Origin of the sequence: Gillisella vitis, from assembly GCF_001541345.2 — a bacterium.
Taxonomy (GTDB): Bacteria; Pseudomonadota; Alphaproteobacteria; order Rhizobiales; family Rhizobiaceae; genus Allorhizobium; species Allorhizobium vitis.
The window spans coordinates 226,621-453,597 of record NZ_LMVL02000002.1; the positions used below are offsets into that span (position 1 = coordinate 226,621).

The window sequence follows — 226,977 nt, forward strand, 5'->3', positions numbered from 1 at the left end:
GCGGTATTCGCACTCTCCTCGCCGAGCGCGCTGCCCGCCGCGACTTCTTTCGCCTTCTGGGTCAGATTCAACGCCGCCACGGCATGCTGGCGGACAGCCTCCTGGTCCTCCGCGTCGAGCTGCGGGAACTTGTCCTTGATGATCTTGCCCATACGCACCTGGGTCAGTTCCTCGGGGACGAGTTCCTCGTCGAAAAGGCCGCGCTCGATCGTGGTCTTATCCTGCACGAAGGCGGCGATCACCTCGTTCAGATCCTCTTGGCAAATCCGCGTCGCTTCCTCGCTCTTGGGCGTCGCCAGGCCTTTGATCTCGATCTGGAACTTGCCGGACTCCTCGTTGAAGCCGACGTTACACTTGTTCGGATCGAAGCCGCCCTCGCCATAGTCGAAGCCCGGCGTCGGCTCATTTTGGGGATTCTTTGGCTTGAACTCGAAGCGGGGCGCAAGCACCTGTTCCATCAGCAAGCTGGCGGCGATGGCCTTCAGAGTGTCGTTGACAGCCTCGGTCACGATGTCATCTGCGGCGGCAGGCTCGGCGATTAGGTTCGAGAAGCGCGCGCGGGTCTTGCCCGGCGCGTCACGGGTGGCGCGGCCGATGATCTGCACAATCTCGGTCAGACTGGAGCGATAACCGACGGTCAGCGCGTGCTCGCACCAGATCCAGTCGAAGCCTTCCTTCGCCATACCGAGCGCTATGATGATGTCGACATGATCGCGGTTATTCTTCTGCGAGGGGTCTTTCAGCGCGGCGGACACGCGGTCGCGCTTGGTGGGATCGTCATCGACCAGATCGGCGATGCGCAGAATCCTGCCTTCCGCCGTCTTCACCAACTGAAAGCCAGTGGCGGGATCGGTTCCCTGCCAGGCACCCAGCTCCTCGATGATGTGCTCGACTTCCTTGATCTTGTCCTTCGTACTTTCGCGCGAATTGACGTTCGGGATGTGGATGATCGTCTTTTCGGCTGGGTTCAGCACTTTTAGAATGTCATCGGCATAGGAGTCCGAATAGAAAAAATAGCCGATGTCGAGCTGCTTCAGGTACTGGTAGCCATTGAGCTGCTCATAATAGGTGTAGGTGACGCTCTCGAACTTGCCTTCGTCCTGCGGCGCCAGCACAGCCTCGGCATCCCCACGGAAATAGGAGCCCGTCATGGCGACGACATGAACGTGGTCGCGCGCGATGAACTCGCCTAAATGCAGGCCGAGCTTGTTGTCGGGATTGGCCGAGACATGGTGGAATTCGTCCACTGCGATCAGCCGGTCGTCGAAGGCCTCGATCCCGAACTTGTCGACAGCGAAACGGAAGGTCGCGTGGGTGCAGACCAGCACCTTGTCATCGCTTTCGAGGAAGGTGCCGAGGGCGTTGACCTTGCCACCATTGTCGTTGCCCGGCGCATCGCAAAGGTTCCACTTCGGCTCGACATGCCAGTCGGACCAGAAGCCATGCTTGCTCAGCGGCTCGTCATGAAAGCTGGAGCCGATGGATTTTTCCGGCACGACGATGATAGCCTGCTTAACGCCCTGATTGGTGAGTTTGTCGAGCGCGATGAACATCAACGCACGGCTTTTGCCCGAGGCTGGCGGTGACTTGATCAGCAGATATTGCTCGCCGCGTTTGTCGAATGCACGTTCCTGCATCTGCCGCATGCCGAACTCGTTGGCCTTGGTCGAGCTGCCGTTGGTGGCGTAGCGAACCGAGACAGAGGGGACTTGTTTTTCGCCTGTCATAAGTCAAGTCCCTCATTCTTGCCGCTAATCTGACGATGCTTTTGAAATTCAGCTAGTTTGTCTTGGAAGAATTTTTCCATATCCCAACCCCAGTCCCAGAACTTCTTGGGGGTATCGGGCAACCTAAATTCGTGCCTCAGATCTTTGACCAAATTCACTGATTCTAAGCCAAGGTGCGCGTAGCCCTCCTGTCGCGCAGAAAACAATTCGTCGTAGTCAGGCGGAAATGAATTTTCTGCAGAGGCAGCAATATATCGATCCGTTTCGCGAGCATCGTTTGGCAAGGACAAGATGCGGTACGTGAGTTTGAAGCTGACGCTTCGCCAATCTATGTCATCTGGAAAGCTCGGTGGCTCCGGTTTGGTGGACTGTGGGACGTAATATTCTTCGCCTTGTTCGGTCCTTCCGGCTGGGCGACCCTCGCATGTTCCATCGTGGGAGACGACAGAAACGCAGCTCTGCGCATATTCATCAAGAACAGCGATGAGCCGAACAGCCGCATATCGGCCATTGCCCTTGCGTTTAAAGTGGTGCGTCAGCCAATCTTTGAAACCGGTGAGTAAGCTGCCGAGGATAACGCCCATAAGTCCGATGATTGCCGCGCTCATGCCGCACCGGCCTTTCGCTTCTTACCGTTCGCGGCTCCAGCGCTCATCTTGGTGTAAAGCTCGAACAGCTTTTCCAAGCGTTCGGTGTCGTTTTTGAACCGGCGGCCTATATAGATACGTTCCAGTACCTCGTCGTTGCGGTCATGTGCCGCGCGCAGGTCGGCGGGCATAGCATCGGGATCGTAGAGGTCGGCGATCGTCGCAGGAAAATGCGCCTCGCGCGCCAGCAGGATGTCCTCGGCGCAGCGGGTCAGGTCGGCCTTGTTCTTCTCGGTAAGCATGGGAACGGGGAAGGTGTTCCAAGCAAGCGTGTTTGTGTATGAGTAACGCCGCTCCAGTCGGCCGCAAACAGTTCCAACCCAAACTATATGTAGCTTTGATGCAAGAATTGCGAATTGAAAGAAATCTCCGTCGTATATTCCATAGGCGCGGTTTGTTATTGTAAAACGATCATCAAGTAAATCGACGGGAAGATAATCTCTCTTCTCGGACGACACTGCGGGCATTGCAATAAGATGATGGCGAGGGGCATTGTTTTCGCGGAAACGATGAGCCGTTGCCGCCATCGCCTTAACAGTCTCGTCTGAGTTTTGGGACCTGAGTGTCCTTACTGCCTCGACTCTCGCGGCGATTTCTGGAATAGCCATTGCGTCCGACAATTGGCCGTCTTCGATCCAAAGGCAGTATTTTGGCTTTCCATCTATGATTTCGCTTGATCCGCTAGCCCTGCGAATGAAGGTCTCACACTCTGGGCTACGCCGAAGGATTGCGTCTCTTTCGGACATGCTCAGGAGCAATTTCCCTCCTTCGTAGGGCATGTTGCCTCTCGGCATTACGTCGACAACGGAAAGGGGGTCATTGCGCTTATCAATAAGTACATCGATGTTCGGCACGAGGTACGGCCCAATGACTGAACAGTCGATAGCGCGTACGCGGCTCCCTTCTTCGTAAAAAAGGCGTGCTCCGCCACTGCTTTTCCGACTTAGACCGACAATTACGACAGTGACGCCTGCATTATTCTGGGCAAGATTTTGCCACTTGAAGTCCGTGTGAGCGAAATGAATGCGGCACTCGTTCTTCAGAATAATCGGCCATAAAAAAATTGCATGCTGGCCTTGACACACTGTGTTAATTGAAACGAACGCCCCATCGCAAGGGCAATACTTGCTATAATCACAAAGCTTCAGAAACCACCCTGAAACGTAATTTAGTGACTTCCAAGATCGTGTAAGAGCAGAAAAAAGCTCTTTTATATCGGCTTTTTGCTCGCTGGTTTGATCATTCGTCCAAACATACGGTGGATTGCCACAAATATACGTCTCTCCGCCGTCGTTCTCGAAGTCGATCTGTGCCTGATTGAGCGGCGTGTGGAACAGATCGTCGGCGTGGTACTTCACGCCGGTTCCCGTGGGCGGGCAAATGCTGAGCCAATCGAGCCGCAGCGCATTGCCACACGTTATCCAATTCTGAGCATCGAGCGGGAGGAAATCGCGTAGTGCCTCCTTCTGGCCTCGATAAAGCACGTCGCACTGATACTCGGCGATGATAAGCGCCAGTCGCGCGATCTCGGCCGGAAAGTCACGCAGTTCGATACCGCGAAAATTCGTCAGTGGAATTTCCGTGCGCCGGTCGGCCTCGTCTCGGCGCTTGTTGACCTCCGCCTCGATGGCCCGCATTTCCTTGTAGGCAATGACAAGGAAATTGCCCGAGCCGCAAGCCGGATCGAACACGCGGATCTTCGACATGCGCTTGCGCAGGTTGAGCAACATGCGCCCGTTGTCGCCAGCCTCTTCCAGCTTCTCGCGCAGATCATCGAGGAAAAGCGGGTTCAGCACTTTCAGGATGTTGGGCACGCTGGTGTAATGCATGCCAAGCGCACCGCGCTCATCGTCGTCCGCCACGGCCTGGATCATCGACCCGAAAATGTCCGGGTTGATCTTCTTCCAGTCGAGGCTTCCGATATGTAGTAGGTAGGACCTCGCGATGCGGCTGAAGCGAGGCACATCCGTGGTTCCGGAAAACAGACCGCCATTCACATAAGGAAAGCGGCTGGCCCAGCGCGGGACCCCGGCGGCGGCATGCGCTTCCGCCTTGGTGTTCATGGCGCGGAACAGTTCGCTGATTACCTCATGGGTGTTCGACGAATCCTTGGCGCTCATTGTTTCGATTGCCGAGGTGAACGCGGCACCGCTATCGAAAATCTCGGTGTCCTCTGCAAAGAAGCAGAAGATCAGCCGCGCCATGAAATGGTTCATGTCATGCCGACGCTGCGCGGTGCCCCATTCGGGGTTGTCCTTCAGCAGCTCGACATAGAGCCGGTTCAGGCGACTGGTCGCGCGGATGTCAAACGAACTTTCGCGGACCTGCTTGACTGTCGTGATGCCCGCCAACGGCAGGAAAAAGCCGAAGTGGTTAGGGAAATCGGCATAAGTGCAGGAGATCGGAGCGTCGTCGGTCGTGAGGTCTTCGGCTTCGAACAGCTCGCCGTCGGTCGCCAGTACGAAGCGCGCCTTCGCCCGCGCCGTCGCCGAGCTTGCCTTCAACGCTTGCAGCGTGTGCGTGACCTCACCTGGCTTGCAGGTAGCGATGTGAATGTTGTTGGTCTGAAGCACGCCGCCTAGATCGGATTTGTTGGAGTCGCCCTTGCGTAGGCGCTTGAGGGTGGTCTCCTTGTTCCCAAACGCCTCGAGGAACGCGTAGGGAAATTCTTCGGCGTCGAACGGCAGCTCCGCGAGCACCGAGATGGCTTCTTCGATTTCAACCGCGTTCATGAGCGCCCTGTTTGTCGTCGGGGGTACCAGCAAACGATTGGACGTCGATGCCGTCGGCCTTGTGCATCGCCTCGGCCAGCTCGTGATCGAGTTGACGGATCAACCACTCGCGGGCCGGCAACCCGAAAGCCTTCTCCAATCGGATTGCCATTTCAGGGGAGACGCCTGATCGCCCGTTCAGCAGGTTGCTGAGGGTCTGCCGATCCACGCCGAGAACGCGCGCTGCGTCGGTCACGCTCAGCCCGTGCTTTTCGAGGCATTCCTGCCGAACTACTAATCCTGGATGCATCGCCCAACCGATTCGCTCGAACCCTACCACGGAACCCTATAGTGATAATCGACACTCGACAATTGCCCACGCAGGATCTGGATCATCTTGTCCACGTAGTATTCGAGGTGACCAAGGCGCTCAGAGAAGTGACCGCATCCACCTTAGGGCCGCGCCTAACGACATCTCGGCAGATCACCCAGGCAGCGTTGGCAATCGCGACGCCGCGTTTGCGCTATCACATGGACGCCATGACAAATGCTGTCATGGTTCGCCGACGCCGATCCCTATGGCCCACCACAAAAAATCGTGCACCCGAGACTTCGATGCCCGCGACCTGGACATCAATCCTAGCAAGGTGAAAACGCCTGTTTTCCGTTGACGTGCCGGTCTAGTGTCGCAGAAAACGCCTGCGCCTCTTGCCAGAAGGGCATGGGAGCGGGTTTGATACCAAGAATTGCTGCCGATCTGCGGGCCATAGCTTATCCGGTCGAAAGTAAATATCTCCAATCTGGGGCTGGAGGGGGCTCATGGCAGGCGAAGAACACGTTTCCGTTGCAGTAAGAGACGACTTTCTGGCACGGCAAACCAAGGCGAAGCCAATACCAGCTCTAGCGGAGCTCTTGTGGAACAGCCTCGATGGCGATGCCACCGATGTCTCAGTGGAATTCGTATACGAAGACTTGGCTGGCGGGATGTCCAAGATCGTCGTCTATGACAATGGCGACGGGTTCTCACGAAACGACGCGCGGGCTCTTTTCGGCAATCTCGGTGGCTCGTGGAAACGCCATATCCGCCAGACGAAGCGCAATCATCGTATGATTCATGGGCAAGAAGGACGCGGCCGCTACAAGGCATTTGCTCTCGGCCAGTCCGCCACTTGGAAGGTGTGTTACGACGAACCGTCCGGCCGTAAGGCATTTGAGGTCAAGCTGCTCGAAGCTGATCTCACGGACGTCACCATCACCGAGGAAGCGCCAGCGCCAAGCCGCTCGACAGGGGTCATCGTAGAGATCAATGATCTCCGGCGCGATTTCAGAACCTTCGAGAGCGACGAAGGCGTTCAGGACATGAACGAGATTTTCGCGCTCTATCTCATGAATTATCGGGGTGTATCCATCTCGATTGCCGACCAGAGACTCGATCCCGCAAAGGCGATCGCCAGCCACCATAAGGTTTCGCTGCCGCCGATCGAAACCGCGGAAGGTGCCCGGCACAGCGTTGAGCTGGAAGTTATTGAATGGCGAACCGATGCACGCCGCGTACTATATCTCTGCTCCGCAAGCGGATTTCCGTTCGATCAGGTCGAGACCCGGTTTCACGTGCCCGGCTTCTCTTTCTCCGCCTACTTGAAATCCACCTACGTCGAGGAGCTTCACAACGAGGAGCGGGTTGCCCTCTCGGAAATGGATCCTCTGCTCACCGCGGCAGTCGAAAACGCACGATCAGCGATTAAAGATTATTTCCGAGAAAAGGCCGCAGAAAAGGCTCGGTCGCTCGTCGACGAATGGATCGCCGAGGATGTCTACCCATACCGAGGCGAGCCGCAAAACGCCGTCGAAAAAGTTGAGCGTCAAGTCTTTGATATCGTCGCAGTTCAGGTTCAGGAGCTGGCGCCGGACCTCGCGATCAGCTCTGCAAAGACCAAAGCTCTGCACCTTCGTATGCTTCGGAGCGCAATCGAGCGCGGACCCGAAGAGCTGCAACTGATCTTGAAGGAAGTGCTAGATCTACCTGCGCGCAAACAGAAAGAACTCGCCACACTCCTGCAAGAGACGACACTTTCAGCAATCATCACCGCCGCGAAAACAGTTGCCGATCGGCTCAAGTTCATATCTGCCCTAGAGTCGATTGTATTTGATCCTGAAACCAAAGGTCGACTGAAAGAACGAACCCAACTTCACAAGATACTTGCCGAGAATACGTGGATTTTCGGAGAAGAGTATAATTTGTGGGTGAGCGACAAGGACCTCCGTCGCGTCCTTGAAAAGCATCGCGATTATCTCGATCCGGACATCTCGATCGACGAGCCAGTCAAGGTGATCGGCAAGGCGCGTGGGATCATCGATCTGATGTTCTCTCGCTCCACCCGGCGGCATCGTGCCAACGACATCGAACACATGATCGTCGAGCTCAAAGCTCCTAGGGTGAAGATCGGGGCCAAGGAAATCACGCAGGCAAAACAATATGCAATCGCCGTCACGTCGGATGAGCGGTTCTCGACCGTCGATGGGGTCCGCTGGCATTTCTGGCTCGTTTCGAACGCCTACGACGATTTCGCCAAGCACGAAATTGAAAGCGGACCCGATCGCGAAAGGCGTCTGATCGCGAAAGGGCCAAGACATATTGTGGGAATCAAGACGTGGGGTGAATTGATCGAGGACAATCGCGCTCGACTGCAGTTCTTCCAGGAGCATTTGCAACATTCCGCCGATGAAGGCACCGCGATCAAGTATCTGCAGGAAAAGCACAGCCAATACCTGGAGGGTGTCATTGTGGAGGAACCCGATGAGAGCAATGGGGATGAGCCCGCGACTTGTGCCTCGGAGAATCCAGAGCAGCCTGCCCACCCATCTGCTCCGCCTGCAGCCCCCAGCGGCGAGCGTCCGCACTGACAGTGACGACGCGAGATTGATTGAAGGCAGTCGCGTGCCCGCTGAAAGGGCAAGACAGGAGACAGGGCATGCTCACGCTTGAAATCTTCGATGACGGCGGTGTTTTCCGTCATGGCGATGGTTATGAACAGATCGTCGAGGAACTGGATGACGCGCTTGATCAGCGCGACGGCGGGACGCTCGCGCCTGCAAAGTACCTCAAGACGCTGAAGGCGCTGGTCGATCGTCACCCCCACTTCATCGATGGCTATGCCCACTTGGGCAATGCACTCATGGAAGAAGGCAAGCCCAAGCTCGCACTGCAAGCCTGCCTTCATGGTCTGGACGTCGGTGAGCGCGCGATCCCCGCCAGCTACGCGGGTTCGATCGAATGGGGCTTGCTGGAAAATCGCCCCTTTCTGCGCGCGGCGCATGGCGTTGTCCTTTCGCAGCTCCGGCTTGGCCAACGCAAGGATGCTCTACGGCTGATGGAGAGGATGCTTGCCTGGAACCCGAACGACAATCAGGGCATCCGCTACCTGATTGGTCCGGAATATCTACGCGCCGGTGAAACGGCAAAGGCCGAGCGCTTTTTCACGGATGAAGCCCCACACTACCCGCCTTATCACTATGAGCATGCCCTGCTGCACCTGAAGGCCGGTGACCCCATCTCTGCCGCGACTAGGCTACGCCATGGTTTTGTCGCGAACGGCTATATCGCCGAGATGTTGTCCGGGACCCCCGAGCCGGCGGCGCTTGCGATCTGGCACGGCTCGAACCTTGCCGAACCGGAGACCGCTCGCGACTATCTGAACCAGTGCGGCGACCTATGGCAGCGAACACCGGATGCTGTCGCCTTTGTACGCTGGCTGCACACGCATCCCAAAGTTCTCGCCGAAAGAGCCGCGGTCCTCGAATGCCAGGAGGCGCTGTTGTGGGAGCACGACTTTGAAAAACGGCAGGCGTTGGGCTTGAAAGAGGAGGCAGCACGCGCGCGGATCGACGATGTCCTTTCGGCGGAGATCGTTCGGAAGAAGGCCGACCGCCATGGGCGACCGATAGAACCATGGCGATATCAACGCACGCGTTTTTGAAGCCTTGATTACGGTGCCCCGATTCATGGTTCTCGGGTTCGTCCCCGTAACCATCTAAGCGGCGCGACGTTTTTTATGAGGCGGATCGGTGATCGGAAAAAATCATATCTGATCGATAATGTTCAATAGTTGGCCAAATATGACTTAAAGACTGCGCGCCATTTGCATCTCATCACCGACGAAAGCAGCCTCATAGTCCCGCGCCGGCGCGCCAGAGACGCCAACCTGTCTGAAGGCCTCCCGCCATCCGTCCGAAACGCGCTGCGCCATTGTCCGGATCATCTCCTGTGCCTCGGCGTCGGGGATCTCGAAAAACGCGCAGGCTTCCAGTGCGAGGTTGATAGACCGATCATGGGCTCCGCCCTCTAGGATCGCGGTCTCGAGATGCGGGTTGCGATCCGGCGCCGGATTGACGTCGAACACCGGCGATAACCGCCACCGACCCGCCCCGACATAGAGGAAGCCATGGTTCTTCAGGTGATCGTCCTTGTTTGACACGAGGATCGTAAAAATCAGACGCCTGTAAAGCTCGCGGAAATCGTCAGAGGGATCGGGTGAACAAGACCGCATGAAATCGACGATCTCTGTATAGGAACCCAGTTCTGCGCCCGTCTTGCCGAGCGCGGTACGCGCGGAGATGTAGGGAATCCGTGCGGACCCGCGCCGGTCGAACCGTTTGATCAGCGCCACCGGAAACGGCGTGTCGGCCAACTCCAACCGTGTCTCGGGCGTGCGGATACCGCAGGCGGCCGCCAAGCGCAGCGTCGCGACCTCGACGCGCTCGATCGGCTGCTGATCGTGGACCGAGGTGAACTTCGCCAGCCATAGTGTATCGCCGTCTCTGACATTGGCTTTGGGGCGCGCGCCGCCGGAGCCGCCGGCACCAGCCAGGGCCTGCAACTCTTCGGGCGTGATTTCCTTGCCTTGCTCATAGGCTCGCGCGATCGCCGTGATGGTTTCGAGATCGACCACACGCGGAACGGCGTCGGCCGCCTTTCCGCGAATAACTTCCCCCTTGTCATCCAGAAAGCGCAACGCGCCTTGCCGGCAGGTATCGTCGGAAAGCGTCAGATACTCGAATTCGTTGAGACCATTGCCATAGGCGCGTTCGAGCAGCCTGCGCCCCCAACTGTCCGGCGCCGCATCGGCGAAAACGCCCGCCAACGCGTCGCGCATGTTGCCGAGCTGTCCTGACGTATGGAATGGGCCAGCCTCAAGAGGGAAATCAGGCTGTATGGCGAAGGAGCGCGGGTTTTCGATCCATTCTGGACCATAGGCGAAAGTAGAGAACTGCCGCGGCCCGGCATGGGTAAATCGCAATTGGCCCACCGATGTCCGGCCTTCGCCAAGCGCGACATGGGCGACGAAATCGGCCATCAGAAGGAAGCCCCGTCAGGGTCCACAACGTCCTGCCGATCCTGCGTCTCCTCCGTCTGAGCTTTCTGCTTTTTCAGCCTTGCCGCGAAGGAGCGGCCCCTGCGCGGTCCGTGCTCCGCTGCCAGCGCCAGCCCCAGATCGTCCTTGCGGATATCGACCAGGTCAGCGAGCCGCTCCAGAAGGCCTAGCACAACGAGAACGTCGGCAAGCGTTCCGATGGCAACGCCCGGATCACCCCGTTCAAGTCGGGCGATGGAACTTGGCGAGGTACCCGCACGCACGGCGAGATCCGCCACGGCAATACCACGCCGCAGCCGCGCGTGGCGGATATCCTGGCCCAGCCGTTCCAGTGCTGGCTTCGCCTTAGGAGAGCCCATCTCAATCATCCATATATGATGTAAAACGCTGATAAACCGATCATATATGACCAATTAGTTCCAAGGTCAAGAATTTCAGTTGGTGCCTCCAAGAACACCATCGCCTCGTTTTGCAGATCTGCGACAGGCGGGGCGCGAACTGATGCGCCGATATTCTCGATTTCCTTAGCCATTGGCGGTCAGCGCCTCGAGATAGGGCCGAATGACCGTGGCGACCGTTCCTCGTTCAGCTTGGCTGGCAATCTCGCTTGGCGTCGTCTTGCGCTGACGCAGCGCTTCCTGCAGGCCTTCGATCGCCACGGACAGGCCGATCTTGTTCCGATATCGGAAGCAATCGGCAATCGTCTTTGCGACACAGAAAACCTTCACGGGCACCCTCTCGACAGGGTGGGTCTCAACCCCCTCCGTCAGGAGACGATCTGTGAAACGCACCAGCCGAATGGGCGTGCCTTCGGGTCTCGGGGTCCAGTCCTTCTGCCCCACGGCGAGCCAAACCTGCCTCGGCAGTTGATCGGTCAGCCCGTGGAACGCCAGGGCCGAAACGAGGCAAACCACGCCCTTGGGGGCCCGCTTGGCGACCTCTGCAAGACTGTGGTGGATGTCGAGGGGCGCGTCGGAAAGCTGATAGAGCCCGCGCGCGAGTCGAAGCACCTCGCCGTCACGTTCCATGCGGCTCATGGTGGCGGCTGTTACGCCCGCCTCGCGCAGCTCTGCCAGGCGCGACATTCCGCGCGCGGTCAGCACGGTATAAGCAATCTGGCGTTGGGACATGGATGACGGCACGATACGGAAACCCGGAACATAGGACTTACTGTCCGAGGATTTGTATCATTTTCGCATGGTGAAGAAAGGTGCGAGGTAAGAGGCTGCCGTTTTACGAAACGCGTTCGCCTCAAACGGACTTGAGCAAACAGCGACGATTGATCTTCGGATCGCCTTCTGCATCCACACCGGGAGGGGAAGGCCTTCCCCTGCGTCCGAGCCTTGGTCTCGACGGACCCCTTCTGCGGGGCGGCTGCCCCGCAACGCCCCGCTGAGAGTGAGAGAGCGGACTTGTTTCCGGTGACGGGTTGAAGGTCGGAGAAGAGGTCTCTGACGCCCGTCGTGGAGATTGGTCCCATGAATATGCAGGTCCTCAATGCGCGCCGTGACACCAGCGGCGGTTACAAGGTCGATGTCGGCCGGGGCGAGCGGGTCGGCCGCGTCTCGTCCGAATGGTTCTCGCGCCCGGCCGACGAGCGCTACCTTTCCTTGTCCGAGTTGGCCCACACGGTCCGCGACCGCACCGAACGCAGCCGGACGCGGGTGGTGGAGAGCGCGCTTATACACGTCGAGGCGAACCGCAACGACCCGGAGCGGTTGGCCCTGATCCTGCCGGGCACGGATGCGCCAATCGCGCCGACGCACTGGTCCTTCGGACAACTCGCCAGCCTGGTCGGAGCGCCCGCCGCCTATTTGCGGCAGCTCCCGGCCGCACTTGCCGGCATCAACCTGCAATACGGCCTGGCCTCCAATCGGGCCGAACAGATCAAGACGCTCGAAACCGATACTGGCCGTGTCGAGCTGCGCGCCGTCACTGGCCCGGACTATGGCCGCATCTACGATCACGAACTGGTAGAGGCGGTGCAGCGCATCGCCGGCAACGGCACAGGCGACACACGCTGGAAGGTCCCGGGCGTGCTCGACTGGTCGACCGGGATCTACAATCCGCGCGTCGACATCACCAAGGATACGACCACGCTCTACGCCTCTGATCGCGACGTCTTCCTGTTCCTGGTCGACGACCTGAATCCGATCGAGGCCGGCCGACTGCCGGACGGCGCGCCCGATCTCTATTTCCGGGGCTTCTATTGCTGGAATTCCGAGGTCGGCGCCAAGACGCTCGGCATGGCGAGCTTCTATCTGCGCGCGGTCTGCCAGAATCGCAATTTGTGGGGCGTGGAGGATTTCGAGGAAATCACCATCCGCCACTCCAAATATGCCGCCAATCGCTTCGCGCACGAGGCAGCCCCGGCGCTGCTGAACTTCGCGAACTCCTCGCCCCTGCCGTTCGTCAACGGCATCAGGGCGGCCCGCGAGCGGATCGTCGCCAGGACGGACGAAGACCGCACTGACTTCCTGCGTCGTCGCGGCTTCTCCAAGGCCGAAACCGGCAAGATCATCGACAGGGTTCTGGCCGAGGAAGGCCGCCCGCCGGAGTCCATCTTCGACTTCGTGCAGGGCATCACTGCCGTCGCACGCGACAAGCCGCATCAGGACGCCCGCCTCGACATGGAGGGCAAGGCCAAGAAGCTGCTCGATCGAGCTGCCTGAAAATCGTGAAGCCGGAGATATGGATGTCCGTATTTCCGGCTTTGCGCGTTCGTGCCTTCCCGTTTGTCCGGTTCCGTGGCGCTGCCCTCATAGAGTGAGAGGGCGGCGCTTCGCTTCGTGACGGGTTGGAGGTCGAGAGAGAGGCTCCCGACCGCCCGTCGCGGAGATTATCCCGATGGCTACTGCCACTCAAAAAATCACCCTGTCGTGCTCGCGCGACATCCCCTTCAACAAGCTCGTTTTGAGCCAGGCGAACGTGCGCCGCATAAAGGCCGGCGTTTCGATTGAAGACCTTGCGGTCTCGATCGCGCGTCGCGGCCTGATCCAGAGCCTTCACGTCCGGCCAGTCCTCGACGCTGACGGACAGGAAACCGGCATGTTCGAGGTTCCTGCCGGTGGCCGCCGCTATCAGGCCCTCGCGATTCTGGTGAAGCAAAAGCGCCTCGCCAAGACCGCGCCGGTTCCCTGCGTTGTCGGCGACGCTGCCAGCGGCATCCTCATGGAGGAAATCTCGTTCGCTGAGAATGACGAACGCGTTCCGCCACATCCTCTCGATCAGTATCGCGCTTTCCAGACCATGCGCGACAAGGGAATGACCGAGGAAGATATCGCCGCCGCCTTTCTCATTGACGTGAATGTCGTCAAGCAGCGTCTGCGCCTGGCCTCCATCTCGCCAGTGCTGCTCGATATCTATGCCGAAGACGGTATCGAGCTGAAGCAGCTTATGGCCTTCACCGTCTCGCAGGATCATGCGCGCCAGGAGCAGGTCTGGGCAGCGATTAAGGACGGCTGGCAGAAGGAGCCATGGCAAATCCGCCGCATGCTCACCGAGACTGCGGTACGCGCATCCGACAAGCGCGCCGCGTTCGTCGGCATCGACGCCTACGAGGCGGCGGGCGGCTACGTCCTGCGCGATCTGTTTGAGGACGACAATGGCGGCTGGCTGCAAGACCCGGTACTGCTCGATCGACTGGTCGGCGAAAAGCTGAAGACCATTGCCGAGGAAATTGCCGGCGAAGGCTGGAAATGGGTCGAGATCGCCGTCAACTTCCCCTATGGCCATGACGATGGCCTGCGCGGGCTTGTCGGGACGACCGTCGACCTGACGGAGGAAGAGCGTGCTACCCGCGAGGCGCTTCGTGGCGAACATGATCGTCTGGAGGCCGAATACGCTGAGACCGACGATGTGCCCGATGAGATCGATCAGCGCCTTGGCGAGATCGAGCAGGCGCTCGACACCTTCGAGCAGCACCCGGTGATCTACGATCCGGCTGAGATCGCCCGCGCCGGCGTTTTCGTCAGCATCGATCGTGATGGTGATCTGGTCGTCGATCGCGGCTTTGTCCGCCCCGAGGATGAAGCTCCGGTCGCTATCGATGGCCAAGCGAGCATATGTGGACACCCCCTCGGTCAAGCCTTTCTTCTGATCTTTTTGAACCCGGCTGGCTGCTCGCATATGTCCGGCCTCTCTGATGATCGGCCGAACGGCCGCGGGCCTTGATGAAATCCGCGGATCATGGTCCCAATCAAAAAAGCGCATTCTGCAGATGCAGTCTCGCGAACGGGTTGTCCTGATCCCCGGCGGAACCGGTATTCATCACGATCGTCTGGCAGGCCCTCCGAACTCGGTGACGCTGGTGCGTCGGTTTCTATGCGATGGCGTTTGTGTATACCGTCTGCCGAGTCATCACGGCCCATGCGATCCGCGCCATCTTGTTCGCCAGCGCCACGGTCGTCAGGCGCGGGGGCTTCGTTAACAACAATTTCCTGACCCACTCGATGAGCGGCCCGTGCATCTTATGCCTGACATGCCTGAGGACGGCTGTCGCGCCGACGATCAGCAGCGTTCGCAGATATCGGTTCCCGGCCTTCGTGATCCTGCCGAGGCGCTCTTTTCCTCCAGACGAATTCGATCGTGGCGTCAGCCCGAGCCATGCGGCAAATTCTCGCCCCGACCTGAAGACTGACGCATCAGGCACCGTCGCCGCCAGTGCTGTGGCAGTGATGACGCCGACGCCCGGGATCGTCGCAAGCCTGCGGCCTGCTTCGCTCGTTCGTTGCCATTCGCGTATCTTGGCTTCAAGTGTCCTGACCTCGGCGGTCAGGGAGTCGATTTGCCTGGCCAAGGATACGACAATGTCAGTCACGAGCGGCGGAACGTCCAGCTCTGTCGGCTCGTGTGCGAGCACCCGCTCGACGAGCTCTGCCGTTCTTTCGATCCCGACCGGCGCCACGATGCCGATCTCGGTGAGATGGCCTCGTAAGGCGTTCACCAGCATGGTCCTCTGCCGGATGAGGAGAGCACGCGACTTGTGCACCATCAGGATCGACTGCTGCGACGCGGTTTTGATTGGAACGAACCGCATGGTCGGCCGGGTCACAGCCTCGCAGATCGCCTCGGCATCCACCATGTCGTTCTTCCCCCGCTTCACGTACGGCTTCACATAAGCCGGCGCCATCAGCTTGACCTCATGGCCCATGCCTGTCAGTTCGCGAGCCCAGTGATGCGCGGAGCCGCACGCCTCCATGCCGATCAGACTCGGCTCCAGCTTGGCAAAGAATGCAAGAAGGTGTGTGCGCCGGAGTTTCTGAGCGATCACGACACGACTGCTGTCATCAATGCCGTGAACCTGGAAGACATTCTTTGCAAGGTCGATTCCGATTGTCAGCCTGGACATCCCGTTTCCTTTCCAACGTTTGATTGGTCCCTGCCGATATTCTCGGCGGTAGTGGTGGGGGTGTCCACATCATCAATAATGATGCCGATGACATAGCTTCAGAAGTCGGTGCCCGCGCCAGCATCCAACGGGCCGTCATCACCATCGGCGGCCAACCGGCCGAGCCGGAGGATGATGACGAAGAAGACGTCATCAAGCCGCTGCCGGAACGGCTCGTGATCGAGCTGACCGCACATCGCTCGCTGGCACTTCGCGATGCGGTCGGCGCCAATCCTCATGTGGCGCTCACGGCCCTTTTGCATAAGCTGGTTCGCGACACCTTCCAGCGCACCGGTACGTCGGGTGCAAGCCTGCAAGCTTCGGTCAATCACGTCTTCTTCCGTGAGCAGGGCAGGGATCTTGCTGAGGCATCCTATACGAAATCCGTCACGCAACGGCATGAAGACTGGAAGACGGATATTCCGGCCGACGATGACGCGCTCTGGGATTGGCTTGCCGCGCTCGACGACACCAGCCGCCTGGCGCTGCTCGCCCATTGCGTCGCTTTCGGGGTCAATGCTCTCTACGAGCGCCCGAATCCCCACAGCGCTACCGGCATTTCGCAGGCAGGTCTGGACCGCCGCATGGCTGAGGCGGATCGGCTGGCGCGTTCCACCGGGCTGGACATGGTGGACGCAGGCTTCCGACCGACGGTCGAGAACTATCTCGGCCGCGTGACCAAGCCCCGTATCCTCGCCGCCGTCCGAGAAGGTGCTGGCGAGCGTGCGGCCCAGCTCATCGTCCATCTGAAAAAAGGCGACATGGCGGTGGAGGCCGAGCGCCTTCTGGCGGATAGCGGCTGGCTGCCTGAACCGCTGCGCCTTGCCGATCTCGATGGCGAGGCTGCCGCAGAGGTCACGGCGGCCGAAGCGGATGGCGCGGGGGAGGCGCTGCCCGATTTTCTCGCCGGTGACGACGAGGACGATATGGACGATGCCGACAACGACGACGATCATGGTGCGACGATCGCGGCCGCATAGACGCGACGCAGGGCCGATGTGGTCGGCCCCGCATTTCTGGTCCCCTTCAGACAAGGCGTTCCGCTGTCCGGCGGAGCGCCTTTTCTCATGCCAAGCTCGGTCATCCCTTCCTGCTTGTCCAGGGATGGAGCTGTATCAGTGGTGAGCAGCACTTCTTGAATTTCTTGCCGCTCCGGCAAAAGCATCGATCATTCGGTCCGGTATGGCGACCGAGGTCGACGAAGACGGCACCAAGCCTTTGCTGGACGTCTCGTCCGAGTGCTGCGAGATGGTTACGGTCCATCGTGAACTGGTTTCCCACGGAATGCCGCTCGATCGTTCGCTGTAATGTGTCGGCAGCCCGTATCCAGTCCGAAACGCTCGCAAACCGACCGAGGCTCTTCTTGATATTGATCAGCCGCTTTTGTCCCACGAAATCGTATGTGCGGACAGGGTCCGAGAGAAACAGGATTCTCGTCTCACCGTTTATCGGCGGGGTGATATCGATCAATACCCCGTCCTTCTCCCACACTGCATGATGTTCCGCCTCGATGAACACGCGCGGCCATTCCCAGATCAGCCAGCCATAGACGAACGATCCGCCGTCACGGTCCACCTTGGCCGAGACATTGTTGAAGCATTCTGATGGTTGCGCATCGCCATCGGGCTGGACTGCAACATAGGACGGCCTGGCGTCGGCATTAATGCCGGCGCAGAACTCCACCACGGCGGGGCTGATCTCATTCGGCGACGTCGTATAGCTCTTCTTGAACAGGTCGGTGCTGATTGCGGGCACGCCGATCCTCCGGGTTCGGTGTTACGGCTATCAGTCGCGTTGCACGACGACGACCTGCGACAGGCCCCGGTCGATGGCCTGTTCCTTCGCCCGCTCTATCACCTCGTTCAGAAGGATGTCGAAGGGGCCGGAGCCTCTCCGGTCCTCTTTGTCGCTGATGTGGAAATAACCTTTTTCACTGGTGCCGGGAACGCCGTCCCTGTGAACGCGCACAACGATGTGGCGTTCGTCCGGCATTTCGGGCGGCGCCCAGATAACTGTTACCATTTTTCGGCCTCCATAACCCATGCACGTGCCGTCACCATAGCGTCATCGACAAGACGGGCCATGTCCGCACCAGGAATCATCCTGTGTAGGGAGAATATCTCAACTCATGGTGGACGGTTCCGATTTATGATCTTCTCCTGCTTATTTCCTTCTGGACAATAGTTTGAATATCCGACGAAACAATATCGCCGCTACATTGGGGGATCGCATGGAAGTCGAAGGACAAACGATCCAGGCGATATGGGATGCGTTGCAAAGACCGGAGCCGTCCGATCGCCCTGTCCCGGTTTCGTTGGCCACAAGGATCGCGGAAACCGGATGGGCATCGACGGCTGATATCGAAGATTTGCTGCTGATGCTCGACCGCAGATCGGACCCGCCTGCGGTCATCGATATCGAAAAGTTCACCGCCGCGCTCAACCTGCCGTTTCGCGCTGTGTTCTCGCGCCCGAAACATCGGCTCGATGACGGTTTCGGTCATTCCATGCTTTCCGCGATCGATGCCGCCGCCTTTTGCATCTTCATCGAACGGCTGGGCTTCCGGATCGATCTGACGACCTTGTGCGCTCGGCTCAAGGGGGCAATTCCGCCGGTTTCCCATCTGAGCGAGGACGAGATCTCGGTTCTCTTCTATGATCAGAACCGTCATCGCATGCCGCCTGTGACCCTCTCGGCGCCTCATCGGCCATGGCGGGGAATGCGCACGATGCGACACAAGACGGGATCGGGCTACCGACTGGAATATGTGATTGATGACAATGGCGAGCCCTTGTGGCTGAAGATCGTCGCTCCGAAATATCGCAAGCGCCCAGAGACGCAATCCGTGACCTGCCCCGATTGCGGAATGCTCTACGTCAAGGGCCTGCGGACCGACGAACAGGTGCACCGGTCGTTCCACCGCAAGCGTTTTGCCATCATCGACCCGAAGCCGAACTGGCAATTCGCAGATGCATTGTCCCGCGATCTCGACGCTCCCTGGGTGGATGCGTCGTCACCGAAATGGAAACGCAAGGCGGTTTATGATCGAGCGCTCGAGTTCAAGCGCGAGCTGAGCTACGATTTCGTGCAATGGCAGACCGACCCCGATCACGACAGTGAAGCGGTCGGGTTTCTGTTTTCCGATGACGAGGACCGGATCGTCGGTGCCTGTGCGTTTCGCCCCCAGCCGGCTGGACGCGGTGACAACCCTTGGCGGCTCGACTGGATATGGATGTGCCCCGATGCGCGGCGCCGGGGTCTGTTGGGGCGCCAGTGGGATCGCTTTCGTCAGCGGTTCGGTGTCTTCGACATCGAGCCGCCGATCTCGGAAGCGATGCAGGCGTTTTTACGCAAGCGAGGATGCGCCGGCCTGATCAGGTGATCGTTTTAGGAATTCGGCCAGCAGCCTGTTAAACGCCTGCGCCTCCTCGCGATGGACGGCATGACCTGTCCCGGCGAGCCGGATCGGCTTGCCCGTCCAGACGTTCCGGTAAGAGAGGCTGTCGACATAGTCCAGATTGACGACGGGATCGTCAGCGCCGTTGATGATCAGCAGGGGGATCGCCGTCGTTTCGGCCACCTTGCGCTGGTCGCTGGTTTTGCCGGCCTGTGCGTCTTCCATCATATATTGCCGCGCCCGGCCGTCGGTGCGCCGGATCGCGGCGAGGAACGTTTCATTGCCTTCGTCCTTTTCCCCGAGCGCCATCCTGGCGATCATCCCAACCTGTTCTTCGGTAATGACGAGGCTGCCGGTATAGCCCATGTCCGGGCTGGGCACGAAACCGGCGATCAGTCCCTCGATGCTGTTTTCGATCGGCGGCGTGCCGAAAATGGCGGCGCCGGCAATCGACGCTTCGTGGCGCGCGAGCAGTTCCAGCGCGACATGACCGCCGAGTGAATGGCCGAGCACCGCGTATCGTGTCATGCCGATCCCGGTCAGCAATTCGGAAACGGCATTCGCATAGCCGCTCATGCTGTAGCTTCGACGTGGGTCTGTCGCGTCGGAGGAGCCTCCGTGACCGGGCAGGTCGATGGCAATGGTTCGGTATGTGTTCCCGAATGCCGCAATCTGGGGCGCAAAGCTCTCCTTGCAAATAGAGTTGGCGTGCAACATTACAATCGCAAGGCCATCGGCGCGATTATCGTAAAAAGCTATTCTGCCGTGTGATGTGTCGAAAAACTGTTCTTCCATATGTTCTCTCATGTCGCTTGTCGTTCATGTCGCCGTCCCCGATTTGATGGGACGGTTGCCACGCATGTTCATGACGCGGAGGGAAGCCGCAATATGCAAATCTGCATGTAACGGCGGTTGTCGGAAAGGAAGAGGACCGTGGGACGGGTTTGAGCCCGGGCGGTCGAGAGAGAGCGCTGCGCGGGCTTCCCGTTCCCGCTCTCCTGAGGCTTCCTCTCATGAACATCGCCTTGCCCGTGGCCGCTCCGGTCGCCCCTGTTGCCCATGCGCCCGCCATTCTCGCGGCCGCTAATCATCTTCTCGACTATCTCGAACGCGGTGAGCGCGTCGACACGACTGTCCTGCGCTCGGCCATGGAAACCGCCTTCGGTGTGTCCGATTCCAGCGGAGTCTGGAATTGGAAAGCGGCCTACGACGCTTGCGAAGTCGCCACGGTCCTGTTTCTGCGCAAATACGGACGTGCGCTTTTCCGTAAAGCCGTCTCTCCGGTTTCGCGGCTTTCCGCCCTGTCGAAAATCGCCGGCCTCCTACCGACCCAAACCCGCCGCTCGGAAGAGAGCCAGGCATTCCAGCAGTTCTCGACGCCGGTTCCGTTGGCCTTGGCGGCGGTGACGGCGGCGGCCGTCACCGCGAACGACATCGTGCTCGAACCTTCCGCGGGGACCGGGCTTCTCGCCATCCTGGCCGAGATCAGCGGCGGCACGCTCGTCCTGAACGAGTTGGCTGAGGTCCGCGCCGATCTGCTCGCCTCTCTCTTTCCGGCCATCGCCGTCACCCGCGTCGACGCCGCGCAAATCGACGATCATCTTGCACCAGGCGCGGTGCCATCCGTCGTACTGATGAACCCACCGTTCTCCGCCCTGGCGAATGTCTCCGGCCGCGTGGCCGATGCCGGCTTCCGCCATATCGCCTCGGCGTTGAACCGCCTCGCGCCCGGCGGACGGCTGGTGGCGATCACCGGCGCCAATGTTGGCCCGGATATTCCCGACTGGCGCGACGCCTTCGTCCGCTTGCAGGACCGGAGCACGATCGTCTTTTCCGCCGGTATCGCCGGCTCGGTCTATGCCAAGCACGGCACGACCTTCCCGACAAGGCTCACGGTCATCGACAAGGTGCCTGCCGAGGATCCCGCCATCGTCCCGGCCTCGCCGGGCGTGGCGCCGGACGTCACCACGCTGCTCGGCTGGATCGAGGCTCAGGTTCCGCCACGTCGGCCTGTCGCGTTGCCGGAAATCCCGGCGCAGCGCCCGGCCACGGTGCCCCGCAGCGAGCGCGGCTATCTCACCCGCTCGGCCGTTTCGCGTCCGGCTGCGGCCGTCGCCGATCCCGAAGGCGTGGAACTGGCTTATGAGAGGGTGGATTGGACGCCGCCTGAGGGCGCGCATCTAACCGACGCCATCTATGAAGAATACGGATTGCAGTCGATCCGCATTCCCGGCTCTCAGGCCCACCCGACCAAGCTGGTCCTGTCCGCCGCGATGGCGAGCGTCGCGCCGCCGAAGCCGAGCTATCGGCCGATGCTGCCAGCCAACATCCTCGGCCTCCTGTCCGACGCCCAGTTGGAAACCGTGGTCTATGCCGGTGAGGCCCACTCCGACTATCTCGCCGGATCGTGGACGGTCGATGACACCTTCGACGTCATTCAGGCCGCACCGGCCGACGCCGCGAAGGCGGTGCGTTTTCGCCGCGGCTTCATGCTCGGCGATGGGACCGGCGCGGGCAAGGGACGCCAGTCGGCCGGCATTATTCTGGACAATTGGTTGCGCGGTCGCCGCAAGGCCGTCTGGGTCTCGAAATCCGACAAGCTGATCGAGGACGCGCAACGTGACTGGTCGGCGCTCGGCATGGAGCGCCTTTTGGTTACGCCGCTCTCGCGCTTTCCTCAAGGCGCAAGGATCACCCTGTCGGAAGGCATCCTATTTACAACCTATGCTACGCTACGCTCCGACGACCGTGGAGAGAGGGTTTCCAGGGTCAGGCAGATCGTCGAATGGTTGGGCTCCGACTTCGATGGAGTGATCATTTTCGACGAGAGCCACGCAATGCAGAACGCCGGCGGAGGCAATGGAGAACGCGGCGATGTCGCCGCCTCACAGCAAGGACGCGCAGGGCTGCGGCTGCAGCACGCGCTTCCCGACGCGCGTGTCGTCTATGTCTCCGCCACCGGCGCCACCACCGTCCACAATCTCGCCTATGCGCAACGGCTTGGCCTCTGGGGGGCTGAGGATTTCCCCTTCGCCACGCGCGCCGAGTTCGTGGAAGCGATCGAGGACGGCGGTGTCGCGGCCATGGAGGTTCTGGCCCGCGACCTCCGCTCGCTCGGCCTCTATACCGCGCGCGCGCTGTCCTATGACGGTGTGGAATACGAGCTGGTCGAACATCGGCTCACGGAAGAGCAGCGTCGTATCTATGACGACTATGCCGGGGCATTCTCGATCATCCACCGCAATCTCGACGCGGCGATGGAGGCGGCCAACATCACCGGCAGCGACGGCACGCTGAACAGGCAGGCCAAGTCAGCCGCCCGCAGCGCCTTCGAATCGGCCAAGCAGCGGTTCTTCGGGCACCTCCTGACCAGCATGAAAACCCCAACGTTGCTCCGCTCGATCGAACGCGATCTCGAGGCGGGGCACGCCGCCGTTATCCAGATCGTGTCGACTGGCGAAGCGCTGATGGAACGCCGGCTGGCCGAGATCCCGACCGAGGAATGGAACGACGTCCGCGTTGACATCACGCCGCGCGAGTACGTTCTCGATTACCTTGCCCATTCCTTTCCGGTCCAGCTCTATGAGCCGTTCATGGACTCGGATGGCAACCTGTCGTCGCGTCCCGTCTATCGCGACGGTCAGCCCGTCGAGAGCCGCGAAGCCGTTGCTCGCCGTGACGAGCTGATCGAGCGGCTTGCTTCGCTCCCGCCCGTTCCCGGTGCGCTCGACCAGATCGTCCAGCGCTTCGGCACGGACATGGTGGCGGAGGTGACGGGCCGCTCCCGCCGCATTGTCCGCAAAGCGGGTGCCGCCTCCATGTCGGGCGCCGAGCCCATGGGGGATCGCCTTGTCGTCGAGAACCGCGCGCCATCGGCCAATCTGGCGGAGACGGCCGCCTTCATGGACGATCTGAAGCGCGTGCTGATCTTCTCGGACGCGGGTGGGACCGGGCGCAGCTACCATGCCGAGCTGTCGGCGCGGAACCGCCGCCTGCGCGTCCATTATTTGCTGGAGCCCGGCTGGAAAGCCGACGCGGCCATTCAGGGGCTCGGGCGCACCAACCGGACGAACCAGGCGCAGCCGCCCTTGTTCCGTCCGATCGCGACCGACGTGAAGGCGGAAAAGCGCTTTCTCAGCACCATCGCACGGCGTCTCGACACGCTCGGCGCGATCACGCGCGGCCAGCGCCAGACCGGCGGGCAGGGCTTGTTCAGGGCCGAAGACAATCTGGAGTCGCCCTACGCACGCGACGCGCTGCGCCAACTCTACCTGCTGCTCGTGCGGGGCAAGATCGAGGGATGCTCGCTCGACCGCTTCGAGGCAGCCACCGGCCTGAAGCTGATGGACAGCAATGGCATCAAGGATGAATTGCCGCCCATCACGACCTTCCTGAACCGGCTTCTGGCGCTCACCATTGAGCTTCAGGCCATCCTCTTCACCGCCTTCGAGCAATTGCTCGACGCCAAGGTTCAGGGAGCCATCGCCAGCGGCGTGTACGATGTCGGGCTGGAGACGCTGACGGCCGAGAGCTTCGTCGTCACAGACCGCAAGACGATCTACACCCACCCGGCGACGGGCGCCGAAACACGGCTGCTCGCCATCACCGAACGGCGGCGCAACCGGCCGATGACGCTGGACGATGCCTTCGGCTGGATCGCCGACGGCAACGGCAAGCTGCTGGTCAATGCCAAGTCAGGTCGTGCCGCCGTGCAGGTTCCGGCGCCTTCGCTGATGCTGGACGATGGCGAGATCGAACGGCGCGTGCGGCTGATCCGGCCGATGGAGCATCACCACGCTTCGCTGAAAATGATGGCCGAAAGCCATTGGGAGAGAACCGACCGCAAAACCTTCGCCGCCGTCTGGAACCGGGAGGTCTCGGAAGTTCCGGCTTTCTCCGACAGCGCCATTCATGTGGTCGCCGGACTTCTACTGCCGGTGTGGAAACGCCTTCCGAATGAATCGACGCGCGTCTATCGGCTCCAGACCGATGACGGCGAGCGCATCATCGGTCGCCGCGTCTCTCCGGCCTGGGCCGCCAATGCGACCGCGGCCGGCAGGACCGCGCTTGCGGCGGACGACGCCTTCGCCGCGCTGATGGACGGCCGCACGATCCTGGATCTCGCCGAGGGCCTGCAGCTTCGCCGCGTCCGCGTCATGGGGGCGAACCGCATCGAGCTTTCCCGCTTCAGCGAAGCCATGCGCGAGAGGCTGCGCGCCTATGGTCTCTTCACGGAGATCATCTCGTGGAAGCTCCGCTTCTTCGTGCCCGTCGATGCCACAGGTGTCACGGTGCTCGGCAAGCTGCTCGAAACCTATCCGGTCGAGCGCATCGTTGAACGGGAGGCAGCTTGATGTCCCGTCACGATGCCTCGGATCTGGCAATCCGTCTCGGCCGCAACGCCGAGGCGGTCTGCCGCCACTATCTCTCGTCCGGCCATCGTGCCGGACGATACTGGCTCGTCGGCGATCCGCAGAACAATCCCGGCCGGTCGATGTTCGTGCGCCTGACCGGGCCGGAAACCGGCAAGGGAGCCGCAGGGAAATGGACGGACGGCGCAACACGCGAACATGGCGATCTTCTCGACGTCATCCGCGAGGCGCTTGGCCTGGTCGACTTCAGGGACGTGGCCGAGGAAGCACGCCGTTTTCTCTCGCTCCCGCATCCCGAACCGGAAAGGACGAGGACGCCGACCGGCAGGACATCGAGCGTGGCGGTCGGCTCGCCCGAAGCGTCACGGCGGTTGTTCGCCATGTCGCAGCCGATCGGCGGCACGCTTGCGGAAATCTACCTCGACGGGCGAGCGATCAGGTCGCTCGAAGGCACCACCGCGCTGCGCTACCATCCGCGCTGCTACTACAGGCCCGACGAGCATTCGCCCACCGAGATCTGGCCGGCGATCATCGCTTCCGTCACCGACCTCGCCGGACGGCAGACCGGCGCGCACCGCACCTGGCTCGCCCCGGACGGTTCGGGCAAGGCTCTTGTCGAAACACCGAGGCGGGCGATGGGCGACCTTCTCGGGTACGGCGTCCGCTTCGGGATTGCCGGTGAGGTGCTGGCGGCTGGCGAAGGGATCGAGACCGTACTGTCACCCCGCCAGGTCCTGCCCCACATGCCGATGCTGGCGGCGCTCTCGGCCGCGCACCTCGCTGCCATCCTGTTCCCGGCAACGCTGCGCCGGCTCTATGTCCTTCGCGATCGCGATCCGGCAGGCGACGGTGCAAGGGACAGCCTGATTGCCAGAGCAGAGAGCGTCGGGATCGAGGCGATTGCGCTGTCGCCGGTCGGCGAGGACTTCAACGACGATCTGCGCTGGCGCGGTGTCTACGCCCTGCGGGCGACCTTGATGGATCAGCTTCGTCCCGAAGACGTCAGCCGGTTCATGGAGGGGTGAGAAGATTGGTGGGGAACGAGGCGCGGCCCCAGGCACCTCCGCCTGCCGCCTCCGCCCATCCCCGGAAACATCCTCCCTGTCGGAGAGAGGCGCCCACGGCCTTCTGAGAGGGCGATCGGCCCACAAACGGCACGGCCGGGCAATGGCGGCGCTCCGGCTATTTTCCGCCGGCGGGGACGAGCCCCGCCTTTGCAGCGCGAAACAAAATAGCCGGGCTTGGCCATCAAGGCCCTCGCGGGAGCGCGAGTGCTGCCAGGCCGTGCCGCCCGTGGGCTTTCGACGCCTGCGAAGGCCGCGATGGGCGCGGTCTCCAGACAAAGGACGCTCCCGATGATGAACGAAGACGAGGATGCAGGCTTCGAGCCGGTCCACACCTCATCCCCCACCGATCACCTCCTCACCGAACTCCAGCTCTATGGCTGGCGCCCGTTTCAGGACGAACCCGATCTGAGGCCGCTTCCGGAGGGCAATGCCGTCGCCGCCGCGGTCGCAGACATCTTCGACGCCCTCGTCTCGACGCTCGGGGAAACCCGCCTCGAACCCGACCTCGACGACCTGCTCTGGGGGACCGTCAACCTCTTCCACCGAGCCAGCGGCCGGGTGGAACGCGAACTCGACGACAACGAGCAGGCGCAGCGCCGCCTTCAGAGGGAACAGGACGGCAGCGAGGTGAAGTCGGTCGAGCTGGAGCGCCTGACGGCAGAGGGGCAGACCCTGATCGAGCGGCGCAACAGCATGGAACTCTTCCGCGATCTCTCGGCGGAAGCCTTCGAGCACCACACCGGCGCGCCCTGGCGGCCGCGCACCGGCTCGATCGTCAACCATCGCCATCTGACCTCGGCGATGATCGACAGCCGCGACTTCCTTGCAGCGAAGCGCCGGGCCGAGACCGAGGTGATGGTGCCTGCTGGACCCAAGGTTGCCGTGACCGGCGGCGCTGACTTCAACGACCATCGCCTGATCTGGGCGAAACTCGATCAGGTCCATGCAAAGCACCCCGACATGGTGCTGCTGCATGGCGGCACGCCGAAGGGCGCCGAATTGATCGCTTCCCGCTGGGCCGATCACCGTAAGGTCCAGCAGGTCAGCTTCAAGCCAGACTGGACGAAACACGGCAAGGCCGCGCCCTTCAAGCGAAACGATGCCATGCTCAATGTCCTGCCGGTCGGCGTCCTCGTTTTCCCCGGCACCGGTATTCAGGAGAACCTCGCGGACAAGGCCCGCAAGCTCGGCATTCCCGTCATAAAGTTCGACGGTGGCGCGTAAAGCGCCGCCGCCCGGCGGCTGTTTCAGCCGCCTTTACTTGACGGAAGTCCCGATTCTGGGTCAAATAAAGCATCCTTGCAGCAACGGTGAAACAGCATAGTCGCAGGTGGAACGTATCAGCCGGCAGCCTGTCGTGATCCTCAACCGTTCATCTGGAGGTTTCCGTGACGCTGATTCTGTTAGCCATTTCCTTGACGATCACGCTTTGCGTCATCGCCTATAACTTCGCGATCTATGCCTAGCCCTTCATGGCCGGGCTGACCGCCTTCCAATATGTCCACGGCCTGGAGGCAGGTTTCCTCATGTCAGGCCTTGCCGCCGTCGTTGCGGCTCTGCTTTCGGTGGCACTGGTAATCGCCGTTATCGGCTTTGCCAAAAATCCGGGTTTGCACCTGATAGCGCTCGCCGTCTTCGCTGTACCTGCCATGATCGCCGGCTATGCGCTCGTTCATGGCGTGACGAAGAATTTCGTCGACTCCACGATCGCGTTGAACCTGCTCGGCGGTGTTGGCGGCCTGTTCATCGGCATCTCTGCGATGCTCAATCTCAACGCGCTCGGTACCTCCGTCGTCTCGCGTTGATACGGCCGTCGCGATCTGCCGCTTCCTGAGAAAATCCCGGCGGCTTGCGGCTCGGTGCCTCCGGCTCCCCGATCAAAACGGGCCGTTGTGTCAGCGTCGTGTCCGCCACGATTTTCTATTTTGCCTCGCTCGGTTCGGAAAGCGGATCATCGAATCCCAACACCGCGGGCGCATGCAGTCGGCGCCCTGCCGGTCGGCCTGCTTGGCGCAGTGGGCAACCGCGAGCACCTTCATTTCCCCATGTCCCCCAATGTTCCTGGATCGAGCTTTCTGCCATTGGGACGCGGAGCGATGCCATCTGCCTGAAGCTCGGTAGCCGTTATTGTCCCAGCCCGCCGGTCCGGCTGGAGACAAGGTTGCCGGTAAAGGGGGGGCTTGCTGCTGCCCCGATAATGGGATTGCAGCGGCATCCTGTCAGAACGGTGCTGCCGGCGGGGACGAAGATCCTGCTGTGCGGCCCCGTTTGGGCTCTCAAAGAGACCATCCCTCCGACTGACTGATCCCCTAAGTCCGTTCAGTTTCCGACCGCAACCCCCGCGGTTTCGGACCGAGTTGGCGCAAAGCGCCTGCCCACACCACTCCGACCTTGGGGGTCAAGCTGCCGCCGAGGCGTCAGTGCAGGCGTCTCCTGACGGCCTTGGCCGGGTCTCATCGAAGGGATGGTCCCTCCGAGGAGCAACGGAGACTCACAATGCAGAACATCGTCATTCTCGCCGGCAACATCGGCCAGGATCCCGAAACCCGCAATACCCAGAGCGGCACTAGCATCACCCACTTTACCCTGGCGACCTCGCGCCCACGCTACTCGGAAGGCAAGGTGGTCCGGGACAATAACGGCTACCGGGTCCAGGACACCGAATGGCACCGCATCACCGCCTTCAACGGCCTCGGCAAGACGATCCAGGAACATTGCGAGAAAGGCATGAAGGTTCTGGTTCGCGGCCGTATCCACTACACCAAGTGGACCGACCAGCAAGGAAACGACCGCTACGGCTGCGAGATCATCGCCGAGACGGTCGATTTCCTGAACCGGGCGAAGCAGACCGATAACGAAGATGGTCAGTTCACTGACGACAGCGACATCCCGTTCTGAGCGGGATGCCAGGAGCCCGGCGGCGCAAGCCGCCGGGATTTTCGTGTTCGCGTTGATCACGACCATCGGGTTCAGGCCAATCTCGTCCGGCGACGACTGAAGCCCTGTCCGGCTCAGGCGAACAAATCTCGCCCAGTCCCATCCGGTCATATCTGGAGGCGGGCATCACGTTCCATCTCTGGGGCACGCCAAGGATCGAGACCAACAGGGTGGCGCATCGAACAGTTGCAACGATGGGTGCTGCAAGGTTTTCCGGTTCTTGCCTACGCTCACCATTCCCCGCTCTTTGAGACGCAACCTTGATTTCAATCCCGGCCTTTCAGGGTCAACCCTTGCAGGGTCCGCTACGCGAGCGTGCGGTCGCGTCGGCCTTGCCTCCGCGATGACCCCGGTCGGGACCAAAACACTTCGGGCGCCTGTCGAGCGGGGGATGGTCCCCGCCTCCAAACAGGAGCCGGAAAATGTCCCTTGCAGACGCTCATGCCTACGCCCTCAGCCTCGCCGCCACCCTGATGGTCTCGATCGTCATCTTCCGTGCCGGCGACGGAACCGTCAGCGTGATGCCCGCCACCGAGTATGACGGTGATGACGAGACCGTCATCAGGGAGATCGATCCATTCGCCTGACGGTAGAGCTTCGGCTCCGCCGTCGGGCCTCGGCGTTGCAGCCGCCGGGCTGCAACCGAATCAGATGAGGGCGAATGCCATGGTTCACGTCTTTTCAGCACGTTCCCGCTGGCATTCGCAGCCAAGAACGACTAAAATAGCCGTAGTTTTGGAATGCGCGCAGGTCTATGTGGGAGGTGATCATGCATGATCACCGCCCGACAATTTCGGGCCGCGCGTGCGTTACTGGCTTGGACACAGGAGACGCTCGCTGACAAGGCCCGGGTATCACTGACCGCGCTCAAGCGCCTCGAATCCGAAAGCGGTCTCGAGGTGTATGAGAGCACGCGCGATCAGGTCCGACGGGCTTTTGAAGACAACGGGATCGTCTTCCTTAACTCCGGCCCTGATGTGGGAGTGATGCTTGTCAGCGAAAAGCGCTAATTCAGAACCGATCATTGGAAGTGCGCATATTCCCGAGCCCAAATTTTACTATACCATTAAAATTCCGCTATCGATCGCCAGCAATTTGGGCAAAAGCGGAAGGGGAGGACTGCATGACCAAGGTTAAACTCGCGGACTGTCCGCCGACCAACGCCGAACTCACGGCCTACGACCGCGAACACCTCAAACTTTACCTGCGTCTTCTCGATGCGGAGGCGGAAGGCGCCGATTGGAGGGAGGTTGCCGAAGTCGTGCTTCGCCTCGATCCCAAGCGCGACGCCGAGCGCGCTCACCGGATCTATGCAGCTCACCTTGCGCGAGCGAAATGGATGGCCGAACACGGCTTTGCCGACCTTATGCGCTCAAGTCTTCATTGATCACTGTCGCGCATGATGCAAAACCTGCATCACGTTACGCGACCTTCGTTGTTCCCAAAAGCCGACCGAGTTGAGATTGTTCCCCCTCCGTAACCCACAGTCGTAACGTGCGTGGAGGTTTGGAGGAATGCCGCAAGACCAAGACTGGCGATCGAATGCCAATTATGACTTTGTTGATCAATTGACGACGTCCGAACTTGCCTGGGAATTCCTTCGCCGGAACCAGGATTACCGCCAAGCCTACCGCGATCTTTCCGCTCGTGGACAGCTTCATAGCGACCAGGCGCGCGAGGTCGCTGAAAAATGGGGATTGTGTTTTTGTTGCAGATCCTCAGCGCACAGCACTCGACCAGCCCGTCTTCTGGACCCCGATTGCCGACCCCGGAGCCATTCTGCTCCACAGGGTCTTATTCGCTTCAAGCGATACTGGGACTGCTGAAGAATTCATCCGAGCACACGCGATCGACAGCTCTGGCGACGGGTGCCTGCGGCTCAGCGTCAATGAAGAACATCTCGAGGTCACCCGGATCGATTCCGATTCCGGCGGCATTCTGGTCGCCATCATCATCCTCGACGATGACACACCGGATCGGCTTCACGCGCTAATCCGCTTTTCGGCCATGCTGACCGGCCAGCGCGTCCCGACCGATAATCGCCTGACGCCGCAGCGTCGGCAGCGCACTCGCCAGATGCTGCGCGTCTTCGATGCCCGCTTGGCCGGCGCGACCTACCGTGACATCGCCATCGCGATCTACGGGCGCTCGCGCGTCGCCTCCGAGCCCTGGAAAACATCCTCCTTGCGAGACGCGGTCATTGGCCTCGTCGAGGGCGGCTTTACGATGGTCGATGGCGGCTATCTCCAGTTGCTACGTCGCCGCCGCCGATCCTAGCAGTTTCCGTTCCAGCCATGGGGTGGGGATTTTAGCCCCTTTAAATTCCCCATCCCCCCTGACGACTCTTCTCCGCCACCGTGGTCGTCATCCACCGCTGAACCGCAGCGGCCACCAGCAACCCCACGGAGGCCCGATCCATGCGACCCGATCTTGCCGTTTTGCCGCCGCGCTACCTGCGCACCAAGGAAGCCGCGGAATTCCTGAGCCTCTCCGCCCGAACCCTTGAGAAGCACCGGACCTATGGGACCGGCCCGTCCTATCGCAAGCTCGGCGGCCGCGTCGTCTATGCCGTCGATGACCTCGAAGCCTGGGCCGAACGCGGCGCCGTCACTTCCACCTCCGATCCGCGTGGCCAGGTGCTGCCGGCGAAGCGCCAGACGCTCCCCGCCGTGCCGCAGCCCGGCCGCTACGCACGCTGATCGCGGCCTGTTTCCCGAATGGCGGCGCGGCATCGGTCCTCCTCGGAGCGTGGGCAGCTCGATCTGTTCCGGGCGCTTCCAGGCGACTTCGCGCCAAGAGACGCGCAGGATCTCATGGCTTTCCCATTTTTCTCCCTCTCGAAAACCCATCGTGTCACGCCGATCGACTTCATCGCCGGCAATGTGACGATCCGGGTCGAAGCCGTTCCCGATCACGGCATGGCCACGATCTGGGACGCCGACATCCTGATCTGGGCGGCAAGCCAGATCGTCGAGGCGCGCGACGCGGGGCTGCGCACCTCGCGTCTCATGGCCGCCACCCCCTACGAAATCCTGAAGTTCGTCGGTCGCGGCACCTCGCTTCGGGATTATCAGCGCCTGAAGGCGGCACTCGACCGGCTCCAGTCCACCACCGTCGCCACCACCATCCGCCAGCCCGCCGAGGGGCGCCGTCATCGCTTCTCGTGGATCAATGAGTGGAAGGAACGGACGGACCGGCACGGCAGGCCGGACGGCATCGAGATGATCCTTCCAGACTGGTTCTACCAGGCCGTCCTCGATGACGCGCTCGTGCTCACCATCGATCGCGCCTATTTCGATCTGACGGGCGGGCTTGATCGCTGGCTTTACCGGATCGTCCGCAAGCACGGTGGCCGCCAACGCGATGGGTGGCGCTTTGACTTCCGGCACCTTCATCAGAAATCCGGCAGCCTGTCTCCCTTCCGGCGCTTTGTCTTCGAAATGCGCGACATCATCCGCCGCCAGCCGTTGCCCGGCTACACGCTGTTCATGGAAGTGGGGGTCGGTGGCCGGATGCTGCTTGCCTTCGCGCCCTGTGGACAACCTGTGGACGGCCTCGTGCTATCGGGAACGCCCAATATCGTGCCATCAGGAACGCCGGTATCGTGCTATCGGGAACGCAAACAGGGCTTAACCCACGGCAATAAAACCGGAAATCGCGCTCTTAACTTAGAATCTAACCCAGAATCTAACTTTGAAGAGCGCGCGCGCGATGTGCAAAAGCTCATCCGGGAGACCGCAAGCGGCCTTAGCGTAACCGCAAAAAAGAGCGGCTGCGGATTGGTTTCCCGTAAAGACGAAACGACGCAAGCCACGGCAGAGACGCCGGAACTTCCTCTCGACGACCGTTCGGGAGGCACGCGATGATCGTGGCCTTCCTCAATCAGAAGGGCGGTGCCGGCAAGACGACGCTGGCGCTCAATCTCGCCGGTGAATGGGCACGGCGGGGGCTCCGAGTCACCCTGGTCGATGCCGACCCGCAGGGCTCGGCGCTCGACTGGTCGCAGCAGCGCGAGCATGAAGGGCTTCCGCGCCTGTTCGGCGTCGTCGGCCTGGCGCGCGACACGCTCCATCGCGAGGCGCCTGAGCTCGCACGGAACGGCGATCATGTCGTCATCGACGGCCCGCCTCGGGTCGCCGGGTTGATGCGCTCGGCGCTGCTCGCCGCCGATCTCGTGCTGATCCCGGTGCAGCCTTCGCCGCTCGACGGCTGGGCGTCGGCCGAGATGCTCGCGCTTCTGCGCGAAGCGCGCGTCTATCGACCGGATCTCGCCGCGCGCTTCGTCCTGAACCGCTGCGGCGCGCGCACCGTACTGGCGCGTGAGACAGCCGAGACCCTGGCCGATCACGATCCGCCAGCGCTTTCCAGCACGATCGGCCAGCGCATCGCCTTCGCCGCGGCTGCGCAGTCTGGCCGCCTTGTCTGCGAACTTGATGATGACATGCCGGCTGCACGCGAGATCGCGGCGCTGGCCGTCGAGATCGATCGTCTCGGAATCGGTAGGGGGGCATCGTGACCGAGCGTCCGTCCCGCAAAGGTTTCGCCGCTCGGCCTGCCGACCCGGATCACTGGATCAAGGCCGCCGAGGCGCCGCCACGCAATGCTGACGCCGGCGGGTTCACCGCACGGCTCACCATCGACGTAACACCCGAGCTGCGCGGACGGATCAAGATCGCCGCCTTCCGGCGCAGCGTCACCGTCGCCGACATGCTGCGCGAGATGCTCGCGCGCGAATTCCCCCCGACCGAAGGAGATCCCTCATGACCGGCAACGCGGCTCCCCGCTTGCGCGGCGGCCTGTTGCCGTCCGCACGCTCCACCGACGACATGACCCATGTCGAGCTGACATGGATCGAGAATAAGGTCGAATACTGGATCAGGTTCGGCGAGCAAGCGCACGAGCTGATCCTCGATCGCCGCCGGCGCGTCGTGTCGTTCCGGCCGAACAGCATCTTCGCGTTCGTCCGGTGGGCAGCCAACGATTTCGGCACGATCATATCGCGCATCGATATCGTGCGCGCCATCGAACCGGGCGAAGCTTATCAGACGCTGCCCTTCGTGCGCCCCGGCGGCGAAATCCTCCTGAAGATCGAGGGCTGGCCCAAGGTCGAGGACGTGCTGCGCCACATCGACGCCGTGGAGCGCGCCGGCATCGACGCCTGCGACGTCGCGCCCGATCACTGGCGCCATGTCGCCCACCGGATGCAGGCCGGTCACCTGCCGCGTCCCTACACTGTCGAACGCCATCAGGCATGGCTCAAGCGGCAGGGGATCGGACGGTGACCCGCCTCGGCTATGTCATGGTGACGTATTTCGCGGCAATGGGCGCTGCCGTTGCTGCGTTCATTCCGACGCCGACCAGGCTCGTCTGGAACGCCACCGCCAGCGCGCCGCTCGGGCTCTACACCATCGCGCCGGCCGACCGGCTGGAGGTGCCCGAACTGGTCGCCATCATGCCGCCCGAGCCGCTCGCCAACTTCATGGTCGGGCGTGGCTATGTCGGTCACGGTGTGCCGCTCCTGAAGCGTGTGCTCGGCCTGCCGGGACAGCAGGTTTGCCGGATCAGGCGCGACATCATGATCGATGGCATTGCCATCGGTTCCGCCCTCAGCCGAGACAAGATGGGCCGCGACCTGCTGGTCTGGCAGGGCTGCCGCACTGTCGCCGACGACGAGCTTTTCCTGATGAACTGGGAAGTCGCGGATAGTCTCGACGGCCGCTACTTCGGGCCGCTTCCAGCTTCCGCCGTGATTGGCCGGGCAATCCCCCTCTACACCGATGAAGACGGCCACGGCCACTTCGTTTGGCGCGCGCCGACGCGGTGACGGCGTGCCCATGCCCATTCCCACCGCAGATCCAAGGAGGCAAGCATGACCCAGATTGGTCAATTCACCCGGACGGAAACTGGCTTTGAAGGAGAGTTCAGAGCACTCGGCATCAAGGAAGACATCACACTTGTTCCCGCCGAGCACTCGGGCTCCGAGAACGCTCCGGACTATCGCGTCCTGCTCGCAGGTGACGAGGGTTCCGATATCGGCGCGGGCTGGAAGCATGTCGGTGAACGCGCCGGCGAATATGTCTCCATCGAGATCGACAGCCCTCTCTTTGCCAAACCGCTACGCGCCAACCTGTTCCAGTCCGGCGGCGACAGCACGGTCTGGGGGCTGCACATGAACCGGCCCGCCAAATCACGCAAGGAGGATTGAGCGGTGCCGGCTCCTTGCAGTAGCTCCTATGCCGGTCGGTCAGCCGTCCGGCATAGGGCTGTCCTTTTTCTCCTTTCCGGCCTGGCCTTCGCCGCGCCTGCCACGGTCTCGGTATGCGCGCAAACGCTGCCAGCGACACGCACGGCGACTGCCGATCCTTATGCTGCGCACATCGCCGAGGCATCGCAGCGCTTCGGCATCCCGCAGACATGGATCGTCGCGGTGAAGCGTGCCGAAAGCCATGACGACGTGCGCGCCGTGTCGCCTGCCGGTGCGCTCGGCCTCATGCAGATCATGCCCGGCACATGGGCCGAACTGCGCACCCGTTACCGGCTTGGGCACGATCCTTTCGATCCGCGCGACAACATCATCGCCGGCACGGCCTATCTGCGCGAGATGCTCGATCGCTACCGCACGGTTCCGGCCATGCTCGCGGCTTACAATGCGGGACCGGCGCTCTACGACGAATACCTCGCAACCGGCCGTTCCCTGCCGGCCGAAACGCGTGCCTATGTCGCCTTGCTTGCACCCGCTCTGGGCAGCGCAGCCCCCTCGGACAGGCCGCGAACCGCGCTCCAGCCACCGGCCGATTGGCGAGAGGCGCCGCTCTTCGTGGCGCGCGACGACAACCGCCGGCCTGCCGATGATCGAGCCGCCGGTCATCCGTCGAGCGGCCAGCAACCTTCCGTTCCGGCGCAGGACGATCGCGCCGCCCGATCACAGCCAGACACCATTTTCCTCACCCGGCGCGAGGGGGACGGTCCGCAATGACCCTCAACCGGCTCTTTCGCATCCTGTCGGGCTCTGGCGCATCATGGAGGGTGCCGGGGGTGGAGGCAGGAGAAGCAACCGGAGGATGGCAGGATAAAAGGACGCACATTGCGTGGCGGTCGAGTGGTTGTTTTTGCTGGGGTTTCTGCCCCGTTGCGCACATTTCCCGGCTCTGCCGCAATGTTCGCCAACGACCCAACACCCTGTCTCTACGAGATTTTCTGAACATTGCGGGGCTACGCCATGGCCGATGAGCGCGAGTTCCGCGTCCGTCCGGGGCGCATCCGGTCCAGCCGGGGGCAATCGGCGCGGCCCTTTATCGCGCAGGCGCTCGCCGCGGCGAAGAGGGCCGGCGGCGGCGTATCGCGCTCCGGCCGCGTTGTTCCCGGTAATCGCTCACGTTTCGGACATGGTCAGCGCGCCAGCATCCAGGCCAATCGCCTGATCTCGTCGCGCTCGCGCGGCGCTGTCGTCAAGGCGCGCGTCGTGCGGCATTCGGGACGGACAGCGCCACTCGGCACCCACCTCAACTATCTGCGCCGCGAGGGCGTGACCCGTGACGGGGAAAAGGCCCGCCTGTTCGGGCCGGACACCGAGAATGCTGACGCCCGCGCCTTCGCCGAGCGGAGCCAGGATGACCGGCATCATTTCCGGTTCATCGTCTCCCCAGACGACGCGCTGGAAATGTCCGATCTCAAGTCCTTCACCCGTGATCTCGTCGGACAGATGGAGAAGGACCTCGGCACCCGGCTCGACTGGGTGGCCGTCGATCACTGGAACACCGAGCATCCCCATGTCCATCTGATCGTGCGCGGCGTCCGTGACGACGGCCAGGATCTCGTCATCTCGCGCGACTACATCAAGGAGGGGATGCGTGACCGGGCGCGCGATCTCATCACCCAGGAGCTGGGGCCGCGCACCGACCTCGACATCCGCCGCACGCTGGAGCGCCAGATTGAATCGGAACGATGGACCCAGCTCGACCGTCAGCTTGTCCGGGATGGTAAGGAAACCGGTATCATCGATCTTGCGCCGCAATCGGATCGCCAGCCAGACGAGTTTCATGCCCTGAAGGTCGGACGCCTGCGCAAGCTGGAAGTCCTTGGCCTGGCCGGACAGGTCGGCCACTCGCAATGGTTCGTCAAGCCGGAAGCCGAGGCGGTACTGCGCGAACTCGGCGAGCGTGGCGACATCATCAAACGCATGCACAAGGCGCTGACGGACCGCGGTATCGAACGCGGCTCGGCCAACTACGTGCTGGCCGGTGAGAGCCTCGATGAGCCGATCATCGGCCGCCTGGTCGATCGCGGTCTCGACGACGAGCTGAAAGGCACGGCCTACGCCGTGGTCGACGGCGTCGATGGCCGCACCCATCATATCAAGCTGCCCGATCTCGATGCGGCCGGTGACAGCGCTCCCGGCTCGATTGTCGAGCTGCGCAAGTTTGATGACGCGCGCGGTGAGCGCCGTGTTGCGCTCGCCGTTCGCTCCGATCTCGACATCGAGCGACAGGTCACGGCATCGGGCGCGACCTGGCTCGACCGGCAGGCGGTGGCAAGAGAGCCGATGTCACTGTCCGATGGCGGCTTCGGCACCGAGGTGCAGCAGGCCATGGACCGGCGTGCTGACCATCTTGTCGAGCAGGGTCTGGCCGAGTGTCAGGGACGTAGCGTGGTGTTCGCCCGCAGACTGGTCGACACCTTGCGCCGCCGCGAACTCGATGCGCTTGGTGAGAAACTCGCTACCGAGACCGGTCAGCCATTCAACGTGGCCGCAGGCGGCGAATATGTCGCCGGCACCTATCGCCAACGCTTCGCGCTCGCCTCCGGCCGCTACGCGATGATCGACGACGGACTTGGCTTCCGGCTCGTACCGTGGTCGCCATCCCTGGAAAAACAGCTCGGCCGCCACGTCTCCGGCGTCGCCCGCAACGACGGCGGCATCGACTGGAGTTTTGGCCGCAAGCGGGGGCTCGGCCTTTAAACCTCAATACATGAAAGGACCAACGCCATGTCCGCGACGAAAATTCTCTGGGGCCAGATCCTCACCGTCTTCCTGATCGTGCTGATGACGACCTGGGGCGCGACACAGTGGACGGCGTGGCGCCTCGGCTTCCAGCCTCAGCTCGGCCAGCCCTGGTTCGAGCTGGCCGGCTGGCCGATCTATTATCCTCCGGCCTTCTTCTGGTGGTGGTATTTCTACGATGCCTATGCGCCACCGATCTTCGTCGAAGGCGGTATGATCGCGGCGTCTGGCGGCTTCATCGCCATCGCGGTTGCGATCGGCATGTCGGTCTGGCGGGCACGCGAGGCAAAGAATGTTGCGACCTACGGATCGGCGCGCTGGGCCGAGCCGGAAGAAGTGAAGGCCGCCGGTCTGCTCGACCAGGACGGTGTTGTTCTCGGCAGGCTTGATCGGGCCTATCTGCGGCATGATGGCCCGGAGCACGTCTTATGTTTTGCGCCCACGAGATCGGGCAAGGGCGTCGGCCTGGTCGTGCCCTCGCTGCTCACCTGGCCAGGTTCGGCCATCGTCCACGACATCAAGGGGGAGAACTGGACACTTACCGCCGGCTTCCGATCCCGGCACGGCCGAGTGCTGCTGTTTGACCCGACCGATGCACGATCGGCAGCCTACAATCCGCTACTCGAGGTGCGGCGGGGTGAATGGGAAGTCCGCGACGTCCAGAACATAGCCGACATCCTGGTCGATCCGGAAGGGTCGCTGGACAAAAGGAACCATTGGGAGAAGACCAGCCACGCGCTGCTGGTCGGAGCGATCCTGCACGTCCTTTATGCCGAGAAGGACAAAACGCTGGCCGGCGTCGCGGCATTTCTGTCCGATCCGAAGCGGCCGATTGAATCGACGCTCGCCGCCATGATGAAGACCGCGCATCTCGGTGACGCAGGTCCGCACCCGGTTATCGCGTCGGCCGCGCGTGAGCTGCTGAACAAATCCGACAACGAGCGATCAGGCGTACTTTCGACGGCCATGTCGTTTCTGGGCCTGTACCGCGATCCTGTCGTTGCCGAAGTGACGCGGCGCTGCGACTGGCGCATTACCGACATCGTCGGCAGCAAGCGCCTGACGACGCTTTACCTCGTCGTTCCGCCGTCCGACATCAACCGCACCAAGCCGCTGATCCGCCTCATCCTCAACCAGATTGGCCGCCGTTTGACCGAGGATTTGCAGGCGAGGGGCGGGCGTCACCGGCTACTGCTGATGCTGGACGAGTTTCCGGCATTGGGCAGGCTGGATTTTTTCGAGAGCGCCTTGGCCTTCATGGCGGGCTACGGCCTCAAATCATTCCTGATCGCCCAATCGCTGAACCAGATCGAGAAAGCCTATGGGCCGAACAATTCGATCCTCGACAACTGCCATGTGAGGGTGTCGTTCGCCACGAATGACGAGAGGACCGCGAAGAGGGTGAGCGACGCGCTCGGCACCGCCACCGAGATGAAGGCGATGAAAAACTATGCCGGGCATCGGCTGTCGCCCTGGCTCGGGCATTTGATGGTCTCGCGCTCGGAAACCGCGCGGCCGCTGCTCACCCCTGGCGAGATCATGCAGCTTCCGCCGGCCGACGAAATCGTCATGGTCGCAGGAACGCCGCCGATCCGGGCGAAGAAGGCGCGATACTTCGACGATGCAAGGTTTCAGGAGCGGATACTGCCGCCGCCGAAGCTGGTCCGTACCGGCGAACCGCATCCGGACGACTGGAGCCGCCTGCCGATCCCAGCTCGTCTCCCGTTCAACGAAGCTGCGGCGGGCGCCGCCGAGGAGGATGAGGATCCGACCGAATCCGAGCGCCGGCGTCAACCCGAACTGAGCCGCGTGAAACCTGTCGAGAAGAAGGAGCCCATCGAAAACGAATTCGAGATCGATCTTCCCGATGAGATGGAGGAGGAAGCCACCCGGAACCGCCGAATGGCCCGCCTCATGCAAGGTGTGGCGCGACAGGTCTCGCTTGATCCGAATGACGGGATGGAGCTGTGACCCCAATGACTGGCAGAAAAAAGAAAGCGCAGATCTCCGTCTATCTCGAACCTGACGTCATGACGATGCTCTCGGATTATGCAGCGCGCCGGGAGCAGCCGATGTCTTTGATTGCGGAGGCGGCCGTCGCTTCCTTCCTGTCGCCGGACGACGCCGAACGGCGGGAGGCATTGATCGCCAAGCGCCTCGATCAGATCGACCGCCGCATGACGCGGCTGGAGCGCGATGTCGGTATCTCGGTCGAAACGCTAGCCGTCTTCGTCCGCTTCTGGCTCGCCACCACGCCAGCCTTGCCTGAACCGGCCGCACAGGCGGCGCGGGCCAAGGCCGGCGAACGATACGAGGCGTTCGTCACGGCACTCGGCCGACGTCTGGCACAGGGGCCGAAACTCAGGCAGGAAATCTCCGAGGACATCACCGACTCATCCGAGGGATAGGTCTCTCCACACGCGGGTACGTACCGCGAATAGTCGTCGCCTCGGTTGGTTCAAGAAGACAGCTCCATCGCCGTTTTCCTGTATTTGCACGCTATACTACTACGACGCCATTTCCTTGTTGAATCGCATGAACTTCCGGCTCTTTTAATAATCCCCGTCCGGGGACAGTCTGATTTCCCCGGCGAGAAACGGGGATCGGATGGCAGTCTCGCATCGAAATTCGGAGGGCTTTGCGCGTGGCGCTCGGATGTTGCGCACCGCGCTGGGTGCTGCCATCGCCCGCTTTCTGGAAGATCCCGGCGTTGTCGAAGTGATGCTCAATCCCGATGGGCGCTTGTGGATCGACCGGCTCTCTGAGGGCATGTCCGACACCGGCGAGCGCATCTTGCCCCCGGATGGCGAACGCATCATCCGACTGGTTGCTCACCATGTCGGCGCGGAGGTTCATGCCGGCGCTCCGCGTGTTTCGGCCGAATTGCCCGACAGCGGCGAACGCTTCGAAGGTCTCCTGCCTCCGATCGTCACAGGTCCGGCCTTCGCCATCCGCAAGCCGGCGATCTCGGTGTTCACCCTCGACGACTATGTTTCGGCAGGAACGATGACCGCCGATCAGGCGGCGTTGCTGCGCGAGGCCGTCGCCTCGCACGCCAACGTGCTGGTCGCAGGCGGCACCGGCACCGGCAAGACGACGCTTACCAATGCACTGCTGGCCGAAGTCGCGAAGGCGCAGGACCGGCTTCTCATCATCGAGGACACGCGCGAGCTTCAAAGCCAGTCCGAGAACAAGGTGCCGATGCGCACCAAGGATTTCATCGCCAGTCTGACCGATCTGGCGCGCTCGGCCATGCGCTTCCGGCCCGATCGCATCATCGTCGGCGAGGTGCGAGGCCCTGAAGCACTTGATCTCCTGAAACTTTGGGGAACGGGGCATCCCGGCGGCATCGGCACCATCCACGCCGGCACCAGCATCGGCGCGCTTCGCCGGCTCGAACAGCTCATTCAGGAAGCCGTCGTGACTGTCCCCAAGGCACTGATCGCCGAGACCATCGACATCGTGGCGGTGCTTTCCGGCCGCGGCTCCGCGCGCCGCCTCTCTGAACTTGCCCGTGTCGAAGGACTCGGCCCGGACGGCGACTACCGCGTCGCCCCCGCACGCTTTTCCCCCGACCGCCAACCGCTCCCGAAAGGAGAATAGTCATGCCCCTCCGGTTCCCGCCTGTTCTGCCGAAGCTCTTCAGCCCGCGCATCACCCTGTCCATGGTGCCGGTTCAGGCGAGTTCGCGCACGCCGTCTCTGCGCGGCTTGCGTCGCCACCTCATGAGCCCGACGACCGTCGCCACGATCATGGTAATGGCGGCTGCGCCGGCTCATGCTTCCGGGTCTTCCATGCCGTGGGAGGCGCCGCTTCAGTCGATCCTCGAATCCATCGAGGGGCCAGTCGCAAAGATCGTCGCCGTCATCATCATCATTGCAACCGGCCTGGCACTGGCTTTCGGCGATACGAGCGGCGGCTTCAGGAGGCTGATCCAGATCGTCTTCGGCCTGTCGATCGCCTTCGCGGCCAGTTCCTTCTTCCTCAGCTTCTTCAGCTTCGGCGGCGGGGCGCTCGTCTGATGGCGGGTGTTCTGGAACACACCAACGACCTGCCGGGCTTCACCGTCACCGTACATCGGGCGCTGACCGAGCACATCCTGCTCGGCGGCGCTCCGAGAAGCATCGCCATAATGAACGGGACGCTCGCCGGAGCCGTCGGCCTCGGCCTCCGTCTCTGGCTGGTCGGCCTCGCCATATGGGCGGTCGGGCATTTCGCGGCGGTCTGGGCGGCGAAACGCGATCCGCTTTTCGTGGAAGTTGGCCGTCGTCACCTTCGTATCCCCGGACATCTGTCGGTGTGAGGGCGCGGCCATGATGAACCTTGCCGAATACCGCCGCACCGCCAGCCGCCTCGCGGATTTCCTGCCCTGGGCCGCGCTTGTCGGCGAAGGTGTCGTTCTGAACAAGGACGGATCGCTGCAAAGGACCGCGCAATTTCGCGGTCCGGATCTGGAATCTTCTGTTGCTGCCGAACTGGTCGCCGTCGCCGCCCGGCTGAACAATGCCTTCAGGCGTCTCGGTTCCGGCTGGGCAATTTTCGTGGAGGCGCAGCGCCAGGGAGCCGCGACCTATCCCGACGATCGCTTTCCCGATCCGGCCTCGGCCCTGCTTGACGCCGAGCGCAAGGCCGATTTCGAGGAGCAGGGGAGCCATTATATTTCCGGCTACTTCCTCACCTTCACCTATCTCTCGCCTGCCGAAGATGCGGCGCGCGCGGAGACGTGGCTCTATGAGGGGCGCGAACGATCCGGTGTCGATCCGAACGAGATCCTGCGCGGCTTCGTCGATCGTACCGATCGTGTGCTGGCGTTGCTCGACGGCTTTATGCCCGAATGCCACTGGCTCGATGACACCGAGACGCTGACCTACCTGCACTCGACCGTCTCGACCAAACCGCACCGTGTCCGCGTTCCCGAAACGCCAATGTACCTGGACGCGCTGCTGGCCGATCAATCTCTGACCGGCGGGCTGGAGCCGCGCCTTGGCGACGCTCATCTGCGCATCCTCACCATCGTCGGTTTCCCGACCGCGACCACGCCCGGAATTCTCGACGAACTGAACAGGCTCGCCTTTCCCTATCGCTGGTCGACACGCGCGATCCTGCTGGACAAGACAGACGCCATCAGGCTGCTCACCCGAATCCGCCGCCAGTGGTTTGCGAAACGCAAGTCGATCGCCGCCATTTTGAAAGAAGTGATGACCAACGAGGCTTCGGTCCTGGTCGATACCGATGCCGCGAACAAAGCGACCGATGCGGACATCGCGCTTCAGGAACTCGGCGCCGACTATGCCGGCACGGCCTATGTCACGGCGACCATCGCCGTATGGGACGCCGATCCCCGCCTTGCCGACGAAAAGCTCCGGCTTGTCGAAAAGGTTGTCCAGGGCCGCGACTTCACGGCGATGCCGGAATCCATCAATGCCGTCGATGCCTGGCTCGGCTCGCTGCCGGGGCATGCTTACGCCAACGTGCGCCAGCCTCCGGTCTCGACGCTCAATCTCGCCCACATGATTCCCCTCAGCGCCGTGTGGGCGGGGCCGGAACGGGATGACCACCTGGGTAGCGCCCCCTTGCTGTTCGGCAAGACCGAGGGAAGCACCCCGTTCCGGCTATCCATTCACGTCGGCGATGTCGGGCATACGCTCGTCGTCGGGCCGACCGGCTCGGGCAAGAGCGTGTTGCTCGCCTGTATGGCGCTCCAGTTCCGCCGCTACGCCCAAGCTCAGGTCTTCGCCTTCGATTTCGGGGGCTCGATCCGGGCCGCAGCCCTCGCCATGGGTGGCGACTGGCATGATCTGGGCGGTGATCTGACCGAAGGGGATGCGTTTTCCGTCTCACTCCAGCCACTTGCGCGCATCCATGATGTGCCCGAACGCGCCTGGGCGGCCGACTGGATCGTTGCCATCCTGACGCGCGAGAGCATCGCGATCACGCCTGATGTCAAGGAGCATATCTGGACGGCGCTGACCTCTCTCGCTTCGGCGCCGGTCGAGGAACGCACCATCACCGGCCTGACGGTGCTGCTGCAATCGAACGACCTGAAGCAGGCGCTCAGGCCGTATTGCGTCGGCGGTCCTTATGGCCGGCTGCTCGATGCCGAAACCGAGCACCTCGGCAGCGCGTCGGTGCAGGCCTTCGAGATCGAGGGGCTGGTCGGCACCGGCGCCGCTCCGGCCGTCCTGTCCTATCTATTCCACCGCATCGGTGACCGGCTAGATGGCTCGCCCACCTTGCTCATCATCGATGAGGGCTGGCTGGCGCTCGATGATGAAGCCTTTTCCGGGCAGTTGCGGGAATGGTTGAAAACCCTGCGCAAGAAGAACGCCAGCGTGATCTTCGCCACGCAGTCGCTGTCCGACATCGACAATTCAGCGATCGCCCCCGCGATCATCGAAAGTTGCCCGACGCGCCTGCTTCTTCCGAATGAGCGCGCCGTCGAACCGCAGATCACCGCGATCTATCAGCGATTTGGGTTGAACGCGCGCCAGATCGAGATCCTCGCGCGGGCTACGCCGAAAAAGGACTACTACTGCCAAAGCCGCAGGGGGAACCGCCTGTTCGATCTGGGCCTGTCCGAAGTGGGACTGGCGCTGACGGCCGCCTCCTCGAAATCCGACCAGTCCGCCATCGCCCGCGTCTTCGCCGAGCACGGCCGGGACGGCTTCCTTGCCGCCTGGCTGCGCCTGCGCGGCGTCGATTGGGCTGCGGACTTCATTCCCGACCTCGCCAATCTCATCCCCCAGCCCGACAAGGAGGCTCAATCATGAAGACCTACCGTTTCCGCGCGGCACTGCTTGCCGCATCCATTCTTACCGTTTCAGGCCCGGCATCGATCGTTCTGGCGCCGCCGGCGTCCGCCGCCTGGATCGTCTACGACCCGACGAATTATTCCCAGAATCTTCTGTCCGCCGCACGCGCGCTGGAGCAGATCAACAACCAGATCACCAGCCTGCAAAACGAAGCGCAGATGCTGATCAACCAGGCACGTAATCTCGCCAGCCTGCCGTACTCGTCGCTTCAGCAGATTCAGCAATCGGTGAGCCGCACGCAGCAGCTTCTGTCCCAGGCGCAGAACATCGCGTTCGACGTCGGCCAGATCGACCAGGCGTTTCAGTCGAAATACGCCAATGTCTCGCTTTCGGCCACCGATGCGCAGCTCGTTGCCGATGCAAAGGAGCGTTGGAAGAACAGCGTCGGCGGCCTTCAGGACGCCATGCGCGTGCAGGCCACCGTCGTCGGCAATATCGACACCAACCGCACCGAGATGTCGCAACTGGTCGGTCAGAGCCAGAGCGCGACCGGCGCGCTTCAGGCCGCGCAGGCGGGCAACCAGCTCCTCGCCCTTCAGTCTCAGCAGCTTTCCGACCTCACAGCACTGCTTGCCGCCAATGGCCGATCTACTGCACTCACCGAGGCCGAACGCGCGGCTGCGGCTGAACAGGGACGCGTGCAGCGCCAGCGCTTCCTGACGCCAGGCTCCGACTATCAGGCCGGCAGCGCCAAGATGTTCAACTGAGGGCGCTGGCCATGGACGGCAGGATGCTGGCCCGTCTGGGCGCCGTCGTCTTTGTCGCGGTCGCGATCACCGCGACGGCGACCGAGATGATCAGAAAGAGAGAGGCCCCCGCGCCATGGACACGATCCACAGCCGACGCCGATCCGCCGGCAGATCCCCTCCGGCTCGGCCAGCGCCGGTGCCAGCAGCTTGGGCAAGCTGCCACGAGCGATCCCGAATGCCTGCGCGTCTGGTCGGAAACGCGAGACCGCTTCCTCGGCAGAACATCTGGGCCGGCCGCCCCACAGACCATCGAAGGACAGTGATTCATGGGCGGCAGCGGCGTCATCGACAATTTCCTTGGGGTCTTCACCTCCTATATCGACAGCGGGTTCGGTCTTCTCGGCGGCGAGGTCGCCTTCATCGCCACCACCTTGATCGTCATCGACGTGACGCTCGCTGCCCTGTTCTGGAGCTGGGGCGCCGACGATGACATCATCGCCCGCCTGGTGAAGAAGACCCTGTTCGTGGGCGTCTTCGCCTACCTGATCTCGAACTGGAACAATCTCGCCCGCATCATCTTCGAGAGCTTTGCCGGCCTCGGTCTCAAAGGGTCGGGCACCGGCTTTTCGACGGCGGACCTCCTTCGCCCCGGACGGGTGGCGCAAGTCGGTCTCGATGCGGCCCGCCCGCTGCTGGAATCCATTTCCGACCTCATGGGCTGGGTCGCATTCTTCGAGAATTTCATTCAGATCGCGTGCCTGCTGTTTGCCTGGGCACTCGTCCTGCTGGCGTTCTTCATTCTGGCCATCCAGCTGTTCGTCACGCTGATCGAATTCAAGCTGACGACCTTGGCGGGGTTCGTCCTCATCCCGTTCGGACTGTTCGGAAAGACGGCCTTCATGGCCGAAAGGGTTCTTGGCAATGTCGTCTCTTCCGGCATCAAGGTCCTGGTGCTCGCCGTCATCATCGGCATCGGCTCCACCCTGTTCAGCCAGTTCACTGCCGGTTTCGGCGGCGCCACACCGACGATCGACGATGCCATGGCCGTTGTGCTGGCCGCGCTTTCATTGCTGGGCCTCGGGATATTCGGTCCCGGCATCGCCAACGGTCTCGTTTCCGGCGGCCCGCAGCTCGGCGCGGGTGCTGCCGTCGGCACCGGCCTTGCTGTAGGTGGTGCAGCGCTTGCCGCAGGCGGCGCTGCCGGCCTGGCCTTGCGGGGTGGCGCCGCGGCAGTGTCTGGTGGCGCGGCGGCTGTTCGGGGTGGAGCGGCGGCGGCGGGTGCCGCATCGACCGGGTATAATCTTGGATCGATGGGGCAGACTGGCGCCGGAGGCGTTGCGTCCGGTCTCGGCGGTGTCGCCCGCGGCGCAAGCTCCGCCGCCCTCTCGCCGCTCAAGCGCGCAGCCGGACGAGCGGCCGAAAGCGTCAAATCGAATTTCTCCGAAGGTGTGAAGGGCGGCTTCAGCGCGACCGGCGGCTCTTCCACGCTCGGCACCGTTGGCGGTGCCGATGCCGCCAATGATGATTCCTTTGCCGCCAACCCGGCGGCCCCGCGCGACGGTGCCCCCCCTTGGGCCAGGCGCATGAAGCGCAGCCAGCACTTCAGCCACGGCGTTTCCGCCGCCGCCCATGCAGTTCGATCCGGCGACAGCCATGGCAGCGGCTCTTCCGTCAATCTCTCCGAAAGTGACCGCTCATGAGCTTGTTCAAACGACCGGCAGCCCATTACGGCAAGACGCCGCAACCCGAAACACCCTATCAGAAGGCCGCACAGGTTTGGGACGAGCGTATTGGCTCGGCCCGCGTGCAGGCGAAAAACTGGAGGTTCATGGCGTTCGGAAGCCTGATCCTGTCAGCAGGCTTTGCCACAGCACTCGTCTGGCAGTCCACGCGTGGCACCGTCGTGCCGTGGGTCGTACAGGTCGACAAGCTCGGCCAGGCGCAGACCGTCGCCGCCGCCACGGCCGACTATCGTCCCACCGATCCGCAGGTGGCATGGCATCTGGCGCGATTCATCGAGCAGGTCAGGAGCATTCCCGCCGATCCCATCATCGTCAGACAGAACTGGCTCCGCGCCTATGACTGGACGACGGATCGCGGCGCGACAGCGCTGAACGACTATGCGCGCAGCAACGACCCATTCACCAAGGTCGGCAAGCAGCAGGTTGCCGTCGAGGTGTCGAGCGTTATTCGTGCGTCTCCCGACAGCTTCCGTGTCGCCTGGATCGAGCGACGCTACGAGAACGGCCAGCTTTCCACTACCGAACGATGGACCGCGATCCTGACCATCGTGATCCAGCCGCCCCGCGATGCCGAACGGCTCAAGTCCAATCCCCTCGGCATCTACGTCAACGCGATTTCATGGTCGAGGGAGATGGGCGAATGAATAAGCCGCCAATCCGCAAAGCCGGAAATCCGTCTTTCCGTAAACCCGCATTCGCTGCCGTGCTTTTGTCCGCCGCCTCCCTTGCAGGCTGCGCCACGCCGCAGAAGCCGCCACAGATCCGCTATGACGCCGATGTACCGGCACTGCCGGCCGTTCCTGCCGCGCTGACCGATGATCGTCCGAAGCCGCTGCATATTCCGCCTGGCTGGACGCCGGCGCGCGGAGGAGCCACGGCAACCACCCCGACCGGGCGAATTCAGAATGCCAATGACGCGGCCCGTGTCGAGCCGCGCCGGGAAGGCTACTACAACGCCATCCAGATCTATCCCTGGAGCGAAGGTGCCCTCTATCAGATCTATGCCGCACCCGGCCAGATCACAGACATCGCGCTCGAACCCGGCGAAAGCCTGACCGGAGCCGGGCCGATCGCCGCGGGCGACACCACGCGCTGGATTATCGGCGATACCGAGAGCGGCAGCGGCACGACCCGGCGCGTGCATGTGCTGGTGAAACCCTCACGTCCCGACATCACCACCAATCTGGTGATTTCCACCGATCGCCGCACCTACCTGATCGAAGTACGCTCCGGTGAGAAACCCTATATGCCATCGGTTTCATGGTCTTACCCGCAGGTGCCGGGCTCGCGGCAGTCCATTCCTGACACGCCGGCTATTCCGGCCATAGCGGCGCGAAACTACCGCTACGGCCTCACCGGCGATACGCCACCCTGGCGGCCAGTCTCCGTCTATGACGATGGTCGCAAGGTCTATGTCGAATTTCCGCGCGGCATCGTACAGGGGGAATTTCCGCCGCTCTTCGTCATCGGGCCGGAAGGCGAGGCGCAGATCGCCAATACCCGTATCTATCGAAACATCCTGATCGTGGATCGCCTCTTCGGTGCGGCGGAATTGCGCCTAGGCAGCGGCAAGCATCAGCAGACTGTGAGGATCGTCCGAACAAGCGGAGTCGTGCAGGCGCCGACAGTCCAAACCAGGGAAGGAGGGCGGTCGTCATGAGCGAGGCCAACAACCGCGAAGATGCAACCCACGCCCGCGGTCTTGTTCCACCGATGCGCTTGCGCGCAGAACCGCCGCGCGTCACCCGGCTATCGCGCAAGGTGCTCGCCGGCCTTGGCCTGGTCGCGTCGCTCGGTATCGGCGGCGCATTGATCTATGCGCTTCAGACTCGAGATCGCGGCAATGGTGGGGAAGAGCTCTACTCGACCGAGAACCGGACCACTGCCGACGGCCTGGCAGGTTTGCCGCGAGACTATACCGGTCCCATCCTGGGGCCGGCTTTGCCGGGTGATCTCGGCCGTCCAATCCTCAGTGCACGGGATCGTGGTCAGCCTGTCGTCGTGCCGACGATGGCGACTCCGAATGTCGATCCGGCCGAGCAACGACGCCTCGCCGAAGCGGAAGCTGCCCGAACCAGCCGCGTGTTCTTCCAGACAGAAACACGGACGACGGCAAACGCGATAACGCCCAACGCGAATACGACGCCGAATCTTGCCGGTCTCGATCAGGCCGGCGCTCCCACGGCACAGGACCGGCAGGCCGCCTTCCTCAACGCTGCCGTCGACCGCCGCACCGTTGCAGCCGATCGCGTGATGCCGCCGGCGTCGCCCTATGTGCTGCAGGCCGGTTCGGTGATATCCGGAGCACTTATCACCGGCATTCGCTCCGATCTCCCCGGCCAGATTACCGCCCAGGTCACCGAGAACATGTACGACAGCCCGACCGGCCGCATTCTGCTTGTGCCGCAGGGCACCCGCATTATTGGCCAATATGACAACAATGTCGGCTTCGGCCAGAGGCGTGTCCTCCTGGTCTGGAACCGGCTGATATTCCCGAATGGACGATCCATCGTTCTTGAACGACAGCTTGGCGCCGATACGCAGGGCTACGCCGGTCTCGAGGATGGGGTCGACTACCACTGGTGGGATCTGGCGAAGGCAGCCGGTCTCTCGACGCTGCTCTCGGTTGGTGCAGAACTCGCCATGGACGACGAGGACCGGCTGATCCAGGCCATCCGCAACGGTGGCCAGGATACGATCAATGATGCCGGACAACAGATCATCCGCCGCCAGCTCAATGTCGCGCCGACGCTGACCATCCGGCCGGGTTTCCCGGTCAGGATCGTTGTCACGCGCGACCTTGTGATGGAGCCCTACAGAGGTTGACCCAATGGCCAAATTAAAGCTCGGACCGCTTATCGAAGACAAGGCCGTCAAGATCAGCATTGAACATCCCGGACCACTGTATCGAGATACTACTGCGTACGCCGATTATCTGAACAGTCGACATGTCTTTGTCTCACTTACAGGAGATGATACATGCCGCAATTAAGACTTGGGCCTCTGCCAAAGGTCGGTGTTTTTCGGCTGGAGATCACGTTGCCGGAATCCCTCAAGGAAGAGCTCGACCTATATTCGGCCGAGCATGGTCGCCTCTACGAGCCGATAGAAACGGCTGCGTTGATCCCGCATATGCTGGAAGCGTTCATCCGCTCCGATCGCGGCTGGCGCAGCCGCAGGGCCAAGGCCGGCGGCGCGCGGCAGCGCGGTTTGTCTCCGCCGGCGAGCAGTACGACCCGTGGCGACGAGACATTGCCCTAGATTCACGGCAACCCCGCCGCAGGGTGCGACTGACCCGATCTTAGCGGTTCGCGACGTATCGCAGATGGTTTGCGTGAATTACAGCGCGATGTGCGTCGGCCCATTCTGCCGTTTGTCGCACCTGCTCTGCAACCGAGTAGCCAAGTTTCGACAATGCATGGTCCACTCGTGGTGGCGTGGTCGCCCGAACGGTCTATTCGACCATGCCGTCCTGCTTGAGCATTTTGAGAGTTTGGGTGAGCATCTGCTGTGAGATGCCGCTATAGCCAACCTGCCGCTTGATATCGTTGAACCGCCGGGGACGATCATGCAGCGCGACCACCACCTCCATCGTCCACTTGTCTGTGGATACAGGTCTCGGCACCCGTTATCGGCCGGGACCAGCCGATCATTGTCTTCTCGCATGGTCATGGTTCCTCCATAGACAGCTACGCCCCCTTAACCGATTTTTGGGCAGCGCAAGGATCCCTCGTGATCCAGCCGACCCACTGGATTCGAAGCGGCTTGGCCTTTGCACCGACGACCCTCGGCGCCCCTTGATCTGGCGACTTCGCCCGAAGGACATGAAGCGTATTCTCGACAATCTCGATCTGGTGTTGGGAGTCCGTCCCGTCTTGCCGGTCAGCTTGACCGCGGCCGGATAGCGGCTGCCGGGCATTCCTTCGGAGCTCTCACGACCACTCCGCTGTTCGGCGCAAGAATGGTCAGCCCGGACGGTGATGCGAGGGAGGATATGTTCGACCCGGCCGGCGTGCTACTCGCCGACGTCGGCCGGGGCGGGGATGACGTGAGTGCATTCGCCGCCGAGCATTTGCCTTTACTGAATTCACGCTTTGACGAGAGAGTCTGGGAATGCCGAGCTGCTAAACCGTCAACAGGCTCAATCGTCGGCAGATCCCGCCAAGCTGATTGTACCGATGCTCGAGCGGTTCATCGCGACAGATCGCGGCTTTGTAAAAAAAAGCCTACTACGCAAGGCGTTACCAACCTACAACCTCGAATGCCCAAGGTCGACGAATAGCATGTAGGTTTGCTGCAGATAATCCCAGCAACGGTCTCCGCTACATGCAGCAAGCTTTACAATGACGCAAAAATATTTCTGTATCGGATGTAGTCTGGTTTCGATTGCCAGCGAGGGCGCGAACCAGGAACAACTACCGGCACCAGTAGGTCTAATTGACGTCCATATTTCGGTGTGATTTTTCGGTCGCCAATTCGAGAAATTGCTTTAGGGCCGGGTTCTGGTTTCGTAGCGACCAAACAGCACTGAAATAGATGATCTTCGGACCATCAGAGATAGGCACGAACACTACTTCTCTGTGTGCGCTGCCGGACGTTGATGATAAGGCCAGCGAGACACCGAATCCTTTGCCCACCATGTTCAACAGGTTATCTCGGCCAACGCCTTGTAGAGACATTCTCGGCTGAAAATTGGAATCGGAAAGTTGTCTTAGCAGATGATGATCGAGTTCCGCGCCAGCGATACCCGCCGGGATTAGAAATGTCTCATTGCGTACATTTTCCCAAACGACGCTATCAGCCGATGCAAGAAAATGTCGTCTTGGCAATGCAAGGAAAAGTTGTTCGTTCCAGAGTTGAACTGACTGGCATCTCGGCAGTTGCGGCTTTCCTGGCAGAAAGGCAACATCTATGCGGCCGCTAAGAACGCCAGCCGTGGCTTCTTCGAAGGTCGCTTCCGCTATCTTCACATCGACTTTGCGAAAGCGAGAATGATATTCCCCTACAAGATTGGGGAGGAATCCACTTGCCAAGGATGTCATCAAACCTATCCGTATCTTACCGGAGCCTTCACGATGGGTTGCCTTCATGTCCTTTACAGCTTCATGGATGTAAGACGCACCCAAGGCGGCTTCTTCCAGGAATCTAGCCCCTGCTTCGGTCAACTTCGCTCCGCTAAGGCTGCGAACAAAAAGAGGCCCTCCGAGTCGCCGCTCAAGCAGTTGAATCCGGCGGCTGACAGTAGATTGGGACATGTCAATGGCCTCCGCAGCACGACGAAAACTGCCGTGTTCGGCGACGAGCAACGCATACCGTAAGTATCGCAGGTCAAGCGCAAGATCCGGCACGAAACATCCTTTTAACTGAAAGAGTGAGCCTAACTATTCTGACCGGCAGGGCCTCGGATTATTTAAGTCGGATCCGCTAAAAATCCGACGGCCAAGTGATGGTAGCGAATGGCGGTCAGATCGCTCTAGTACCCCCATCAGCAAGCAATGGGATTGCTAAAAAATTAAGGAAATCAATTGAGTGACGTATCTAAGCGCCGAAACGTGCTGCGATGGAACACCAGGGGTTCGACATGCGGATTGATGCTGAAGAGGTGTAGGCGTAGAAGTATGATCTGATGATCACCGGCTTCAATCGTTTCGTGGATCGAGCATTCTATGACCATTGCTGCGTCGGAAACGAAAATTGCGCCCGCACGACTTGTTTCCCAGCTTATGTCCCGGAACCGATCAATTCCTTTGGCGGCGAGGCTGCTGCAAATGCCATGCTGTTCTGAGCCGAGTACGCTCAATCCGAGCCGTTCAGCGGTTTTCAGCACTGGCCAGGTTGAAGAGTTGTTCTGGATGCAGACCGAAACCAGGGGCGGGTCGAGAGAAACGGTGGTGAAGGATGCTACGGCCATGCCGGCCGGTTTGCCCTCTATTAATGCACATAACGCGGTTACGCCGCTCGGGAAGTACCCAAAGGCATTGCGCAAAGTGAGGGGGTCAAGTTGAGTCTGCTCTTGGTCTTTCATGATGATTTCTTTCATTTTCTTGCTGGTCGAACCCCTATCTCGGGTTTTTATTGGACGCTGGGAAGAAACGTCGCGGCTACCATCGGCATGCAGGCGACCGGGGAAAGGCAGACCGGAATGTCAACGGCGGCTGCAACCGCTCGCTGATGGCGGAACAAGCTGCCACCTGTTCCGCCAATCGCGCGGACACCGCAAGCGAAAAGCTCTCGCGCCAACCCGATGACCAGATCCTCCTCCGCTACATCCCCTGGATGCAGCGACCGGTAAAGGACCGGATAGGAATAGCTCGAAGGATTGCCGACGTCGCCAGGCTCGCCGCCATCAATGGCGAGAATTCCGATCGCGTAACCGTAGGATTCTGCGGCTGGTCGCGTAACGTATTTCGGCATTGAATTCGAAACCTCCGTCCCTTCTCGTTCAGCCTTTTCGCCGCCTGGATGTCCCCGCTTCCGGCGGTCCTGTCTTGATGGCGGCCGCATAGGCATCGAGGACTTGTTCCAGGGTGGCATCCTTCCGGCCGACGAAAGCTTCGCGCAGCCCGAGTCTTGCCGAGGCCCAGAGCCTGCGGCCTGCGGCCTCAGTCATGATAGGATCGAGCTCCATGGCGCGGATGTCTGTGGCGATCTCATCCATCTCAACGGCACGGCGTTCCGAATGAAGGACGTCGGTCAGGATGCACATGCCGACGAAATCGCTGAACTTGGTCTTGTCCATCGAGCCGAAGAGCCCGGTCATCACCTCGCCGCGCACGCCCTGCAGCGTCGCGATGGTGAATGCCTCAACCACCAGCGCCTCTATTCCCTTGGTCACCACGCTGCGCAGCATCTTGACCATGGCGGCGTCGCCGGCTCGGTCATTCGCCACATCTATCGTCATCCCGCGCGGTATGAACAGCTCGGCAAAGCGGCTAACCCCGGAACCGGAGCAGTAGAGTGTCACCGGCGCGCCGTAGATCGCCACGGATCCCATTAGGTTGGCGTCGACATAGAGGCCGCCCCCAGCCTCGATTGCTGCTGCGATCTGCCTCTTCTTCGACGGTGTCGAGGCGGAGATGTCCACATAGAGAGTGCCGGGCTTCAGAAAGGAGGTGGCCTCGCGCGCGACCTCAAGCGCATTGGCGACCAGGACGGCGGAAAAGATCACGTCACTTGCGCCGCAAAGCTCCGCCAGCGTATCCATGGTCGTCGCACCAGCCTCTCCGGCGAAGCGAAGAAATGCATCCGAATAGGGCGGTCGGTTGGTGCGGCCGTTGCAGAATACCAGCAGCCGCATTGAGGGCTGCTCCTTCAGATGCTTTGAGAAGCAGGAGGCCGCCTCGCCGAAGCCGATGAATCCGACAGTAAGATCCGACATGATGCTATCACCTCAAGTTCTGACGTAGCGTGGGGCCCTCGTAGGAAGTCCGCATCAGCCCGCGTTTTTGCAGGATTGGCACCACCGAGCGAGCGAACTGCTCCCAAGTCCCGGGAGACACTGTGGGCGTCAGGATGAAACCGTCGCAGCCGCCAGCGGTGAACATCATCTCCAACTGATCGGCCACCTGCTCGGGCGTACCAACGACCTGAGGAGCAAGCTCGCTGGTCGCGAAGCGCTTGGCCGCTTCCCCGATAGTAAGGCCCTCGGCCTTGGTGCCCTGGAGGATAACGTCGAGCGAGCCGCGTGAACCTTCCTCCAGTTGCAAGTCCAGAAGAGACTGGTCGGGCGTGTATTTCGAAAGATCGCTGCCAACATGCGAGGACATCAACGACATGCCGAGTTCCGGATCGACTAGGCTGTTGACATAGGCCTGCTTCTCCCGCGCAATCGATTCCGTCTCGCCGATGATCGGGTCGACGGACGGCAAGACGGCGCAATCGTCCGGATTGCGCCCGGCAGCGGCAAGGGCTTCACGCATCTCGGCGCGGAAGGCGACCATTTCGCGGGTGCTATGCTGCAGCGTGAAGATCATTTCAGCCCAGCGGGCGGCAAAAGCGCGGCCAGGTCCGGAAGAGCCAGCCTGCATGATAACAGGATGCCCTTGCGGCGAGCGTGGAACGGTGAGCGGTCCGCGTGTTTTCACCCACTTGCCTTTGTAGTCGACGTAGCGGACCTTGGAAGGATCGGCGAAGACACCGTTTTCCTTGTCCATCACCAACGCGCCGTCTTGCCAGCTGTCCCAGAGATGCATGCATGCATCCACCACCTCGTGGGCTTTTTCGTATCGCTCACTGCGGCCGGGCATCGCCTCAAGCCCGAAATTGCGCGCTTCGGTGCTGCTGGCGGAAGTCACGACATTCCATGCCATACGGCCGCCACTCAATACGTCGAGCGTGCCGAGGACGCGGGCGATCTGGTAGGGATTGACAAACGTCGTCGAAAGCGTCGCGCCGAGACCGATATGCTTTGTGACCCGCGACATCATCGCCAGGATGGGAATGGGATCGAGCAGACTGAGCGCCCCACCCTTGGACACGAAAGTGTTGAAGTTGCCGTTATAATAGTCGTACAGGCCCATCACGTCGGCGAAGAACAGGCAATCGAAGAAGCCCCTTTCGAGCGTTTGGGCAAGTTGCTCATACCAAGCCGGGTCGAGAAAGCCGTTGTCGGTTTCTGGATGGCGCCACATGCCGTGATGATGACTGGTAGGCCCTGCCTTCAGAAATGCCACGAGGCGCATCTTTCGTTTATCTGCCATGCTGTTCCCTTTTTGTCACTGCGAAACCGGCATCTGTTCGACTCTTAACACCGATCCAGAATCACTTCAATGAACCGGTTCATCAATCGGTCATTTTTTTAGTTCGTTCGTCGTGAGTATACGCTCCATGCGCATAACGAGCCCAAAAGAGAGCCAGCACAGAAGAATGCTGATAAGGGCGAGAACCGGCATGCCCGTCACTTGCCCGTCGAGGCGCTCACGCAGCAAGGCGGCCGAACTCGCTGCGCCCGCAGCCGAAGCGATGCTCGTTATTGCCGATACGAGGCACTGATACGCGATCCGGTCTTCCGGTTCCGCGATGCGGCTTGCTGTTGTCTGGGCCACCGTGCTGCGGGCAAGCTGGGCCGCCAGCAGCATTCCAAGCACAAAAGCCATGGCCGGCATCGGTTGATGCAGAAAGAAGGCATAAGAAAGCAATGCAGTGAGAACGAGGCCCGCCGCCAATGAGGCCGCCACCGTGCCGATCCGGTCGATGACCCAACCGGTACCGCCGGTGGCAACAAAGGAAAGCACACCTCCTACAAGATAGATGTAACCCAGTTCCGCTGTCGAGAAGCTGAGGTTCGTGAGAGCATAGGCGCTGATATGCGGCGAAATCAGGAAAGTCGCGTAAGAAGCGCCGGCCGTCAGCATGAGGCCAGTTTTTCCGCCGGGCTTGGCGACAGCATTGAAGACATTGTCGACGGTCAGACGAACACCGGCCAACCCAGCCTGCGTCGACCCGAACACGCCGAACAAGACAGGCAGAGACAACACGACATAAAGGCACGCGAGTAAGCCAAATGCAGATTGCCAGGAACCCGAAAGAGTCTGAACGGTCAACGAGATCGGCGCACCGAGCAGGAGCGCGAAGCCGTAAGCTCCGATGATCGCGCTCACGGCCCGACCTCGGGCCGCGTCGCTCGTCAGGTCAGACGCTGTGGCGATTACCAAGGCAAGCAAGGGACCGGAACAAAAGCCTGCCGCTACCCGGGCCGTCAACACCGTGGTAAAGCTCGCATGCGGAAACACGCCGATTACGCCGGTGGCCACAGCTATGGCCAGAAGCGCAAGCATAAGGGATCGGCGTCGATCGACTGTACCCAGGAAGAAGGCGCCCACTATGCCGCCGAGCCCTGCCGCGCCGTTGAAACAGACGCTGGTTAGCGCCACGCGGTGAACAGGAATTCCGAGATCGGCAGCCATGAAAGGGCCGAGCGGAAACACGATGACCGATCCGAGCGCATTTGTGAATGCGATCAGTCCAAGCAGTGCTACGAGAATAATATTGTGCTTTTTTCGCCTTGATCTAGTCATCGCAATCTTCGATGCTATTGTAAAATTTCTTCAATTTGCATGTGAACCGGTTCATCATATGGGCTGTCCAGGGGGGATTATGCGCAAGAACGAGAAGCGGCAGACCGTGCGACTGCGGGATGTTGCGCAAACTGCCGGTGTATCGGTTGGCACCGTGTCGCGGGTCCTGAACAATAATCCGACAGTTTCGGAAGAGGTTCGCCGGAAAGTCGAAGCGGTTATGAAGGCGCTCGGATACGAGGCGAATATCGTCGCTCAGAGCCTGCGCGGCAGCACCACAAAACTGATCGCTTGCGCCATTCGGGATTTCGACATTCCCCAGTTCGCCCAGTACATTAAGGAAGCGGAGCAGGTCTTCCGCGAGCGCGGCTATACATTCATCCTCTCGGCCACCACCAACAAGCCGGAAGTAGAGGTGTCGCTTCTGAAAGCCTTCGAGCGACGAAAAGTGGATGGTATCATGATGACCGTCAGCGATGAGGCAAATGCCAGCGTCAATGAGGCGTTGATGCGCGCGCCATGTCCGGTTCTGCTCATCGATCGCGACCATATCAAGACCCTGGACCGGGTCACTGTGGATCACCTCAATGGTACCCGCACAGCGATATCGCATTTGATCGAGCGCGGGCACCGGCACATCGCACTGCTGGTTGGGGATACCCGCGCCTTTCCCTCTTACAGCCGTGTCGCCGGCTTCCGGGAGGCATACCAGATCCACGGCGTCGATCCGGCAATGGGAACCATCCGCGACCGAGTTATCGAACAGGAGGACGCGTTCCGCGAAACCATGGCGCTGTTTAGCTCGTCGGTGCCGCCAACCGCCATCGTCGCCGCATCGATGGGAGCCCTGCCTGGTTGCCTGAAGGCGCTCAGGGCGCTGCGGCGCGAGGTCGGCAAAGAGGTATCGGTCGTGGCAGGCAACGATTCGGACCTTGCGGAACTCTATACGCCTCCGATCACCGCCCTGAAGTCCGATCTCGCGGAACTCGCCCGGCATGCTTCCGCCATGCTGCTTGACCGAATTGAAGGCAAAGCGTCGGGTATCGGCCGAGTGGTGACGCTTCCGACGACTCTCGTGATACGGCAATCCTGCTGGCCCGTGCAGGACGCTGAAGACTGAAGGCTCCTTCAAAACCGATGCTCCTCGGACATGCGTATCGCTGCCATCGCTAGTGATGCGGCGAAAGACGATCCCGGCCACCACTTCCGCGCCGACGTTTGCCCGCGTCCGGGAAAGGGGATATTTGCCCAGGGTGCACCGAGAGCGCGGCATGCGAGATGCTTGCCGAGCGTGGTGCCAAGCCCAAGACCGCGGCCGCTGAGCCCAAAGCCGACCAAAAAACCCGGCTGCGGTTCCTCGATACGAGGATATTGGTCACGGGTGAGATCGACCCACCCGCTCCATCGTTCGAAAACCGGCGCAGAGGAAAGCTGCGGGAAAACCTCAGTCAGCCGCCGTGCCGCCGCGTCCGGATCGGCGCCACGCTCTCCCGCTGCCGGACCGGAAAGTGTGACGACGATTTGCCCCCCGCTGGTGCGGCGGATTCCCGACGGGAGCTTGCGGGTCTCGGTGACTGCGGTGGCGGAGGGCAGGATGCCCTCAATCTGTTCCACAGAAAGAGGTTCGGTCGCGGCTTCGTGCACGCGCACCGGCAGGAGCGTTCGACGATAGGCTGGCAGTAGCCGCCGGAGTCCGAGGCCGGCAGTGACGACGACGGTCCGGCAGCGGATCGCGCCGCGCCCGGCAGTCACGAAGAAGCCATTACCGGATTGCACAATACCGCTAACGGGGCTTTGCTCGAAGACGAGGCCCCCGAGGCTTGCACAACTGCGGGCAAGCCCGCGGGCATAGGCAAGGGGATTTAGCGTACCGCCGCGTGGCTCGACAAGGACGCAAGGGTAGAATCCGCCACCGATCGCAGTTGCCGCCTCTTCCCTGTCGAGCAGAGGAAGATCGACGCCGCGGGCAGCCCACCAATCTCGCCGGCTCCGCAAAGACACCTCGCCGGCAGGCGCATGAGCGGCGAAAAGCAGGCCGTTGCGCACTGCGTCGCAATCGATGCCGTAGTGTGCGATGAGATCGAAAACCAGGTCGGGCGAGCGGGCGGCCACGTTGATTAGCCTTGTGCCGGCCTCCTTGCCTAGGTTTGCAAGTGCCACGTCCGGCTCGGTGCGGAGGTAGGGAACGACTTGGCCGAAGCTGCGACCGCTTCCACCGGAGCCAATCGTCTCGGCCTCGACAAGGCAGACTGAAGCGCCGCCTGCCGCCAGATGGAGAGCCGCCGAGGCGCCCATGATACCGCCGCCGATAACGACGATATCAGTCTCCATTTCCCTATCGAGAGAGGAGGCGGAAAGCGGCGGCTCACCGGCATCGGTATAAGTGCGTGGCAGAGTGCGAGCAAGTAAATCCCTCTCAGGTAAATTTATCATGGCAGCCCATAGCGTTTGATCAGGTTGAGAAGAATTCGGCGACATTATCAGTTACGCCTAACATCCAATCAGAGTTAGGTCAATGAACCGGTTCACCATGCTGCTGCCTTGGTGCTCATGGCAGATGTGAAAGCTTCCATAGCTTGTGAGTTCGCTAAGAGCAGGCGGTCTCCGCATAAAAATGGCCAAAAGGCCCTTGATCTTCCCACTAAGCAGGCGAACTCGCCATAAAGAGGAGCAATTGATTATTTTTTAAGCACATAAATTATGAACCGGTTCATTGCATAATGTTTAGACGTGTGTTTAACTTGCTGCATTGCAAAAGTTCGTCTCCCTCTACTGAAAGGGCCTTCTCGTGACCGTTCGCAATCTTATTCATGCATTCGCCGTCATCACCGCCTGTTTCGCCATGCCGCTTGCCGGCTATGCGCAAGACAGGCCACGTCTCGATTTCGCCGGTTCGGTAACCTGGATTGGCCAAGTACCGATCCTAGTCGCAATCAAGAAGGGCTTTTTCAAAGAGCAGGGCATCGATGTCGACGTGCAGGTAATCGTCAACTCTTCCGATCGCATCAGAGCGCTAACCGCAGGCGATGCGGCGTTCAGCAATCTCGGCCGCGTCGCGGTTATCAGCGAAATGGCGCGCGGAAACGAGAGTTTTTCCTTCTTTGCCAATGTTGACGATTCCCCTGGTCAGGAAGGTTGCTGGGCTCGTCCCGGCATTACCTCAGTGGCTGACCTGAAGGGCAAGGCGGTTGCCGCCAATTCCTCTGCCGAGATCACACTCGCCGGTCTTTTAGCCGATGCCGGACTGAAACTCGGCGATCTTGACTATCGCAACCTCCCGGCAACCGAGATGGCCGCGGCACTCAGCCATGGCGATATCGAGGCAGCCTGCGTCTGGCAGCCTCTCCTAACGCGGCTGAAGGAGGCCGTTCCCCAAGGTAAGCTGCTCGGCACCGATCGCGAAACCGAAATGTTCCGCCGTTTCGGCACCATGGCCGCAGGTGATATTGTCATCGTCTCCCGCGAAGTGGTCGAAAAATATCCCAATCAGGCCCGAGCCATTGCCGCTGGTGTGCTCAAAGGCGCCGATCTCACTATCGAGAACCCTCAGGAGGCTGCCGCAATGGTCGCCGAATATTTCAAGCAGTCCCCAGAGGAGATGCTGAAGGCCATCCAAAGTTTCCAGTATTTCGGGAGTAAGGATTGGGAGAACCATCTCAAAAAACATACAGAGCAGATGCAGTATCTCGCCGACATGCTGCATGAGGCTGGCAAGATTCCGGAGCGCCCTGACACAGCCAAGTGGCTCGACACAAGTTTCGTACCCAAGGGAAACTAATGATGGCTGAGTTTTCTCAACAGACACTGTCTCCTTCCCGAACTGCAAGCTATATCTCAATGGTCAAACCAAGCCGTACGACGATGATCAGCTTGGCATCGGTTCTAGCGTTCCTTCTTCTTTGGGCGGTGGTGACCGGAACGGGCCTAGTATCAAAGCTCTTCCTTCCCTCTCCAGGCGAGGTGGCTCAGGCTGCGATGAAGCTAGTCGCCTCGGGAGGCCTCTGGGTGGCGATCCTGTCCTCTTCAGTCCGGGTCTTCTTGGGCTTCCTACTCGCTATAGTCATTGCCGTGCCGCTCGGCGTTGCCATGGCCGTCAACGAAACAATTAGGGCAGTGTTCGCGCCTTTCATCTCACTGTTGCGTCCTTTGCCTTCGATCACCTGGATTCCGCTAACAATCTTGTGGCTTGGCATCGGCGAGGGACAGAAAGTGCTGATCGTCTTCTTGGGCTCGTGGATCTACGTTCTCCTTTCTACATACGAGGCAACGCGTCGCGTCGATCCAATCCTGATCCGGGCGGCGCGTAATCTTGGTGCCTCCGACTTTACGGTGATGCGGGAAGTCATTTTCCCGGGGGCGCTCCCGGGTATCCTTGGTGGGCTGAAGGTCACCTTAGCGATCGCTTGGTCCTGCGTTCTGTCGGCTGAGATGGTCGCCGCCCGCAACGGCCTGGGCGCGATCATTTGGGAAGCCAAGGAATGGGGCGACATGACCATGGTGCTAGTCGGCATGGTGTGCATTTCGCTGACGGTTTTGGTGGCCGATTTGGTAGCCAATAAGGTCGAACGGTTGCTGCTGCCATGGGAACGCCATAGGCGATAAAAAGAAGGAGAATTGTGTCATGACTGCCATTCTCACGGCTGAACACATCACCAAATCCTACCGGCTAAAGGACAGCGAACTCGTTGCCGTCCAGAACCTCTCGCTGGAGGTGCAATCCAATGAGCTGCTATGCATCCTCGGTGCCTCAGGCTGCGGGAAGTCTACCCTGCTCAGCCTTTTTGCGGGATTTTCCGCGCCGACAAGCGGAAAGATCCTGCTGCGTGGCGAGCCCATTACCGGCATCGATCCGCGCTGCGGCATGGTGTTCCAATCCTATGCCCTGTTTCCGTGGAAGACGGTTCGGCAAAACGTGGAGTTTCCGTTGCGCATGCGCGGAGCGCGGCGCAGGGAAAGGCGGGAGCTCGCCGAGCAACTCATCGACATGGTGCAACTCACCGGCTTTGCGGATCACTACCCTGCCGAGCTTTCGGGGGGCATGCAGCAGCGCGTCACAATCGCCAGAAGTCTCGCGGCTGATCCCGAGGTGCTGCTGATGGACGAGCCCTTCGCGGCACTCGATGCCATGACGCGGCAGGTCATGCAGACCGAACTCCTGAGGATCCAGGAAGCGAGCGGCAAGACTATCGTCTTCATCACCCACAATCTCGACGAGGCGCTGATCCTTGGTCACCGTATCGTCGTCATGTCAGCCCGGCCGGGGCGCATCAAGACGATCTTTGACAACGAGCTGCCGCGTCCGCGCGGCGTGGCAGTCCAGACTTCCGTCCCCTATGCAGCGCTCAAGACGCGCATCTGGGAACATGTCGAGGAGGAGGTGATGCAGCATATCGCCGCTTCCCGGCTCGCCGGATGATGCCCTTGGAGACGGAACGCAGGATCGCTATTGCCGACCTCCATCGACGAGTTCTGGCCATTCTCATTGAGGCGGGGGTAGACGGGAACCATGCCGATATCCTCGCCGGTGTCATCACCGCCGCAGAAAGGGACGGCGCGAGAGGCCACGGCTTGCTGCGGCTGCCTGGCTATCTCGCGAGCGTCCGAACCGGCTGGATTGACGGTCGGGCTGTGCCAAAGATCACTGAGGTGGGGCCGGCCTTTCTCTCGATTGATGCCGGCAATGGCTTTGCGACCGCGGCGCTGGCCGCGGCGCGTCCGCTGCTCATCTCCAACGCAAGGGAGTACGGTATCGCGCTTCTGGCGATCCGCAATTCTCATCATCTCGGCGCGCTTTGGCCGGATGTCGAGCCGCTGGCCGAGGCCGGCCTCGTCGCGCTGTCCACGGTGAACGCCCGCAGCCGGATACTCGTCTGGGGCGCTGGAAGGAAAGTGCTCGGTACAAATCCAATGTGCTTCGCCTTCCCTCGCCGCGACGGCCCGCCTATCGTCTGGGACCAAGCGTCCAGCGCTGCCAGCCAGGGCGAGGTGCTTCTCGCGGCGCGGCGGAACGAAAAACTCGCCCCGGGTATCGGCAACGATTCCGCTGGCCGTCCGGCCACTGACCCCGCGAAGGTCCTCGACGGCGGGACGCTCAACCCATTCGGCGGCCACAAGGGCGCGTCGATCGCACTCATGGTTGAGGTGCTGGCGGCGGGGCTGACGGGCGGACGATTCGGCTTCGAAGACAGGTCAGCACGCTATCCCGGCGTGATTTCCGGCAATGCCGGCCAATGCGTGATAGCTATTGACGCGACCCGCAGCAACGAGGCCTTCGGCTCACGTATCGAAATACTGCTTAGCGAACTTCGCGCCTCGGGCGTTTCCCGGTTTCCCGGTGAACAACGATACCGGCAGCGCGCGCATTCCGAGGCTATGGGCATCGCGCTCGGGCCGGAGGAATGGACGATAATAGAACGAACGTCCTGAAACGCAGAGGGATTTGGTCTTCCCTTCCTGCTCAAGGGTCTGATGCTGCCGCCCGAGCCTTCCCGCCGAAAGGAAGAGGATCTTGCGCGGATCGCTGCGGCGCAAGCCGCGATCAAGGCCATCGAGCGCGTGCTGGGCGATCTCTGCCAGGGTCGTGACGACGCCGGGATCTATGCCGAAGCCGCCGCTCACGTCGTCGGGCTCTATTGTCAACGTATCGACGGCGGCGCGAAGACCGAGAACGAAGCCGAAATGTTGCGGAAAATGGATCGGTCGAGTGACCTCCGCCTCGCCGGCATCGGGGCAGAACTCGAAACGTTCTATCGGCTCAGCCGCTCGCACCACATCTCCCATGCCATGAGCCGAAAGCTGGTGCGCGAACTCGATCTGCTCGAAGCCCGGTTTACACCGACGTGAAACAATCTAATTTATATGCGATAAAGCATATTTTTTGTGAGGAATAGGAGTGAAGAATGAGCCCATCTCGCCCGAGGCGCTGTGGTCCTGCGCCAAAAGCACAGTAGGACATCCAAAGATGGTATCATGCTTACACGCAACAGCCTAGGTGGTTGTGTAAGCAGAAAGCGCTCTTAAATGCGCTTTGCAAGAGGTTGATTTCCTTGATTAAAATAGGAGCCGGCGAAGGGATTCTAACCCTCGACCCCAACCTTAGCAAGGAATAGATGGTGCGGGCGGTCGGACTCGAACCGACACGTATTGCTTCGGCGGATTTTGAAGGGAGGCGCGTTACTGAATGCATCCCCCTAAGGCCCCCCACGCCGTTCAAGCTTGTCCATCACCACCTGTTCGCCCCTAATGCTGCACCTAGTGGACTGATTCCAACGCTTGGTGCCCCCGTTTGACGGCGGCGATGATCTCATCCGGGTCTGCTTTCCAGATGAATGGTTTCGGTTCCTGATTGTGCTCTTTGACGAAGCGGTTGATGGCCGCCTGCAGGTCGACGACGGAATGAAAGACGCCATGCTTCAGCCGTCTTCGTGTCAGTTTGGCGAAGAAGCCCTCGACGGCGTTCAACCATGAGCAGGATGTTGGAACGAAGTGGAATGTCCATCGCGGATGCCTTGAAAGCCAGGCGCGAACCTTTGGTTGCTTGTGGGTCGCGTAATTGTCGAGGATGACGTGAACGGCCTTATCCTTCGGCAGGTCTGCCTCTATGGCGTTGAGGAAGCGGATGAACTCCTGATGCCGGTGGCGCTGCATGTTGCGACCGATGACCGATCCGTCGAGAATGTTGAGAGCGGCAAACAATGTCGTCGTGCCGTGGCGTTTGTAGTCATGCGTCATCGTGCCGCCGCGCCCCTTCTTCAGGGGCAGACCCGGCTGTGTCCGGTCGAGCGCCTGGATCTGGCTCTTTTCATCGACGGACAAGACAATGGCATGGGCCGGTGGTGAGACGTAGAGACCCACCACATCATGGAGTTTCTCGGCAAAAGCTTTGTCGTTGGAGAGCTTGAAGCTGCGCCATCGATGCGGTACCAAGCCATGTTCATGCCAGATCTTGACGACGGAAGAGGCCGCGATCCCAACCGCTTTTGCCATGGCACGCACGGTCCAGTGCGTCGCCTCCTGTCGAGGCGGTTCCAGCGTCAGCGCAACAACCTGCTCTACCAGTTCGCCATCAAGAGGCGCGATGCCGGGCGGCCGGCTCTTGTCGCGCAACAGGCCATCGACACCCTCGGACATGAACCGCTCTTGCCAGCGCCAGACGCAAGGCTTGGATTTGCCGGTCGCCTCCATGATTGCAACGGTTCCAGGCCATCGCCGCTCATCAGGATGATCATCGCCCGCCACACATGCTTCTGCGGCGAACTGCGGGTCGCAACGATTGTCTCAAGCCGAACCCGGTCGGCAGCGGTAACGTCGAAAGTAATCCCTGTGCGCATACGAAATCGTCGCACATTCCACCACCGTTGGGAATCTCAAGAAGGAATCTTTTGTCTCGATCAATCCACTAGCAGTCAGGAAGAACCCGCCGATGTGTACGCTAGAGCCCGAAATTTCCGCATGGAATTTCGAAGGGGCTTCCAATATCAGCATCTATCAGTCTCAATCGCCTCAGCAACGCGGGAGATTGAGTATGGCAAAGATCGAAACTACGCAAATTCGGAGAACAATCCGGCGACAGCAGTTGCGGGAGATGGTGCCGATGGCCGACAGTACTATTTATGAAATGGAGCAGCGTGGCGAGTTTCCCCGCCGGTTCGCGCTCTCGCCACGTTGTATCGTTTGGGACCTGGCCGAGGTCGAGGCTTGGCTGATGGCACGGCGGGCTGCGCCGATCCGGCGTGCCCAACACCCTGATGTCACCAAGCGTAAAGCCCGCCCCGTCAAAGGGCAGGATCAAGCTCCATCAAGGGCATAGCTTGCGGCAAAAGCGCGGGGGCATACTTCCGGCCGTCGACCCAGGCATCAACGGTATCCGCCCACTGCTGCATCATATGCCGGCGCTGCACTTCATACTCGGCCTTGTTGTAGACGCCGCGCGATGAGCGCCCGTCCTCGTGCGCCAGGCACTTTTCGATCCAGTCGCTATTAAAGCCCAGCTCGTTTAACAGCGTCGAGCCCGTTCGCCGCAAATCATGGACGGTGAAAGGCTCCAGCGGCAGCCCCTCCTTCTTCGCCTGTTCGACGACGGCATAGGTGATCCGATTGAAGGTCGCGCGGGACATGGGCGCGTCCGCGTCGTACCGAGACGGCAGCAAGTATCGGGAGTTGCCGGCGCAGGTCTTGAGCGCGATCATGATGTCCAACGTCTGTCGGCACAGGTAGACGTTGTGTGGCTTCGACCGCTTCATGCGCTCCTTCGGGATGGTCCAGACGGCGTTGTCGAAATCGATCTCGTCCCACACCGCATCCTGCAGCTCGCTCTTCCGAACCATGGTGAGGAGGTAGAGCTTCATGCCGAGGCGGATCGTCGGCAATGTCGCGACATGCTCGAGTTGCCTGAACATGATACGGATCTCGGTGGGCGAAAGCGCGCGGTCCTTCGGCGTAAAGGTAGCGATCGAGGCTGGACCGACGCCATCGGCCGGATTGGCGACCTTCTCGCCGTGCAGAATGGCATAGCCGTAGATCTGCTTCAGGATATCCCGCACATGGATAGCAGTTGCAGGCGCACCCCGTTCGACGATCTTGCCGCAGTGAGCGCGTAGATCATCCGGTGTGATTTCCGTCAGGAGACGATTTCGCCAGACGGGCATGAGTTCGCGTTCGAAGATGGAGCGGCGCATAGCACGCGTGCTGTCGGCCATGGCCGCGTGGGTCAGCCATTTCTCGCCGAACTGGCCGAAACTCCTTGCTTCCTTGATTTGGCGCTTCTCCCGCTGCTTCTCGATGGCGGGGGACCGCCCCTCGGCGATCGCACGCCGCGCGTCGATGCATAGCTCGCGAGCCCTCGCGAGCGATATTCCGTCACGAGCATACCTACCGAGATAGACGGTCTCCCGTCTGCCATTCAGCCGATAGTCGAGCCTGAATGAAATGGCGCCCGACGGCGCGACGCGCACATACATGCCGTCACGATCGGAAACCTTGTACATTTTGGCTTTTGGTTTCAAACACTTGAGTGCTGCATCGGTCAACATTTCGGGCCTCCTTGCGGAAAAGTACCGTCACGTGGTTTTTGGAGGCCGATGGCGCAGAAAATGCTTGTATTTCAGCGCATTAGTTCGAAAAAAGTACCGTCATTGGCCTCGGTTGACCTGACGGTACCTTCGTTTTTCCGGTTGATCAATAGGGCCGAGGCCCGTCGGCGAGGCCGCCAAACGCCATCTATGCCCACCGATAGATGTCGATAGGAATAGGAGGAATTTATTTTTGTTTTCAGTGTGTTAAACTGTGTCGCAGCGTAGATTCGGCGGCGTTCGGATGGGCCTGAATCATTCCCACTCAATCGTGCCGGGCGGCTTGGATGTCACGTCATAGACCACCCGGTTGATGCCACGCACTTCGTTGATAATGCGGGTGGCGGCGCGACCGAGGAATTCCATGTCATAGTGGTAGAAGTCGGCGGTCATGCCATCGACGGAGGTGACGGCGCGCAGTGCACAGACGAATTCGTAGGTGCGGCCATCGCCCATCACGCCGACGGTCTGGACCGGCAGCAGCACGGCGAAGGCCTGCCAGATGGCGTCATAAAGGCCAGCCTTGCGGATTTCGTCCAGATAGATGGCGTCGGCTTCGCGCAGGATGTCGAGCTTTTCGCGGGTCACGCCGCCGGGGCAGCGAATGGCAAGGCCGGGGCCGGGGAAGGGGTGACGGCCAATGAAAGAGTCGGGCAGACCAAGCTCCTTGCCCAGAACGCGCACTTCGTCCTTGAACAATTCACGCAGCGGTTCCACCAGCTTCATGTTCATCCGGTCTGGCAGGCCACCGACATTGTGGTGGCTCTTGATGGTGACAGACGGGCCGCCGGAGAAGGAAACGCTTTCGATGACGTCTGGATAGAGCGTGCCCTGGCCGAGGAAGTCTGCGCCGCCGAGCTTCTTGGCTTCTTCCTCGAAGGTCTCGATGAACAGGCGGCCAATGATCTTGCGCTTGGTTTCCGGGTCGGACACGCCTTCCAGCTCGCCAACGAAGCGGTCGATGGCATCGACATGGATCAGGTGGAGATTGTAATGTTCCTTGAACATGGCAACGACATCCGCCGCCTCGTTCTTGCGCATCAACCCATGGTCAACCAGGATGCAGGTCAGCTGGTCGCCGACCGCCTCATGGATCAGCAGGGCTGCGACCGAACTGTCGACGCCGCCGGACAAGGCGCAGATCACCCGCTTGTCACCGACCTGGGCACGGATCTGCTCGACGGCCTTGGCGCGGTAGGCCGACATGCTCCAGTCGCCGGTAATGCCAGCGATATTGTGGACGAAATTCTGGATCAGCTTGGCGCCGTCAGGCGTATGCACCACTTCCGGGTGGAACTGCACGGCGTAATATTTGCGGGCCTCATCGGCAATGAACGCGAAGGGCGCATTGGACGAGGTGGCCAGAACCCGAAAGCCTGGCGGGATCGCGGTGACGCGGTCGCCATGCGACATCCAGACCTGATGACGTGAGCCAACCGACCAGAGACCTTCGAACAGCTTGCAATCCTGCTCGATTTCGAGGAAAGCGCGGCCGAATTCACGGTGATGACCGGCTTCCACCTTGCCGCCCAGCTGGGCGCAGATGGTTTGCTGGCCATAGCAGATACCGAAGATCGGCAAGCCGCTATCGAAAATCACCTGGGGAACGCGGGGGCTGCCTTCATCGAGTGCCGAGGCCGGGCTTCCAGACAGGATAACCGCTTTCGGCTTCAACCGCGCGAAGCCCTCTTCGGATGACTGGAAAGGGACGATTTCGCAGTACACGCCGGTTTCACGAACGCGCCGCGCAATCAGCTGCGTTACCTGGCTGCCGAAATCGATGATGAGAACGCTGTCGGGATGTGCTGTCTGGGTCATGTCGAGCCTTTAATGAAAAGCAGTGTCCGTGGCAATCCGGGAAATGCCGGCATGGCAAAAAATCTCGTGTTCGGCTGGGCCGGATCAGAACCAGAAGGTGCCGTCTTCCACCGCCTTGACCAGCGCGTCCACCGCCTGGGCCAGGTTGCGGTCAACGACATGCAGATATTCCGTCCAGTCGCCGACATGTTTCAGCTCCGCCTTGCCATCGGAAATGCCGCGAAGGCCGATCAGCGGCAGGTTGAAGGCCTGACAGGCGCGCAGCACCGCATAGGTTTCCATATCGACCATGTCAGCGGCGATGCTGTCATACAGCGGGCCTGAGACGATATTGCCGCCGGTCGACAAGCTGGCCGTGGCGATGCCGGGAATGCGCAGCGGCAGGTCCACCGTAGCAGGCAGATCCAGGAACGGCGTACAGCCTTTCTCGAAACCAAGCGGCGAGGCGTCCATATCCCGGTAGGCGACTGAGGAGACCTGGTAGACCGCAGTCTGTTCCAGCCGTGCCGAGCCTGCCGAACCCAGCGAGACGACGAGATCGGGAAGCGTGCCTGCCGCCTGAAGGTCTCTTAGGGCATTGGTGGTGGCGATGGCGCTTTCCACCGGGCCGACCCCGGTCATCAGCGGTTGGATGCGCAGGCGTAGGAGCGGGCCATATTCGGCATCGACTGCCATGATGAATAGAATAGACTTGCTGCAAACCGATTTCAGTTCAAATGTCATTCTCTGATATCCTCACGGCCTCGCATCACCATCAGTGTGCTGGTCATCGAGGCAATCAATTTGGCTGGGCCGTCGGAGATGGCATAGCCACGACCATCGGCGACGATAATGGTGGAGCCGGGCTTGGTGATTTCGCCCCGGAATAGAAAACGGTCGCCGCGCCCCGGCGACATCATGTTGACCTTGAATTCAATGGTCAGCAGCGAGGTTTCCGGCGCGATCACCGTATAGGCGGCGTAGCTGCAAGCTGCGTCGAGGGCGGCGGAAATCACGCCTGCATGCAGGAAACCATGCTGCTGGGTGAGCTTGTCGTGAAACGCCAGTTCGATTTCCACCATTTTATGGCTGATGCGGGTCAGTTCCGCGCCGATGGTCTGCATGGCACCCTGCCGCGCAAAGCTTGCCGTGATCCGCTGCTGGATGTCCGCGTCCATGTGGCTGCCGCCTCTTTCCCTCTCGTCTGCCTGCCATTTGGCATGACAGAACCGGTTCGGCAAGCCTGTTGATGGGCTTTGGCCTGTTGATGGGCTTTGGGCGCGACGGTTTTGCTGCGGTGGTTAATTCAGCAGGAAAAGCGCCGCGTTCAGCACTGTGGCGAAAGCAACCCAGGCGGCATAGGGGATGAAACACAGCATCGCCACCCGGTCCAAACGCCGGACCTGCCAGACGAAGGCGAGGATCAGCGCCAGCATTGGCAGAATGACGATCAGGGCGAGACCGGTGCTCTGTGCGCCGAAGAACGCCGGAGACCACAGGAAATTCAGCAACATCTGGCCAAACCACAGTGCCATGGCGCGCGATGCGCCTCGCGATTGCCGCGTCCGCTGCCAGATCCGAGCACCCGCAAGGCCAATCAGCACGTAAAGCACGGTCCAGACCGGTCCGAAGATCCAGCTCGGCGGATTGAAGAATGGCTTTTCCAACCCGTCATACCAGTCGCCCGGCAGATTGGTCAGCCCGATCATTGTGCCGATACCGGTGACGGCGGCCATGAAGATGAGATTGTTGAGAGCGTTACGCATGACCTAATTATCTATAGCATCAAGCCCTGGATGGAAGGGGATAAGCCATCATCCGATGCGAATGATGTGCTGGTCCCAGTTTACAGACTCGGACCTGTCCAGGAACCGGCCATCATAGGAAGACGTGGCAAAGCCGTGGGCGGCAGGCGCAATGCCGGCTGCCTCGCTCAGGCTGGCGGTGTTCAGCACCTTGCCGCTGTCGGCATCCAGCGTTACCGAGAGACCGCCATTCGGTGAGGTGATGCCGATCAATCCCTCGCGACGGTTAACCGCAATCGCCCCGACATAATTTGCAAGCCCACGGGTGATATCGGGAGGCAGGTCGAGCCAGTGTAGCGCTTCGCCGCGCCTGAAATGGCCGACCAGTGGCGGCAGGTCGCGGCGTGGGCCTTCATACTGGCAGGCAAACCAGATCCGGCCACGCGCATCGAGATCAATATGCCGGGTCGAAAGCTGGCGCAGGGCTTCGGGCAGCGCGTGTTTTTCAATCAATGCGCCGGTCCGGGCATCGGCCAGCACCAGAGATGGCTGCATATGGTCGAGATTGAGCTTGGTGCGGCCGAAATCGGGATTGGTCTCAATGCCGCCATTGGCGATGATCAGCAGGTTGCCGTCATCGCTGACACTCATGTCATGGGTGCCGATGCCATGGGCGGAAAATTCGCCAATCCGGCGAAATCCGTCTGTTGCATCGTAAAGCCCGATCATGCCGCGATTGTTGTCAAAATCGTTCTCGCTGGCATAGAGCAGCTTGCCATCGGGCGAAAAATGCCCGTGGCCGTAGAAATGGCGACCCGCCGGGGCGTTGACGACCACAGGTGCCACCTGCTGTTGCCGATCAAAGATGAAGATGAATGTGCCGGGACGCCTCGCAAAGGCGGCCACCTTATTGGCGCTGGCCGCAAGCCCATGGGCGCGGCCTGGCAGGGCTACACGCGCAACGATCCGACCGTCTTCGCTGAGCAGGGCGGCGCCAAATGCTCCATCTTCGGCGCGAAAGGCGGAGGCATAGACGGCATCGGTTGCCGTCAGCGTTTCCGCCTGCGCCGCTGTCAGCCCGGCCAGATAAACGGCGCCTGCGGCTTTCAGAAAGTGTCGCCGGTCCATCAACGCGCCGCGCATAGGGATCAATCCCCGTCCGCGAAGGAAAAACCGGCGCTGAGGCCGACGCCGCCGCCCAGCCCGTCGCTGAGATCGGTGATCATGCTGCGGCTGTCATCCAGCAGGCTGACCAGCTTCTTGCGGTTGTCGGGTTGGCCGACTGCCGCCTCGATATCCGGTGTGATGGATTGGGTGGTCTGGATCAGCCGGTCGGCCAGCGTATTGATGGTGACGATCACGCCCCGCTTGCCCTCCGGCAACAAGTTTGCAGCCCCTGTGTCGTTGAGAAGCTGTTTCAGGCCGGTCAGGTTTTCCTGCATGCTGACAAAGGTCAGGCCGGAGCGCCAGAAAATCGCCTGCTTGGGAGCGATCCGCCCGCCTGCACCCTTGAAAAATGTCTCGATCCGCTCGTCGCGCACGGTCTCGGTTCCATGGACGAGAATGCCGAGCAGGCCGGTGACGGCCTCCGACGGGGTGCGGAAGACATCATTGTCCGGGCCGGGCTGCTTCCAGGCGGCCTGGATGCCGCCGGGCGCTTCCCAAAGGCTGGAAAGTTCGCCTGCCATGTTTTCGATATTGCCAGCAATTGCCGCGCCATAGCGGCAGCGGAACGCACCATCTGCCTGGTTCAAAGTCTCGGAGCCGGTGCCGTAGAGGACATATTCCAGTGCGCCAAGGCCCTGGATCGCCACGCTTTTCTCATGCAGGGCTTCGGGCTTGGTGAAACTGTCGTCATTGGAGGCGATGGCGCCCTGGATCTGCTTCAGCGCCAGCCCCTTGCGGTCCGGGTAAAACAGGATGTGCTCAAAGCGGTTTTCCTCGATCACCGGCCCGACCCGGACAATCTCGATCCGCGCCCAGGCGCGCACGGCCTGCTCAAAGCCATCCTTCGCCGCTTTGACGGAGGTGTCGGACGGGGTGGTGCAAAGGGTGTTCATCCCGGCATGTAGGGCCTTGGCCTTGTCAAGAAAGGTGCGATAGCCGGGGCGGATGAAACCATCCACGGTCTTTTCCATCACGCCCGCAACCGCTTCGGTTTGCAGGGCGCTGGCATGGGGTGCGGCATCCTGCGCCCGCAAGGCAAGCGGCTGGATGGCCGAGAGGCAGAGCGTGAGGGTGAGAAGAAAGCCCGAGCGGTTTGCAAGCGACATCAGAGTGACTCCAGAAATGTAATCAACGCCTTGCGGTCGCCCGGCGTCATGGAAGCAAAGGCGTTGCGAGCTTTTTCCGCCTCGCCGTCGTGCCAGAGAATAGCTTCTGGCAGGGAGGTGGCGCGCCCGTCATGCAGATAGGCCTGGCGACCGCCCACTTTGGCTGTGAGACCGAGGCCCCAGAGCGGCGGCGTGCGCCATTGCTGGCCGCTGGCCAATCCCACCTGTTGCCCATCGGCCAGATCGGGACCCATATCATGCAGCAGGAAATCGGAATAGGGCCAGATCAGCTGGAAGGAAAGGGCCGGGTAGGCGGCATTGCGCCGCGTTACATATTTCGGCTGGTGGCAGCTGGCGCAACCGGATGCATAAAACAGCGCCTTGCCGGCCAAAACTTCGGGTTTGGTCACGTCGCGGCGCTTGGGAGGGGCCAGCGTTTCGCTATAGAAGGTCATCAGATCCAGCACCGGCGGCGGTGCCTCGACCGGGCCAAGCCTTGCCTGCACGCCGTTCGGCATTGTCAGGCATTGCGGCTGGTTTACCGTGCAATCGCCTGCATGGCGCGGATCGTCGGGAGAGGAAATGCCGATGTCACCGGCCAAGGCGCTGGCTGCCTGATCGCGGACCGTGGCATTTTCCGCCTTCCAGCCGAAGCGTCCGATCTTGATGTCGCCGCTCAGGTGATCGCGCACCCTGGCAACAGTGCCCGAAATGCCGTTGCCCTCTTGGGTCTGTCGCTCGGCATTGGCCAGAATATCCTCGTCGGCAATCGCCTCGATCAGGCCCATGCCGATCATCGGATTGGCGATGCGGGGCGATAGCGTGGTGTCTGCTCCCATCGGACCATACCCGAGCGCGTCGATAGTGTAGGTGGGAACCCGCAGCGTTACCGTTTCACCACCGGCAAGCGTCACGGTCTTCGGTTGATAGGTCACGGCCAGCCGCCCTTCGGCGGCAAGACCGGGTACGGCGCGGTCCTGCAATTGCCGGCCATAGGTGTCATCGCCAAAATTCAGCGCCTTCAAAGTGGCAATCGCGGCCTTTTCCTCGCCGGTATGCGCGGGTCGAGCCAACCTTAGAAACATCGAGGTGGCATCGCCATCCGGTCCGGGTGGATGGCCACGCCCGCCGCGCTGATGGCAGCTTTCGCAGGAGCGAGCGTTGAACAGCGGCCCCAACCCGTCCGAGGCCTGGGTGGAGGAGGGGGAGGAGACCCAGAATTTCTGAAAAAGCGCTTCGCCGAGGGAAAATTGCTGCTGCTGCTCGAAACTCAGGGTGGCGAGAGGGTGGGTAAAGGCCTTGGCATCGGCGGGACCGGTAAAGGTGGCAGCGCCTGCCGTCATCGCCTCGAAGGCTTCGGCTTTCGAAAAGTCGTTGGTGGGGACTGTAACGGCATTGACCTTGGTACGATCGGCCGGTGTGAGATCCGGGCGCAGCTCCGCTGCAAAGGCGCCTGCTATCAGGCTGCTTTCGAGCAGGCTTCCCATCAGCAGGGTGCCGCCAAGCAGGATTATCGTCGCTGTCTTCAGCCGCACATTCGGCATCCCCGTGATAATGGCCGCCGCCAGTGTGTGGGCAGCGGCCATCTGATTTTCAATCCGTTCTTACTTGAAGACGGCGCTGGGGTTGTCGAGGCTGTCGGAGCCTTCCAGCTTGACTTCGCCGAGATCGAGGGCAGCCACGACGCGCTGGATCGACTTGGTCTGGTCGATCAGGCCGTCGATGCCAGCCTGAACGGTGGCATTGCCTTCTTTGTTGTTCTCGGCAATCATCTGGTCGTAATGCTCGACGGATTTGGCACGCTTCACGAGAGCGGTCATCGCCTTCATGGTGGTGTTCAGCTTGGACTTCATTTCCTTGTCCAGCGCCTTGTCCTTGGCAGCAACCAGGTCCGACAGGGACGGGCCGGTCATCTTGGTGCCGTCGACGCGGGTATATTTGCCAGTATAGGCCGAGCGGATGCCGAGTGCGTCGTAATAATGCGAGTTATGGGTGTTGTCAGAGAAGCAGTCATGCTCTTCTTCCGGATCGTGCAGCAGCAGCCCGAGCTTCATCCGCTCGCCAGCCAGTTCGCCGTAGGACAGCGAACCCATGCCGGTCAAAATAGCTTTGAGGCCGGAGGTCGGATCGGCCAGCAAGGTCTTGGTTGCTTCGCCTTCCGGCTTCCAGGCATCGACCATTTCCTGAAGATCGGAAACCAGCAGGGTCGAGGCCGACTTCAGATATTGGGCGCGCCGGTCGCAATGACCGCCGGTGCAATTCTTCAGGTCGTAATCGGTAAACGGACGGTTGCCGGCACCTGGGCCAGTGCCGTTCAGGTCCTGGCCCCAGAGCAGGAATTCGATGGCATGATAACCGGTTGCCACATTGGCTTCGACGCCACCGGCTTCCTGGAGCTTGTTGGCCAGGAAATCCGGTGTCAGATTGGTGGCATCCACCTCTTCGCCATTGATCTTGATTTTGGTATTGGCAATCACATTGGCGGTGTACAGCGCATTGGTATCGCTTTCAGTGCCGTAGGATTTATCGACATAATCGATCAGGCCTTCGTCCAGCGGCCAGGCATTGACCTTGCCTTCCCAGTCATCGACGATCTTGTTGCCGAAGCGATAGACTTCCGACTGCTGGTAGGGCACACGCGCCTTGATCCAGGCGGAGCGGGCCTTGTTGAGCGTCGATTTGCTGGGCTTGGCAAGCAGCGCGTCAACGGCGGCATCCAGCGTCTTGGCTGTGGTGAGCGAATCCTGGTATTTCGCCTCCGCCAGCTCTGCATAATGCTTCAGCACCGCATCTGCTTCCGGCGCTTTCGCTGCCGGGGCTGCAAAGCTGGTCGAAGCGATGAAAAGCGCCAGTCCGGCGCCGATCATGAATGGTCGAGACATGCCCTCTCCTCTGGCGCCTTTAGCGCCGCTTGTGGTCTGTGGGCATGTCATGGAACAAAATTAAACTAGTGTCAAACAATCAGGAATAGCCCTCAATATTTAGGGTGCATCCTGATTTCAAGCCTTCACCATCCGGCAGAAGTAAAACCCGTCCGTGTCGGTTGCGGCAGGGCTCAAGGTCAGGCTTTTGCCATTGGCGGAGATGGGCTTTGCGACCGAAGCGCCAAACAGCGCCGTCCAGCGCTCCAGCATCGGCATTGGTGAAAATTGCGGATGGGCGGCGGTAAAGGCTTCGATCTGCCGGTCGTTTTCCTCCGGCAGTACCGAGCAGGTGACGTAGATCAACTCACCGCCGGACCGGACATAGGTGGCCGCTTCGGCAAGGGCTTGGCTCTGCTGTTCGATCCGCTCCTGCAAATTGCGGTCGGTCAGCCGCCATTTGGTGTCGGGCCGGCGGCGCCAAGTGCCGGTGCCGGTGCAGGGAGCATCGACCAGCACCTTGTCGAACCGCCCGATTAAAGATTGCAGGGCGGCAACCCGGTCATGGACCTGGATATTATGGGTGCCTGCCCGTTTCAGCCGCTCGATGATCGGCGCCAGCCGTTTGCGGTCGCTATCATAGGCATGCACCTGGCCCTTGTTGCCCATGGCGGCTGCCATGGCCAGCGTCTTGCCACCGCCGCCTGCACAGAAATCCAGCACCTGATGACCCTCTGACGGTTCGACCAGCGCCGAGACGATCTGCGAACCTTCGTCCTGAACCTCGAACCAGCCCTTCTGGAAGCCAAGCTCGGCGGTAACATTCGGCAGGCGCGACGGGCCTTCGCCCGGCTCGATGCGGATGCCGATGGGGGAAATGGTGGCAGGTCTTGCCTGCGTATGGGATAGCGCCTTGAGGACCTTGTCGCGATTGGCCTTCAGCGTGTTGGCGCGCAGGTCAAGGCTGGGGCGCACGGCGAGCGCCTGTGCCTCGCGCAGCCAGTTTTCACCGAACACGGCTTCGAAGCTAGGCACCACCCATTCTGGAATATCGCCCTGGACGAATTGCGGTGCGTCCTCCAGCGTGCGGCTGGAAAAGGCCGCCGTCTGTGCCTGCGTCAAGGGAACCGGGGCAAAACTGTCGCCATCAAGGTCCGCAGCAAGGCTTTCGGGGGCCATTCCCCATTGCCGCAACAATACGGCATAGCCGAGGGCGGCGGGGCTGTCGTCATCCATGATATAAGCGTGGGAAAGCTTCATGCGCAGCGCGTCGTAGACGATATTGCCGATGGCGGCGCGGTCACCGGATCCGGCGAAGCGATGTGCCAGGCCCCAATCCTTCAGGGCGTCGGCCACTGGCCTGCGGCGTGTCTCGATATCGCTCAGAACTTCTATTGCCCCGGCTAGCCGTCCGCCCAAACGCATGGTCTTCTCCTTGGTGATCCATCAGACCTTGCGTGGTAGCGATGAAATGCCGTTGGAGCAAGCTGCGTTACTGAAGACTACCAAAAAGCGGGGGTAGAATTTCGATAGAAGCAATACGCATCAGGATAACAGAACGCCTTTGCGTGGCTTAATTCATCTTACGTGCTTAGGGTTTGTTGAGATTTAGGTCTGGGTGTGGCGAAAACGGTGATTTTCGAGAACCGGAGCGCAGTGTACTTGAGTACATGAGCACCGGAAGCGCAGAAAATTGCCGTTTGCAGCTCAACCAGGCCTGAATATCGACAAACCCTAGCCGATCAACTCGTAGCAGACCTTGGCGGTGCCGCTGCCGACCATGCCGATATCGGCGGCTGCGGCCTTCGAGAGATCCAGCACCCGGCCCTTGATGAATGGACCACGATCATTGATCCGCACCACGACCGTCTTGCCATTGTTGCGGTTGGTAACCTTGACCTTGGAGCCGAAGGGCAGAGACTTGTGAGCGGCGGTCAATGTGGTGGGGTTCATGCGTTCGCCGGAAGCAGTGCGCGAGTATAGGGCATACCAGGAAGCGCCACCGCAGCCATTTGCTGCAAAGGCCTGGATAGGGCTGAAAGCAACAAAAGAGGTAATAGCTGCTGCGATGAGGACTGACCGACTTAAAGGCGCCAAGTTTTCGTTTCCCGTTGCTATTTCTGAGATGAAATTTGCGTAGGGAGGCTTAAAGGTAGGCAAAAATGGCAAAAAAGTGCCTTAGGTGATCACGGAATATTACGTTAAGATATATTTGTGATCATGGGGTCAAATTAACGTTTTGGAAGGAATTTAGAAAAACTGTTTAAAAACAGCCTAAAAACGCAAAAATATTGCGCGCTATGGAAATCTCAATCGATCACGAAATATTTTTCCGTTGTACCGAAAAAATACGCTCTAAATGCTGGGGCGGTTGGTGGAATATGGCGAAATTGGCGCAATTTTTGAGCGAAATAGCGGGTCATTCAGAAATGAATGTGCTGATCTATCCTCGCCAGCTGCCGGAAGACCAGAGTTGGCTGAGAGAAACCCGGTAATCGGGATGGGCAAAGGCAAAGCCCAGCGCCCTGATTTTGGCGTTCATCACCCGCTTGTTCTCACCGTAAAAGGACCGCGCCATGGGCGACAGTTCTGCTGTTTCGAAGGCCTGTTCCGGCGGCGGCTCGACCCCCATCAGCCGGGCAGCCTCTGCCACCACATCCTGTGGCGGGGCGGGTTCGTGGTCGGTGATATTGAAGATCCCCTGCTCGTTTCGCCCGGCCAGAAACCAGGTCGCGGCTGCAATATCTTCGACCCGGATCCGGTTGAACACCTGATCCTTTTTTACCAGACGCCGGGCAGTGCCTTCGGCCATATTGACAAGACCATTGCGACCCGGCCCGTAAATGCCTGACAGCCGCAGCGTCGAGAGCGGCACGCTTGCTGTAAGCGCGGCGCTCTCCCAGGCCTGTTCGGCTTCCACTCTCTCCACGGAGCGTACCGAGACTGGTTTGCAGGCCGTGTCTTCATCCACCCAGGCGCCCTGATGGTCGCCATAGACGCCGACGGTCGACAGATAGGCCAGCCATTGCAATTGCGGCATCCATGTCTTCAGCTGGCCTTCCGTCAGCCGCAGCAGCGGGTCGCCGTCGCTGCCCGGAGCAATCGACTGGACGACATGGGTGGCGCAGGCCATGGCCTGGATGATCTCGCCTGAAAGATGCTGGCCATCAAAAACCAGTGGTTCGATGCCGAGATCGCTCAAAGCCGTGGCCTTGGCCGGTGAGCGCGTCGTGCCACTGACGGGAATGCCCTGCTGGATAAAATGCTGGCCAATCGCCTTGCCGGAATATCCGGCACCAAAAATCATCAGTCTCATGGGGTCACTCCGGCTGCTATCCATTCCGCCCTGACATCGCTATCGGGCTCATTCTCTCTATAATGTGCGAGAGCGCCAAAGGCCTGTGGCTCCATCAGGCGCGACAGCGCCCAGACCGCCATGCCACGCACATCCGGTGAGGCATCGGCGAGCAGGTTCACGCAGGGCGTGATCAGCGTTGACAGTCCCGAATTGCCTGCCGCGATCAGCACATTGCGCACAAACCTGTCACGTCCGATCCGCTTGACCGGCGAGCCACTGAAATGGCTGCGGAAGCCAGGATCGTCAAGGGTCAGGAAGAAGGCGATGTCCGGTGCCGTCAGGTCTTCGCGGGCCTGAAGCTTGATCTCCCGCGTCTGCGCCGCAAATTTATTCCAGGGACAGGCAGCCAGGCAATCGTCACAGCCATAGATCCGGTTGCCGAATGCTGGGCGCAGATTACGGTCGATCACGCCCTTATGCTCGATGGTCAGATAAGAGATGCAGCGGCGGGCATCGATCTGGTAGGGGGCCGGAAAGGCCGCTGTCGGGCAGGCGTCGAGACAGGCGCGGCAGGAGCCGCAATGGTCGCGCTCCGCTGCGTCCAGTTCCAGTTCGGCTGTGGTGAACAGGCTGCCGAGAAACAGCCAGGAACCGTAATCGCGGCTGACCAGATTGGTATGCTTGCCCTGCCAGCCAAGCCCGGCGGCGGCCGCCAGCGGCTTTTCCATGACAGGGGCGGTATCGACGAAGACTTTTACATCCTCACCGGCCCGGGCGGCAAAGCGCGTGGCGATGTCCTTCAGCTTGCCCTTGATGATGTCGTGATAATCACGATTGCGGGCATAGACGGAAATCGCCGCCTTGTCCGGTTGCGCCTGTAGAGCGCGCGGATCGGTCTCAGGGCCGTAATTCAGGCCGAACATCACGATGGAGCGGACCTGCGGCCACAGCACTTTCGGATCGCCGCGCCGCTCGCGCGTCTCCTCCATCCAGGCCATGGTGCCGTGATAGCCAGCGTCGACGAACTCCAGCAACCGGGCAGGGGCCTGAGGAACGCTCTCCGGCCCGGTGATCCGACAGAGATCGAAGCCCTTGTCCGCCGCTTCCTGGCGGATGAAGGCGGAAAGCTTTACGGCCCGCGCCATGGCCTTTTCCGCCGTCCGCTCGGGGCTGCCTTCCTTGATCATGGTTTTTTCCGTCAGAAATCCAGATCCGCATAGTGGGAAACCGGGGTGAGGCCGCGCACCCGCTCGGCCAGCAGCGGTCGGAACGAAGGGCGTGATTTCAGCCGCTGATACCAATCCTTGGCAATCGGTGATTCCGCCCAATCGATCTCGCCGAGGTAATCGAGCACCGATATCGCCGCACCAGCAGCCAGATCGCCATAGCTGAGCCGGTCGCCCGCCAGCCAGGTCCGCGAGCCAGCCAGCCAACTCAGATATTTCATGTGCTGGCGAATATTGCCACGGGCGGTGCGCAGCACCTTGGAGTCGGGTGCGCCGCCGCCAAGACCGTTGGGGATCTGCAATTTGAATACCCGCTCGCGGGCCAGTGGCCGGGTGACGTCCTGTTCCATCTTTTGCAGGAACCAGTCCACCAGCCGGCGGATTTCGGCGCGCTGGAAGGGGTCTTCGGCCAAAAGCCGCCGATCCCGCTTCAACACGCCGTGGGTTTCGTCCAGGAATTCCGATATGACCGTACAGCCACACAGCGTGCGCATATTGTCATCGACATAGACGGGCAGGGTGCCAGCGGGATTGAGGGTGAGAAATTCCCGACGCTTTTCCCAGGTCTGTTCTTCGACCAGATCTGCCTGAAAACCGTATTCCGACAGGATCAATCGGACAAAGCGGGACGTGGTTGACATCGGATGGTGATACAAAGTGGGCATTGATGGGGCACTGTTCCGGTTGGGGGCGATGATCGGGGCTGTCTGGTTTCTCTTGGCTGGCCATTCCATCTGGCCATAACATCTGGCCAGGGGGCCAACCTTGCGTCTATAGGAATTTCATTCCGTCATACAAGCGAATCGCTTTCCTTGTCACGCCTATCAAAGGACAATCCATGGAAGATCAATCGATCGTCAGCGCCCTTCTTCTCGGTCTTATCGAGGGCCTAACGGAATTCATCCCGGTGTCTTCGACGGCGCATGTGCTGTTGGCCGGTCATTTTCTCGGCTTCAAATCGCCCGGAAACACCTTTGCAGTGCTGATTCAGCTCGGTGCCATTCTTGCTATTTTGGCTGTCTATATCCAGAAATTGCTGGGGATTGCGCTGTCTTTACCCAGCAATCCCAAAAGTCGCCATTTCGTCCTGGCCGTGCTGGTGGCTTTCCTGCCTGCCGCCATTATCGGCGCGCTGGCCCACGACTTCATCAAGGCAGTGCTGTTCGAAACCCCGATGCTGATCTGCGTGATGCTGATCCTGGGCGGGGTAATTCTTCTGTGGGTTGACCGGATGACGTTCAAGCCCCGCTACACCGACGTGATGGATTATCCGCTGTCACTGGCGCTGAAGATCGGCCTGTTCCAGTGCCTGGCGATGATTCCCGGCACATCACGTTCGGGCGCAACCATTGTCGGCTCGCTGCTGATGGGGACAGACAAGCGTTCGGCCGCCGAGTTTTCGTTTTTCCTGGCGATGCCGACCATGTTGGGGGCCTTCGTGCTGGATCTCTACAAGAACCGCAATGCGCTCAGCATGGATGACGGCCTGCTGATCGGCGTCGGCTTCCTTGCGGCATTCATTTCGGCCTTGGTCGTGGTGCGTGGACTGCTCGATTTCGTTTCCCGCCGCGGCTATGCGCCTTTTGCCTGGTGGCGGATTGCCGTCGGCGTTGCGGGCCTGACAGGCCTTCTGGTCTGGGGATAAGGCAGCCGAAGGGCCTTGGCTGAGGACCTGAAAATCCTGTTTCACGCCGCCAAAGAATTGGCGGCGTGAAGCACATGAATTCCTAAAGCGCCGCGCGTTTTATGAACGCACGGCGCTGTAGAGTTTTTCAGAGAAAAATGGAAACGCGCTTCCGGAAACGTAAACGAGAGAAACTATCTCTTGGTTTTACGCATACCTGATGGGAACCGCTTTTTTACGGTTCCTGGAAAGGTTCTGTGACGGGGAACAGGATGACCCGCAGGTCTCAGCGGGAAATCGAGCCCGTGCTGCAAGGGTCAACACCGTAGGCGGGTGCGCAATTGCCCTTACGAGCTGCGACCGTCGAGGGAGCGACGAAAGAACCTGCGATGACAACCAATGCCGCACACGCAAAAAACAGTGCGATAGATTTGCCCATGAAATCAGAACCTCAGAAGAATGTGAAATGGCGGGTGCGAAGAACGCTGGCCCCATGCGTTGATCCGTCTTTACGCATGGCCCACCTCAACATCAATAGCGGAATGTGCTGAATTGGCAGTTAATGAAACTAATTAATTTCTGCGTCTTTTGTGCAACGCCGACACAAAGCCAAAGCCGTTCTGGAGACAGAGTTTGTCGTCCCTTGAAAGCTGGATTCAGCTTCCCCCTGACCAACCCCAACCCGCCGTTCATGCGCCGGATGGAGCGCATGAACAATTCCTAAGGGTGATTCTCAATCCGATGCCGATCAGGCTGCCTTGCCGGAGCGGCTATATTGTCCATGCGGGCGGAAATGGATGAGATAGGAGGGCAGAACGGCGGCAACAGCTGTCGGCGTAATGCCAAGGGCTGCGAGCGTCCGGCCTTCCTTCTTGGCGACTTCGGAGACCACGTTATCACTTTTCAGCAGCGTCAGCTGATCGTTGGTCAGCGGCGGTGTGATCAGCGGAATAGCCGAGGCGACGGAGGCAAGCAGCGAAGCGATACCGAAGGGCAGCGACACCAGCGGATTAGTGCGGTCGATAACCCGCAGCATTTCCTCAAGACATTGCCGGAAGGTCAGAACTTCCGGTCCGCCGAGTTCATAGACACCGGCAGATGCCTTGCCATCGACCGCTTTGGCCACGGCTTCGGCCACGTCTTCAACGAAGACCGGCTGGAATTTCGTCTTGCCGCCGCCGATCAAGGGCAGGACGGGCGAAAGACGGGCCATTGCAGCAAACTTGTTGAAGAAGCTGTCCTCAGGGCCGAAAACGATGGATGGCCGAAGGATGACCGCGCCCGGCGCGACTTGGCGGATGGCATCTTCGCCCCGGCCCTTGCTGGCTGCGTAGCTGGAGGCGGATTTCGCATCGGCGCCGATGGCCGAGACATGCACCAGCCTGGCACCGGCAGCGGTTGCTGCTTCGGCCACGGCACGGGCACCGAAATCCTGCACGGCGTCGAACTTGTTGCGGCCTGATTCCAGCAGGATGCCGACGCAATTGACGACAACCGAGGCGCCTTCAACGGCTTTTGCGACGCTGTCGCGGTAGCGCAGATTGGCCTGACAGAGCGAAATCTGTCCGACATTGCCGAACGGCAGCACGAAACCTGCGAGATCGGGGCGGCGCACGGCGACGCGCACCCGGTAACCGCGTTGGGCCAGCACCCGCACCACATGCCTGCCCACGAATCCGGAGCCTCCGAAAACGGTAACGAGCGGCGGAAGATTTGCGAACGTCATAGAGAGCTCCTGCGGATCGGAATATCAGACCAATTCATCTGCTGTCTCATATCGCTAATGCGCTGCGAGGTGAAGCAGAATCATGCTGTTCGATGTCTGGGACCAGAGTTAATAGAACCGCTTTGAAACCGGAATCAAAGGTTGCCTTCGACCAGAACAATCTCGCCATCGGCGACTTCCTGGCGGATCTTGACGGCGGCCTGATATTCCGGTGAGTGATAGCAATCGTAAGCGGCCTGGAAGGAGGGAAACTCGATGACCACGTTGCGGGCCCGACTTTGGCCTTCCACGGCATCCGTCTTGCCGCCACGGGCCAGAAAGACAGCGCCGAAACGCTCAAAAGCTGGCTTTGCCGTCGAGACGTAATCCTTGTAGCGTTCCGCATCCCGTACATCGACGCGCGCGATCCAATATCCTTTTGCCATCAAATCACCTCTTTCGGTTTCTCTTTGGTGATCGGTGAATTTTGCCGCAAGGTCAAGGCCAGGATGGGCGGCCAGTTTGGGCTGGCAGGATGGAAAGGGTGCTTGTGCGATGTTTTGAGGCCTTGGCTTTGGCCGCAAGAGTGAGGCATTGTCAAATCCAGCGCGACGGCCAGCCCGTCTGGGTCGCCAATCGGAGACGGGGTCAAGGTGGGCAATATCCGCAACCTGATAAGCTATGAGATGAACAGGCTTCCAAAGCGCACGCTGGTCCTGTTGTTTTTTCTGTTGTCCGTCCCTTTGCTGCCGGTCCCCTTTGCCAATGTCTCGCTGACGGGAGGCAGTGCGGTAGCGGCACCAGCGCCTGCTGCCAGCCATGGCGTGGTTGCCAAGCCCTGCGCTCCCTCGGTCTATGACGCGCTGCGCGACACACCACTTGAGGCCGAGAGCGTCTTGCGGTTGGCCTGCAAGGTTGACCTGACCCGTGACGATCTGGTGATGCAAAACCTGGAATTGCTGGGGGCCGATGCCAGCGGTGTCAGCATCGATTGCCATGGCGGCGTTATCGGCCTTCCGGGAAGTGTGCCGAAGGGCGCGCCTCCGACCATCCGCATTGCCTCGCTGCGCAAGGATGATGGGAGCTGGAGCGTTCCGCACGACATCGTTATACGCAATTGCAAGATTTATGGTGCCATTCACATCATGGGTCTTGGTGCCAATGGCGAGGCCGAGCTGGTGCGGCAATCCTCGCTCAATCGCAATCATACCGAATATGCCCAGTCGGTCGCACCGTCCGGCATCGTGCTGGATAATCTGTCGATTGTCGCCGATGGCCCGATCCCGCTCTATGTTGCACCCGGCGTCACTCATGTGACCCTGTCGCACTCGACGCTCCAGGGGCAGACCAAGGGATCGGCGATCTATCTCGACGCGGAGACCGCGCATAACACCATTTCAGGCAATAGTTTCGACCTGGCGACGCGCAGCCGGGAAATGATCGCGGTGGACGGGTCGGCGCATAATGTCATTGAAGCCAATAGTTTTGCCAACGCGCAGCATGGCGGTATTTTTCTCTATCGCAATTGCGGCGAGGGCGGCACGATCCGTCACCAGACCCCGCAGCATAACCGGATTGCCGATAATAAATTTACCTACCAAGACGCTTTTCGCCCGCGCCCGGCCATCTGGCTGAATGCCCGCGAGGCCTGGCGCAATCTCTATTGCTACCAAGACCCGCCAGCCCCCTTCGGCAGCGGTGCCGACAACCACAGCTTTGCCGATTTCAACACCGTCAGCGGCAACCAGATCATCGGTGGAGATGCCGACCTGATCCGCGACAATGGCCAAAACAATGTGTTGAGCGACAATAGCACCAAGCACTGAGGGAACCGGTCAAACCACCTTGTCTGAACCGGTCCTCATTGGACATCAGGTGAAAGCGGCCTGCATTTCGGCGAGAATGATCTGGGTTGCGGCTCTCGGATCGTCTGCCTTGACGATCGGGCGACCGACAACCAGATGGCTGGAGCCAGCATGGATGGCGTCTGCTGGCGTCATCACCCGCTTCTGGTCACCGGCATCGGTGCCAGCGGGACGTATGCCGGGTGTGACAAGGGCCATATCGGGACCGATAATGGCGCGCACCGCCTCAGCTTCCTGCGCCGAGCAGACGATGCCGCCCATGCCTTTTTCTTTTGCCTGGGCAGCTCGTTTCAGGACGAGCGACCGCGCATCACCTTGATAACCGGCATCAATGAGATCGTGGTCATCCATCGAGGTTAAGACGGTTACGCCAAGCAGGCAAAGACCCGATCCCTGGGCTGCTTCCACGGCTGCCTGCATCGCCTTCGGATAGGCATGCAGCGTCAGCATGGTCATGCCCATCCGGACGATATTTTCCACCGCCGAGGCGACGGTATTGTCGATATCGAGCAGTTTCATATCCAGAAAGACCTTCTTGCCGCTTTGGGCGAGGTCCTTGGCAAATTCCAGCCCGCCTGCGAAGGCCAGTTGATAGCCGATCTTGTAGAAGGTCACGTCTTCGGCCAGCGTCGAGACCAGTTTTTCCGCGTCAGCGACGGTGGCAACGTCAAGCCCCACGATCAAACGATTGCGCGCATCCATCAACGATCTCCCTGCCAAGTTTCCATGGCGGTCCAGTCGCATGTGACGGTCAGATCCGCAAGGGTGAAGCAGAAGAGATTCCCACCACCCGGTGGCTGATCGCCGCTTCGGCTAATCGGCTGGCTTTGCAGATAGCATTTCAGCAGGGTTCCGACGCCGCCATGACCGATGAAGGCGATAGGAACGGTCGGATTATGCTGGCCAAGAACATCCTGGATTGCCCCGACAATCCGGGCTTGCGCATCGATGGCTCGTTCCCAGCCGTAGAAACTCTCCTCAGGATGGGCGAAGAACCAGTCCGCCGCCTTTTCAAACTCCGGCGGGGTCAGAAAGCCGGTCGCGGAGCGGTCGTTTTCATGCATGGTCTCGATCTGTTCGACACCAATATTGGCCGCTCCCGCCAGGATCGCGGCTGTTTCCACGGCTTTGGTCTCGGCACTGCTGACGATGCGGCCAAGCTGGCGCACCCAGGGGGCCTCAGCCGTTCTGCGGATCCGTTCCTGGCCCAGGTCGGACAGTCCCCATTGCGGCACCGGCACGTCCGGATCGATCCGGACCTGCGGATGGGTGATGTAGACGGCAAACATGTCTTGGTTCTCTTCAGCGGCGGCGGTAGATCCACAGCTGGGCTGGCGGGATATTGCGGACGACGAAATCGAAATGCTGAATGAAATAGCTGCCGCCCTTGGCGATGATCGGCGACATCGGCCCGTAGGAAATCTGCATGACGGGCCGTCCATGCGGCATGCGGTCCAAAAGGTCCTCCAGCAGCCGGATGCGCTCCTGCATCGGGAAGTTCAGGAGCGGCATGGCGGAAATCACGCAGTCGAAGGACAGGCCGGACAGCGGACCCAATGTCTTTTCCAGGTTGAAGGCGTCACCATGGACGAAATTCACGCCGGGGATCGTTTGGGTCAGATGCCGATGGAAATCGGCGGAATATTCAACCGACACCAGTTTCTCCGGCTTGATGCCACGCGCCAGGATCGCCTTGGTGATCACGCCCGTTCCCGGTCCCAGTTCCAGCACGGGCAACCCGCTTTCCGGCGTGATGATGCTGGCCATGCGCCGGGCGGTAATGGTGGAGGTCGGCACGATGGCGCCCACCAGCTTCGGCCCTTGCATCATGCCCTTGAAGAAACGGATTTCCTCATCGAACTTCTTTTCCAGCCGCTGCTTCAGGTTGAGCTTCATTCGCCGTCATCTCCCAAAAAGATATGCTGCGCCGATCATGGGCGCATAATCGGCATGTTGATGCGATTTGTCGCGAAAACAAGACAAAATGGCGCGCATGTGAAAATTTTGTGTCTGGCGCAAGCCGGATGGTGTTGCAAAAGACGCAGCCCAGCCAGCTCTTTTCGGGGCAGTATGTAACAGAAACGCCGTCCCGCATGGCAGACGGGACGGCGTTATGGATTGATGAGAGGATCGATTTTTAAACGCGCATAGGCATCAGCACGTAGAGCGCATCGTCACCAGCCGTATCACGGATCAGCGTGGGAGATCCCGCATCCGCCAGAAGGAAAATCGCCTCTTCACCGGACAGTTGCGCGGTGATGTCGAGCAGATATTTGGCGTTGAAGCCGATTTCCATCGCATCGCTTTCGTAGCCGACGGCGACTTCCTCGGTGGCGCTGCCTGAATCCGGGTTGTTGACCGTCAGCATCAGATGGCCGTCGCCGATGGCCAGCTTCACCGCCCGGCCACGTTCCGACGAAATGGTGGAAACACGGTCAACGGCGCGGGCGAAGGTCTGGCAATCGACCCGCATTTCCTTGTCATTGGCCTGGGGGATGACCCGCTGGTAATCGGGGAAGGTGCCGTCGATCAGCTTCGAGGTCATGACGATTTCGCCGATATTGAAGCGGATCTTGGCATCCGACACTTCGAGCGACACGGTCAGATCGGGATTATCGACCAGCTTCTGCAACTCGCCAACCGTCTTGCGCGGAATGATGATCCCCGGCATGCCTTCCGAACCGGACGGCGCTTCCACGTCAGCGCGGGCCAGGCGGTGGCCATCGGTGGCGACGGCGCGCAGCTTCAGCTTGCCATCGGCTTCAATGGTGTGGAGGTAAATGCCGTTCAGGTAATAACGGGTTTCTTCCGTCGAGATCGCGAACTGGGTGCGATCGATCAGCATTTTGAGGTCCGAGGCCTTCAGCTTGAAGGAATGGCTGAAGCTGCCGGTGGTCAGATCGGGAAAATCCTGCTCCGGCAGGCATTGCAACGAGAATTTCGAACGACCGGAGGCCACCGTCATGCTGGCGCCATCGGGATTGGTCGAGAGCAGCACTTCAGCACCGTCAGACAATTTGCGGACGATTTCATACAGCAGATGCGCCGGAACCGTGGTGGCACCGGCCTGCTCGATATTGGCCGGGGTGGCTTCGGTCACTTCCAGATCGAGGTCGGTTGCCTTCATCGACAGGCTCTGGCCTTCGGCGCGCAGCAGCACGTTGGACAGGATCGGAATGGTATTGCGCCGTTCGACCACCCGGTGAACATGGTTCAGGGACTTCAGAAGATTGGACCGTTCAAGAGTAATACGCATCGACGCTGCCACTTTCGACCTGTGCGATCCGGCATTCGGGATCGGCTTGCCTTGATCCGGGCAACGCTGCCCGGCTTTATTCGGACGGGCAAAATGGCAGCAAAGACGATCAAAATGCAAGGGCCTGCCGTCTTTTGACACGCCTACACTGAGGCTTTCCACCACAGATCACGCTCCTTGGCGTGCAGGGACGCTTGCGGGGGCGGCTCGGCTCGCCCATAACAAGGGCAGGCCATGCATGTCATGCGCCTGTGTGGACAGGTCCGGCAAGGACTGTCCGAATGAAGAGAGAATGGGATGAGTGCCGTGGCAGAGACTGTGAACACGCCGGATGACGGGCAGAAAAGTTTCCGGCTGCATGATCGCCCGGTCACGGCCCGGCCAATCGAGCCTGCGCTCTATCTGGTGGCAACCCCGATCGGTAATCTCTCCGACATCACGCTGCGGGCTCTGGAAGTGCTGGCCGGGGCCGATGTTCTCGCCTGCGAGGATACCCGCGTCACCCGTGTGCTTCTGGACCGCTATGGTATCACCACCCGTCCCTATGCCTATCACGAATATAATGCCGAGGAGGTCGGACCGAAGCTGATCGAGGCGCTGTCGTCCGGTAAATCCGTGGCGCTGGTTTCCGATGCGGGGACGCCGCTGGTGTCCGATCCGGGGTATCGGCTGGCAAAGCTTGCCATTGAGGCCGGGCTGCGGGTCGTGCCTTTGCCGGGGCCATCAGCGCCGCTTGCAGCCCTGGTCGGCTCCGGCCTGCCCAATGATGCCTTTCTGTTTGCAGGTTTCCTGCCCACCAAGGACAAGGCGCGCCGCGACCGGCTGGCGCAATGGGCGGCAACACCGGCCACGTTGATTTTCTTTGAATCGCCGCATCGCATCGGCGCGACTCTTGCCGCAGCTGCCGAGGTATTGGGCGCGGAGCGCAGCGCCTGCGTCTGCCGCGAACTGACCAAGACATTTGAGGAATTCCGACGCGGCACTCTGGCGGAACTATCCGACTGGTATGATGACGAGCGCCAGGTCAAGGGTGAGATCGTGCTGGTGGTCGGGCCGCCGCTTCCCTCCGGTCCGCCGGATGCCGCCGATGTCGACCGGTTGCTGGTGCAGCTCGCGCAAACCCTGCCGACGGCGGGGGCGGCAACTGAGGCCGCCCGCCAGACCGGCCTGCCGCGCAAGGATCTCTATCAGCGCCTGCTGGAGTTGAAGGCCGGGTGAGGGCTCAGGAAAAAAGGCCGAAAGACACATCCGGCGCAGCGCGCAAGCGGGCTGAGCGGCGTGGCCGTTGGTCGGAATATCTGGCGGCTGCCTATCTTCTATCGAAAGGCTATCGGATCGTCGCCTTGCGTTACAAAACCCGCTCAGGTGAAATCGACCTTATCGTTCGGCGCGGGGATCTGGTCGTACTGATTGAGGTCAAGGCGCGGGCGACGCAGCAATCCGCTATCGATGCAGTGAGTTTTGAGAGCCAGCGCCGCATTCGCGCTGCCGGAGATCTCTGGCTGTGCCGCCAGCCGGATGCCAGCCGACTGTCGATCCGCTGCGACATTGTCGCGGTCTTGCCCTGGCGCTGGCCCCGGCACTTTTCTGGTGCTTTTTGATAATCCACTACCCCAGAGTATACCGAGTATTTATAGTAAGCATTTACATGGGATATTTTGTGAGGAATTCATTTTCACTGCCAATATGACTGTGCTGTCACAAAATATTCAATTCTCTGTCATCTTGGCTCACTAAGGGCATGCTCACCCCAGATTGGCGGAGAGGATCTACCATGTTCAAAAAGCTTTCGATGGCGGCGCTGGCCGTGACCGTATCGACCACATCATCATTTGCCGCAACCAATATCAGCTGGTGGCACGGCATGGGTGGCCGCAACGGCGAAGTCATCAATGAACTGTCGCAGAAGTTCAACGCTGCCCAAGGCGAATGCGTTCTGACGCCGGTGTCGAAGGGCTCCTACGAAGAAGCGCTTGCTGCTGGCATCGCTGCTTTCCGTTCGCACGATCAGCCCAACATTCTTCAGGTGTTCGATGCCGGTTCTGCGACGATCATCAATGCCAAGGGTGCCACTATTCCAGCAGAAGATCTGCTGCTGAAGGCCGGTTACAAGTTTGACCGCAGCGCTTTCATCGAAGGTGTGCGTTACTTCTACGCCGACAAGACCGGCAAGTTTGTTGGCATGCCGTTCAATTCCTCGGCACCTATTCTCTATATCAACACCGAAGCCCTGAAAAAGGCTGGTGTTGAAGCACCAAAGACCTGGGAAGAGTTTGAAGCCATTGCACCAAAGCTGAAGGCTGCCGGTTATATTCCGCTGGTTCAGTCGCAGTTGACATGGGAATTCACCGAGAACTTCTTCTCGCGCAACAACATCCAGTTTGCTTCGAACAACAATGGTTATGACGGTCTTGCCGGCACCACCATCAATGTTACCGATCCAAACCATGTGATGATGTATGACAAGCTGAAGGCCTGGAAGGACGAAGGTTACTTCGCCTATTACGGCGCAGGCTGGAACGACAACCAGAAGCCTTTTGAAGAAGGCAAGGTTGCGCTTTGGGTTGGCTCTTCCGGCTCGTTCGGTGGCTTGCAGAAGACCGCCTCCATGCCGTTTTCGGCAACCTTCCTGCCCTACTGGGGCTCCATCAAGGGTGCAGGCGTGCATAGCTTCATCGGCGGCGCTGCCCTTTATGCCATGTCTGGCAAGACGGAAGCTGAAAACAAGTGCACAGCGGCTTTCTTCAACTTCCTGACCTCGCCTGACATCCAGAAATTCTACCACCAGTCCACGGGTTATGTTGCCATCACCACGGCGGCTTACGAGCTGACCAAGAAGGAAGGCTACTACGAGAAGAACCCGGTCGCCGAAGTTGGTATTCAGCAGCTTTCGCTGCCGGGCGCTGAGTGGGACAAGGGCTATCGCCTCGGCTTCTACCCGCAGATCCGCTCGGTGATGGAGCGCGAATACAACAAGATCTTCTCAGGCGAAGTCACGCCAAAGGCGGCGATGGAAACCATCAAGAAGGAAGCGGACGAAATCCTGGCACGCTTCGCCAAGACCGCAGGCTGATACCTTAAAAATCCAGAGATGATGTCACCCGGAGGCGATCCATCGCCTCCGGGACTTGCTTTGAAAGGTTGCCGCGATGAAGCGTGTTCAGTTCAACTCGCGATTTCTGCCCTATTTCTTCTTGGCTCCGCAATTTTGCATCGTGGCCATCTTCTTCTATTGGCCCGCCGTGCAGGCCATCCAGTCGTCGTTTTATATTGAAGACCCGTTCGGCTTTGGCTCAACCTTTGTGGGACTGGCCAATTATGTCGATATGTTCAGCTCGTCAGAATATCGCAAAATCGCGCTGTTTACGCTGTGTTTCAGCGTGGTGGTGACGTTTTTGGTGCTGTCCATCGGAACCGTGCTCGCCGTGAAGGCTGATGCCGTGATCCGCGGACAATCGGCCTATAAGACCCTGCTGATCGTCGTCTATGCCATCGCGCCGCCTGTTGCTGGCCTGATCGGCATGATGTTCTTTGATCAGCACATCGGTCCCTTTGTGAAATTCGTTGCCCTGTTTGGCTGGGACATGAAGGTGGGCCTGAACTATTTCGACACCGCCTTTGCCATGGTGACAATCGCTGTGTGGAACCAAATCCCCTACAATTTCATCTTCATTCTTTCCGGCCTTCAGGGCATTCCGGCCTCCGTGCGCGAAGCTGCCACACTGGATTGCCGCTCCGGCACACGCCGGTTCTGGACCGTGACCATGCCGCTTTTGACGCCAACGGCGTTTTTCCTGCTGGTCGTCAACATGACCTATTCGCTGTTTGATACGTTCGGTGTGATCGACGTGATCGTCAAGGACAAGCCCGCCGATAACCCGATCACCCTGGTCTACAAGGTCTATACCGATGGCTTCCGAGGCAATGACATTGGCTCTTCTTCCGCGCAGTCGGTGATCCTGATGGTCGTCGTGCTGGTTTTGACAATGATTCAGTTCCGCTTCATCGAGCGGCGCGTCCATTACGGTTGAGGAGAAGACCATGTATAAAACCAAACTCTTCGACCATGTGATCTTACTCCTCGGTGTTATTGTGATGCTTGGCCCGCTGGTTGTGGCCTTCACCACCTCATCGCATACGGCAGCCGAAATCCACCAAAAGGGCCTGATGCTCTCCATGGGTGGGCATCTTGGCGAGACCTATAACAAGGTGTTGTTTGCCCAGACTGGCTTTAACGGCAAGGTCACGGGTCTCAGCATGCTGCTCAATTCGCTGATCCTCGGCCTTGGCTTTGCCATCGGCAAGATCGTTCTGTCGATGATGGCGGCTTACGCCATTGTCTATTTCCGGTTCCGCTTTGCCACACTGGCCTTCTGGATCATCTTCACCACGCTGCTGTTGCCGCTGGAAGTGCGCATCATGCCGTCCTACAAGGTGGCGAGTGATCTGGGCCTTTTGAATTCCTATACCGGCCTCATTCTACCGCTGCTGGCCTCTGCCACGGGCACTTTCTTTTTCCGGCAATTCTTTAAATCTGTACCGGAAGAATTGCTGGAAGCGGCCCGCATCGACGGTGCTGGTCCGTTCAAATTCCTGATCGATATTTTGATCCCACTGTCGCGCACCATGATTGCGGCGGTGTTTATCATCATGTTCGTCTACGGCTGGAACCAATATCTCTGGCCAATGCTGATGACCACCGATGAGAGCTTCTACACGCTGATGCGCGGTATCAAGCAGATCCTTCAGGTCTGGGTGGGCGCACAAATTCCCGATTACAACGAAGCCTTTGCCATGGCCGTGCTCGCTATGCTGCCCCCGATTATTATCGTGGTTGTGTTCCAGAGCTGGTTCATCAAGGGCCTCACCGAAACCGACAAGTAAAGGACAGTCCCATGGCTTCCATCGATATCAATCAGGTCTCGAAAATCTATGACGGCGGTGTGCGTGCGGTCAACAGCGTCGACATTCAGATCAATGACGGCGAATTCATCGTGCTGGTTGGCCCTTCCGGCTGTGGCAAATCCACTCTGCTGCGCATGGTGGCTGGGCTGGAAAGCATATCCGAGGGCGTGGTGCGCATTGGTGATCGAGTGGTCAACACGGTTGAACCGGCGGACCGCGACATTGCCATGGTTTTCCAGAATTACGCGCTCTACCCGCATATGACCGTGCGGCAGAACCTGGCCTATGGCCTGAAAAATCGGAAGACGCCAAAGGCGGAAATCGAAGCCCGGGTGGCTGAGGCCGCCCGGATGCTGGAACTGCAACCCTATCTGGATCGCAAGCCCAAGGCGCTGTCCGGTGGCCAGCGCCAGCGCGTTGCCATGGGCCGTGCCATCGTGCGCAAGCCTGCGGTCTTTTTGTTTGACGAGCCGCTCTCCAATCTCGATGCCAAGCTGCGTGTTTCCATGCGCGTTGAGATCCGCAAGCTGCAACGCCGGCTTGGTACGACATCAATCTATGTGACGCATGACCAGCTGGAAGCCATGACGCTGGCCGATCGGCTGGTTGTGCTGAACGGTGGCCGGATCGAGCAGATCGGCACGCCGCTTGAAGTCTATCACGCGCCCGCCTCGACCTTTGTCGCTAGCTTCATCGGCTCTCCCGCCATGAACCTGGTTACCGGCCGCCTGGATGGCAATCGTCTGTCGCTCTGGCCGGTCAGCTTCACCTTCGAGGACGAGACCGACTATCGCGGCGAAGTGACGATCGGCCTTCGGGCCGAGGATCTGACGGTTGCAACTCCCGGTCAGCCTTATCTGCCGTTCCGGGTCGATTATGTGGAAGAACTGGGTGCCGTCCGTCTCGTGCACGGTTTTGTCGGCGACCAAGTGATTTGCGCTTCGTTGCCGGTTTCGACCGTCCTGTCGAACGAGATGCGGCTGGGGGTCGATCCAGAGAAATTCCATTTCTTCGACCGGGAAGGTCGCCGCCTTGCTCTGCCCTTCGCTACGGCAAAGATGACCTTCGGCGCTCAGGCTGAGACGGTGGAGGCCTGAAAAGCCGGTCGCTCATTGTGCTTTCCCTGGCAAACGCTAAAATGCATGTGACTGGATTAACCCGAATTTGATAGGAGTCTCATAAAATTCTGGGACTTCACGGGGGACGTCTATGCCAGTCAAGCTTTTGTTCGCAGCCATGACCGGGGCAGCCATGGCTTTGCCGCGCTTTAGAGCGGAAGACACGCCACCGCTGGTGGCCGCCAATGCCGACCATCTGAGCCTGCAACCAGCGCCAATCAATCCGGACTGGATTCTTGAGGGCGATCCGCAGGCCCGGTTGGCCAATCACTCGCAAAGTCCTGATGAAGCAAGCTCGACAGCCGTCTGGGATTGTACCGCCGGCAGTTTCCGCTGGTATTTCGGCTGGGACGAGACGGTGGTGATCCAGGAGGGCGAAGTGCATGTGACCGCGCAGGATGGCACCGAGCGGTTGCTGACGGCTGGAGACATCGCCTATTTCAAGGGCGGAACCTGGGCCACCTGGCGCATCGAGACCTATGTGCGCAAGATTGCCTTTCTGCGTAAGCCTTTTCCGGAGCCAATCGCGACGCTTTACCGGCTTCGAAATGCCCTGCGGAGCGGATCGCGCGCCCCGCTTTGAGCGGGTGAAAATTTGGCCTCTGCCGGACGTTGCGTTCGCGGTCGCCGCGTCCTAAATCTTCCTCCAAATGCAACGCGAGAAAGATTATGGCCCAGATCCGCAATGTCGCCGTCCAGATGGACCATGTATCCTCCATCAATATTTCAGGGGATTCCACCTTCGCCATGAGCCTGGAGGCTCAGGCCCGTGGCTATAAGCTGTTCCACTATACACCCGACCGGCTGACCATGCGCGATGGTCGCGTCTATGCGACTGTGGAGCCGATGGAGCTGCGCGATGTGAAGGGCGATCATTTCACTCTCGGCAGCCCGGAGCGCGTCGATCTGTCGACGATGGATGTGGTGCTGCTGCGCCAGGACCCGCCTTTCGATATGGCCTATATCACCGCTACCCATATGCTGGAGCGCATTCACCCGAAGACGATTGTTGTCAACGATCCGGCCTGGGTGCGCAATTCGCCGGAAAAGATCTTCGTCACTGAATATGCCGACCTGATGCCGCCGACGCTGATCACCCGCGACCCGGCGGAAATTGCCGCTTTCCGGGCCGAACAGGGCGATATCATCCTGAAGCCGCTCTACGGCAATGGCGGAGCAGGGGTGTTCCACTCCACCCGCGACGACCGCAATTTCTCCTCGCTGATGGAAATGTTCGGCCAGATGTTCCGCGAACCTTTCATCGCCCAGGGCTATTTGCCTGCCGTGCGCAAGGGCGACAAGCGGATCATTCTGGTGGACGGTGAACCCGTCGGGGCGATTAACCGGGTTCCCGCCGAACACGATGCGCGCTCCAACATGCATGCCGGTGGCAAGCCGGAACCCACGGAACTGACCGCACGCGAAAGAGAAATCTGCGCCCGCATTGGACCAGCCCTGCGTGAACGCGGCTTCCTGCTGGTCGGCATTGACGTGATCGGCGATTACATGACCGAGATCAACGTCACGTCGCCGACTGGTATCCGCGAGGTGAAGAATTTCGGCGGCGCCGATATCGCCAGCCTGCTCTGGGACGCCATCGAGAAAAAGCGGCCCTGATCCCTGTTCGACACTAGATCGGAGAGGGTTTCCAGCGCCCCGCCAGGTTAGGTTTGATAAAACCTTCTGGCGTTGCGGGGTGCTGGAAGCGTTCCCTTTTGTTCTGAAAGCACAACCTGACACAACCATTTTGCCCTCGAAATGGGTCTTTGTTCATTTATTGTTCTTGTCGTCCTTTGTTTTTCATGCAAAACTATGGTTGCAAGAAATTGTAGCTTGCCCGTTACGGGTTTCGCTCGATGACTTGATTTAAAAAATTGATTTTAAACGCATTTTCTCTTTTTCGTCCGGCGAAATCCATGAAATTGCGTAGGGGCGGATGGACCGCTGCCGGCAAGGGGGCTGGGATATGGTTGCACGGGTGGGCACGGTTGCGTTTCAGGGCATTGATGGCGTGCCTGTCGATGTGCAGGTCATGGTCGCGCCCGGCAAGATTGGGGTGCAGATCGTCGGCCTGCCGGACAAGGCGGTGGCCGAAAGCCGGGAACGGGTCCAAGCGGCTTTGCATGCTTCCGGGCTGGCGCTGCCGCCCAAGCGGGTCACCATCAATCTGGCACCGGCGGATCTGCCCAAGGAAGGCTCACATTTCGATCTGGCCATCGCTCTTGGCCTGATGGCGGCGCTGGGCGCCATTCCCGCCGATGTGCTGGGCGATTATCTTGTGGTTGGTGAGTTGAACCTGGATGGCACGATTGCTGCCGTTGCCGGTGCTCTGCCAGCGGCCATGGCAGCCAATGCGCTCGGCAAAGGGCTGATTTGTCCGGCGGATAGCGGCCCGGAGGCGGCCTGGGCGGGGTCGGACATGGATATTTTAGCTCCCCGCAGCCTGATCGCTTTGGCCAACCATTTTCGTGGTACCCAGGTCCTGACGCGCCCGAATCCGGCCAGCCGGGCGCTGCCGGGTAATCTGCCTGACCTCGCCGATATTCGTGGTCAGGAAAGCGCCAAACGGGCGTTGGAAGTAGCCGCTGCCGGAGGCCACAACCTGCTGATGGTTGGCCCGCCGGGATCGGGGAAATCCATGCTGGCGGCCCGGTTGCCGTCCATCCTGCCGGTCCTTTCGGCGCCGGAGCTTCTGGATGTGTCGATGATCCATTCCATCGCCGGGCAATTGGCGGGCGGAAAACTGTCGGACCGCCGACCATTTCGCACGCCGCATCATTCCGCCACCATGGCGGCGCTGGTTGGCGGCGGCTTGCGCGCCCGGCCGGGCGAGGCTTCGCTTGCCCATAATGGCGTGTTGTTTCTCGATGAATTTCCGGAGTTTTCGCCGCAGGTGCTGGATGCCTTGCGCCAGCCGCTGGAAAGCGGCGAATGCGTTATCGCCCGCGCCAATCACCGCGTCACCTATCCGGCCAGCTTCCAGCTGATTGCCGCGATGAACCCTTGCCGTTGCGGCATGGCGGGTGAGCCGGGCCATACCTGCGCGCGCGGCATTCGCTGCCTGACCGAATATCAGGGCCGGATTTCCGGTCCGCTGCTGGACCGGATCGATATTCGCATCGATGTCCCCGCCGTTTCGGCCATGGACCTGATCAAGCCGATGGCCGCCGAAAAAAGCGCCGATGTCGCCCGCCGGGTCGCCATAGCCCGACAGCGGCAAACGGAACGGTTTATCGAGGCGGGCGTGCCTGAAATCCGCATGAATGCGCGGTGCTCGACTGCGCTGATCGAAAAACTGGCCGCACCTGACGCTGCCGGTTTGCAGTTATTGCGGGATGCAGCGGAGAAGTTCAAGTTTTCGGCCCGCGCCTATCATCGGGTGTTGAAAGTGGCGAGAACATTGGCCGATCTGGATGGCTCAGAGGCACTTGGTCGGATTCATCTGGCCGAGGCAATTTCCTACCGCATTCCCTCGGAACGCCTGACGGCTGCTGCATAACGAAACAGGACTGCGCCTGCTGCTGTAGCCCTCAGACTGCTGACAAAGGCTGCATTTATCCTCGACGTCATGCTCGGCCTTGTACCGAGTATTTACGCACGTCAATTTAAGTAACAACGTCAATGGCTTAATCAGCCACGACAGATCCTCGGGACAAGCCCGAGGATGACGAAATGCCGAGATCGGGGTTGTCAACAAACTGAGGGCTACACCTTATGCTGTAGCCCTCGTCTTCATTGTTTGATGCCGCCAATCGTATGGATCAGCGCATTGAATGCGATTATTCGCCAAGCCCGGCAAACAGCGCCGTCGACAGATACCGTTCGGCAAAGGACGGGATGATCACCACAATGGTTTTGCCAGCGTTTTCGGGGCGTTGGCCGACCTTGATGGCTGCGGTGAGGGCGGCACCTGATGAAATGCCGACCGGCACGCCTTCAAGCCGCGCGACCAACCGGGCCAGTTCAAACGCCTCGTCATTGGTAACGGTGACAACTTCATCGTAGATCCCGGTATCGAGGATCTTCGGTGCAAAACCGGCGCCGATGCCCTGGATCTTGTGGGGGCCGGGGTTTCCGCCCGACAGAACCGGGCTGTCGGCGGGTTCCACGGCGATCACCTGAACAGACGGTTTCTTGGCCTTCAGCACCTGGCCGGTGCCGGTAATCGTGCCGCCGGTGCCAATGCCGGAGACGAAGATGTCAACCTCGCCATTGGTGTCGTTCCAGATCTCTTCCGCAGTGGTCTTGCGGTGGATTTCCGGATTGGCCGGGTTTTCAAACTGCTGCGGGATGATCGCGTCGGGAATGGTTGCGGCCAGTTCCTCGGCCTTGGCAATCGCGCCCTTCATGCCCTTGGGGCCTTCGGTCAGCACCAGTTCGGCGCCCAGCAGCGCCAGCATCTTGCGACGCTCGATGGACATGGTTTCCGGCATGGTCAGGATCAGGCGATAGCCTTTGGCGGCGGCGGCGAAGGCCAGCGCAATGCCGGTATTGCCGGAGGTTGGCTCAACCAGAACGGTTTTGCCCGGTGTGATCGTCCCTTGCGTCTCCAAGCTTTCGATCATCGCCACACCGATACGGTCCTTGACGGAGGCAATCGGGTTGAAGAATTCCAGCTTGGCCAGAAGATGAGCCTTGACGCCCTTTTCCTTCGCCAGCTTGTCCAGCCGGACGATGGGCGTATCGCCGATGGTCTCGGTGATCGAACCATAGATACGGCCACGACCGGGCTTCTTTGCTTCAGACATGTGCGGTCCTCCAGAATAACGCGCTTTGCAGGGACAATAGGATCAAATCACCCAAGCGACCAGAACCCTTTGCCTATCGCCGTGGTTCCGGGGAGAAAAAAACCGCTGCAAAGCCAGCGGAAACAAATGTTTATTTCACGCCGCCTTTGTGGCGATATAGGCGGCGGTTCCGGCCAGAATGCTGGCGGCGGCCCGGTTGAGAAGTTTCAGCGCCGATGGCTGTTTCAGCAGCAGCCGGGCTTTGGCAGCCAGAAGAATATAGGGAATGAGCACGGCCATGAGCACCACAAATGTCGTGCCAACCAGTAACCCGTAATCCGACGGGCCGATGGCCTCGAGCGGAATGAGGGTCGGGACCAGAGCCACGTAAAACAGCATGGTTTTCGGATTGCCAAGCGTCACGAACAGGCCGGACAGGAAGGACGCCATCACGCCCGCACTTTTGCGCGCTTCGATATTCTGCGGCAAAAGCCCTGCCGTCCAAAGCTTCCAGGCGATATAGGCCAGATAGAGCGTGCCTGCGAATTTGATGATCAGGAACGGCGTCACGAATGTCTGGGCAATATAGGCAAGGCCGAGAATAACGGCGGTCAGATAGCAGAGATCGCCCAGGATCAGGCCCAGTCCCATGAAAAAGGTCGGGCGAAAACCGGAGCCAAGCGCCCGCGCCACAATTGCCGTCATGCCGGGGCCGGGAATGGCGGCGGCGATGAACAAGGCTCCGGCATAGGCAAGCAGGCTGGCAAGGGTCATGATAGGTCTCCATCGATACAAGCAGTGCTAATCCGCCCGGCTGCAACTTGCAACGGTGACACGATTGAAATTGCCCGGTACGGCACTTTCTGCTCTTTCAGTGGGTACAGCCTTCCGCCAAGGAGACATCATGCCCACCACTGCCTCACTTCTTGCTTTCGCCCTGATCTGCCTTGGCATGGCGCTGACCCCCGGCCCGAATATGGTCTATCTCGTGTCACGCTCCATCTGTCAGGGGCCGATGGCCGGACTGGTCTCGCTGGGTGGTGTCGCGTTGGGCTTCCTGATCTATATGCTGATGTCGGTCTTGGGAATTACGGTTCTGCTGATGGCTGTGCCTTATGCCTATGAGGCGCTGAAACTGGCTGGTGCAGCCTATCTCGCTTATCTGGCCTGGCAGGCGGTCAGGCCGGGCGGTCGTTCGCCGTTTCAGGTGCGCGAGCTGCCGAAGGACAGCCCCAGACGGCTGTTTTCCATGGGCCTCGTGACCAATCTCCTCAATCCGAAGGTGGCCGTTCTCTATCTGTCGCTGCTGCCGCAATTCATCGATCCCGCCAGCGGCAGCGTGTTTCTACAATCACTATTGCTCGGCCTCACCCAGATCGCCATCGGCACCACGATCAACGGAGTGATCGCGCTGACTGCCGGCTCCATCGCCCTGTTTCTCAGCCGCCGTCCGCTCTGGATCATGGTGCAGCGCTGGCTGATGGGCACGGTACTGGCTGTGCTGGCGGTGAGAATGGCAACGCAGGCGCAGCGCTGAGGTTAAAAATCGGCCATAGGCGACAGCATGAGCGGCCCTGCTGCGGCCTCCAGCCCGAAGCCCGACATCATCAAGGAGCAGGAGCCTTCGTAAGGTACAGGTTCGCCCTTCCAAGAGAGACGGTCGGGTGGGAAATAGGTTTCCACAGAGTCGGCTCGAACGTCGAGATGCGGCAGGATGGCACTTAACGGCGGAATGTCTTGAGCGACAATATCCAGAAGTTTTAAACTACCGTCGTCGGCGCATTTCCATGCAACAACGGCTTTGAGAGAAGGCAATAGGCTCAACGTAATCGATGCATCGAAATGAGCATTGAGAAGAAACATCTCTGTCTGGCTGACAACGGCGAAGTGGCGGGAGACCGGCTGGCGACAGGCAAGCATGTCACGCAAAAGGGTCAGATCCGCCGTCATTCCTAAATCAAGTTGTCTTGCGTTGCCGCCGATAATTGGCTGAAAAGCCGGAACTGAGCCGCCAAATTTACAATGCGTTACAACACGAAAGCCATAAGGCTGGTAAAGCGCGGGCTTGTCGGTCAGTAGAATTCCGGTTCGATATCCTGCTTGCTCTGCCCAGGTATAGGCGCGCTGCATGAGGTCGCGATAAAGGCCACGTCCTCGGAATTCCGGGCGGACTGCACCGGACTGATAGCCCGCAGCAGTCACCATCGTCCCGTTGATCATAAGGGGCATGGCGAAGACCGAAAAATTGGCGACACAGCGGCCGGAACGATCAAAATACCCAAACGGCATGCATGTGCGGTCGGGGCCGCCAAGTTGATCCTGCGCACTGATATCGATGCCGAAAATGTCATGCAGCAGATCGACAAGCCCTTGAAAAGCCAAGGGATCATTGAAATATCCTTGGCGCAATGTTAGCCCGTCCGGCTTCATGGTGTCCTTCAGACCCCCGTCGAGCCGAACCCGCCTGCACCACGCACGGTGTTCGATGTTTCGCTCACCTCTATCACCTGTACTTGCGTCACCGGCGCAATTACCATCTGGGCGATGCGCATGCCGCGGGTGATGGTGAAATCCTCGGTGCCGAGATTGATGAGCAACACTTTTACTTCGCCGCGGTAATCGCTGTCGATGGTGCCGGGCGTGTTGAGGCAGGTGATGCCGTTTTTGAAGGCGAGGCCGGAGCGGGGGCGGATCTGCGCTTCAAAGCCCTGGGGGATTTCCATAATCAGCCCGGTTGGCACCAGAGCGCGTTTTCCGGGGGTAAGGGTCAGCGGTTCGGCCTCGGTCACGGCTGCGCGCAGGTCCATGCCAGCCGCACCCGCCGTCTCATAAGCGGGCAATTCCAGCCCTTCACCATGGGATAGACGTTTGAGATGAAGGCATGGCGCGGACGTATCGTGCATGGGGATATCCTTTGTTTGCCGGGGTCAATTGCATATTGAACGCCAAAACGCTAGATAACCGGCCAGTTAAAAGGAATTCCTCACATGGCCGAAACGCTCGCAGAGGCGGTCTCCCGCCGCCGCACCTTCGCTATTATCGCTCACCCGGATGCTGGTAAAACCACGCTGACCGAAAAGCTGCTGCTGTTCGGCGGCGCGATCCAGCTGGCCGGTGAGGTGAAAGCCAAGAAAGACCGTATCCAGACCCGTTCGGACTGGATGAAGATCGAGCGGGAGCGCGGCATTTCCGTCGTCACCTCGGTGATGACCTTTGAGTATGAAGGCAATGTCTTCAATATTCTCGATACGCCCGGCCATGAAGATTTCGCCGACGATACGTATCGCACGCTGACGGCGGTCGATGCCGCTGTCATGGTCATCGATTCGGCCAAGGGTATCGAGCCACGCACACTGAAACTGTTCGAAGTCTGCCGGATGCGTGATATTCCGATCATCACCTTCGTCAACAAGATGGACCGCGAAAGCCGGGATATTTTCGAGGTTCTGGATGAGGTAGAAGAAAAGCTGGCGCTGGACACGGCCCCGATCACCTGGCCGGTCGGGCGCTCGAAAAGCTTTTGCGGCTCCTATAATCTGGTCGATAATACCTTCCGTGGTTCCGACAAGCAGGTTGAAGCCTTAGCTGTCAACAGCCCGAAGAATGTCGCTGAAAACCTGCCGGAAAACGAGCGTCAGACCTTTATCGACGAGCTGGAGCTGGCGCAGGAAGCCTGCCGCCCCTTCGACCGTCAGGCCTTTCTCGAAGGCCATATGACCCCGGTGTTCTTCGGCTCGGCGCTCCGAAATTTTGGTGTGCGCGACCTGATCAATGCGCTGGGTGATTTTGCCCCGCCGCCACGCGACCAGATGGCCGATATCCGCAAGGTGCATGCGGCGGAAGACAAGATGACGGCCTTTGTCTTCAAGATCCAAGCCAATATGGACCCCAACCACCGCGACCGCATCGCCTTTGCGCGGATTTGCTCCGGCAAGCTGGAGCGTGGCATGAAGGCGCGGCTGGCCCGCACCGGCAAGCTGATGGGCCTGACGGCGCCGCAATTCTTCTTCGCTTCGCAGCGGCAATTGGCCGATACCGCCTTTGCCGGTGACGTGGTGGGCATTCCCAACCACGGCACTTTGCGCATCGGCGATACGTTGACCGAAGGTGAAGCGCTTGTGTTTCAGGGTGTGCCGAACTTTTCGCCGGAAATCCTGCGCCGCGTGCGGCTTGAAGATGCGATGAAGGCCAAGAAGCTGAAGGAAGCCTTGCAGCAGATGGCGGAAGAGGGCGTCGTACAGCTGTTTTCGCCAGAAGACGGTTCGCCCGCCATTGTCGGCGTGGTCGGGGCCTTGCAGCTCGATGTGTTGAAGGAGCGGCTTTCGGGCGAATATACCCTGCCTGTGTCGTTTGAAATGTCGCGCTTTTCCGTCTGCCGCTGGATTTCTGCCGAACAGCCCGGCGAACTCGACAAGTTCATGGCGGCCCGGCGCGGCGATATCTGCCGGGATCTGGATGGAGATCCGGTGTTCATGGCGCAGGATGCATTTTCGCTGCGCTATGAGGCGGAGCGCTATCCGGCAATCAAGATGGTGGCCATCAAGGAATATCACGTCGCCAAGGCGGCGTGATCACTGATGGAAAAGAGTAAGACCGCATCAGGATTTTAAATCCTGATGCGGCATCACCCTGTTTTAAGCCGCTTCGGCGGACTTTTCCCTCGGCATTTCCATCAGATCCGACAGGAACGTGTCGCACCAATGGTTGACATCGTTGACCAGCAGATGGTCCATCATGCCTTTCCAGCGGTCTTGGCGCTCGGCAAGTGGCATGTCGAGGGCGCGGGCAATGGCCTGGGCCGTGCCTTCCGTATCGTATGGATTGACCAGCAAGGCGCCTTTCAACTCGCGTGCCGCTCCGGCAAAACGCGATAGAACCAGAACGCCGGGATCATCGGGGTCCTGGGCGGCAACATATTCCTTGGCCACCAGGTTCATGCCGTCGCGCATCGGCGTCACCAGCCCGACCTTGGCCAGCCGGTAGAGCCCGGCCAAGACCGGACGCGCCACCGAGCGGGTCATGTAGCGGATCGGTACCCAATCGACAGTACCCAGCGCGCCGTTCACGCGCCCGGCCTGTTCGGCCACGGTGCGCTGCATGGCCTCATATTCCGGCACTTCAGAGCGGGATTTCGGGGTGATCTGCAAATAGGTCACCTTGCCCTGATAGTTCGGATTGGCATTGATGAAATGCTCATAGGCATCCAGACGCTGGGTCAGGCCCTTGGAATAATCCAGCCGGTCGACACCGATCACCAGTGCCTTGCCTTCAATGCTTTGCGCAGCGCGCTTCACCATCACGTTGCGCACCGCCCTGCGGGCATAGGCGGCGAAGGCCGCCGTCTCAATGCCAATCGGATAATGACCCGCTTTGAACGTCCGATCATGGGATTTGATCTTGTTGCCGGAGATCGCCTCGCCAATCCCCTCGCGCACCAGGGCTCCGACGAAATTGGCATGGTCGAAATCGGTCTGGAAACCGACCAGATCGTAATGGGCCAGGCTTTCAATCAGCGTTTCATAGACCGGCATGGCAAACAGCACATCGGCGGGTGGAAGCGGGATATGCAGGAAGAAGCCGATCCGGTTCTTCACCCCCATCTGCCGCAATTCCTTGGCGAGCGGGATCAGATGATAATCCTGAACCCAGATCGTGTCGTCAGGCTTCAGCAGCGGCACCAGCCGTTCTGCGAAAAACCGGTTAACCCGGAAATAGCCGGTCATATCCTTGCGGGCATAATCGGTCAGGTCGAGACGGTAGTGAAAGGTGGGCCACAGCACGCGGTTGGCAAAGCCGTGATAATATTCATCGACATCGCGGTCGGTGAGATCAGTCAGCGCGTAGGTGATCTTGCCATCCTCGATCATCGCAAGCTCACCGGCCTCTTCCTCGCCGCTGGAGACGCCCGACCAGCCCATCCAGATGCCGCCCTTGTCCTCAAGGGCAGCCCGTAACGCGACGGCCAAACCTCCCGCCGGCGCTTTATTGGTCTTGTCGGGTACGGGAACACGGTTGGAAACCACAACAAGTCTGCTCATATCATTGTCCTTCTTATCGTTTTTCAGCCCAGAACGTCAGCTTGGACGAGCCAGCTTGGCGAGAATGTCCCGCAGTACCTGCGGGTTTGCCAAAGACTGGCTGGCCATACTGCCATCGAGATCGCCAACCCGGATCGACAAGCCGCCCAAGCGGTTGACGCATTCAAACATCGCCTCATCGGTCACGTCGTCACCAATGGCGATGGCAACGCGGTCGGTGAAAGGCAGCTCGGCCAGATAGGCCTGCAAGGCCCGGCCTTTGTCGGCACTGTCAGGGCGGATTTCGATGACCATCTTGCCGCGTTGCAGTTCATAGCCGGGACCTGCCGCCTTAAAGGCATCCGCCAAGGCTTTTTCCACCACGTCGGCACAGGCGGGAGCCTGGCGATAGTGAACGGCGATGGCGGCGCCCTTGTCCTCGACCAGCACGCCCGGCCAGGCCTGTTCGAGCTTTGGAAGGTCTTGCTTGACCGCCAGGAAAGCCGAACTCGGCTCACTGCGGATGACCGTGCCTTCCACAGTTCGCCGTTCGGTACCGTGCAATCCGGCAATCGGGAAATGCTTTGGCGCAAACAGCCGGTCAGCATAGGCCAGGGCCCGCCCCGTTACCAGCGCAAGCGCCCCGCCCATGCGTGTTGACAGCTTATCTAGGTCGTCTGCCAGCCCGACCGGCACACGGATTCCGTCCGGGCTTTCGGCAAGATCCAGCAATGTACCATCAATATCGAGAAACAATGCGTAGCGGTGAGGCTCGGCGTGGAGAAGATCAAACAACAGCGCTCCCGCGTCTTTTTGTTCGATTCGCGCTGGCGATCGCTTGATTGCCGATTGCTGGTTTTCCATATCCCGCCTCGTTTCACACGACCTGTCGACGCCTAGGTAACGATGGGTGTCCAGTTTGGTTCCCGAAAAATGCAGTTAATTGCGCAATGCAGCATAATGGGCGGGACCGTGACAGGAGCATGGAAAACTGCGATAGATCTGCCCAGACGTCCAGCTCTTCCACCAACAGGAGACGAGGTGTCGGGAGAATATTGACTTCGGCAGGGGCAATCATGACCGTTCAAACAAGCGTTGAAATGCCTTTGCCTCGTGTCGCCAATGTCTTGTCGATTGCCGGTTCCGATCCGTCCGGAGGCGCAGGTATCCAAGCCGATCTGAAAGTATTTTCGGCTTTGGGTGTCTATGGCATGGCGGCGTTGACGGCGCTGACAGCCCAGAATACCCAAGGGGTGGCGGCTGTTGAGCTGCTCGCTCCCGCGTTCGTCGCAAGGCAGGTTGAGACGGTTTTTGCCGATATCCGGGTCGATGCGGTGAAAATCGGCATGTTGGCCAATGCCGATATCGTCGGCGCTGTAGCCGCTGTACTGGCCGGTCATGGGGAAGTGCCGGTCATTCTTGATCCGGTCATGGTTGCCAAGGGTGGGGCCGCGCTGCTGGATGACAAGGCGGTGGGCGCGCTGGTTGGGCAACTCTTGCCGCGGGTCCGCCTGATCACCCCCAACCTGCCGGAAGCCGCTGCACTTCTGCGCGTTCCCGAGGCGGTGGACCACACCGGTATGGAGGCGCAGGCCAGGGCCTTGTTGGCGCTCGGCGCCAGAGCCGTGCTTCTGAAAGGTGGGCATCTGCCGGGCGACCAGAGTCCCGATCTGCTGGTCACGCCAACGCTGACCCTGTGGCTGGAAGGCAAAAGGATTGCCACCGCCAATACCCATGGCACCGGTTGCTCACTGTCCAGCGCCATTGCCGCCGAGCTTGCCAAGGCCATGGACCATGAGGCGAAGGATAGTGGAACAGACGACGCCTTGGCGAAGGCGGTCACGGTGGCAAAGGCCTGGCTGGCTGGCGCGGTTCGGTCGGCAGGGCAGCTGACTGTTGGCTCCGGCCACGGACCCGTTCATCATTTTTACCAAGCATGGCCGAAATAGCCGACGGCAGCTTATTCCGTCTCTGACCCGGGAAGTGCGCCGATACTGTCCAGCCAAAGGACAGAGGACCGCCGCCAGCTTTGGTGTTTTGGCAGCAGGACTTCCCGTTGGTTGATGCTACCCCAGCGGATGCCCCAGGTTTCGGCATCCATGCCCTCGCCGGTGGTGAGCAAGGGCGTGCCGCAATCTGGGCAGAAAAACTGATAGCGCGGCCGACCGTTGTCGCCGTATTTCATATAGGATTTAGGTGGACTTCCCGTTAGATGCAGTTTGTCGCGCGGGGTTGAAACCGTGACCCGGAAGGGTGAACCGGTCAGGCGCTGACAATCGGTGCAATGGCAAATGCCGACATTCTCAGGGTCGATTTCGGCACGATAGGTCACCTTGCCACAATGGCACTGTCCTTCGATCTGCATGTCTTGAGCCTCCCGCGCTGCATTCTGCGGGACTATAATGCATAAGGCTCAGCTTTCGATCCCCATGGCTTTTTCAAATTCCAGCCAGCTGCGGTCCATGGCATAGGCCTTGGTGACATAGGGGATGCCGACATGGCCATAGATCACCGGCCAGAGTTGTTGCTCTGCTGTGTCCTCTTGCACGCCGGCAATCTGTTGCAGGTAGAGCACGGAGGCGAGACCGCTGCGGTCTGCACCGCCCTCGCAATGGATAAGGATGGGCTTTGGCGCGGATTTCAGCAGAGCGACCAGTTGCTCGGCCTTGTCGATGGTCAGGCCCTTGGCAGCCGACATGCGAAAATCGATGTGGTCGATGCCAAGTTCCCGGGCGGTTGCGACTTCCTGCGCATACCAGGGCGAGGGGGATGATCCGCGCAGATTGACGATGGTCCTGATACCGTAGCGCCCGGCATAATCCTTGATATCGGCGGCGGTGGGTTGGGCAGAGCGGTAGAATTCGCCTGGAATGACCTCGTGGAAATTGCCCGACATCCGGAGATAGCCGAGGTAGGCGCCGCAAGACAGCAGACCAGTCAAACAGGCAAGGGTGGTATAGCGGATGGCTTTCGCCAGCAGGATGGACATGGGCTCACACAGGGTCGGATCAAATAACCATCCACCCTGTAAAAGCTGAACCTGACATCGAACTGAAAGACGCGGCCCATCCCCCGCGTCCTATTATCACTATTTCGTCAATACGCAGCGATCAATGATCGGCTTTGATGAAGGTGCCGTTCTTCAATTCGCGCATGGCCTCCATCAGCTCTTCCCGGCTGTTCATGACGATCGGTCCATGCCAGGCGACCGGCTCCTTGATCGGCTTACCGGTCACCAGCAGAAAGCGAATGCCCTTTTCGCCAGCCTGGACGGTGATTTCATCGCCGGTATCGAAAACCACCAGCGTGCGGTTGCCGGAGAGGTCGCGGATATTCAGTTCTTCGCCCTGAAATTCCTTCTCCACCTTGACGCCGAACGGCTTGGAGGCATCGCGGAACGAGCCGGAACCTGCAAAAATATAGGCGAAGGCCGAACGATAGGTATCGACTGGAAAGCGCTTGGTCTTACCTGATGGTACCGAGATATCGAGATAGACTGGCTCTGCGGCAATGCCATCGACCGGGCCGGATTTGCCCCAGAAATCGCCGCTGATGACCCGCACCGCCGTGCCGTCGTCATCGACCACGACAGGAATGTCGGCGGACTTGATGTCCTGATAGCGCGGTGCGGTCATTTTCAGCGAGGAGGGCAGGTTGGCCCAGAGCTGGAATCCGTGCATCTTACCGGAAAAATCGCCTTTCGGCATTTCCTGGTGCATGATGCCGCTACCCGCCGTCATCCACTGAAGATCACCGGCGCCAAGCTGACCCTGATTGCCGAGGCTGTCGCCATGGTCCACCGTTCCGGCCAGAACATAGGTGATGGTTTCAATGCCGCGATGCGGATGCCAGGGAAAGCCGCGGATATAATCCCTCGGATCGTCATTACGGAAATCATCCATCATCAGGAACGGATCAGTCATCGACGTGTCGCCGAAGCCGAAGACGCGGTGCAGCTTGACACCGGCGCCTTCCGTGGTGGGCATGGCGCGGCTTTCATGTTTGACGGGGCGGATGGACATCGGTCGGGCTCCTTTCGAGCGAATATGATTTGTAGCCAATATAAGGCTTTTCAAAAGCAGGCGAAGAGCACTGGACGCAACGCAGTGTTCACAGAAGCGGCTCTTCAAGGAAACCCCTCCGCTCTTCACAAAACACAATGCCGCACTGCGAAATGTGATTACCGCTTTCGTCACGAATCTGACATGAAGAAAGCTGAGCTTTACGCTTCGTTATACACCTTCCTTCAAGATTGGCTCTGCCGGCTCCGCTGAGAACCGGTCTTGCCGGAGCATGAATGCCATGTGTCGTTGGGCAGCCTATCGGGGAGAACCGCTCTTTATCGAGGAGCTGGTATCGTCGCCCGCCCATTCGCTGATCGAGCAATCCGTCTGCGCCACCCGCGCCAAGACATCCACCAACGCGGACGGTTTTGGCCTGGCCTGGTACGGCGACCGACCGGAGCCGGGCCGGTTTCGCGATGTTCTGCCCGCCTGGTCGGACTGTAACCTGAAAAGCATTGCCCGGCAGATCCGCTCCCCGCTCTTTCTGGCGCATGTGCGCGCTGCAACCCATGGCGCGACCCGGCGCGACAATTGCCATCCTTTTGTGTATGGCAACTGGTCTTTCATGCATAACGGCCAGATCGATCATTTCGATCGTATCCGCCGCGCCATGGAAAGCATGTTGGACGATGAATATTTCAACGCCCGCACCGGCTCGACGGATTCCGAACTTCTGTTCTTGCTGGCCATGCAATTCGGCATGAAACATCGGCCGATTGCCGCCATGGCTGAGGCCATCGGTTTTGCCGAAAGACTGAGTGCCGAGATCATTGGCACCACCCGTGTCCGCTTTACCTCCGCCTTTTCCGATGGCCAGGCGCTGTATGCCGTGCGCTATTCCACCGACGCCTTTGCACCGACGCTGTATGCCGGGCCGATGGGGAGCAAGGGCGGGCATTGTCTGGTGTCCGAACCGCTGAACGATGACACGGAAACCTGGGTTGAGATCCCACCGGGCAGCGCCGTGATCCTCAATGATGAGGGTCTGAACGTCATGGGTTTCGAGCCGGAAATCGGCAACGCGCCTGCTCGGGTGACGGAAATGGCTGGCTGATCTGGGTTTGCCCCGGATGCCAATAGGGCTGCGGCATCATGGTGTGCCGACGTGCCGCCTCACTTCCTCAACGAAGGTCTTCAGCGCGCCACGATAGGAATCGCGGCGATAGGCAAGCGAAAGCGGCGCATCGAGGCCGGAGCCGGGCGCAAAACGGCGATAGGCGACGCCGGAGGTTTCCAGTCGCGCCATAGATTGCGGAATGATCGACAGACCAAGACCCGCCGCCACCAGGCTGAGGGTGGAGACCAGTTTCGGCGCTTCCTGTGCGACATGCGGGCTGAAACCGGCAGCCTGGCAGGCCGCGATGATCCGGTCATACAGCCCTTGCGCCAGGGGACGGCGATAGAGCACGAATGTTTCTGCGGCCAGCGCGGCAAGCGCGACGGTATCGCTGTCACGGTTTTGACTGTGCAGGGCTAAAGGATGGGTGTCGGGCAAAGCCAGCACCATGTCCTCGATATCGACGGTCTCGATGCTGAGCGTTGGCCCCGATCCAGGCAAAGCACCGGCGGTGGCGCGGATGAAGGCGGCATCAAGCCGACCGGCGGACAATTCACCCAGAAGTTCCGTGGTAGAGCCTTCATCCAGCCGCAGTTTCAGCGATGGTGAGGAGAGCCGCATGGCCCGCACGATGCTGGGTACCAGCGGATGAAAGACTGCCGAGGTGGTAAAGCCGATGGCAAGCTCGCCGATTTCGCCACGCGCCGCCCGTTGTGCGGCCTCAACGGCCATATCCACATCGGCAAGGATCTGTCGGGCGCGGGCGATAAACGCCAGCCCCGCCTCGGTCAAGGCCATGCCGCGGGGCTGGCGGATAAACAGCGTCACCCCGACCAATGTTTCCAGAGCCTTGATCTGCTGGCTGAGAGGTGGCTGTTGCAGGCCAAGCCGCTCTGCCGCACGGGTCAGATGGCCCTCTTCGGCGACGGTCACGGCATAGCGAAGGTGGCGCAGTTCAATCATGACATATCTTTAACATATGAAGTGTGGGGTATCCATATATTGGACATCAGAATTCGAGCGGCGTATGGAAGAGAAAAGACGAAACGGACGATAGTCATGACGAAGACAGTTCAACCGGAGACAATTCGGCCCGAGACAGGTCAGACCAAGACAGGTAAGGCCGATCCCCCGCAACATCATCCCGGCATCGCCGAGTTGTTTACTGGCTTTCTAGGCCTTGGCCTGATGGGGTTCGGCGGTGTGTTGCCGATGGCGCGGCGGATGATGGTGGAGGATCGGCGCTGGCTCTCACCTGGCGAATTCATGGATCTGCTTGGCCTCTGTCAGTTCCTGCCGGGTGGCAATATCATCAATATGTCGGTGGCGGTTGGGTTGAAGTTTCAGGGTTGGAGGGGTGCGCTGGCCGCCGCTTTCGGCCTGATTGCCGCGCCGACGGCCATCGTCATCTGCCTCGGTTACATTTACGACCGTTACCGCGACAACCCGCAGGTCGAGCATCTGTTTGCGGGTCTGGCGGCGGCGGCGTCGGGCCTGTTGATCTCGCTGGCCTGGAAAGTCCTGCAACCGCTGAAACACAAGCTCTGGGCGCTGGCCATCGTCGCTCTGTGTTTCATCGCCATTGCAGTTTTCCGCCTGCCGCTGTTCGCCACCATGCTGGTTCTGGCGCCGGTCTCCATTGTTCTGAGCTGGAAATTGTCGAAATGATTGCCACCCTGATTTCTCTTGCGCTGATTTTTACGGAACTGTCGCTGATCGCCTTTGGTGGCGGCAATGCCATCCTGCCGGAAATGCAGCGCCGGGTGGTGGAGGTCCAGCATTGGATGAGCGCCAGCGAATTCAGCGCGCTGTTTGCGCTGGCCCAGGCGGCTCCCGGACCGAATATGATGGTGGTGCCGCTGGTCGGCTGGCATGTGGCGGGCTTTGCCGGGGTGGTCGTCACCTCCATCGCCAAATTCGGCCCGTCTTCGCTGATCACTGCTGGAGCCGTGACGCTCTGGGAGCGCTTCAAGGACCGGCCCTGGCGGCGGATCGTCCAAGCCGGGCTTGCACCAATGACGGCTGGCCTCGTCACCTCCAGCGCCGCTGTTATCACCAAGGCCTCGGCAACCAGCCCAATTCTGATCGGCATTGCGGCTGGCTGTGCGGTGCTGACCGCCGTGACCAAGGTTCACCCGCTGATCGCGCTGGGCAGCGGCGCGTTGATCGGCCTGATCTTTATTTAGAGAGATTTGACGCCGAGCATCCCGGCGATGGTTTGGGCAAGCCGTTCGGCAACGGCATCCTTGCCCATATCCGGCCAGTCCTCGGTGCGATCCTTGTAAATCAGGGTTACCCGATTTCGATCGCCGCCCATGATGCCGGTTTGTGGTGAAACGTCGTTGGCGACAATCAGGTCAGCGCCTTTCCGTTCCAGCTTGGTACGGCCATTGTGTGCGACATCGCGGGTTTCCGCCGCAAAGCCAACGACCAGTGCCGGGCGTTTTTCATGATGGCCAACAGTCTTCAGAATGTCCGGATTTTCGGTCAGTGCCAGCATCGGTGCGGCGTCGCCTGGCTGTTTCTTGATCTTGTGCTCTGATGCCGTCTCGACCCGCCAATCGGCCACGGCAGCGACCATCACAGCGATATCGGCGGGCAGGTGGGTGAGCACGGCGTCGCGCATCTCCTCGGCTCGCTCCACATGGATCGTTTTGACGTCTGTGGGGTCCGCAAGGCTGACCGGGCCGGATACCAGCGTCACCTCGGCGCCCAGCCGGGCAAGTGCGCTGGCAATAGCATGGCCCTGCTTGCCGGAGGAGCGGTTGGCGATATAGCGCACGGGATCAATCGGCTCATGGGTTGGGCCGGAGGTGACAATGGCCGTCTTGCCTGCCAACGGCTTGAACGAGGTGTCAAGGCAGGCTTCGACCTTGGCAACGATCTCCAGCGGCTCGGCCATGCGGCCCAGACCGGCTTCCCCACTTTCGGCCATTTCGCCAGCCATCGGCCCGATAAACTGAATGCCATCGGCCTTGAGCTGCGCGACATTGCGCAGGGTGGCGGGATGCGCCCACATTTTCGGGTTCATCGCCGGTGCGACCAGCACGGGCCGGTCGGCGGCAAGCAGCACCGCCGAAGCCAGGTCATCGGCCATGCCATGGGCCATTTTCGCCATCAGATCGGCGGTGACGGGGGCAACGAGGATCAGGTCGCAGTCGCGGGCCAGTCGGATATGGCCGACATCCTGTTCGTCTTCGCGCGAGAACAGATCCGTGTAGACATGGGAGGCCGAAAGCGCGCCGACCGCGAGCGGCGTGATGAATTCCTGAGCGGCCCGCGTCATGATCGGGCGCACCGAGGCACCCCGCTCGCGCAGCCGCCGGATCAGGTCCAGGCTCTTGTAGGCGGCTATGCCGCCGCTGATGATCAGGAGAATACGCTTGTCCGTCAGCGCCATGAAAAGCCTGCCATGAAATTATCGGTGCGAACCGGACACTACTGCATAATTCCTTAAATCGGAATCGATTTAAGGAAAAAATTATGCAGCAGATTTAAAGAGTTACAGCGTCCTTTGTGCATTTTGTAGAATGCACGGCGCTGTAGCGCATAAGCGCCTGAAAGAGGAAACGATAAGATGACGCCTGCTATAGGCTGGCGCGGAAAACGGAATCGATCCGATCCTCTATCGGGCAAGGTCTATCGGCACGCAGGCAATCGTTCCCGCTGCGATCTCTTGGTAGGCGAGACCTTCGCCCAGCGTTGCGGCCATGGATTTGATGATCCGGCTGCCGAGGCCAGTGCCCTTCGGGGCAGCGCCAGGGCTGATGCCGATGCCGTCATCCTCCACCGTCAACAGCGCATGGCCGGGCTGGGCATGGCACAGCCGCACGCGGATTTCGCCGTCCTTGCGGTCGGGATAGGCATATTTGATCGCATTGGTCACCAATTCGGTGACGATCATGCCGATGGAGACGGCGCGGTCAGCGGTCAGTGAAATCGGCTCGGCATCGACTGTCAGGGTGATCGGCTTGTCGGGATTGGCAAGCGAACCGCCGATTTCCCGCACCAGATTGGCGATATAAATGTCCATATCGACCCGGCTGACATCGTCTGATGTGTAGAGGCTGCGATGCATGCCGGCAATGGCGGTAATGCGGGCCTGGGTTTCGGTCAGCTCGGCCTTGACCTCATCGCTGCGGGCATTGGCGATCTGAAGCCGCAGTAGGCTTGCCACCAATGCCAGACTGTTGGCAACGCGGTGGTTGACCTCGCTGAGCAGTGCTTCCGCCCTTTCCTTGGCAAGGCGGATTTCCTCGTCCGCCTTGACCTTGGCTTCGCGCAGCCGGGCATTTTCGACCGATTGGCGGATGGCGCTTTCCAGCAGCGACAGGAAATCCTCGCTGGTCGTCTTGATGACGTAATCGGAGGCGCCTGCCTTGATCGCTTCGATGGCGATACGGGCTTCGTTGGAACCGGTCACATAGACAACCGGCGTCATGATATGCCGTCCACGCAAATGCGCCAGCACATCGTGACCGGTCATATTGCTGAGATAATGATCGAGAACAATAACGTCGAAGTTTTCAGACGCCAGAAAGCCAAGCGCCCGCTCCAGATCCTCGGCATGGGTGACAGCATGTCCGTTGCGCCCAAGCGCTTTCTGCACCAGCCGCACGATGGCCGGGTCGTCATCGAGATAAAGAATTCGGACATTCATGGGGCGGTCGGCTCGTTACGGGATCTGCATCACGGAAAAAAACAGACCGAGCTGACGAATGGCATTGGCGAAATTGTCATAATCCACCGGCTTGGTGATGTAGACATTGGCACCAAGATCGTAGCAGCGCTGTATTTCCCGTTGATCGTCCGTTGTGGTGAGGATGACGACCGGCAGCCGACGTGTGTGCTGATTGGTCTTAACTTGTTCGAGTATATCGGTGCCCGACATATCCGGCAAGTTAAGATCGAGTAAAATTAGCAGATATCGATCTGCGGAGGTTTCGCCGGAACGATCCGTGCCCAGGATATAATCCAGCGCGTCGGTGCCGTTGGTAAACGGCACGATCTCATTGTTGACGCCGGCCCGACGGACATTTTTTTCGATCAGGCGCGCATGGCCTTCGTCGTCTTCGACCATGACGATGGTCACTTCCTTGGCCACTGCTTTCATGCTCAGGTCCCTACCAGTTTCGAAAGGTCGCGCGGCAAGCGCAAAATAAATGTCGAGCCGACGCCGATCTTGGAGCGTACGGTAATTTCACCTCCCAGGTTGCGCGTCAATGAGCGCACATGGGCAAGGCCGATGCCTTCTCCCACCTGGTTCTGCTGTCCCGAACGGCGGAAAAGCTCGAAAATCCGTTCATGATCCTGTTCAGCGATGCCGCGGCCATTATCCTCTATTTCCAGGCGAATGAAGTGCCGTCCATCCGAGACCGCCCGTATAGAAAGGACGACCGGGCGATCGGGTGACTTATATTTGATAGCGTTGTCAAAAAGGTTACCGAGAATTTGCTCCAGGGACAACCTGTCGGAGATGATGCTGGCAACTTCGGTTGAAATTTCTGTATGTCCGCCGCTTTCGCCGATCTGGTGGTGAACGCTGGCAGCCGTCGTCTCGATCAGCGGTTTGAGATCCAGTGGTTCCGGCTTGAGTTGGCGGCGTCCATCGCGCGAGATTTTCAGGATGGCGTTGATCAGCCCGTCCATCTTGCGGGTCGATGAGCGGATGAAGGAAATCGCTTCCGGCAGGTCTTCGGAGGCGGCAAGCCGCGCATCCTCGATCTGCTGCGTCGTCAGGGGCTGCCCATCCGCCAGAACATAGGCCTTCAATGTCTGGAGCGCGCTGTCCAGTTCGGCGGTAAATCCCATGATATTGACGAGGGGGGCGCGCAGGTCGTGGGTGATGATATAGGCGAAGCGCTGGATTTCCTGATTGGCTTGCATCAGGTCTTCGGTTCTCTCCTGCACGCGCTCTTCTAGCCCCGCATTCAGAACCTCCACCTCCTGGCGGGCCTTCAACAGATCGCGCACATGCTGGATGATAATCAGGATTGCGCCGCCGATCACGATCACGATGGCGACGGCCCCACCAATGGTAAAGACCTGCAACCAGCCGATCGCCAGGAGCTGACTGGCAATTCCTTGGTCGATCCTGTTGTCGGATTCGTCGCGGACCTCGTCAAGCACGGTGCGGATCTGGTCCATCAACTGCTTGCCGTAACCGGCCCGGACAAGTTCGTAGGCCTGGCGGATGTCGCCGCTGCGGGTCAACTCGACGGTCCTGGCCAATTCTTCAAGCTTGGCCTTTACCAATTCGCGCAGCTTCTCGACATCCGGGGCGTGCTCAGGGCGCGGCTCCAGCAGATGGACGAGACTGTCCATTTCCGTGGTCACTTCGCCGATGGCCTGGCTGTATGGGGTCAGGAAAGCGATATCGCGGGTAATCAGATAGCCTCTCTGCCCTGTTTCCGCATCGGTCAGCGTCTGCATCAGGTCAGCGCTGGCGCGCCGAATGACCCGCTCCTCGACAACAGTTCCGAAGGTGACGCGAGTCTTGCCGGTCAGCCACAGGGTCGAGCCGATCAAGCTGACCAGGAGAAGGCAGCCCAGGCCAAGCACAAACAGACTGGAGCGGATGAAACCTGCGTTTGTTGCCGACATGCAATCCTACCCGCCATGACCCAGTTGAAACGCGATGAACAGCAGGCAGAGCGCAATCACCCAAAGCGCCAGCCGGCCTGAGCGGCTATGCCGCGCCTGCGCCTTGCCTATGGCATCGGTCGTGCTCTCGTCAAACCGCAGTCCATGCTCGCTCATCTGCATCAATTCACTATGGAATCTCTCGGTTTTGGCAGCAATTTCCGGCAGGGCTTCCGCCACCCGCACTGCGGCACGAATGCCGTCCTTCATGTCGGTGACGATGCGCTTTGGACCGAGGTTGGCTTTGATCCAGTCCGCAACGACGGGCTCCGATGCCTTCCACATGTTGAACCGTGGATTGAGCATCCGTGAGACACCTTCGACCACGACCATGGTTTTTTGCAGCATCACCAGTTCCGGCCGGGTCTGCATGTCGAACAGTTCGGTGACTTCAAACAGCAGCGTCAGCAACCGCGCCATGGAAATGGTTTCAGCGGGCTGGCCGTGAATGGGCTCGCCGATGGCGCGGATCGCCTGGGCAAAGCTGGCCATATTGTGATGGGATGGCACATAGCCGGCCTCGAAATGCACTTCCGCCACCCGCATGTAATCGCGGGTGATGAAGCCATAGAGAATTTCCGCCAGAAACCGCCGCTCTTTCTTGCCGAGCCGCCCGCAAATGCCCATGTCCACGGCAACGATCATGCCTGCGGGATCGACGAACAGATTGCCCGGATGCATGTCGGCATGGAAGAAGCCGTCGCGCAGCGTATGGCGCAGAAAGGACTGGATCAGCGTATCGGCTAGCGCATCGAGGTCGTGGCCAGCGGCTTTCAGCGCCTCGACATCGGACATCTTGACGCCGTCAATCCATTCCATGGTGATGACGTCGCGGCCCGTGCGTTCCCAATCGACCTGCGGCACCCTGAAGCCGGGATCACTGGCGGTGTTTTCGCCCAGTTCCGACAGAGCGGCAGCCTCGAGCCGCAGGTCCATTTCCACTTTCGTGGTCTGCTCGAGGGTTTTCGTCACCTCGACGGGGCGCAATCTGCGGGTCTGCGGCAGCAGCATTTCCTGCAAATGCGACACGAGATACATGACTTCGAGATCGGCGGCGAAACGGCGGCGGACGCCGGGACGGATCACCTTGACGGCAACCTGTTTCAGGCCGACAGGCGTTTCCACCATGCAGGGATGCACCTGGGCGATAGAGGCCGCGGCAATCGGCTCGCTGAAACGGGCATAAAGCTCCTCGACCGGACGCCCGAGCGACAATTCAATCGATGCCTTGGCTTCCCCCGTCGGAAAGAAGGCCATGCGGTCCTGCAATCCGGTCAGGTCATAAGCAAGTTCGGCGCCGACCACATCAGGCCGGGTCGCCAGGAACTGACCGATTTTGGCATAGGACGGCCCCAGCCGCTCGACGGCTTGCGACAGGCGGTCGGATCGCAACGTGCCTCGGGCGCGCTTGCGCTCGAAGACAGCGGCGACTTTCTTTGCAAAGCCGACGCTCGGCGGCAGTCCCTCGGATGGCAGCGCCGAGACGACACCTTCGCGAACGAGAATCCAGCCGACACGGGCCAACCTGAAATAAGCGCTGACTGTGCTCATCAATCGATCTTCAATCCGGCGGTCTTTCGGTCATGCATCGGTCAGATCTTCCAGCCGGAATGAAGGGCGGCAATGCCGCCGGTATAGTTGGTGAAGGACACCTTGGAAAAGCCTGCCTTGGTGATCATCGCGGCAAAGTCCTGCTGATTGGGGAATTTGCGGATCGACTCGACCAGATATTGATAGGGCTCGGCCTCGCCGGTGATCATCTTGCCGAACCGTGGGATCGCCTTGAACGACCATTGATCGTAAAAACGGTCGAGCAGCGGCATCTGCACCTCGGAAAATTCCAGCACCAGAAGCCGCCCGCCGCGCTTCAGCACGCGGTAGGCCTCGCTCAGCGCCACATCGATGCGGGGCACGTTGCGAATACCGAAGGCGATCGTATAGGCGTCGAATTGATTGGCCTCGAAGGGCAGGGCCTCGGCATTGGCCTCGACGAAGGTGAGATTGTCGGAGAGGCCTTTTTTCTGGGCCCGCTCCTGTCCGACACCCAGCATGGAGCCATTGATGTCGAGCACGGTGGCATGGGCAAGCCTGCGCGAGGCCTCGACGATGCGAAAGGCGATATCGCCCGTGCCGCCTGCCACGTCTAGTACCTTGTAGTTGGCATCCTTGCGCGGGTTGAGAGCGGCAATCAGCGCATCCTTCCAAACCCGGTGCATGCCGGCCGACATCACGTCGTTCATGATGTCGTAGCGCTTGGCAACCTTGTGGAACACGTCGTTGACGAGACCTTGCTTTTCGCCTTCCGCCACATCGCGGAAGCCGTAGGAGGTTTCCATGCCGCCATCGGCGGAGGTGCGGCTTGCGACCATCGGCTCAACTCCATTCTCTCTAAAACTATATCAGCGACCTTGGCGAAGCCCGGTCCCTTGCACTATGTCTGCGGCACGATTGCAATTGCCCGTCGGGATATTGGCAGGGCAATGCCATGGCAGGCTGTCTCGTCCTTAAACCATGATGCGTGCCACTGGAATAGAAACATGGAGCCTTCATGCCGGAATTACCAGAGGTGGAAACCGTAAAACGGGGACTGGCGCCATCCATGGAGGGGCGGCGGCTGACCCGCCTTGAACTTCGGAGGCCGGATCTGCGCTTCCCTTTGCCAGCTGATTTTGCGGCGAGGACGCAAGGCCGGCTGATCATCTCCCTGTCGCGGCGAGCGAAATACCTGCTGATCGATCTTGATGACGGTGTGTCGATTATCTCCCATCTCGGCATGTCCGGCTCCTACCGGATCGAAGCTGAAAATGAGACTGGCCTGCCCGGCCAGTTCCATATGGCGCGCTCCCGCGATGAAAAGCATGACCACGTGATCTTCCATCTGAGCGGACCGGAGGGCCGTCCTCTGAGGGTGATTTATAATGATCCGCGCCGCTTCGGCTTCATGGATATGGTTGAGCGCCTTGACATGGATCGTCATGCCGCCTTTGCCGGGCTGGGACCGGAGCCGGTCGGCAATGCCCTCGATGCCGAGTATCTGGCCTTCCGGTTCAAGGGCAAGGCGCAGCCTTTGAAAACCGCCCTTCTCGATCAGAAGGTGATTGCCGGTCTTGGCAATATCTATGTCTGCGAAGCCTTATGGCGGGCGCATCTGTCGCCGGAAATACCGGCTCGCGCGCTGGTAAACGGGGAGGGAAAGCCTACGGCGGCGCTGGAAGACCTGACGCAGGCTATTCGCACGGTCATTGCCGAGGCGATCGAGGCTGGCGGTTCCTCGCTGCGCGATCATATCCAGGCGGATGGCTCGCTCGGCTATTTCCAGCACAGTTTCAATGTCTATGATCGCGAAGGCGAAGCCTGCCGCACGCCCGGCTGCGCAGGGACGGTTGAGCGCATGACCCAGGCGGGGCGATCGACTTTCCATTGCCCACAGTGCCAGAGATGAAGCGCCTTCATGCCTTGGTCCAAAATGGTGTGACGCTTCGAACGGGCGCCTGCCGGCACAAAGGTTGAGAAAGCGCGTTGACGACGCCGTTCTTTCCCGCTATATGCCCGGCCACAGTTAGGAAAGCTTATCGCTTTCCACGATTGCTCCCGAATTGCTGGTATTGCAGGTCGCAACGACTTGGCGGCGAAGGTGGAGTTTTGGTTCGTATTCGAGAGAGGCATCCATGGCCAATACTACATCGGCGAAGAAGGCGACCCGCAAGATCGCTCGCCGCACCGCAATCAACAAGAGCCGCCGTACGCGCGTTCGCAACTTTGTCCGCAAGGTTGAAGAAGCCATCGCTTCTGGCGATCAGGCACTGGCCGCAGCTGCATTGAAGGCTGCCCAGCCTGAACTGCACCGCGCTGCTTCCAAGGGCGTTGTTCACGCCAACACCGCGTCGCGCAAGATTTCGCGTCTTGCCAGCCGCGTTAAGGCGCTCGCCGCCTAATTTTCGTCGAAAATTAACATTTTGATCAGCCTGGCTTTTTAGCCGGGCTTTTCGTGTTTTGATATTTTTCTCACTTCATCACTATTGCACGTTACGGTTTCATGTCACTCCAGTGACACGATATTCCTTTTTAGATCAATGACTTGCCGGAGGTTCTCCGTCTTGGATGATCTTTCCTTTACGGCAGGACTGTGCGATTTTGAGTCAAGTGATTTTTTTATTTTCAGGCAATATCAGGGCTTGCAATGATGGAGCCCACCAAACTCCTTGATTCAAAAGCGATTCTTTTTTGGCTTTTGTGCTGCGAGAAACTTCCGGGACGGAGTCAATGGCGTGCTGTTAATTTTAGGTAAAATTCATTGTTGATCTCGGCATTCGATCCTGCCTAAATGCATTTCAAGAGAGGTGCGGATCTTGGCTCCTGTCGGAAAGACACAAGCTGCAAAAGCTGGTTTTTCTGAAAATCCTCTCGGGGCGGAACGGCTCAGTTTCGTTTCATCATACATTGGTTCTCATACGGAACTCGTTTCCATTTCAGGAAACGGGAGTTGGAGTTTGTGTGTCCGGCTTAAGTTGGAAGCATCCTATTTAAATTTCGGAATAAGAGAGGGAAAGACTGGCCCGACATAAACGAGGATGAAGGGCCTTGAACGAAATACCTGTGTCATAACGGCATATGCTCATTCCCTGCTGCATTAAATTAGGCAATGCGGATTGAGGAGCTCCATTTGGCAGATATGATGATCAGCATGGTTTGCGTTCTTTAAGACGCAGGCTGCTGTGAGAATGCATGATGGTGAATGCCTGACGAGACCGGTGTCCTTACGAGGGGACGTCGGTGTTGGAAGTCTCAGGCAGTCAAATGCAAGAACTTGAAGCGTCGGCCAGCAATGGCAACTGGCCGGCACATGTGGACAATTGGAAGGCGGCGAGATGCAGATGAAGATGGTAACGGCAAGTGCGGCAGCCAGTGGGGACGAGGCGCGCACGATCGATCAGGCCGTTAGCCCTGACGCGACAGGCGGCCCAAATGCGGTGGTAGACGATACGGTGGCAGGCGATGAAGTTCGATACGATGCGCTATTCGAGCGGTTCAGTGCCCGGCTGAGGGCCCAGGTCGGCCCGGATGTGTTTGCCAGCTGGTTTGGTCGGCTGAAACTGCATTCTTCCTCGAAGAGCGTTATTCGGCTCAGCGTACCGACGACCTTTCTGAAGTCCTGGATCAACAATCGTTACCTCGATCTGATTACCTCGATTTTCCAGGCGGAAGATGCCAGCATCCTGAAGATCGAAATCCTGGTGCGCAGCGCCAGCCGCAATAGCCGGACACCGGTTGTCGAAGAGCGGACCGTCGAGCCTTCCCTGTCGTCCTCCCAGAAGCGTCAGGTGCCACAGAGCATTGGCCAGATGGCTCCTGCTATCGCCAATGCCGCAGCGCCGCAGCGCGCTCCCGTACAGGGACCGTTGTTCGGTTCGCCGCTCGACAGCCGCTACACGTTTGACGGTTTTGTTGAAGGCGCCTCCAACCGGGTTGCCGTTGCCGCCGCCAAGACCATTGCCGAAGCCGGTGCAGGCGCCGTGCGCTTCAATCCGTTGTTCATCCATTCGTCGGTCGGTCTGGGCAAGACGCATTTGCTCCAGGCGATCGCCAATGCCGCCATCCATAGCCCTCGGGCGCCGCGCGTCGTCTATCTGACGGCGGAATATTTCATGTGGCGCTTTGCCACGGCCATCCGCGACAACGATGCCCTGACCCTGAAGGACTCGCTGCGCAATATCGACCTGCTGATCATCGACGACATGCAGTTCCTGCAGGGCAAGACCATTCAGCACGAATTCTGCCATTTGCTGAACATGCTGCTCGACAGCGCCAAGCAGGTTGTCGTGGCCGCCGACCGGGCTCCGTGGGAGCTGGAATCGCTTGATCAGCGCGTTCGCTCGCGTCTGCAAGGTGGCGTTGCCATCGAGATGGAAGCACCTGATTACGACATGCGCCTGGACATGCTGAAGACAAGATTGGCACTGGCCAAGAAAGAAGATCCGAGCCTGGAAATTCCAGCCGAGATCATCGCCCATGTCGCCCGCAATGTCGCCAGCTCCGGCCGCGATCTGGAAGGCGCGTTCAACCAGCTGCTGTTCCGCCGCTCGTTCGAAGCCAATATGACCATCGAGCGCGTCGATGAGCTGCTGGCCCATCTGGTCGGTGCTGCCGAGCAGAAGCGGGTGCGTATCGAAGACATTCAGCGCGTTGTTGCCCGCCATTACAATGTCTCGCGCCAGGAACTGGTGTCCAACCGCCGCACCCGGGTCATCGTCAAGCCGCGCCAGATCGCCATGTATCTGTCCAAGACCCTGACGCCCCGGTCGTTCCCGGAAATCGGCCGTCGTTTCGGTGGCCGCGATCACACCACGGTGCTGCATGCCGTGCGCAAGATCGAGGAACTGATTTCCGGCGACCAGAAATTGTCGCAGGAGATCGAGCTGCTGCGCCGCCTTATCAACGAGTAATCGGACCGTCGCCTCTCCTTGTTCGGCCCGCCACAGTTTTGTAGATCGCAGCGCCATTTGTCATCACCGACGAATGGCGCTGTTTTCGTGTTCTTGACAGAGCGGACGCGGTTGGAAATCCGCAAGAAACGGGTGGCGGCTCTGTTCCAAACGAGCAATAACCATTTCCGATAAAGAGACATGGTGAGAGGCCGGTTATGCAAAAACAGATGGGTGCCCAGGAATGGGCGATGCTGCTGGTGCTTTCGGTGCTATGGGGTGGCTCCTTTCTGTTCATCGGCATTCTGGTGAAGGTCTGGCCGCCGCTGACCATCGTCACCGCCCGTGTGGCGCTTGCCGCCGCAGCGCTGTGGATTATTGTTCGTCTGTCGGGCCAGCCGGTGCCGCGCAGCGGTAAGGTCTGGCTTGCCTTCCTTGGCATGGGCCTTCTCAACAATGTTATTCCCTTCACCCTGATCGTCTGGGGCCAGACTCATATTCCGGTCGGGCTGGCGGCAATTTTCAACGCGACGACGCCGCTGTTCGGCGTGATCATCGCGCATTTTCTAACCGCCGATGAAAAGCTCACGGCCAACCGGCTGGCCGGTGTGCTCATCGGGGTTGCCGGTGTGGCGGTTATGATCGGTCCTGCCGTGCTTGGACATCTCGGCGCCGATCTCTGGGGCGAATTGGCCGTGATGCTGGCGGCACTTTCCTATGCCTTTGCTGGTCTGTTCGGGCGGCGCTTCAAGGCGATGGGACTAGCCCCTCTTTTGCCCGCCGCTGGGCAGGTGACGGCGGCTATGGTTGTCCTTCTGCCGATCACGCTGATGGTCGATGCCCCCTGGACCTTGCCCGTTCCCGGTCTCGACAGCATTGCGGCTCTACTGGGGCTGGCATTGCTATCCACCGCTGTCGGTTATGTGCTGTTTTTCCGGATATTGTCGACAGCCGGTGCGACCAACCTGATGCTGGTCACCATCCTCATTCCCCCCAGCGCCATCCTGCTGGGCGCGTTGGTGCTGGGAGATCAGGTCGCCCCACGCCATCTGGCCGGCATGGTCTTCATCGCGCTCGGCCTTGCCGCCATCGATGGCAGGCTATGGCGTCGGCTTCGCCGGCGGGCGGTCGCCTGACCGCTGGGCCCTGCCTCGCCTCAGACGCTGGCGATCGCAATGATTTCCGGGCTGGTCGGCTCAAAGCTGCGGCCATCCCACCAGCCGAGCATCTCGATGGTCTTGAACCCGGCGGCCTTGAAGAGCTGTTCGATCTTGCTGCTGCTGGGGAAGCGCAGGCAACTGCGACTGATCCGCTGTTCACCTGTCTCCAGCAGCGTGAAGGTCGCGTCAAAGGTAACATGCTCCCCTTCGATCCTGTCGACCTGATAGAAAACCTCGACCGGGCCGATACCAGGCACCTGCGCTGTGTTGTGGGTTTTGGCTTTGGTCCATCCTTCCCAGGCGCGCAGCAGCGGATTGCGGCTCTCGATGATCATCTGTCCACCTGGCGCGAGATGGCGAAGGGCATTGGTGAGCGCCAGGAGGGTTTCTTGATCATCGAGAAAGACCTGAAAGACATGGCCGGTCATGATGATCAGGTCGAATTGCTCTCGATCGAGATCGAGATCGAAGACATTGGCGGCAATCCAGCGCACCAACCCTTCCTTGTCTTTGGCTTTTGCGAGAGCCAACATGCCTGGTGCGGGATCGATTCCTGTCACCTGATGGCCACGTTTTGCCAGCCGGAGCGTCACCGAGCCTGTGCCGCAGCCGATATCGAGAATTCGGCAGGGCGTTTAGGATAGGCAGCGTAGAAATCCCCGTCTTCGCCATGACTGTTGAAGCTGTCATAGAAAACGGCCATGTCATGCAGCGCAAAGGCATCATCTACGGGCATTGACGCTTCTCCCTCTATCCTTGCGTCTGTTTATGGTCCCTCAACAGGCGAGATCCGCCACGACGGCATCCAGAACCAGCATGCCTTTTGGGGTGCAGCGCAGCCGGGAATTGCCGAGACGTTCGATAAATCCGTGTTCCAGTAAAAACTGTTCGCGGACCGGGTCTGGATCGCGGCCGGACAATTGCTGCCAGCGGGCGAGATCGACGCCTTCGCGCAGCCTGAGACCCATCAGCAGCAATTCGTCGGCCTGTTCTTCCGAACCCAGCGCGTCCTGGACGACCATGCCGTGGCCGGTCTGTTCGACCGCCGAAAGCCAGGTTTCCGGGTGCTTTTCAGTCGCAGTCGCCAGTTTTTCATGGCCCTGTGTCAGCCGTCCATGGGCGCCGGGGCCAATACCGGCATAATCGCCATAACGCCAATAGGTCAGGTTGTGACGGCTCTCGGCGCCGGGCCGCGCATGGTTGGAAACCTCATAGGCGGGCAGGCCTTCGCGCTCGGTGATCTCCTGCGTTGCCTCGTAGAGTTGGGCCGCGTGTTCTTCATCCGGGGTAATGATCTTGCCGGCCTTGTGCAGGCCGAAGAACGGCGTGCCTTCCTCGATGGTCAACTGATAGAGTGACAGATGGTCGACCGCATAGGAGATCGCCAGCTTCAGTTCGGCATCCCAATCGGCAATCGTCTGATTGGGACGGGCATAAATCAGGTCGAAGGACATGCGCGGGAAAATCTCGCGCGCCAGCCGGACGGCTTTCAGCGCATCCTCGACTGAATGCATCCGGCCCAGAAATTTCAGATCGGCATCGTTGAGCGCCTGCACGCCAAGCGACACCCGGTTGACGCCAGCCGACCGGTAGCCCCGAAACCGTTCGGCTTCGACGCTGGTCGGGTTGGCTTCCATGGTGATCTCGATGCCGCGCGGCACGGTCCAATGGCGGGCGATTCCATCCAGGATGGCGCCGACCGTAGCTGGATCCATCAGCGACGGCGTACCGCCGCCGAGGAAGACGCTGGTGACGGTCTTCGGGCCGCTCATGGCCCGCATCGTCTCCATTTCCTTCAGGAAGGCTGCCGTGAAGCGAGGCTGGTCGATCTTCTGGTGGCGAACATGGCTGTTGAAGTCACAATAGGGGCATTTGGCCGCGCAGAACGGCCAGTGAATATAGATGCCAAAGCCCGGTTCGCCGGTGTCTGGAAGGAGAAGCGACGTTGGCTCGGCCATAAATCCTCAGGCGTTCAGGCAGGTTTCGACGAAAAGCTTGAAAGCGCGTGCCCGGTGCGACAGCGCTTGCACATCGCCCGGCTTCCATCCGTGTTTTTCTTCCGAGGTCATTTCGCCGAACGTGGTCGAGAATCCTTCTGGCTGGAAGACCGGATCGTATCCGAAGCCGGATGTGCCGCGGGGCGGCCAGGCGACCACACCTTCTACTTCACCTCGGAAAAACTCGGTATGGCCATCGGGCCAGCCCAGACACAGCACGCTGACAAAACGAGCCGTCCGGCTCTCCGGCGTCACCGCGCCTTTTTCGTGCAAGGCATGCTCGACCTTTTCCATCGCCATGGCAAAATCGCGGCTGCCATCCTCGCGCTCGGCCCAATTGGCGGTATAGACGCCCGGCGCGCCATCCAAGGCATCGATGACCAGACCGGAATCGTCCGACAGCGCCGGCAGGCCGGAGGCTTTGGCCGAAGCCAGGGCCTTGATGGCAGCGTTTTCTTCGAATGTCGTGCCGGTTTCGTCCGGCTCGATAAAGCCGAGTTCCTTGGCCGATTTGGCAGCAAAGCCGAAGGGACCGATCAGGTCGGCAATTTCAGCGATCTTGCCGGCATTATGGCTGGCGACGACAATGGTTCTGGTCTCGAGTTTGCGCATCATCCGATCCTATTCAATCTGCCAAAGCCGGGCTTCGGCGCATTCCAGACTATTGCCCGCTGGATCGCGGAAATAAATCGAACGCGCACCATTCGGCCAGAGAAAATCGGCCTCAATGGCGACGCCATGGCTTAGCAGCCGTGACGCCATGCCATCCATTGCCGCACCGTCCATCCGAAAGCAGGCATGACCTGGCCCGACGGCACCATGGGCTGGCACCGGCAGGGCGCCAGGTTCTGCGGGTTTGACGGTTTCTACTGCATTAAACAGCAGCAGAACGCCCGGCCCACAGCGCAGGAACACATGACGCCCCGGCTGGCTGACAATCACCTCAAGGCCGAGCAGCCCGGCATAGAAACGCTCTGCCGCGTCGAGATCATCGACATACAGTGAGGTTTCCAGAATGCCTTCAATGCTTGTGGCCATGTGATGCTCTCTTTATCCGGCAATCGCCTGTTTTTGCAGGTCGACCAATTCGGCAATGCCGGTCTGGGCAAGGCCAAGCAGGGTCAGGAATTCCTCCTGGCTGAACGGTTTGCCTTCGGCGGTGCCCTGGATCTCGACAATGCCGCCTGTGCCGGTCATGACGAAATTGGCATCGGTTTCGGCGGCAGAGTCCTCCAGGTAATCCAGGTCGATCACGGGCTGGGCGGCGAAAATACCGCAGGAAATCGCCGCGACATGATCCTTCAGCACCCGGTCTACCTTGATGATATTGCGCGATTCCATCCATTTCAGGCAATCGTGCAAGGCAATCCATGCGCCGGTAATCGAGGCTGTGCGGGTGCCGCCATCAGCCTGGATCACATCGCAATCGAGCGAGATCTGCCGTTCGCCCAAGGCTTCCAGATCGACCACGGCGCGCAGCGAACGACCGATCAGCCGCTGGATTTCCTGGGTGCGGCCGCTTTGCTTGCCGGAGGATGCTTCGCGCTTCATCCGCTCGCCGGTGGCGCGCGGCAACATGCCGTATTCTGCCGTCACCCAGCCCTTGCCGGTGTTACGCAGCCAGGGCGGAGTGCGGTCCTCAAGGCTTGCCGTGCACAGGACATGAGTATCGCCAAACTTGACGAGACAGGAGCCTTCGGCGTGTTTGGAAAAATTGCGCTCGAACGATATCTTGCGCATCTGGTCGGTTTTTCTGCCTGAAGGTCGCATTCCCGTCTCCTCGGTCGAGCAGCCACTTGGTTGGCATACCAACCTTTGTCCGCTTTTTTTGTTTCAATGCCCGTCTGGGCCGTTCTGGGCAGATCTGGCCCGGAAATCTGTCCGGGACATTTCCAGTCCTGCTTGGCGTCCTGGCTGCCTTCTACGAGTGGTTTGACGGTTTTGCAAAGGAAAAGCCGGTATGGGGTGCTCAAACCGGCGCTTCCTCACCAAAAGCCGTTGTGATTGGTCAATCAGCGGCTATATTAAGAACAGGTGCAGCAGCAAACATGAGCGAAATGGGGAAAAACCCAATTACCGCAGGCGATGTGTCAATGGCACTGGATGAGCGATCCAGGGAGATCTTTCGCCGCATTGTCGAGACCTATCTGGAATCCGGTGAACCGCTTGGCTCGCGCAATCTGTCGCGTATTTTGCCGATGTCGCTGTCGCCCGCCTCTGTGCGCAATGTGATGAGCGACCTGGAAGAGCTGGGTCTGATCTACTCACCCCATATCAGCGCCGGGCGCTTGCCGACCCAGACGGGGCTGCGGTTCTTCGTCGATGCCTTCATGCAGGTCGGTCGCCTGTCGGAGCAAGATCGCGGCTCGATCGAGCGGCAGATGCGCTCCTCGGAAGACCAGCCGATGGAGACGCTCTACAACGAAGCCAGCCGTATGCTGTCTGGCCTGTCGCGTGGTGCGGGCCTGGTGGTGGCAGCGAAATCCGATCCGGTGCTGAAGCATGTCGAATTCATCCGGCTTGAACCGACCAAGGCACTGGCAGTGCTGGTTGGCGAGTTTAACCAGGTCGAAAACCGGATCATCGAACTCCCGGCGGGCATCACCGCGTCGCAACTGACCGAGGCGGCCAATTTCCTCAATGCGCATCTGTCCGGCCAGACGCTGCATGAAGTGCGTGGCCAGTTGGTGCAGTTGAAGGATCAGGTGGCCAGTGAGCTGGATGTGCTGTCGCAGGATCTCGTGCAGCGTGGGCTGGCGGTCTGGTCCGGTGGCGAGGGCGATAAGCCAACCCGGCTGATCGTGCGTGGTCGCGCCAATCTGCTGGAAGGTCTGGCTGGTGTCGAGGATGTCGACCGACTGCGGCTGTTGTTTGACGATCTGGAGCGCAAGGAAAGCCTGATCGAGATCCTTAATCTGGCGGAAAGCGGGCCAGGAGTCAGAATTTTTATTGGTTCGGAGAACAAGCTGTTTTCGCTCTCCGGGTCATCGCTGATTGTCGCGCCCTATCGCGACGGCGACGACCGGATTGTCGGCGCCGTCGGCGTGATCGGTCCGACGCGGCTCAACTATTCCCGTATCGTGCCGATGGTGGATTATACCGCCCAAGTGATGGCGAAGATGACCCGCAGCGGCCACTGACCTCTACAACACCACATGAGATCATCACTCGACCCTTGATTTTTTGCCGCCGAACCCTGATATCGGGGCCGGACGAGAAACAGTATTTCGGAGAACGTCATGACCGACGAAACAGCTAAAAACGGACCTGACGCTGCCGCAGACGCGCAGATTGAACCCCAGGTACAGGAAGAAACCCATTCGACTGTCGAGGATGCCGGGCAGGAGAATGACCCGACGGCGGCTCTTCAGGCTGAAAATGCGGAATTGCGTGACCGCTTTCTGCGTCTTGCGGCTGAAATGGACAATCTGCGCCGCCGCACCGAACGCGACGTCAAGGATGCTAAGTCCTATGCGGTAACCGCTTTTGCGCGTGATATGCTGGCTGTGTCCGACAATCTGCGCCGGGCCATCGATGCCGTCCCTGCTGAAGCCAAGGAAGAGGCGCAAGCCGGCCTGACGGCGCTGATCGAAGGTGTCGAGATGACCGAACGGGCGATGCTCTCGACGCTTGAGCGTCATGGTGTGCGCAAGATCGAGCCGGAAGGCCAGAAATTCGATCCGAATTTCCATCAGGCGATGTTCGAAATTCCCAATCCGCAAGTTCCCAACAACACGGTTGTGCAGATTGTGCAGCCCGGCTACACCATTGGCGACCGGGTGCTGCGTCCGGCTATGGTTGGCGTTGCCAAGGGTGGCCCGAAGGCAGAAGCGACGCAGTCTGCCGATGCCTAAAGTTTGTCAGGGAAAAGTGGTGTCCGGTTTTCCCGAAAAGACAAACGAAAACAAAAAAGCGCTGCGCAGTGATGCGCGGCGCTTTTTGTATGTGGTGTAAAGTCAATGTAAGGCGGTCAGGCTGCGTTCGAGGCCTGGTCCTGGTTCAGGAAGGTATAGATGGCGGTGGCGCTGTCGCTGGCGCGCAGCTTGGCGACCAGATCCTGATCACGAAGCACGCGGGCAATGCGTGACAGGGCTTTCAGATGATCGGCGCCGGCGCCTTCGGGTGCCAAAAGCAGAAAGACCAGATCCACGGGCTGCTCATCCAACGCCTCGAAATCAATCGGGGTTTCCAGGCGGGCGAAAACGCCTTGAATGGTGGAAATACTCGTCAGCTTGCCATGAGGAATGGCAATGCCATTGCCGACGCCGGTGGACCCGAGCTTTTCCCGTTGCAGGATGACGTCGAAGATCTCGCGTTCGGGAATACCGATCAGTTTCGAGGCTTTGGCAGCCAGTTCCTGGAGAAGTTGTTTCTTGGAATTGACCCTGAGGACGGGCAATATCGCATCTTGCTGTAGCAAATCTGCCAAGGCCATTTCGAAAAATCCTTATACCCGCCGACACATGAAAGGGAAAGCGGTGGTCGGCCACCGCTTTCCGAGGGCGTGTCAGCCCTTGATTGCGGCGGAATCGATCCAGCCAATATTACCGTCATTGCGGCGATAGACAATGTTCAGCTCGTCCTTGCCAGGGCTGCGGAACAGAACGATCGGCTCATCCGTCATATCCAGGGCCATGACGGCAGTGGCGACGGACATGGTTTTGACCTTCTTGGTGCTTTCGGCCACGATGGTCGGGGCAAAATCCTCTGGCACATCCTCGTCTTCTTCAGAAACCGGGTCCATGACCGTGTAGCTGATTTCGAAGTTGTTGGTTGGGATATGGTGATCCTTCAGCTTGCGCTTGTAGCGCCGCAGGCGCTTTTCGATCCGCTCTGCGGCGGTGTCGAAGGCGACTTGCGGATCGACGGCCGTGCCGGTTGCATGCAGGTTGATACCGGTATCGAGGTGAAGGGCGCAGTCTGCGGAAAACCGCGAGGCTGATTTTGTCACCGTGACCTGACTGGAATACCCTCCGTCAAAGTATTTGCTTACGGCGTCAGTGATCTGGACCTCTATCCGTTGCCGGAAAGATTCGCCGATTTCCATATGTTTGCCGGTTACGCGTACACTCATGGAGTTTCCCTTCTTATCGTGATTTGCAGGGGGAGTTTACGCCAAGCGCGGGGCGCATCCAAGCGTTTCCATAGTTGAAGATAAAAGCTCGGTCGGAATGCCGGGACAATTTATCCTATCGGGTCGGGCCAAAGCGGAGCATCTCTCCGTTCCGACCCTGGTCAACCCGCGTGTCAAGGGCGGACTGGCGTGAAAAACACACACAGGATAAGACTAAGTCTCTGATTTTGTACATGTCACTATCCCAAAATCGTTCCCGTGTTTTGGCGCTATCGTCTAATTGGCGCAGGCGGTAATGTCAATGTTTTGTTAAGGATTATTGCAAAGAGCTGATCTCAACTCGGGTTCCGGGCCAGGGCGCGTTTTTCCCGACGCCTCTGGACGGAGGAGGCGATGTTCATCGCTTCGCGATATTTGGCAACTGTGCGGCGGGCAAGCTCGACACCGCCGTTTTTCAGGCTTTCGACAATGTCGTCATCGGAGAGGATATTCTCCGGGCTTTCCTGGGCAATCAACATGCGGATGCGATGGCGAACGGCCTCAGCCGAATGGCTGTCGCCGCCCTCCGCCGAGCCGATGGAGACGCTGAAGAAATATTTCAACTCGAAGAGGCCACGCGGTGTCAGCATGTACTTGTTGGATGTGACACGGCTGACGGTGGATTCGTGCATCTTAATGGCATCGGCCACCGTCTTCAGGTTCAGCGGGCGCAGGTGATCGACCCCGTGGCGCAGGAAGGCATCCTGCTGGCGAATGATTTCAGTCGCCACCTTCATGATGGTCTTGGCGCGCTGGTCCAGGCTGCGGGTCAGCCAATTGGCGGTTTGCAGGCAATCCGTCAAGAAAGCCTGCTCGCCCTCGGCCTTGCTCTGGCCGGTTTTGCCATTGCCACTTTGGCCATTGGCATTCTTCATGGCGCCTTCCCGCAGGCTGCTGCGGCGGATCTCGGTAAAATAGGCATTGTTGACCAGCACACGCGGCAGGGTTTCCGCGTTTAACTCCACCAGCCAGCCACCCTCGATCGAGGGCGCCACCAGAATATCGGGCACGACTGTTTCCAGTGCATCGGTTTCGAAACCGGCGCCCGGCTTGGGATTGAGCTTGCGGATTTCGGCCAGCATATCGAGAAGGTCTTCCTCATCCACGCCGCATAGCCGCTTCAAGCTCGCAAAATCACGCTTGGCCAGATAATCCAGATTGTCGATCAGTGCGGCCATGGCTGGATCCAGCCGGTCGCGCTGGCGCAGTTGAATGGCCAGGCATTCGCCGAGATTGCGCGCAAACAGGCCAGCGGGCTCCATGGTCTGAAGGGCAGCCAGAATCCGTTCCATATCGTCTCGGGACGTCCCCATCTGGGTGGCGACCTCATCTAGGTCGGCGCGCAGATATCCGGCCTCGTCCAGCTGGTCGATCAGGGCCAGCGCAATCATCCGATCCGATGCGGAGGACAATACAAAAGGCAATTGCTGGCCGAGATGCTCGCGTAGCGAGACCTTGCCGGCCACAAAATCGTCCAGGTCGTAGCCCTCGCCATCTCCCTGGGCGCCGGGCATCGACTTCCACTGGCCGAGCATTTCGGGTACGTCGGTCTTCGGATTGGCGCCATCATCGGAAAAGGCCGTGCCGAAATTGGCGTCCAGCCGCTCGTTCAGATCGCCATCGCCGCCATGTTCGTACCAGTCACTCTGCAATGTCTCGGAGGAGGCTGGTGCTGGCGGGGCTTCGCTCTCTGCGCCTGGCTCGCTGCTGCCTGTTCCTTCGTCATTTGGCGCAAATTCAAGCAGTGGATTCTTCTCGACCTCTTGCGCAATGAATTGCACAAGCTCGAAATGGGTCATTTGAAGCAGCTGAATCGATTGCATCAGCTGCGGCGTCATCACCAGCGACTGGTTTTGGCGAAGGAAAAGATTGGCGGATAGGGCCATGGCGGACGAAAAACTCCCCTACTATTCCCTCTCGGACCCCTTTTGTTCCTGTTTTGGATTTTCCGAAGTTCCAAGTGGCCCAAAAATTGCTTTTTTATAAGGTTTGGTCAAGCCGCAGAGGGGCTTCCGACGCAAATAACCTGAAAACGCGAGGCTCTTTGCGTCGTAGATGCCGCTTTTACTACGGCGCCCCATCAAATTGCGGGTACTAGAGGCTAAACTTCTCGCCAAGATAGAGGCGGCGCACATCGGGATTGTTGACGATATCGTCGGCCCGCCCATGAGTCAGCACCTCACCGGCGTGGATGATATAGGCACGGTCGATCAGGCCCAGCGTTTCGCGAACATTATGATCGGTGATCAGCACGCCGATCCCGCGAGCCGTCAGATGTCGCACCAAGTTTTGGATATCAGACACGGAGATCGGGTCAACGCCGGCGAAAGGCTCATCCAGAAGCATGAAGGTCGGGTCGGTTGCCAGTGCCCGGGCGATTTCCAGGCGCCGCCGTTCGCCGCCCGACAGGGAAACGGCTGCGGCCTTGCGCAGTTTCTCGATGTTGAATTCGGCGAGAAGCTCGTTCAGTTTCTGCTCGCGCTTGGTCTTGTCGCTCTCGTGCAGTTCCAGAACGGCGCGGATATTGTCCTCGACCGACAGGCCGCGGAAAATCGAGGCTTCCTGCGGCAGATAGCCGACGCCCAGCCGGGAGCGGCGGTACATTGGCATCGAGGTTACGTCATTGCCGTTGATGGCGATCGTGCCCATGTCGACCGGCACAAGGCCGGTGATCATGTAGAAACAGGTGGTCTTGCCTGCGCCATTGGGACCCAGAAGGCCGACAGCCTCACCCCTGCGCACGACGAGCGATGCGCCATTGACCACGCGGCGGGTGTTATAGGTTTTCGTCAGCCCATGGGCGATCAGCGTACCTTCGTACCTGTTCTTCTCGCGCGCTGCGTCTGATGGCGCGGCGGCGCTCGCGTCCTGATGCTTGGATGTCAAACCGGGAACTTTCACGTTTGCGTTCGCAATCAGGGTTTCTGCTTGGACTTGGGATCCAGCTGGATTTGCACGCGCTTGCCACAGCTGTCGAGCTTGGCTTCGCCCGTCGTCATGTGGACGGTGAGCTTGCAGCCAACGAACACATTGCCGCCTTCCGACAGCACGACCTTGTCGCCATCCAGCGTAAAGATCTGGGTGTTCATGTCGAAATGGCCCCTGTCGGCAGTGGCCTGCTGGGTTTCGGTGTTGAGAACGACATTGTCGGCCACATCGATCGTGTCGATCTTGGCGTCGCCGCTGGTCACAGCGGCGCCCTGGCCCTTGTATTTCACCACCATCGTGCCGGAACGCATCGTGGTGGTTCCCTGAACCACCTTCACATTGCCGTTGAAATTGGCTTTGTTCTCTTGCTGATGCACTTCCAATGCATCGCTTTCGATCTGGATCGGCTTGTCGCCGGACAGTTTCAGGCTGTTCATGTTGCTGGTGGCGGACTGGGCAAACGCGCCGGTTGCGGCTGCGGTCGCGACAAGGCCTGCGGTCAGCGTGGCGCAAGCAACGCGGAAGGAAAGGCGACGGTGGCTTTGCGTCATGATCTGTTCTCAGTTGCCCGGTTTCTGCAGGGCGGTCGGTGCGATATTCAATCGGACCGCGCCCGTCAGCGTGATTGTCTGTCCCTTATCGGTCATATCCATCGACTGTGCAACGATTGATGAATCTTTCGTCTGAATGGAGACCGGTTGATTTGTCTTAAGCTTTCCCGCTTTCACGTCAAGATCGGCGGATTGAAACTCTGCGTCCACCCCGCTGGAGAGGTGGATCGTGAAGGGTCTGTCCAGCACCATCTTGTCAGAAGAGCGGTCATAGGTGCCTCTTTGTGCCTTGATATCGGCGGAGGTGTCGTCGTTGACCGGCATGGTCGCTGTAATCGTTTCCAGCGTGATGAGGTTGGGGTTCTTGATATCTTGCAGCGCCCGCACGGCATTCATAGAATAGGGCGCGCCGTTTGAATTGCGTCCGGAGATGGCCGGCTTGGCCATGACGACCTTGCCATCCTCGATCTTGGCGCCCTCGATCTTGATGTTGTCGGGCAGGTAAGCCCTGACGACGGAGACGGCAATAAAGCCGAGTGAGAGCGCGACGGCCAAAGCCGGCAACGCGATGCGCAGCCGCCTGACGCGATGTGAGTGACCGACCGCCTTGCGATAGGAGGTATCGGGGGAAGGGGGGCGCGGCTCTAGGGCACCTTTATCTAAACGCTTGAGCATGCTCGATAATCCGTAGAGCCGATCGGTTATTGTGTCACCCGTCTGCCGGGTGAACCGCTTCCAGCTACCATTCAAGACAGTTACTGGCTGGAAATATGGATTTTTTCAAGTCTGTTACAAGCTTTCCGCCTGCGGCTTTTTGTTGGCGAAGGGCGCGCTCCCATGGCTTTTGCCAGCGCTGGACCCGCAACAGTCTCCTTGCGAGGGTCGGTCTCGTGCGTGATGGATGCTGTGAGGACAGGTGATATTTCAGCTGTGCCGGTCAATTTTGCCGTCAGAATTGGCAGGCATTGAGCAACGGATATGAAATCATCAGCGACATGTGGGCTTAAGCGATTGATTAATCCAATTTTTTATGGTGTTTTACACCCCGAACAAGCTGGCGGTCATTGCTCTGCCGCTTTTGCGGCGGGCTGGGGCCCGCGAACTGATTTTCAGTGAACTGTCTAGACCGAACAGGGGGTTAACGTGATCAAATCCGAGCTGGTGCAAATCGTTGCGGCCCGCAATCCGCATCTTTATCACCGCGACGTGGAAAACATCGTCAACGCCGTTCTGGATGAAATCACCGATGCGCTCGCGTCCGGCAATCGTGTCGAATTGCGTGGTTTCGGCGCTTTTTCGGTGAAAAACCGCCCTTCGCGGACCGGACGCAATCCCCGTACGGGTGATACGGTTTTCGTTGAAGAAAAATGGGTGCCGTTTTTCAAGACCGGCAAGGAATTGCGCGAGCGCCTCAATCCCGGCATGGACGACGAGGATGACGGCGACGCCGACTGATCGGATCTTCAGCCGTTCGGTGTTGCATTCCGGCGTGTCGTGACCCTGCAAATGATATCGGGCGAATTATCCGGGCCGGCCTTGCATGAGCCTGTGCCCTTTCCATATGATGACGCAATTCGTGGTGAAGAGGCCGTCGGACTGTGAGTTGCAGGCTTGTCGGTTTTTTGTCGTGATGACAGTAATCGGCAACGATAAAACCCGGCGGCGGCAAGATCCGGCAGGAGATGCGTGATGGTGGTCAAAAAGATTTTCAATATCGTCATTCTGGTGCCGCTGGCGGTGGTGCTGATCGTGCTGTGTGTCGCCAATCGGCAATGGGTGACGCTGGCGCTTAATCCATTCCGCCCCGATGATCAGATGCTGTCGGCTGGCGCGCCCTTCTTCGTCTTCCTGCTGATCACTTTTTTGCTTGGCGCTTTGGCAGGCAGTTTTGCCACCTGGCTGACCCAGGGCAAGCACCGCAAGCGCGCCCGGCATGAGGCACGTGCTGCGGTAAAATGGCGTGGCGAGGCCGATCAGCAGAAGAAGCGAGCCGAGCAGATCGCGGCATCCGGTCACTTGAACCAATTGCCATCGCCTTGACGCCAGAGTTCTAATGGCTGCCGGAACTTAACCTGCTCGCCACTCTTTTCTCTGCGGCGTTTGAATGATAAGGCCCGCAGCCTTGGCCACGCAGGATGTATGTTTTCGATTTCGAGCATAATCTGCGCGGGCAGCCTACCGCATAATTCCTTAGATCGGACCCGATGTGAGGAATTATGACTATAGCCAACACCATGCCTGAACCGGAGACGGCCAGGAGACCATGCCGTCGTTATGAAGCGTTACCATAGAACCGGGCGTGCAATTATAAGCTCGTCGTGGGTTTAGGGCGCTGTCATCGGAAAGCTGAGCCGATTGTGAAAGACAAATCCCGCCGACCACCCAGCAAGAGTGCTCCCGGCACGGCTTCCGCCGGCAAGGGGCGTTCCTCATCTCGCCCCGCCGCATCTGTCCCAACCAAGTCTCACCCCGATCGCAATGGGGGAAGCCCTTATCGTGGCACCGGGCAAAAGTCGGTGCGCAATCAGCCGGGAACGGATGCGAGGGACACGGCAAGGGTTGCCGCACCATCGCCCCGCGTGGAAAAAGATCCTGCGCAGGATTCGGCAGTACCCGCCAATGCGTCGTTGGCGCTTCGCCCAGGCCCGCTGCCCCGCGAGAAGCTGCCGCTCATTCTGGAGTCGATGGGGGCGGGCGATTTTCATCTGATCGACAGCGGCCATGGTCTGAAACTCGAGCAATACGGACCCTATCGGATCATTCGCCCCGAAGCGCAGGCCCTGTGGCCGCCTGGCCTCGCTCCGCATGTATGGGAAAAGGCCGATGCGGTGTTTTCCGGCGATACCGATGAGGATGGCATGGGCCGCTGGCGCTTTCCCCGCGAGGCGCTGGGTGAAACCTGGCCGCTGTCGCTGTTGGGCGTCGATTTTCTCGGGCGCTTCACGTCTTTCCGCCATGTTGGCGTCTTTCCCGAACAGATCGCCCATTGGACCTGGATGAAAGACCGGGTTGAGAAAGCCAGGATCGCGAACGCAGACCGGCCTTTGAGGGTGCTCAATCTTTTCGGCTATACCGGCGTGGCTTCACTGGTTGCGGCGGCGGCGGGTGCCGAAGTCACCCATGTGGATGCATCGAAGAAAGCAATCGGTTGGGCGCGGGAAAACCAGACGCTCAGCCGTCTCGACCGCGCTCCGATCCGCTGGATATGCGATGACGCAATGAAGTTTATCCAGCGCGAAGAGCGACGTGGCAGCCAGTATGACATCATCCTCACCGACCCGCCAAAATTTGGCCGAGGTCCGAACGGCGAGGTCTGGCACCTGTTCGAGCATTTGCCGCTGATGCTGTCGCTGTGCCGGGAAATCCTGTCGCCCAAGGCCGAAGGCTTGGTGCTAACGGCCTATTCGATCCGCGCCAGCTTCTACGCTATCCATGAATTGATGCGCGAGACCATGCGCGGCAAGGGCGGTCTGGTCGAGTCCGGCGAACTGGTCCTGCGTGAGGCAGAGCTGGATGGCAAGACACCTGGTCGGGCCTTGTCCACATCGCTGTTTAGCAGATGGGTTCCAAAATGAGTAACGGTTTCAAGGACGGCGCCACCAGCTTCGCCGACAAGGGGATGCAGGGCAAGGTCGGGCAGGTGAAGGAAGTCACCAGTCTCGCCAACCCGATCGTCAAGGATATCAAGGCGCTTTCCCAGAAAAAGACCCGTGACGAGACGCGGACCTTTCTGGCTGAAGGTCTGAAGCTGGTGATCGATGCGGTGGAGCTCGGTTGGAGCCTGCGCTACCTGATCTATTCCAAGGCCGCCAAGGGCAAGCCGCAGGTAGAGCGGATTGCAGCGCGCACTGTTGCCCATGGCGGCATGGTGCTGGAGGTCAGCGAAAAAATCATGGCGTCCATCACCCGCAAGGATAATCCGCAAATGGTGGCGGGCGTGTTCGACCAGCGCTGGAGGGCGCTGAAGGACGTCAGCCTGACCGAGGGCGAGACCTGGGTGGCGCTTGACCGGGTGCGCGATCCAGGCAATCTCGGCACAATTATCCGTACCGCCGATGCGGCGGGCGCCTCCGGCGTCATGCTGATTGGCGACAGCACCGATCCCTTTGCCATGGAGACGGTCCGCGCCACGATGGGCTCTATTTTCGCGCTGCCGCTGGTCAAGACCACGGTGGCCGATTTTCTCGGCTGGAAGTCGAAGGCGGGTGTCAGCGTCGTCGCCACTCATCTGGCCGGTGCGGTGGATTACCGTACCGTGGATTACAAGCGCCGCCCCGTCGTGGTGCTGATGGGCAACGAGCAATCGGGCCTGCCGGAGGAATTGGCCAGCCGCGCCGATATGCTGGCGCGCATTCCTCAGGCCGGATTGGCTGATTCCCTTAATCTGGCTGTTGCAACCGGCGTCATGCTGTTTGAAGCTCGTCGCCATCTCCTTACCCTCGACGAGGCCAAATGACCCGTTCTGATGCCTTGTTTTGTCGCCCGATTCCGGCAATCCTGTTCATCCTGGCACTGCTGATTCTGGACCAGGCGATCAAATATGCGGTCGAGGTCAGCTTGCCCATGCATGAACTTGTGCCTGTTGTGCCGATGCTCGGCCTGTTTCGCACCCACAATCTCGGCGTGGCCTTTTCCATGCTGTCGCATCTCGATGCCTGGGTCATCGTCGTCATGCGGCTTGCCATCGTCGCTTTTGTCGCCTGGCTTTGGCGCCAGACCAGCCGCGATCACCAGTTTGCGCATCTGGGCTATTGCCTGATCATTGCCGGCGCTTTCGGTAATATCATCGACCGCTTCACCTATGGCTATGTGGTGGACTATATTCTGTTTCATACTGAGACATGGTCGTTTGCGGTCTTCAACCTGGCCGATAGCCTGATTACAATAGGGGCGGGCTTCATTCTGCTGGAAGAACTGCTGGTTCTGCGCCGCTCAAAAGGGTAGAGGCGAAATTTCCCGTTCTGCCCCGTCGAACTAGTGATGGAAATTTTCCCCAAAAGGTGTAGCATGGCATGAAACAGGATTTCTCACATGCTGTGAGCCGCTCGCCCCAAGCGGTTTTTCACACGGCATTGAGGGTCGGTTTACCGAGATTGAACGTGGTCTGCCGACCGTAACAAAACATTGACGGGGTTTTGCTACTGCATAATTCATCAAATCGGTCTTGGTTTCATGAGAGAGTTATGCAGCGGATTTGAAGCACCACAGCGCACCTGAGGTCTTTTGCAGGGTGCTGGTGGTGCGGCCAGATAAATGTCGTGATCTGGGTAGGCGCGCCGGATACCGGACGATGGAAAAAACACCGAAACAGGTGGGTTTCATTCTCCTCTTCCGAAAGGCTTTGCCGGACAGCTGCCGGAGTAGGCGCAGATGCTATCGAAGACGCAGAGCCCTGTCCCCCCATCCATCGCGAGTGCGGAACTGGTTCGCACGCGTCTGCTTGCCACCGTCAGCCATGAAATGCGCACGCCGCTGAACGGCATTCTCGGCATGAGCCATCTGCTGGGCCGTACCGATCTGTCGCCGGAGCAGCGCAATTATCTGTCCGGCATCGTGCAAGCGGGCGAATCCCTGCAACAATTGATCGCCGACCTTCTCGATTATACGACGCTTGAAACCGGTCATTTCGAACTTCACAATCAACGTGTTTCGCCCAGACGTCTGATCGAAGGTGTGGTCGAGATGTTGTCGCCGCGCGCTCATGCCAAGGGCATCGAGATCGCCGCGACGACACAGTCCGGGGTTCCCGAGGAAGTCGATATCGATGTCGCTCGGCTGCGGCAGGTGCTGTTCAATGTCATCGGCAATGCGGTGAAATTCACCGTCGAAGGTGGTGTGCTGGTCTCGGCTAGCTGCATTGGCGACGAATTGGTGGTGCGGGTCCGCGATACCGGTCCTGGCATGACGGAAGAGGAGCGCACCCGGCTGTTCGTTGAGTTTTCGCAAGGCGGAGACCCGGTGCAGCGCAGTGGCGGCACAGGCCTCGGCCTGTTCATCTCCCAGCGGCTGATGATGGCGCTAGGCGGCTCTCTGTCGATTATTGAAACCGTGCGTGGACGGGGAACGTCCTTCGAGATCCGCTTGCCAACCAAGGCGATTGCGCAGGATCGCACCGTTTCCCAGCGGCAGTCGCTGCTGTCAGGGTCCAGTGTCCTGCTGCTGGCTCCCGATGGCCCGGCGGCAGAAGGCGCGTCCATGACCATTCGCACGCTTGGCGGTTTTTGCCATTGGGCAAAGAAAACCGAAGAGGCGCTAGAGCTGCTGGATCAGGTCGAGAGGCAGGAAGCGACGCTGACGGACCTGATCGTCGATCATCGCTGCATTTCCGATTACGATGCCAATCTCGCCAGACGGCTGTCCGGTCTGGGGAAAATTCGGCGCATCTATCTGGTCAATCCGGAAGAGCGCCCGGTACGGCCGCTGACCGGTTTCGATGCCTGGTTGATCCGACCGCTGCGTGAGCAGACCTTGAGTGACGTGCTGCGGGGGTTGATGAGTGGTGTGGATGCGGCCCATGTCGATGCGCAGGATGTCGGTGTGTCCCATGCAGAGGTCCTGCAGCCGGGTGACGTCATGGCGCCGGGCAAACAGACGCCTGACGTACTGAATGTTCTGGTCGGAGAGGACGATTTCGTCAATGCGACCCTGTTGCGGGCCGTCTTGCAGAAAGCCGGTCATATGGTCGGCGTGGTCAATGATTTCGATGCCCTACGCCGTGAAGTGGCTTTGGAAGAGGCGGTCAAACTGGACCTGATCATTACCGATCTCGGCATGCCCGGCGGCGATGGTAGCTCAGTTCTGCGCTATGTGCGGATGATCGAGCAATTGAAACGCCGTCCGCGCTGCCCCATCCTGGTCTTGACCGGCGATCTCAGGGACGCCGCCCGGGCGGAGGCGCTGACCAGCGGCGCGGATCTGGTCTTACAAAAGCCTGTCAATCCCGAGCGCCTGCTGAATGAAATTGCCTCGCTGATGAAAACACATCGTACAAGACTGTACGGCTAGATCCCAGGCCGTTTTTCTTTTATAATCTAGCAGCTTGCGTTGATTTTACGGGGAAAACCGCCGTAAAAAATCGCAATCAGCGTAGCCTGTGTCAACATCTTGTCGCATATCCGTGTTTAACAGGTCTTGTTTGAACAAAGCCGGATGAACCGCCATGACAGTCGAACTCCTTGATCGTGCAGTCACACCTGAAACGGAGCGTTCCTCCGGTGCGGTGTCCGGCCCTGCTGGCGATGTCCTTGGCCGGATCGGTACGCTGGAAACCAGGCTCGCCCGCAATGCACGTGAGATCGATGCGGCCCAGGCGGTGCGCTACCGGGTGTTCGTTGAAGAGATGAATGCCATGTTGCCGCCGGATGCCATGCGACAGAAGCGCGACGTCGATGCGTTCGATGAAATCTGCGATCATCTTCTGGTGCTGGACCACGCTATTGAGGGTGATCCGGAAGATCAGATCGTCGGCACCTATCGGCTGCTGCGCCATGAAGTGGCGCTGGCCAATTTCGGTTTTTATTCTGCCTCTGAATTTGCTCTGGACGATCTCATCGCCCGACATCCCGATAAGCGCTTCATGGAGCTTGGCCGTTCCTGTGTCCTGCCGAATTATCGCACCAAGCGGACGGTAGAATTGCTCTGGCAAGGAAACTGGGCCTATGCGCTGCGCCACAATATGAGCGCCATGATCGGCTGCGCCTCTTTCCCGGGCGTGCAGCCGGAACAGCACGCGCTTGCTTTGTCCTTTCTGGCGCAGAATGCCGAAGCCCGCGGCGAATGGGCGGTTCGCGCCCGTCCGGAACTGTTCTGCCCCATGGATCTGATGCCATCCGAAATCGTCAATGCCCGCAAGGCGCTGTCCGCCATGCCGCCTTTGGTCAAAGGTTATCTGCGTCTCGGCGCGATGATCGGCACCGGTGCCGTGGTCGACCATGCCTTCAACACCACCGATGTGCTGATCGTCTTGCCAATTACCAGCATTTCCGATCGCTACGTGAATTATTACGGTGCCGATGCCGGGCGGTTTGCGAGCTAGGCTATATCAGGAAAACTGAGGCCCGGTTTTCTCGAAAAGATCACTGTCCAAAAACAAGCCCGCTTTAAGATAAGCGTAGGGCGTTCGCGCTCGATCCAATGACAGCAGGGGCGGTTGGTGTCGTCCTTCGGGCGGTGGCTGAATGGTAAGGTCTACGGGAATACGCCCCTCACAAAGGTAATCCCTTTTCTCGAAGGCGAGTGCGGTTGATCTTTGTGTGATCGCAGCTTTTTGTGGGCAGGCGGGTGGCTTGTCGCTGCATTGGTTGTCATTGTCGCCTGAACATCGTTAGATGTCTTCTGGATGCGGTCGTGTCCCGATACCCTCAATTTTGCAAAGCGTGAACCTGTGATCATCGACAAAGCTGCCGAACCGGATGTGCTCAACACCGCCGCCCTGACGTCGCAAGAAAGCCGCGCAACGGCGACCCCGATGATGGAACAGTATATTGAAATCAAGGCGAATAATCCCGGTTCGCTGCTTTTTTACCGGATGGGTGATTTCTATGAGTTGTTTTTCGAGGATGCCGTAGAGGCCTCGCGGGCGCTCGGCATCACCCTGACCAAGCGCGGTCAGCATCTGGGCCAAGACATTCCGATGTGCGGTGTCCCTGTACATGCCTCTGACGATTATCTGCAAAAGCTGATCACGCTGGGTTTCCGTGTCGCCGTTTGCGAACAGGTGGAAGACCCGGCTGAGGCAAAGAAGCGCGGCTCCAAATCCGTGGTCAAGCGTGACGTGGTGCGTCTGGTCACGCCCGGCACGCTGACGGAGGAAAAGCTGCTGTCACCGTCGGAGACCAATTATCTGATGGCGCTGGCACGGGTGCGCGGCAGCGGCGATGAACTGGCGCTGGCCTGGATCGATATTTCCACTGGCGTCTTCCGTCTGGCCGAAACCAATCCCACACGGCTGCTGGCCGATATTTTCCGCATCGATCCGCGTGAAGTGATCGTCGCCGAAACGCTGATGCAGGACCCGGAGTTGAAGCCGGCCTTCGATGTGCTGGGCCGCGTGGTCGTGCCGCAGCCATCGGTGCTGTTCGATAGCGCTTCGGCGGAGGGGCGCATCACGCGCTATTTCAACGTCAAGACGCTCGATGGTTTCGGTGGGTTTTCACGGCCGGAAATGGCTGCTGCTTCAGCGGCGATTGCCTATGTGGAAAAAACCCAGATGTCCGAGCGTCCGCCGCTTGGGTTGCCTGAGCGGCAATCCTCGTCCTCGACGCTGTTTATTGACGCGGCCACCCGCGCCAATCTGGAATTGGTGAAGACCCTTTCCGGCCAGAAACAGGGTTCCCTGCTCAACACCATTGACCGAACCGTAACTGGCGGCGGCGCGCGGCTGATGGCCGAGCGGCTGATGTCGCCCTTGACGGAGGTTGTGGCGATTGCGCAGCGGCAGGATGCGGTTGCCTATTTGTTGACGGACGGTTTTCTGTGTGAACGGCTGCGCGACCTTTTGAAACGCGCCCCGGATATGCCGCGTGCCCTGTCGCGGTTGGCGCTGGACCGGGGCGGGCCAAGAGATCTGGCGGCGATCCGGTATGGGTTGTCCACATCAGGCGATGTGGCTGGGTTGCTGCGGGGGGCTGTCCTGCCGGATGAGCTTGCCTCGGCGCTCACCGATCTCGAAATGCTGTCGCCATCGCTGGAAAATCTGCTGGCCTCGCAACTGGCGGAAGATCTGCCGCTGTTGAAACGCGATGGCGGATTTTTGAGAGAAGGCGCCGATGAGGGGCTGGACGAGGTACGGGCGCTGCGTGACCAGTCGCGCCGGGTGATTGCCGGGCTGCAATTGCAATATGCCGAGGAAACCGGCGTCAAGTCTTTGAAGATCAAGCATAACAATGTGCTGGGCTATTTCATCGAAGTGACCGCAGGCAATGCCGGACCGCTGATCGAGGGTGAGGCCAAGGCCCGCTTTATCCATCGTCAGTCGATGGCGAATGCCATGCGCTTTACCACGACCGAACTGGCCGATCTCGAAAGCCGGATCGCCAATGCGGCGGGACAGGCGCTGGACATCGAGCTTGCGGCGTTTGAGCGAATGCGTCAGGCCGTGGTGACCGAGGCCGAGGCCATCAAGAAAGCGGCGCGGGCGCTGGCGGTGATCGATGTGGCCGCCGGTCTTGCCGTCCTGGCTGAGGAACAGGGCTATTGCAGACCCCTGGTCGATGACAGCAGAATGTTTTCCATTGTCGCCGGGCGCCATCCGGTGGTCGAGCAGGCCTTGCGCAAACAGGCGGCCAGCCCTTTCATCGCCAATAATTGCGATCTTTCACCAGTAGGCGACCAGAAGCACGGTGCAATCTGGATGCTGACCGGTCCGAACATGGGCGGTAAATCCACCTTTTTGCGCCAGAATGCGCTGATCGCCATTCTCGCCCAGATGGGGTCATTCGTGCCTGCTGGTTCCGCGCATATCGGCATTGTTGACCGGCTGTTTTCCCGGGTTGGCGCCTCCGACGATCTGGCGCGGGGCCGCTCGACATTCATGGTCGAGATGGTGGAAACGGCGGCCATTCTCAATCAGGCGGGGGAACGGTCTCTGGTCATTCTCGATGAGATCGGCCGTGGTACGGCAACATTCGACGGCCTGTCGATTGCCTGGGCGACTGTCGAGCATCTGCATGAGGTCAATCGCTGCCGTTCGCTGTTTGCCACGCATTTTCATGAGCTGACAGCGCTGTCTGAAAAGCTTGTCCGGTTGTCGAACGTCACCATGAAGGTCAAGGAATGGCATGGCGAGGTGATTTTCCTACATGAGGTTGGGGCTGGCGCCGCCGACCGCTCCTACGGCATTCAGGTGGCGCGATTGGCCGGGCTGCCGAGCATGGTGGTGGAGCGCGCCCGCGCTGTGCTGTCGCAGCTTGAAGATGCAGACCGTAAAAATCCGGCCAGCCAGTTGATAGACGACCTGCCGCTGTTCCAGGTCAGTCAGAGGCGGGAGAGCAAAACGGGTGCAGGGGCGCAGGTGTCGGCGGTGGAAGAGGCATTGCGAGGCCTCAATCTGGATGATTTGACGCCAAGGCAAGCACTGGATGCGCTTTACGGTCTGAAAACCACCCTGGCGAAATCCTGATCGGCCAAATCCCGATCCAGGCGCGCATTGCTTTTGGGGTTTGGGTTCCCTGTTCTGGTGCAGTCAACGGATTTTAGGAATTATCGGCTATCCTGTTGCCCGCAGCGCCTTAAAAACGCTAAACCCGTTACAGACAAAAGCCGCCTCATTCCAAGCGGCAGGGAACAGATAACCGGACGATTATGGCAAAGCACGATCCATCAGACGCAACGCCCCCCGATTTCAAGGCATTGGAGGCGGAATGCATGTCCATCGTGCTCCAGAATGGCAAGGTGCCGGAAACGCGGGCCGCCATTCTCCCCTTGCTGAAAAAAGCAAGCATTGATGGCCGGGAGGCGGCCCTGCGCCATCTGACCGCCAATGGCAGCGGCTTGGAATGCGCCGGGATGATTTCCAATCTCCAGGATAATCTGATCGCGCTGGTGCATCGCATGGTCACCCAGGCGGTTTATCCCACCACCCAGCATGAATTTGCCGTGGCTGCTGTCGGCGGTTATGGACGCAGCACTCTGGCTCCCGGGTCCGACATCGATCTCTTGTTCCTGCTATCGGTCAAGGCTGGGGCGGATGCCCGCAAGGCGGTGGAATTCCTGCTCTATATTCTGTGGGATCTGGGTTTCAAGGTCGGTCATGCCACCCGCCTCGTTGAGGAATGCATCCGGCTGTCACGCACCGATATGACCATCAGGACCGCCATTCTCGAAACCCGGTTCATCTGCGGCGAAGCGCTGCTGGTTGGCGAATTGCAGAAACGGTTCGATGCGGAGGTGGTTGAAAAGACCGCGCCTGAATTCATTGCCGCCAAACTGGCCGAACGTGATGAACGGCACCGCAAGGCGGGCGATACCCGTTATCTGGTCGAGCCGAATGTGAAGGAAGGCAAGGGCGGCTTGCGAGACCTGCACACGCTGTTCTGGATCGCCAAATATTATTACCGGATTTCCGATCCGGCCGACCTGGTCAAGCTGGGTGTTCTGTCGCGCCAGGAATGGCGGATGTTTCAGAAATCCGACGATTTTCTCTGGGCGGTGCGCTGCCATATGCATTTCGCCACCGGCAAGCCGGAGGAGCGTCTCTCCTTCGATCTCCAGCCGGAAATCGCCCGCAATCTCGGCTATAATGCCCGTCCCGGCCTCTCGGAGGTCGAACGTTTCATGAAGCATTATTTCCATGTCGCCAAGAATGTCGGCGACCTGACCCGGATCGTCTGTGCCAGCCTGGAGGACAAGCAGGCGAAGGCCGCTCCAGGACTGACCGCGGCCATTGGGCGTTTTGCCCATCGGCCCCGGCGCATTCCCGGCACGCCTGAGTTCATCGAGGACAGGGGCCGGATCGCTCTGTCCGGTCCGGATATTTTCAAGCGTGATCCGATCAATATCATGCGCTTTTTTCATGTGGCCGACCTGCATGGGCTGGAATTCCATCCCGATGCGCTCAAGGCGATTACCCGCTGCCTGCCGCTGATCGATCATGATTTCCGCGAGAACGAGGAGGCCAACCGGCTGTTCCTCTCCATCCTGACCTCCAAACGTGACCCGGCTCTGATGCTGACTCGGATGAACGAAGCGGGCGTGCTGGGCAAGTTTATCCCGGATTTCGGGCGGATCGTTTCGATGATGCAGTTCAACATGTATCATCATTATACCGTGGACGAGCATTTGATCCGCTCAGTCGGCATTCTGGCCGAGGTCGATCAGGGGCAGCATGCCGATATCCATCCGTTGGCCGTCAAGCTGATGCCGAATATAGAAGAGCGCACTGTGCTGTTCGTCGCGGTGCTGCTGCATGATATCGCCAAGGGTCGTCAGGAGGATCATTCGATTGCCGGTGCCAAGGTTGCCCGGCGTCTCTGCCCGCGTCTTGGCCTGAATGAGAAGCAGACCAATCTGGTCGTCTGGCTGATCGATCAGCATCTGCTGATGTCGATGGTCGCCCAGACCCGCGATCTGCACGACCGCAAGACCATTACCGATTTCGCCGAGAAGGTGCAGTCGCTTGACAGGCTGCGCATGCTGCTGGTTCTGACAGTCTGCGATATCCGCGCTGTCGGTCCTGGTGTGTGGAACGGCTGGAAAGGCCAATTGCTGCGCACGCTCTACTATGAAACCGAATTGCTGCTATCAGGCGGGTTTTCCGAAAGCCCCCGCAAGGAACGCGCCAAACAGGCTGCCGAGCAATTGGCAGAGGCCCTGTCGGACTGGAGCCAGAAGGACCAGAAAACCTATACCAAGCTGCATTACCAGCCCTATCTGCTGACGGTGCCGTTGGAAGATCAGGTGCGTCATGCCCATTTCATCCGCCAGGCCGACAAGGCCGATCAGGCGTTGGCAACCATGGTCCGCACCCATTCCTTCCACGCAATCACCGAGATTACGGTGCTTGCCCCTGACCATCCGCGCCTGTTGTCGATCATCGCCGGTGCCTGTGCGGCGGCGGGCGCCAATATTGCCGATGCGCAGATTTTCACCACCTCGGATGGCCGGGCGCTCGATACCATTCTCATCAACAGGGAGTTTCCCATCGATGAGGATGAGATGCGCCGGGGCAATACGATCAGCAAGATGATCGAAGACGTGCTGGCGGGCAAGAAACGCCTGCCGGAAGTGATTGCCACCCGCACCAAGGGCCGCAAACGCAACAAGACCTTCACCGTCAAACCGCATGTGACGATTTCCAACAGCCTTTCCAATAAGTTTACGGTGATCGAGATCGAATGCCTCGACCGCATCGGTCTGCTGGCCGAGGTCACGGCGGTCCTGGCTGATCTGTCGCTCGATATTCACTCGGCCCGTATCACCACCTTTGGCGAAAAGGTCATCGATACGTTTTACGTCATCGATCTGGTTGGCCAGAAGATCACCAATGAAAACCGGCAGGGGTCGATTTCGGTCCGGCTGAAAGCGGTGATGAGCGAGCAACCCGACGAATTGCGCGAACAGATGCCATCAGGCATTATCGCGCCCGCCGCGACGAAATCCCCGGCTGCTGAAAAGAAAGCCCGCGTCTGATATGTCCCTCGTCAAGAAATTCATGACCGTCGGCGGTGCCACGCTTGGCAGCCGATTGTTCGGTTTTGCCCGCGAAACCCTGATGGCGGCGGCGCTGGGCACCGGGCCGATGGCCGATGTGTTTTATGCGGCTTTCCGTTTTCCCAACCTGTTTCGCCGGTTGTTTGCTGAAGGCGCTTTCAACGCTGCTTTCGTGCCACTGTTTTCCAAGGAGATCGAGGCAAACGGACTGGACGGCGCCAAGCGTTTTTCCGAGGAAGTCTTCGGCGTTCTCTTTACCGTCCTGCTGCTGATCACCATCGCCATGGAGCTTTCCATGCCGCTCCTGGTGCGGTTTGTCATCGCACCGGGTTTTGCCGATGACGCCGAGAAGTTTTCGCTGACGGTGCGTCTCGCCGTGGTGATGTTTCCCTATCTAATGTGCATGTCGCTGACGGCGATGCTGAGCGGCATGCTCAATTCGCTGCATCACTTTTTCGCCGCCGCCGTCGCGCCGATCTTTCTCAATCTGGTGATGATCAGCGCACTGTTTTATGCGCTTTATTATGGTGTCGAGCCGGTCGTGACGGCCTGGTATCTCTCCTGGTCGGTGCTGGTGGCGGGGATTTTGCAGTTGCTGGTGGTCTATATCGGCGTGCGCCATGCGGGGATCAGGCTCGGCTTCAAATGGCCGAAGATCACCCCCAATGTGAAACGGCTGCTGGTGCTCGCCGTCCCTGCGGCGGTGACCGGCGGCATTACCCAGATCAACCAGCTGATCGGACAGGCGATTGCCTCCTCCAAGGATGGCGCGATTGCCGCCCTGCAATATGCCGACCGTATCTATCAATTGCCCTTGGGCGTGGTGGGCGTTGCTGTGGGCGTCGTGCTCTTGCCAGAGCTGGCGCGGGCGCTGAAATCCGATCATCAGCGCGAAGCCTCGACCATCCAGAACAGGTCGATCGAATTCGTGTTGTTCCTGACTCTGCCTGCGGCGGTCGGGCTTTGGGTCCTGTCTGATGATATCATCCGGGTGCTTTACGAGCGCGGCGCGTTTACCGCGCATAATACCGCCATTGTCGGGGCAATCCTTGCCTATTACGGCTTGGGCCTGCCCGGTTTCGTGATGATTAAGGCCCTGCAGCCAGGTTTTTACGCCCGCGAGGATACCAAAACCCCGATGCGGTTCACCGGCATTTCGGTGGTGGTCAATTCGGCGCTGGCCATTTCGCTGTTTCCGCTGTTGCAGGAGCGGGGCATCGCCATTGCAGAAGCGACGGCGGGCGCGATCAACACGGTTCTGCTGTTCACCATGCTGGTACGGCGCGGACATTTGCAGGTGGAATGGGCGCTGGTGTCACGGGCGCTGCGGCTTTTGCTGGCGGCGCTGGCCATGGGCGCGGCGCTGATGGCGTTTTCAGGCTTTTTCGCGCCTTATATCGGTACCGGTTCGCCCTTCCTGCACAAGGTGCTGGTGCTGTTCATCCAGATCGGTCTGGCGATGCTGATCTATTTCTCGCTGGCCTTCCTGATCGGCGGTGCGGATATCGGCATGCTGAGACGCAATCTGAAGCGCAAGGCGCGCGCGACGACAAGCGAGGCCGCCGATGACGCAAAATAGGCCGGTAAAACGCATTGCCACCGTAACGCTTGTTGTGGACGATTATGACCGGGCGCTGGCCTTTTATTGCGGCAAGCTGGGCTTTGCCTGCAAAGCAGATATCGACCTGGGCGATGGCAAGCGCTGGGTGGTGGTCTCTCCCGCTGAAGACGGTGCCGGGCTGCTTCTGGCGCAGGCAGATGGAGAACAACAGGTGGCGACAATCGGCAATCAGGCGGGCGGTCGGGTTGCCTTCTTTCTGGAAACGGATGACTTTGCCCGCGATCATGCGGCGTTTATCGCTGATGGCATCGCCTTTCAGGAAGAGCCTCGTTACGAGCCCTACGGCACGGTCGCCGTGTTCGAAGATCTCTACGGCAATCTCTGGGATCTGATCGAGCCAAAATTATAATCGCTCCTCCGTCTTTCCGTGCTTGATCGAAAACGTCTGCCTGTGCATAAGCGCTGTAAATCCACACGAGGTATCAGGCCCTCCACAAGCCTGCTGAGGTCAATCATGAGCGAATTTCAGCCGCTGGTTTTTTCCGGCGTTCAGCCCACGGGCAATCTCCATCTTGGCAATTACCTCGGCGCGATCCGCAAATTCGTCGCGCTCCAGGAGAATAACGACTGCATGTATTGCGTCGTCGATCTGCATGCGCTGACGGCGCAACTGGTGCACGAAGATATGCGCGGCCAGATCCGCTCGATCACGGCGGCTTTTCTCGCGGCGGGTATCGACCCCGTCAAGCATATCGTTTTCAACCAGAGCCAGGTGCCGCAACATGCCGAACTGGCCTGGATCTTCAACTGTGTCGCCCGCATCGGCTGGATGAACCGGATGACCCAGTTCAAGGACAAGGCCGGCAAGGACCGCGAGCAGGCCTCGCTTGGCCTGTTTGCCTATCCGAGCCTGATGGCTGCCGACATTCTGGTCTACCGCGCCACCCATGTGCCTGTGGGCGATGACCAGAAGCAGCATCTGGAACTGACCCGCGATATCGCCATGAAGTTCAATCTGGATTTTGCACAGCAGATCCGCCCGACCGGACTCGGCATCGATATCACCGTCGGCAACGAGCCGGTGCATGCCTATTTCCCGATGGTCGAACCGCTGATCGACGGTCCGGCCCCCAGGGTGATGAGCCTGAAGGATGGCACCAAGAAAATGTCGAAGTCCGATCCGTCGGATCTGTCGCGCATCAACCTGATGGACGATGCCGAGGCGATTGCCAAGAAGATCCGCAAGGCCAAGACCGATCCGGACGCCCTGCCAAGCGAAACGGATGGACTGGCCGGACGGCCGGAGGCCGATAATCTGGTGGGCATTTATGCAGCCCTTGCCGACAAGACCAAAGCCGAGGTGCTGGCGGAATTCGGCGGGCAGCAGTTCTCGGTGTTCAAGCCTGCTCTTATCGAACTCGCTGTCGAGGTTCTGTCCCCGATTACCGGTGAAATGCGCCGGTTGACGGGAGATCCCGCCCATATCGATGCTGTGTTGCGGGACGGTGGCGAGCGGGCGCGGGTGCGGGCTGAAAAAACCATGACGGAAATCCGCGACATTATTGGTTTCGTGCGCTAAGCTTTGATGATGATGCGTGGCAGGTGTCACGCGTCATCAGGTAACGGTTATCGGGGCCGGTCGATCCGGCCCGACGAACAGGGCAGGCCATGGTATCGAAACGTCTATCGCGTCTTGACGGGCACCGACGGAAATTTCTGACGGTCATCGACGATACGCCGGAATGCTCCCGCGCCGTCCATTATGCCGGGAGGCGCGCCAAGAATTCCAACGGCGGACTGGTTCTGCTCTATGTGATTCCCGAGGGCGATTTCCAGCAATGGCTGGGTGTCGAGGAAATCATGCGGGCCGAGGCCCGGGAAGCCGCCGATGCGGTCATGGCAAAATCCGCCCAGACGGTGCGTGAAACCATTGGGCTTGAGCCGGAAATCGTCATCCGCGAGGGCAGTGCCGCCGAGCAGATCCAGGCGGTGATTGAGGAAGATCGCGATATCGCCATCCTCGTTCTGGCCGCAGGCTCGGCCAAGGACGGGCCTGGCCCTCTGGTCTCGATGATCGCCGGGCGGGCACAGGCTTTTCCCATTCCGGTGACCGTGCTGCCGGATACGCTGAGCAATGAAGAAATCGATGCGCTTTGCTGATTGAAAACGTTACCAGGCGATCTGTCTTTATTTGCAGCCAGTGCTTGAAGCAGGACCTGCGAAGGTTTATTTTTGAAGCATTCTAAATCGGACCCGGCTTGACCGGTTCGCAAGGAGTTTGTGATGTTCATTCAGACGGAATCCACCCCCAATCCGGCGACTTTGAAATTCCTGCCGGGCAAGGTGGTGATGGACAATGGCACGGCTGAATTCCGCGACCGGGAAGCGGCCATGGCCTCGCCACTGGCTGAAAAGCTGTTTGCCATACCCGGCGTCACCTCCGTGTTCTTTGGCTATGACTTTGTGACCGTGACCAAGGATACCGCCGAATGGCCGCATCTGAAGCCGGCCATCCTCGGTTCGATCATGGAGCATTTCATGAGCGGTGCGCCGATCATGGGCAGCGCTGTCGCTGGAGATGAGGCGTCGGACGAAGAGTTCTTCAACGAGGGTGATGAGACCATCGTCGCCACCATCAAGGAGCTGCTGGAAACCCGGGTGCGTCCGGCGGTCGCCCAGGATGGCGGCGATATCACTTTCCGTGGTTTTCGCGATGGCAAGGTATTTCTCAACATGAAGGGTTCCTGTGCGGGTTGCCCATCCTCCACCGCGACGCTGAAGCATGGCGTGCAAAATCTGCTGCGCCATTTCATTCCCGAAGTGCAGGAAGTCGAAGCCGTTTGATGCGGTTTGGGCGCGGCGTCCCTTAGGTTGCCGCGCTTTCGAGAGATGTGAAACGTCACGCAATGAAAAGCGAGCAGGCATGATCCTTTTGGCAATCGACACCGCCGGCGTTGATTGCGCCGTTGGCCTGTATGACAGCGATCTCGACCGGATGCTGGCAGCCAGAAGCGAGACGATCGGCCGTGGCCATGCCGAAAAGCTGATGGGCATGATCGACGCGGTTCTGGACGAGGCCTCAATCGCGCTTCCCAGCGTTGAGCGGGTCGCGGTCACCATTGGTCCCGGTTCCTTTACCGGAATACGCGTCGGCCTGTCGGCGGCGCGGGGGCTAGCTCTGGCGCTGGGTGTCGATATTGTCGGCATTTCAACACTTGCCGTTCTGGCGGCGGCAGAACGCAGGCGTGGTGGCGCGGTTGCGGTGCTTGCTGCGATGGATGCCAAGCGTGATGAGGTCTATGTCCAGGGTTTCAGTCCTGATGCTGTAGCGCTGGATGACGCTCGATTGCTGTCGGTGGACGAATTTCGGACGATGGCGGCTGAGATTGCCAGGCATGGCGCAGGACGCGTCACCGGTTCGGCATGCCAGCTGCTGGAGAAAGACGTGGCAGGGGAGAGTGAAGAGGCCGCCACAGTGGAGGTAGATCACTTTCCGATGGAGGATCTCGCCAAGCTTGGAGCGGTGGCGCAGGCCTCGGGCAAGCCTAAGCCGCTCTACTTGCGGGGGCCGGATGTCAAGCCGCAGGCAGGTTTTGCCGTGGCGCGGGCATGATCCTGTTTTAGAGCAGGAAGGGCTGGTGGGTTTATAGGCGATAAACGCAATAAAGTTAAATCTGCTGCGTATTTTCACCATAAATTCCAGGTGATTTTAGGAATTATCGGGTAATCTGTGCCGTGAGCATGTCGGAATAAACATATTTTATCCTGACTCTGGGGAGGGTCTTATGCTTGAAACAATTTTTGCCCGTAAAGCCGAGTTTGAAATCGTCGCCATGGAGCTGGACGATTGCCATGACGTGTCGGAATTGCATGGCCAGCGGTTTTCGCAGCCATGGAACGATGGTGCATTCGAAAGCCTGCTGTTGCAGCCCAATGTTTTCGGTTTCGTGATTCGCCAGACCAATACGCTGATGTTCAAGCCGCAACTGAGCGGTTTCGTGCTGGCCCGCGAAGCGGCGGGTGAGGCGGAAATCCTGACGATTGCCGTGCATGAGAAGGGCGCGCGAAACGGCCTTGGCTGGCGGCTGATGCAGGGCGCGATGCGCGAAGCAAGAGTGCGCGGCGGCGAAATCATGTTCCTTGAAGTGGATGACGGCAATCAGCCCGCCATCAATCTCTACCGCAAGCTCGGCTTTGAAAAAGCTGGCGAAAGGCCCGCTTATTATGCCGATGCCAACGGTCGCCGCAGTGCGGCGCTTGTCATGCGGCGCGATCTTCGCTAACTCGTGATTATCGAAATTCACGAGCAACCGGACCATCATGACGGAGACGCCGAAAACGCTGGAAGAGCTCTGCGCGGAGCGTGGTATGCGCATGACCGAACAGCGGCGGATCATCGCGCGCATCCTTGAAGGCTGCGATGACCATCCTGACGTCGAGGAGCTGTACCGCCGCTCTTCAGTGATAGACGCTAAAATTTCGATCTCGACCGTCTATCGCACCGTCAAGCTGTTTGAGGATGCCGGGATCATCGCCCGTCACGATTTTCGCGATGGGCGCTCCCGTTACGAAACGGTGCCGGAAGAACACCACGATCATCTGATCGATTTGAAGACGGGCGTGGTCATCGAGTTCCGCTCACCCGAGATCGAGGCGCTTCAGGAGCGAATCGCTCGAGAACATGGTTTCCGGCTGGTGGATCACCGGCTGGAACTCTATGGCGTGCCATTGGCGAAGGAAGAGCCGTGAGCAGGGCAAGCTTTGGCTGTTCGTGGCAGCCATGATCATCACCATCCGAACTGTCTTCATGCTGGCGCTACTTGTCGCCGTCACGCTGATTATGCTGCCGCTGCAATTGCTTGGCCTGGCGTTCGATCTGAAAATACGACGACTGTTGCCGCGCTACTGGCACAGGTTTGCCTGTCTGGTTCTCGGTATCCGGGTGCGGGTGCATGGCCTGCCGGAACGGCAAAGGCCGTTGATGCTGGCCGTCAATCACTGTTCCTGGACCGATATTCTGGTGCTGAGTTCCATTGCCGATGTGGTGTTCATCGCCAAGATGGAAGTGTCCGAATGGCCGATTTTCGGGACGCTGGCCAAGCTGCAAAAAAGCATTTTCATTCGCCGCGAGGAAAAGCGTTCGTCCGGTGAGCAGGTCAACGATATTGCGGCCCGGATGGCCGATGGTGAAATCGTTGTGCTGTTTCCCGAAGGTACGACGTCGGACGGTAATCGGCTGCTGCCAGTCAAATCCTCGTTGTTTGGCGCTGCCTCCATGGCGGTGCCGCTTGCTCCTGAGGGCGTGGTCTATGTGCAGCCGGTTGCCATCGCCTATACCGGCATCCATGGCATGCCGATGGGCCGCTTCCATCGGCCATTGGTCAGTTGGCCGGGCGATGTCACGCTTGGACCGCATCTGGCCGGTCTGCTCAAGGTGGCGGCGGTGGATGTCGATGTCTGCTTCGGTACGCCGGTTGCCTATACCAAGGACAGCAACCGCAAGCGGGTGAGTGCCACGGTGGAAGCGGAGATCCGCCGCATGCTGCTGTCAAAGCTGCTGGGTCGGACGATCGAATAGCAGACGATAGAAAACGAACTGTCTACCACTTTTCGTTTCGCCGCTTTTCATTGGGATGATGCGGCACTCTTTGCTAATGCCGATCATTGGTATAAAAGCGCGCCATGACCCAGGAAATTTCAAGCCTTTCAGCATCGGTAGAGCCGGTGTCCGCCATGGTTGACAATACCTCTGCCCAGCAAAAGCCTGCGCCGCAGAAGAAGGTGTTCATCAAGACCTATGGCTGTCAGATGAATGTCTATGACAGCAGCCGCATGGCCGATGCGCTGGTGGCTGAAGGCTATCAATCGACCGAGGATATGGAAGAAGCCAGCCTCGTGTTGCTCAATACCTGTCATATCCGCGAAAAGGCCGCCGACAAGGTCTATTCGGCGCTGGGCCGGCTGCGCGAAATGAAAAAGGTGCGCGCTGCGAGAGGCGAGGAATTCATGATTGGCGTGGCCGGTTGCGTCGCCCAGGCCGAGGGCGAGGAAATCGTCCGCCGCGAGCCGGGCGTCGATGTCGTTGTCGGCCCGCAGACCTATCACCGGCTGCCGCAGGCCTTGAGACGGGCGCGAAGCGGGGAGCGGGTCGTCGATACCGATTATGCGGTGGAAGACAAGTTCGAGCACCTGCCCGATCCAACCAAGATCGCTGGCAAGCGCCGGATGATCACGGCTTTTCTGACCGTGCAGGAAGGCTGCGACAAGTTCTGCACCTTCTGCGTGGTACCCTATACCCGTGGGTCCGAGGTCTCCCGGCCGCTTGCCCAATTGCTGGGTGAAGCCCAGAGGCTGGTGGAAAGCGGTGTGCGCGAAATCACGCTGCTGGGCCAGAATGTCAATGCCTGGCACGGCAAAGGACCGGACGGGCGCGACATGGGCCTTGGCGATCTTCTTTACAAACTTGCCGAAATTCCGGGCCTTGCCCGGCTGCGCTATACCACCAGCCATCCGCGTGACATGGACGAGCGGCTGATTGAGGCACATCGCGATCTGCGCATGTTGATGCCCTATCTGCATCTTCCGGTACAGTCTGGTTCCGACCGGATCCTGAAAGCGATGAACCGCCGGCACAAGGCTGCCGATTATATTGCCCTCATTGATCGCATCCGCGAGGCGCGTCCCGACATTGCCATATCAGGCGATTTCATCGTTGGTTTTCCCGGTGAAACGGATGCGGATTTTGAAGACACCATCAAACTGGTCGAGCGAGTCGGCTATGCACAGGCCTTTTCGTTCAAATATTCGCCGCGTCCAGGCACGCCCGGCGCCGACATGCCCGATCATGTGGCGGAGGACGTGAAGACTGAACGGCTGGCCCGGTTGCAGGAATTGTTGTTAAAACAACAACATGACTTTGCCCGCTCGCTGGTGGGCCAGACCATGGACCTGCTTTTGGAAAAGCCGGGCCGGATGCCGGGGCAGATTATCGGCCGGTCTCCTTGGTTGCAGTCTGTGAATGTTGATGCAAAACCTTCGCAAATAGGCGACATTATTCAGGTACGAATCACGGATATCGGCCCAAACAGCTTGTTTGCCGAGGTGGCAGAGAGTTAGAGTGAGGGCAGGGACTGAATTCCGATAGGGAGCCTGATCGCTTGAACGCACCAGAAGTGGTAACCTCACCCTCGCGCAACACCAAAACCGCCGCGACCGACGCCAATCACTTCATCTTGACGTTCGAGAACAACCGGCATGCCAGCGAGCTTTTCGGCCAGTTCGAACAAAACCTGAAGTTGCTGGAGCAGCGGCTGAATATCAAAGCCAGCGCGCGCGGCAATTCCGTCTCCATCTCCGGCGATATCATGGCCACCAACCAGGCGCGCCGGGCGCTCGATTTCCTCTATGCCAGGCTGCAAAGCGGCGGCAGCGTCGAGGCCTCCGACGTGGAAGGCGCGATCCGCATGGCGGTGGCCGCTGATGACCAGCTGACCTTGCCGACACTGGAGCGCAAGGCCAAGCTCAGCATGGCGCAGATCTCCACCCGCAAGAAGACCATTGTTGCCCGCACGCCCACCCAGGACGCCTATATGCGGGCGCTGGAACGGTCCGAACTGGTGTTCGGCACTGGCCCGGCGGGCACCGGCAAGACCTATCTGGCCGTGGCGCAGGCCGCGCAATTGTTGGAACGCGGCGCCGTCGACAAGATCATCCTGTCGCGCCCGGCTGTCGAGGCGGGCGAACGGCTGGGCTTCCTGCCCGGCGATATGAAGGAAAAGGTCGATCCTTACCTGCGGCCGCTCTACGACGCGCTCTATGACATGATGCTGGGCGACAAGGTGGAGCGCGCGATCACGGCTGGCGTGATCGAAATCGCTCCGCTGGCCTTCATGCGCGGACGCACACTGGCCAATGCGGCCATCATCCTTGACGAAGCGCAGAACACCACATCCATGCAGATGAAGATGTTTCTGACGCGTCTGGGCGAAAATTCGCGGATGATCATTACCGGCGACCCGAGCCAGGTGGACCTGCCGCGCGGCGTCAAATCCGGCCTGGTTGAGGCCTTGGATATTCTGGCAGGCGTGGAAGGGGTGTCCTTTGTGCGCTTCAAGGATGTCGATGTTGTGCGTCACCCGCTTGTCGGGCGGATCGTCAGGGCCTATGATGCCCAATATGCGCAGCCTGAGCCTCACTATACGCAGCCTCCCGAAGGCGAGAAGCCGGAATAACCTGTTGCTGTGTCCTTGGTTGAGTGCGTGTCATTGATGAAGAAACTTGACGTTCAGATTGCTATCGAAGCCGATGGCTGGCCGGATGAGGCGGAACTCGAGGCGTTGAGCACACGGATTTTGGATCACGCGGCGGATTTCATTGCTGCTGAAGGCCAGCCTTTTGCGCCAATGCCTGCGGAGGTCTCTCTGGTCTTTACCGGCGACGCCGAGATCCAGGCGATCAACAGCGAATGGCGAGGACAGGACAAGCCGACCAATGTCCTGTCCTTTCCGGCCTATCCGATAGAGCCCGGCGATAAGCCGGGACCGATGCTGGGCGATATCGTCATTGCCCGCCAGACGGTGGAGCGGGAAGCGGCGGAGCTGGAAAAAACATTTACGGACCATCTGACGCATTTGATGGTCCATGGATTCCTCCACCTTTTCGGTTATGATCACATGACCGAGGATGAGGCGGAGGAGATGGAGGGACTGGAGACTCGCATTTTGGCCGGTCTTGGCTTATCTGATCCTTATGCGGGTCAAGTCCCGGTTTGATAGAACGGTAAAATGAGCGATTTTTCGACACGATCGGCCAGTGAGGCCACGAAGGAGCAGGACAGCTCCTCCTCTGAAGAGGGGTCAAGTCCACAGCGAAGTTCCGCGGCCCACAAGCCGCATTCATCTTTCTGGGCGCGGGCCGCCCGGATATTGAGACCTGCTGGCGCTAGCCTGCGTGAGGATATCACCGATGCGCTGATGTCCGACAGGGCCGCTGAAGAGGCCTTTTCCGCCGAAGAACGGGCGATGCTGCACAATATTCTGCGCTTTCGCGAGGTTCGCGTCGAAGACGTCATGGTGCCGCGCTCCGATATCCATGCTGTCGATGTCGAGACCAGCATCGGCGAATTGATGACCCTGTTCCAGGAAACCGGCCATTCGCGCATGCCGGTCTATTGCGACACGCTGGACGATCCGCGCGGCATGGTGCATATCCGCGATCTTCTTTCTTATATCACCCTCAAGGCGTTGAATGGCAACGGCCTCGACCTCGCCTGCGTCGATCTTGGTGTGACACTGGAGGAGGCGGGCATCATCCGCTCCATCCTGTTCGTGCCACCGTCCATGCAGGCCTCCGACCTTCTGGCCCGTATGCAGGCTGCCCGCACCCAGATGGCGCTTGTGATTGACGAATATGGTGGCACCGATGGCCTGGTTTCGCATGAAGACATCGTCGAAATGGTGGTTGGCGATATCGAGGACGAGCATGACAAGGAAGAGGCTCTTGTCACCCGCGTCTCCCAGGATGTCTATCTGGCCGATGCCCGCATCGAACTGGAGGAAATCGCAGAGGTGATCGGCCCTGATTTCGATATCAGTGCGGAAATCGATGAAGTCGATACGCTGGGCGGATTGCTCTCCACCGCGATTGGCCGGGTGCCGCAGCGTGGTGAAGTGGTGCAGGCGGTGGCGGGCTTCGAGCTGCATATTCTCGACGCCGATCCGCGAAGGGTGAAAAAAGTCCGCATTACCCGCATGGCACCTATTGCCAAGCGCCTGCAGGAAGGCGCCGATTTGCAGACAGTCGGATCAGGGCAGGGTAAGTAGCGGGCCTGTAGTCCAACACCTTTGATTTAAGACGGGGCGGCAGTCTTTAAAAAGAACTGCCGCCTCTTCGATTCTTGCAGGCAGGGTTGTGGCAGCGTCTTGCCCTTTGTCGTAAATTTGAAGTGCTATACGAACTGTCCTTGAAAAGGGCAGCCCGTATTCCGTTTTCAAATATCTCAAGTCTTTGATGCATTTGAGGTCTTTGAAATTATGCATGAGCAAGGTCTTGGGGGCGAAGATGGAACGGTTGGCGGCAAGGATCATGCTTCTGGCGGGATGGCGGCGTGCCCTTCTTGCCATTGCCTCAGGTGCGGTCGGGGCGCTGGCGTTGCCCCCGGTAGGTTTTTTTGCGGCTCTGTTTCTCTCCTTCTCCATCCTTGTCTGGCTGCTCGATGGTGTAAGCGGCAATCCTGACCGGAGCTGGTCGCGGGGACTGCGGTCCGCCTTCTGGATCGGCTGGCTGTTCGGCTTCGGTTATTTCGTTGCCGGACTCTGGTGGTTGGGCAATGCATTGATGGTGGAGGCCGACGAATTTGCCTGGGCTCTGCCGCTTGCAGTGCTCGGTCTGCCGGCGGTGTTGGCGGTGTTTTATGGCTTGGCCTGCCTTGCTGCCCGTCTGCTCTGGTCCGAAGGCCTTGGCCGGATTGCCGCGCTGGCGGCGATGTTCGGCATTACCGAATGGCTGCGCAGCTTTGTTGCCACGGGCTTTCCCTGGAATGCCATCGGCTATGGCGCTATGCCCGTTCCCCTGATGATGCAATCGGCTGCGGTGCTGGGCCTTTTCGGGGTCTCGGCCCTTGCCGTCTTCGTTTTCGCCGCCCCAGCTCTTTTAGGCACGCGCCGTGGGGCAAAACCCGGTCTCGCGCTGGCGGGATTATTGATCTGCGGCCATCTCGGCTATGGCGCCTACCGGCTGTCTCTGCCGGAGCCGGAAGGGCGCAAGGTGACAGTGCGCCTGGTCCAGCCGAATATAGACCAGGCAGCGAAGATGGACGATACCGACCGTGTTGCAATTTTCGAGAAACATCTTCGCCTGACGGCTGTGCCAACGCCACCCGATCAGCCGCGCCCGGATGTGATTGTGTGGCCGGAAACCACCATTCCCTTCATCCTCACCGAAAATCCCGATGCCTTGCGACAGATTGCCGGGACGTTGCAAGACGGCCAAGTGCTGATCACCGGCACAGTGCGCTCGGAAGATCAGGGCGCCGGCATTGCCCCCCGCTATTATAATTCAATCTATGCAATCGACAGTCATGGGCAGATCCTTGCTGCTGCCGATAAGGTTCATCTTGTGCCATTTGGGGAATATGTCCCATGGCAGGACATCCTGTCGAGGCTCGGTATTACCAACATTATCGACCTCCCGGGAGGCTTTTCTCCAGGGGCATCTCGCTCCCTGATGACCCTTCCGGGGGGACTGAAGCTCTATCCGTTGATCTGTTACGAGGTCATTTTTCCTGACGAAATGGTTAAGGGATTATCCGGGGCTAATGCCATTATCAATGTCACCAACGATGCCTGGTTTGGAGATACGCCAGGTCCGTTTCAGCATTTTCAACAGGCCAGATTACGCGCCGTCGAGACTGGACTGCCAATTATTCGTGCCGCCAATAATGGCATTTCTGCCTTAATTGACGGACGGGGCCGCGTGTTTTCGGGTTTGCTATTAAACGCTGAAGGCGTGGAAAATGCAACTTTTGCGCTATCTGCTGCGTCTGAAACCAATGTAAATCATAATAAATACAACTTTTGGGCGGTAACTGCTTTGTTATTATCTGTGGCTGTAATTTCTCGTTTAGGTTTAATATCGAGAGTGAATTGACGAAAAACCCCTAAAAATGCATAGTGCTGTAGCTTGGTAGTGCTTGTAATCCAGCGCTTGAAGCGCTGGCGTGTGCAACGTAACGTTATATGAAGTTGCAAGCGCTACGGGTTAAGATCAATTTCAACTGTCTTTAGGATCGTCACATGCTCGAAAACAAAAAGAAGCCTAACCCCATCGACATTCATGTCGGTAGCCGGATTCGTCTTCGCCGTACCATGCTCGGAATGAGCCAGGAGAAGTTGGGCGAAAGCCTCGGCATTACGTTTCAACAAATTCAGAAGTACGAAAAAGGCACAAATCGTGTCGGCGCCAGCCGCCTGCAGAATATTTCAAGCATTCTGAACGTACCCGTCTCGTTCTTTTTCGAGGATGCGCCAGGTGAGCAGGTTGTTGCAGGTGCCAATGGCTTTTCCGAGGCGGCCAGCTCCAACTACGTCGTCGACTTCCTCTCGTCTTCCGAGGGATTGCAGCTCAACCGCGCTTTCGTGAAGATCAACGATCCGAAAGTGCGCCGTAAAGTCGTCGATCTGGTCAAGGCGCTTGCCGCCGACGCAGACGCGGAATAACCGGGACCCTTCAGGGCTCGAAAAAAAAGCGGCGATTAGGCCGCTTTTTTTATGTCCTGGTCACTTTTGGGAAAGGCTTGCTGACATAAAGATATATTTATGTCGTTGTGTCCTTGTTTTTAAGGCGTCGTGCCTTTATCAAAGGGGCATCTGGTTCATTGAGGGGAATCCCGCATGCGCTCAAACTATCTGTTTACGAGTGAGTCCGTTTCGGAAGGTCATCCGGACAAGGTCTGCGACCGAATTTCAGACGAAATCGTCGATCTCGTCTATCGTGAAGCGGCACGGACCGGGGTCGATCCCTGGACAGTGCGCATTGCCTGCGAGACGCTGGCGACCACCAATCGGGTCGTTATCGCCGGTGAGGTTCGCCTGCCACCGAGCCTGATGAAGACCGACAAGAATGGCAATGAGGTGATCAACCCTGCCAAGTTCAAGGCTGCGGCGCGTAAGGCTATCCGCGACATTGGCTATGAACAGGATGGCTTCCATTGGAAGACCGCCAAGATCGACGTTCTCCTGCATTCCCAGTCGGCTCATATCGCCCAAGGCGTCGACAAGGCCGCCGACCATGAAGGCGGCGAAGGCGCAGGTGACCAGGGCATTATGTTCGGCTATGCCTGCGGCGAAACGCCGGACCTGATGCCGGCACCGATCTATTACTCCCACAAGATCCTCCAGCTTCTCTCGGCAGCCCGTAAAAAGGGCGAGGGCGATGTGGGCAAGCTTGGCCCTGACGCCAAGAGCCAGGTCACTGTCCGTTATGTCGATGGCAAGCCTTCGGATGTCGCTTCCATCGTGCTTTCCACGCAGCATCTCGACGAAAGCTGGGATTCGGCCAAGGTCCGTTCGGTCGTTGAACCCTATATTCTCGAAGCATTTGGCGATCTGAAGGTTGCCGATGACTGCAAGTGGTATATCAATCCAACTGGCAAGTTCGTGATCGGCGGTCCTGATGGTGATGCAGGCCTGACCGGTCGCAAGATCATCGTCGATACCTATGGTGGCGCAGCCCCCCATGGCGGTGGCGCTTTCTCCGGTAAGGACACCACCAAGGTTGACCGTTCCGCCGCCTATGCGGCGCGCTATCTAGCCAAGAACGTGGTTGCCGCTGGCTTAGCAGAGCGCTGCACCATTCAGATCGCTTATGCGATCGGCATTGCCCAGCCTTTGTCCATCTATGTTGATCTGCATGGCACCGGTAAATATACCGAGGACCAGATCGAGGCGGCAATCCGCAGCGTGATGGATCTGTCCCCGACCGGCATTCGCCGCCATCTCGATCTCAACAAGCCAATCTATGCCAAGACGTCCGCTTATGGCCATTTTGGCCGCAAGGCTGGCCGCGACGGCTCCTTCGCATGGGAGAAGCTTGATCTGGTCAAGCCGCTCAAGGAGGCCTTGAAAGGCTGAATACGATGACCACAGACCGCCGTAGCCGGGCGACCGAAGCCTTTTTCGGTCGCCGCAAGGGAAAGCCGCTCCGCGACCAGCAGGTCGAGCGGATGACCCATCTCCTGCCTGAACGCAAGTTGGACTTGGGGACGGCTGCGCCGGGCGATTTGAAGACACTGTTTCCCCTATCGATTGAGCGTATCCGCCTGGAAATCGGCTTCGGTGGGGGCGAACATCTGGCCCATCGTGCCAGACACGATGCCACGACCGGTTTCATCGGCGTCGAGCCCTTCGTCAATTCCATGGCCAAGTTGCTGGCCGTGATCGAGGATGAGGGTCTGCCCAATATCCGGGTCTATGACGATGACGCGACGCAATTGCTGGACTGGCTGCCAGCGTCATCCATTGATCAGATCGATCTCCTCTACGCTGACCCCTGGCCAAAGCGCAAGCATTGGAAGCGCCGTTTCGTATCGCAGGTCAATCTGGAGCGGTTTCACCGGGTGCTGAAACCGGGCGCGCGTTTCTGCTTCGCCTCCGATATCGATACCTATGTGAACTGGACGCTGCTGCATTGCCGCAATCATGGCGGGTTCGATTGGCTGGCCGAAAGCTCCGCCGATTGGTTGACGCCCTACGAGGGCTGGCCAGGCACGCGCTATGAGGCCAAAGCCCGCCGCGAGGGGCGCTCATCTGCCTATTTGACCTTCCGCAGGACATAATCCAAGGCCTTGAAGAGACTCGAGGCTTCCGCGAAGGCGGCCTCATTTTTCATCCAAAACGCGAATCAAAACACCCTGCGCCATGCATGGCGCAGGGTGTTTTCAGTTAATCATCATCGATCGAGGCTCAGTGCAGGCTGACGGTTTTCAACTCGTCTTCTGCCGCCTTGAAGAAGGTGGAGGAGCGGTTATCGGTGAGCAGGATGGGTGTGCCGTCAGCGGCAAACAGTGCCCAGAGATCCGTGCGCGGATCAATTTCCGGAGCATCTGGAAAACAGCGGGACACTTCGTCGTAACGGATCTTGCGGATATAGCCCACTTCGCCGGAGCCAAGATGTGCCAGCTCATTTTTCGAGAGCTTGGAGGTGGCTTCTTTAATCAACATTCCGGATCTCCGTCATTGAGGGAGGGGCGGCACAACAGCCTTCACCAGGACGCGCGAAATCTGCTGTAACACCTTATATCTTTTGCATGATCTGTTCCTGAAACCGACCGGGTTCAAGGGACTTGTGCAAAAGCGCCATGATCCTAGTCTGAGGCGGAAATATTAATTTTCCTTACCATTTGCTGCGTATCAGGACGAATTAGTTCGACCACCAGTAGGCCGTTTCGCATCCGTGCGCGCGAAACGTCCATTCCGTCCGTTAACAGGAAACTGCGTTGAAAGTTCCGTGCAGCTATGCCGCGAAACAAATAATCGGCATCCGGCCGTTCGTTCTGAGAACCTCGAATGATCAGTTGGTTTCCCTCGACCAGAACCTCCAGATCGCTCTCGGAAAAGCCCGCCACGGCAAGGGTAATCCGTAACCGGTCGCCTTCCTGGTCGCTCGTGCGGCGAACAAGCTCGATATTATAGGGCGGATAGCCGTCGCTGGTCCGGGCCAACTGGCTCAACACGGCATCGGTAATGTCGAAACCCAGCAGCAGGGGTGTGGTGATGGATTTTGTCCGTCGCATTCTGTCCTCGTCTTGCCCCTCCGCTGGCCGACAAGTCGGTCCTTGCCTGCCAGTCGTTGCGGGATTGTGTTTCCGGTGGTCGGCATGTCTGTACTTTGGTTAAGATATGGGAGTCCCGAGGGCGGTAAACAAGCGTTTGACCGGTACGATAGATCTTGACAATAGCCCGGCTGCCCGTCCATCAAACCCTATCAATCCAAGGATAGGCCCGCATGGAAAAGCCCAGAAAAATCATCATCGATACCGATCCTGGTCAGGACGATGCCGCAGCCATCATGCTGGCGCTTGCCAGTCCCGATCAGTTGGACGTCCTCGGCCTGACGGTGGTTGCAGGAAATGTTCCCCTGTCGATGACCAGCCGCAATGCCCGTATCGTGTGCGAACTGTCGGGCCGATCAGATCTGCCGGTCTATGAAGGCGCGTTAAAGCCCCTAGAACGGCCCCAGGTGACAGCGGAACATGTGCATGGCAAGACCGGGCTGGACGGGGCAGAGCTCGATGAGCCAGTTATGCCGGTTCAAGACCAGCATGCGGTCGACTTTATCATCGACACCATTCGCCGCGAACCAGCAGGCACCATTACGCTCTGCACGCTCGGACCGCAGACCAATATTGCCCTGGCCCTGCAAAAGGCCCCGGATATTGCACCGCGCATTCGCGAACTGGTGATGATGGGCGGTGGCTTTTTCGAGGGCGGCAATATTACCCCTGCGGCGGAGTTCAATGTCTATGTCGATCCGCAGGCATCCAAGATAGTGTTTGATTCGGGAATACCGATCGTGATGATGCCGCTGGACGTCACCCACCAGCTTTTGACCACCAAGGCCCGCGTTGCCCGCATTGGCGCCATCGGTACACGGGTGGCCGAGGTCATGGTTGCCTGGCTGGAGTTTTTCGAGCGTTTCGATATCGAGAAATACGGCTCGGATGGTGGACCGTTGCATGATCCAAGCGTGATCGCCTATCTTCTCCAGCCAGAGCTGTTTTCCGGGCGTGATTGCAATGTGGAAATCGAAACCGCATCAGACCTGACGGTTGGCATGACGGTGGTGGATTGGTGGCGCGTGACCGGTCGCACGCCCAATGCCAAGGTGATGCGCGATGTCGATGCTGACGGGTTCTTTGCCTTGCTGACGGAACGGTTGGCACGCCTTTAAACCTGGTGCAAATCCTCCTTATCCTTCCTGGTGTCCTGATCCGGCCATTTTCTTTTGGCCGGGCCTGTGGCACATCTGAGGGATGAGCACACCGAAAACGTCACCAGAGCCCGCCGATTTTACCCATATCCGTGATTGGGTCTTCGACCTCGACAACACGCTTTATCCGCATCACATCAATCTGTTTGCCCAGATCGATCGCAACATGACCGCCTATGTCGCGGATCTGTTGCAGATGGAGCCCGATGACGCGCGCGTCCTGCAAAAGCGCTACTATCATGAGCATGGTACGACATTGGCAGGCCTGATGGCCCATCACGGCGTCGACCCGAACGATTTCCTGGAAAAGGCCCATGCCATCGATTATTCCGCCCTGTTGCCGGATACGGCGCTGGGAGAAGCGATCAAGGCTCTGCCGGGACGGAAGTTTATTTTCACCAATGGCACGGTGGAGCATGCGGAGGCGGCAGCGAGGGCGCTCGGCATTCTCGATCATTTCGACGACATTTTCGATATCGTTGCTGCGGCCTATCTGCCGAAACCGGCCAGCCAGACCTATGACACATTCACCCGGCTGAAGCAGATCGATGCCGGGCAGGCAGCGATGTTCGAGGATCTGCCGCGCAATCTTGTCGTGCCGAAGGCGCTGGGCATGAAAACCGTGCTGCTCGTGCCGCGCAATCTGGAAGCCGTGGTGCTGGAAAGCTGGGAACGGATGGATAGTGACGAAGGCCATGCGCATGTCGATTACGCGACCGACGATCTGGCTGGCTTCCTTGCCTCTCTTTTGGCAGGTGGAGAGTTTCAGGTTCAGAGTGAGCCAGACAGGCCTTAGAGCATCGGTCCGATGCGCTAGATAGTTATTGAATACAACATTACGAAAAAGTAACCAGCATTACAGAACCTTAAGTGGCCGCCGCAGGGGCGAGTGCCTATCCTCTCGATATTGCAGATCACAGCCTGTCTCAGGCCGACGGTGTTCTGCAACGGTTATACGGCTGCATCGTTTGCTCACAGAACCGATTTCCGGTCTTGAAACGATGTGGCACCGAGGAAAGGAAACTCCATGAGTGCGAAGAAAACGACCATTGCGGCCCTGGCGGCTACCCTGCTGGTCAGCGCGTCATCCGGTGCCGTATTTGCAAAAGACGTTAAGGCTCCACCGCCACCTCCACCACGGCCTGAAGAGATGCGCGACGCCTGCGGTCCCCGTCCGATGATGATGCATGGACCGGCAGCGATGTTCATCTTTGCCCTCCAGCAATTCGACACCAACAAGGATGGCAAGATTTCCAAGGAAGAGGCCAAGGACGCTGAAGACAAGCTGTTCACGGCCATCGATACTGACAAGGACGGCGTTCTGACGCCGGGTGAATTGCGCAAGTTCCATGAAGCACGCATGGAGGCCATGCGTGCCGAGATGCCGAAACCTCCGGCGCCTGAGGGTGCTGCGCCAGCCGATCCGAACGGGCCAAAGCCTGACGAGGCCACGGATAAGGCGACCCCGCCGCCGCCAGGTGGCCCCGGTGCTGAAGACGACGCGATGGGAGCGCCCAATGACGGTATGGCCGATTGCGGTCCGAACCGTCCAGGGCCTGAACGCTGGGCGAAGGAACGCGGTCCGGAGGGCGAGCGAATGGGTGGACCCAAGGGTCCGCATGGCCATCGCCCGATGATGGCGATGGGGCCAATGGGCGGTCCAATGGGTGCGATGCGCCTGCTGGAGAAGGTCGATACCGATGAAAATGGCCAGATCAGCAAGGCCGAAGCCGATGCGGCTCTGGATAAGCTGTTCACCCGTCTGGATACCAATAAGGATGGGTTCATTTCGGCCGATGACTTCCCGAAGGGCCCATCGCTCCTGCCTTGATTGTTTGGCAATGATTACCCGAGCCTGATTGCTTGTGTTTCGATAGCCAAGTGCGGATATGCAAGAGATCTTAAATGAGAAGCGCCGTGCGTCAGGGACGCACGGCGCTTTTTGCTCTACCGATCAGGCAGAAGAGAGCCCGACATCACCGGCGAAAATCAGAATTCCTCCCAATTGTCACGGCTGACGGCGGCATTGCCATGGCTGACCGGAACAGACTGCTGGGCTCTGCGCGGCGCCTGTGCTCTTGGAGCAGGCGCAGGCGAGACCTGTGCTGAGCGTACTGGCTGGGCGACATCGTTTCCGGTTCTAAATTGTGCGAGCAGATCCGAAAGGCGACGGCTTTCCTGATTGAGGCCAGCCCCGGCGGCATTCATTTCTTCCACCATGGCGGCATTCTGCTGAGTGGCCTGGTCCATATGGTTGACGGCGGTATTGACCTCCGCCAGACCGCTGGCCTGTTCCTGGGCTGCCGTCGCAATGGCATCCATATGCTGGTTCATGTCCTCGACCACCTTGGAAATGGTCGTCAGGCCTTCGCCGGTATCGTTGACCAGCTTAACGCCTTCGCTGACAGCCGCTTCCGAATTGCCGATCAGCGACTTGATTTCCTTGGCGGCATTGGCGGAACGTTGCGCCAGTTCGCGCACTTCCTGGGCAACGACCGCAAAGCCCTTGCCTGCTTCACCAGCGCGGGCGGCCTCGACCCCCGCATTCAAGGCCAGAAGGTTGGTCTGGAAGGCGATCTCGTCGATCACGCTGATGATCTGGGTGATCTTGCGCGAGGCATCCTCGATCCTCTCCATGGCGGAGACGGCATTGTTGACCACGGTCGCCGAATGTTCGGCATGCTGGCGGGCATTGCGCACCAGATTTCGCGCTTCACCAGTCCGCTTGGATGTTGCTTGTACGTTGGAAGTGATCTGCTCCAGCGCGGCGGCAGTCTCCTCTAGCGAGGCGGCCTGCTGTTCAGTGCGCTTGGCCAGTGTGTCGGAGGCTTGCGAAATTTCACCGCTGCCATTGGTTACACCCTTGCCGACTTGCCCAACGGCCACGAGCGCGGAACGCAACTGGTTGACCGAGGCATTGAAGTCGTGGCGAAGCGGTTCGAACTGGGCGGCAAACTGCTGATCAATTTCGCAGAGAAGGTCGCAGGAGGCCAGCCGCTTCAGGCCGGCGGCCAGTGCGCCCGTTGCTTCGTTCAGGCGGCGTTCGGCATCTTCCTCGGCGCGGCGCTGGACATCCTTGCGTTCCTGCTCCGCATTGAGCCGGTTCTGTTCGGTTTGTGCTTCCAGCTGAACTTTCGCCAGGGCCGACTGGCGCATGACTTCGACGGCGCCAGCCATTTCCCCGATTTCGTCCTTGCGGTCGGCGTCGGGTACGGTGACATCCAGCTTGCCATCGGCGATATGCAGCATCACCTTTGCCATTCGGGTCACAGGGCGTGATACCCCCAGGATAATCCAGCCGGTCAGGATGCTCATCAACAGCACGCCGAACAGAATGACACCAATGGTGACATAGGAGGACTGCGTATAGGCTGCCTCGGCAGCTGTGCTCGACGCTGCCGCACCGCTATCGTTGAGCTTGATGATTTCACCAAGCGCAATGAAGCTGTCGACCAGCGGCTGACGGGCTGGGGCGATTGCGGCGGTTGCTGCAACCTGATCCTTGGCGGCGACGGCGCTGATGATCTTCTTTTGAAATTCGAGATAGCGGGTCCACTTGGCTTCGAAATCGCCCCACAATTTCTTCTCAGCATCGTTGCGCAGGGTTGCGCGGAAGTCCGCATAGGATTTCGGAATGGATGCATCCATTTCCACGAACTCGTCATCCAGCCCTTTGATCTCGGCTGGATCGACGGCAATGGTCTTGCGGATCGTCGTCGTGTGATAGCGCAACATGGTAAACTGAATGCCATCCAGTTTCGCCATCCGTGGCATCCACACCTGCCGGGTATCGGAGGCTGCTGAAAAGACCACGGACGTCTGCTTGTAGCTGAACAGGCCAAGGAGGATGACAAGCATAAGTGCCGCCCCTGCCATGACCATTAATCGCGTTGAAATCCTCAAACTCATCACTATGCCCCCCAGGCTGGCATCCAATATTTGGTTGCCTGAGGATTGACCCAAATTGATAAATTAAAAATGAAAGTATCGATAATATAAGGCGTAATTTACGCCTTATGATTGTGCCGCAACGAGAGACATATTGTCACTGAAAGCAAAAATGCGATGGGCTGATTTTAAAGCCTCAGCGATCCATCGCCAGACTGAGTAACAGCTTCGGAAAGCCCGGTTACCTGTTGTCCAGATGAGTGACCATCTAGACATGCGCGTTCAGCGTTCATAAACGCACTGTCATTCAGGCGACTAATCATTTTAAAGGAGAAATGGCGCACCCGAAGAGATTCGAACTCCTGACCCCCAGATTCGTAGTCTGGTGCTCTATCCAGCTGAGCTACGGGTGCGTCTGACGCCGTCGTTTCCGTTGGCGTGCCGATCCTCTAAAGCGAGACGTGTTTGATTGCAAGCAGAATCGGTAAAAAAATCCGGTTTGATTTCCAGTTTGTCTCTAACGGTCTGAAGAAATTTGTCTTTTCGCCGTCATTCTTGAAGCCGGCTTCATTATGCCCGAAGCCGGAAGGTGTCGAGCGCCACCGGCCTGTCTGGAATTTCGATCCGGAACTGTGTGCCAGAGGATGGTTTTTCCATAAGCGCGATCGTTCCCCCATGCGCCAGCACGATTTCGCGGGCGATGGCGAGGCCGAGGCCTGTGCCGCCAGATCTTGCCGAGCCGCGAAACGGTGTGAACAGGTTTTCGCGCGCTTTGCGCGGCAGGCCGGGGCCGTTGTCGTCAACGGTGATTGCAACGACGCTGCCGATGCGGTGAGCCGATAGCAAGATGCGGGGTGTTGCGGTAGTCATTTCCGTCATGGCGGATGAAAGCGCCTGGGCGGCATTGCGGCAGAGATTATGAATGACACGGAACAATTGTTCGCTGTCGGCGTCGATTTCTATGTCAGGTGAAATCTGATCGACAAAGTCGATGCCCTTGTCCAGAGCAAGAATATCCTGAACTTCCTGGCTGAGCGTGGAGAGCACAAACCTGCGCCGGCGTGGCTCGGCTTCCGAAGCCTGTCCATAGGCCAGCACTTCACTCGTATAGCCCACGGCACGGTCGATCGTGCGCACCAGTTTAGGCGCAAAGCTCTTCACCATCGGATCGTCGACATCCACCAACCGGTCGGACATCAACTGGGCAGAGGCAAGGATATTGCGCATGTCATGATTGATCTTGGAAACGGCAAGGCCGAGATCGGCCAGGCTTTTCTGCTGCCTCAGGGTCTTTTGCAGATCCTCCTGCATCGTGGCCAGATGGCGGGCGACAAAGGCCAATTCGTCGCGACCGTTGACCACTTCCATGACCCTATCAGGATTTTCCGGGTCGCTGGCAAATCCCTGTATATTGCGGCTCAGCCGACGAATCGGATTGATGAGCATCCGGTTCAGCGTCACGAACAGCAGGAGGCCGGTGATCACCGAAATGATCAACGACACGACGGCAATGCGCGTTGCATAGGCCAATAATCCGCGGTGAAGAGGCGCATCGGACATCACCACTTCCACCCGCATCGACGTATCGCCGATCGGGCCGGAAACGCTGATCAGCCTATTGCCGCCGAATAACAGGGTGTCGACTGCGTCCTTGATGGCCGTCAATGTCCCCACATCGGAAATGTCATATTGACCATCCACTTCCTGTGGCATGTCCGCCATGGCCAGCAGCCGCGTCGTGCCATCCTTGGTGAGCGCAATCGCCTTGGTCCCGGTAGCAAGCAGGGTGTCGGCCTGGACGTCCTTGGGTAGTTCAGGAGACTGTAGTCCATCGATCACCACTGCGGCGGCGGCTGCCTTGTTGATATGGTTTTTCAGCCAATTGAGGCGCATCGTGGCAATCGACGGCGCGAAAATCAGCACCTGCGCCGCAAGGACGAAAACGACGGTCAATACCAGCAGCTTGCCGGAAAGGCCGCGCAACCGGCTGGGCATCGACGCTGCCTGCGCCTGCTTTGCGTCCTGTGCCTTTCGCCTGCCCATCGACTAGCCTCATTTTGCCGGGTGGTACTTTGGTTTTCTGTACCATTTGCCAGCTGTGCCGCATCATGTCGACCACAGCATACCATGCCTCGTGCATCCGGTAAAATGCGGTGCAGCAAAGATTTTGGCTCCAGCGCGATACATCAAATATGGTGAATCAGGCTCGGTGTAGCTTTTTTATGCGTGGGATGATTGATGGGTCTGACAGGGGTATGCTTGAATGGCGACAAGCGAAAAAAACGCCTGGTTCCGGTGGATTTTGCCAGAGTTCTGAGCCCGGGAAAGCCCTGGCAAGATTGACTCTCGCCTCTATCCTCCGTATAAGCCGCGCGGCTTGCATAGGTTTCCCGTTCTGCGGGCCCGTAATGCTTGCCTTAATCCTAACGCTCTTGCAATTCGTTGCAAACCCAAGAAGGGCCGCACACCGCGGTATTTAAAAAAATGAAGCGTACCTATCAACCGTCCAAGCTCGTTCGCGCACGTCGTCACGGCTTTCGCGCTCGCATGGCAACCAAGGGTGGCCGTAAGGTTCTGTGTGCTCGTCGCGCTCGCGGCCGCGCACGTCTTTCGGCTTAAGGCCGGGTTGGCCCGATGAAAGCGCCGGGCTTATGACGTCACTTAAGACATCCAAAACTGTCGGGCGGCTGAAAAGCCGCCCGCAGTTTCTTGCTGTTCGCGCCGGCGAAAAGCGCAAGGGGCGCTACATCCTCCTCGAAGTGCTGGATCGGGCCGAACCCGATACGCCACCGCGCGTCGGTTTCACCGTCACGAAAAAGCATGGCAATGCTGTCGAGCGCAATCGTATGCGACGCCGGTTAAAAGAAGCTGTGCGGACTGGCGCGGGCTTTGCAATGCAGCCCGGACATGACTATGTGATCGTTGCGCGACGCGACGTGCTTGCGGCTCCTTTTGGCGAGCTTCAGAACGTGTTGCAGCGCCGTATTCAAGAAAAATCCAATGTTCGGCGTCAAGATACGGCCCGTTCCAGGAAAGTATGATGGAAAACAACCGCAATTATCTCATCGCGATTGCACTGTCGGTGATGGTCGTCCTGGGCTGGCAGTTCTTCTACATGAACCCGCGGATCGAGGCGCAAAGACAGGCTGAACAGGCCCAGCAGGCCCAACAGGCAAAGACACCGGCCGCTCAGGCAACGCCGGGCGCGGCCGTCAATGGTGCCCTGCCGGGTCAGACCCAGGCCAGCGCCACGACCAGCCGCGAAGACGCTGTCGCCAAGTCTGCTCGGGTTGAAATCAATACCGAAGCGCTGTCCGGCTCCATCAATCTCACGGGTGCACGGCTCGACGATCTTCGCCTGAAGGGCTATCACGAGACCGTCGACAAGACGAGCCCGATCATTACCCTGCTCAATCCGGCTGATACCAAGGACGGCTATTTCGCCGAAATCGGCTTTATCGGCGGCGAGAAATCCGGCAGCGTTCCAGGGCCATCGACGGTCTGGACGGTCAAGGATGGCCAGACGCTGACCGAAACCACCCCGGTGACGCTGACCTATACCAATGACGCTGGTCTGACGTTCAGCCGGAAGATTTCGGTCGACAAACATTACATGTTCACGATCGAAGACACGGTTGCCAATGCCGGGGGCGCTGACATCAGCCTCGCCCCCTATGGCCGTGTTACCCGCTACAACAAGCCCGCCGTTGCCTCTACCTATGTGCTGCATGAGGGCTTCATCGGCGTGATGGGTTCGGGCGATGGTAAGTTTGCCTCGGTCGAAGCAAAATATGCGGCTATTGAAAAAGAAAACGAGACCAATGCCAAGGCAACCGGTGGCTGGCTCGGGATTACCGATAAATATTGGGCCGCGACCCTCGTGCCGCCCCAGTCATTGGCCTATGATTCCCGGTTCTCCCATTTTACCGATGGCCAGGCTCGCTTCCAGGCGGATTACAAGAACGATCCGGTGACGATTGCACCGGGCCAATCGACCACGCTGAAGACGCTGCTGTTTGCCGGCGCCAAGGAAGTGCCGGTCGTTGATGGCTATGCGCTCGACAAGTCCTGGTTCGGACAGGCGTTTACCAATCTGTTTGCCGGTGCCAAAGACACGGTGCAGCAATATGACATTCCACGCTTCGATCTTTTGATCGATTGGGGTTGGTTCTATTTCCTCACCAAGCCGATGTTCAAACTGATGGACTTCTTCTTCCGTCAGGTTGGCAATTTCGGCGTGGCTATCCTGCTGACAACGATTGTCGTCAAGCTGTTGTTCTTCCCGCTGGCCAGCAAGCAATATGCGTCCATGGCCAATATGAAGCGCATGCAGCCGAAGATGGAAGAGTTGAAGGCCAAGCACGGCGATGACCGTATGGCCCTGCAACAGGCGATGATGGAGCTCTACAAGACCGAGAAGATCAATCCGGTCGCTGGTTGCTGGCCGCTGCTGTTACAGATCCCGGTGTTTTTCGCGCTCTACAAAGTGATTTATATCACTATTGAAATGCGCCACGCGCCGTTCTTTGGCTGGATTCATGACTTGTCGGCTCCAGATCCAACCAGCTTTGTCAACCTGTTCGGCCTGCTGCCGTTCGAGTCGCCCGCCATGCTCCATCTCGGCATCTGGCCGATCATCATGGGCATCACCATGTTCGTGCAGATGCGTATGAACCCGACGCCGCCGGACCCGACCCAGGCCATGCTGTTCAACTGGATGCCGCTGGTCTTCACCTTCATGCTCGGGTCTTTCCCGGCTGGTCTGGTGATTTACTGGGCATGGAACAATACCCTGTCGGTCTTGCAGCAATCGATCATCATGAAACGTCACGGTGTGAAGATCGAACTGTTTGATAATCTCAAGGGGCTTTTCCAGCGAAAATCCGCTAAGACGAAATAATCAGGCCAGATGACAGCAAAGCCCCGGCCTCGCGCCGGGGTTTTTGTTTGATCGGTGGATCAGGATCTGCCGCAGGAGAGAAGACGATGACTGTAACAAAGGCAACGAGCGACCAGCCGCTGTTCGGCCGGCCATGGATTTTTATCCGCGGCGTGCCATCGATGAAATTTCTGCCGCCGGAAGGCCCGCTGGAGATTGCCTTCGCGGGGCGCTCCAATGTGGGGAAATCATCGCTGATCAACGCGCTCGTCGGCCAGAAGGGGCTGGCGCGCACGTCGAACACGCCTGGCCGAACCCAGGAGTTGAACTATTTCGTTCCCGAGGGCTATAGCGGCGAGGGCGATGACCTGCCGCCGATGGCGCTGGTCGACATGCCGGGCTATGGCTATGCCAAGGCGCCCAAAGACCATGTGGATGCGTGGACCAAGCTGGTCTTCGACTATCTGCGCGGACGGGCGACGTTGAAGCGGGTCTATCTGCTGATCGACAGTCGCCATGGCATCAAGAAAAATGATGAGGATGTGCTGACCTTGCTCGACAAGGCGGCGATGTCCTACCAGATCGTGCTGACCAAGACCGATAAGATCAAGGAGGCGGGCGTGCCGCGCCTGGTCGAGGAAACGCTCGAGAAAATCCGCAAGCGTCCGGCGGCCTATCCCTTCGTCCTATCGACGTCCTCGGAAAAGGACAACGGATTGAAAGAATTGCGTGCGGCGATTTGCGAAGCCGTCGGGCATTTCGGCTGATGTCATGAGCCTCCCGGCCTTGGCGTAACCGCCGGGCTTGCGGGTGGAGGCTTTGTCTTCTTGTATTTGGCTGGCGAAATGGCAAAAAAAGCCCGGCGGTAGGTGGCACTCTACCGCCGGGCACTGCCGAAACTGCCAGTCTTTACCAGAAAATTGGCCCGCCAGCCGCTCTTCCAGGTCGGACTGTGAGGGGGTTACATCTTCGGCAGCAAGACCTTGTCGATGACGTGGATAACGCCATTCGACTGTTTCACATCGGCGATGGTTACATGGGCAACGCCACCGGTCTCATCCGTCAGGGTGATCTTGCCCTTGGATTCCTTGGCCTTCAGCACGCAGCCGCCAACCGTCTTGACGTCATGCTCGCCACCATCGTCCTTGATCATTTTTTCGATGGCCGTGGACATCGCATCAGCGGCAACCACGTGGCATGTCAGCACCTTCGTCAACTTTTCCTTGTTTTCCGGCTTCAACAGGGTTTCCACCGTGCCCTTCGGCAATTTGTCAAAGGCTTCGTTGGTGGGCGCAAAGACCGTGAAGGGGCCTTTGCCCTCCAGTGTTTCGACCAAGCCAGCCGCCTTGACCGCGGCGACAAGGGTCGTGTGATCCTTGGAATTCACGGCATTTTCAACGATATTCTTGTTTTCATACATGGCGGCGCCACCGACCATCGGGTTCTTGGCAAAGGCCACGGCGCTTCCGGCCGCAATGATGGAAACGGCGGCCAGCAGGCGAAGGGTGGTCTTGGTCATGGGTCTAGGTCCTCTTCCCGGTTGATTATGTCTTTGGCTCGCATGGCCGCTGGCCGGATCGGCCAGAAACCATGCAGCAGATTGAAAACCGTTACAGCAGCCTTGGATGGCGTCGTCAGACGCAGGCCGTTATAACGTCCCCGCGCAATGGCGGGGACAATGGTAAAGACGGAGGTTCGGGAAAAAGAGTTTCAGGGTCTGCGCAGAAAAGTAAAAATGACTTTTAATATTTTGATTTTAAAACGCTATTTCTCTTAAGGAATATGAGTTTTGCCGGAAGCGATCACCGGTCCCGTGGCAGTTCCCGTCGGCGAGCCGCCGAAAGGCTCGATGCTGACGGCGAGCGTGACGCCATCCTTCAGACGCGGACGCATGCTGTAGGGAACCAGGAATTCACCCTCGCCCGATTGCGGGAGCACGCCAAGCGAGCGTGGTGGCTTATTCGCCTCGACCATCCATAATTCCAGCGATTTCTGGCCCTCGGCACGCGACGCGACCGGCGTAACGCGCAGCCGTCCGCTTTGCCGGTCATAGCTGGCAACCAGCGACAAATCTGCATTTTGAGTTTCCAGATCCGCCACCAGCGGACGCGCAGCGTAGCGGCTTTCCCACATGCCAAGCTCGACGCCGACCAGGCTGGCGACTGCGATCAGACTGGTTAACGACAGGCCACGCCAGAAGGGGACGGAATGCCAAAGTCTCACCCAGGGACCAGCCTGGCCGGTGCTCCGGTCGGTAAACAACTGGGCTTCCAACTTCTGGAAACTTTCCGGCCGTGGCAATTCCACGCCATAATCGTCATTGAACTGTGAAAGGTTTTCCTCCCAGCGCTGGACGATGGCGGCGAAGGGCCTATCCCGCTTCAGCCGAGCTTCTACCTCAACGCGGCCTTTGGCCGAAAGCACGCCCAGCACATATTCCCCCGCCAGAACCTCGTCTCTGGAGCGGTCCCCCTTGCTCTGATCCGGTGTCGTCATCTTTCCAAGCACTCTCTCAATGCCAAAAGGCTGCGTCGCAGCCATGTCCTCATCGTGTTCAACGGTACATTGAACTGCTCCGCCAACTCCTGATAGCTAAGCCCCTCCACATAGGCCTGCCGCACAGCGGCGGCGCGATCAGCTTCCAACGCTTCCATGCAGCTGTCAATCCGCTTTCCTTCACTGCGTATGCTGGCGGCCTGTTCCGGGTCTGGTGCGCTGTCGGCAACATGCCAGGCCTCATCCAGTTCTTCGGCAACCGGCGTCCTCATGCGCAGACGGTCGATGCAATGGTAACGGGCGATCGTTCCAAGCCAGCCCATGGCGTTACGACCCGTGGCAGCAAAGCTTTGAGCCCTCTGCCAGATTTTTACGAAGATTTCCTGCATCGCGTCTTCCGCCTCGCCCCTGTCTTTGAGCAGACGGAGGCAGATGCCAAAAAGTTTCGGGCTGGTGCGCCGATAGAGCTCCGACAGGGCCATCCGATCCCTGAGTGCTATTTTGCCCAGCAATATCCCGATCTCATCGCTCATCCATGCATCCACTTCGCGTAATGGTTCAGGAATAGCTGCGCCCATTGCAGTTTCCCCGTATCATTTCGATCAACAGTGCCGTCTGGATTATTCCATCTGCCGTATTCTTGAGGTAAAAGGCGCCGAACCAACTGAAGGGATCCTCAATGAGCGCCTCCGAAAGCCAGACCCAGGCCCGCCTTCTTGCGCAGGCGCTGCCCTTCATGCAGCGCTATGAAAACAAGACGATTGTCGTGAAATATGGTGGCCATGCCATGGGCGACGCCGAATTGGGCCGGGCTTTTGCCGCCGATATCGCGCTGCTGAAACAGTCCGGCGTCAATCCGATTGTCGTGCATGGCGGTGGCCCGCAGATCGGCGCGATGCTGACCAAGATGGGGATCGAATCGAAATTCGAGGGCGGCCTGCGCGTCACCGATCAGAAAACCGTCGAAATTGTCGAAATGGTCCTGGCCGGATCGATCAACAAGGAAATCGTCGCGCTGATCAACCAGACCGGCGAATGGGCGATCGGGCTCTGCGGCAAGGACGGCAACATGGTATTTGCCGAAAAAGCCAAGAAAACCGTGATTGATCCGGATTCCCATATCGAGCGCGTTCTGGACCTTGGTTTTGTCGGTGAAGTGGTCGAGGTCGACCGCACGCTTCTCGATCTCCTGGCGAAGTCGGAAATGATCCCGGTCATCGCCCCTGTCGCCCCTGGTCGGGACGGCCATACCTATAATATCAATGCCGATACCTTTGCCGGCGCCATTGCCGGGGCGCTCAGAGCCGACCGCCTGCTGTTTCTGACCGATGTCCCCGGCGTATTGGACAAGAATGGCGAACTGTTCAAGGAATTGTCAGTGGCCCAGGCCCGCGCACTGATCAAGGATGGCACGATTTCAGGCGGCATGATCCCCAAGGTCGAAACCTGCATCGATGCGATCAATGCTGGTGTACATGGCGTTGTCATCCTGAACGGCAAGACGGCGCATTCCGTGCTGTTGGAAATCTTCACGGAACATGGCGCGGGCACGCTGATCGTGCCCTGAAGCTATGCAGTCAGGCCTTCGGCGCCGCGCTGAAGTAAGCACGGCGCCGATCCGGCATCAGAGTCTTTCCGTGACGGCGTCTGCCAGCGGAATAGCGGGCTGCGCACCAGCTTTCAGACAGGCCAGCGATCCGGCGACGGCAGCGCGGTGTAGCGCCTCCTCGAAGGCAAGACCCGCGTCGAGACCAGCGGCCAGATAGCCGCAGAACGTATCCCCGGCACCGACCGTATCGACCGGCTCAATGGTTAGTCCGGATGCGCGCTCAATCTTGCCATCGCGGATGGCGATGACGCCTTCGGCCCCAAGCGTTACGATCAGGATTTGGCCGGTTTCGCTGTGTAGGCGGACAAGGGCGGCCTCGCGTTCAGCAGATCCCATATTTGTCTCTCCGGCCAGCCGCTCGAACTCTGTTTCATTGGCGATGACGATATCGGCCATTCGTCCCAGGCGCGCGGCCTCATCCGTCAGTGGCGCAATATTGAGGATGGTGCGGATTCCGGCGGCCTTGGCCTCATGCAGGGCGGTTTCCACGGCAGCGGCGGGAATTTCGAGCTGGAGCACCAGACTGTCATTGCGGGTCATGGTCTTGATTGCGGCGCTTGCATCGGCGCTGGTCAGGCTGCCATTGGCGCCGGGAACGACCGCAATCATGTTTTCGCCGTCACCGCCGACGAGAATGAGTGCGGTTCCGGTTGCTTCCGCTACAGTCTTGACGCTGTCGAGATCTGTTCCGCTTTCCTCCAGAAGTGCCAGTGCAGGGGCGGCGAACCCGTCCTTGCCGACCGCACCGGCCATCCGCACTGGCGCGCCTGCGCGGCGCGCGGCAAGCGCCTGATTGGCACCCTTGCCGCCGGCTGCGGTGGCAAAACCATTGCCAGCCACCGTCTCACCTGGCTTGGGCAGGCGGCTTGTGGTCGCAATGAGATCCATATTGATGGAGCCGAAAACGGTAATCATGGGCGCACTCCTGACGATGCTGCTTGAACGATGCGGGCCTGAAGGAAACCGGTCCGACTGATTCGGGCACTGTTTTGCGGCAGTGATCAGTCTTCGTCAACAAGGCGCAGCTTGAGAAGACCCGTCCGACTCTCGACGCTAGCATCTGATTGCGGTGCTAGCTTTGCCACCGGGTCCGGCGCGGCGGTAAAATCCATTGCCTCAATCTTGGCACTGCGCCGATTGAGCTTATCGGTCGAGGTCAGGATCATCTCGACATCTTTCTGGGCGGCCAGGAAATGGCTTTGCAGCTTACGTGTCCGCTCGTCGAGCCGCCCGAGGTCCTCCATGAGATGGATAACCTCGCCCTGGATCAGGTGGGCCTGTTCACGCATCCGCTGATCCTTCAGCACGGCCTGGATGACCTGGATCGACAGCATCAGCAGGGAGGGTGAAACGATCACCACCCGCAGCTTATGGGCGCGCTGGACGATCCCCTCGAAATTCTCGTGGATCTCCGCAAAGATCGATTCGGATGGGACAAACAGGAAAGCGGTATCCTGCGTTTCCCCGTGCATCAGATATTTCTCGGAAATATCCTTGAGATGCACCTCCATGTCGCGTCGAAACTGCTGGCCTGCCAGCTTTTTCTGTTCCGGCGTCGTCCCATCGCGGATGGCGTTCCAGGCTTCGAGCGGAAATTTGGCGTCGATCACCAGCGGTGGCTGGCCGTTCGGCATCCGGATGGTGCAGTCGGGTCTTGATCCGTTGGAAAGCGTATCCTGAAAGGCATAGGCACCCATCGGAAGACCATCGGCAATAATGGTTTCCATCCGGGCCTGACCGAAGGCGCCGCGCGTCTGCTTGTTGGACAAAATGGCCTGCAAGCCGACCACATCCTTTGCCAGCGACTGGATGTTGTTTTGCGCAGCATCAATCACCGCCAGCCGTTCCTGCAGGATACGCAGATTGTCATGGGTGGATTTCGTCTGTTCGGTAATCGTGCTTCCCAAGCGATGGGTCATGCCGTCCAGTCGCTCGTTGATGCTGCGGTTGAATTCCGATTGGCGGGCGCCGAACAGATCCGCCATGGTTGCAAGCCGGCCCTGCATTTCGGCTTGCGCCTGCATGAGCGCTTCCAGACGGCGATCCTCGCTTGCCTGCCGCTCGGCGGCAATCGCGGCTTCGAGGTCGAAATCATCCTTTTTCCGAAGTTTTAAACGCAGACGCAGCCAGAGGGCAGCGAGCACAGTCACGGCCAGGATCAGCGCCAAGGCACCGAAACTAAACTGGTTTTCACCATAGGAGAATGCGGGTCTGCTGAGGGCGGAAAGCAATTGGTTCATAGGCGCAATCTAGCAGGTCTATTGACGAAGACTAGATCAAATCATGAACAAATTCTGTGATTCCTGCCAGTTTTTCGGAAAGGACATCGGCAGGAATTCTATCAAATATTAAGAAATCGAAATGACTGGAGGTGTCAGGCCTTCATTGATGAGAGTGAGCAAGCCTTCCCCAGCCCGTTAACGCCAGCGGTTTCGCCTGTTTCAGATGCCCCCAAGTAAGGGCAGGGCTGCCAGCCATCGCCCATCTTGCCGTCTCCATTTCATCTTCTCGATTCGCCGGGCGCGCAGCTGCATGGCCAAGCGTTCTCCAAGGTCGTTTCAACCCACGTGAATTCGCGGCTGAATTTAAAATATGGAAATAAAATCAAATTGATAGAAAAGCCGCAAGCCTCGCACAAGTTTTTATAGACATCAATTCGCTACGACAACAATTATACAGAAAGACCGTTATATGTCTCTTGCATCTGCAATGAACTCATCGGTATCAGGGCTGACGGCGCAGTCCAATAAACTCACCTCCATCGGGGATAATATTTCCAATACGAGCACGACCGGCTACAAAGGCACGGAGACTGCTTTTTCGAGTTTGGTGAATGGCGGAACGACGTCGACGACCACCCAAACAGTGAGCCAGTCGGGCGATCTGGAATCGACCTCGTCGGAGACGGATCTTGCGATCGACGGTGACGGATATTTCGTTGTCCAGAACGATGAGGGTGATGTTTTCCTGACCCGGCAGGGAGACTTCGAAATCGACGAGGATGGTTACCTTGTGAACTCATCCGGTTACACGTTGCTGGGCTATTCCTATGACAATGGCGAACCGGCTTCTGTCATCAATGGTTTCGACGGTCTTGAACCGGTGAAAATCGACACCAACGAAGTCACGGCGTCGGCCACGACCACCGGCGAAGTCAGCGGCAATCTGGAAAGCGATGCAGAAATAGTTTCTGGGGATACACCGTCTTCGAACTCGGCGGATGCCACCTACACGGCGAAGTCTTCGATCGTCACTTATGACGAGCAGGGTGCCTCCACCCAATACGACATCTATTTCACCAAGACCGATGACGATGAGTGGGAGGTTTCGATCTACCGCAATGACGAGGCTAATGACGATGATGACGGAACCAGCTTCCCCTATGATAATGGTGAGCTAGGCTCGACAACATTGACCTTCGATAGCGCAGGGGACTTGGAAGACGGCAGCACGAGCACCCTGTCCTTCACCGATTCCGAGACAGGCCTTACGATTGATCTGGATTTTTCGGATATCACTCAGACGGCCACCTCCACCAGCATATCGGGTAGCGCAAACGGCAGTGCTGCCAGCAGCTCGTCCGACTACACGATCGGCAGCGATGGCGTTATCAGTACCGTCTCTTCCGACGGAACCACGACAGATACCTATAAGATCGCTCTGGCGACCGTCGCCAGCCCTGACAACCTTGAGGAAGTCGACGGCACTGCCTATCAGGTGGATGCAGATTCCGGTACCGTCGTCGTCGGCTTTGCCGGCACAGGCAGCTTCGGCACGATCGAATCCAGCACGCTGGAAAGTTCAAACGTCGACCTTGCGTCTGAACTGTCGGACATGATCGCCGCCCAGCGCGCCTATAGCGCTAACTCCAAGGTGTTCCAGACGGCAGCCGACATGCTCGACACCGTCATCAACATGGTCCGGTAACGGATCGCAGATCTATCGGCTGTCATCTCTCTGAGCTCATGGAAAGATTATGCAGCAGATATAAAGCGTTACAGCGTCGTCGCCCTATATGGCGCATGGCGCTGCAAGGGGAGCAAAGGGAAGGCCCATTCCTTTACCAGCGCGCCACGCTTGATCGCCATCGCTCATTCCGATGGCGAGTCCCGGAAAACCTGCCGTGTGCCCGCACGGCAGGTTTTTCATTTTTGCCGGATCGGCCATCCCATACGATCACACGGTTTCAGCCATTTCGATTTCATACCGCTGGGCGATAATATCCCAGGCCTCGTCAGCGGTTTCGACAAAGCTCAACAGCTTGACATCGTCGGGCGCAATCGTTCCGAATTCCGCCAGGCTGTCGAAATCAATAATCCTGTGCCAGAACTCCCGCCCGAACAGGATGAGCGGGATTGGCGCCATGCGCTTGGTCTGGATCAGCGTCACCGCCTCGAACATTTCGTCCAGCGTGCCGAAGCCGCCGGGAAAGACGACGATTGCCTTGGCCCGCATCAAAAAATGCATCTTGCGGATAGCGAAATAGTGAAAGTTGAAGGACAGATCCGGCGTCACGAACGCATTGGGCGCCTGCTCATGCGGCAACACGATATTCAAGCCGATCGACGGCGCGCCAACGTCGGCGGCGCCGCGATTTCCCGCTTCCATCACGCCTGGCCCGCCGCCGGTGACGATCACATATTCCTGATAGTCGAACCGTGCCGCGTATTGGCTGCATTGCCGGGCAAAGGCGCGGGCCTCGTCATAAAATACCGATGCGGCTTCGAGATTGCGCCGCTGTATGTCGTTGCGCGCCGCCCAGGCGGATTGGCCGGGTGCCGGAATGCGCGCACCGCCGAACATCACCACGGTGGACTTGATGCCCCGTTCGGAGAGCACCATTTCGGTTTTCAGCAATTCCAGTTGCAAACGCACCGGGCGCAATTCTTCCCGGCACAGAAAATCGTCATCGGCATAGGCGAGACGATAGGAAGGCGACAAGGTTTGCGGCGTCTGCGGAACGATCCTGGCATTCCGGCGGTCCGTCTGGTTATCCTTCAGCGGCGCCCAGCTGCCATCCGTCTTTCGCCGTTTTCCATTGCGCATCTTCGCCATCTTCGCACCTTTCATCTCTTGCCGTACTACTGCATGATCCCGTCAATCGAGTGGGATTTATGACGGCGGCGCCGCTTTCTGCCGACGGACTTCTCGCATCTATGTGGTGATCAAAGCTGCGGCACCGCCTTGGAAAACATGCGCGCGAAAGGACGCTGAATGGTTCCCAAGGGCAAGCCAATGCGTTAGAGGAAATCACCAGTTTATCAACGCAGGACCGATGGCATCGGGACTTGACGTTAGCCAATGAAGTTTAAGGAATCCTCATGAGCGCCACGGACCTCTCCTCATTACAGACCGTCATCGAGACTGCTTTCGACAATCGCGACACCATTACCCTCTCGACCAAGGGCGAAGTGCGCGATGCTGTCGAGCAATCGCTTGCCCTGCTCGACCAGGGCAAGGTACGGGTTGCCACCCGTGGAGAGGATGGCCAATGGACCGTGCATCAATGGCTGAAAAAGGCTGTACTGCTCTCCTTCCGCCTCAATGACATGGAAGTCGTCAAGGGCGGGCCGGGGGCTTCGACCTGGTGGGACAAGGTGCCGTCGAAATTTGAAGGCTGGGGTGAAAACCAGTTCCGGGCCGCCGGTTTCCGCGCCGTGCCCAATGCGGTGGTGCGTCATTCGGCCTTCATTGCCCCCAATGCCATCCTGATGCCGTCCTTTGTCAATCTCGGCGCTTATGTCGGCGAGGGAACCATGGTCGATACCTGGGCGACGGTGGGCTCCTGCGCCCAGATCGGTCGCCATGTGCATCTGTCGGGCGGCGTTGGCATTGGTGGCGTGCTGGAGCCAATGCAGGCCGGGCCGACCATTATCGAGGACAATTGCTTCATCGGTGCGCGCTCCGAAGTCGTCGAAGGCTGCATCATTCGTGAAGGCGCGGTGCTTGGCATGGGCGTTTATATCGGCAAATCCACCAAGATCATCGACCGCGCCACCGGCGAGGTAATGTATGGTGAAGTGCCGCCTTATTCCGTGGTTGTTGCAGGCTCCATGCCATCGCCCAACACCATGCCGAACGGCTTGCCGGCGCCCAGCCTCTATTGCGCCGTGATCGTCAAGCGCGTCGATGCCCAGACCCGCTCCAAGACCGGTATCAACGAGCTGCTGCGCGACTGATCTGCGGCTGACACTCCGGGCAGGAACACGGCGATCCTTGGTCGTTCCTGCCCCTTTCAGCCTTGATTGCGTCCATCCTTTTCCCTTGTCTCGTTCTCAAGATCGATATGTCAAAGCATCCAGCCAATTCATCCGCCACCGATCCCGTCGACAATCTTCAGACCCTGATCCGCTGCCCATCCGTGACGCCTGCCGAGGGCGGGGCGCTGTCGGCGCTGGCCGCCATGCTGGAGCCACTGGGCTTTACCGTGGAGCGGATGGTGGCGCGCGAAGAGGGCACGCCCGATGTCGAGAACCTCTATGCGCGGCTGGGAACGGAGGGGCCGCATCTGATGTTTGCCGGGCATACCGATGTCGTACCCGTTGGTAATGAGGCGGACTGGACCTATCCGCCGTTTTCCGCCGAGATCGCTGGAGGCGAGCTTTATGGGCGTGGGGCGGTCGATATGAAGGGTGGTATCGCCTGCTTTGTCGCAGCCATTGCCCGCCATATCGAAAGCCATGGGGCGCCAAAAGGCTCGATCTCCTTTCTGATCACCGGGGATGAGGAAGGCCCGTCCATCAACGGCACCACCAAATTGCTGGAATGGGCTGCCGCCAAAGGCGAGCGCTGGGATGCCTGCCTGGTAGGCGAACCGACCAATCCCGACCAGCTTGGCGACATGATCAAGATTGGCCGGCGCGGTTCGCTGTCAGGCGAGATCATCGTCAAGGGCGTCCAGGGTCATGCCGCCTATCCGCATCTGGCTGACAATCCGGTGCGGGGCGTGATCAAGCTTGCGGAAGCGCTGATGCATCCGGCCTTCGATGCAGGTACCGAGAATTTTCAGCCTTCCAATCTGGAGGTCACGACGATTGATGTCGGCAACGCCGCCACCAATGTCATTCCGGCCCGCGCCCGCGCCAAATTCAATATCCGCTTCAACGATAGCTGGACCGCAGAGACGCTCAGGGCAGACATCATTGGCCGGCTTGATGCGGCCAGCGCCGACCCGTTGCTGCGACCTGGTCGCCCGCCGATTGCCTATGAGCTGGTCTGGGCCGACCGGCCAAGCCAGGTGTTCCTGACCCGCAATAACGCGCTAATTTCCTCCTTGAGTGCTGCCATCGAAAAAATGACCGGCAAAACGCCAGCCCTGTCGACAACAGGTGGCACGTCCGACGCCCGCTTCATCAAGGATTACTGCCCGGTGGTGGAATTCGGCCTTGTCGGCCAGACCATGCATATGGTCGATGAGCGGGTTGCCGTCTCGGATCTGGAGGCGTTGACCGGCATATATGGCGCCTTCATCAGCAGCTGGTTTGCCCATGCCGGGGCTTAAAGAGGTCGAAATCTACCTGACCGGGATCTGGCTGTTGCTGAAAGGCGACCGCCAGGGGTTCAGCTATCTCGACCTGTCCGACCGGGGCGTCAACCGCTCCTTCTGGTCCATCGCCTGGTCTCTGCCGGCCATGATATTTTCATGGGTGTTCTGGTATCAGGCTTTGCTGGAGGATATTCCGGTCTATCAGCAAATGCGGACCCTGTTTTTTCTGCGCATGACAATGATCGATCTGGCCAGCTGGATGCTGCCGCTGATTTTGGTTGGCTTCATCTGCCGTTTCTTCTCGATTGACGACCGTTTCAACGCTTTGGTGGTGACATCCAATTGGCTGGCGCTGCCGATTGCCTATGCCAATGCGCTGCTGATTGCCATATCCGTGCTGATGCCGGGGTTAGGGCAGGTGGTGATCTTGCTCTGGCTGTTGCTCCTGCTTGGCCTGGTTGGTGGCGTATTCCGGCTGACATCAGCAGTATTGGATGGTCAGACCCTGCTGGTCTCGACCATCACTGTGGTCATGCTGGTGCCGACAACCCTGCTGTCGGAATTCCTGGAACGCTATCTGGACGTGGCACCGCTATAGATACCAGCGCTCGCCTGATCACTCTTCGCCGGACACGAAAAATTTTATTCCGACCTGCAAGACCCATGATAGTTTGCACTCACAATGGGGACTCTATCATGATTAAACGCCGGACACTGGTTGCCGCTGCTGTTGCCTGCCTCGCCACGCCCGGTTTGCTGAGGGCCAAGGAGCTCAGTCCGCAGGAGATTTTCTTCGATAAGGATATCCCCGTGCTGGGCAATCCAAAGGGTGATGTCACCATTGCCGAATTCTTCGATTATCAATGCGGCTACTGCAAAACCTATCACCCTATCGTCAGCAAAGTGGTGAAAGACGACGGTCATGTGCGGCTGGTGATGAAGGATTGGCCGGTTTTCGGGCCGGCATCGGTTTTTGCCGCGCAGGCCGTTCTGGCGATTGCAAATCTTGGTCAATACCAGGCGGCGCAGGATGCCCTGCTGGATCTCAAGGGCGGATTAACGCAGGATTCCGTTTCCCAGGCGCTTGAAAGCGTTGGTGTCAATATGACCGCCGTCAAGGCTGCCGCCAACAAGAACAGCGACAAGATTTCCCGCTTGCTTGACCGCAACTGGCTCCAGGCGCAAGCGCTGAATTTTCAAGGTACGCCATCCTTCGTGATCGGAACGACACTCTATCCTGGCGCGCTGGATGAAAAAGCCCTGAAGGAGGCGATTGCCAAGGCGAGGGCTGCATAAGTTTGGTCATGGCTCCTTTGACGCTTGCCCCCCGATCCTTTCTGGCCTCACTGTTTGCTGCCGCCGTTGCTGCTGCCGATCCGCTGAATGGTATCCGAACCCATTTGCCTCCGAAGCCGAAAGGCCGAACCGTCGTGGTTGGTGCGGGCAAAGGCGCTGCCCAGATGGCCGCAGCTCTGGAGACGCTGTGGGACGGCCCACTGGAAGGCGTTATCGTTACCCGATACGGTTATGGCTGCCCGCTTGCCCGGCTGGAATTGCTCGAAGCGGCGCATCCGGTGCCCGATGCCAATGGTCTCGCCGCAGCTGAGCGGCTGAAACAAGCCATTGCCCCGCTTGGCCCTGATGATCTGGTGATTGCCTTGATCTGCGGTGGCGGCTCGGCACTGTTGCCCGCTCCGCCCGCCGGGATGACACTGGAAGACGAGATCGACCTCAACAGGCAATTGCTGGCCTGCGGTGCGCCGATCAGCGCGATGAACGTGGTGCGCAAACATCTGTCGACGATCAAGGGCGGAAGGTTGGCGGCCTTGACCAGAGCACCAATCGTCAGCCTGATCGTTTCCGATATTCCCGGCGACAACCCTGCCCATGTTGCCTCCGGCCCGACCGTGCCGGATGTCTCGACCCGTCATCAGGCGCTGGAGATCATCCGCACCTATGGTTTGCGCCTGCCACAGGCGGCATTGGATCACCTGAATTCTCCAGCCGCCGATGCGCCTCATCCAGATGATCCAGCCTTTGCGCGAAACCGGCATCATGTCATCGCGTCAGCCAGCGTCTCCTTGGAGGCGGCAGCGCTTGCCGCAGAAGCGGCTGGCGTGCGCGCGGCAATCCTGTCCGACAGTATCGAGGGGGAAGCGCGCGATGTGGCTGGCGTTCATGCCGCGCTGGCCCGTGAAATCGCTGCCAAGGACCGGCCATTTCCCAAGCCGGTGGTGCTGCTGTCCGGCGGCGAAACCACGGTCACCATCAAAAACCAAGGAGCGCAGACCGCAGGGCGCGGTGGGCGCAACGGCGCTTTCGCGCTGGCCATGGCGCTGGGCATTGCTGGCCACGATATCGAGGTGCTTGCTGCCGACACCGATGGCATTGATGGCACGGAAAACAATGCCGGTGCCTTTGCCGATGGCACTAGCATTATCAGGTTGAAACAACTGGGGCTGGATGGTGCGGGCCTGCTTGACGCCCATGACAGCTACAGCGCCTTTGAAGCGCTTGGCGACCTGTTCGAGACCGGCCCGACTGGCACCAATGTCAATGATTTCAGGGCAATCCTGATCCGTTGAGCGCCCGCAATCATGCGGGCGTCACTTCATCGGCCTCGTATTTATACGTGGTCGAGCAGAATTCGCAGGTCACGGAAATCTCGCCTTCTTCTTCGCTGGCGGCGATTTCCTCGGCGGTAAAGCCCTTGAGCACGCCCTTGATCTTGTCGCGGGAACAGCTGCACCGATCATGGACGGCCTGCGGTTCATAAACGCGCACACCGCGCTCATGAAAAAGCCGGAACAGCAACCGTTCGGTGCCGATCTGCGGGTCGGTCAATTCGTCGCCATCGATGGTTTCCACCAGCATCCGGGCTTCCGCCCAATTGTCATCTTCGGGACCGTCATATTGATTGTCGTCGCCATCGCCGCCTGGTAGGTCGCCCTGATGCATACGCTCCGGCGCCTCCGGCAGGAATTGGGCGATCAGCCCGCCAGCCCGCCAGCTATGGCGCGGCTTGCCGGAGCTGTCGCGATCAAACAGCTCGGCCACGGCCAGACGCACCCGCGTCGGGATTTGCTCCGACTGGCGAAAATAGAAACCGGCAATGTCTTCCAGCGAGGAGCCATCCAGCGGCACGATGCCCTGATAGGGCTGCATGTAATTGCCCTGATCGATGGTAAAGGCCAGGATGCCCGCGCCAAGCAGGTCGGTCGGAGTCGATTTGCCGTCCGCCAGTGCCTGCGCCAGTCGCTCTTCGTCAAAGCGTGCATAGGCACGGACATTTTCCGGCGTGGCAAAATCACAGACCAGCAAATCGACCGGGCCATCGCTCTTGGTCTGGACGATGAACTTGCCCTCGAATTTCAGCGAGGTGCCGATCAGCACCGTCAGCGCAATCGCCTCGGCCAGCAGGCGGGCAACAGCCGGTGGATAGTCATGCCGATCCAGGATCGTGTTGAGCAAAGGCCCGAGCTGGACCGCACGGCCCCGCACATCCAGACCATCGACCTGGAAGGGTACGACCCGGTCGTCACCGGCAAAGCCGAACTCACCCAACGCGCTCAATTTGTCTGTCATGGCACAACTCCTGGCACGAATGCATCCCTGGATGAATGCAGGGCAACGCCATGCATCTACCGCACGGCGTTGCAATCTAAAATGACTGCATGACGATTATTTGGTCAAGGTAGGTTCACAGCGACCTGTCCGAACCGAGGAAAAGCCCATGCCTCGAAACAAGACGGACAAATGGTATCTTACCGCGTCAAGATCAAGCGGTAAAATTGCGCATCAGCCATGCTCTCGCAATCTCGCGGGGCAGCGCATCCTACAACCCCGCTATTTAAGGCTTTCAACAGCCTGAAACCGTCAAACCGCGCCAAAGCACCAGGCGAGAATGGACTTCTGGGCATGCAACCGGTTTTCCGCCTCATCGAACACGACCGATTGCGGCCCGTCGATTACTTCATCGGTCACTTCCTCACCGCGATGCGCGGGCAGGCAGTGCATGAACAATGCATCTGGCTTTGCTTGTTTCATCAAGGCGGGATTGACCTGGAAGGGCTGGAATACGTTATGGCCGCGCGCCTTGTGCTCCAGGTTCATCGATACCCAGGTATCGGTGATCACAGCATCGGCACCGGTCACGGCCCGGTCGGCATCGTGGCACAGCATGATTTCGCCGCCATTGTTGCGCGCCCAGTTGAGGATCTGGTCTTCCGGCTCAGAGCCCATTGGCACGGCCATATTCATCTTATAGCCGAAGCGGGCCGCCCCTTCGACCAGCGAATGCAGGACATTGTTGCCATCACCCGTCCAGGCCAGCGTCTTGCCCCGGATTGGGCCGCGATGTTCCTCGATGGTCATGATGTCAGCCATGATCTGGCAGGGATGGGTCAGGTCGGTCAACGCATTGATCACCGGAACGGTGGCGTGTTCGGCTAGTTCCAGCAGGCGGTTGTGATCAGTGGTGCGGATCATGATCGCATCGACATAGCGCGACAGGACTTTGGCCGTATCGCCAATCGTCTCGGCGCGGCCAAGCTGCATTTCCGTACCGGACAAAAACAGCGTCTCGCCGCCCAGTTGGCGCATGCCGACATCGAAGGAGACGCGGGTGCGGGTCGATGGCTTTTCGAAAATCATCGCCAGCATCTTGCCGGCCAGCGGCTTATCCGCTGTTCCGGCGCGGGTTCTGGTCTTGCGCTGATGGGCGTCGGACAGAATAGAGTGAAGGTCCTCGGACGTCATGGCCGAGAGGTCGAGGAAGTGTTTCGGGGATGCCATGGTGTTACCTGTCGTTCATGCCTGAGCGATTTTGAGGGCGGCCTGCGCGGACAGCGCCTCGGCGGCCTGTTCGATGCGCTTGAGGCCTTCTCGGGCCTGCTCGGCAGTCAGCGTCAAAGGCGGAAGCAGGCGGATGACGTTATCGCCAGCCGGAACGCCCAGAATATGCTCGTGGCGCATCGCATGCAGCAGGTCCGAGGACGGCACCGCCGCCTTGATGCCGAGCATCAGGCCTTCGCCGCGCACGTCTTCGATGACGCCCGGAAAACGGTCTTTCAGACCGGCCAGACCCTGGCGGAAGACCAGCGCCACATCCCGGACATTTTGCAGGAAGTCATCGGCCAAAACCAGATCGAGAACGGCATTGCCGACCGCCATGGCCAGCGGGTTGCCGCCATAGGTCGTGCCATGCACGCCAGCCGTCATGCCGGACGCAGCTTCTTCTGTGGCAAGGCAGGCACCGAACGGAAAGCCGCCGCCGATACCCTTGGCCACCGCCATGATATCGGGTGTGATGCCAGCCCATTCATGGGCAAAGAACTTGCCTGTCCGGCCAACGCCCGACTGCACTTCGTCAAGAATGAGCAGCAGGCCCTTTTCGTCGCAGATTGCCCGCAATTCGCGCAGGAACTCGGTCCCAACGACGCGAATACCGCCTTCGCCCTGGATCGGTTCGATCAGCAATGCAGCCGTGCTGTCGGTAATCGCCGCCTTCAAGGCGTCAAGGTCGCCGAACGGCACCTGGTCGAAGCCGGGCGCCTTGGGGCCGAAGCCTTCAAGATATTTTTCCTGGCCGCCCGCCGCGATGGTGGCGATGGTGCGGCCATGGAAAGCACCTTCGAAGGTGATGATATGGAATTTTTCAGGATGGCCCTTGCTATAGTGATAGCGGCGAGCCGTCTTGATGGCGCATTCCAGGGCTTCGGCACCGGAATTGGTGAAGAATACCTTGTCGGCAAATGTTGCCTCGACCAGCCGTGCGGCCAGGCGTTCCTGGCCGGGAACTTCATAAAGGTTTGACAGATGCCAGACTTTCTCCGCCTGGCTTTTCAAGGCCTCGACGAGATGCGGATGCGAATGGCCGCAGGAGGTCACGGCAACGCCGCCGGCAAAGTCGAGATATTGCTCGCCTGTTTCAGTGTAAAGCCACGGGCCCTCGCCTCGCTCGAAACGCAGCGGCGCACGTGAAAACGTGTTGAACAGCGGCGTTGATGTCTGAGCCATGACGGAAAATCCTTTCGAGCGGCTTTTTGAACTCTGAACAATGTTGCGTGGCAACCACCGAAAAACCGGTGGAAAAATCAAAAATGCCGCCTTTCGGCGGCATTTGCACTATTCCGGCTTCCGCCAGCGTTGTCAACAAAACATCGGGGCAAAGGGATTGGAACTGGATCGCACTGAGATGCGCTCGGAAACTCTCTTGATGAGGACGCATCGATAAAAAATCGGTGGATAGCAAGTTGGGGAAAAGCCTGAAATTCGATTCACGATGATTCGGCGACTCTTGTCACGGAGTCAGGCTCACACTAGGTTAATGACGAATTACTACACTGCATGCGGCGGAAACAGTCACCGACAACACGAGGAAAGTTGGGTTCCGGAACCTTCCGGGACATGGATGATGGATTCCGCGTCAAGCGCGTGCACCAGGCGGAGATTGCGGCATGAACTGGACGGACGAGCGAGTTGAAAGACTCACGAAATTATGGGCCGAAGGCCTGAGCGCAAGTCAGATTGCGACACAGCTTGGCGGCGTCAGCCGGAATGCCGTGATTGGCAAGGTTCATCGGCTGTGCCTTCCGGGCCGTGCCAAGGCAGGCGGTCCTGCTGCCACGCCAGCGCGCACACCCAAGCGGCCAGCACCGTCCACGCCCCGCGCACCGAATTTTGCTGCACGCACGCCTTCCAGCGCGCCGCGTCCTGCCGCACGCACCACTGGGGCGACCGCGCTGAACGACGATCTCGACATGGATGTCACCGAGAACATGGCTGCCTTGCCGGTTCTCAACACGACCATCCTGCCAGCCTCGCGCCGCTTGTCGCTGACGGACCTGACCGAGCGGACCTGCAAATGGCCGGTTGGCGACCCAATGGCCGACGAGTTTCACTTCTGTGGCTGCGACAGCCAGGACAATTCTCCCTATTGCAAATATCATGCGAAGCTCGCCTACCAGCCAGTAAACGAGCGGCGCCGAGCTGCTGCGAACGCGCGCTGATCTCTGCCCGTGATCTCCGATCGCATATCATAAAAAAAGCGAGCCGCCCGGCTCGCTTTTTTGTTATTCAAGGCTTCGGCTGCTTAAATCGTGTAGAGGCTTAAGCTTCCATCGAATAGCCGGCGCCGCGCACCGTGCGGATCACGTCCTGCATATTGGAAAAGTTGAGCGCCTTGCGCAGCCGTCCGACATGGACATCGACCGTGCGCTCGTCCACATAAATGTCATGGCCCCAGACGCCATCCAGCAGTTGAGAGCGGGAAAACACCCGGCCGGGTGAGGTCATCAGGAATTCCAGCAGCCGGAACTCGGTCGGCCCGAGGCGCACTTCACGGCTCTTGCGATGGACCCGGTGGGTTTCGCGATCAAGTTCGATATCGCCGCACCGCAGCAGGCTGGACAGAACTTCCGGCTTGGCGCGGCGCAGCATAGCCTTGACGCGGGCCATCAGTTCCGGTGTCGAGAAAGGCTTGACGACATAATCGTCGGCGCCGGTGGCAAGTCCGCGCACCCGCTCGCTCTCTTCGCCACGCGCCGTCAGCATGATGATTGGCAGCCGCTCGGTATCGGGCCGCATCCGCAGGCGACGACACAGTTCGATGCCGGAAACACCCGGCAACATCCAATCGAGGATCAGCAGATCCGGCACTCGTTCCTGCAGGCGAAGCTCGGCTTCGTCTCCCCGCAGAATGGTTTCGACCTCATAGCCTTCCGATTCCAGATTATAACGCAAAAGGACGCTCAGGGCTTCTTCGTCTTCAACGACGGCAATTTTCGGCAGCATTCGATCCCATACCTTCAATGAGAGAGTCTTCCCGCAAGCCTTTCCTTGTCCGCTCTGGCGAAAAAGAACACGGCAATACGAGAATTTCGATGTTTACAGCATGTTTGCGCTTTATGATGGCGCTCTACTGTGACTGGAAGGCTGGCCTGTCGCCACAGGTCGAACCTTCGGGTGAAGCCCCCACCCCATTTGGCGTCAGACGCTGAGCTGTCCGATGCCAATCTCCGTCATGGTTTCATACCCGCAACCATAGACCATGGCTGTTGGTATGCTTTTCTGTGATATCTCAAGGTCTTGATGCCTTGAGATATCAGCATGTCATTCAACACGAGGATGGGTCAGCATCCTCGCACTGTCATCTCAATCGGCAACCCCGAAAGCGGTCGTCGTATCGTCCTTCGGGCGTTCACCCTCGGGCTGTGCGCCAGTGGCCATGTAATAGATGGTCTCGGCGATATTGGTGGCATGGTCGCCGATGCGCTCGATATTCTTGGCGCAGAACAGAAGGTGCGTGCAGGTGGTGATGTTGCGCGGATCTTCCATCATATAGGTCAGCAATTCGCGAAACAGCGATGTGTAGATCGCATCGATCTCTTCATCGCGGTCGCGGATCGACTTGGCTTTTTCCGCTGAGCGGGTGGTGTAGACATCCAGCACTTCCTTAAGCTGGGTCATCGCCAGTTCCGAAAGATGCTCAATGCCGCGGGCCAGCTTGCGCGGCACGCCGGTGCCTTGGACGGCCATGACCCGCTTGGCATTGTTTTTGCCAAGATCGCCGACCCGTTCCAGATCTGAGGCGATCCTGAGCGCACCGATGATTTCGCGCAGATCGGCGGCCATGGGCTGGCGTTTTGCGATGGTGACGATCGCTTTGTCACCCACTTCACGCTCGGCATTATCCATGATCACGTCGTCCGAGATCACCTTCTGGGCGAGGGCGGCATCGGAATTGACCAGCGCGCGGACGGATTCACCCACCATCTGCTCGGCCAGACCGCCCATTTCCGAAATGCGGCGCATCAGATATTTCAGTTCCTCGTCAAAGGCGGTGTAGATATGCGCTGTCATGTTCTGATCCTTTAAAAAGATGTAGGTTTCAACCGCTTTTCGGATCAGCCGAACCGGCCCATGATATAGTCCTGGGTCCGCTGGTCGTCCGGGTTGGTGAACATCTTGTCGGTATCGTTTTCCTCGACCAGCTGGCCGAGATGGAACATCGCCGTGCGTTGGGACACGCGGGCGGCCTGCTGCATCGAATGCGTGACGATGACGATGGTAAAATTAGCCCGCAATTCGTGGATCAGCTCTTCCACCTTGGCCGTGGCAATCGGGTCCAGGGCCGAGCAGGGCTCGTCCATCAGGATCACTTCGGGGCTGACGGCAATGGCGCGGGCAATGCACAGACGCTGCTGCTGTCCGCCGGACAGGCCCGTTCCCGGCTCCTGAAGGCGATCCTTCGCTTCGTTCCAAAGACCGGCGCGCTGAAGGCTCTTTTCAACGATCTGGTCCATGTCCGCCTTGTTGCGGGCGAGGCCATGGATGCGCGGGCCGTAAGCAATGTTTTCGTAGATCGACTTGGGGAACGGGTTCGGCTTCTGGAACACCATGCCGACGCGGGCGCGAAGTTCCACCACGTCGATGGATGGATCGTAGATATCCATATTGTCGAGGGTGATCAGGCCGGTGACCCGGCAATGATCGATGGTGTCGTTCATGCGGTTCAGCGTCCGCAAGAAGGTAGACTTACCGCAACCCGAAGGACCGATCAGCGCCGTAACGGTATTCTCGCGGACATTCAGGTTCACGTCGAACAAGGCGCGCTTTTCGCCGTAGTAAACGGACACATCCTTGCCGACCATCTTGGTGTTCACTTCGGTCATCTTCTGATCCAAGGCCTTTTCAACTGCTGCTTCAGACATCATGTTCATGTTCTTAACCCTCCGGCCTGTCTTTTCGCAATCGCTTGACGTAGGCCCGATGAACTTTCCTGGACGTCATCGCCCAGGACCATGCTTCGGCTGGTTTCTACCACCGCCGCTCAAACCGCCTGCGAAGCAGGATGGCGCCGACATTCATGATCAGCAGGAAGATCAGCAGAATGATGATGGCACCGGACGTCCGCTCTACGAAAGCGCGTTCAGCTTCATTGGCCCACATATAGATCTGTACCGGCAGTGCCGTTGACGGATCGAGCGGGGTGCCTGGATAATCCGCCACGAAAGCCACCATGCCGATCAGAAGCAGCGGCGCGGTCTCGCCCAGCGCATGGGCAAGGCCGATAATCGTGCCGGTCAACACGCCAGGCATGGCCAGCGGCAACACATGGTGGAAGACCGTCTGCATCTTGGAAGCGCCCAGACCCAGTGCCGCAGCGCGGATCGACGGCGGCACGGCCTTCAAGGCTGCGCGGGTGGCGATAATGATCGTCGGCAGTGTCATCAGGGTGAGCACCAGTCCGCCGACCAGCGAGGCCGAGCGCGGCAGACCGGCGAAGTTGATGAACACCGCCAGACCCAGCAGGCCGAAGACGATAGAGGGAACGGCCGCGAGATTGTTGATATTGACCTCGATCAGGTCGGTCCAACGGTTCTTCGGGGCAAATTCTTCCAGATAGATCGAGGCGGCAACCCCGATCGGCAGAGACAGGACCAGCACGGTCAGCATCATATAGGCGGTACCGATCAAAGCCACACCAACGCCTGCCGCTTCCGGACGGCTCGATGCGCCATTGACGAAAATACCGGTATTAAAGGACTTGGCCAACGCGCCGCTTTCAGCCAGCGCATTCATCCAGCCGATCTGCTGGTCGGAAATCTTTCGGCTGCTCTCATCGACCGTCAGGTCGAATTGTCCCTTGAAGGCCGTATCGACCGTGGCACTGGCCAGAACCGAGACCGGAACCGTCTTGCCGATGATCGATGGATCGGCAACGACCATGTTGCGCAACTGGACGCGGACATTGTCGGACACCATCTCGGTCAATTGCTTCATGGCCGGACGGTTCGAAGTGTCGATCTTCAGTTTTTCTGCAAGCGCATTGCGCACCAGAACCGGATAGTTGGCCGCAACCAACACGTCTGGGTTTGTCGCGCGCTGGTTGCTCGGATCGATCAGCTTTTCGCTGAATTCAACCGGTACGGTGATCGTTGTCTGCAAGAAGGCCGTGTAGCCTTTGGAAATCACCGACGCGAGCAGCAGGAACAAGAACAGCAAGCCGAAGCTGATTGCGATGATGCCATAGGCCCGGAAACGGCGCTCGGCGGCATAGCGGCGCTTGATGCCGATGTCCCGGCGAGGACGTGATACAGGGGCAAGGGCGCCAGCGCTGTGGCCTGCCGCAGCGGGGGAGAGGGTCTCGCTCATTCGTACTGCTCCCGGTATTTGCGCACGATGTAAAGCGCATAGATATTAAGGCAAAGCGTGATGGCAAACAGGGTAATACCCAGGGCGAAGGCCACCAGCGTTTGCGGCGAGGTGAATTCAAGGTCGCCGGTCAACTGATTGACGATCTTGACGGTGACCGTTGTCATCGGCTCGAAAGGATTAAGCTGGATACGCGCCGCAACGCCTGCGGCCAGCACCACGATCATGGTTTCGCCGATGGCGCGCGAGGCCGTCATGAGCAAGGCTCCAACGATGCCAGGAAGCGCTGCAGGCAGGATTACCCGCTTGACGGTTTCCGACCTTGTGGCACCAAGGCCGAGCGAGCCGTCACGAAGCGAGCGCGGTACGGCGGTGATGATGTCGTCCGACAGGGAGGAGACGTAGGGGATCAACATGATCCCCATGACGAAGCCTGCCGTCAATACGCTTTGGGCCTGGATGAAGCTGGCGAAATCGCCGGTGGCGATGCCATTGATCTTGGCGGAGATATCACGCAGGAACGGACCGACCGATGTCAGCGCGAAAAAGCCGTAGACGATGGTCGGAATGCCCGCCAGCACTTCCAGCAGCGGCTTGGTGATGGCGCGCAGCCGTGGTGAAGCATATTCAGCCATGTAGATGGCAGCAAACAGACCGACGGGCACGGCAAACAGCATGGCGACAACGCCAATATACAAAGTGCCGAGCAGAAGCGGGATCAATCCGAACTGGCCGCCGGTATCGGTGGCGCCAGCAGCGGCAAAACGAGGGTCCCAGACTGTGCCAAAGAAGAACCGCCAGGCTGAAACCTCCCGGAAAAAGTGGGTGGCTTCCGTCAACATCGACAGGATAATGCCGACCGTTGTCAGAATGGCGATGGAAGAGCAGATCACCAGGGCCGCCTGAATGGCCTGCTCGACCCTGTTGCGCGCACGAAAACGCGGCGCGATCAACCGCAGCGCAAACAGAGCGCCTGCGAGCGAGGTGGCGATCACCACGATGGTCAGGGCCATGTCGTTGATGGCGCGCATGCCGTTCAAGGCCTCAGCCGCGACGATCATGTAAGGCTCAGGCTCGCCAGCCAGCGGCACGCCCTGTTCGGCCAGCATGGTGCGGGCCGTCGTGGCATCGGCGCTTTTCAGCTTGGCCAATTGCTCGTCGTCAAGGCTCTTCAGGCCACGCGCGATCGCACCAATGGTGCCGTAATTGAGGTTCTGTGTGGCTCCGGCTTGCGCCTTGACCTCATCGGGCATCGCGTCGCGTACCCGCGTTTCGATCAGCGATGGCGCAATCGCCATCCAGAGGCCCAGCACCAGGAAGGCAGGCACAACTGCCAGAATAGAAACAAAACTGCCGTGATAGCCATAGCGGGAATGCAAGGCAGACGCGCGGCCTTGTGCGAGCGACTGCGCCCGTGACGAGCCCAGCAGGTAGCCGATGATCCCGATAGCAATGACGATAAAAATTAGGATTGACGTACTCATTCTACCATCCCCGGCCTCTCCACGCCCTGCCGCCAAGGGCTGGGCCGTATGTTACGTCATCAATAAACATCAACCGCAACATCATGATGAGACTGGCGCGGACAGTGTCCGCGCCAGCCTCAAAGTCTTACTTGCCAGCGGTGAACTTGGCGCGGAACTCTTCGCGTTCCTTGTCGGGAGCCGGAACCAGGCCGTAATTGGCCAGCGGGCCGTCAGGGCCGATCATCTGCTCGGAAAGGAAGAAGTCGACATATTCCTTCATGCCAGGAATGACGCCGAGATGGGCCTTCTTGACGTAGAAGAACAGCGGACGCGAAACCGGGTATTTGCCGGTGGCAACGGTTTCAACCGAAGGCTTGACGCCGGAAACGGTAGCGACCTTCAGCTTGTCGGCATTGTTTTCATAGAAGGACAGGCCAAACACGCCGATGGCGGTCTTGTTGGCAGAGATGCGGGCCAGCGTTTCGCTGTAATCGCCATCGATATCGACAGCCTTGCCATCCTTACGTACGGCGATGCACTTCTTGGCAGCGGCCTTTTCATCATTCAAGGCAGCCTTGATCGCGTCCAGCGATTTGGTGTCCTTGCAGCCCTGCGTCATGATCTTCTCTTCGAAGACTTCGCGCGTGCCGTGCTTTTCGCCCGGAATGAATGCCATGATGTCGGTGTCCGGCAGGTCCTTATTGACTTCCGACCACTTCTTGTAGGGGTTGGCAACAAGCTTGCCGTCAACCACGACTTCCGCAGCCAGACCCTTGTAAAGGTCGGTCGGCACGAGTGCGAGGTCCTTGTTGGAGCTGTCGACGGCGAAAACAATGCCGTCATAGCCGAACTTGACCTCCTGGATGTCGGTTACGCCAGCAGCCTTACAGGCTTCGGCTTCGGACTTGTTGATCGGACGCGAGGCATTGGCGATATCGATGGTTTCCGGACCAACGCCCTTGCAGAATTCCTTCAGGCCAGCGCCAGTGCCGCCGGATTCAACGACCGGGGTCTTGAACTTGGTAAAGGTCTCGCCAAATGTTTCAGCAACGATCTTGGCATAGGGAAGAACGGTGGAGGAACCAGCGATCTGGACCTGATCACGCGCAGCGGCGGCGCCAGCAAAGGCGACTGAGGCGACCAGAGCCGCTACGGACAGTTTCAGCATATTCATTTATCTCTCCCGAGAATGAGCTTTCGTGTGGGATGCAAGCGTCTGTCGCTTACAATCGCCGTGCTCCGGCGGCTTGTTCTTAAGCCCCGACAGGCTCTGCTTTTATGTCAGTTAGGTGAAACATTTGTGACAGTTCAACCTATTGATTTATATCGGCAAAAATTATAAGGGCCGGGAAGATGCGCGAGATCTGTCAAAAACGGACGGTAAAATCCGTTCCTTGACCAAGTTCGGAGCGGATGATCAGCCGCGCCCGGTGGCGGGTCAGGATATGCTTGACGATGGCAAGCCCCAGCCCGGTTCCTTTCTTGGAGCGGCTATCGGCCACACTGACACGGTAAAAGCGTTCCGTCAGGCGCGGTACATCCTCGGCGGGCACGCCAGGCCCCTTGTCCACCACGCTGACTTCCACGCCGCTGGCCTTCTGGCGTAGAAAAACGTCCACCTGCTTGCCCTCCTGGCCATATTTACAGGCATTTTCGATCAGGTTTTCGAAAACCTGGATCAGTTCATCGCGGTCGCCCGTGACCTCAACGCTCTCCTGTGGCAAATGCAGGCGCAGGTCCACATCCAGCTCTGCGGCGAGTGGGGTCAGGCTGTCACGCACATGGGTCAGAACGGGCTGGAGTGCCACTTTCTGGTCGGGCGCCAGATGGGCTTTCAGCTCCAGCCGGGACAGGGACAGCAGATCATCCACCAGCCGGCTCATCCGGTTGGCCTGATCCAGCATGATGCCCAGAAAGCGCTCCTGCGCCTTCAGGTCGTTGCGGGCGGGGCCGAGCAGGGTTTCGATGAAACCGCGCAAGGAGGCGAGCGGCGTGCGCAGTTCGTGGCTGGCATTGGCGACGAAATCCGAACGCATTCTGTCGATGCGGCGCAGTTCCGAAATATCGCGAAAGGTCATGACGAAAAGGGCCGAATCCCTCTTCAGTTGCGGCAGGGACAGGGGCGCGACCCGCACCGCGAAGACCCTTTCGGAGGGCAACACTTCTGAATGTTCGATCTGGTTGGGCAAGCCGTTGCCGACGGTCTCGCGCACCATGTCGAGAATGCCGGGTGAGCGCCAGCGGGCGGAAATATGCATGCCGGTTTCCAGTTTGCCAAAGGCCTTTTCGGCGGCGCCGTTCTGGAAGACGACCCCACCATCCGAGCCGAACACCACGCAGGGCAGATCGATAGCCGCGATTGTCGCCTGCACAAGTCCCTCGACCTCTTCTCCGTGCGGCAGGATAGGCGAGGGTGCCACAGGTAACTGTTCTGGCGGATCTTTGTCTTCGGTGCCTTTATAGAGCAGGATGACGATCAGCGAAAACAGCAGCAAGACGACGCCGAACTCGCTATCGGCACCGGCCAGCACTGCTGAGCCGGAGACCAGGAGTGTCATTAGGATAAAATCCCAACGGTCGCGCAATCGCTCGCCAAAGCGCCGCCAGGATGGAAAGTACTGCTTCAATGAAAACCTCCGGCGGCGGTATGGGTGGGTTGGAGAGATACCCTATTCCTGTTGCATGACAGGATTTTACCGCCTACGCACGAATGAATGTCAACGCACGGATGGGAACGAAGCGTCGCACTCCCACGTTTCGAACAGGTTGTTGAAGATTTTGACAGTTTCATGGTCAATATACTCAAATCAGACGGTACTGGCGACAGGGAGAATGGAATGGATGACGAGCAGCAGGCAGGCAGTCGTGGCGTAACCTTGCGGATCAGAGGTGAATTGCGCGCCTTTGATATCGACGATCCGGTTCTGCCGGACTGGGTTGAAAAGGAAGCGCTGAGCTCTGGCGGTCATCCCTATGACAAAAAGTTGAAACGAGAGGTCTATGACGAGGAGTTGAAGAAACTCCAGATCGAACTGGTCAAGGTGCAGTACTGGTTGCAATCGACCCGCAAACGGGTGATGGCCCTGTTCGAGGGACGGGATGCAGCGGGCAAGGGCGGCACGATTCACTCCATTCTCGAATATATGAATCCCCGCTCGGTCCACAATGTCGCCTTGACCAAACCGACGGAAACCGAACTCGGTCAATGGTATTTTCAGCGCTATATCACCCATTTTCCGGGCGGGGGCGACATGTCGCTGTTCGATAGATCCTGGTATAACCGCGCTGTGGTCGAGCCGGTTATGGGCTTTTGCACGCCCGACCAATACGAGCATTTTCTGGAACAGGCGCCACGGTTCGAAAAGCTGATCCGGCAGGAAGGCATTTATTTCTTCAAATTCTGGCTCGATATCGGTCAGGAAATGCAGATCAAGCGCTTTCACGACCGCCGTCACGATCCGCTGAAGGTCTGGAAACTATCGCCGATGGACATTGCCGCCCTGGATAAATGGGGCGATTACACCGAAAAACGCGACCGGATGCTGAAGGAAACCCATACCAAGCACGCGCCCTGGATTGTGGCCAAGGCGAATGACAAGCGCCGGGCTCATCTCAATGTCATAAGGCACATGCTGCTTTCCCTTGACTACGAGGGCCGCGACATAAAGGCGATCGGTGAGATCGACAAAAAGATCGTCGCAGAGGCGCCAGATATACTCTGACGACGGACACTGTCCGAAGGGTGTTTTGAAGCAAACACTCAGCAGATTTGGCTTGCGACAGCATCTTCTCGGGTTTCGTTCAGGGCAACGATACTGTCGCAGCAATCACTTGCCGGGAAGAACGCGCACAGCATAAAGATTGATGCCGTTGCCCTGACCGCTGATATCGGCGTTGATCAGAAGCTGCCCAGGAGCATTGGGAGCGACACCATTTGACAGGTTCACCCGAAACAACAGGTCGGCTTTTTCGGGATTGGCGGTGAAGCGGTGACGGGCGCAATCGCCCAGGCGATCAAATGCGCAGCTCAGCGAGAACTGAACCGGTTTTTCACCAGAAGACTGCACCGTCAGGGCGATGGTCGAGGTTCCTCCAGCCATTTGTCGCAACAGGTCAGGCGCAATTTCGATGGCGGCCGTCCCATCCATGTCGGTGCTGCGTGAAACGATATGGACAGCCTGGCCATCGCTGGCGCCGACCACTTCTGCCGTGGCGTTTGGCCTCACCTTGATTTTCGAGGCGTCGTCAGGCTGGAAGGCCTCTATCCAATCATTGGAAAAACCGCGTTGCGGATCGATTGTCTTTGGCTCGTTTGCCGCTTCTCCACCGGATTGATCGGTGGGCTGGTCGCCGTTGAAATCTTCCGACGACACAGTCGGCGTCGGCGAGGGCGCACCCGTCTGCCGCTGGGCAGGCGAAAGCAACAGGCCGGTGGAATAGACCCACCAGGCAGCAATGCCGAGGGAAGACAGGAGGGTGACGGAAATCAACAGGCGAGACAGCACGCCCCGGCGACGGCGTGGCTTTGCAACGGGCTCCGCGCGCATACGACGGGCAGGCTCTTCGTCATATTCTTCCTCTGCGCTCTCTGGCTCCCCACTCATTGGCCGAGCCGAAAACGACGCAAAACTTGCCATGCCCGCCGGATCAGCGCGGTCATGCCGCTCAGCCCGGACATCATCAAGGTCAAGGCTTGGCTCGGCAGGCTGTCCGTGATCACGGTCGACACCGAAGGACAGGGAAGCCGAATCGTCGCCAGCAGCGTGCGCATCGGCTGGAGCAGATGGCGCGGGCCCTCTTGGCGGCATTGGCGCCGAATGCGAGGGCGACATGGGTGGCGAAGCCGGAGCGCGTGTCACGGGTTCAATTGCGGCTTCGGCTTTCAGCCGCGCCCGCTCCTGCTGCTCGATTGCATGAATAGTCGCTTCCAACCGATGGCGCTGCTCGGCCACGGTCTCAGGATCGTTGACATTCTGCTTCTTGAGACCTGCTTCCAGAGCCTGACGCGCAGACTGGTAAATTCTGGCCCGAACTTCAGCCCGCGATCGTTCCGACCGGTCGAGGGCGCTTCTGATGGCCGTTTCCAATCCGCTCACGCGAGACCTTTCCACATTCATGGCCCGCGACGAAATGTATCGGGCACTCTTCTTCCCTTGAATCGGTAATCGGAGACTAGGCAAACCGCAAGCCCGCAGCCCATTCCGCGACAGATCGATAGTGGAAAAACGTCATTATAAACTCTACCGAGTGGCTTGTGACGGTTCTGGGTCACGTTCTGTCCACCCCGGTCGCTCGGGCGCACATCGAGGTCTTGTCAATGCGGCGGACCGTGAGTGCTACTCTTTTCAACCGGCAACAGGTCTGCTAGGCTTTTGACGTTTACGCGAACGTCAATTTTTTGAGGCCCAAATGGCTCTTCCAGATATCCTCTCCCGTCACCTCAGACTTCCGGTGATTGCATCGCCTTTGTTCATCATTTCGCATCCGCGTCTGACGGTGGCGCAGTGCAAGGCGGGTGTGGTCGGTGCCTTCCCGGCGTTGAACGCCCGGCCGGAATCGCAACTGGACGAATGGCTGGATGAGATCACCCAGGAGCTTGCAGCCCATGATCGCGCAAATCCCGAGCGTCCGGCTGCGCCGTTCGCCGTCAACCAGATCGTCCACGGCTCCAACAAACGGCTGGAGCACGACCTGGGCATGTGCGTCAAATACAAGGTGCCGATCGTCATCTCTTCGCTGGGTGCCGTGCCTGAAGTGAATGCTGCCATCCATTCCTATGGCGGCATCGTGCTGCATGACGTGATCAACAATCGCCATGCCCATTCGGCGATCCGCAAGGGTGCCGATGGCCTGATCGCTGTTGCCGCGGGCGCAGGCGGCCATGCGGGAACTCTGTCCCCCTTCGCGCTTATCCAGGAAATCCGGGAATGGTTCGATGGGCCGTTGTTGCTTGCCGGTTCGATTTCGACCGGCGGCGCCATTCTTGCCGCGCAAGCGGCAGGTGCCGACATGGCCTATATCGGTTCGCCCTTTATTGCCACGCAAGAGGCGCGGGCGCCGGACGCCTATAAGCAGGCTCTCGTTGAGGCCAGCGCCACTGATATCGTCTACTCTAACTATTTTACCGGTATTCACGGCAATTATCTGCGCTCCTCCATCGTTGCCTCGGGCCTGGACCCTGACAAACTGCCGGAAGCCGATCCCAGCAAGATGGATTTCGGCAGCGCCGTCACTGGCGCCAAGGCCTGGAAGGACATCTGGGGCTGTGGCCAAGGCATCGGGGCCATCAAGGCCGTGGAACCCGTGGCTGCGCTGGTCGATCGACTGGACACGGAATATCGCGCCGCCCGGGACAGGATCTGCGGAAAAGTGTAACGGATACCAAAAGGCATCTTGAAATCTGCGATGTTTGCCTGTATCCACCCGCACACATCGCAGGTCGGTCTTCGGCCTCGCGTGCCGCTTTAGCTCAGGTGGTAGAGCACATCATTCGTAATGATGGGGTCGCAGGTTCGAGTCCTGCAAGCGGCACCATTTAACCACTGGTATAGCAGGTTTTTTTACCGCCAGCCATTTGCTGGGTGAGAGAGCCATTTTGAGTGGCCACCCTATGCGACCCAGACTAACAGATTGTTTGGCAAGCCAGATAGCCGACAAGCAACCTTCGAATGTTGAATGGGTGAAACTGCTCCTCTGTGGCCTGCGACGGTCCATGCCGAACGGATTTTTGTCCAAGCCAGCCTTTAAAGGGATGGTGCCTTTGATCGGACTGTCTATGAGAGTGTCTATCACGGCTTCCCCTTTATTCGGAACTTTACGACTTCCAGCGCGGTTATTTCTCTTTAAATCAGCAAAGGGAGATGTTTCATGCCCCGTGGTGACAAATCCGCTTATACCGACAAGCAAAAACGCAAGGCTGAACACATCGAAGAGAGTTACGAAAATCGTGGCGTACCCGAAAAGGAAGCGCAAAGCCGCGCCTGGGCGACGGTGAACAAAGAAAGCGGTGGCGGCAACAAGTCAGGGTCCGGTCGCGGCCACCCCGAAAGCCACGCATCCTCGCAAAAGGGTGGACGCAAGGGCGGCAGGACCTCTGCGGCAAGAACTAGGGAAGAGCGATCTGCCTCCGCAAAGAAGGCCGCAGCGACCCGTAAACATAATGAGCAGCACGCCCATCATTGACCGTTACAGCGCCATGCGTTTCATGAAAGGCATGGCGCTGTAACAAACAGAGCCTGTCAGGCTGCGATCGATCTTGCAGTCTTTTCAAAAGCTTCGGCCCAGAGGCCAAGCGCTTCCTCATCATGCCGGGCGGAAAGATAGTAGCGACCGAACTGGTTATACATCGACATCACGCCGTTGCGCCGCAGTTCGGTATGAAGTCTGGTGGTAAAATCCTTGTCGGACAGCTGTGCTGCTTCGCGGTAGTTAGAGGGCGGCGTCTTGCCGCGCCAGAGTGTAAAGACGGTGCCATAGCCGCTCGCACAGATGTCGATGCCTGCATTGTTGAAGGCATGGATCGCATGCGCCTGGAGGTCGGTTCCCACCTTTTCGAGCGCGCCGTAATTGACAGTATCAATGACACTCATCGCCGCCTTCACGGCGGCGCAGGCGACCGGGTTGCCATTGTAGGTGCCGGCGCGGTTGACACGACGGTCCTCAAAGGCTGCCATGACCTCTGGCGTGCCGAGCAAAGCCGCAACGGCAACGCCGTTGCCAATGGCCTTGCCAACCGTCGCAAGATCCGGACGGATACCCATCAGATGGCTTGCCAGGCCACCATGCAGCCGAAAGCCCATCAGCACTTCATCCATAATCACCAGCGCGCCATGCTGGTGGGCAATCGAGGCGACGTGTTGCAGATATCCGGGATCGGCGAGAATACATCCTGCATTGGCCATCATCGGCTCCAGGACGATGGCGGCGATATCATCGCATTCTTCAAACAGCAGTTCGACATCCTGCCGATCGTTGAAGCGAAGCAGTAAGGTATTACCATTCGCTGGACGCTCATTTGTCGCCATTTTCGCTTCCGGCGCTCCGGCATTGCCGAAAGCCACGTCATCGAACCAGCCGTCATAACCGGCAGCCATCTTGACGATTTTCTGCCGCCCGGTCAGCGCGCGCGCCGTCCGGCAGGCCAGATGCACCGCCTCGCTGCCGGAGTTGAGAAAAATGACCTTGGTCAGATCCCCGCTATGGGCAGCAAGAGCGGCTGCCGCTTCCTCTTCAAGCGCGTGGGCATAGGCGGGCATCGAGCCCTTGCTCAAGGCTTCGCGGATGGCTTCGGTGACGACAGGATCGGTATGTCCGAGGAACGTGGCACCGAAGCCAAGGGCCGTATCGACATATCGCCGACCGTCTTCGTCCCAGACATAAGGCCCCTGTGCATTGGCGACGAGAAATCTCTTCCCGTCCAGATCGGGAACTTCACGTCCGCCGCTGGATATACCGCAAACCAGATGTTGCATCATTAAACTCCAAACAGGCTTGGAAGCCATTCGGTCAGGATGGGGAAAGCGACGAGGGCCGCAACACAAACCACGCTGGCAATCCAATAGGGAACCAGCCACTTCGAGACCGACCACATGTCGATTTTTGCGACATTGCAGACGACAAAGATGTTCGTGCCAATCGGCGGGGTAAACAGACCAATGCCGAGCGTCATGGTGAAGACGATGCCGGTCTGGTAGGGCGTCATGCCCGCCGCCAGGGCGATCGGTACCAGTATCGGCGCCAGAATGATCAGCGCTGGCCCAAGATCGAGCCAGAAGCCGACGACTTTCAACAACACCAGCACCAGGATGATGGTGACAAGCGGTGTCGTATGCAGGCCGGTAATCCAGGCGGCGGCATTGGCCGGCACCTGTTCGACCGTCAGAATCCAGCCGAACGGTGTGGCGAGCGCCATGATCATCATGATCACGCCGGTTGTTGCCACGGCAGCCGACGCTGCCGAATAGAGCGACCGCAGCGGAAGCTCACGATAGACGAAGATTCCCACCAGGAAGGAATAGACGACGGCGAGCGCCGAGGCTTCCGTGGCCGTTGCGATGCCGCCAATGATCGAGCCCAGCACCAGCACTGGCATCAGCAGGGCAGGGAGGGCGCCAAGCGCATCCCTGCCAATTTCACCCCATTGCGCGGGTGTTTCGTTGCGCGGAAAATTATGGCGTTTAGCGACGATGTAGGATGTGACCATAAATGTCACTGCGATGAACAGGCCTGGCAGCAGGGCTGCCACCAGCAGGCCGCCGATCGAGGTGTTGGTCAGCACGCCATAGAGGATCAGAATGACGCTCTGTGGACCGATAATGCCAAGGGTGCCGGAGGCGGCTGTTACGGCGGCGGCAAAGGCTTTCGGATAGCCACGCTCGGCCATGGCAGGGATCATGATCGATCCGACGGCACCGGTATCGGCGGTCGCCGAGCCGCTGATGCCCCCATAGACGAGGGCCGTTGCAACATTGACGAGGCCAAGGCCGCCGGTAATGCGGCCGAAGACATGTTCCGCGACCCGCATGATCCGGGTGGTCAGGCCGCCACGGTTCATCAATTCCCCGGCAAAGAGAAACAGAGGAATGGCCGCAAGAGTAATGGCATCGGCACCGCGGATCGTCTGCTGTGCAAACCAGGCGAAGGGCAGGCCGAGATGGCCGACATAGATTGTCAGCAGGCTGGCCACGCCCATGCACCAGGCAATGGGAACGCCGATCAGCAGCAGAAAGGAAAAGCTGAGGATAAGGATGGCAACGGTCATCGCAGTGATCCTTCCTGGGGCTTTTCCGGCAATGGACGAACCTTGTGGGAAAGGCGGTAGAGCGCAATGCAGACGGCTGCGACACCAAGAATGAGGATTGTCGCGGTGATCACGCCGGTCGGCATGCGCAAGACGGATGTCGGCACCTTCCACGAGCGCTGCCAGACCGCCCAGCCGCTGATGACGAAAGCCAGCCCCATGGTCAGAAGCGCCAGGTTGGCGATGGCATCGAAGGCGGCCCGCAGACGGGGCGGGGCGCTGTGCTTGAGGGCTTCGAAAGCGACGTTTTCACCCCGGACTTCGGCATTGATCAATCCGATGAAGATGATCCAGATGAAGGCGATCCCGGCGACTTCGAAGGACCATTCGAACCCGCCCAAACCGAAATAGCGGGCAATCACGCCAAGCAGCGTTGATCCGAACATGACGATGAAGGCCAGTACACCCGCAAACTCGAAGATGCGCTTCAACCACCCCCACCCGCCGGGTGAGGGGTTTTCTGAAAACTGATCCATGGATGGGCCTCAGTTCGCGCTTGCGGCTTGTTTTACCGCCGAAACGAGATCACTGCCCCATTCTTTCGAGAATTGGTCGTAGACCGGCGAGACTAGCGCGACAAACGGTGTGGTATCGACTTTCGTCACCTTGACGCCCTTGCCCTCGAGCTTCTTCTGGGTGTCGGCATAGGCCTTGTCCAAGGCGCTGCGATACCAGATGACGGTGTCTGTCGCGGCTTTCTTCACGGCGGCCTGTTCGTCAGGCGTCAGCGACTCCAGCTTGTCCTTGTTCATATACCACCAGTTGGCGGTCCAGATATAATTGGAGATCGACAGGTCCTTGGCGACTTCATACCATTTTGAGTCCCAGTAATCGCGCATTTCAGGCTCTACGGCAGCAACGACATGCGATTGCAGCGCGGTATAGACTTGACCAAAAGGAATGGATTCCGCCAAGGCGCCAAGCTGCTTCATGGTGGCGAGAATAACGGGATTGGGAGGCGTGCGAATTTTTACGCCGGCCAGATCCGCAGGCTTTTCAATGGGCTTGCTGGTGGCGAACTGGCGAAAGCCGGAGTCGAGCACGCCGAGCATCACATAGCCGCGCTCCTCGCCGAGGCGTTGGATCTTCTGGCCTTGTTCGCCATCGAGAAATGCGTGAACGTTCGATGCGTCCTTGAACAGGAACGGCAGCGACAGCACGTTGAGACGCGGATCGATGGCGTCGACCGCACCGCCAAGACCGATGTCGATTGAACCTGCACCGACGCCATCGGCAATCGGGCCTTCGTCGCCAAGCTGGGCATTCGGGAAGATCTGAACCTTCACCGATCCCTTGGTGTTCTCACCAACTTCCGTTGCGAATTTTTGAACCGCTTCATTGATCAGGCTTTCAGGCGCCGAAGCATGCGCCAGCCGCAATGTTGTTTCGGCATTGGCTGTGCTGGACCAAAGGCTGGAAAGACCAAGTACGGTGCCGAGCATGATGGCAGGCAGCCGGCTGCTTTTGTTGAGAGTGAACATGAATTCCCCTTTACGTTCTTCTTGTGTTGACGCAGCATGAGAATAATTGTCATTGCGCGGCTGAAAATGACAATTTTATTATTGATGCATAAGCGCCGCTGATAGCAGCCGTTTTCTGAAACGGTTGCGCCTTGGGAGATAGGAAGCGTTTCGACGGTCGATTGGTCAATGGCGGAGCAGAATGCGCAATCTCGATAGCGACGCACTGGCAAGCTTTGTAGCTGTTGCCGAGACGGGCAGTTTCACGGCGGCGGCAGAACGGCTGGGACGCACGCAGGCCGCGGTCAGCATGGCGATCGGCAAATGGGAAGAGCGTCTTGATCTGCGATTGTTCGATCGTGGGCATCGCCGGGTCACCTTGACGCCGATCGGGGAAAGATTGCTCGGCTATGCGCGGCGCATACGAGCCATCGAGGATGAAGCCTTGGCCACGCTGCTGGAGGGCCGCAACGAAAGCCGCGTTCGGCTCGGCATGCCCGATGACTACCTGACACTGTTTGGCACGGCGCTGATGCAGCGTTTTGCGCCACAGCATCCCAAGGTCAATCTGGACCTGCAATATGATTTCTCTCACCATCTGGAAGGCATGGTTGAAAGTCGGGAGCTGGATATTGCCATCATAACGCAAAGTCCGGCGGAGCCTAAGGGGGAGTTGATCCGCCTGGAACGGCAGGTTTGGTGCGCGGCGCCAAACCGTTACCCGGAACAAAGCAGTACCGTTCAACTGGCGCTTTTTCCTGACGGCTGCCGGTCCCGGCCACAGGTTCTGGCAGCGCTCGACCGTGCAGATCGCCGTTGGCGCATTGTCTATTCGTCATCGGACATTGCTGGAATTCAGCTGGCGGTTCATTCGGGAGACTTGTTGACGGTTCTGCCGGAGACGGCAGTGCCTGCGAACTGGCGCAAGCTGGGAATGGATGATGGCCTGCCGGAACTGCCGATCTTGCGGTTGGCAATGGTTCTGCCCCAGCAACCGCGTCTGCCGGTCAGGCAATTGGCGACGTTCCTGCGTGCAGAATTCCAGCATTCTCTTTCTACCGCATAACACCTCAACCAGTGTCACCCTGGAATAGTCTCATGATCTCCAATGCACTTGCCTCTATGCTGGCACGGCGTAACATCCATTATGGCTGGATCGTCGTCGCGGCAACCTTCCTCACCATGCTGGTCACGGCAGGTGCCATGGGCGCCCCAGGTGTGCTCATCAAGCCGCTTCAGGATGAGTTTGGCTGGGAGACCTCGCAGATTTCTTCGGCGCTTGCCGTGCGACTGGTGCTGTTTGGCCTGATGGGGCCGTTCTCGGCGGCGTTCATGAATTATTTCGGCGTCCGGAAAGTCATCGTCTTCGCAATGATCCTGATTTCCAGCGGCTTTGTTGGGTCATTGTTCATGACGGAGATCTGGCAGCTTCTGCTGCTTTGGGGCGTGGTCGTCGGCCTCGGTACAGGCCTGACAGCCATGGTGCTCGCGGCCACCGTTTCGGCCCGCTGGTTTACCAGGCATCGCGGCCTCGTCGTCGGCATGCTCTCGGCAAGCTCGGCCACCGGTCAACTGGTTTTCCTGCCACTGATGGCGCAATTGACGGAAAGCTACGGCTGGCGAATGACAGTGTTTTTCGTCTGCGGCATGATCCTGCTGGCTGCACTCATTGTGCTGGCCGTGATGCGTGACCGTCCCTCCGATCTCAACCTGCCCTCTTTTGGGGAGGAGCAGGTGATAACGCCATTGCCACAGACCGGTGGCCTGCTGACAATGTTGGCAACACCCGTTTCCGTGCTCAGGGAGGTGTCAAAGACATCCACCTTCTGGATTCTTTTTGCGACGTTCTTCATCTGCGGGCTCAGCACCAACGGACTGATCCAGACGCATTTCGTCACGCTCTGCGGCGATTTCGGCATTCTGCCGGTGGCCGCTGCCAGTGTGCTTGCGGTGATGGGCATTTTCGACTTCTTTGGAACGATCGGCTCCGGTTGGCTCTCCGACCGCTTCGACAATCGCTGGCTACTTTTCTGGTATTACGGTCTGCGTGGCCTGTCGTTGCTCTTCCTGCCGTTCAGCGATTTCAGCTTTTACGGACTGTCGATCTTTGCTGTCTTCTACGGCCTGGACTGGATCGCCACCGTGCCCCCAACCGTCAAGATCGCCGCTGACCGCTTCGGTCGTGAAAAAGCAGGGATCGTTTTCGGCTGGGTCTTTACCGGTCACCAACTCGGCGCTGCGACTGCGGCCTATGGCGCCGGTCTGTCTCGCACGGAGTTGCAGAGCTATTTACCCGCTTTCTTCATCGCCGGAGCTTTCTGCCTGCTGGCCTCGATTCTGGCGATTACCTTGGAGAAAACCGGTCGTTCAGTGCCCTCGGCAGCCCATTGAGACGAGGAGCCATTGTCAGGGAAAAGGAGAGGCTGTTTTCCTGAAAGGACAAATGGCAACAAAAAGATCCAGAGGCTCTTCGTTTCAAATAGGCCGGTCCATAAAAATCGAATCATTGATTTAGCTGAATGCATACTTGGCCATGATAAATTCCTCCCGGATAGAGTGTGAGGATCAAGTATGATTGTTCAACTTAACACCTCGGTTCCTTCTGCGGGTGCGCCAAAAGAAGATACCGCCAGTCCTTTTCAAGAGGGAGCCGTTTTGCCGGAGACCTTAAGTCTTGCCGAGCGCGAGACCTATAATCTGGCCCTGGATGCGCAAAATGGTGACAATGTTCTGGATAAGGTCATCCTGAACGTCGTGCAGCCTCCCGCTCTCGTGTTGTTTGCCCTTCTGGACGCGGGCCGGGTCTTCCCGGATGTGCCTCTGCCCCAGGCGCAGGATGCGTATGATCGCATGGCTGATACCACGGAGATCGAGGTGCCTGATGTCGGCGATAGCTCGAAAAACCAACCGGGAGCCAAACCCGCCAAGACTGACAGCGGCTTCGCCGACAGTGGAAGCAATACAATATCCTCGCCCATTGCTGCTGGGACTTCGTCCGCATCATCGACCATCTCGACCTCGGCACCGTCGATTACCGCCTGATCCCACAGGTCCGACTTAAGACCGTGCGCCCTAACGTTAAAGTGTGCCCTTAAGAGTGTTTTCAGGTCTTAACCCTGTACGCTAAATCGTCCGTCCGGACGCTCGCCATCTTGCATGGACGGCAACGTTTGATAGCGCAAGCACCGCGCCGCGCGCAATTTCCCCACTTGAGATATGTCAATGCCGACCACCCGGCAATCGCGTTTTATCGCGCCGACATTACTCCAGTATTCACCGGTGAGTTTGGTGCCATGGGGGTAAATTATGAAAATAACACAAGATGTTACAATTGACGTGATTATGCCTGACCGGGCGAAAAGCGTTGGTGCGGGCCGAAGTATCCCTTCCGGACAGGCCTGACGATAGAGGAGATGGATTTCCGATGCTGCGTGATCGTATTCGCTACAGACCTCTGATGGACAAGCTGGTCACAGCCGACGAGGCCGCCGCCATGATCGAAGACGGCATGACCATCGGCATGAGCGGCTTTACCCGCGCCGGGGAAGCCAAGGCGGTGCCGATGGCGCTGGCGGAGCGCGCCCGTAAGCATCCTTTGAAAATCACGCTGATGACCGGTGCGTCGCTGGGCAATGATCTCGACAAGACGCTTGTCGAAGCCCATGTCGTGTCACGGCGCATGCCGTTTCAGGCCGATCCGGCGCTGCGCAAGGCGATCAATGCCGGCGAGGTGATGTTCATCGACCAGCATCTTTCAGAAACGGTTGAACAGTTGCGCACCGGTCAGATCGCGCCGGTCGATATTGCCATCATTGAGGCGGTGGCCATTACCGAGCATGGTGGCATTGTGCCGACCACATCGGTTGGCAATTCCGCCAGCTTTGCCATTCTCGCCAAGAAAGTGATTATCGAGCTGAACCTATCGCAGCCGATCACGCTGGAAGGCCTGCACGACATCTATATCCCGTCGCGGCGCCCGGCTCGTATGCCGATCCCCGTTGTGACGCCGGAAAGCCGTGTCGGGCTGCCCTATATTTCTATTCCTCCGGAAAAAATTGCCGCCATTGTCGTCTCGGAGAAACAGGACAGCTCGGCCCCTATTCAGCCGCCGGACGACGATACCAAGGCCATTGCCAGCCATCTGATTGAGCTTTTGCTCAACGAAGTGCGCCAAGGCCGGATGGGCTACGATCTCCAGCCGTTGCAGGCCGGGATTGGCACCATTGCCAATGCCGTCTTGCATGGCTTTATCGATACACCGTTCCATGACTTGAAGATGTATTCGGAGGTCTTACAGGATTCGACCTTCGAATTGATCGATGCCGGCAAGATGACTTTTGCCTCTGCCTCGTCGATTACCCTGTCGGCGGAGATGTATCAGAAAGTCCTGCCAAAACTGGCTGAATACAAGCATCACCTCGTGCTGCGTCCGCAGGAAATCAGCAATCATCCTGAAGTCATTCGGCGGCTGGGGCTGATCTGCATCAATACGGCGCTTGAATTCGACCTCTACGGCAATGTGAATTCCACTCATGTCGGCGGCACGCAGATGATGAACGGCATCGGCGGATCTGGTGATTTTGCCCGCAATGCCTATCTGTCGATTTTCGTTACCAAGTCTATTGCCAAGAATGGTGCGATTTCCTCTGTCGTTCCTATGGTCAGTCATGTCGATCACACCGAACACGACGTCGATATTCTCATTACCGAACAGGGGCTTGCCGATCTACGCGGTCTGGCGCCGCGCGAAAGGGCGCGGCTGGTTCTCGACAACTGCGTGCATCCCGATTACCGCGACCAGCTTGCCGATTATTATCAGAGGGCGCTCGTGCGTGGGGGGCATACGCCTCACATTCTCGAAGAGGCGTTTTCCTGGCATCAATCGATGCGTGAGACAGGAACCATGCGCCGATAAGATTTGACTGGTATCAAGCGTCTAATGACGATAAACCGGTTTCGACACCAGAGCCGGGCGGCATGATGCTGACCCGGGGCGGATACAGACCGGACCCGACAATGATTAAACCGCATGCCGACCGATCCGCCCTATCTCTTTCTGAAAAGCAGACCATCACAGCTCCACCCCGCCGCTCAAGGCGGCGCGGCTTGACCATGTCCATGCGCTCGGCCACTCGGCCGCTCGCTATTATCATGCTCGGCGTGCTGTTGGTGGGCTGCGCATCGCGGGCGGTGGGCGTGATGAAGCCGGTTGGTGCGGTTAAGGCTGCCAATGCCAGCGAGGTCAACGTGCTGGCCGCAACGACCCGTGCGCCGTCGGAGGATAAATCTATCCTGTTCAGCGGTGAGCGTGGAACGGGTCTTATGATCGATGCCGTCACCATTTCGATCCCTCCCGACGCAACCCGCAAGATCGGTGAGGTTCAATGGCCAAAGAAGCTGCCGCCGGATCCGCGTAAGGAGTTCGCGACAGTTGCCGTCCAGCCCATTCAGAACGACCAGCAGCGCCGGGCCTGGCTGAACACCCATGCAAAGGGCAAGCACCGCGTGCTGTTGTTCGTGCATGGGTTCAATAATACCTACGAGGATTCCGTCTATCGCTTTGCCCAGATCGTTCACGATTCAGGCACGGATGTGGTGCCGATGGTGTTTACCTGGCCGTCTCGCGCCAGTATTTTCGATTATAATTACGACAAGGAAAGCACCAATTACTCCCGCGATGCCCTGGAAGAAATGCTGACCCGCATGACCAGCGACCCGCAGGTTTCAGATGTGACCGTCATGGCGCATTCGATGGGATCGTGGCTTGCCGTCGAAGCGCTGCGGCAAATGGCTATCCGCCATGGCGGCGTCAATGCCAAGATTACCAATGTCATTCTTGCCTCTCCGGATCTGGATGTCGATGTGTTCGGCAAGCAGTTTCAGGCCTTGGGGCCAAAGCCGCCGCATTTCACCCTGTTCGTTTCGCAGGATGACCGGGCGCTGAGTATTTCCCGGCGCATTTCCGGCAATGTCGACCGGTTGGGACAGATCAATCCGGCCAATGAACCCTATCGAAGCGTGCTCGAAAAGGCTGGCATCACCGTTCTCGACCTGACCAAGCTGAAAACTGGCGATAGGCTGAACCACGGCAAGTTCGCCGAAAGCCCTGATGTCGTGCGGCTGATCGGCGGACGGCTGATTGCCGGGCAGACCGTCACGGATTCGCAGGTCGGCGTCGGCGAAGCTCTCGGTGCCGTCACCATCGGCGCGACCAACACGATCGGTCAGGCCGCCAGCACCGCAATCAGCGCACCGATCATGATCTTCGACCCCCGGACCCGTCGAAACTATGGGGACCAGCTGAAAAAGCTTGGCGAAAGTGCTGGCTCGACGGTCACCTCCGTCGGTGACACTGTGCCACGGTGATGCTGCTGAATAATTACCACCTTGAATCGATTTCGGTTTCAGGAATTATGCAATAGATCGCCTGTTGCTTGAGGGACTGATCAGCCACGAACCGGAGGATGCCGCGATGAGATGGAAGCGCATGATGCAATTGCTCGATGTGCATTGCGAAGGCGAAATCGGCAAAGTGGCGATTGGCGGGGTTCCGAAAATTCCCGGCGATACGGTGGCGGATCAGTTGCATTGGTTGAATACGGACCCGAAAGGCCGGGAGCTGCGGCATTTTCTAGTGTTGGAGCCACGCGGAGCACCAATCGGCTCGGTCAATCTGCTGCTACCGGCCAAGGACAGCCGAGCGGATGCCGCCTTCATCATCCTTCAGCCCGATCAGGCCCATGCCAGTTCCGGCTCCAATTCGATCTGCGTCACCACGGCCCTGCTTGAAAGCGGCATGATCGAGATGCAGGAACCGGAAACGGTGGTGATGCTGGAAACCGCCGCCGGGCTGGTCAAGGCTGTGGCTCAATGCAAAGAGGGGCATTGCGACAGCGTCACCTTGACTATGGTGCCATCCTTCGTTCACGAACTGGACGCGCAGATTGCCACGGAAAGTTGGGGCGAGATTCGCTTCGATCTCGCTTATGGCGGGGTTTTCTATGCGCTGGTGGATGTCCGCCAACTCGGACTGTCCATCGAGCCGGGCAATGCGCGCCGTCTGGTGGAGGCGGGCATGCTGTTGAAGGGCGACATTAATCAGCGCATACAGGTCGTGCATCCGGATATTCCGGCCATTTCCGGCGTCGCCTATGTGATGTTTCGCGATGAGGACCCGGACGGTGCCGTGCGGACCTGCACCACTATGTGGCCGGGTCGGGTAGACCGTTCGCCTTGCGGTACAGGAAATTCGGCCAATCTCGCCACATTGCATGCGCGTGGCCGGGTCAAGCCGGGTGACAGCTTTCTGTCGCGCTCGATCATCGGTTCGCAGTTCACGGTCGGTCTGCAAGGCCTGACCACCGTTGCCGGTCGCTCTGCGGTCATTCCCACCATTACCGGACGCGGCTTTACCTATGGCATCCACCAGGTTGCCCTGGATGCCTTCGATCCACTCGGGGGTGGGTTTGTGTTGACGGATGTCTGGGGTGCTGCGGCCGAAACCATCAAGATTTAAGAGCTGTGATGGCGCCCAGCTGGGGGCCTCCCGACATCCGGAATCTTAAAACGTGAGGGAGTGTCGAAAACCCATCTATTCTTAAGGTTGTCAACTGTGTTGAATACACCGTACTACAGTCTGTCAGCTTCATACTGAACTGGCTATCGCGTCACTTCTTTTGTTTTCGTTTGTCTTTTCAGGAAAGCCGGGTTGCAATTTCCCTAAGGCAAGCCTTTTAAGTCCAGGGTTTTGGGCAGAGCAGTAGCAACCGGTTTTGGACACGATGCCACACCGTGACAAAGCGAATTTCGGACGATTGACAAAGCGCATGGTGCTTTCGGCAAGGGGACGCAATGACATCGGAAAACACTGCTGATACTGGCTTGGCAGGTAATGGCTTGGTGGATACTGGCATGTTTCTGGCCCAGGCGGATATTTTCACCAGCCTGACGCCGGAAGAAGATAGGGCATGGTCGCAGCTCTGCACCGTTGAGAGCGTTTCGGGTGGCACGATTGTCCTCGATTATGGCATCAGACCCGAAATTGTACTCGTCGTCCTGTCTGGCGCTCTGCGTGCCACGTTGCGTGTTTCAGCCGGAAAGGAGCTATTTCTGGATATGATCGGCCCCGGCGGCACCATGGCAGAAATGGATGCGATACGCCCTGAAGGTTATAATCTTTGTCTGATGACCACCACCGATGCGACGCTGGTTCGAATGCCAGTGGACGTCTTCAATGACATTATCGCGAAAAAACACACAGTCTGTCTGAGCCTGCTGTCCATCTTGGTCCAGCGCATGCACGTCCTGCATGCCAGAATATGCGAGTTTTCCTATCTCGATGTCCGGCACCGCCTTTACACAACCTTGCTACGATTGTCGAAGCCCTGTGAGGACAAGCCCCAGCAGCGGGCGATCTCTCCGGTGATCATTCATGCGGCTTTAGCCGAACATGTTGGTGCCCGCCGCGAAACCGTCTCACGCGAAATGTCGCGTCTGGTGCAGGATGGCGTGATCGAACGCACCCGCAATGCGATTGTCATCCGCCAGCCCCACGAGTTATTGCGGCGCCTGTCGCAATTCGATTTTGCATGAATTATTATTTTTTCCAATGGCTTAGATTGAAACTCAAGGCGACGGTCTCTCATGGATCTCGCCAGTTGCCCTAAAACAAGAAAAACTAAAATTTTAGCTGATTGCTTTAGCCAATTTCAGTGTGCCCCTGATACAAGCAAGGGTAATCGCTGAGATTTGGAGCGCTGACTTGGTTCTGCATGATGCAGACTGCTCCCTGCAAGGTCCAGCATGGAAAATGCAATCCTGACATGATGCTGCCCGAATGCGACAGTCCGCCCGACCGTTGCGGATGTGTTGTCATCAGGTCTGCTGTCCCAGCGACAACCGTCAACGGAGGAAACCATGAGCATTCTGATCGTTGAAGACAACGCCACCAACGCGATGATCCTGAAACATCTGGCGCGCAAGGTCGCCGATGATGAAATCATCGTGCAGGCCGATGCCAATGAGGCGCTGGTTCTGTGTCATCAAACGCTATTCGATCTGTTGATCGTCGATCAGATCCTGCCGGGTATGAGCGGTTTGCAATTTGTCACCATGCTCCGCCAACTCGGCCGTTACGACCAGGTGCCGATCATCATGGTCACCGCCGACAATGAGCCAGGACTGCGCCAGGCCGCCCGTCAGGTCGGCATTACCGACTTTTTGACAAAGCCGGTTGAAGCCCTGGCCTTCCGCCAATTGATCGCCAATTACCGTGGCGGCAGCGTTGCAGGTGAGGCGCGGGGCGCTGTGGTCCGATGAAAGGATATGTCCTCGCCATCGCCCTGCTTTTTGCCTTGGCACCGCGCGCCCATGCGCTCGATACGCCGAAGGGCGCAGTCATCCTGACTGTCGAAGGCAAGCTTTCCCACTCCAATAGCGGCGAGAAGGCCATTTTCGACCTCGCCATGCTGGAGGCCTTGCCAGGGCGGACCGTGACGCTTGAGACCCCCTGGACGAAAAAGCCAGCAACCTATTCTGGCCCCTTGCTGCGCGCCGTTCTGGATGCCGCCGGTGCTGGACGGGGAGCTGTGACCATCCGGGCGCTCAATGACTATTCGGCGGTTATTCCCCTGGAGGATGTAACCGGGCTCAACATTATCCTCGCCACACGCATGGACGGCGAAACCATGCCGGTGCGCGACAAGGGCCCGATGATGGTGATCTATCCGTTCGACGAGGACAGCAATCTCTATACGGAAACCTATTTTGCGCGCTCTGTTTGGCAGATCAAATCGCTCGAGGTTCGGTGATGCTGCTCGCTCCCGCCACGGCGCAAAAACGTCAAACGCAGCCAAAGACGACCATGATCCTGTTGATCCTGTCGGGTGTCTTGTTGCTGACATTTCTTCTGCTGTTCAAGGACGTATCCGACCGCTACCGCCTGCTGTTTGACGACATCCGGGAAAACGCAGTCTGGTCGATCTACCAATTGGACCGGGAGGCGCGCGCCCTTGATTATGTCTTGCTGGAAGTCAGCAACGAGGATGCCAGCGACGAGAAGACGATCGCGCAAGTCTCTATGCGCTACGATATTCTTGTGTCCCGGATCAACCTGGTCAATAATTCCAAATTCGGTAGCTATTTCAACAGCGACACGACGATATCAGGCCATTTGCAAAGCATCGGCGACATCGTCCGGAAAATAGAACCGGCTTTGAATGGATTTGAGACCGGCGTCGCGCGGGACGCTCAACAGATTGAACAGGTGAAGCGGGACCTGGATGTCCTGTGCGCGCAAACCAACGACCTGTTGATTTACACCAATTCCTACGTTGGCAACCAGCGCTCCACCATCCGCAGCGCCATGTTCGAGATGGAAAAGACCTCGGCCATTATGCTCGGTCTGTTGATGGCATCTGTGATCTTTCTCGTCGTCACGTTGCACCGCCAGCTCAAGTCGGTCCGCGAGACCAGCCGCCGCCTGGAAACCATGGCCAGGGAACTGTCGGATGCCTATGAGGCCGCCGATTCCGGCAACCGGGCCAAATCCCAGTTCATGGCGACCATGGGCCACGAAATCCGCACACCGCTCAATGCCATTCTGGGCATGGCCGAATTGCTGGAATATTCGCAGCTGCCGTCTGATGCCCTGCAAAGCGTCAAGACCATCCGCTCATCTGGCGAAGCGCTGCTGGAAGTGATCAACGAGATCCTGGATTACTCCAAGATCGAGCATGGCAAGCTGGAGCTGGAAGAGCGGGCCGTCGATATTTCCAGTCTGGCGGAAAACACCATCAGCATCATGCAGGGTCGCTCCGACGATCAGGATAATCAGCTGGTGCTGGATATTCCGGTGTCTCTCGATGCACTTTACGTGCGCACCGACCCCACCCGCCTGCGCCAGGTTCTGCTCAATCTGCTTAGCAATGCTATCAAATTCACTCAGAACGGCGTGGTGACACTACGGCTGCGCGAATTCTATCGCGGGAGCGCATTGATGTTGCGGTTCGAGGTGGAGGACACCGGCATTGGTATCGATGAGACCGGGCTTGCCAAATTGTTCAAGCCATTTTCGCAGGTGGATGCCAGTATCAGCCGTAAATACGGCGGCACCGGGCTTGGGCTGACAATCTGCAAGCAGATCGTCGAGAAGCTGGGCGGCGAATTGGGCATGAGCAGCACGGTTGGGGTTGGCAGCATCTTCTGGTTCGAACTGCCGGTCATGGCAGCCGGAAAGGATGATGTCCGCCAGAATGCCCGCCACAGCAGCGCGGATTTGCCCCGTCTGAAGATCCTTCTGGTCGAGGATAACCGGGTCAACCAGCAGGTAGCCAGCCGCTTCCTGTCGAAACTCGGCCAGGATGTGGTTGTGGCTGGCGATGGCGCCCAGGCGGTGGCTCGCACCGAGCGGGAAGTCTTCGACATGATCCTGATGGATATGCAAATGCCGGTCATGGATGGTATCGAGGCAACCCGCCATATCATCGAGCGCGGCGGGGCTTCCGCCTTGACGCCGATTGTTGCGATGACCGCAAATGCTTCTGACGACGATCGCCGTCGGTGCCGGGCTGCCGGCATGGTGGGATTTGAATCCAAACCGGTGACCATGAACCGCCTGCGCGACCTCATTCTCAGCTTTGCACCGGTGGAACGCGAACAGGCCTCGGTTGAGGGGCCGGTTGAGACCAAGCCTCAGCAAGACAATGTGTTGGACCATAGCCCATTGACCCTGCAACAGCATCTTGACGAGATCAACGGGCTTGATGAGGCGCGCCACGACGAACTGGTCGAGGCCCTGGGCGAAGAGATCTACCAGGAATTGATTGAATCGTTTTTTGATGATGCCGCCCAGCTGCTTGGCGAATTGCACAAGGCCATGGCCCAGCGCAATCCCCGGGAAATTGACCGCGTACTCCACACGATCAAGGGGGCTGCCGTCAATGTCGGTTTGAACGATATTGCAGGCTTTGCCCATGCGTTAAGAGTGCAGCAGCCAACGCCGGATGCCGTTCACAGGTTGACGCAAGAGGTGGATTTGATGAAGCTCAAATTGGTAGGAGCCTGAAACGGCAGGACCATTCCAACCCCTGAGGGAGCGCTTGGGGAAACCTACGGGGCGCATTGAACCCCGCAGACAATTGAAACAAGTGGCCTGACGGTCGCGGAGGCTATAATGCGTATATTGCTGGTTGATGATAACAATACCAATTTGAAACTGCTGACCCGCCTGGTCAAGAAAATCGACCGTTGCGAGCCCGTGGCCTTTTCAACTCCGGAAGAGGTGCTCTCTGCGCTGCCGGAGCTGGATTTCGATATTGCCATCATCGATTACCAGATGCCGGTGTATAATGGCGTCGAGCTTTACACAGAGATCGTACGGTTCGAGAAATATGCCCAGGTGCCGGTCGTGTTCATCACCGCCGACAAGGATATGACAACGCGCATGGAGGCGTTGAATGCCGGGGCTATCGACTTTCTGACCAAGCCGGTCAACCCGATCGAGTTCCAGGCCCGGATCCATAATATTGTCAGCCTGTCGATCGCTCGCCGCCAGCTGGCCGATCAGGCCGAATGGCTGCGACGCGAAGTGGACAGGGCGGTGGGCGAGCTGCGGCAGCGCGAACAGGAAATCATTGAGCGCCTGACGCTGGCAGCGGGCTACAAGGACCCCGATACATCCCGTCACACGCTGCGGGTTGCCGCTTATGCGCAGGCAATCGCCCGCGAAATGGGATTGCCGGAACAGTTCTGCACCGATCTGAAGCTGGCAGCGCCGATGCATGATATCGGCAAGGTCGCCATGCCTGATACGGTCTTGCTCAAGCAGGGCCGTTTGACCGAATCCGAATATCGCCAGATGCAGTCTCATGCCCAGATCGGCAGCGACATTCTCGCCCAGTCTCATTCCTCGCTGCTCCAGCTTGCCGCTGAAATCGCCGCCAGCCACCATGAGCGCTGGGATGGGCAAGGCTACCCCAACCGCCTGGCAGGCGACGCCATTCCCCTGTCCGGCCGGATCGTTTGTATTGCCGACAATTTCGACGCCCTGACCACCGAGCGCCCCTATAAACCTGCCTGGTCCTATGAACGGACTGTGGAACATGTGTTGGCACGGGCTGGAAGTCAGTTCGATCCGGCTTGTGTTGCCGCTTTCGAACGGGCCTTACCGGCAATCCGCGAGATCATTGAGACAGACCGGCGTGAACAGGCCGAAGAAGCAGCTCGAAAGGCCTCTGCCCTGCCGTTGGACAAAATCGCCTGACGGCATTGCTGCGCTTGCCTCCAACGCTGAACATGGTATTTCCAGCATGGATAGAGGGCGCAAGCAGTTTGCGGCGCCGCACAGCCTGATACTTGCCGGAGATCTGCCATGCGCTCGCTTACCATTCGCCGCCCCGATGACTGGCACCTGCATCTCCGCGATGGCGCCATGCTGGAAGGTGTGATCGGCGATACCAGCCGGCACTTCGCCCGCGCCATCATTATGCCCAATCTCGTGCCGCCGGTGGTGACGACTGTGGATGCAGAGGCTTATCGGCAGCGCATTCTGGCTGCCGTGCCGAAGGGCGATCGTTTTGAGCCGCTGATGACCCTGTATCTGACCGAGCAGACCAACCCTGATGATGTCGAAGAGGGCAAGACAACCGGACTGATCACGGCAGTGAAGCTCTATCCAGCCGGTGCCACGACCAATTCCCATGGCGGTGTGCGCGATCTCGACAAGGCGATGCCGGTTCTGGAGCGGATGGCGAAAATCGGATTGCCGCTCTGTGTTCATGGCGAGGTCACGACGCCGGAGGTGGATATTTTCGACCGTGAGGCCGTGTTCATCGACACGGTTCTCGATCCGCTACGCCGTCGTCTGCCAGAGCTGAAGGTGACGATGGAGCATGTCACCACATCCGACGGGATCGACTATATCCTTAGTGCCGATAGCAATCTGGCTGGCTCGATTACCACCCACCACCTGATCATCAACCGCAATGCCATTCTGGTTGGTGGCATCAGGCCGCATTATTATTGCCTGCCGGTTGCCAAGCGCGAAAGCCATCGGCTTGCCTTGCGCCGCGCTGCGACCTCCGGTGACAGCCGGTTTTTCCTTGGCACGGATTCGGCCCCGCATGTCGATCCTTTGAAGGAATGCGGTTGTGGCTGTGCTGGCATTTATACATCCATCAACACGATGAGCTGCCTTGCCCATGTGTTTGAAGAGGACGAGGCCCTGGAGCGGTTGGAAGCCTTTGCCTCGCTCAACGGTCCAGCCTGGTATGGGCTTAAACCAAACGACGAGACAATAACCCTGGTGAAACGTGACGCACCGGTCGCCTTTCCGGCAAAGATCGAAACGGGTGCTGGACCAGTCACCGTCTTCGACCCGATGTTTCCAATCCATTGGGACGTCGAGGCCACACGATAGGCTTGACCCGATGCGGATCATCCATCAAGTTGATGGTCATGATGAAGTAAGGACAAACTGAAATTTATCCTCAGCGAAGCTTTTTAAGACGAATATTGGCATAGAGACCTATTCCTGGACTGGGTCCGGGCAGAAACGCGATCTGGGGTATTTCATTTTTTCTTGGGGGCGCCAGGTTCCACCTTATCCCCTCATACTCACGCGTTTCAGGGCAGACATGATGGTGGATTTCAGTTCTTTACTTCTCGCCCTGGGCGTTTCCACACTGTGTCTTCTTTTCACCTTTATGGGAACATGGATGGCCCGGCGGGAAAACTCCTTCTTGCTCAGTTGGGTTATCGGACTTGCCCTCACCATGGTGGGAATTCTGACCTACGGCCTTTTCACCTCGACCCCCTCCAGAGGTCTGGGGGCGCTCGCTATGTCCTCAATCATCACCGGCTTCTTCATCCTTTATGCCGCCGCCAGGCAGTTTCGCACAGGGATTATACCCTTCAAGATGCTGATCGGTGTCTCCTGCAGCGCCGTCATCGTGCTGAGTATGACCTTCTTGTCGGGATATGGCGGCATCGGTTTTATGCTGTTCAACACCGGCACCTCCATCGTGATGTTGGCAATTGCCCATCAATACTGGCTTGGACGGGCCGAATCGCCGGGCGTGCTTTCCGGCATGGCCGCGCTTTATGGCGCCACCAGCCTCTCTTTCCTCGCCTGCGCCCTGGCTTTGATCCAGCGTGGCCAGTGGCAGCTGGAAGTTGCACCGAGCGGATGGGTAGAAGATATCAATATGGCGGTCTGCATTGCTGGCATGAGTGGTATCGGCGCCC

Annotated in this window: 219 protein-coding genes, 2 tRNA genes and 4 pseudogenes (2 of these 225 cut by a window edge); 129 read left to right on the plus strand and 96 right to left on the minus strand. The window is 59.2% G+C overall.

Annotated elements, in window-relative coordinates:
- The 4 genes in view from ASB66_RS05895 to ASB66_RS05910 are tightly spaced (each overlapping or abutting the next) and all read right to left on the minus strand, a layout consistent with a single transcriptional unit that may run on beyond the window.
- Positions 1 to 1,727, minus strand: partial view of a DEAD/DEAH box helicase gene (locus ASB66_RS05895; protein WP_060719292.1) — the 5' portion only. Its footprint begins 328 nt before the window's first position; 1,727 of the gene's 2,055 nt are visible here — the first part of the coding sequence; the start codon lies at positions 1,725 to 1,727; the stop codon falls past the left edge of the window.
- On the minus strand, positions 1,724 to 2,335 hold the full coding sequence (locus ASB66_RS05900; protein ID WP_060719291.1) for a hypothetical protein: 612 nt from the start codon (positions 2,333 to 2,335) through the stop codon (positions 1,724 to 1,726). Before ASB66_RS05900 ends, ASB66_RS05895 begins: the two co-directional genes overlap by 4 nt.
- A complete protein-coding gene (locus ASB66_RS05905; protein WP_060719290.1) occupies positions 2,332 to 5,106 on the minus strand; it encodes a class I SAM-dependent DNA methyltransferase in 2,775 nt (924 codons plus the stop codon). The genes ASB66_RS05900 and ASB66_RS05905 overlap by 4 nt, the downstream gene beginning before the upstream one ends.
- Complete coding sequence (locus ASB66_RS05910; RefSeq protein ID WP_156545141.1) at positions 5,093 to 5,395, minus strand: HigA family addiction module antitoxin; 303 nt, start codon at positions 5,393 to 5,395, stop codon at positions 5,093 to 5,095. Before ASB66_RS05910 ends, ASB66_RS05905 begins: the two co-directional genes overlap by 14 nt.
- A gap of 509 nt (positions 5,396 to 5,904) precedes the next feature.
- On the opposite strand from ASB66_RS05910, the gene ASB66_RS05915 reads away from it, so the two are divergent.
- The gene (locus ASB66_RS05915; RefSeq protein ID WP_081089134.1) at positions 5,905 to 7,989 is read left to right on the plus strand and encodes an ATP-binding protein; all 2,085 of its coding nucleotides are present in this window, start codon (positions 5,905 to 5,907) and stop codon (positions 7,987 to 7,989) included.
- Positions 7,990 to 8,057: 68 nt separating this feature from the next.
- A complete protein-coding gene (locus tag ASB66_RS05920) occupies positions 8,058 to 9,062 on the plus strand; it encodes a tetratricopeptide repeat protein (RefSeq protein WP_060719289.1) in 1,005 nt (334 codons plus the stop codon).
- Between the two features lie 144 nt (positions 9,063 to 9,206).
- On the opposite strand, the gene ASB66_RS05925 is transcribed toward ASB66_RS05920, so the two are convergent.
- Genes ASB66_RS05925 through ASB66_RS05935 form a run of 4 tightly spaced genes read right to left on the minus strand, consistent with a single transcriptional unit; the run spans position 9,207 to position 11,587 of the window.
- On the minus strand, positions 9,207 to 10,439 hold the full coding sequence (locus tag ASB66_RS05925; RefSeq protein WP_060719288.1) for a type II toxin-antitoxin system HipA family toxin: 1,233 nt from the start codon (positions 10,437 to 10,439) through the stop codon (positions 9,207 to 9,209).
- Positions 10,439 to 10,816, minus strand: a complete 378-nt coding sequence (locus tag ASB66_RS05930; RefSeq protein WP_060719466.1) for a helix-turn-helix domain-containing protein — start codon at positions 10,814 to 10,816, stop codon at positions 10,439 to 10,441. The genes ASB66_RS05925 and ASB66_RS05930 overlap by 1 nt, the downstream gene beginning before the upstream one ends.
- 5 nt (positions 10,817 to 10,821) lie before the next feature.
- On the minus strand, positions 10,822 to 10,989 hold the full coding sequence (locus ASB66_RS26170) for a hypothetical protein (RefSeq protein ID WP_156545142.1): 168 nt from the start codon (positions 10,987 to 10,989) through the stop codon (positions 10,822 to 10,824).
- The gene (locus ASB66_RS05935) at positions 10,982 to 11,587 is read right to left on the minus strand and encodes a type IV toxin-antitoxin system AbiEi family antitoxin domain-containing protein (protein WP_156545143.1); all 606 of its coding nucleotides are present in this window, start codon (positions 11,585 to 11,587) and stop codon (positions 10,982 to 10,984) included. The genes ASB66_RS26170 and ASB66_RS05935 overlap by 8 nt, the downstream gene beginning before the upstream one ends.
- Before the next feature lie 348 nt (positions 11,588 to 11,935).
- Here ASB66_RS05935 and ASB66_RS05940 point away from each other — a divergent pair, with 348 nt between their 5' ends.
- Complete coding sequence (locus tag ASB66_RS05940) at positions 11,936 to 13,129, plus strand: hypothetical protein (protein ID WP_060719286.1); 1,194 nt, start codon at positions 11,936 to 11,938, stop codon at positions 13,127 to 13,129.
- A 175-nt stretch (positions 13,130 to 13,304) separates the two neighbouring features.
- A pseudogene (locus ASB66_RS05945) lies at positions 13,305 to 14,495 on the plus strand (ParB/RepB/Spo0J family partition protein); the annotation flags it as partial.
- Between the two features lie 283 nt (positions 14,496 to 14,778).
- On the opposite strand, the gene ASB66_RS05950 reads toward ASB66_RS05945, so the two are convergent.
- A complete protein-coding gene (locus ASB66_RS05950) occupies positions 14,779 to 15,807 on the minus strand; it encodes an IS110 family RNA-guided transposase (protein WP_060718548.1) in 1,029 nt (342 codons plus the stop codon).
- Between the two features lie 89 nt (positions 15,808 to 15,896).
- Between ASB66_RS05950 and ASB66_RS05955 the strand changes: the two are divergent.
- A pseudogene (locus ASB66_RS05955) lies at positions 15,897 to 16,826 on the plus strand (hypothetical protein); the annotation flags it as partial.
- Positions 16,827 to 16,926: 100 nt separating this feature from the next.
- On the opposite strand, the gene ASB66_RS05960 reads toward ASB66_RS05955, so the two are convergent.
- Positions 16,927 to 17,601: an SEC-C metal-binding domain-containing protein gene (locus ASB66_RS05960; protein WP_060719735.1), complete on the minus strand. Its 675-nt coding sequence runs from the start codon at positions 17,599 to 17,601 to the stop codon at positions 16,927 to 16,929.
- Positions 17,602 to 17,631: 30 nt separating this feature from the next.
- Positions 17,632 to 17,868 (minus strand): hypothetical protein, encoded by a 237-nt coding sequence (locus ASB66_RS05965; protein ID WP_060719734.1) that lies wholly within the window; start codon positions 17,866 to 17,868, stop codon positions 17,632 to 17,634.
- 208 nt (positions 17,869 to 18,076) lie between these two features.
- On the opposite strand from ASB66_RS05965, the gene ASB66_RS05970 reads away from it, so the two are divergent.
- Positions 18,077 to 19,228, plus strand: a complete 1,152-nt coding sequence (locus tag ASB66_RS05970; RefSeq protein WP_060719733.1) for a C2H2-type zinc finger protein — start codon at positions 18,077 to 18,079, stop codon at positions 19,226 to 19,228.
- Here the strand turns inward: ASB66_RS05970 and ASB66_RS05975 are convergent.
- Positions 19,193 to 19,915: an alpha/beta fold hydrolase gene (locus ASB66_RS05975; protein WP_234823924.1), complete on the minus strand. Its 723-nt coding sequence runs from the start codon at positions 19,913 to 19,915 to the stop codon at positions 19,193 to 19,195. The genes ASB66_RS05970 and ASB66_RS05975 overlap by 36 nt on opposite strands.
- Here ASB66_RS05975 and ASB66_RS26635 point away from each other — a divergent pair.
- The 34 genes from ASB66_RS26635 to ASB66_RS06135 all read left to right on the plus strand — a co-directional run bounded on the left by ASB66_RS26635 (position 19,862) and on the right by ASB66_RS06135 (position 50,124).
- Entirely contained in the window at positions 19,862 to 20,014 is a 153-nt protein-coding gene (locus ASB66_RS26635; protein ID WP_234823925.1) for a hypothetical protein, read from the plus strand. The two genes, ASB66_RS05975 and ASB66_RS26635, sit on opposite strands and share 54 nt — an antisense overlap.
- 242 nt (positions 20,015 to 20,256) lie before the next feature.
- Positions 20,257 to 24,597 carry a strawberry notch family protein gene (locus tag ASB66_RS05980; protein WP_060719731.1) on the plus strand — a complete coding sequence of 1,447 codons (4,341 nt, stop codon included), beginning with the start codon at positions 20,257 to 20,259 and terminating at the stop codon, positions 24,595 to 24,597.
- Positions 24,597 to 25,640 carry a DUF7146 domain-containing protein gene (locus ASB66_RS05985; protein WP_060719730.1) on the plus strand — a complete coding sequence of 348 codons (1,044 nt, stop codon included), beginning with the start codon at positions 24,597 to 24,599 and terminating at the stop codon, positions 25,638 to 25,640. The genes ASB66_RS05980 and ASB66_RS05985 overlap by 1 nt, the downstream gene beginning before the upstream one ends.
- 330 nt (positions 25,641 to 25,970) lie before the next feature.
- Positions 25,971 to 26,906, plus strand: coding sequence for a DUF2493 domain-containing protein (locus tag ASB66_RS05990; protein ID WP_081089173.1), 936 nt, complete (start codon positions 25,971 to 25,973; stop codon positions 26,904 to 26,906).
- A 248-nt stretch (positions 26,907 to 27,154) separates the two neighbouring features.
- A complete protein-coding gene (locus tag ASB66_RS05995) occupies positions 27,155 to 27,487 on the plus strand; it encodes a hypothetical protein (protein ID WP_474368107.1) in 333 nt (110 codons plus the stop codon).
- Between the two features lie 691 nt (positions 27,488 to 28,178).
- Positions 28,179 to 28,580, plus strand: coding sequence for a single-stranded DNA-binding protein (locus ASB66_RS06000; protein WP_060719729.1), 402 nt, complete (start codon positions 28,179 to 28,181; stop codon positions 28,578 to 28,580).
- Positions 28,581 to 29,041: 461 nt separating this feature from the next.
- Positions 29,042 to 29,206 (plus strand): hypothetical protein, encoded by a 165-nt coding sequence (locus ASB66_RS26425; protein ID WP_171430984.1) that lies wholly within the window; start codon positions 29,042 to 29,044, stop codon positions 29,204 to 29,206.
- Positions 29,207 to 29,392: 186 nt separating this feature from the next.
- Positions 29,393 to 29,629: a helix-turn-helix domain-containing protein gene (locus tag ASB66_RS06005; RefSeq protein WP_060719728.1), complete on the plus strand. Its 237-nt coding sequence runs from the start codon at positions 29,393 to 29,395 to the stop codon at positions 29,627 to 29,629.
- A gap of 113 nt (positions 29,630 to 29,742) precedes the next feature.
- A complete protein-coding gene (locus ASB66_RS06010) occupies positions 29,743 to 30,006 on the plus strand; it encodes a DNA -binding domain-containing protein (protein WP_060719727.1) in 264 nt (87 codons plus the stop codon).
- A 127-nt stretch (positions 30,007 to 30,133) separates the two neighbouring features.
- Positions 30,134 to 30,445 (plus strand): transcriptional regulator domain-containing protein, encoded by a 312-nt coding sequence (locus ASB66_RS26640; protein WP_234823915.1) that lies wholly within the window; start codon positions 30,134 to 30,136, stop codon positions 30,443 to 30,445.
- Between the two features lie 127 nt (positions 30,446 to 30,572).
- Positions 30,573 to 30,896, plus strand: a complete 324-nt coding sequence (locus ASB66_RS26645) for a DUF2285 domain-containing protein (RefSeq protein ID WP_272940000.1) — start codon at positions 30,573 to 30,575, stop codon at positions 30,894 to 30,896.
- A gap of 140 nt (positions 30,897 to 31,036) precedes the next feature.
- Entirely contained in the window at positions 31,037 to 31,318 is a 282-nt protein-coding gene (locus ASB66_RS06025) for a helix-turn-helix transcriptional regulator (RefSeq protein WP_060719725.1), read from the plus strand.
- A gap of 18 nt (positions 31,319 to 31,336) precedes the next feature.
- A complete protein-coding gene (locus tag ASB66_RS06030) occupies positions 31,337 to 32,485 on the plus strand; it encodes a replication initiator protein A (RefSeq protein WP_060719724.1) in 1,149 nt (382 codons plus the stop codon).
- Complete coding sequence (parA, locus tag ASB66_RS06035; RefSeq protein WP_060719723.1) at positions 32,482 to 33,135, plus strand: ParA family partition ATPase; 654 nt, start codon at positions 32,482 to 32,484, stop codon at positions 33,133 to 33,135. The genes ASB66_RS06030 and parA overlap by 4 nt, the downstream gene beginning before the upstream one ends.
- Positions 33,132 to 33,383, plus strand: a complete 252-nt coding sequence (locus ASB66_RS06040; protein WP_060719722.1) for a hypothetical protein — start codon at positions 33,132 to 33,134, stop codon at positions 33,381 to 33,383. Before parA ends, ASB66_RS06040 begins: the two co-directional genes overlap by 4 nt.
- The gene (locus ASB66_RS06045) at positions 33,380 to 33,901 is read left to right on the plus strand and encodes a DUF2840 domain-containing protein (protein ID WP_060719721.1); all 522 of its coding nucleotides are present in this window, start codon (positions 33,380 to 33,382) and stop codon (positions 33,899 to 33,901) included. The genes ASB66_RS06040 and ASB66_RS06045 overlap by 4 nt, the downstream gene beginning before the upstream one ends.
- A complete protein-coding gene (locus ASB66_RS06050) occupies positions 33,898 to 34,443 on the plus strand; it encodes a S26 family signal peptidase (protein WP_060719720.1) in 546 nt (181 codons plus the stop codon). Before ASB66_RS06045 ends, ASB66_RS06050 begins: the two co-directional genes overlap by 4 nt.
- A gap of 45 nt (positions 34,444 to 34,488) precedes the next feature.
- On the plus strand, positions 34,489 to 34,824 hold the full coding sequence (locus tag ASB66_RS06055) for a DUF736 domain-containing protein (protein WP_060719719.1): 336 nt from the start codon (positions 34,489 to 34,491) through the stop codon (positions 34,822 to 34,824).
- 222 nt (positions 34,825 to 35,046) lie between these two features.
- Positions 35,047 to 35,595, plus strand: a complete 549-nt coding sequence (locus tag ASB66_RS06060) for a lytic transglycosylase domain-containing protein (protein ID WP_420094374.1) — start codon at positions 35,047 to 35,049, stop codon at positions 35,593 to 35,595.
- A 243-nt stretch (positions 35,596 to 35,838) separates the two neighbouring features.
- Positions 35,839 to 37,578, plus strand: a complete 1,740-nt coding sequence (locus tag ASB66_RS06065) for a relaxase/mobilization nuclease domain-containing protein (protein WP_060719717.1) — start codon at positions 35,839 to 35,841, stop codon at positions 37,576 to 37,578.
- A 27-nt stretch (positions 37,579 to 37,605) separates the two neighbouring features.
- The gene (locus ASB66_RS06070) at positions 37,606 to 39,591 is read left to right on the plus strand and encodes a conjugal transfer protein TraG (RefSeq protein ID WP_060719716.1); all 1,986 of its coding nucleotides are present in this window, start codon (positions 37,606 to 37,608) and stop codon (positions 39,589 to 39,591) included.
- Between the two features lie 5 nt (positions 39,592 to 39,596).
- A complete protein-coding gene (locus ASB66_RS06075) occupies positions 39,597 to 40,028 on the plus strand; it encodes a hypothetical protein (RefSeq protein WP_060719715.1) in 432 nt (143 codons plus the stop codon).
- A 199-nt stretch (positions 40,029 to 40,227) separates the two neighbouring features.
- Complete coding sequence (gene trbB, locus ASB66_RS06080) at positions 40,228 to 41,223, plus strand: P-type conjugative transfer ATPase TrbB (protein ID WP_114386311.1); 996 nt, start codon at positions 40,228 to 40,230, stop codon at positions 41,221 to 41,223.
- Between the two features lie 122 nt (positions 41,224 to 41,345).
- Positions 41,346 to 41,642, plus strand: coding sequence for a TrbC/VirB2 family type IV secretion system protein (locus ASB66_RS06085; RefSeq protein ID WP_081089172.1), 297 nt, complete (start codon positions 41,346 to 41,348; stop codon positions 41,640 to 41,642).
- Entirely contained in the window at positions 41,642 to 41,923 is a 282-nt protein-coding gene (locus tag ASB66_RS06090) for a VirB3 family type IV secretion system protein (protein WP_060719713.1), read from the plus strand. The genes ASB66_RS06085 and ASB66_RS06090 overlap by 1 nt, the downstream gene beginning before the upstream one ends.
- A gap of 10 nt (positions 41,924 to 41,933) precedes the next feature.
- A complete protein-coding gene (trbE, locus tag ASB66_RS06095; RefSeq protein WP_060719712.1) occupies positions 41,934 to 44,390 on the plus strand; it encodes a conjugal transfer protein TrbE in 2,457 nt (818 codons plus the stop codon).
- Positions 44,387 to 45,139 (plus strand): P-type conjugative transfer protein TrbJ, encoded by a 753-nt coding sequence (gene trbJ / locus ASB66_RS06100; protein ID WP_060719711.1) that lies wholly within the window; start codon positions 44,387 to 44,389, stop codon positions 45,137 to 45,139. The genes trbE and trbJ overlap by 4 nt, the downstream gene beginning before the upstream one ends.
- A gap of 11 nt (positions 45,140 to 45,150) precedes the next feature.
- A complete protein-coding gene (gene trbK-alt, locus ASB66_RS06105; RefSeq protein WP_060719710.1) occupies positions 45,151 to 45,444 on the plus strand; it encodes a putative entry exclusion protein TrbK-alt in 294 nt (97 codons plus the stop codon).
- Between the two features lie 3 nt (positions 45,445 to 45,447).
- Positions 45,448 to 46,821 (plus strand): P-type conjugative transfer protein TrbL, encoded by a 1,374-nt coding sequence (gene trbL, locus ASB66_RS06110; RefSeq protein ID WP_114386313.1) that lies wholly within the window; start codon positions 45,448 to 45,450, stop codon positions 46,819 to 46,821.
- The gene (trbF, locus tag ASB66_RS06115; protein WP_060719708.1) at positions 46,818 to 47,507 is read left to right on the plus strand and encodes a conjugal transfer protein TrbF; all 690 of its coding nucleotides are present in this window, start codon (positions 46,818 to 46,820) and stop codon (positions 47,505 to 47,507) included. Before trbL ends, trbF begins: the two co-directional genes overlap by 4 nt.
- Positions 47,504 to 48,523, plus strand: a complete 1,020-nt coding sequence (trbG, locus tag ASB66_RS06120) for a P-type conjugative transfer protein TrbG (RefSeq protein WP_060719707.1) — start codon at positions 47,504 to 47,506, stop codon at positions 48,521 to 48,523. Before trbF ends, trbG begins: the two co-directional genes overlap by 4 nt.
- Positions 48,520 to 49,689: a TraB/TrbI/VirB10 family type IV secretion system protein gene (locus ASB66_RS06125; RefSeq protein ID WP_060719706.1), complete on the plus strand. Its 1,170-nt coding sequence runs from the start codon at positions 48,520 to 48,522 to the stop codon at positions 49,687 to 49,689. The genes trbG and ASB66_RS06125 overlap by 4 nt, the downstream gene beginning before the upstream one ends.
- A gap of 4 nt (positions 49,690 to 49,693) precedes the next feature.
- A complete protein-coding gene (locus tag ASB66_RS26650) occupies positions 49,694 to 49,855 on the plus strand; it encodes a DUF2274 domain-containing protein (RefSeq protein ID WP_081089165.1) in 162 nt (53 codons plus the stop codon).
- On the plus strand, positions 49,843 to 50,124 hold the full coding sequence (locus ASB66_RS06135) for a DUF2274 domain-containing protein (protein ID WP_060719705.1): 282 nt from the start codon (positions 49,843 to 49,845) through the stop codon (positions 50,122 to 50,124). The genes ASB66_RS26650 and ASB66_RS06135 overlap by 13 nt, the downstream gene beginning before the upstream one ends.
- A 193-nt stretch (positions 50,125 to 50,317) precedes the next feature.
- Here the strand turns inward: ASB66_RS06135 and ASB66_RS26655 are convergent, their stop codons facing one another.
- Complete coding sequence (locus tag ASB66_RS26655; RefSeq protein ID WP_234823917.1) at positions 50,318 to 50,488, minus strand: winged helix-turn-helix transcriptional regulator; 171 nt, start codon at positions 50,486 to 50,488, stop codon at positions 50,318 to 50,320.
- 490 nt (positions 50,489 to 50,978) lie between these two features.
- Between ASB66_RS26655 and ASB66_RS06145 the strand changes: the two are divergent.
- Positions 50,979 to 51,152, plus strand: a pseudogene (locus ASB66_RS06145) (DUF2274 domain-containing protein); the annotation flags it as partial.
- Between the two features lie 144 nt (positions 51,153 to 51,296).
- Here the strand turns inward: ASB66_RS06145 and ASB66_RS06150 are convergent.
- The 6 genes from ASB66_RS06150 to ASB66_RS06175 all read right to left on the minus strand — a co-directional run bounded on the left by ASB66_RS06150 (position 51,297) and on the right by ASB66_RS06175 (position 56,879).
- A complete protein-coding gene (locus tag ASB66_RS06150) occupies positions 51,297 to 52,211 on the minus strand; it encodes a LysR family transcriptional regulator (protein WP_060719704.1) in 915 nt (304 codons plus the stop codon).
- A gap of 173 nt (positions 52,212 to 52,384) precedes the next feature.
- Complete coding sequence (locus ASB66_RS06155) at positions 52,385 to 52,888, minus strand: flavin reductase family protein (protein WP_060719771.1); 504 nt, start codon at positions 52,886 to 52,888, stop codon at positions 52,385 to 52,387.
- Between the two features lie 47 nt (positions 52,889 to 52,935).
- Complete coding sequence (locus tag ASB66_RS06160; protein ID WP_060719703.1) at positions 52,936 to 53,277, minus strand: aspartate/glutamate racemase family protein; 342 nt, start codon at positions 53,275 to 53,277, stop codon at positions 52,936 to 52,938.
- A 28-nt stretch (positions 53,278 to 53,305) separates the two neighbouring features.
- Positions 53,306 to 54,241: an NAD(P)-dependent oxidoreductase gene (locus ASB66_RS06165; protein WP_060719702.1), complete on the minus strand. Its 936-nt coding sequence runs from the start codon at positions 54,239 to 54,241 to the stop codon at positions 53,306 to 53,308.
- A 7-nt stretch (positions 54,242 to 54,248) separates the two neighbouring features.
- Positions 54,249 to 55,562 (minus strand): LLM class flavin-dependent oxidoreductase, encoded by a 1,314-nt coding sequence (locus ASB66_RS06170; protein WP_234823918.1) that lies wholly within the window; start codon positions 55,560 to 55,562, stop codon positions 54,249 to 54,251.
- 90 nt (positions 55,563 to 55,652) lie between these two features.
- Positions 55,653 to 56,879, minus strand: a complete 1,227-nt coding sequence (locus ASB66_RS06175) for an MFS transporter (RefSeq protein WP_060719701.1) — start codon at positions 56,877 to 56,879, stop codon at positions 55,653 to 55,655.
- A gap of 79 nt (positions 56,880 to 56,958) precedes the next feature.
- Here ASB66_RS06175 and ASB66_RS06180 point away from each other — a divergent pair, with 79 nt between their 5' ends.
- A complete protein-coding gene (locus tag ASB66_RS06180) occupies positions 56,959 to 57,999 on the plus strand; it encodes a LacI family DNA-binding transcriptional regulator (protein ID WP_156536318.1) in 1,041 nt (346 codons plus the stop codon).
- A gap of 8 nt (positions 58,000 to 58,007) precedes the next feature.
- On the opposite strand, the gene ASB66_RS06185 is transcribed toward ASB66_RS06180, so the two are convergent.
- The gene (locus tag ASB66_RS06185) at positions 58,008 to 59,312 is read right to left on the minus strand and encodes an NAD(P)/FAD-dependent oxidoreductase (protein WP_158544205.1); all 1,305 of its coding nucleotides are present in this window, start codon (positions 59,310 to 59,312) and stop codon (positions 58,008 to 58,010) included.
- A gap of 355 nt (positions 59,313 to 59,667) precedes the next feature.
- Here ASB66_RS06185 and ASB66_RS06190 point away from each other — a divergent pair, with 355 nt between their 5' ends.
- Genes ASB66_RS06190 through ASB66_RS06210 form a run of 5 tightly spaced genes read left to right on the plus strand, consistent with a single transcriptional unit; the run spans position 59,668 to position 63,722 of the window.
- The gene (locus ASB66_RS06190) at positions 59,668 to 60,657 is read left to right on the plus strand and encodes an ABC transporter substrate-binding protein (protein WP_060719699.1); all 990 of its coding nucleotides are present in this window, start codon (positions 59,668 to 59,670) and stop codon (positions 60,655 to 60,657) included.
- 2 nt (positions 60,658 to 60,659) lie between these two features.
- A complete protein-coding gene (locus ASB66_RS06195; protein ID WP_114386315.1) occupies positions 60,660 to 61,481 on the plus strand; it encodes an ABC transporter permease in 822 nt (273 codons plus the stop codon).
- A gap of 19 nt (positions 61,482 to 61,500) precedes the next feature.
- Positions 61,501 to 62,295: an ABC transporter ATP-binding protein gene (locus ASB66_RS06200; protein WP_060719698.1), complete on the plus strand. Its 795-nt coding sequence runs from the start codon at positions 61,501 to 61,503 to the stop codon at positions 62,293 to 62,295.
- Positions 62,296 to 62,300: 5 nt separating this feature from the next.
- On the plus strand, positions 62,301 to 63,305 hold the full coding sequence (locus ASB66_RS06205; protein WP_197433253.1) for an Ldh family oxidoreductase: 1,005 nt from the start codon (positions 62,301 to 62,303) through the stop codon (positions 63,303 to 63,305).
- Positions 63,306 to 63,347: 42 nt separating this feature from the next.
- Entirely contained in the window at positions 63,348 to 63,722 is a 375-nt protein-coding gene (locus ASB66_RS06210; protein WP_060719696.1) for a hypothetical protein, read from the plus strand.
- A gap of 408 nt (positions 63,723 to 64,130) precedes the next feature.
- Here ASB66_RS06210 and ASB66_RS06215 read toward each other — a convergent pair.
- A pseudogene (locus tag ASB66_RS06215) lies at positions 64,131 to 65,209 on the minus strand (IS630 family transposase).
- A 194-nt stretch (positions 65,210 to 65,403) separates the two neighbouring features.
- Here ASB66_RS06215 and ASB66_RS06220 point away from each other — a divergent pair.
- Positions 65,404 to 65,688, plus strand: coding sequence for a helix-turn-helix transcriptional regulator (locus ASB66_RS06220; RefSeq protein WP_081089170.1), 285 nt, complete (start codon positions 65,404 to 65,406; stop codon positions 65,686 to 65,688).
- On the opposite strand, the gene ASB66_RS06225 is transcribed toward ASB66_RS06220, so the two are convergent.
- The 14 genes from ASB66_RS06225 to ASB66_RS06290 form a co-directional block, all read right to left on the minus strand.
- The gene (locus ASB66_RS06225) at positions 65,654 to 66,910 is read right to left on the minus strand and encodes a tyrosine-type recombinase/integrase (protein ID WP_060719695.1); all 1,257 of its coding nucleotides are present in this window, start codon (positions 66,908 to 66,910) and stop codon (positions 65,654 to 65,656) included. The genes ASB66_RS06220 and ASB66_RS06225 overlap by 35 nt on opposite strands.
- 294 nt (positions 66,911 to 67,204) lie before the next feature.
- Positions 67,205 to 68,767, minus strand: coding sequence for a glutamine-hydrolyzing GMP synthase (guaA, locus tag ASB66_RS06230; protein ID WP_012654745.1), 1,563 nt, complete (start codon positions 68,765 to 68,767; stop codon positions 67,205 to 67,207).
- A gap of 84 nt (positions 68,768 to 68,851) precedes the next feature.
- A complete protein-coding gene (locus ASB66_RS06235; protein WP_060719694.1) occupies positions 68,852 to 69,490 on the minus strand; it encodes a 5'-methylthioadenosine/S-adenosylhomocysteine nucleosidase in 639 nt (212 codons plus the stop codon).
- Positions 69,487 to 69,924 (minus strand): PaaI family thioesterase, encoded by a 438-nt coding sequence (locus tag ASB66_RS06240; RefSeq protein ID WP_060719693.1) that lies wholly within the window; start codon positions 69,922 to 69,924, stop codon positions 69,487 to 69,489. The genes ASB66_RS06235 and ASB66_RS06240 overlap by 4 nt, the downstream gene beginning before the upstream one ends.
- A gap of 123 nt (positions 69,925 to 70,047) precedes the next feature.
- A complete protein-coding gene (locus tag ASB66_RS06245; RefSeq protein ID WP_060719692.1) occupies positions 70,048 to 70,512 on the minus strand; it encodes a TspO/MBR family protein in 465 nt (154 codons plus the stop codon).
- Positions 70,513 to 70,560: 48 nt separating this feature from the next.
- On the minus strand, positions 70,561 to 71,634 hold the full coding sequence (locus ASB66_RS06250) for a DUF1513 domain-containing protein (RefSeq protein WP_060719691.1): 1,074 nt from the start codon (positions 71,632 to 71,634) through the stop codon (positions 70,561 to 70,563).
- Between the two features lie 5 nt (positions 71,635 to 71,639).
- Positions 71,640 to 72,764, minus strand: a complete 1,125-nt coding sequence (locus tag ASB66_RS06255; protein ID WP_060719690.1) for an imelysin family protein — start codon at positions 72,762 to 72,764, stop codon at positions 71,640 to 71,642.
- Positions 72,764 to 74,251 (minus strand): di-heme oxidoreductase family protein, encoded by a 1,488-nt coding sequence (locus ASB66_RS06260; protein WP_234613442.1) that lies wholly within the window; start codon positions 74,249 to 74,251, stop codon positions 72,764 to 72,766. Before ASB66_RS06260 ends, ASB66_RS06255 begins: the two co-directional genes overlap by 1 nt.
- Before the next feature lie 117 nt (positions 74,252 to 74,368).
- Entirely contained in the window at positions 74,369 to 75,646 is a 1,278-nt protein-coding gene (locus ASB66_RS06265) for an imelysin family protein (RefSeq protein ID WP_114386317.1), read from the minus strand.
- A 117-nt stretch (positions 75,647 to 75,763) separates the two neighbouring features.
- On the minus strand, positions 75,764 to 77,050 hold the full coding sequence (locus ASB66_RS06270) for an RsmB/NOP family class I SAM-dependent RNA methyltransferase (RefSeq protein WP_060719687.1): 1,287 nt from the start codon (positions 77,048 to 77,050) through the stop codon (positions 75,764 to 75,766).
- A 309-nt stretch (positions 77,051 to 77,359) separates the two neighbouring features.
- The gene (locus ASB66_RS06275) at positions 77,360 to 77,695 is read right to left on the minus strand and encodes a septal ring lytic transglycosylase RlpA family protein (protein WP_411909763.1); all 336 of its coding nucleotides are present in this window, start codon (positions 77,693 to 77,695) and stop codon (positions 77,360 to 77,362) included.
- Positions 77,696 to 78,068: 373 nt separating this feature from the next.
- Entirely contained in the window at positions 78,069 to 78,941 is an 873-nt protein-coding gene (locus ASB66_RS06280; protein WP_060719685.1) for an SDR family oxidoreductase, read from the minus strand.
- Positions 78,938 to 80,068, minus strand: coding sequence for a tRNA epoxyqueuosine(34) reductase QueG (gene queG, locus ASB66_RS06285; protein WP_114386450.1), 1,131 nt, complete (start codon positions 80,066 to 80,068; stop codon positions 78,938 to 78,940). Before queG ends, ASB66_RS06280 begins: the two co-directional genes overlap by 4 nt.
- A gap of 53 nt (positions 80,069 to 80,121) precedes the next feature.
- Positions 80,122 to 80,814 carry a glutathione S-transferase family protein gene (locus ASB66_RS06290; RefSeq protein WP_012654757.1) on the minus strand — a complete coding sequence of 231 codons (693 nt, stop codon included), beginning with the start codon at positions 80,812 to 80,814 and terminating at the stop codon, positions 80,122 to 80,124.
- Positions 80,815 to 80,987: 173 nt separating this feature from the next.
- Here ASB66_RS06290 and ASB66_RS06295 point away from each other — a divergent pair, with 173 nt between their 5' ends.
- Entirely contained in the window at positions 80,988 to 81,794 is an 807-nt protein-coding gene (locus tag ASB66_RS06295) for an undecaprenyl-diphosphate phosphatase (RefSeq protein ID WP_060719683.1), read from the plus strand.
- A gap of 727 nt (positions 81,795 to 82,521) precedes the next feature.
- Here the strand turns inward: ASB66_RS06295 and ASB66_RS06300 are convergent.
- Positions 82,522 to 83,499, minus strand: a complete 978-nt coding sequence (locus tag ASB66_RS06300; protein WP_060719682.1) for a complex I NDUFA9 subunit family protein — start codon at positions 83,497 to 83,499, stop codon at positions 82,522 to 82,524.
- Between the two features lie 134 nt (positions 83,500 to 83,633).
- Positions 83,634 to 83,924 carry a DUF1330 domain-containing protein gene (locus ASB66_RS06305; protein ID WP_012654760.1) on the minus strand — a complete coding sequence of 97 codons (291 nt, stop codon included), beginning with the start codon at positions 83,922 to 83,924 and terminating at the stop codon, positions 83,634 to 83,636.
- Positions 83,925 to 84,164: 240 nt separating this feature from the next.
- Between ASB66_RS06305 and ASB66_RS06315 the strand changes: the two genes are divergently transcribed.
- Entirely contained in the window at positions 84,165 to 85,304 is a 1,140-nt protein-coding gene (locus tag ASB66_RS06315; protein ID WP_147274014.1) for a right-handed parallel beta-helix repeat-containing protein, read from the plus strand.
- Positions 85,305 to 85,349: 45 nt separating this feature from the next.
- Here the strand turns inward: ASB66_RS06315 and pyrF are convergent, their stop codons facing one another.
- The 4 genes from pyrF to dnaN all read right to left on the minus strand — a co-directional run bounded on the left by pyrF (position 85,350) and on the right by dnaN (position 88,599).
- Positions 85,350 to 86,045 (minus strand): orotidine-5'-phosphate decarboxylase, encoded by a 696-nt coding sequence (pyrF, locus tag ASB66_RS06320; protein WP_060719679.1) that lies wholly within the window; start codon positions 86,043 to 86,045, stop codon positions 85,350 to 85,352.
- Positions 86,045 to 86,632, minus strand: coding sequence for a histidine phosphatase family protein (locus ASB66_RS06325; RefSeq protein WP_060719678.1), 588 nt, complete (start codon positions 86,630 to 86,632; stop codon positions 86,045 to 86,047). The genes pyrF and ASB66_RS06325 overlap by 1 nt, the downstream gene beginning before the upstream one ends.
- 13 nt (positions 86,633 to 86,645) lie before the next feature.
- A complete protein-coding gene (gene pmtA, locus ASB66_RS06330; RefSeq protein WP_060719677.1) occupies positions 86,646 to 87,239 on the minus strand; it encodes a phospholipid N-methyltransferase PmtA in 594 nt (197 codons plus the stop codon).
- A gap of 241 nt (positions 87,240 to 87,480) precedes the next feature.
- Entirely contained in the window at positions 87,481 to 88,599 is a 1,119-nt protein-coding gene (gene dnaN, locus ASB66_RS06335) for a DNA polymerase III subunit beta (RefSeq protein WP_060719676.1), read from the minus strand.
- A 297-nt stretch (positions 88,600 to 88,896) separates the two neighbouring features.
- Here dnaN and rsmI point away from each other — a divergent pair, with 297 nt between their 5' ends.
- The 9 genes from rsmI to ASB66_RS06380 all read left to right on the plus strand — a co-directional run bounded on the left by rsmI (position 88,897) and on the right by ASB66_RS06380 (position 98,121).
- The gene (rsmI, locus tag ASB66_RS06340; RefSeq protein ID WP_060719675.1) at positions 88,897 to 89,817 is read left to right on the plus strand and encodes a 16S rRNA (cytidine(1402)-2'-O)-methyltransferase; all 921 of its coding nucleotides are present in this window, start codon (positions 88,897 to 88,899) and stop codon (positions 89,815 to 89,817) included.
- Positions 89,814 to 90,200 carry a YraN family protein gene (locus ASB66_RS06345; RefSeq protein ID WP_060719674.1) on the plus strand — a complete coding sequence of 129 codons (387 nt, stop codon included), beginning with the start codon at positions 89,814 to 89,816 and terminating at the stop codon, positions 90,198 to 90,200. Before rsmI ends, ASB66_RS06345 begins: the two co-directional genes overlap by 4 nt.
- 173 nt (positions 90,201 to 90,373) lie before the next feature.
- Complete coding sequence (locus ASB66_RS06350) at positions 90,374 to 91,672, plus strand: extracellular solute-binding protein (RefSeq protein WP_060719673.1); 1,299 nt, start codon at positions 90,374 to 90,376, stop codon at positions 91,670 to 91,672.
- Positions 91,673 to 91,748: 76 nt separating this feature from the next.
- Positions 91,749 to 92,630: an ABC transporter permease subunit gene (locus tag ASB66_RS06355; protein ID WP_060719672.1), complete on the plus strand. Its 882-nt coding sequence runs from the start codon at positions 91,749 to 91,751 to the stop codon at positions 92,628 to 92,630.
- A 10-nt stretch (positions 92,631 to 92,640) separates the two neighbouring features.
- Positions 92,641 to 93,483: a sn-glycerol-3-phosphate ABC transporter permease UgpE gene (gene ugpE / locus ASB66_RS06360; RefSeq protein WP_060719671.1), complete on the plus strand. Its 843-nt coding sequence runs from the start codon at positions 92,641 to 92,643 to the stop codon at positions 93,481 to 93,483.
- Positions 93,484 to 93,494: 11 nt separating this feature from the next.
- A complete protein-coding gene (locus tag ASB66_RS06365) occupies positions 93,495 to 94,601 on the plus strand; it encodes a sn-glycerol-3-phosphate import ATP-binding protein UgpC (RefSeq protein ID WP_060719670.1) in 1,107 nt (368 codons plus the stop codon).
- Between the two features lie 112 nt (positions 94,602 to 94,713).
- Complete coding sequence (locus tag ASB66_RS06370; protein WP_060719669.1) at positions 94,714 to 95,205, plus strand: cupin domain-containing protein; 492 nt, start codon at positions 94,714 to 94,716, stop codon at positions 95,203 to 95,205.
- An 86-nt stretch (positions 95,206 to 95,291) separates the two neighbouring features.
- Entirely contained in the window at positions 95,292 to 96,239 is a 948-nt protein-coding gene (gene gshB, locus ASB66_RS06375) for a glutathione synthase (protein WP_060719668.1), read from the plus strand.
- Positions 96,240 to 96,588: 349 nt separating this feature from the next.
- The gene (locus ASB66_RS06380; RefSeq protein WP_114386452.1) at positions 96,589 to 98,121 is read left to right on the plus strand and encodes a YifB family Mg chelatase-like AAA ATPase; all 1,533 of its coding nucleotides are present in this window, start codon (positions 96,589 to 96,591) and stop codon (positions 98,119 to 98,121) included.
- 280 nt (positions 98,122 to 98,401) lie between these two features.
- Here ASB66_RS06380 and cysK read toward each other — a convergent pair whose 3' ends face one another.
- Entirely contained in the window at positions 98,402 to 99,370 is a 969-nt protein-coding gene (gene cysK, locus ASB66_RS06385) for a cysteine synthase A (protein WP_012654775.1), read from the minus strand.
- A gap of 135 nt (positions 99,371 to 99,505) precedes the next feature.
- A complete protein-coding gene (locus ASB66_RS06390; protein ID WP_060719667.1) occupies positions 99,506 to 100,123 on the minus strand; it encodes a LysE family translocator in 618 nt (205 codons plus the stop codon).
- Positions 100,124 to 100,253: 130 nt separating this feature from the next.
- Here ASB66_RS06390 and ASB66_RS06395 point away from each other — a divergent pair, with 130 nt between their 5' ends.
- The gene (locus ASB66_RS06395) at positions 100,254 to 100,886 is read left to right on the plus strand and encodes a LysE family translocator (RefSeq protein ID WP_060719666.1); all 633 of its coding nucleotides are present in this window, start codon (positions 100,254 to 100,256) and stop codon (positions 100,884 to 100,886) included.
- Positions 100,887 to 100,888: 2 nt separating this feature from the next.
- On the opposite strand, the gene ASB66_RS06400 is transcribed toward ASB66_RS06395, so the two are convergent.
- Together ASB66_RS06400 and dut are read right to left on the minus strand one after the other, a co-directional pair.
- Complete coding sequence (locus ASB66_RS06400; RefSeq protein WP_114386321.1) at positions 100,889 to 101,779, minus strand: GNAT family N-acetyltransferase; 891 nt, start codon at positions 101,777 to 101,779, stop codon at positions 100,889 to 100,891.
- 8 nt (positions 101,780 to 101,787) lie between these two features.
- Complete coding sequence (gene dut, locus ASB66_RS06405; RefSeq protein WP_156545110.1) at positions 101,788 to 102,252, minus strand: dUTP diphosphatase; 465 nt, start codon at positions 102,250 to 102,252, stop codon at positions 101,788 to 101,790.
- Between the two features lie 84 nt (positions 102,253 to 102,336).
- Between dut and ASB66_RS06410 the strand changes: the two genes are divergently transcribed.
- Positions 102,337 to 103,920, plus strand: a complete 1,584-nt coding sequence (locus tag ASB66_RS06410; RefSeq protein WP_060719663.1) for a peptide chain release factor 3 — start codon at positions 102,337 to 102,339, stop codon at positions 103,918 to 103,920.
- Positions 103,921 to 103,983: 63 nt separating this feature from the next.
- On the opposite strand, the gene otsA is transcribed toward ASB66_RS06410, so the two are convergent.
- On the minus strand, positions 103,984 to 105,387 hold the full coding sequence (gene otsA / locus ASB66_RS06415; protein WP_060719662.1) for an alpha,alpha-trehalose-phosphate synthase (UDP-forming): 1,404 nt from the start codon (positions 105,385 to 105,387) through the stop codon (positions 103,984 to 103,986).
- Between the two features lie 36 nt (positions 105,388 to 105,423).
- Positions 105,424 to 106,230, minus strand: a complete 807-nt coding sequence (otsB, locus tag ASB66_RS06420; RefSeq protein ID WP_060719661.1) for a trehalose-phosphatase — start codon at positions 106,228 to 106,230, stop codon at positions 105,424 to 105,426.
- 212 nt (positions 106,231 to 106,442) lie between these two features.
- Between otsB and thiD the strand changes: the two genes are divergently transcribed.
- Complete coding sequence (gene thiD, locus ASB66_RS06425; RefSeq protein WP_081089161.1) at positions 106,443 to 107,315, plus strand: bifunctional hydroxymethylpyrimidine kinase/phosphomethylpyrimidine kinase; 873 nt, start codon at positions 106,443 to 106,445, stop codon at positions 107,313 to 107,315.
- A gap of 11 nt (positions 107,316 to 107,326) precedes the next feature.
- On the opposite strand, the gene ASB66_RS06430 is transcribed toward thiD, so the two are convergent.
- The 3 genes from ASB66_RS06430 to ASB66_RS06440 form a co-directional block, all read right to left on the minus strand.
- Positions 107,327 to 107,731 (minus strand): GFA family protein, encoded by a 405-nt coding sequence (locus ASB66_RS06430; RefSeq protein ID WP_060719660.1) that lies wholly within the window; start codon positions 107,729 to 107,731, stop codon positions 107,327 to 107,329.
- A gap of 48 nt (positions 107,732 to 107,779) precedes the next feature.
- Positions 107,780 to 108,355 carry a tyrosine-protein phosphatase gene (locus tag ASB66_RS06435; RefSeq protein ID WP_060719659.1) on the minus strand — a complete coding sequence of 192 codons (576 nt, stop codon included), beginning with the start codon at positions 108,353 to 108,355 and terminating at the stop codon, positions 107,780 to 107,782.
- A 121-nt stretch (positions 108,356 to 108,476) separates the two neighbouring features.
- The gene (locus ASB66_RS06440) at positions 108,477 to 109,388 is read right to left on the minus strand and encodes a pirin family protein (RefSeq protein ID WP_060719658.1); all 912 of its coding nucleotides are present in this window, start codon (positions 109,386 to 109,388) and stop codon (positions 108,477 to 108,479) included.
- Positions 109,389 to 109,668: 280 nt separating this feature from the next.
- Here ASB66_RS06440 and ASB66_RS06445 point away from each other — a divergent pair, with 280 nt between their 5' ends.
- Positions 109,669 to 110,484, plus strand: coding sequence for a class II glutamine amidotransferase (locus tag ASB66_RS06445; protein ID WP_060719766.1), 816 nt, complete (start codon positions 109,669 to 109,671; stop codon positions 110,482 to 110,484).
- 36 nt (positions 110,485 to 110,520) lie between these two features.
- Here the strand turns inward: ASB66_RS06445 and ASB66_RS06450 are convergent, their stop codons facing one another.
- Positions 110,521 to 111,450, minus strand: a complete 930-nt coding sequence (locus ASB66_RS06450; RefSeq protein WP_060719657.1) for a LysR family transcriptional regulator — start codon at positions 111,448 to 111,450, stop codon at positions 110,521 to 110,523.
- Between the two features lie 96 nt (positions 111,451 to 111,546).
- On the opposite strand from ASB66_RS06450, the gene ASB66_RS06455 reads away from it, so the two are divergent.
- Positions 111,547 to 112,155: a chromate transporter gene (locus ASB66_RS06455; RefSeq protein ID WP_156545109.1), complete on the plus strand. Its 609-nt coding sequence runs from the start codon at positions 111,547 to 111,549 to the stop codon at positions 112,153 to 112,155.
- On the plus strand, positions 112,152 to 112,673 hold the full coding sequence (locus tag ASB66_RS06460) for a chromate transporter (RefSeq protein WP_060719656.1): 522 nt from the start codon (positions 112,152 to 112,154) through the stop codon (positions 112,671 to 112,673). The genes ASB66_RS06455 and ASB66_RS06460 overlap by 4 nt, the downstream gene beginning before the upstream one ends.
- On the opposite strand, the gene coaBC is transcribed toward ASB66_RS06460, so the two are convergent.
- From coaBC to ubiE, 6 genes are all read right to left on the minus strand, one after another.
- Entirely contained in the window at positions 112,670 to 113,887 is a 1,218-nt protein-coding gene (coaBC, locus tag ASB66_RS06465; protein ID WP_114386323.1) for a bifunctional phosphopantothenoylcysteine decarboxylase/phosphopantothenate--cysteine ligase CoaBC, read from the minus strand. The genes ASB66_RS06460 and coaBC overlap by 4 nt on opposite strands.
- Before the next feature lie 225 nt (positions 113,888 to 114,112).
- Positions 114,113 to 115,147, minus strand: a complete 1,035-nt coding sequence (locus ASB66_RS06470; RefSeq protein WP_114386325.1) for a sensor histidine kinase — start codon at positions 115,145 to 115,147, stop codon at positions 114,113 to 114,115.
- A gap of 15 nt (positions 115,148 to 115,162) precedes the next feature.
- Complete coding sequence (locus tag ASB66_RS06475) at positions 115,163 to 115,600, minus strand: response regulator (RefSeq protein ID WP_012654793.1); 438 nt, start codon at positions 115,598 to 115,600, stop codon at positions 115,163 to 115,165.
- A 2-nt stretch (positions 115,601 to 115,602) separates the two neighbouring features.
- A complete protein-coding gene (locus ASB66_RS06480) occupies positions 115,603 to 117,090 on the minus strand; it encodes a sensor histidine kinase (RefSeq protein ID WP_081089160.1) in 1,488 nt (495 codons plus the stop codon).
- 6 nt (positions 117,091 to 117,096) lie between these two features.
- On the minus strand, positions 117,097 to 118,680 hold the full coding sequence (gene ubiB / locus ASB66_RS06485; protein ID WP_060719653.1) for a 2-polyprenylphenol 6-hydroxylase: 1,584 nt from the start codon (positions 118,678 to 118,680) through the stop codon (positions 117,097 to 117,099).
- A 41-nt stretch (positions 118,681 to 118,721) separates the two neighbouring features.
- Positions 118,722 to 119,498 carry a bifunctional demethylmenaquinone methyltransferase/2-methoxy-6-polyprenyl-1,4-benzoquinol methylase UbiE gene (gene ubiE, locus ASB66_RS06490; RefSeq protein WP_060719652.1) on the minus strand — a complete coding sequence of 259 codons (777 nt, stop codon included), beginning with the start codon at positions 119,496 to 119,498 and terminating at the stop codon, positions 118,722 to 118,724.
- 179 nt (positions 119,499 to 119,677) lie between these two features.
- On the opposite strand from ubiE, the gene mutM reads away from it, so the two are divergent.
- Complete coding sequence (gene mutM, locus ASB66_RS06495; RefSeq protein ID WP_060719651.1) at positions 119,678 to 120,571, plus strand: bifunctional DNA-formamidopyrimidine glycosylase/DNA-(apurinic or apyrimidinic site) lyase; 894 nt, start codon at positions 119,678 to 119,680, stop codon at positions 120,569 to 120,571.
- Between the two features lie 226 nt (positions 120,572 to 120,797).
- Entirely contained in the window at positions 120,798 to 121,064 is a 267-nt protein-coding gene (gene rpsT, locus ASB66_RS06500) for a 30S ribosomal protein S20 (protein WP_012654798.1), read from the plus strand.
- 356 nt (positions 121,065 to 121,420) lie between these two features.
- On the opposite strand, the gene ASB66_RS26175 is transcribed toward rpsT, so the two are convergent.
- Complete coding sequence (locus tag ASB66_RS26175) at positions 121,421 to 121,570, minus strand: hypothetical protein (RefSeq protein WP_156629352.1); 150 nt, start codon at positions 121,568 to 121,570, stop codon at positions 121,421 to 121,423.
- Between the two features lie 427 nt (positions 121,571 to 121,997).
- Here ASB66_RS26175 and dnaA point away from each other — a divergent pair, with 427 nt between their 5' ends.
- Complete coding sequence (gene dnaA / locus ASB66_RS06505) at positions 121,998 to 123,572, plus strand: chromosomal replication initiator protein DnaA (RefSeq protein ID WP_060719650.1); 1,575 nt, start codon at positions 121,998 to 122,000, stop codon at positions 123,570 to 123,572.
- Positions 123,573 to 123,769: 197 nt separating this feature from the next.
- On the plus strand, positions 123,770 to 124,687 hold the full coding sequence (locus tag ASB66_RS06510) for a DMT family transporter (protein ID WP_234613390.1): 918 nt from the start codon (positions 123,770 to 123,772) through the stop codon (positions 124,685 to 124,687).
- Positions 124,688 to 124,707: 20 nt separating this feature from the next.
- Here the strand turns inward: ASB66_RS06510 and ASB66_RS06515 are convergent, their stop codons facing one another.
- From ASB66_RS06515 to rph, 6 genes are read right to left on the minus strand one after another with little or no spacing between them, the layout of a single operon-like run.
- The gene (locus ASB66_RS06515) at positions 124,708 to 125,304 is read right to left on the minus strand and encodes a class I SAM-dependent methyltransferase (protein ID WP_060719649.1); all 597 of its coding nucleotides are present in this window, start codon (positions 125,302 to 125,304) and stop codon (positions 124,708 to 124,710) included.
- Positions 125,301 to 125,447 carry a hypothetical protein gene (locus ASB66_RS26660; RefSeq protein ID WP_234613388.1) on the minus strand — a complete coding sequence of 49 codons (147 nt, stop codon included), beginning with the start codon at positions 125,445 to 125,447 and terminating at the stop codon, positions 125,301 to 125,303. The genes ASB66_RS06515 and ASB66_RS26660 overlap by 4 nt, the downstream gene beginning before the upstream one ends.
- A 40-nt stretch (positions 125,448 to 125,487) precedes the next feature.
- Positions 125,488 to 126,669 carry a radical SAM family heme chaperone HemW gene (hemW, locus tag ASB66_RS06520; protein WP_060719648.1) on the minus strand — a complete coding sequence of 394 codons (1,182 nt, stop codon included), beginning with the start codon at positions 126,667 to 126,669 and terminating at the stop codon, positions 125,488 to 125,490.
- Positions 126,670 to 126,675: 6 nt separating this feature from the next.
- Complete coding sequence (gene rdgB, locus ASB66_RS06525) at positions 126,676 to 127,320, minus strand: RdgB/HAM1 family non-canonical purine NTP pyrophosphatase (protein ID WP_060719762.1); 645 nt, start codon at positions 127,318 to 127,320, stop codon at positions 126,676 to 126,678.
- Positions 127,321 to 127,329: 9 nt separating this feature from the next.
- Positions 127,330 to 127,746, minus strand: coding sequence for a VOC family protein (locus tag ASB66_RS06530; protein ID WP_060719647.1), 417 nt, complete (start codon positions 127,744 to 127,746; stop codon positions 127,330 to 127,332).
- A 12-nt stretch (positions 127,747 to 127,758) separates the two neighbouring features.
- Positions 127,759 to 128,478, minus strand: coding sequence for a ribonuclease PH (gene rph / locus ASB66_RS06535; RefSeq protein WP_060719646.1), 720 nt, complete (start codon positions 128,476 to 128,478; stop codon positions 127,759 to 127,761).
- Positions 128,479 to 128,765: 287 nt separating this feature from the next.
- On the opposite strand from rph, the gene hrcA reads away from it, so the two are divergent.
- Both hrcA and grpE read left to right on the plus strand, forming a co-directional pair.
- The gene (gene hrcA, locus ASB66_RS06540) at positions 128,766 to 129,848 is read left to right on the plus strand and encodes a heat-inducible transcriptional repressor HrcA (RefSeq protein ID WP_012654806.1); all 1,083 of its coding nucleotides are present in this window, start codon (positions 128,766 to 128,768) and stop codon (positions 129,846 to 129,848) included.
- Positions 129,849 to 129,947: 99 nt separating this feature from the next.
- Positions 129,948 to 130,562, plus strand: a complete 615-nt coding sequence (gene grpE / locus ASB66_RS06545) for a nucleotide exchange factor GrpE (RefSeq protein ID WP_060719645.1) — start codon at positions 129,948 to 129,950, stop codon at positions 130,560 to 130,562.
- Positions 130,563 to 130,678: 116 nt separating this feature from the next.
- Here the strand turns inward: grpE and ptsN are convergent, their stop codons facing one another.
- The 6 genes from ptsN to lptC all read right to left on the minus strand — a co-directional run bounded on the left by ptsN (position 130,679) and on the right by lptC (position 135,975).
- Positions 130,679 to 131,143, minus strand: a complete 465-nt coding sequence (gene ptsN / locus ASB66_RS06550) for a PTS IIA-like nitrogen regulatory protein PtsN (RefSeq protein WP_012654808.1) — start codon at positions 131,141 to 131,143, stop codon at positions 130,679 to 130,681.
- Positions 131,144 to 131,215: 72 nt separating this feature from the next.
- Positions 131,216 to 131,782 (minus strand): ribosome hibernation-promoting factor, HPF/YfiA family, encoded by a 567-nt coding sequence (hpf, locus tag ASB66_RS06555; protein WP_012654809.1) that lies wholly within the window; start codon positions 131,780 to 131,782, stop codon positions 131,216 to 131,218.
- Between the two features lie 335 nt (positions 131,783 to 132,117).
- On the minus strand, positions 132,118 to 133,707 hold the full coding sequence (gene rpoN, locus ASB66_RS06560) for an RNA polymerase factor sigma-54 (RefSeq protein WP_060719644.1): 1,590 nt from the start codon (positions 133,705 to 133,707) through the stop codon (positions 132,118 to 132,120).
- A gap of 208 nt (positions 133,708 to 133,915) precedes the next feature.
- Positions 133,916 to 134,707 carry an LPS export ABC transporter ATP-binding protein gene (gene lptB, locus ASB66_RS06565; RefSeq protein WP_114386326.1) on the minus strand — a complete coding sequence of 264 codons (792 nt, stop codon included), beginning with the start codon at positions 134,705 to 134,707 and terminating at the stop codon, positions 133,916 to 133,918.
- 29 nt (positions 134,708 to 134,736) lie between these two features.
- Complete coding sequence (locus tag ASB66_RS06570; protein ID WP_060719642.1) at positions 134,737 to 135,300, minus strand: LptA/OstA family protein; 564 nt, start codon at positions 135,298 to 135,300, stop codon at positions 134,737 to 134,739.
- 9 nt (positions 135,301 to 135,309) lie between these two features.
- Positions 135,310 to 135,975, minus strand: coding sequence for an LPS export ABC transporter periplasmic protein LptC (lptC, locus tag ASB66_RS06575; protein WP_060719761.1), 666 nt, complete (start codon positions 135,973 to 135,975; stop codon positions 135,310 to 135,312).
- A 468-nt stretch (positions 135,976 to 136,443) separates the two neighbouring features.
- Here lptC and ASB66_RS06580 point away from each other — a divergent pair, with 468 nt between their 5' ends.
- The 26 genes from ASB66_RS06580 (at position 136,444) to trmB (ending at position 165,341) form a co-directional block, all read left to right on the plus strand.
- Entirely contained in the window at positions 136,444 to 136,755 is a 312-nt protein-coding gene (locus ASB66_RS06580) for an integration host factor subunit beta (protein ID WP_012654814.1), read from the plus strand.
- Positions 136,756 to 136,992: 237 nt separating this feature from the next.
- Positions 136,993 to 137,340, plus strand: coding sequence for a LapA family protein (locus ASB66_RS06585; RefSeq protein ID WP_060719760.1), 348 nt, complete (start codon positions 136,993 to 136,995; stop codon positions 137,338 to 137,340).
- A gap of 476 nt (positions 137,341 to 137,816) precedes the next feature.
- Entirely contained in the window at positions 137,817 to 138,875 is a 1,059-nt protein-coding gene (locus ASB66_RS06590; protein WP_234613386.1) for a class I SAM-dependent methyltransferase, read from the plus strand.
- Positions 138,872 to 139,756 carry a TrmH family RNA methyltransferase gene (locus ASB66_RS06595; RefSeq protein WP_060719640.1) on the plus strand — a complete coding sequence of 295 codons (885 nt, stop codon included), beginning with the start codon at positions 138,872 to 138,874 and terminating at the stop codon, positions 139,754 to 139,756. The genes ASB66_RS06590 and ASB66_RS06595 overlap by 4 nt, the downstream gene beginning before the upstream one ends.
- Positions 139,753 to 140,244 carry a signal peptidase II gene (gene lspA / locus ASB66_RS06600; RefSeq protein WP_060719639.1) on the plus strand — a complete coding sequence of 164 codons (492 nt, stop codon included), beginning with the start codon at positions 139,753 to 139,755 and terminating at the stop codon, positions 140,242 to 140,244. Before ASB66_RS06595 ends, lspA begins: the two co-directional genes overlap by 4 nt.
- A gap of 426 nt (positions 140,245 to 140,670) precedes the next feature.
- Positions 140,671 to 142,305: a hybrid sensor histidine kinase/response regulator gene (locus tag ASB66_RS06605; protein WP_060719638.1), complete on the plus strand. Its 1,635-nt coding sequence runs from the start codon at positions 140,671 to 140,673 to the stop codon at positions 142,303 to 142,305.
- 154 nt (positions 142,306 to 142,459) lie between these two features.
- Positions 142,460 to 143,335 carry a l-ornithine N(alpha)-acyltransferase gene (gene olsB / locus ASB66_RS06610; RefSeq protein WP_060719637.1) on the plus strand — a complete coding sequence of 292 codons (876 nt, stop codon included), beginning with the start codon at positions 142,460 to 142,462 and terminating at the stop codon, positions 143,333 to 143,335.
- A 432-nt stretch (positions 143,336 to 143,767) separates the two neighbouring features.
- The gene (gene mutS / locus ASB66_RS06615; RefSeq protein WP_234613440.1) at positions 143,768 to 146,419 is read left to right on the plus strand and encodes a DNA mismatch repair protein MutS; all 2,652 of its coding nucleotides are present in this window, start codon (positions 143,768 to 143,770) and stop codon (positions 146,417 to 146,419) included.
- A 182-nt stretch (positions 146,420 to 146,601) separates the two neighbouring features.
- Positions 146,602 to 149,427 (plus strand): [protein-PII] uridylyltransferase, encoded by a 2,826-nt coding sequence (locus tag ASB66_RS06620; protein WP_060719636.1) that lies wholly within the window; start codon positions 146,602 to 146,604, stop codon positions 149,425 to 149,427.
- A gap of 1 nt (position 149,428) precedes the next feature.
- Positions 149,429 to 151,027 (plus strand): murein biosynthesis integral membrane protein MurJ, encoded by a 1,599-nt coding sequence (gene murJ / locus ASB66_RS06625; protein ID WP_114386328.1) that lies wholly within the window; start codon positions 149,429 to 149,431, stop codon positions 151,025 to 151,027.
- On the plus strand, positions 151,014 to 151,418 hold the full coding sequence (locus ASB66_RS06630; protein WP_060719634.1) for a VOC family protein: 405 nt from the start codon (positions 151,014 to 151,016) through the stop codon (positions 151,416 to 151,418). The genes murJ and ASB66_RS06630 overlap by 14 nt, the downstream gene beginning before the upstream one ends.
- 105 nt (positions 151,419 to 151,523) lie before the next feature.
- Positions 151,524 to 152,588: a tryptophan--tRNA ligase gene (trpS, locus tag ASB66_RS06635; RefSeq protein WP_060719633.1), complete on the plus strand. Its 1,065-nt coding sequence runs from the start codon at positions 151,524 to 151,526 to the stop codon at positions 152,586 to 152,588.
- Between the two features lie 89 nt (positions 152,589 to 152,677).
- Positions 152,678 to 153,169, plus strand: coding sequence for a universal stress protein (locus ASB66_RS06640; RefSeq protein ID WP_012654828.1), 492 nt, complete (start codon positions 152,678 to 152,680; stop codon positions 153,167 to 153,169).
- Positions 153,170 to 153,292: 123 nt separating this feature from the next.
- Complete coding sequence (locus ASB66_RS06645; protein ID WP_012654829.1) at positions 153,293 to 153,853, plus strand: NifU family protein; 561 nt, start codon at positions 153,293 to 153,295, stop codon at positions 153,851 to 153,853.
- A gap of 79 nt (positions 153,854 to 153,932) precedes the next feature.
- Complete coding sequence (gene tsaB, locus ASB66_RS06650; RefSeq protein WP_060719632.1) at positions 153,933 to 154,622, plus strand: tRNA (adenosine(37)-N6)-threonylcarbamoyltransferase complex dimerization subunit type 1 TsaB; 690 nt, start codon at positions 153,933 to 153,935, stop codon at positions 154,620 to 154,622.
- 172 nt (positions 154,623 to 154,794) lie between these two features.
- Entirely contained in the window at positions 154,795 to 155,292 is a 498-nt protein-coding gene (locus ASB66_RS06655) for a GNAT family N-acetyltransferase (protein ID WP_060719631.1), read from the plus strand.
- 37 nt (positions 155,293 to 155,329) lie between these two features.
- Positions 155,330 to 155,758, plus strand: a complete 429-nt coding sequence (locus tag ASB66_RS06660) for a Fur family transcriptional regulator (protein WP_060719630.1) — start codon at positions 155,330 to 155,332, stop codon at positions 155,756 to 155,758.
- A 31-nt stretch (positions 155,759 to 155,789) separates the two neighbouring features.
- Positions 155,790 to 156,587, plus strand: coding sequence for a lyso-ornithine lipid O-acyltransferase (gene olsA, locus ASB66_RS06665; protein ID WP_060719758.1), 798 nt, complete (start codon positions 155,790 to 155,792; stop codon positions 156,585 to 156,587).
- 104 nt (positions 156,588 to 156,691) lie between these two features.
- Entirely contained in the window at positions 156,692 to 158,125 is a 1,434-nt protein-coding gene (miaB, locus tag ASB66_RS06670; protein WP_060719629.1) for a tRNA (N6-isopentenyl adenosine(37)-C2)-methylthiotransferase MiaB, read from the plus strand.
- Between the two features lie 41 nt (positions 158,126 to 158,166).
- Positions 158,167 to 159,240 carry a PhoH family protein gene (locus ASB66_RS06675; RefSeq protein ID WP_060719628.1) on the plus strand — a complete coding sequence of 358 codons (1,074 nt, stop codon included), beginning with the start codon at positions 158,167 to 158,169 and terminating at the stop codon, positions 159,238 to 159,240.
- A 36-nt stretch (positions 159,241 to 159,276) separates the two neighbouring features.
- Positions 159,277 to 159,780: an rRNA maturation RNase YbeY gene (gene ybeY, locus ASB66_RS06680; protein WP_060719627.1), complete on the plus strand. Its 504-nt coding sequence runs from the start codon at positions 159,277 to 159,279 to the stop codon at positions 159,778 to 159,780.
- 12 nt (positions 159,781 to 159,792) lie between these two features.
- Positions 159,793 to 160,830, plus strand: a complete 1,038-nt coding sequence (locus ASB66_RS06685; protein WP_060719626.1) for a hemolysin family protein — start codon at positions 159,793 to 159,795, stop codon at positions 160,828 to 160,830.
- 238 nt (positions 160,831 to 161,068) lie between these two features.
- Positions 161,069 to 162,655, plus strand: coding sequence for an apolipoprotein N-acyltransferase (lnt, locus tag ASB66_RS06690; protein WP_060719757.1), 1,587 nt, complete (start codon positions 161,069 to 161,071; stop codon positions 162,653 to 162,655).
- Between the two features lie 146 nt (positions 162,656 to 162,801).
- Positions 162,802 to 163,224, plus strand: a complete 423-nt coding sequence (locus ASB66_RS06695; RefSeq protein WP_012654839.1) for a helix-turn-helix domain-containing protein — start codon at positions 162,802 to 162,804, stop codon at positions 163,222 to 163,224.
- A 174-nt stretch (positions 163,225 to 163,398) separates the two neighbouring features.
- Positions 163,399 to 164,637, plus strand: coding sequence for a methionine adenosyltransferase (gene metK, locus ASB66_RS06700; RefSeq protein ID WP_060719625.1), 1,239 nt, complete (start codon positions 163,399 to 163,401; stop codon positions 164,635 to 164,637).
- 5 nt (positions 164,638 to 164,642) lie between these two features.
- Positions 164,643 to 165,341, plus strand: coding sequence for a tRNA (guanine(46)-N(7))-methyltransferase TrmB (gene trmB, locus ASB66_RS06705; RefSeq protein ID WP_060719624.1), 699 nt, complete (start codon positions 164,643 to 164,645; stop codon positions 165,339 to 165,341).
- Between the two features lie 127 nt (positions 165,342 to 165,468).
- On the opposite strand, the gene ASB66_RS06710 is transcribed toward trmB, so the two are convergent.
- Together ASB66_RS06710 and ASB66_RS06715 are read right to left on the minus strand one after the other, a co-directional pair.
- Positions 165,469 to 165,726: a BQ00720 family protein gene (locus ASB66_RS06710; protein WP_012654842.1), complete on the minus strand. Its 258-nt coding sequence runs from the start codon at positions 165,724 to 165,726 to the stop codon at positions 165,469 to 165,471.
- A 143-nt stretch (positions 165,727 to 165,869) separates the two neighbouring features.
- Positions 165,870 to 166,298 carry an Hsp20 family protein gene (locus ASB66_RS06715; protein WP_060719623.1) on the minus strand — a complete coding sequence of 143 codons (429 nt, stop codon included), beginning with the start codon at positions 166,296 to 166,298 and terminating at the stop codon, positions 165,870 to 165,872.
- Between the two features lie 212 nt (positions 166,299 to 166,510).
- On the opposite strand from ASB66_RS06715, the gene ASB66_RS06720 reads away from it, so the two are divergent.
- The 3 genes from ASB66_RS06720 (at position 166,511) to ASB66_RS06730 (ending at position 169,325) form a co-directional block, all read left to right on the plus strand.
- Positions 166,511 to 167,455 (plus strand): nucleoside hydrolase, encoded by a 945-nt coding sequence (locus tag ASB66_RS06720; RefSeq protein WP_060719622.1) that lies wholly within the window; start codon positions 166,511 to 166,513, stop codon positions 167,453 to 167,455.
- A gap of 82 nt (positions 167,456 to 167,537) precedes the next feature.
- On the plus strand, positions 167,538 to 168,290 hold the full coding sequence (locus ASB66_RS06725; RefSeq protein ID WP_060719621.1) for a pyrimidine 5'-nucleotidase: 753 nt from the start codon (positions 167,538 to 167,540) through the stop codon (positions 168,288 to 168,290).
- A 231-nt stretch (positions 168,291 to 168,521) separates the two neighbouring features.
- On the plus strand, positions 168,522 to 169,325 hold the full coding sequence (locus tag ASB66_RS06730) for an EF-hand domain-containing protein (protein WP_060719620.1): 804 nt from the start codon (positions 168,522 to 168,524) through the stop codon (positions 169,323 to 169,325).
- A 158-nt stretch (positions 169,326 to 169,483) separates the two neighbouring features.
- Here the strand turns inward: ASB66_RS06730 and ASB66_RS06735 are convergent, their stop codons facing one another.
- The 3 genes from ASB66_RS06735 to ASB66_RS06745 all read right to left on the minus strand — a co-directional run bounded on the left by ASB66_RS06735 (position 169,484) and on the right by ASB66_RS06745 (position 173,425).
- On the minus strand, positions 169,484 to 171,403 hold the full coding sequence (locus tag ASB66_RS06735) for a HAMP domain-containing methyl-accepting chemotaxis protein (RefSeq protein WP_081089159.1): 1,920 nt from the start codon (positions 171,401 to 171,403) through the stop codon (positions 169,484 to 169,486).
- A gap of 315 nt (positions 171,404 to 171,718) precedes the next feature.
- Positions 171,719 to 171,795, minus strand: a tRNA-Arg gene (locus ASB66_RS06740).
- 157 nt (positions 171,796 to 171,952) lie between these two features.
- Complete coding sequence (locus ASB66_RS06745; RefSeq protein WP_411910092.1) at positions 171,953 to 173,425, minus strand: ATP-binding protein; 1,473 nt, start codon at positions 173,423 to 173,425, stop codon at positions 171,953 to 171,955.
- A 441-nt stretch (positions 173,426 to 173,866) separates the two neighbouring features.
- Between ASB66_RS06745 and rpmH the strand changes: the two genes are divergently transcribed.
- The 4 genes from rpmH (at position 173,867) to yihA (ending at position 177,028) form a co-directional block, all read left to right on the plus strand.
- The gene (gene rpmH, locus ASB66_RS06750) at positions 173,867 to 174,001 is read left to right on the plus strand and encodes a 50S ribosomal protein L34 (protein WP_080516945.1); all 135 of its coding nucleotides are present in this window, start codon (positions 173,867 to 173,869) and stop codon (positions 173,999 to 174,001) included.
- Between the two features lie 32 nt (positions 174,002 to 174,033).
- Complete coding sequence (rnpA, locus tag ASB66_RS06755; RefSeq protein WP_060719618.1) at positions 174,034 to 174,423, plus strand: ribonuclease P protein component; 390 nt, start codon at positions 174,034 to 174,036, stop codon at positions 174,421 to 174,423.
- Positions 174,423 to 176,282, plus strand: a complete 1,860-nt coding sequence (gene yidC, locus ASB66_RS06760; protein WP_060719617.1) for a membrane protein insertase YidC — start codon at positions 174,423 to 174,425, stop codon at positions 176,280 to 176,282. Before rnpA ends, yidC begins: the two co-directional genes overlap by 1 nt.
- Before the next feature lie 86 nt (positions 176,283 to 176,368).
- Positions 176,369 to 177,028, plus strand: coding sequence for a ribosome biogenesis GTP-binding protein YihA/YsxC (gene yihA / locus ASB66_RS06765; RefSeq protein WP_060719616.1), 660 nt, complete (start codon positions 176,369 to 176,371; stop codon positions 177,026 to 177,028).
- A gap of 194 nt (positions 177,029 to 177,222) precedes the next feature.
- Here yihA and ASB66_RS06770 read toward each other — a convergent pair whose 3' ends face one another.
- From ASB66_RS06770 to ASB66_RS06780, 3 genes are all read right to left on the minus strand, one after another.
- Positions 177,223 to 177,780 carry a fasciclin domain-containing protein gene (locus ASB66_RS06770; RefSeq protein WP_015914750.1) on the minus strand — a complete coding sequence of 186 codons (558 nt, stop codon included), beginning with the start codon at positions 177,778 to 177,780 and terminating at the stop codon, positions 177,223 to 177,225.
- A 254-nt stretch (positions 177,781 to 178,034) separates the two neighbouring features.
- The gene (locus ASB66_RS06775) at positions 178,035 to 178,757 is read right to left on the minus strand and encodes an anti-sigma factor (RefSeq protein ID WP_060719615.1); all 723 of its coding nucleotides are present in this window, start codon (positions 178,755 to 178,757) and stop codon (positions 178,035 to 178,037) included.
- The gene (locus ASB66_RS06780; RefSeq protein WP_114386330.1) at positions 178,754 to 179,335 is read right to left on the minus strand and encodes a sigma-70 family RNA polymerase sigma factor; all 582 of its coding nucleotides are present in this window, start codon (positions 179,333 to 179,335) and stop codon (positions 178,754 to 178,756) included. Before ASB66_RS06780 ends, ASB66_RS06775 begins: the two co-directional genes overlap by 4 nt.
- A gap of 101 nt (positions 179,336 to 179,436) precedes the next feature.
- Between ASB66_RS06780 and argB the strand changes: the two genes are divergently transcribed.
- Positions 179,437 to 180,324 (plus strand): acetylglutamate kinase, encoded by an 888-nt coding sequence (gene argB, locus ASB66_RS06785; protein ID WP_015914753.1) that lies wholly within the window; start codon positions 179,437 to 179,439, stop codon positions 180,322 to 180,324.
- Positions 180,325 to 180,381: 57 nt separating this feature from the next.
- Here the strand turns inward: argB and ASB66_RS06790 are convergent, their stop codons facing one another.
- On the minus strand, positions 180,382 to 181,281 hold the full coding sequence (locus ASB66_RS06790; protein ID WP_060719614.1) for a ribokinase: 900 nt from the start codon (positions 181,279 to 181,281) through the stop codon (positions 180,382 to 180,384).
- 86 nt (positions 181,282 to 181,367) lie between these two features.
- Positions 181,368 to 182,606 (minus strand): DNA recombination protein RmuC, encoded by a 1,239-nt coding sequence (locus tag ASB66_RS06795; RefSeq protein ID WP_114386332.1) that lies wholly within the window; start codon positions 182,604 to 182,606, stop codon positions 181,368 to 181,370.
- Positions 182,607 to 183,057: 451 nt separating this feature from the next.
- Here ASB66_RS06795 and ASB66_RS06800 point away from each other — a divergent pair, with 451 nt between their 5' ends.
- Positions 183,058 to 184,293: a flagellar hook protein FlgE gene (locus tag ASB66_RS06800; RefSeq protein WP_070151494.1), complete on the plus strand. Its 1,236-nt coding sequence runs from the start codon at positions 183,058 to 183,060 to the stop codon at positions 184,291 to 184,293.
- A gap of 249 nt (positions 184,294 to 184,542) precedes the next feature.
- Here ASB66_RS06800 and ASB66_RS06805 read toward each other — a convergent pair whose 3' ends face one another.
- Positions 184,543 to 185,421, minus strand: a complete 879-nt coding sequence (locus ASB66_RS06805; RefSeq protein WP_060719753.1) for an LOG family protein — start codon at positions 185,419 to 185,421, stop codon at positions 184,543 to 184,545.
- A 266-nt stretch (positions 185,422 to 185,687) separates the two neighbouring features.
- On the opposite strand from ASB66_RS06805, the gene dapD reads away from it, so the two are divergent.
- The 5 genes from dapD (at position 185,688) to ASB66_RS06830 (ending at position 190,437) form a co-directional block, all read left to right on the plus strand.
- Entirely contained in the window at positions 185,688 to 186,545 is an 858-nt protein-coding gene (gene dapD, locus ASB66_RS06810; RefSeq protein WP_060719612.1) for a 2,3,4,5-tetrahydropyridine-2,6-dicarboxylate N-succinyltransferase, read from the plus strand.
- 107 nt (positions 186,546 to 186,652) lie between these two features.
- Complete coding sequence (gene dapE, locus ASB66_RS06815; RefSeq protein ID WP_060719611.1) at positions 186,653 to 187,867, plus strand: succinyl-diaminopimelate desuccinylase; 1,215 nt, start codon at positions 186,653 to 186,655, stop codon at positions 187,865 to 187,867.
- Complete coding sequence (locus ASB66_RS06820) at positions 187,854 to 188,450, plus strand: hypothetical protein (protein WP_060719610.1); 597 nt, start codon at positions 187,854 to 187,856, stop codon at positions 188,448 to 188,450. The genes dapE and ASB66_RS06820 overlap by 14 nt, the downstream gene beginning before the upstream one ends.
- A 98-nt stretch (positions 188,451 to 188,548) precedes the next feature.
- Positions 188,549 to 189,148 (plus strand): DsbA family protein, encoded by a 600-nt coding sequence (locus tag ASB66_RS06825; RefSeq protein ID WP_060719609.1) that lies wholly within the window; start codon positions 188,549 to 188,551, stop codon positions 189,146 to 189,148.
- Between the two features lie 8 nt (positions 189,149 to 189,156).
- The gene (locus ASB66_RS06830) at positions 189,157 to 190,437 is read left to right on the plus strand and encodes a glycerate kinase type-2 family protein (protein WP_411910088.1); all 1,281 of its coding nucleotides are present in this window, start codon (positions 189,157 to 189,159) and stop codon (positions 190,435 to 190,437) included.
- 10 nt (positions 190,438 to 190,447) lie between these two features.
- Here ASB66_RS06830 and ASB66_RS06835 read toward each other — a convergent pair whose 3' ends face one another.
- The 3 genes from ASB66_RS06835 to ASB66_RS06845 all read right to left on the minus strand — a co-directional run bounded on the left by ASB66_RS06835 (position 190,448) and on the right by ASB66_RS06845 (position 193,870).
- Entirely contained in the window at positions 190,448 to 191,437 is a 990-nt protein-coding gene (locus ASB66_RS06835) for an Hsp33 family molecular chaperone (protein ID WP_060719608.1), read from the minus strand.
- Between the two features lie 291 nt (positions 191,438 to 191,728).
- Positions 191,729 to 192,646 (minus strand): ornithine carbamoyltransferase, encoded by a 918-nt coding sequence (gene argF / locus ASB66_RS06840; protein ID WP_060719607.1) that lies wholly within the window; start codon positions 192,644 to 192,646, stop codon positions 191,729 to 191,731.
- A 15-nt stretch (positions 192,647 to 192,661) separates the two neighbouring features.
- Entirely contained in the window at positions 192,662 to 193,870 is a 1,209-nt protein-coding gene (locus tag ASB66_RS06845) for an aspartate aminotransferase family protein (RefSeq protein ID WP_060719606.1), read from the minus strand.
- Between the two features lie 440 nt (positions 193,871 to 194,310).
- On the opposite strand from ASB66_RS06845, the gene ASB66_RS06850 reads away from it, so the two are divergent.
- Positions 194,311 to 194,862, plus strand: a complete 552-nt coding sequence (locus tag ASB66_RS06850; RefSeq protein WP_060719605.1) for a GcrA family cell cycle regulator — start codon at positions 194,311 to 194,313, stop codon at positions 194,860 to 194,862.
- Positions 194,863 to 194,962: 100 nt separating this feature from the next.
- On the opposite strand, the gene phoB is transcribed toward ASB66_RS06850, so the two are convergent.
- The 7 genes from phoB to phoR all read right to left on the minus strand — a co-directional run bounded on the left by phoB (position 194,963) and on the right by phoR (position 203,033).
- Entirely contained in the window at positions 194,963 to 195,646 is a 684-nt protein-coding gene (phoB, locus tag ASB66_RS06855; protein ID WP_015914768.1) for a phosphate regulon transcriptional regulator PhoB, read from the minus strand.
- 360 nt (positions 195,647 to 196,006) lie between these two features.
- The gene (gene phoU, locus ASB66_RS06860; RefSeq protein WP_015914769.1) at positions 196,007 to 196,714 is read right to left on the minus strand and encodes a phosphate signaling complex protein PhoU; all 708 of its coding nucleotides are present in this window, start codon (positions 196,712 to 196,714) and stop codon (positions 196,007 to 196,009) included.
- 44 nt (positions 196,715 to 196,758) lie between these two features.
- Entirely contained in the window at positions 196,759 to 197,574 is an 816-nt protein-coding gene (gene pstB, locus ASB66_RS06865) for a phosphate ABC transporter ATP-binding protein PstB (protein WP_060719604.1), read from the minus strand.
- Positions 197,575 to 197,671: 97 nt separating this feature from the next.
- Positions 197,672 to 199,009 carry a phosphate ABC transporter permease PstA gene (pstA, locus tag ASB66_RS06870; protein ID WP_060719603.1) on the minus strand — a complete coding sequence of 446 codons (1,338 nt, stop codon included), beginning with the start codon at positions 199,007 to 199,009 and terminating at the stop codon, positions 197,672 to 197,674.
- Positions 199,006 to 200,493, minus strand: a complete 1,488-nt coding sequence (gene pstC / locus ASB66_RS06875; protein ID WP_060719602.1) for a phosphate ABC transporter permease subunit PstC — start codon at positions 200,491 to 200,493, stop codon at positions 199,006 to 199,008. Before pstC ends, pstA begins: the two co-directional genes overlap by 4 nt.
- Positions 200,494 to 200,620: 127 nt before the next feature.
- Entirely contained in the window at positions 200,621 to 201,649 is a 1,029-nt protein-coding gene (locus tag ASB66_RS06880) for a substrate-binding domain-containing protein (protein WP_060719601.1), read from the minus strand.
- A 193-nt stretch (positions 201,650 to 201,842) separates the two neighbouring features.
- Positions 201,843 to 203,033 carry a phosphate regulon sensor histidine kinase PhoR gene (phoR, locus tag ASB66_RS06885; RefSeq protein ID WP_060719600.1) on the minus strand — a complete coding sequence of 397 codons (1,191 nt, stop codon included), beginning with the start codon at positions 203,031 to 203,033 and terminating at the stop codon, positions 201,843 to 201,845.
- 279 nt (positions 203,034 to 203,312) lie between these two features.
- Here phoR and ppk2 point away from each other — a divergent pair, with 279 nt between their 5' ends.
- Positions 203,313 to 204,197, plus strand: coding sequence for a polyphosphate kinase 2 (ppk2, locus tag ASB66_RS06890; protein ID WP_060719599.1), 885 nt, complete (start codon positions 203,313 to 203,315; stop codon positions 204,195 to 204,197).
- 105 nt (positions 204,198 to 204,302) lie between these two features.
- Here the strand turns inward: ppk2 and ASB66_RS06895 are convergent, their stop codons facing one another.
- On the minus strand, positions 204,303 to 205,571 hold the full coding sequence (locus ASB66_RS06895; protein ID WP_081089168.1) for a hypothetical protein: 1,269 nt from the start codon (positions 205,569 to 205,571) through the stop codon (positions 204,303 to 204,305).
- 313 nt (positions 205,572 to 205,884) lie between these two features.
- Here ASB66_RS06895 and ASB66_RS06900 point away from each other — a divergent pair, with 313 nt between their 5' ends.
- The 3 genes from ASB66_RS06900 (at position 205,885) to ASB66_RS06910 (ending at position 207,657) form a co-directional block, all read left to right on the plus strand.
- Positions 205,885 to 206,850 carry an NAD(P)H-dependent flavin oxidoreductase gene (locus ASB66_RS06900; protein WP_060719597.1) on the plus strand — a complete coding sequence of 322 codons (966 nt, stop codon included), beginning with the start codon at positions 205,885 to 205,887 and terminating at the stop codon, positions 206,848 to 206,850.
- Positions 206,851 to 206,933: 83 nt separating this feature from the next.
- Positions 206,934 to 207,009: transfer RNA gene (locus tag ASB66_RS06905), tRNA-Thr, on the plus strand.
- 333 nt (positions 207,010 to 207,342) lie between these two features.
- Positions 207,343 to 207,657, plus strand: a complete 315-nt coding sequence (locus ASB66_RS06910) for a hypothetical protein (protein ID WP_060719596.1) — start codon at positions 207,343 to 207,345, stop codon at positions 207,655 to 207,657.
- 56 nt (positions 207,658 to 207,713) lie between these two features.
- Here the strand turns inward: ASB66_RS06910 and ASB66_RS06915 are convergent, their stop codons facing one another.
- The 4 genes from ASB66_RS06915 to ASB66_RS06930 are packed head-to-tail and all read right to left on the minus strand — an operon-like array spanning position 207,714 to position 211,755.
- On the minus strand, positions 207,714 to 208,946 hold the full coding sequence (locus ASB66_RS06915; RefSeq protein ID WP_060719751.1) for an aspartate aminotransferase family protein: 1,233 nt from the start codon (positions 208,944 to 208,946) through the stop codon (positions 207,714 to 207,716).
- Positions 208,947 to 208,948: 2 nt separating this feature from the next.
- The gene (locus tag ASB66_RS06920) at positions 208,949 to 210,235 is read right to left on the minus strand and encodes a TRAP transporter large permease (protein ID WP_060719595.1); all 1,287 of its coding nucleotides are present in this window, start codon (positions 210,233 to 210,235) and stop codon (positions 208,949 to 208,951) included.
- Positions 210,232 to 210,750 (minus strand): TRAP transporter small permease, encoded by a 519-nt coding sequence (locus tag ASB66_RS06925; RefSeq protein WP_060719594.1) that lies wholly within the window; start codon positions 210,748 to 210,750, stop codon positions 210,232 to 210,234. The genes ASB66_RS06920 and ASB66_RS06925 overlap by 4 nt, the downstream gene beginning before the upstream one ends.
- Before the next feature lie 9 nt (positions 210,751 to 210,759).
- Positions 210,760 to 211,755, minus strand: coding sequence for a TRAP transporter substrate-binding protein (locus ASB66_RS06930; RefSeq protein ID WP_060719593.1), 996 nt, complete (start codon positions 211,753 to 211,755; stop codon positions 210,760 to 210,762).
- A gap of 181 nt (positions 211,756 to 211,936) precedes the next feature.
- On the opposite strand from ASB66_RS06930, the gene ASB66_RS06935 reads away from it, so the two are divergent.
- The 13 genes from ASB66_RS06935 to ASB66_RS06995 all read left to right on the plus strand — a co-directional run.
- Complete coding sequence (locus ASB66_RS06935; RefSeq protein WP_060719592.1) at positions 211,937 to 212,800, plus strand: LysR family transcriptional regulator; 864 nt, start codon at positions 211,937 to 211,939, stop codon at positions 212,798 to 212,800.
- A 32-nt stretch (positions 212,801 to 212,832) separates the two neighbouring features.
- Positions 212,833 to 214,125 (plus strand): MFS transporter, encoded by a 1,293-nt coding sequence (locus tag ASB66_RS06940; protein WP_060719591.1) that lies wholly within the window; start codon positions 212,833 to 212,835, stop codon positions 214,123 to 214,125.
- A gap of 180 nt (positions 214,126 to 214,305) precedes the next feature.
- Positions 214,306 to 214,776, plus strand: coding sequence for a hypothetical protein (locus ASB66_RS06945; protein WP_060719590.1), 471 nt, complete (start codon positions 214,306 to 214,308; stop codon positions 214,774 to 214,776).
- A 382-nt stretch (positions 214,777 to 215,158) separates the two neighbouring features.
- On the plus strand, positions 215,159 to 216,649 hold the full coding sequence (locus ASB66_RS06950) for an acetyl-CoA hydrolase/transferase family protein (protein ID WP_060719589.1): 1,491 nt from the start codon (positions 215,159 to 215,161) through the stop codon (positions 216,647 to 216,649).
- A 197-nt stretch (positions 216,650 to 216,846) separates the two neighbouring features.
- Entirely contained in the window at positions 216,847 to 218,100 is a 1,254-nt protein-coding gene (locus tag ASB66_RS06955; protein WP_060719750.1) for an alpha/beta hydrolase, read from the plus strand.
- A 106-nt stretch (positions 218,101 to 218,206) separates the two neighbouring features.
- Complete coding sequence (locus ASB66_RS06960; protein ID WP_060719749.1) at positions 218,207 to 219,250, plus strand: proline racemase family protein; 1,044 nt, start codon at positions 218,207 to 218,209, stop codon at positions 219,248 to 219,250.
- 335 nt (positions 219,251 to 219,585) lie between these two features.
- The gene (locus ASB66_RS06965; RefSeq protein WP_060719588.1) at positions 219,586 to 220,326 is read left to right on the plus strand and encodes a Crp/Fnr family transcriptional regulator; all 741 of its coding nucleotides are present in this window, start codon (positions 219,586 to 219,588) and stop codon (positions 220,324 to 220,326) included.
- Positions 220,327 to 220,650: 324 nt separating this feature from the next.
- Positions 220,651 to 221,052: a response regulator gene (locus ASB66_RS06970; RefSeq protein WP_060719587.1), complete on the plus strand. Its 402-nt coding sequence runs from the start codon at positions 220,651 to 220,653 to the stop codon at positions 221,050 to 221,052.
- On the plus strand, positions 221,049 to 221,543 hold the full coding sequence (locus ASB66_RS06975; protein WP_060719586.1) for a putative pterin-binding protein: 495 nt from the start codon (positions 221,049 to 221,051) through the stop codon (positions 221,541 to 221,543). Before ASB66_RS06970 ends, ASB66_RS06975 begins: the two co-directional genes overlap by 4 nt.
- On the plus strand, positions 221,543 to 223,798 hold the full coding sequence (locus ASB66_RS06980) for an ATP-binding protein (RefSeq protein ID WP_114386336.1): 2,256 nt from the start codon (positions 221,543 to 221,545) through the stop codon (positions 223,796 to 223,798). The genes ASB66_RS06975 and ASB66_RS06980 overlap by 1 nt, the downstream gene beginning before the upstream one ends.
- A gap of 108 nt (positions 223,799 to 223,906) precedes the next feature.
- Complete coding sequence (locus tag ASB66_RS06985) at positions 223,907 to 224,995, plus strand: HD domain-containing phosphohydrolase (protein WP_060719584.1); 1,089 nt, start codon at positions 223,907 to 223,909, stop codon at positions 224,993 to 224,995.
- A gap of 108 nt (positions 224,996 to 225,103) precedes the next feature.
- Positions 225,104 to 226,150 carry a dihydroorotase gene (gene pyrC / locus ASB66_RS06990; protein WP_060719583.1) on the plus strand — a complete coding sequence of 349 codons (1,047 nt, stop codon included), beginning with the start codon at positions 225,104 to 225,106 and terminating at the stop codon, positions 226,148 to 226,150.
- A 298-nt stretch (positions 226,151 to 226,448) separates the two neighbouring features.
- Positions 226,449 to 226,977: the 5' end (the start) of a GGDEF domain-containing protein gene (locus tag ASB66_RS06995; RefSeq protein ID WP_060719582.1), read on the plus strand. It continues 566 nt past the right edge of the window; 529 of the gene's 1,095 nt are visible here — the first part of the coding sequence; it begins with the start codon at positions 226,449 to 226,451; its stop codon lies off the right edge, out of view.

Bases quoted from the DNA above. Each gene is read 5' to 3' on its own strand.
- ASB66_RS05965 (WP_060719734.1), bottom strand. From the start codon at position 17,868: ATGGTAACAGTTATCTGGGCGCCGCCCGAAATGCCGGACGAACGCCAC.
- ASB66_RS06255 (WP_060719690.1), bottom strand. From the start codon at position 72,764: ATGTCGCTTGCAAACCGCTCGGGCTTTCTTCTCACCCTCACGCTCTGC.
- ASB66_RS06595 (WP_060719640.1), top strand. From the start codon at position 138,872: ATGAGTAACGGTTTCAAGGACGGCGCCACCAGCTTCGCCGACAAGGGG.
- ASB66_RS06075 (WP_060719715.1), top strand. From the start codon at position 39,597: ATGACTGGCAGAAAAAAGAAAGCGCAGATCTCCGTCTATCTCGAACCT.
- ASB66_RS06980 (WP_114386336.1), top strand. From the start codon at position 221,543: ATGCTGCTCGCTCCCGCCACGGCGCAAAAACGTCAAACGCAGCCAAAG.
- ASB66_RS05915 (WP_081089134.1), top strand. From the start codon at position 5,905: ATGGCAGGCGAAGAACACGTTTCCGTTGCAGTAAGAGACGACTTTCTG.
- ASB66_RS26650 (WP_081089165.1), top strand. From the start codon at position 49,694: ATGGCCAAATTAAAGCTCGGACCGCTTATCGAAGACAAGGCCGTCAAG.
- pstA (WP_060719603.1), bottom strand. From the start codon at position 199,009: ATGAGCGAGACCCTCTCCCCCGCTGCGGCAGGCCACAGCGCTGGCGCC.
- ASB66_RS06430 (WP_060719660.1), bottom strand. From the start codon at position 107,731: ATGCAGATCGAAGGACAGTGCCATTGTGGCAAGGTGACCTATCGTGCC.
- ASB66_RS06185 (WP_158544205.1), bottom strand. From the start codon at position 59,312: ATGATAAATTTACCTGAGAGGGATTTACTTGCTCGCACTCTGCCACGC.
- ASB66_RS05970 (WP_060719733.1), top strand. From the start codon at position 18,077: ATGGAAGTCGAAGGACAAACGATCCAGGCGATATGGGATGCGTTGCAA.
- ASB66_RS26640 (WP_234823915.1), top strand. From the start codon at position 30,134: ATGCCGCAAGACCAAGACTGGCGATCGAATGCCAATTATGACTTTGTT.
- ASB66_RS05995 (WP_474368107.1), top strand. From the start codon at position 27,155: ATGGCCGGGCTGACCGCCTTCCAATATGTCCACGGCCTGGAGGCAGGT.
- ASB66_RS06620 (WP_060719636.1), top strand. From the start codon at position 146,602: ATGGCAAAGCACGATCCATCAGACGCAACGCCCCCCGATTTCAAGGCA.
- ASB66_RS06370 (WP_060719669.1), top strand. From the start codon at position 94,714: ATGCCAGTCAAGCTTTTGTTCGCAGCCATGACCGGGGCAGCCATGGCT.
- ASB66_RS06265 (WP_114386317.1), bottom strand. From the start codon at position 75,646: ATGTCTCGACCATTCATGATCGGCGCCGGACTGGCGCTTTTCATCGCT.
- tsaB (WP_060719632.1), top strand. From the start codon at position 153,933: ATGATCCTTTTGGCAATCGACACCGCCGGCGTTGATTGCGCCGTTGGC.
- ASB66_RS06085 (WP_081089172.1), top strand. From the start codon at position 41,346: ATGAGCCCGACGACCGTCGCCACGATCATGGTAATGGCGGCTGCGCCG.
- lptC (WP_060719761.1), bottom strand. From the start codon at position 135,975: ATGCTCAAGCGTTTAGATAAAGGTGCCCTAGAGCCGCGCCCCCCTTCC.
- ASB66_RS26425 (WP_171430984.1), top strand. From the start codon at position 29,042: ATGTCCCTTGCAGACGCTCATGCCTACGCCCTCAGCCTCGCCGCCACC.
- ASB66_RS06710 (WP_012654842.1), bottom strand. From the start codon at position 165,726: ATGTTGATTAAAGAAGCCACCTCCAAGCTCTCGAAAAATGAGCTGGCA.
- ASB66_RS06780 (WP_114386330.1), bottom strand. From the start codon at position 179,335: ATGGGCGCAGCTATTCCTGAACCATTACGCGAAGTGGATGCATGGATG.
- ASB66_RS06930 (WP_060719593.1), bottom strand. From the start codon at position 211,755: ATGTTCACTCTCAACAAAAGCAGCCGGCTGCCTGCCATCATGCTCGGC.
- thiD (WP_081089161.1), top strand. From the start codon at position 106,443: ATGACCGTTCAAACAAGCGTTGAAATGCCTTTGCCTCGTGTCGCCAAT.
- pstC (WP_060719602.1), bottom strand. From the start codon at position 200,493: ATGAGTACGTCAATCCTAATTTTTATCGTCATTGCTATCGGGATCATC.
- ASB66_RS06720 (WP_060719622.1), top strand. From the start codon at position 166,511: ATGGAAAAGCCCAGAAAAATCATCATCGATACCGATCCTGGTCAGGAC.
- ASB66_RS06395 (WP_060719666.1), top strand. From the start codon at position 100,254: ATGCCCACCACTGCCTCACTTCTTGCTTTCGCCCTGATCTGCCTTGGC.
- trbL (WP_114386313.1), top strand. From the start codon at position 45,448: ATGGGCGGCAGCGGCGTCATCGACAATTTCCTTGGGGTCTTCACCTCC.
- yidC (WP_060719617.1), top strand. From the start codon at position 174,423: ATGGAAAACAACCGCAATTATCTCATCGCGATTGCACTGTCGGTGATG.
- metK (WP_060719625.1), top strand. From the start codon at position 163,399: ATGCGCTCAAACTATCTGTTTACGAGTGAGTCCGTTTCGGAAGGTCAT.
- ASB66_RS26175 (WP_156629352.1), bottom strand. From the start codon at position 121,570: ATGTATGATGAAACGAAACTGAGCCGTTCCGCCCCGAGAGGATTTTCA.
- hpf (WP_012654809.1), bottom strand. From the start codon at position 131,782: ATGAGTGTACGCGTAACCGGCAAACATATGGAAATCGGCGAATCTTTC.
- ASB66_RS06250 (WP_060719691.1), bottom strand. From the start codon at position 71,634: ATGCGCGGCGCGTTGATGGACCGGCGACACTTTCTGAAAGCCGCAGGC.
- ugpE (WP_060719671.1), top strand. From the start codon at position 92,641: ATGTATAAAACCAAACTCTTCGACCATGTGATCTTACTCCTCGGTGTT.
- cysK (WP_012654775.1), bottom strand. From the start codon at position 99,370: ATGTCTGAAGCAAAGAAGCCCGGTCGTGGCCGTATCTATGGTTCGATC.
- ASB66_RS05910 (WP_156545141.1), bottom strand. From the start codon at position 5,395: ATGCATCCAGGATTAGTAGTTCGGCAGGAATGCCTCGAAAAGCACGGG.
- ASB66_RS06010 (WP_060719727.1), top strand. From the start codon at position 29,743: ATGACCAAGGTTAAACTCGCGGACTGTCCGCCGACCAACGCCGAACTC.
- mutS (WP_234613440.1), top strand. From the start codon at position 143,768: ATGATGGAACAGTATATTGAAATCAAGGCGAATAATCCCGGTTCGCTG.
- ASB66_RS06695 (WP_012654839.1), top strand. From the start codon at position 162,802: ATGCTCGAAAACAAAAAGAAGCCTAACCCCATCGACATTCATGTCGGT.
- ASB66_RS06445 (WP_060719766.1), top strand. From the start codon at position 109,669: ATGTGTCGTTGGGCAGCCTATCGGGGAGAACCGCTCTTTATCGAGGAG.
- hrcA (WP_012654806.1), top strand. From the start codon at position 128,766: ATGGGGAAAAACCCAATTACCGCAGGCGATGTGTCAATGGCACTGGAT.
- rph (WP_060719646.1), bottom strand. From the start codon at position 128,478: ATGCGACCTTCAGGCAGAAAAACCGACCAGATGCGCAAGATATCGTTC.
- ASB66_RS06920 (WP_060719595.1), bottom strand. From the start codon at position 210,235: ATGACCGTTGCCATCCTTATCCTCAGCTTTTCCTTTCTGCTGCTGATC.
- pyrC (WP_060719583.1), top strand. From the start codon at position 225,104: ATGCGCTCGCTTACCATTCGCCGCCCCGATGACTGGCACCTGCATCTC.
- ASB66_RS06450 (WP_060719657.1), bottom strand. From the start codon at position 111,450: ATGATTGAACTGCGCCACCTTCGCTATGCCGTGACCGTCGCCGAAGAG.
- pmtA (WP_060719677.1), bottom strand. From the start codon at position 87,239: ATGAAGCTCAACCTGAAGCAGCGGCTGGAAAAGAAGTTCGATGAGGAA.
- ASB66_RS06045 (WP_060719721.1), top strand. From the start codon at position 33,380: ATGACCGGCAACGCGGCTCCCCGCTTGCGCGGCGGCCTGTTGCCGTCC.
- ASB66_RS06025 (WP_060719725.1), top strand. From the start codon at position 31,037: ATGCGACCCGATCTTGCCGTTTTGCCGCCGCGCTACCTGCGCACCAAG.
- ASB66_RS06005 (WP_060719728.1), top strand. From the start codon at position 29,393: ATGATCACCGCCCGACAATTTCGGGCCGCGCGTGCGTTACTGGCTTGG.
- ASB66_RS06175 (WP_060719701.1), bottom strand. From the start codon at position 56,879: ATGACTAGATCAAGGCGAAAAAAGCACAATATTATTCTCGTAGCACTG.
- ASB66_RS06790 (WP_060719614.1), bottom strand. From the start codon at position 181,281: ATGATTACCGTTTTCGGCTCCATCAATATGGATCTCATTGCGACCACA.
- ASB66_RS06640 (WP_012654828.1), top strand. From the start codon at position 152,678: ATGGTATCGAAACGTCTATCGCGTCTTGACGGGCACCGACGGAAATTT.
- ASB66_RS06825 (WP_060719609.1), top strand. From the start codon at position 188,549: ATGATTAAACGCCGGACACTGGTTGCCGCTGCTGTTGCCTGCCTCGCC.
- ASB66_RS06090 (WP_060719713.1), top strand. From the start codon at position 41,642: ATGGCGGGTGTTCTGGAACACACCAACGACCTGCCGGGCTTCACCGTC.
- olsA (WP_060719758.1), top strand. From the start codon at position 155,790: ATGATCATCACCATCCGAACTGTCTTCATGCTGGCGCTACTTGTCGCC.
- ASB66_RS06940 (WP_060719591.1), top strand. From the start codon at position 212,833: ATGATCTCCAATGCACTTGCCTCTATGCTGGCACGGCGTAACATCCAT.
- ASB66_RS06630 (WP_060719634.1), top strand. From the start codon at position 151,014: ATGACGCAAAATAGGCCGGTAAAACGCATTGCCACCGTAACGCTTGTT.
- ASB66_RS06530 (WP_060719647.1), bottom strand. From the start codon at position 127,746: ATGGCCACAAGCATTGAAGGCATTCTGGAAACCTCACTGTATGTCGAT.
- yihA (WP_060719616.1), top strand. From the start codon at position 176,369: ATGACTGTAACAAAGGCAACGAGCGACCAGCCGCTGTTCGGCCGGCCA.
- phoU (WP_015914769.1), bottom strand. From the start codon at position 196,714: ATGACAGCGCATATCTACACCGCCTTTGACGAGGAACTGAAATATCTG.
- ASB66_RS05990 (WP_081089173.1), top strand. From the start codon at position 25,971: ATGATGAACGAAGACGAGGATGCAGGCTTCGAGCCGGTCCACACCTCA.
- ASB66_RS06030 (WP_060719724.1), top strand. From the start codon at position 31,337: ATGGCGGCGCGGCATCGGTCCTCCTCGGAGCGTGGGCAGCTCGATCTG.
- trmB (WP_060719624.1), top strand. From the start codon at position 164,643: ATGACCACAGACCGCCGTAGCCGGGCGACCGAAGCCTTTTTCGGTCGC.
- ASB66_RS06835 (WP_060719608.1), bottom strand. From the start codon at position 191,437: ATGACAGACAAATTGAGCGCGTTGGGTGAGTTCGGCTTTGCCGGTGAC.
- ASB66_RS05925 (WP_060719288.1), bottom strand. From the start codon at position 10,439: ATGGCCGATTTCGTCGCCCATGTCGCGCTTGGCGAAGGCCGGACATCG.
- ASB66_RS06290 (WP_012654757.1), bottom strand. From the start codon at position 80,814: ATGCCCACTTTGTATCACCATCCGATGTCAACCACGTCCCGCTTTGTC.
- ASB66_RS05980 (WP_060719731.1), top strand. From the start codon at position 20,257: ATGAACATCGCCTTGCCCGTGGCCGCTCCGGTCGCCCCTGTTGCCCAT.
- ASB66_RS06000 (WP_060719729.1), top strand. From the start codon at position 28,179: ATGCAGAACATCGTCATTCTCGCCGGCAACATCGGCCAGGATCCCGAA.
- ASB66_RS06355 (WP_060719672.1), top strand. From the start codon at position 91,749: ATGAAGCGTGTTCAGTTCAACTCGCGATTTCTGCCCTATTTCTTCTTG.
- ASB66_RS06570 (WP_060719642.1), bottom strand. From the start codon at position 135,300: ATGACGCAAAGCCACCGTCGCCTTTCCTTCCGCGTTGCTTGCGCCACG.
- miaB (WP_060719629.1), top strand. From the start codon at position 156,692: ATGACCCAGGAAATTTCAAGCCTTTCAGCATCGGTAGAGCCGGTGTCC.
- ASB66_RS06925 (WP_060719594.1), bottom strand. From the start codon at position 210,750: ATGGATCAGTTTTCAGAAAACCCCTCACCCGGCGGGTGGGGGTGGTTG.
- ASB66_RS06510 (WP_234613390.1), top strand. From the start codon at position 123,770: ATGCAAAAACAGATGGGTGCCCAGGAATGGGCGATGCTGCTGGTGCTT.
- ASB66_RS06735 (WP_081089159.1), bottom strand. From the start codon at position 171,403: ATGAGTTTGAGGATTTCAACGCGATTAATGGTCATGGCAGGGGCGGCA.
- ASB66_RS06985 (WP_060719584.1), top strand. From the start codon at position 223,907: ATGCGTATATTGCTGGTTGATGATAACAATACCAATTTGAAACTGCTG.
- ASB66_RS06300 (WP_060719682.1), bottom strand. From the start codon at position 83,499: ATGACGTTCGCAAATCTTCCGCCGCTCGTTACCGTTTTCGGAGGCTCC.
- ASB66_RS06745 (WP_411910092.1), bottom strand. From the start codon at position 173,425: ATGGGCAGGCGAAAGGCACAGGACGCAAAGCAGGCGCAGGCAGCGTCG.
- ASB66_RS06315 (WP_147274014.1), top strand. From the start codon at position 84,165: ATGAACAGGCTTCCAAAGCGCACGCTGGTCCTGTTGTTTTTTCTGTTG.
- ASB66_RS06280 (WP_060719685.1), bottom strand. From the start codon at position 78,941: ATGAGACTGATGATTTTTGGTGCCGGATATTCCGGCAAGGCGATTGGC.
- olsB (WP_060719637.1), top strand. From the start codon at position 142,460: ATGACAGTCGAACTCCTTGATCGTGCAGTCACACCTGAAACGGAGCGT.
- ASB66_RS05905 (WP_060719290.1), bottom strand. From the start codon at position 5,106: ATGAACGCGGTTGAAATCGAAGAAGCCATCTCGGTGCTCGCGGAGCTG.
- trbK-alt (WP_060719710.1), top strand. From the start codon at position 45,151: ATGGACGGCAGGATGCTGGCCCGTCTGGGCGCCGTCGTCTTTGTCGCG.
- ASB66_RS06470 (WP_114386325.1), bottom strand. From the start codon at position 115,147: ATGAATGTCCGAATTCTTTATCTCGATGACGACCCGGCCATCGTGCGG.
- ASB66_RS05930 (WP_060719466.1), bottom strand. From the start codon at position 10,816: ATGGGCTCTCCTAAGGCGAAGCCAGCACTGGAACGGCTGGGCCAGGAT.
- ASB66_RS06400 (WP_114386321.1), bottom strand. From the start codon at position 101,779: ATGAAGCCGGACGGGCTAACATTGCGCCAAGGATATTTCAATGATCCC.
- dapD (WP_060719612.1), top strand. From the start codon at position 185,688: ATGAGCGCCACGGACCTCTCCTCATTACAGACCGTCATCGAGACTGCT.
- murJ (WP_114386328.1), top strand. From the start codon at position 149,429: ATGTCCCTCGTCAAGAAATTCATGACCGTCGGCGGTGCCACGCTTGGC.
- dnaA (WP_060719650.1), top strand. From the start codon at position 121,998: ATGCAGATGAAGATGGTAACGGCAAGTGCGGCAGCCAGTGGGGACGAG.
- ASB66_RS06845 (WP_060719606.1), bottom strand. From the start codon at position 193,870: ATGGCTCAGACATCAACGCCGCTGTTCAACACGTTTTCACGTGCGCCG.
- trbJ (WP_060719711.1), top strand. From the start codon at position 44,387: ATGAAGACCTACCGTTTCCGCGCGGCACTGCTTGCCGCATCCATTCTT.
- ppk2 (WP_060719599.1), top strand. From the start codon at position 203,313: ATGGATGACGAGCAGCAGGCAGGCAGTCGTGGCGTAACCTTGCGGATC.
- ASB66_RS06820 (WP_060719610.1), top strand. From the start codon at position 187,854: ATGCCGGGGCTTAAAGAGGTCGAAATCTACCTGACCGGGATCTGGCTG.
- ASB66_RS06725 (WP_060719621.1), top strand. From the start codon at position 167,538: ATGAGCACACCGAAAACGTCACCAGAGCCCGCCGATTTTACCCATATC.
- rpmH (WP_080516945.1), top strand. From the start codon at position 173,867: ATGAAGCGTACCTATCAACCGTCCAAGCTCGTTCGCGCACGTCGTCAC.
- ASB66_RS06170 (WP_234823918.1), bottom strand. From the start codon at position 55,562: ATGGCAGATAAACGAAAGATGCGCCTCGTGGCATTTCTGAAGGCAGGG.
- ASB66_RS06900 (WP_060719597.1), top strand. From the start codon at position 205,885: ATGGCTCTTCCAGATATCCTCTCCCGTCACCTCAGACTTCCGGTGATT.
- ubiB (WP_060719653.1), bottom strand. From the start codon at position 118,680: ATGAGCACAGTCAGCGCTTATTTCAGGTTGGCCCGTGTCGGCTGGATT.
- ASB66_RS06685 (WP_060719626.1), top strand. From the start codon at position 159,793: ATGAGCGATTTTTCGACACGATCGGCCAGTGAGGCCACGAAGGAGCAG.
- ASB66_RS05985 (WP_060719730.1), top strand. From the start codon at position 24,597: ATGTCCCGTCACGATGCCTCGGATCTGGCAATCCGTCTCGGCCGCAAC.
- ASB66_RS06380 (WP_114386452.1), top strand. From the start codon at position 96,589: ATGGTTGCACGGGTGGGCACGGTTGCGTTTCAGGGCATTGATGGCGTG.
- dut (WP_156545110.1), bottom strand. From the start codon at position 102,252: ATGCACGATACGTCCGCGCCATGCCTTCATCTCAAACGTCTATCCCAT.
- ASB66_RS06295 (WP_060719683.1), top strand. From the start codon at position 80,988: ATGGAAGATCAATCGATCGTCAGCGCCCTTCTTCTCGGTCTTATCGAG.
- ASB66_RS06795 (WP_114386332.1), bottom strand. From the start codon at position 182,606: ATGAACCAATTGCTTTCCGCCCTCAGCAGACCCGCATTCTCCTATGGT.
- pstB (WP_060719604.1), bottom strand. From the start codon at position 197,574: ATGAACATGATGTCTGAAGCAGCAGTTGAAAAGGCCTTGGATCAGAAG.
- ASB66_RS05940 (WP_060719286.1), top strand. From the start codon at position 11,936: ATGAATATGCAGGTCCTCAATGCGCGCCGTGACACCAGCGGCGGTTAC.
- ASB66_RS06660 (WP_060719630.1), top strand. From the start codon at position 155,330: ATGACGGAGACGCCGAAAACGCTGGAAGAGCTCTGCGCGGAGCGTGGT.
- ASB66_RS05950 (WP_060718548.1), bottom strand. From the start codon at position 15,807: ATGTCCAGGCTGACAATCGGAATCGACCTTGCAAAGAATGTCTTCCAG.
- ASB66_RS06390 (WP_060719667.1), bottom strand. From the start codon at position 100,123: ATGACCCTTGCCAGCCTGCTTGCCTATGCCGGAGCCTTGTTCATCGCC.
- otsB (WP_060719661.1), bottom strand. From the start codon at position 106,230: ATGGAAAACCAGCAATCGGCAATCAAGCGATCGCCAGCGCGAATCGAA.
- ASB66_RS06715 (WP_060719623.1), bottom strand. From the start codon at position 166,298: ATGCGACGGACAAAATCCATCACCACACCCCTGCTGCTGGGTTTCGAC.
- ASB66_RS06915 (WP_060719751.1), bottom strand. From the start codon at position 208,946: ATGCAACATCTGGTTTGCGGTATATCCAGCGGCGGACGTGAAGTTCCC.
- ASB66_RS06210 (WP_060719696.1), top strand. From the start codon at position 63,348: ATGCTGCCGCCCGAGCCTTCCCGCCGAAAGGAAGAGGATCTTGCGCGG.
- trpS (WP_060719633.1), top strand. From the start codon at position 151,524: ATGAGCGAATTTCAGCCGCTGGTTTTTTCCGGCGTTCAGCCCACGGGC.
- ASB66_RS06270 (WP_060719687.1), bottom strand. From the start codon at position 77,050: ATGCGTTTGGGCGGACGGCTAGCCGGGGCAATAGAAGTTCTGAGCGAT.
- ASB66_RS06960 (WP_060719749.1), top strand. From the start codon at position 218,207: ATGAGATGGAAGCGCATGATGCAATTGCTCGATGTGCATTGCGAAGGC.
- ASB66_RS06480 (WP_081089160.1), bottom strand. From the start codon at position 117,090: ATGTCGGCAACAAACGCAGGTTTCATCCGCTCCAGTCTGTTTGTGCTT.
- pyrF (WP_060719679.1), bottom strand. From the start codon at position 86,045: ATGGATGCGCGCAATCGTTTGATCGTGGGGCTTGACGTTGCCACCGTC.
- ASB66_RS06440 (WP_060719658.1), bottom strand. From the start codon at position 109,388: ATGTCCATCCGCCCCGTCAAACATGAAAGCCGCGCCATGCCCACCACG.
- ASB66_RS06125 (WP_060719706.1), top strand. From the start codon at position 48,520: ATGAGCGAGGCCAACAACCGCGAAGATGCAACCCACGCCCGCGGTCTT.
- ASB66_RS06775 (WP_060719615.1), bottom strand. From the start codon at position 178,757: ATGACGACACCGGATCAGAGCAAGGGGGACCGCTCCAGAGACGAGGTT.
- ASB66_RS06365 (WP_060719670.1), top strand. From the start codon at position 93,495: ATGGCTTCCATCGATATCAATCAGGTCTCGAAAATCTATGACGGCGGT.
- ASB66_RS06655 (WP_060719631.1), top strand. From the start codon at position 154,795: ATGCTTGAAACAATTTTTGCCCGTAAAGCCGAGTTTGAAATCGTCGCC.
- ybeY (WP_060719627.1), top strand. From the start codon at position 159,277: ATGAAGAAACTTGACGTTCAGATTGCTATCGAAGCCGATGGCTGGCCG.
- phoB (WP_015914768.1), bottom strand. From the start codon at position 195,646: ATGCTGCCGAAAATTGCCGTCGTTGAAGACGAAGAAGCCCTGAGCGTC.
- otsA (WP_060719662.1), bottom strand. From the start codon at position 105,387: ATGAGCAGACTTGTTGTGGTTTCCAACCGTGTTCCCGTACCCGACAAG.
- ASB66_RS06165 (WP_060719702.1), bottom strand. From the start codon at position 54,241: ATGTCGGATCTTACTGTCGGATTCATCGGCTTCGGCGAGGCGGCCTCC.
- ASB66_RS06135 (WP_060719705.1), top strand. From the start codon at position 49,843: ATGCCGCAATTAAGACTTGGGCCTCTGCCAAAGGTCGGTGTTTTTCGG.
- ASB66_RS06325 (WP_060719678.1), bottom strand. From the start codon at position 86,632: ATGTTTGCCGTCTACATCACCCATCCGCAGGTCCGGATCGATCCGGAC.
- ASB66_RS06830 (WP_411910088.1), top strand. From the start codon at position 189,157: ATGGCTCCTTTGACGCTTGCCCCCCGATCCTTTCTGGCCTCACTGTTT.
- argB (WP_015914753.1), top strand. From the start codon at position 179,437: ATGAGCGCCTCCGAAAGCCAGACCCAGGCCCGCCTTCTTGCGCAGGCG.
- ASB66_RS06645 (WP_012654829.1), top strand. From the start codon at position 153,293: ATGTTCATTCAGACGGAATCCACCCCCAATCCGGCGACTTTGAAATTC.
- ASB66_RS06880 (WP_060719601.1), bottom strand. From the start codon at position 201,649: ATGAATATGCTGAAACTGTCCGTAGCGGCTCTGGTCGCCTCAGTCGCC.
- ASB66_RS06475 (WP_012654793.1), bottom strand. From the start codon at position 115,600: ATGAAAGCAGTGGCCAAGGAAGTGACCATCGTCATGGTCGAAGACGAC.
- ASB66_RS06065 (WP_060719717.1), top strand. From the start codon at position 35,839: ATGGCCGATGAGCGCGAGTTCCGCGTCCGTCCGGGGCGCATCCGGTCC.
- ASB66_RS06945 (WP_060719590.1), top strand. From the start codon at position 214,306: ATGATTGTTCAACTTAACACCTCGGTTCCTTCTGCGGGTGCGCCAAAA.
- phoR (WP_060719600.1), bottom strand. From the start codon at position 203,033: ATGACACTCCTGGTCTCCGGCTCAGCAGTGCTGGCCGGTGCCGATAGC.
- guaA (WP_012654745.1), bottom strand. From the start codon at position 68,767: ATGACCCAGACAGCACATCCCGACAGCGTTCTCATCATCGATTTCGGC.
- ASB66_RS06805 (WP_060719753.1), bottom strand. From the start codon at position 185,421: ATGGCGAAGATGCGCAATGGAAAACGGCGAAAGACGGATGGCAGCTGG.
- ASB66_RS06730 (WP_060719620.1), top strand. From the start codon at position 168,522: ATGAGTGCGAAGAAAACGACCATTGCGGCCCTGGCGGCTACCCTGCTG.
- argF (WP_060719607.1), bottom strand. From the start codon at position 192,646: ATGGCATCCCCGAAACACTTCCTCGACCTCTCGGCCATGACGTCCGAG.
- ASB66_RS06970 (WP_060719587.1), top strand. From the start codon at position 220,651: ATGAGCATTCTGATCGTTGAAGACAACGCCACCAACGCGATGATCCTG.
- lnt (WP_060719757.1), top strand. From the start codon at position 161,069: ATGGAACGGTTGGCGGCAAGGATCATGCTTCTGGCGGGATGGCGGCGT.
- lspA (WP_060719639.1), top strand. From the start codon at position 139,753: ATGACCCGTTCTGATGCCTTGTTTTGTCGCCCGATTCCGGCAATCCTG.
- rpsT (WP_012654798.1), top strand. From the start codon at position 120,798: ATGGCCAATACTACATCGGCGAAGAAGGCGACCCGCAAGATCGCTCGC.
- ASB66_RS05920 (WP_060719289.1), top strand. From the start codon at position 8,058: ATGCTCACGCTTGAAATCTTCGATGACGGCGGTGTTTTCCGTCATGGC.
- hemW (WP_060719648.1), bottom strand. From the start codon at position 126,669: ATGGCCGAGCCAACGTCGCTTCTCCTTCCAGACACCGGCGAACCGGGC.
- ASB66_RS26660 (WP_234613388.1), bottom strand. From the start codon at position 125,447: ATGCCCGTAGATGATGCCTTTGCGCTGCATGACATGGCCGTTTTCTAT.
- ASB66_RS06245 (WP_060719692.1), bottom strand. From the start codon at position 70,512: ATGCGTAACGCTCTCAACAATCTCATCTTCATGGCCGCCGTCACCGGT.
- parA (WP_060719723.1), top strand. From the start codon at position 32,482: ATGATCGTGGCCTTCCTCAATCAGAAGGGCGGTGCCGGCAAGACGACG.
- ASB66_RS06605 (WP_060719638.1), top strand. From the start codon at position 140,671: ATGCTATCGAAGACGCAGAGCCCTGTCCCCCCATCCATCGCGAGTGCG.
- ASB66_RS06770 (WP_015914750.1), bottom strand. From the start codon at position 177,780: ATGACCAAGACCACCCTTCGCCTGCTGGCCGCCGTTTCCATCATTGCG.
- trbF (WP_060719708.1), top strand. From the start codon at position 46,818: ATGAGCTTGTTCAAACGACCGGCAGCCCATTACGGCAAGACGCCGCAA.
- ubiE (WP_060719652.1), bottom strand. From the start codon at position 119,498: ATGGTCGCAAGCCGCACCTCCGCCGATGGCGGCATGGAAACCTCCTAC.
- dapE (WP_060719611.1), top strand. From the start codon at position 186,653: ATGTCAAAGCATCCAGCCAATTCATCCGCCACCGATCCCGTCGACAAT.
- ASB66_RS06800 (WP_070151494.1), top strand. From the start codon at position 183,058: ATGTCTCTTGCATCTGCAATGAACTCATCGGTATCAGGGCTGACGGCG.
- ASB66_RS06410 (WP_060719663.1), top strand. From the start codon at position 102,337: ATGGCCGAAACGCTCGCAGAGGCGGTCTCCCGCCGCCGCACCTTCGCT.
- rnpA (WP_060719618.1), top strand. From the start codon at position 174,034: ATGACGTCACTTAAGACATCCAAAACTGTCGGGCGGCTGAAAAGCCGC.
- ASB66_RS06260 (WP_234613442.1), bottom strand. From the start codon at position 74,251: ATGGGAAGCCTGCTCGAAAGCAGCCTGATAGCAGGCGCCTTTGCAGCG.
- ASB66_RS06305 (WP_012654760.1), bottom strand. From the start codon at position 83,924: ATGGCAAAAGGATATTGGATCGCGCGCGTCGATGTACGGGATGCGGAA.
- trbG (WP_060719707.1), top strand. From the start codon at position 47,504: ATGAATAAGCCGCCAATCCGCAAAGCCGGAAATCCGTCTTTCCGTAAA.
- queG (WP_114386450.1), bottom strand. From the start codon at position 80,068: ATGGCGCGGGCCGTAAAGCTTTCCGCCTTCATCCGCCAGGAAGCGGCG.
- ASB66_RS05935 (WP_156545143.1), bottom strand. From the start codon at position 11,587: ATGTCCCAACGCCAGATTGCTTATACCGTGCTGACCGCGCGCGGAATG.
- ASB66_RS06200 (WP_060719698.1), top strand. From the start codon at position 61,501: ATGACTGCCATTCTCACGGCTGAACACATCACCAAATCCTACCGGCTA.
- ASB66_RS06455 (WP_156545109.1), top strand. From the start codon at position 111,547: ATGACGAAGACAGTTCAACCGGAGACAATTCGGCCCGAGACAGGTCAG.
- ASB66_RS06235 (WP_060719694.1), bottom strand. From the start codon at position 69,490: ATGACATTTGAACTGAAATCGGTTTGCAGCAAGTCTATTCTATTCATC.
- ASB66_RS06195 (WP_114386315.1), top strand. From the start codon at position 60,660: ATGGCTGAGTTTTCTCAACAGACACTGTCTCCTTCCCGAACTGCAAGC.
- trbE (WP_060719712.1), top strand. From the start codon at position 41,934: ATGATGAACCTTGCCGAATACCGCCGCACCGCCAGCCGCCTCGCGGAT.
- rdgB (WP_060719762.1), bottom strand. From the start codon at position 127,320: ATGCGCAAACTCGAGACCAGAACCATTGTCGTCGCCAGCCATAATGCC.
- ASB66_RS06975 (WP_060719586.1), top strand. From the start codon at position 221,049: ATGAAAGGATATGTCCTCGCCATCGCCCTGCTTTTTGCCTTGGCACCG.
- ASB66_RS06965 (WP_060719588.1), top strand. From the start codon at position 219,586: ATGACATCGGAAAACACTGCTGATACTGGCTTGGCAGGTAATGGCTTG.
- gshB (WP_060719668.1), top strand. From the start codon at position 95,292: ATGGCCCAGATCCGCAATGTCGCCGTCCAGATGGACCATGTATCCTCC.
- ASB66_RS06435 (WP_060719659.1), bottom strand. From the start codon at position 108,355: ATGTCCATCCTGCTGGCGAAAGCCATCCGCTATACCACCCTTGCCTGT.
- coaBC (WP_114386323.1), bottom strand. From the start codon at position 113,887: ATGGCGCTGACGGACAAGCGTATTCTCCTGATCATCAGCGGCGGCATA.
- ASB66_RS05900 (WP_060719291.1), bottom strand. From the start codon at position 2,335: ATGAGCGCGGCAATCATCGGACTTATGGGCGTTATCCTCGGCAGCTTA.
- grpE (WP_060719645.1), top strand. From the start codon at position 129,948: ATGACCGACGAAACAGCTAAAAACGGACCTGACGCTGCCGCAGACGCG.
- dnaN (WP_060719676.1), bottom strand. From the start codon at position 88,599: ATGCGTATTACTCTTGAACGGTCCAATCTTCTGAAGTCCCTGAACCAT.
- ASB66_RS06240 (WP_060719693.1), bottom strand. From the start codon at position 69,924: ATGGACGCGGACATCCAGCAGCGGATCACGGCAAGCTTTGCGCGGCAG.
- ASB66_RS06950 (WP_060719589.1), top strand. From the start codon at position 215,159: ATGCTGCGTGATCGTATTCGCTACAGACCTCTGATGGACAAGCTGGTC.
- ASB66_RS06850 (WP_060719605.1), top strand. From the start codon at position 194,311: ATGAACTGGACGGACGAGCGAGTTGAAAGACTCACGAAATTATGGGCC.
- ASB66_RS06910 (WP_060719596.1), top strand. From the start codon at position 207,343: ATGCCCCGTGGTGACAAATCCGCTTATACCGACAAGCAAAAACGCAAG.
- ASB66_RS06155 (WP_060719771.1), bottom strand. From the start codon at position 52,888: ATGAAAGACCAAGAGCAGACTCAACTTGACCCCCTCACTTTGCGCAAT.
- ASB66_RS06160 (WP_060719703.1), bottom strand. From the start codon at position 53,277: ATGCCGAAATACGTTACGCGACCAGCCGCAGAATCCTACGGTTACGCG.
- rpoN (WP_060719644.1), bottom strand. From the start codon at position 133,707: ATGGCCCTATCCGCCAATCTTTTCCTTCGCCAAAACCAGTCGCTGGTG.
- ASB66_RS26170 (WP_156545142.1), bottom strand. From the start codon at position 10,989: ATGGCTAAGGAAATCGAGAATATCGGCGCATCAGTTCGCGCCCCGCCT.
- mutM (WP_060719651.1), top strand. From the start codon at position 119,678: ATGCCGGAATTACCAGAGGTGGAAACCGTAAAACGGGGACTGGCGCCA.
- ASB66_RS06055 (WP_060719719.1), top strand. From the start codon at position 34,489: ATGACCCAGATTGGTCAATTCACCCGGACGGAAACTGGCTTTGAAGGA.
- ASB66_RS06955 (WP_060719750.1), top strand. From the start codon at position 216,847: ATGTCCATGCGCTCGGCCACTCGGCCGCTCGCTATTATCATGCTCGGC.
- ptsN (WP_012654808.1), bottom strand. From the start codon at position 131,143: ATGGCCTTGGCAGATTTGCTACAGCAAGATGCGATATTGCCCGTCCTC.
- trbB (WP_114386311.1), top strand. From the start codon at position 40,228: ATGGCAGTCTCGCATCGAAATTCGGAGGGCTTTGCGCGTGGCGCTCGG.
- ASB66_RS06225 (WP_060719695.1), bottom strand. From the start codon at position 66,910: ATGTTGACCGATGCAGCACTCAAGTGTTTGAAACCAAAAGCCAAAATG.
- ASB66_RS06180 (WP_156536318.1), top strand. From the start codon at position 56,959: ATGCGCAAGAACGAGAAGCGGCAGACCGTGCGACTGCGGGATGTTGCG.
- ASB66_RS06070 (WP_060719716.1), top strand. From the start codon at position 37,606: ATGTCCGCGACGAAAATTCTCTGGGGCCAGATCCTCACCGTCTTCCTG.
- ASB66_RS06935 (WP_060719592.1), top strand. From the start codon at position 211,937: ATGCGCAATCTCGATAGCGACGCACTGGCAAGCTTTGTAGCTGTTGCC.
- rsmI (WP_060719675.1), top strand. From the start codon at position 88,897: ATGAGTGCCGTGGCAGAGACTGTGAACACGCCGGATGACGGGCAGAAA.
- ASB66_RS06460 (WP_060719656.1), top strand. From the start codon at position 112,152: ATGATTGCCACCCTGATTTCTCTTGCGCTGATTTTTACGGAACTGTCG.
- ASB66_RS06350 (WP_060719673.1), top strand. From the start codon at position 90,374: ATGTTCAAAAAGCTTTCGATGGCGGCGCTGGCCGTGACCGTATCGACC.
- ASB66_RS06220 (WP_081089170.1), top strand. From the start codon at position 65,404: ATGGCAAAGATCGAAACTACGCAAATTCGGAGAACAATCCGGCGACAG.